227 protein-coding genes, 4 tRNA genes and 1 pseudogene (2 of these 232 only partly in view) are annotated in these 224,856 nt (G+C 63.4%); 78 read left to right on the forward strand and 154 right to left on the reverse strand.

What is annotated here, in order from left to right; all coding sequences use genetic code 11:
* The 8 genes from D6201_RS05620 to D6201_RS05655 form a co-directional block, all read left to right on the forward strand.
* Positions 1-95: the end of a 2-oxoglutarate dehydrogenase E1 component gene (locus D6201_RS05620; RefSeq protein ID WP_120047916.1), read on the forward strand. It extends 2,746 nt beyond the left edge of the window; 95 of the gene's 2,841 nt are visible here — the last part of the coding sequence; the start codon falls outside the window, past its left edge; it ends in the stop codon at positions 93-95.
* A gap of 18 nt (positions 96-113) precedes the next feature.
* The gene (gene odhB / locus D6201_RS05625; protein WP_120047917.1) at positions 114-1,409 is read left to right on the forward strand and encodes a 2-oxoglutarate dehydrogenase complex dihydrolipoyllysine-residue succinyltransferase; all 1,296 of its coding nucleotides are present in this window, start codon (positions 114-116) and stop codon (positions 1,407-1,409) included.
* A 74-nt stretch (positions 1,410-1,483) separates the two neighbouring features.
* A complete protein-coding gene (locus D6201_RS05630; protein ID WP_120047918.1) occupies positions 1,484-1,753 on the forward strand; it encodes a GIY-YIG nuclease family protein in 270 nt (89 codons plus the stop codon).
* 48 nt (positions 1,754-1,801) lie between these two features.
* A complete protein-coding gene (lpdA, locus tag D6201_RS05635; RefSeq protein ID WP_120047919.1) occupies positions 1,802-3,214 on the forward strand; it encodes a dihydrolipoyl dehydrogenase in 1,413 nt (470 codons plus the stop codon).
* Between the two features lie 15 nt (positions 3,215-3,229).
* A complete protein-coding gene (locus D6201_RS05640; protein WP_133303952.1) occupies positions 3,230-4,048 on the forward strand; it encodes a hypothetical protein in 819 nt (272 codons plus the stop codon).
* Positions 4,045-4,476: a VOC family protein gene (locus tag D6201_RS05645; protein ID WP_120047921.1), complete on the forward strand. Its 432-nt coding sequence runs from the start codon at positions 4,045-4,047 to the stop codon at positions 4,474-4,476. The genes D6201_RS05640 and D6201_RS05645 overlap by 4 nt, the downstream gene beginning before the upstream one ends.
* A 32-nt stretch (positions 4,477-4,508) precedes the next feature.
* Positions 4,509-5,219, forward strand: coding sequence for a PepSY domain-containing protein (locus D6201_RS05650; protein ID WP_120047922.1), 711 nt, complete (start codon positions 4,509-4,511; stop codon positions 5,217-5,219).
* On the forward strand, positions 5,216-5,839 hold the full coding sequence (locus D6201_RS05655; protein WP_120047923.1) for a trimeric intracellular cation channel family protein: 624 nt from the start codon (positions 5,216-5,218) through the stop codon (positions 5,837-5,839). Before D6201_RS05650 ends, D6201_RS05655 begins: the two co-directional genes overlap by 4 nt.
* A gap of 6 nt (positions 5,840-5,845) precedes the next feature.
* Here the strand turns inward: D6201_RS05655 and D6201_RS05660 are convergent, their stop codons facing one another.
* The 37 genes and pseudogenes from D6201_RS05660 to D6201_RS05840 form a co-directional block, all read right to left on the reverse strand.
* Entirely contained in the window at positions 5,846-6,634 is a 789-nt protein-coding gene (locus tag D6201_RS05660; RefSeq protein WP_133303953.1) for a hypothetical protein, read from the reverse strand.
* Positions 6,635-6,725: 91 nt separating this feature from the next.
* Entirely contained in the window at positions 6,726-7,343 is a 618-nt protein-coding gene (locus tag D6201_RS05665) for a hypothetical protein (protein WP_120047925.1), read from the reverse strand.
* A 128-nt stretch (positions 7,344-7,471) separates the two neighbouring features.
* Positions 7,472-9,616: a prolyl oligopeptidase family serine peptidase gene (locus tag D6201_RS05670; RefSeq protein WP_120047926.1), complete on the reverse strand. Its 2,145-nt coding sequence runs from the start codon at positions 9,614-9,616 to the stop codon at positions 7,472-7,474.
* A gap of 83 nt (positions 9,617-9,699) precedes the next feature.
* On the reverse strand, positions 9,700-11,067 hold the full coding sequence (locus D6201_RS05675; RefSeq protein ID WP_242447447.1) for a serine hydrolase domain-containing protein: 1,368 nt from the start codon (positions 11,065-11,067) through the stop codon (positions 9,700-9,702).
* A gap of 93 nt (positions 11,068-11,160) precedes the next feature.
* Entirely contained in the window at positions 11,161-11,580 is a 420-nt protein-coding gene (gene rplQ, locus D6201_RS05680; protein WP_120047928.1) for a 50S ribosomal protein L17, read from the reverse strand.
* Between the two features lie 82 nt (positions 11,581-11,662).
* Positions 11,663-12,718, reverse strand: coding sequence for a DNA-directed RNA polymerase subunit alpha (locus D6201_RS05685; RefSeq protein WP_120047929.1), 1,056 nt, complete (start codon positions 12,716-12,718; stop codon positions 11,663-11,665).
* A gap of 115 nt (positions 12,719-12,833) precedes the next feature.
* Positions 12,834-13,223, reverse strand: coding sequence for a 30S ribosomal protein S11 (gene rpsK, locus D6201_RS05690; RefSeq protein WP_047005430.1), 390 nt, complete (start codon positions 13,221-13,223; stop codon positions 12,834-12,836).
* Between the two features lie 51 nt (positions 13,224-13,274).
* Positions 13,275-13,643 (reverse strand): 30S ribosomal protein S13, encoded by a 369-nt coding sequence (gene rpsM, locus D6201_RS05695; RefSeq protein ID WP_120047930.1) that lies wholly within the window; start codon positions 13,641-13,643, stop codon positions 13,275-13,277.
* 289 nt (positions 13,644-13,932) lie between these two features.
* Positions 13,933-14,478, reverse strand: coding sequence for an SRPBCC domain-containing protein (locus tag D6201_RS05700; RefSeq protein WP_120047931.1), 546 nt, complete (start codon positions 14,476-14,478; stop codon positions 13,933-13,935).
* A 39-nt stretch (positions 14,479-14,517) separates the two neighbouring features.
* The gene (locus D6201_RS05705; RefSeq protein ID WP_120047932.1) at positions 14,518-15,168 is read right to left on the reverse strand and encodes an adenylate kinase; all 651 of its coding nucleotides are present in this window, start codon (positions 15,166-15,168) and stop codon (positions 14,518-14,520) included.
* Between the two features lie 43 nt (positions 15,169-15,211).
* Complete coding sequence (secY, locus tag D6201_RS05710; protein WP_120047933.1) at positions 15,212-16,576, reverse strand: preprotein translocase subunit SecY; 1,365 nt, start codon at positions 16,574-16,576, stop codon at positions 15,212-15,214.
* Between the two features lie 103 nt (positions 16,577-16,679).
* Entirely contained in the window at positions 16,680-17,198 is a 519-nt protein-coding gene (rplO, locus tag D6201_RS05715) for a 50S ribosomal protein L15 (protein WP_120047934.1), read from the reverse strand.
* A gap of 50 nt (positions 17,199-17,248) precedes the next feature.
* Positions 17,249-17,437 (reverse strand): 50S ribosomal protein L30, encoded by a 189-nt coding sequence (rpmD, locus tag D6201_RS05720; RefSeq protein ID WP_120047935.1) that lies wholly within the window; start codon positions 17,435-17,437, stop codon positions 17,249-17,251.
* Positions 17,438-17,442: 5 nt separating this feature from the next.
* Positions 17,443-18,333, reverse strand: a complete 891-nt coding sequence (gene rpsE / locus D6201_RS13060; protein ID WP_242447448.1) for a 30S ribosomal protein S5 — start codon at positions 18,331-18,333, stop codon at positions 17,443-17,445.
* Positions 18,333-18,677, reverse strand: a complete 345-nt coding sequence (gene rplR / locus D6201_RS05730) for a 50S ribosomal protein L18 (protein WP_120047936.1) — start codon at positions 18,675-18,677, stop codon at positions 18,333-18,335. The genes rpsE and rplR overlap by 1 nt, the downstream gene beginning before the upstream one ends.
* Position 18,678: 1 nt before the next feature.
* The gene (rplF, locus tag D6201_RS05735; protein ID WP_120047937.1) at positions 18,679-19,212 is read right to left on the reverse strand and encodes a 50S ribosomal protein L6; all 534 of its coding nucleotides are present in this window, start codon (positions 19,210-19,212) and stop codon (positions 18,679-18,681) included.
* Complete coding sequence (gene rpsH / locus D6201_RS05740) at positions 19,212-19,607, reverse strand: 30S ribosomal protein S8 (RefSeq protein ID WP_120047938.1); 396 nt, start codon at positions 19,605-19,607, stop codon at positions 19,212-19,214. Before rpsH ends, rplF begins: the two co-directional genes overlap by 1 nt.
* An 11-nt stretch (positions 19,608-19,618) precedes the next feature.
* The gene (gene rpsN / locus D6201_RS05745; RefSeq protein WP_120047939.1) at positions 19,619-19,924 is read right to left on the reverse strand and encodes a 30S ribosomal protein S14; all 306 of its coding nucleotides are present in this window, start codon (positions 19,922-19,924) and stop codon (positions 19,619-19,621) included.
* A gap of 24 nt (positions 19,925-19,948) precedes the next feature.
* The gene (rplE, locus tag D6201_RS05750) at positions 19,949-20,530 is read right to left on the reverse strand and encodes a 50S ribosomal protein L5 (protein WP_120047940.1); all 582 of its coding nucleotides are present in this window, start codon (positions 20,528-20,530) and stop codon (positions 19,949-19,951) included.
* Positions 20,523-20,843, reverse strand: a complete 321-nt coding sequence (gene rplX / locus D6201_RS05755) for a 50S ribosomal protein L24 (protein ID WP_120047941.1) — start codon at positions 20,841-20,843, stop codon at positions 20,523-20,525. The genes rplE and rplX overlap by 8 nt, the downstream gene beginning before the upstream one ends.
* On the reverse strand, positions 20,843-21,211 hold the full coding sequence (gene rplN, locus D6201_RS05760; RefSeq protein ID WP_120047942.1) for a 50S ribosomal protein L14: 369 nt from the start codon (positions 21,209-21,211) through the stop codon (positions 20,843-20,845). Before rplN ends, rplX begins: the two co-directional genes overlap by 1 nt.
* Before the next feature lie 277 nt (positions 21,212-21,488).
* Positions 21,489-21,719, reverse strand: a pseudogene (gene rpsQ, locus D6201_RS13065) (30S ribosomal protein S17); the annotation flags it as partial.
* Between the two features lie 10 nt (positions 21,720-21,729).
* A complete protein-coding gene (gene rpmC, locus D6201_RS05770) occupies positions 21,730-21,957 on the reverse strand; it encodes a 50S ribosomal protein L29 (protein WP_120047944.1) in 228 nt (75 codons plus the stop codon).
* Positions 21,957-22,394, reverse strand: coding sequence for a 50S ribosomal protein L16 (rplP, locus tag D6201_RS05775; RefSeq protein ID WP_120047945.1), 438 nt, complete (start codon positions 22,392-22,394; stop codon positions 21,957-21,959). The genes rpmC and rplP overlap by 1 nt, the downstream gene beginning before the upstream one ends.
* An 11-nt stretch (positions 22,395-22,405) precedes the next feature.
* Positions 22,406-23,101: a 30S ribosomal protein S3 gene (rpsC, locus tag D6201_RS05780; RefSeq protein ID WP_120047946.1), complete on the reverse strand. Its 696-nt coding sequence runs from the start codon at positions 23,099-23,101 to the stop codon at positions 22,406-22,408.
* 1 nt (position 23,102) lies between these two features.
* Complete coding sequence (rplV, locus tag D6201_RS05785; RefSeq protein ID WP_120047947.1) at positions 23,103-23,480, reverse strand: 50S ribosomal protein L22; 378 nt, start codon at positions 23,478-23,480, stop codon at positions 23,103-23,105.
* Positions 23,480-23,755: a 30S ribosomal protein S19 gene (gene rpsS, locus D6201_RS05790; RefSeq protein ID WP_120047948.1), complete on the reverse strand. Its 276-nt coding sequence runs from the start codon at positions 23,753-23,755 to the stop codon at positions 23,480-23,482. Before rpsS ends, rplV begins: the two co-directional genes overlap by 1 nt.
* 6 nt (positions 23,756-23,761) lie before the next feature.
* A complete protein-coding gene (gene rplB / locus D6201_RS05795; protein ID WP_120047949.1) occupies positions 23,762-24,598 on the reverse strand; it encodes a 50S ribosomal protein L2 in 837 nt (278 codons plus the stop codon).
* 4 nt (positions 24,599-24,602) lie between these two features.
* Positions 24,603-24,914 carry a 50S ribosomal protein L23 gene (locus D6201_RS05800; RefSeq protein WP_120047950.1) on the reverse strand — a complete coding sequence of 104 codons (312 nt, stop codon included), beginning with the start codon at positions 24,912-24,914 and terminating at the stop codon, positions 24,603-24,605.
* A complete protein-coding gene (gene rplD / locus D6201_RS05805) occupies positions 24,907-25,530 on the reverse strand; it encodes a 50S ribosomal protein L4 (protein ID WP_120047951.1) in 624 nt (207 codons plus the stop codon). The genes D6201_RS05800 and rplD overlap by 8 nt, the downstream gene beginning before the upstream one ends.
* A gap of 5 nt (positions 25,531-25,535) precedes the next feature.
* Entirely contained in the window at positions 25,536-26,399 is an 864-nt protein-coding gene (gene rplC / locus D6201_RS05810) for a 50S ribosomal protein L3 (protein ID WP_120047952.1), read from the reverse strand.
* A 234-nt stretch (positions 26,400-26,633) separates the two neighbouring features.
* The gene (rpsJ, locus tag D6201_RS05815; protein WP_010234663.1) at positions 26,634-26,945 is read right to left on the reverse strand and encodes a 30S ribosomal protein S10; all 312 of its coding nucleotides are present in this window, start codon (positions 26,943-26,945) and stop codon (positions 26,634-26,636) included.
* 312 nt (positions 26,946-27,257) lie between these two features.
* A complete protein-coding gene (tuf, locus tag D6201_RS05820) occupies positions 27,258-28,433 on the reverse strand; it encodes an elongation factor Tu (RefSeq protein ID WP_120047953.1) in 1,176 nt (391 codons plus the stop codon).
* Between the two features lie 93 nt (positions 28,434-28,526).
* Positions 28,527-30,620, reverse strand: coding sequence for an elongation factor G (gene fusA, locus D6201_RS05825; protein ID WP_120047954.1), 2,094 nt, complete (start codon positions 30,618-30,620; stop codon positions 28,527-28,529).
* Between the two features lie 106 nt (positions 30,621-30,726).
* Positions 30,727-31,197 carry a 30S ribosomal protein S7 gene (gene rpsG, locus D6201_RS05830; RefSeq protein ID WP_120047955.1) on the reverse strand — a complete coding sequence of 157 codons (471 nt, stop codon included), beginning with the start codon at positions 31,195-31,197 and terminating at the stop codon, positions 30,727-30,729.
* A 180-nt stretch (positions 31,198-31,377) separates the two neighbouring features.
* On the reverse strand, positions 31,378-31,749 hold the full coding sequence (gene rpsL / locus D6201_RS05835) for a 30S ribosomal protein S12 (protein ID WP_120047956.1): 372 nt from the start codon (positions 31,747-31,749) through the stop codon (positions 31,378-31,380).
* 429 nt (positions 31,750-32,178) lie between these two features.
* Complete coding sequence (locus D6201_RS05840; RefSeq protein ID WP_120047957.1) at positions 32,179-33,822, reverse strand: AIPR family protein; 1,644 nt, start codon at positions 33,820-33,822, stop codon at positions 32,179-32,181.
* Between the two features lie 106 nt (positions 33,823-33,928).
* Between D6201_RS05840 and D6201_RS05845 the strand changes: the two genes are divergently transcribed.
* Positions 33,929-34,750 carry a hypothetical protein gene (locus D6201_RS05845; protein WP_120047958.1) on the forward strand — a complete coding sequence of 274 codons (822 nt, stop codon included), beginning with the start codon at positions 33,929-33,931 and terminating at the stop codon, positions 34,748-34,750.
* 8 nt (positions 34,751-34,758) lie between these two features.
* Here D6201_RS05845 and D6201_RS05850 read toward each other — a convergent pair whose 3' ends face one another.
* From D6201_RS05850 to leuC, 8 genes are all read right to left on the reverse strand, one after another.
* The gene (locus D6201_RS05850) at positions 34,759-35,613 is read right to left on the reverse strand and encodes a hypothetical protein (RefSeq protein ID WP_133303954.1); all 855 of its coding nucleotides are present in this window, start codon (positions 35,611-35,613) and stop codon (positions 34,759-34,761) included.
* Between the two features lie 43 nt (positions 35,614-35,656).
* Positions 35,657-36,001, reverse strand: coding sequence for a Grx4 family monothiol glutaredoxin (grxD, locus tag D6201_RS05855; RefSeq protein WP_120047960.1), 345 nt, complete (start codon positions 35,999-36,001; stop codon positions 35,657-35,659).
* A gap of 34 nt (positions 36,002-36,035) precedes the next feature.
* Positions 36,036-36,269 carry a BolA/IbaG family iron-sulfur metabolism protein gene (locus tag D6201_RS05860; RefSeq protein WP_120047961.1) on the reverse strand — a complete coding sequence of 78 codons (234 nt, stop codon included), beginning with the start codon at positions 36,267-36,269 and terminating at the stop codon, positions 36,036-36,038.
* Positions 36,270-36,273: 4 nt separating this feature from the next.
* A complete protein-coding gene (locus tag D6201_RS05865) occupies positions 36,274-36,597 on the reverse strand; it encodes a DUF1476 domain-containing protein (protein WP_120047962.1) in 324 nt (107 codons plus the stop codon).
* A 55-nt stretch (positions 36,598-36,652) separates the two neighbouring features.
* Positions 36,653-37,258: a 3-isopropylmalate dehydratase small subunit gene (gene leuD / locus D6201_RS05870; protein ID WP_120047963.1), complete on the reverse strand. Its 606-nt coding sequence runs from the start codon at positions 37,256-37,258 to the stop codon at positions 36,653-36,655.
* Positions 37,258-37,416: an isopropylmalate isomerase gene (locus D6201_RS05875; protein WP_120047964.1), complete on the reverse strand. Its 159-nt coding sequence runs from the start codon at positions 37,414-37,416 to the stop codon at positions 37,258-37,260. Before D6201_RS05875 ends, leuD begins: the two co-directional genes overlap by 1 nt.
* Before the next feature lie 6 nt (positions 37,417-37,422).
* A complete protein-coding gene (locus tag D6201_RS05880) occupies positions 37,423-37,938 on the reverse strand; it encodes a DNA-deoxyinosine glycosylase (protein WP_120047965.1) in 516 nt (171 codons plus the stop codon).
* Positions 37,939-38,041: 103 nt separating this feature from the next.
* Positions 38,042-39,487, reverse strand: a complete 1,446-nt coding sequence (leuC, locus tag D6201_RS05885; protein ID WP_120049232.1) for a 3-isopropylmalate dehydratase large subunit — start codon at positions 39,485-39,487, stop codon at positions 38,042-38,044.
* 101 nt (positions 39,488-39,588) lie between these two features.
* Here leuC and D6201_RS05890 point away from each other — a divergent pair, with 101 nt between their 5' ends.
* From D6201_RS05890 to D6201_RS05905, 4 genes are read left to right on the forward strand one after another with little or no spacing between them, the layout of a single operon-like run.
* Entirely contained in the window at positions 39,589-40,017 is a 429-nt protein-coding gene (locus tag D6201_RS05890) for an acyl-CoA thioesterase (protein ID WP_120047966.1), read from the forward strand.
* Positions 40,018-40,061: 44 nt separating this feature from the next.
* Complete coding sequence (locus tag D6201_RS05895; protein ID WP_120047967.1) at positions 40,062-40,838, forward strand: fatty acid desaturase; 777 nt, start codon at positions 40,062-40,064, stop codon at positions 40,836-40,838.
* The gene (locus D6201_RS05900) at positions 40,835-41,335 is read left to right on the forward strand and encodes a sterol desaturase family protein (protein WP_120047968.1); all 501 of its coding nucleotides are present in this window, start codon (positions 40,835-40,837) and stop codon (positions 41,333-41,335) included. Before D6201_RS05895 ends, D6201_RS05900 begins: the two co-directional genes overlap by 4 nt.
* Before the next feature lie 7 nt (positions 41,336-41,342).
* Positions 41,343-41,738 (forward strand): hypothetical protein, encoded by a 396-nt coding sequence (locus D6201_RS05905; RefSeq protein WP_120047969.1) that lies wholly within the window; start codon positions 41,343-41,345, stop codon positions 41,736-41,738.
* A gap of 58 nt (positions 41,739-41,796) precedes the next feature.
* On the opposite strand, the gene D6201_RS05910 is transcribed toward D6201_RS05905, so the two are convergent.
* Positions 41,797-41,973 carry a YqaE/Pmp3 family membrane protein gene (locus D6201_RS05910; RefSeq protein WP_277949482.1) on the reverse strand — a complete coding sequence of 59 codons (177 nt, stop codon included), beginning with the start codon at positions 41,971-41,973 and terminating at the stop codon, positions 41,797-41,799.
* 358 nt (positions 41,974-42,331) lie between these two features.
* Here D6201_RS05910 and D6201_RS05915 point away from each other — a divergent pair, with 358 nt between their 5' ends.
* Positions 42,332-43,711, forward strand: coding sequence for an NAD-dependent succinate-semialdehyde dehydrogenase (locus D6201_RS05915; RefSeq protein WP_120047970.1), 1,380 nt, complete (start codon positions 42,332-42,334; stop codon positions 43,709-43,711).
* Positions 43,712-44,049: 338 nt separating this feature from the next.
* Here the strand turns inward: D6201_RS05915 and D6201_RS05920 are convergent.
* Positions 44,050-44,126: transfer RNA gene (locus tag D6201_RS05920), tRNA-Arg, on the reverse strand.
* A 57-nt stretch (positions 44,127-44,183) separates the two neighbouring features.
* Here D6201_RS05920 and D6201_RS05925 point away from each other — a divergent pair.
* Complete coding sequence (locus D6201_RS05925; protein WP_120047971.1) at positions 44,184-44,918, forward strand: queuosine precursor transporter; 735 nt, start codon at positions 44,184-44,186, stop codon at positions 44,916-44,918.
* 13 nt (positions 44,919-44,931) lie between these two features.
* On the opposite strand, the gene D6201_RS05930 is transcribed toward D6201_RS05925, so the two are convergent.
* Genes D6201_RS05930 through D6201_RS13155 form a run of 3 tightly spaced genes read right to left on the reverse strand, consistent with a single transcriptional unit; the run spans position 44,932 to position 45,423 of the window.
* Positions 44,932-45,138, reverse strand: a complete 207-nt coding sequence (locus tag D6201_RS05930; RefSeq protein ID WP_120047972.1) for a PspC domain-containing protein — start codon at positions 45,136-45,138, stop codon at positions 44,932-44,934.
* Positions 45,135-45,263: a hypothetical protein gene (locus tag D6201_RS13150; protein WP_277949483.1), complete on the reverse strand. Its 129-nt coding sequence runs from the start codon at positions 45,261-45,263 to the stop codon at positions 45,135-45,137. Before D6201_RS13150 ends, D6201_RS05930 begins: the two co-directional genes overlap by 4 nt.
* Before the next feature lie 31 nt (positions 45,264-45,294).
* Positions 45,295-45,423 (reverse strand): hypothetical protein, encoded by a 129-nt coding sequence (locus tag D6201_RS13155; protein ID WP_277949484.1) that lies wholly within the window; start codon positions 45,421-45,423, stop codon positions 45,295-45,297.
* Positions 45,424-45,649: 226 nt separating this feature from the next.
* Between D6201_RS13155 and recF the strand changes: the two genes are divergently transcribed.
* Positions 45,650-46,735 carry a DNA replication/repair protein RecF gene (recF, locus tag D6201_RS05935; protein ID WP_120047973.1) on the forward strand — a complete coding sequence of 362 codons (1,086 nt, stop codon included), beginning with the start codon at positions 45,650-45,652 and terminating at the stop codon, positions 46,733-46,735.
* Positions 46,736-46,769: 34 nt separating this feature from the next.
* Here recF and D6201_RS05940 read toward each other — a convergent pair whose 3' ends face one another.
* Positions 46,770-47,486, reverse strand: a complete 717-nt coding sequence (locus D6201_RS05940) for an arylesterase (protein ID WP_120047974.1) — start codon at positions 47,484-47,486, stop codon at positions 46,770-46,772.
* A 27-nt stretch (positions 47,487-47,513) separates the two neighbouring features.
* Between D6201_RS05940 and D6201_RS05945 the strand changes: the two genes are divergently transcribed.
* On the forward strand, positions 47,514-48,236 hold the full coding sequence (locus D6201_RS05945) for an ABC transporter ATP-binding protein (RefSeq protein ID WP_120047975.1): 723 nt from the start codon (positions 47,514-47,516) through the stop codon (positions 48,234-48,236).
* Between the two features lie 153 nt (positions 48,237-48,389).
* Positions 48,390-50,897: an ABC transporter permease gene (locus D6201_RS05950; RefSeq protein ID WP_120047976.1), complete on the forward strand. Its 2,508-nt coding sequence runs from the start codon at positions 48,390-48,392 to the stop codon at positions 50,895-50,897.
* 8 nt (positions 50,898-50,905) lie between these two features.
* Here the strand turns inward: D6201_RS05950 and D6201_RS05955 are convergent, their stop codons facing one another.
* The 3 genes from D6201_RS05955 to D6201_RS05965 all read right to left on the reverse strand — a co-directional run bounded on the left by D6201_RS05955 (position 50,906) and on the right by D6201_RS05965 (position 54,819).
* Positions 50,906-51,376, reverse strand: a complete 471-nt coding sequence (locus tag D6201_RS05955) for a DUF805 domain-containing protein (RefSeq protein ID WP_120047977.1) — start codon at positions 51,374-51,376, stop codon at positions 50,906-50,908.
* A gap of 87 nt (positions 51,377-51,463) precedes the next feature.
* Complete coding sequence (locus tag D6201_RS05960; RefSeq protein ID WP_120047978.1) at positions 51,464-51,937, reverse strand: RDD family protein; 474 nt, start codon at positions 51,935-51,937, stop codon at positions 51,464-51,466.
* Positions 51,938-52,086: 149 nt separating this feature from the next.
* Positions 52,087-54,819, reverse strand: a complete 2,733-nt coding sequence (locus tag D6201_RS05965; protein WP_242447449.1) for a TonB-dependent receptor — start codon at positions 54,817-54,819, stop codon at positions 52,087-52,089.
* A gap of 311 nt (positions 54,820-55,130) precedes the next feature.
* On the opposite strand from D6201_RS05965, the gene typA reads away from it, so the two are divergent.
* Entirely contained in the window at positions 55,131-56,969 is a 1,839-nt protein-coding gene (gene typA / locus D6201_RS05970; protein ID WP_120047979.1) for a translational GTPase TypA, read from the forward strand.
* A gap of 6 nt (positions 56,970-56,975) precedes the next feature.
* Here the strand turns inward: typA and D6201_RS05975 are convergent, their stop codons facing one another.
* From D6201_RS05975 to D6201_RS05990, 4 genes are read right to left on the reverse strand one after another with little or no spacing between them, the layout of a single operon-like run.
* Positions 56,976-57,713, reverse strand: a complete 738-nt coding sequence (locus tag D6201_RS05975; protein WP_120047980.1) for a hypothetical protein — start codon at positions 57,711-57,713, stop codon at positions 56,976-56,978.
* 23 nt (positions 57,714-57,736) lie between these two features.
* Entirely contained in the window at positions 57,737-58,630 is an 894-nt protein-coding gene (locus D6201_RS05980; protein WP_120047981.1) for an NAD(+)/NADH kinase, read from the reverse strand.
* 4 nt (positions 58,631-58,634) lie between these two features.
* Positions 58,635-59,636, reverse strand: a complete 1,002-nt coding sequence (locus D6201_RS05985) for an SPFH domain-containing protein (protein WP_120047982.1) — start codon at positions 59,634-59,636, stop codon at positions 58,635-58,637.
* A gap of 12 nt (positions 59,637-59,648) precedes the next feature.
* Complete coding sequence (locus D6201_RS05990) at positions 59,649-60,335, reverse strand: NUDIX hydrolase (RefSeq protein ID WP_120049235.1); 687 nt, start codon at positions 60,333-60,335, stop codon at positions 59,649-59,651.
* 404 nt (positions 60,336-60,739) lie between these two features.
* Here D6201_RS05990 and D6201_RS05995 point away from each other — a divergent pair, with 404 nt between their 5' ends.
* Positions 60,740-61,921: a glycosyltransferase family 4 protein gene (locus tag D6201_RS05995; RefSeq protein ID WP_120047983.1), complete on the forward strand. Its 1,182-nt coding sequence runs from the start codon at positions 60,740-60,742 to the stop codon at positions 61,919-61,921.
* On the opposite strand, the gene D6201_RS06000 is transcribed toward D6201_RS05995, so the two are convergent.
* Both D6201_RS06000 and D6201_RS13160 read right to left on the reverse strand, forming a co-directional pair.
* Positions 61,887-62,348, reverse strand: coding sequence for a hypothetical protein (locus D6201_RS06000; protein ID WP_120047984.1), 462 nt, complete (start codon positions 62,346-62,348; stop codon positions 61,887-61,889). The genes D6201_RS05995 and D6201_RS06000 overlap by 35 nt on opposite strands.
* 59 nt (positions 62,349-62,407) lie before the next feature.
* A complete protein-coding gene (locus D6201_RS13160) occupies positions 62,408-63,280 on the reverse strand; it encodes a PadR family transcriptional regulator (protein WP_277949485.1) in 873 nt (290 codons plus the stop codon).
* Between the two features lie 120 nt (positions 63,281-63,400).
* On the opposite strand from D6201_RS13160, the gene D6201_RS06010 reads away from it, so the two are divergent.
* From D6201_RS06010 to D6201_RS06020, 3 genes are all read left to right on the forward strand, one after another.
* Complete coding sequence (locus D6201_RS06010) at positions 63,401-64,720, forward strand: replication-associated recombination protein A (RefSeq protein ID WP_120047985.1); 1,320 nt, start codon at positions 63,401-63,403, stop codon at positions 64,718-64,720.
* Complete coding sequence (locus tag D6201_RS06015; RefSeq protein WP_120047986.1) at positions 64,710-65,582, forward strand: hypothetical protein; 873 nt, start codon at positions 64,710-64,712, stop codon at positions 65,580-65,582. Before D6201_RS06010 ends, D6201_RS06015 begins: the two co-directional genes overlap by 11 nt.
* 120 nt (positions 65,583-65,702) lie before the next feature.
* Positions 65,703-65,778 (forward strand) — tRNA-Thr (locus tag D6201_RS06020).
* Position 65,779: 1 nt separating this feature from the next.
* Here the strand turns inward: D6201_RS06020 and D6201_RS06025 are convergent.
* The gene (locus D6201_RS06025; RefSeq protein WP_120047987.1) at positions 65,780-67,084 is read right to left on the reverse strand and encodes a UDP-glucose dehydrogenase family protein; all 1,305 of its coding nucleotides are present in this window, start codon (positions 67,082-67,084) and stop codon (positions 65,780-65,782) included.
* 93 nt (positions 67,085-67,177) lie between these two features.
* On the reverse strand, positions 67,178-67,645 hold the full coding sequence (gene queF, locus D6201_RS06030; RefSeq protein WP_120047988.1) for a preQ(1) synthase: 468 nt from the start codon (positions 67,643-67,645) through the stop codon (positions 67,178-67,180).
* 59 nt (positions 67,646-67,704) lie between these two features.
* On the opposite strand from queF, the gene D6201_RS06035 reads away from it, so the two are divergent.
* From D6201_RS06035 to D6201_RS06075, 9 genes are all read left to right on the forward strand, one after another.
* Positions 67,705-68,208, forward strand: a complete 504-nt coding sequence (locus tag D6201_RS06035) for a hypothetical protein (RefSeq protein ID WP_120047989.1) — start codon at positions 67,705-67,707, stop codon at positions 68,206-68,208.
* 9 nt (positions 68,209-68,217) lie between these two features.
* Positions 68,218-69,066 (forward strand): sulfurtransferase, encoded by an 849-nt coding sequence (locus D6201_RS06040; protein WP_120047990.1) that lies wholly within the window; start codon positions 68,218-68,220, stop codon positions 69,064-69,066.
* Positions 69,063-70,277, forward strand: a complete 1,215-nt coding sequence (gene metC, locus D6201_RS06045; protein ID WP_120047991.1) for a cystathionine beta-lyase — start codon at positions 69,063-69,065, stop codon at positions 70,275-70,277. The genes D6201_RS06040 and metC overlap by 4 nt, the downstream gene beginning before the upstream one ends.
* The gene (locus D6201_RS06050) at positions 70,274-71,398 is read left to right on the forward strand and encodes a mechanosensitive ion channel family protein (protein ID WP_242447450.1); all 1,125 of its coding nucleotides are present in this window, start codon (positions 70,274-70,276) and stop codon (positions 71,396-71,398) included. The genes metC and D6201_RS06050 overlap by 4 nt, the downstream gene beginning before the upstream one ends.
* Before the next feature lie 69 nt (positions 71,399-71,467).
* A complete protein-coding gene (gene cobA, locus D6201_RS06055; protein ID WP_120047993.1) occupies positions 71,468-72,223 on the forward strand; it encodes a uroporphyrinogen-III C-methyltransferase in 756 nt (251 codons plus the stop codon).
* Positions 72,220-72,516, forward strand: coding sequence for a DUF2849 domain-containing protein (locus D6201_RS06060; RefSeq protein WP_120047994.1), 297 nt, complete (start codon positions 72,220-72,222; stop codon positions 72,514-72,516). Before cobA ends, D6201_RS06060 begins: the two co-directional genes overlap by 4 nt.
* Positions 72,516-74,147 (forward strand): nitrite/sulfite reductase, encoded by a 1,632-nt coding sequence (locus tag D6201_RS06065; RefSeq protein ID WP_120047995.1) that lies wholly within the window; start codon positions 72,516-72,518, stop codon positions 74,145-74,147. Before D6201_RS06060 ends, D6201_RS06065 begins: the two co-directional genes overlap by 1 nt.
* Positions 74,140-74,613 (forward strand): DUF934 domain-containing protein, encoded by a 474-nt coding sequence (locus D6201_RS06070; RefSeq protein ID WP_120047996.1) that lies wholly within the window; start codon positions 74,140-74,142, stop codon positions 74,611-74,613. Before D6201_RS06065 ends, D6201_RS06070 begins: the two co-directional genes overlap by 8 nt.
* Entirely contained in the window at positions 74,606-75,355 is a 750-nt protein-coding gene (locus tag D6201_RS06075) for a phosphoadenylyl-sulfate reductase (RefSeq protein WP_120047997.1), read from the forward strand. The genes D6201_RS06070 and D6201_RS06075 overlap by 8 nt, the downstream gene beginning before the upstream one ends.
* Here D6201_RS06075 and D6201_RS06080 read toward each other — a convergent pair.
* The 30 genes from D6201_RS06080 to D6201_RS06230 all read right to left on the reverse strand — a co-directional run bounded on the left by D6201_RS06080 (position 75,352) and on the right by D6201_RS06230 (position 106,571).
* Entirely contained in the window at positions 75,352-75,987 is a 636-nt protein-coding gene (locus D6201_RS06080) for a hypothetical protein (protein ID WP_133303955.1), read from the reverse strand. The genes D6201_RS06075 and D6201_RS06080 overlap by 4 nt on opposite strands.
* Positions 75,988-76,025: 38 nt before the next feature.
* Complete coding sequence (locus D6201_RS06085) at positions 76,026-76,928, reverse strand: NAD-dependent epimerase/dehydratase family protein (protein ID WP_120047999.1); 903 nt, start codon at positions 76,926-76,928, stop codon at positions 76,026-76,028.
* A complete protein-coding gene (proB, locus tag D6201_RS06090; protein WP_340137523.1) occupies positions 76,925-78,079 on the reverse strand; it encodes a glutamate 5-kinase in 1,155 nt (384 codons plus the stop codon). Before proB ends, D6201_RS06085 begins: the two co-directional genes overlap by 4 nt.
* 21 nt (positions 78,080-78,100) lie before the next feature.
* The gene (gene obgE, locus D6201_RS06095) at positions 78,101-79,171 is read right to left on the reverse strand and encodes a GTPase ObgE (RefSeq protein ID WP_120048001.1); all 1,071 of its coding nucleotides are present in this window, start codon (positions 79,169-79,171) and stop codon (positions 78,101-78,103) included.
* Positions 79,172-79,463: 292 nt separating this feature from the next.
* Positions 79,464-79,539, reverse strand: a tRNA-Ala gene (locus tag D6201_RS06100).
* A 116-nt stretch (positions 79,540-79,655) separates the two neighbouring features.
* On the reverse strand, positions 79,656-80,597 hold the full coding sequence (locus D6201_RS12930; RefSeq protein ID WP_206781624.1) for a hypothetical protein: 942 nt from the start codon (positions 80,595-80,597) through the stop codon (positions 79,656-79,658).
* Positions 80,598-80,759: 162 nt separating this feature from the next.
* Positions 80,760-81,533: a Bax inhibitor-1/YccA family protein gene (locus D6201_RS06115; protein ID WP_120048003.1), complete on the reverse strand. Its 774-nt coding sequence runs from the start codon at positions 81,531-81,533 to the stop codon at positions 80,760-80,762.
* 127 nt (positions 81,534-81,660) lie between these two features.
* Complete coding sequence (locus D6201_RS06120) at positions 81,661-82,458, reverse strand: pyrroline-5-carboxylate reductase family protein (protein ID WP_120048004.1); 798 nt, start codon at positions 82,456-82,458, stop codon at positions 81,661-81,663.
* Positions 82,459-82,490: 32 nt separating this feature from the next.
* Positions 82,491-82,997, reverse strand: a complete 507-nt coding sequence (locus D6201_RS06125; protein WP_120049237.1) for a type III secretion system chaperone family protein — start codon at positions 82,995-82,997, stop codon at positions 82,491-82,493.
* Positions 82,998-83,146: 149 nt separating this feature from the next.
* Positions 83,147-84,655, reverse strand: a complete 1,509-nt coding sequence (locus D6201_RS06130; RefSeq protein WP_165853503.1) for a tetratricopeptide repeat protein — start codon at positions 84,653-84,655, stop codon at positions 83,147-83,149.
* A gap of 74 nt (positions 84,656-84,729) precedes the next feature.
* On the reverse strand, positions 84,730-86,481 hold the full coding sequence (gene ftsZ / locus D6201_RS06135; protein WP_120048006.1) for a cell division protein FtsZ: 1,752 nt from the start codon (positions 86,479-86,481) through the stop codon (positions 84,730-84,732).
* Between the two features lie 126 nt (positions 86,482-86,607).
* The gene (gene ftsA, locus D6201_RS06140) at positions 86,608-87,903 is read right to left on the reverse strand and encodes a cell division protein FtsA (protein ID WP_120048007.1); all 1,296 of its coding nucleotides are present in this window, start codon (positions 87,901-87,903) and stop codon (positions 86,608-86,610) included.
* Positions 87,903-88,814, reverse strand: coding sequence for a cell division protein FtsQ/DivIB (locus D6201_RS06145; protein WP_120049238.1), 912 nt, complete (start codon positions 88,812-88,814; stop codon positions 87,903-87,905). The genes ftsA and D6201_RS06145 overlap by 1 nt, the downstream gene beginning before the upstream one ends.
* On the reverse strand, positions 88,804-89,772 hold the full coding sequence (locus D6201_RS06150) for a D-alanine--D-alanine ligase (RefSeq protein ID WP_120048008.1): 969 nt from the start codon (positions 89,770-89,772) through the stop codon (positions 88,804-88,806). The genes D6201_RS06145 and D6201_RS06150 overlap by 11 nt, the downstream gene beginning before the upstream one ends.
* A gap of 4 nt (positions 89,773-89,776) precedes the next feature.
* Positions 89,777-90,736 carry a UDP-N-acetylmuramate dehydrogenase gene (gene murB / locus D6201_RS06155; protein ID WP_242447451.1) on the reverse strand — a complete coding sequence of 320 codons (960 nt, stop codon included), beginning with the start codon at positions 90,734-90,736 and terminating at the stop codon, positions 89,777-89,779.
* A complete protein-coding gene (murC, locus tag D6201_RS06160; protein ID WP_120048009.1) occupies positions 90,733-92,172 on the reverse strand; it encodes a UDP-N-acetylmuramate--L-alanine ligase in 1,440 nt (479 codons plus the stop codon). Before murC ends, murB begins: the two co-directional genes overlap by 4 nt.
* The gene (gene murG / locus D6201_RS06165; RefSeq protein WP_120048010.1) at positions 92,169-93,434 is read right to left on the reverse strand and encodes an undecaprenyldiphospho-muramoylpentapeptide beta-N-acetylglucosaminyltransferase; all 1,266 of its coding nucleotides are present in this window, start codon (positions 93,432-93,434) and stop codon (positions 92,169-92,171) included. Before murG ends, murC begins: the two co-directional genes overlap by 4 nt.
* Positions 93,431-94,660, reverse strand: a complete 1,230-nt coding sequence (locus tag D6201_RS06170) for an FtsW/RodA/SpoVE family cell cycle protein (RefSeq protein ID WP_120048011.1) — start codon at positions 94,658-94,660, stop codon at positions 93,431-93,433. The genes murG and D6201_RS06170 overlap by 4 nt, the downstream gene beginning before the upstream one ends.
* The gene (gene murD, locus D6201_RS06175) at positions 94,657-96,000 is read right to left on the reverse strand and encodes a UDP-N-acetylmuramoyl-L-alanine--D-glutamate ligase (protein ID WP_120048012.1); all 1,344 of its coding nucleotides are present in this window, start codon (positions 95,998-96,000) and stop codon (positions 94,657-94,659) included. Before murD ends, D6201_RS06170 begins: the two co-directional genes overlap by 4 nt.
* A complete protein-coding gene (gene mraY / locus D6201_RS06180) occupies positions 95,997-97,067 on the reverse strand; it encodes a phospho-N-acetylmuramoyl-pentapeptide-transferase (protein WP_120048013.1) in 1,071 nt (356 codons plus the stop codon). The genes murD and mraY overlap by 4 nt, the downstream gene beginning before the upstream one ends.
* Before the next feature lie 11 nt (positions 97,068-97,078).
* Positions 97,079-98,536 carry a UDP-N-acetylmuramoyl-tripeptide--D-alanyl-D-alanine ligase gene (locus tag D6201_RS06185; protein ID WP_120048014.1) on the reverse strand — a complete coding sequence of 486 codons (1,458 nt, stop codon included), beginning with the start codon at positions 98,534-98,536 and terminating at the stop codon, positions 97,079-97,081.
* Complete coding sequence (locus D6201_RS06190; protein ID WP_120048015.1) at positions 98,533-100,005, reverse strand: UDP-N-acetylmuramoyl-L-alanyl-D-glutamate--2,6-diaminopimelate ligase; 1,473 nt, start codon at positions 100,003-100,005, stop codon at positions 98,533-98,535. The genes D6201_RS06185 and D6201_RS06190 overlap by 4 nt, the downstream gene beginning before the upstream one ends.
* Positions 100,005-101,765, reverse strand: a complete 1,761-nt coding sequence (locus tag D6201_RS06195) for a peptidoglycan D,D-transpeptidase FtsI family protein (RefSeq protein ID WP_120048016.1) — start codon at positions 101,763-101,765, stop codon at positions 100,005-100,007. Before D6201_RS06195 ends, D6201_RS06190 begins: the two co-directional genes overlap by 1 nt.
* Positions 101,762-102,289, reverse strand: a complete 528-nt coding sequence (locus D6201_RS06200; RefSeq protein WP_120048017.1) for a hypothetical protein — start codon at positions 102,287-102,289, stop codon at positions 101,762-101,764. The genes D6201_RS06195 and D6201_RS06200 overlap by 4 nt, the downstream gene beginning before the upstream one ends.
* A complete protein-coding gene (gene rsmH, locus D6201_RS06205; protein WP_120048018.1) occupies positions 102,286-103,230 on the reverse strand; it encodes a 16S rRNA (cytosine(1402)-N(4))-methyltransferase RsmH in 945 nt (314 codons plus the stop codon). Before rsmH ends, D6201_RS06200 begins: the two co-directional genes overlap by 4 nt.
* Complete coding sequence (locus tag D6201_RS06210; protein ID WP_242447452.1) at positions 103,227-103,664, reverse strand: division/cell wall cluster transcriptional repressor MraZ; 438 nt, start codon at positions 103,662-103,664, stop codon at positions 103,227-103,229. Before D6201_RS06210 ends, rsmH begins: the two co-directional genes overlap by 4 nt.
* Positions 103,665-103,991: 327 nt before the next feature.
* Positions 103,992-104,729: a motility-associated ABC transporter substrate-binding family protein gene (locus D6201_RS06215; protein WP_120048020.1), complete on the reverse strand. Its 738-nt coding sequence runs from the start codon at positions 104,727-104,729 to the stop codon at positions 103,992-103,994.
* A 40-nt stretch (positions 104,730-104,769) separates the two neighbouring features.
* Positions 104,770-105,159: a hypothetical protein gene (locus D6201_RS06220; protein WP_120048021.1), complete on the reverse strand. Its 390-nt coding sequence runs from the start codon at positions 105,157-105,159 to the stop codon at positions 104,770-104,772.
* A gap of 17 nt (positions 105,160-105,176) precedes the next feature.
* A complete protein-coding gene (locus D6201_RS06225; RefSeq protein ID WP_120048022.1) occupies positions 105,177-106,190 on the reverse strand; it encodes a cysteine synthase A in 1,014 nt (337 codons plus the stop codon).
* Between the two features lie 63 nt (positions 106,191-106,253).
* On the reverse strand, positions 106,254-106,571 hold the full coding sequence (locus D6201_RS06230; protein ID WP_120048023.1) for a 2Fe-2S iron-sulfur cluster-binding protein: 318 nt from the start codon (positions 106,569-106,571) through the stop codon (positions 106,254-106,256).
* 75 nt (positions 106,572-106,646) lie between these two features.
* On the opposite strand from D6201_RS06230, the gene D6201_RS06235 reads away from it, so the two are divergent.
* From D6201_RS06235 to D6201_RS06250, 4 genes are read left to right on the forward strand one after another with little or no spacing between them, the layout of a single operon-like run.
* Entirely contained in the window at positions 106,647-107,264 is a 618-nt protein-coding gene (locus tag D6201_RS06235) for a DNA-3-methyladenine glycosylase family protein (protein WP_120048024.1), read from the forward strand.
* Between the two features lie 54 nt (positions 107,265-107,318).
* Positions 107,319-109,283, forward strand: coding sequence for a S9 family peptidase (locus D6201_RS06240; RefSeq protein WP_120048025.1), 1,965 nt, complete (start codon positions 107,319-107,321; stop codon positions 109,281-109,283).
* A 35-nt stretch (positions 109,284-109,318) separates the two neighbouring features.
* Complete coding sequence (locus D6201_RS06245; RefSeq protein WP_120048026.1) at positions 109,319-110,131, forward strand: SDR family oxidoreductase; 813 nt, start codon at positions 109,319-109,321, stop codon at positions 110,129-110,131.
* A gap of 47 nt (positions 110,132-110,178) precedes the next feature.
* Positions 110,179-111,003 carry an SDR family oxidoreductase gene (locus tag D6201_RS06250; protein ID WP_120048027.1) on the forward strand — a complete coding sequence of 275 codons (825 nt, stop codon included), beginning with the start codon at positions 110,179-110,181 and terminating at the stop codon, positions 111,001-111,003.
* Positions 111,004-111,006: 3 nt separating this feature from the next.
* On the opposite strand, the gene D6201_RS06255 is transcribed toward D6201_RS06250, so the two are convergent.
* Positions 111,007-111,297, reverse strand: a complete 291-nt coding sequence (locus D6201_RS06255) for a 4a-hydroxytetrahydrobiopterin dehydratase (RefSeq protein WP_120048028.1) — start codon at positions 111,295-111,297, stop codon at positions 111,007-111,009.
* A gap of 53 nt (positions 111,298-111,350) precedes the next feature.
* Between D6201_RS06255 and ccmA the strand changes: the two genes are divergently transcribed.
* The gene (ccmA, locus tag D6201_RS06260) at positions 111,351-111,929 is read left to right on the forward strand and encodes a heme ABC exporter ATP-binding protein CcmA (protein ID WP_120048029.1); all 579 of its coding nucleotides are present in this window, start codon (positions 111,351-111,353) and stop codon (positions 111,927-111,929) included.
* Positions 111,926-112,585, forward strand: a complete 660-nt coding sequence (locus D6201_RS06265; RefSeq protein ID WP_120048030.1) for a heme exporter protein CcmB — start codon at positions 111,926-111,928, stop codon at positions 112,583-112,585. Before ccmA ends, D6201_RS06265 begins: the two co-directional genes overlap by 4 nt.
* Here the strand turns inward: D6201_RS06265 and D6201_RS06270 are convergent.
* The 3 genes from D6201_RS06270 to D6201_RS06280 are packed head-to-tail and all read right to left on the reverse strand — an operon-like array spanning position 112,582 to position 114,680.
* Positions 112,582-112,938, reverse strand: a complete 357-nt coding sequence (locus D6201_RS06270; RefSeq protein ID WP_120048031.1) for a c-type cytochrome — start codon at positions 112,936-112,938, stop codon at positions 112,582-112,584. The genes D6201_RS06265 and D6201_RS06270 overlap by 4 nt on opposite strands.
* A 57-nt stretch (positions 112,939-112,995) precedes the next feature.
* A complete protein-coding gene (gene map / locus D6201_RS06275; protein WP_120048032.1) occupies positions 112,996-113,823 on the reverse strand; it encodes a type I methionyl aminopeptidase in 828 nt (275 codons plus the stop codon).
* A 41-nt stretch (positions 113,824-113,864) separates the two neighbouring features.
* Positions 113,865-114,680 (reverse strand): DUF4163 domain-containing protein, encoded by an 816-nt coding sequence (locus tag D6201_RS06280; protein ID WP_120048033.1) that lies wholly within the window; start codon positions 114,678-114,680, stop codon positions 113,865-113,867.
* Positions 114,681-114,728: 48 nt separating this feature from the next.
* Here D6201_RS06280 and D6201_RS06285 point away from each other — a divergent pair, with 48 nt between their 5' ends.
* The 5 genes from D6201_RS06285 (at position 114,729) to glnA (ending at position 119,608) form a co-directional block, all read left to right on the forward strand.
* Complete coding sequence (locus D6201_RS06285; RefSeq protein ID WP_120048034.1) at positions 114,729-116,114, forward strand: leucyl aminopeptidase family protein; 1,386 nt, start codon at positions 114,729-114,731, stop codon at positions 116,112-116,114.
* A gap of 72 nt (positions 116,115-116,186) precedes the next feature.
* On the forward strand, positions 116,187-116,555 hold the full coding sequence (locus D6201_RS06290) for an SH3 domain-containing protein (protein WP_242447453.1): 369 nt from the start codon (positions 116,187-116,189) through the stop codon (positions 116,553-116,555).
* Positions 116,555-117,481 (forward strand): N-acetyl-gamma-glutamyl-phosphate reductase, encoded by a 927-nt coding sequence (gene argC / locus D6201_RS06295; protein WP_120048035.1) that lies wholly within the window; start codon positions 116,555-116,557, stop codon positions 117,479-117,481. The genes D6201_RS06290 and argC overlap by 1 nt, the downstream gene beginning before the upstream one ends.
* Positions 117,482-117,744: 263 nt before the next feature.
* On the forward strand, positions 117,745-118,083 hold the full coding sequence (locus D6201_RS06300; protein WP_120049241.1) for a P-II family nitrogen regulator: 339 nt from the start codon (positions 117,745-117,747) through the stop codon (positions 118,081-118,083).
* A gap of 115 nt (positions 118,084-118,198) precedes the next feature.
* Positions 118,199-119,608 carry a type I glutamate--ammonia ligase gene (glnA, locus tag D6201_RS06305; protein WP_120048036.1) on the forward strand — a complete coding sequence of 470 codons (1,410 nt, stop codon included), beginning with the start codon at positions 118,199-118,201 and terminating at the stop codon, positions 119,606-119,608.
* A gap of 76 nt (positions 119,609-119,684) precedes the next feature.
* Here the strand turns inward: glnA and D6201_RS06310 are convergent, their stop codons facing one another.
* The 3 genes from D6201_RS06310 to D6201_RS06320 all read right to left on the reverse strand — a co-directional run bounded on the left by D6201_RS06310 (position 119,685) and on the right by D6201_RS06320 (position 121,630).
* Positions 119,685-120,344: a hypothetical protein gene (locus D6201_RS06310; RefSeq protein WP_120048037.1), complete on the reverse strand. Its 660-nt coding sequence runs from the start codon at positions 120,342-120,344 to the stop codon at positions 119,685-119,687.
* Positions 120,337-120,546, reverse strand: coding sequence for a helix-turn-helix transcriptional regulator (locus D6201_RS06315; RefSeq protein ID WP_120048038.1), 210 nt, complete (start codon positions 120,544-120,546; stop codon positions 120,337-120,339). Before D6201_RS06315 ends, D6201_RS06310 begins: the two co-directional genes overlap by 8 nt.
* Positions 120,547-120,625: 79 nt before the next feature.
* Positions 120,626-121,630, reverse strand: a complete 1,005-nt coding sequence (locus D6201_RS06320) for a hypothetical protein (RefSeq protein WP_120048039.1) — start codon at positions 121,628-121,630, stop codon at positions 120,626-120,628.
* A gap of 111 nt (positions 121,631-121,741) precedes the next feature.
* On the opposite strand from D6201_RS06320, the gene D6201_RS06325 reads away from it, so the two are divergent.
* The 3 genes from D6201_RS06325 to D6201_RS06335 all read left to right on the forward strand — a co-directional run bounded on the left by D6201_RS06325 (position 121,742) and on the right by D6201_RS06335 (position 124,107).
* On the forward strand, positions 121,742-122,383 hold the full coding sequence (locus tag D6201_RS06325; protein WP_120048040.1) for a lysozyme: 642 nt from the start codon (positions 121,742-121,744) through the stop codon (positions 122,381-122,383).
* An 87-nt stretch (positions 122,384-122,470) separates the two neighbouring features.
* On the forward strand, positions 122,471-123,529 hold the full coding sequence (locus D6201_RS06330) for a hypothetical protein (RefSeq protein WP_120048041.1): 1,059 nt from the start codon (positions 122,471-122,473) through the stop codon (positions 123,527-123,529).
* 11 nt (positions 123,530-123,540) lie between these two features.
* On the forward strand, positions 123,541-124,107 hold the full coding sequence (locus D6201_RS06335; protein WP_120048042.1) for a fasciclin domain-containing protein: 567 nt from the start codon (positions 123,541-123,543) through the stop codon (positions 124,105-124,107).
* A 13-nt stretch (positions 124,108-124,120) separates the two neighbouring features.
* On the opposite strand, the gene D6201_RS06340 is transcribed toward D6201_RS06335, so the two are convergent.
* The 4 genes from D6201_RS06340 to D6201_RS06355 form a co-directional block, all read right to left on the reverse strand.
* Positions 124,121-128,341, reverse strand: coding sequence for a translocation/assembly module TamB domain-containing protein (locus tag D6201_RS06340; protein WP_242447454.1), 4,221 nt, complete (start codon positions 128,339-128,341; stop codon positions 124,121-124,123).
* Positions 128,341-130,395 carry an autotransporter assembly complex protein TamA gene (locus D6201_RS06345; RefSeq protein WP_120049243.1) on the reverse strand — a complete coding sequence of 685 codons (2,055 nt, stop codon included), beginning with the start codon at positions 130,393-130,395 and terminating at the stop codon, positions 128,341-128,343. Before D6201_RS06345 ends, D6201_RS06340 begins: the two co-directional genes overlap by 1 nt.
* Positions 130,396-130,468: 73 nt before the next feature.
* On the reverse strand, positions 130,469-131,320 hold the full coding sequence (locus D6201_RS06350) for an arginyltransferase (protein WP_120048043.1): 852 nt from the start codon (positions 131,318-131,320) through the stop codon (positions 130,469-130,471).
* A gap of 192 nt (positions 131,321-131,512) precedes the next feature.
* Positions 131,513-132,763, reverse strand: a complete 1,251-nt coding sequence (locus D6201_RS06355) for a threonine ammonia-lyase (protein ID WP_120048044.1) — start codon at positions 132,761-132,763, stop codon at positions 131,513-131,515.
* Between the two features lie 100 nt (positions 132,764-132,863).
* On the opposite strand from D6201_RS06355, the gene D6201_RS06360 reads away from it, so the two are divergent.
* The 3 genes from D6201_RS06360 to D6201_RS06370 all read left to right on the forward strand — a co-directional run bounded on the left by D6201_RS06360 (position 132,864) and on the right by D6201_RS06370 (position 135,780).
* A complete protein-coding gene (locus D6201_RS06360) occupies positions 132,864-133,742 on the forward strand; it encodes an NAD(P)-dependent oxidoreductase (RefSeq protein ID WP_120048045.1) in 879 nt (292 codons plus the stop codon).
* Positions 133,739-135,430: an amidohydrolase gene (locus D6201_RS06365; protein ID WP_120048046.1), complete on the forward strand. Its 1,692-nt coding sequence runs from the start codon at positions 133,739-133,741 to the stop codon at positions 135,428-135,430. Before D6201_RS06360 ends, D6201_RS06365 begins: the two co-directional genes overlap by 4 nt.
* Before the next feature lie 101 nt (positions 135,431-135,531).
* On the forward strand, positions 135,532-135,780 hold the full coding sequence (locus D6201_RS06370) for a hypothetical protein (RefSeq protein ID WP_120048047.1): 249 nt from the start codon (positions 135,532-135,534) through the stop codon (positions 135,778-135,780).
* 73 nt (positions 135,781-135,853) lie between these two features.
* On the opposite strand, the gene tatC is transcribed toward D6201_RS06370, so the two are convergent.
* From tatC to D6201_RS06415, 9 genes are all read right to left on the reverse strand, one after another.
* Positions 135,854-136,666 (reverse strand): twin-arginine translocase subunit TatC, encoded by an 813-nt coding sequence (gene tatC, locus D6201_RS06375; protein ID WP_120048048.1) that lies wholly within the window; start codon positions 136,664-136,666, stop codon positions 135,854-135,856.
* A gap of 3 nt (positions 136,667-136,669) precedes the next feature.
* A complete protein-coding gene (tatB, locus tag D6201_RS06380; protein WP_120048049.1) occupies positions 136,670-137,080 on the reverse strand; it encodes a Sec-independent protein translocase protein TatB in 411 nt (136 codons plus the stop codon).
* A gap of 35 nt (positions 137,081-137,115) precedes the next feature.
* A complete protein-coding gene (gene tatA, locus D6201_RS06385; RefSeq protein WP_120048050.1) occupies positions 137,116-137,364 on the reverse strand; it encodes a twin-arginine translocase TatA/TatE family subunit in 249 nt (82 codons plus the stop codon).
* 34 nt (positions 137,365-137,398) lie between these two features.
* The gene (gene scpB, locus D6201_RS06390) at positions 137,399-137,995 is read right to left on the reverse strand and encodes an SMC-Scp complex subunit ScpB (protein WP_242447567.1); all 597 of its coding nucleotides are present in this window, start codon (positions 137,993-137,995) and stop codon (positions 137,399-137,401) included.
* Between the two features lie 62 nt (positions 137,996-138,057).
* Complete coding sequence (locus D6201_RS06395) at positions 138,058-138,888, reverse strand: segregation and condensation protein A (protein ID WP_120049244.1); 831 nt, start codon at positions 138,886-138,888, stop codon at positions 138,058-138,060.
* 152 nt (positions 138,889-139,040) lie between these two features.
* Complete coding sequence (gene nagZ / locus D6201_RS06400) at positions 139,041-140,063, reverse strand: beta-N-acetylhexosaminidase (protein ID WP_120048052.1); 1,023 nt, start codon at positions 140,061-140,063, stop codon at positions 139,041-139,043.
* Positions 140,064-140,260: 197 nt separating this feature from the next.
* The gene (locus D6201_RS06405) at positions 140,261-140,971 is read right to left on the reverse strand and encodes an SPOR domain-containing protein (RefSeq protein WP_120048053.1); all 711 of its coding nucleotides are present in this window, start codon (positions 140,969-140,971) and stop codon (positions 140,261-140,263) included.
* 3 nt (positions 140,972-140,974) lie between these two features.
* On the reverse strand, positions 140,975-142,723 hold the full coding sequence (gene argS / locus D6201_RS06410; RefSeq protein WP_120048054.1) for an arginine--tRNA ligase: 1,749 nt from the start codon (positions 142,721-142,723) through the stop codon (positions 140,975-140,977).
* 52 nt (positions 142,724-142,775) lie between these two features.
* Positions 142,776-143,426, reverse strand: a complete 651-nt coding sequence (locus D6201_RS06415; protein ID WP_120048055.1) for a hypothetical protein — start codon at positions 143,424-143,426, stop codon at positions 142,776-142,778.
* Positions 143,427-143,517: 91 nt separating this feature from the next.
* Between D6201_RS06415 and ispH the strand changes: the two genes are divergently transcribed.
* The 3 genes from ispH to rnhA are packed head-to-tail and all read left to right on the forward strand — an operon-like array spanning position 143,518 to position 145,899.
* Positions 143,518-144,492, forward strand: a complete 975-nt coding sequence (ispH, locus tag D6201_RS06420; protein WP_120048056.1) for a 4-hydroxy-3-methylbut-2-enyl diphosphate reductase — start codon at positions 143,518-143,520, stop codon at positions 144,490-144,492.
* 7 nt (positions 144,493-144,499) lie between these two features.
* Positions 144,500-145,468 (forward strand): homoserine kinase, encoded by a 969-nt coding sequence (gene thrB / locus D6201_RS06425; RefSeq protein ID WP_120048057.1) that lies wholly within the window; start codon positions 144,500-144,502, stop codon positions 145,466-145,468.
* Entirely contained in the window at positions 145,465-145,899 is a 435-nt protein-coding gene (gene rnhA, locus D6201_RS06430) for a ribonuclease HI (protein ID WP_120048058.1), read from the forward strand. The genes thrB and rnhA overlap by 4 nt, the downstream gene beginning before the upstream one ends.
* Before the next feature lie 55 nt (positions 145,900-145,954).
* On the opposite strand, the gene D6201_RS06435 is transcribed toward rnhA, so the two are convergent.
* From D6201_RS06435 to D6201_RS06445, 3 genes are read right to left on the reverse strand one after another with little or no spacing between them, the layout of a single operon-like run.
* Positions 145,955-146,131, reverse strand: coding sequence for a YegP family protein (locus D6201_RS06435; protein ID WP_120049245.1), 177 nt, complete (start codon positions 146,129-146,131; stop codon positions 145,955-145,957).
* Between the two features lie 55 nt (positions 146,132-146,186).
* A complete protein-coding gene (locus D6201_RS06440) occupies positions 146,187-147,296 on the reverse strand; it encodes an NAD(P)/FAD-dependent oxidoreductase (RefSeq protein WP_340137524.1) in 1,110 nt (369 codons plus the stop codon).
* Entirely contained in the window at positions 147,293-148,261 is a 969-nt protein-coding gene (locus D6201_RS06445; protein ID WP_242447455.1) for an alpha/beta fold hydrolase, read from the reverse strand. Before D6201_RS06445 ends, D6201_RS06440 begins: the two co-directional genes overlap by 4 nt.
* A gap of 48 nt (positions 148,262-148,309) precedes the next feature.
* Here D6201_RS06445 and D6201_RS06450 point away from each other — a divergent pair, with 48 nt between their 5' ends.
* The 7 genes from D6201_RS06450 to D6201_RS06480 all read left to right on the forward strand — a co-directional run bounded on the left by D6201_RS06450 (position 148,310) and on the right by D6201_RS06480 (position 155,708).
* Positions 148,310-148,849: an A24 family peptidase gene (locus D6201_RS06450; RefSeq protein WP_422664692.1), complete on the forward strand. Its 540-nt coding sequence runs from the start codon at positions 148,310-148,312 to the stop codon at positions 148,847-148,849.
* A gap of 74 nt (positions 148,850-148,923) precedes the next feature.
* Positions 148,924-149,970, forward strand: a complete 1,047-nt coding sequence (gene cpaB / locus D6201_RS06455; protein ID WP_120048060.1) for a Flp pilus assembly protein CpaB — start codon at positions 148,924-148,926, stop codon at positions 149,968-149,970.
* A 68-nt stretch (positions 149,971-150,038) separates the two neighbouring features.
* The gene (locus D6201_RS06460; RefSeq protein WP_120049248.1) at positions 150,039-151,643 is read left to right on the forward strand and encodes a type II and III secretion system protein family protein; all 1,605 of its coding nucleotides are present in this window, start codon (positions 150,039-150,041) and stop codon (positions 151,641-151,643) included.
* Positions 151,644-151,648: 5 nt separating this feature from the next.
* Entirely contained in the window at positions 151,649-152,308 is a 660-nt protein-coding gene (locus D6201_RS06465) for a CpaD family pilus assembly protein (protein WP_120049249.1), read from the forward strand.
* Positions 152,309-152,312: 4 nt separating this feature from the next.
* Positions 152,313-153,617: a pilus assembly protein CpaE gene (locus D6201_RS06470; protein WP_120048061.1), complete on the forward strand. Its 1,305-nt coding sequence runs from the start codon at positions 152,313-152,315 to the stop codon at positions 153,615-153,617.
* A 78-nt stretch (positions 153,618-153,695) separates the two neighbouring features.
* Positions 153,696-154,667: a type II secretion system F family protein gene (locus D6201_RS06475; RefSeq protein ID WP_120048062.1), complete on the forward strand. Its 972-nt coding sequence runs from the start codon at positions 153,696-153,698 to the stop codon at positions 154,665-154,667.
* A gap of 18 nt (positions 154,668-154,685) precedes the next feature.
* Entirely contained in the window at positions 154,686-155,708 is a 1,023-nt protein-coding gene (locus D6201_RS06480) for a type II secretion system F family protein (protein ID WP_422664693.1), read from the forward strand.
* A gap of 89 nt (positions 155,709-155,797) precedes the next feature.
* On the opposite strand, the gene D6201_RS06485 is transcribed toward D6201_RS06480, so the two are convergent.
* From D6201_RS06485 to clpB, 5 genes are all read right to left on the reverse strand, one after another.
* A complete protein-coding gene (locus D6201_RS06485; RefSeq protein WP_120048063.1) occupies positions 155,798-156,274 on the reverse strand; it encodes a MarR family winged helix-turn-helix transcriptional regulator in 477 nt (158 codons plus the stop codon).
* Between the two features lie 68 nt (positions 156,275-156,342).
* On the reverse strand, positions 156,343-157,230 hold the full coding sequence (gene mtnP / locus D6201_RS06490) for an S-methyl-5'-thioadenosine phosphorylase (RefSeq protein ID WP_120048064.1): 888 nt from the start codon (positions 157,228-157,230) through the stop codon (positions 156,343-156,345).
* A gap of 9 nt (positions 157,231-157,239) precedes the next feature.
* Positions 157,240-158,025 carry an SDR family oxidoreductase gene (locus tag D6201_RS06495; protein ID WP_120048065.1) on the reverse strand — a complete coding sequence of 262 codons (786 nt, stop codon included), beginning with the start codon at positions 158,023-158,025 and terminating at the stop codon, positions 157,240-157,242.
* A 153-nt stretch (positions 158,026-158,178) separates the two neighbouring features.
* Positions 158,179-161,670, reverse strand: a complete 3,492-nt coding sequence (locus D6201_RS06500) for a TonB-dependent receptor domain-containing protein (RefSeq protein WP_120048066.1) — start codon at positions 161,668-161,670, stop codon at positions 158,179-158,181.
* A gap of 712 nt (positions 161,671-162,382) precedes the next feature.
* Entirely contained in the window at positions 162,383-164,962 is a 2,580-nt protein-coding gene (gene clpB / locus D6201_RS06510) for an ATP-dependent chaperone ClpB (RefSeq protein ID WP_120048067.1), read from the reverse strand.
* Between the two features lie 169 nt (positions 164,963-165,131).
* On the opposite strand from clpB, the gene D6201_RS06515 reads away from it, so the two are divergent.
* The 4 genes from D6201_RS06515 to D6201_RS06530 all read left to right on the forward strand — a co-directional run bounded on the left by D6201_RS06515 (position 165,132) and on the right by D6201_RS06530 (position 170,348).
* The gene (locus D6201_RS06515; protein ID WP_165853505.1) at positions 165,132-168,005 is read left to right on the forward strand and encodes a M16 family metallopeptidase; all 2,874 of its coding nucleotides are present in this window, start codon (positions 165,132-165,134) and stop codon (positions 168,003-168,005) included.
* A gap of 7 nt (positions 168,006-168,012) precedes the next feature.
* Entirely contained in the window at positions 168,013-168,561 is a 549-nt protein-coding gene (locus D6201_RS06520; RefSeq protein ID WP_120048069.1) for a pseudouridine synthase, read from the forward strand.
* Positions 168,562-168,620: 59 nt separating this feature from the next.
* Complete coding sequence (locus D6201_RS06525; RefSeq protein ID WP_120049252.1) at positions 168,621-168,929, forward strand: hypothetical protein; 309 nt, start codon at positions 168,621-168,623, stop codon at positions 168,927-168,929.
* 78 nt (positions 168,930-169,007) lie between these two features.
* Entirely contained in the window at positions 169,008-170,348 is a 1,341-nt protein-coding gene (locus D6201_RS06530) for an ABC1 kinase family protein (RefSeq protein WP_120048070.1), read from the forward strand.
* Here the strand turns inward: D6201_RS06530 and D6201_RS06535 are convergent.
* From D6201_RS06535 to rpsU, 9 genes are all read right to left on the reverse strand, one after another.
* On the reverse strand, positions 170,321-170,779 hold the full coding sequence (locus tag D6201_RS06535; RefSeq protein WP_120048071.1) for a tRNA (cytidine(34)-2'-O)-methyltransferase: 459 nt from the start codon (positions 170,777-170,779) through the stop codon (positions 170,321-170,323). The genes D6201_RS06530 and D6201_RS06535 overlap by 28 nt on opposite strands.
* A 30-nt stretch (positions 170,780-170,809) precedes the next feature.
* Positions 170,810-171,127, reverse strand: a complete 318-nt coding sequence (locus D6201_RS06540; protein WP_120048072.1) for a helix-hairpin-helix domain-containing protein — start codon at positions 171,125-171,127, stop codon at positions 170,810-170,812.
* A 20-nt stretch (positions 171,128-171,147) separates the two neighbouring features.
* Positions 171,148-172,647 carry an Asp-tRNA(Asn)/Glu-tRNA(Gln) amidotransferase subunit GatB gene (gene gatB, locus D6201_RS06545; RefSeq protein WP_120048073.1) on the reverse strand — a complete coding sequence of 500 codons (1,500 nt, stop codon included), beginning with the start codon at positions 172,645-172,647 and terminating at the stop codon, positions 171,148-171,150.
* Positions 172,644-172,931, reverse strand: coding sequence for a HigA family addiction module antitoxin (locus tag D6201_RS06550; protein WP_199798178.1), 288 nt, complete (start codon positions 172,929-172,931; stop codon positions 172,644-172,646). Before D6201_RS06550 ends, gatB begins: the two co-directional genes overlap by 4 nt.
* A gap of 19 nt (positions 172,932-172,950) precedes the next feature.
* Positions 172,951-173,232 carry a type II toxin-antitoxin system RelE/ParE family toxin gene (locus D6201_RS06555; RefSeq protein WP_120048075.1) on the reverse strand — a complete coding sequence of 94 codons (282 nt, stop codon included), beginning with the start codon at positions 173,230-173,232 and terminating at the stop codon, positions 172,951-172,953.
* A gap of 22 nt (positions 173,233-173,254) precedes the next feature.
* Positions 173,255-174,736 (reverse strand): Asp-tRNA(Asn)/Glu-tRNA(Gln) amidotransferase subunit GatA, encoded by a 1,482-nt coding sequence (gene gatA / locus D6201_RS06560; protein ID WP_120048076.1) that lies wholly within the window; start codon positions 174,734-174,736, stop codon positions 173,255-173,257.
* Entirely contained in the window at positions 174,736-175,038 is a 303-nt protein-coding gene (gene gatC, locus D6201_RS06565) for an Asp-tRNA(Asn)/Glu-tRNA(Gln) amidotransferase subunit GatC (protein WP_120048077.1), read from the reverse strand. Before gatC ends, gatA begins: the two co-directional genes overlap by 1 nt.
* Positions 175,039-175,099: 61 nt before the next feature.
* Entirely contained in the window at positions 175,100-175,693 is a 594-nt protein-coding gene (locus D6201_RS06570) for an FKBP-type peptidyl-prolyl cis-trans isomerase (RefSeq protein ID WP_120048078.1), read from the reverse strand.
* Positions 175,694-175,797: 104 nt separating this feature from the next.
* Positions 175,798-176,004: a 30S ribosomal protein S21 gene (gene rpsU / locus D6201_RS06575; protein WP_120048079.1), complete on the reverse strand. Its 207-nt coding sequence runs from the start codon at positions 176,002-176,004 to the stop codon at positions 175,798-175,800.
* A 216-nt stretch (positions 176,005-176,220) separates the two neighbouring features.
* Here rpsU and crcB point away from each other — a divergent pair, with 216 nt between their 5' ends.
* From crcB to D6201_RS06600, 5 genes are read left to right on the forward strand one after another with little or no spacing between them, the layout of a single operon-like run.
* A complete protein-coding gene (crcB, locus tag D6201_RS06580) occupies positions 176,221-176,634 on the forward strand; it encodes a fluoride efflux transporter CrcB (protein WP_120048080.1) in 414 nt (137 codons plus the stop codon).
* On the forward strand, positions 176,631-177,770 hold the full coding sequence (locus D6201_RS06585) for an RluA family pseudouridine synthase (RefSeq protein WP_120048081.1): 1,140 nt from the start codon (positions 176,631-176,633) through the stop codon (positions 177,768-177,770). Before crcB ends, D6201_RS06585 begins: the two co-directional genes overlap by 4 nt.
* Complete coding sequence (locus D6201_RS06590; protein WP_120048082.1) at positions 177,767-178,426, forward strand: HAD-IA family hydrolase; 660 nt, start codon at positions 177,767-177,769, stop codon at positions 178,424-178,426. Before D6201_RS06585 ends, D6201_RS06590 begins: the two co-directional genes overlap by 4 nt.
* A complete protein-coding gene (locus D6201_RS06595; protein WP_120048083.1) occupies positions 178,416-178,631 on the forward strand; it encodes a hypothetical protein in 216 nt (71 codons plus the stop codon). Before D6201_RS06590 ends, D6201_RS06595 begins: the two co-directional genes overlap by 11 nt.
* Positions 178,628-179,326 (forward strand): ATP12 family chaperone protein, encoded by a 699-nt coding sequence (locus D6201_RS06600; protein WP_120048084.1) that lies wholly within the window; start codon positions 178,628-178,630, stop codon positions 179,324-179,326. Before D6201_RS06595 ends, D6201_RS06600 begins: the two co-directional genes overlap by 4 nt.
* 30 nt (positions 179,327-179,356) lie before the next feature.
* On the opposite strand, the gene D6201_RS06605 is transcribed toward D6201_RS06600, so the two are convergent.
* Genes D6201_RS06605 through D6201_RS06620 form a run of 4 tightly spaced genes read right to left on the reverse strand, consistent with a single transcriptional unit; the run spans position 179,357 to position 182,892 of the window.
* A complete protein-coding gene (locus D6201_RS06605) occupies positions 179,357-179,956 on the reverse strand; it encodes an ABC-type transport auxiliary lipoprotein family protein (protein WP_242447456.1) in 600 nt (199 codons plus the stop codon).
* Positions 179,953-180,900 (reverse strand): MlaD family protein, encoded by a 948-nt coding sequence (locus D6201_RS06610; protein WP_120048085.1) that lies wholly within the window; start codon positions 180,898-180,900, stop codon positions 179,953-179,955. Before D6201_RS06610 ends, D6201_RS06605 begins: the two co-directional genes overlap by 4 nt.
* 10 nt (positions 180,901-180,910) lie before the next feature.
* Positions 180,911-181,786: an ABC transporter ATP-binding protein gene (locus tag D6201_RS06615; protein WP_120048086.1), complete on the reverse strand. Its 876-nt coding sequence runs from the start codon at positions 181,784-181,786 to the stop codon at positions 180,911-180,913.
* The gene (locus tag D6201_RS06620) at positions 181,783-182,892 is read right to left on the reverse strand and encodes an ABC transporter permease (protein ID WP_120048087.1); all 1,110 of its coding nucleotides are present in this window, start codon (positions 182,890-182,892) and stop codon (positions 181,783-181,785) included. Before D6201_RS06620 ends, D6201_RS06615 begins: the two co-directional genes overlap by 4 nt.
* A gap of 86 nt (positions 182,893-182,978) precedes the next feature.
* Here D6201_RS06620 and D6201_RS06625 point away from each other — a divergent pair, with 86 nt between their 5' ends.
* Together D6201_RS06625 and D6201_RS06630 are read left to right on the forward strand one after the other, a co-directional pair.
* Positions 182,979-185,900 (forward strand): valine--tRNA ligase, encoded by a 2,922-nt coding sequence (locus D6201_RS06625; protein ID WP_120049254.1) that lies wholly within the window; start codon positions 182,979-182,981, stop codon positions 185,898-185,900.
* A 163-nt stretch (positions 185,901-186,063) separates the two neighbouring features.
* On the forward strand, positions 186,064-186,795 hold the full coding sequence (locus D6201_RS06630) for a 7-carboxy-7-deazaguanine synthase QueE (RefSeq protein ID WP_120048088.1): 732 nt from the start codon (positions 186,064-186,066) through the stop codon (positions 186,793-186,795).
* A gap of 284 nt (positions 186,796-187,079) precedes the next feature.
* On the opposite strand, the gene D6201_RS06635 is transcribed toward D6201_RS06630, so the two are convergent.
* The 5 genes from D6201_RS06635 to D6201_RS06655 all read right to left on the reverse strand — a co-directional run bounded on the left by D6201_RS06635 (position 187,080) and on the right by D6201_RS06655 (position 193,137).
* The gene (locus D6201_RS06635; RefSeq protein ID WP_120048089.1) at positions 187,080-188,774 is read right to left on the reverse strand and encodes an ATP-binding protein; all 1,695 of its coding nucleotides are present in this window, start codon (positions 188,772-188,774) and stop codon (positions 187,080-187,082) included.
* 87 nt (positions 188,775-188,861) lie between these two features.
* A complete protein-coding gene (locus D6201_RS06640; RefSeq protein WP_242447457.1) occupies positions 188,862-189,587 on the reverse strand; it encodes a TIGR02186 family protein in 726 nt (241 codons plus the stop codon).
* Between the two features lie 41 nt (positions 189,588-189,628).
* The gene (locus tag D6201_RS06645) at positions 189,629-190,543 is read right to left on the reverse strand and encodes a sulfite exporter TauE/SafE family protein (protein WP_120048091.1); all 915 of its coding nucleotides are present in this window, start codon (positions 190,541-190,543) and stop codon (positions 189,629-189,631) included.
* A gap of 54 nt (positions 190,544-190,597) precedes the next feature.
* Positions 190,598-191,737: a hypothetical protein gene (locus D6201_RS06650; protein ID WP_133303956.1), complete on the reverse strand. Its 1,140-nt coding sequence runs from the start codon at positions 191,735-191,737 to the stop codon at positions 190,598-190,600.
* The gene (locus D6201_RS06655) at positions 191,734-193,137 is read right to left on the reverse strand and encodes a glycosyl transferase family protein (RefSeq protein ID WP_120048093.1); all 1,404 of its coding nucleotides are present in this window, start codon (positions 193,135-193,137) and stop codon (positions 191,734-191,736) included. The genes D6201_RS06650 and D6201_RS06655 overlap by 4 nt, the downstream gene beginning before the upstream one ends.
* 134 nt (positions 193,138-193,271) lie before the next feature.
* On the opposite strand from D6201_RS06655, the gene nhaA reads away from it, so the two are divergent.
* On the forward strand, positions 193,272-194,498 hold the full coding sequence (gene nhaA, locus D6201_RS06660; RefSeq protein WP_120048094.1) for a Na+/H+ antiporter NhaA: 1,227 nt from the start codon (positions 193,272-193,274) through the stop codon (positions 194,496-194,498).
* 18 nt (positions 194,499-194,516) lie between these two features.
* On the opposite strand, the gene D6201_RS06665 is transcribed toward nhaA, so the two are convergent.
* Positions 194,517-194,816, reverse strand: a complete 300-nt coding sequence (locus D6201_RS06665; protein ID WP_120048095.1) for a DUF3297 family protein — start codon at positions 194,814-194,816, stop codon at positions 194,517-194,519.
* 152 nt (positions 194,817-194,968) lie between these two features.
* Here D6201_RS06665 and D6201_RS06670 point away from each other — a divergent pair.
* Positions 194,969-195,053 (forward strand) — tRNA-Leu (locus D6201_RS06670).
* A 60-nt stretch (positions 195,054-195,113) separates the two neighbouring features.
* Positions 195,114-196,682 carry a trigger factor gene (tig, locus tag D6201_RS06675; protein ID WP_120048096.1) on the forward strand — a complete coding sequence of 523 codons (1,569 nt, stop codon included), beginning with the start codon at positions 195,114-195,116 and terminating at the stop codon, positions 196,680-196,682.
* Between the two features lie 62 nt (positions 196,683-196,744).
* Here the strand turns inward: tig and D6201_RS06680 are convergent, their stop codons facing one another.
* The 3 genes from D6201_RS06680 to D6201_RS06690 form a co-directional block, all read right to left on the reverse strand.
* Positions 196,745-198,877 (reverse strand): TonB-dependent receptor plug domain-containing protein, encoded by a 2,133-nt coding sequence (locus D6201_RS06680; protein ID WP_120048097.1) that lies wholly within the window; start codon positions 198,875-198,877, stop codon positions 196,745-196,747.
* Positions 198,878-198,957: 80 nt separating this feature from the next.
* Positions 198,958-200,463 carry an amidase gene (locus tag D6201_RS06685; RefSeq protein ID WP_120049255.1) on the reverse strand — a complete coding sequence of 502 codons (1,506 nt, stop codon included), beginning with the start codon at positions 200,461-200,463 and terminating at the stop codon, positions 198,958-198,960.
* Between the two features lie 41 nt (positions 200,464-200,504).
* Positions 200,505-202,607 (reverse strand): TonB-dependent receptor plug domain-containing protein, encoded by a 2,103-nt coding sequence (locus tag D6201_RS06690; RefSeq protein ID WP_120048098.1) that lies wholly within the window; start codon positions 202,605-202,607, stop codon positions 200,505-200,507.
* Between the two features lie 231 nt (positions 202,608-202,838).
* Between D6201_RS06690 and D6201_RS06695 the strand changes: the two genes are divergently transcribed.
* From D6201_RS06695 to clpX, 3 genes are all read left to right on the forward strand, one after another.
* Complete coding sequence (locus D6201_RS06695) at positions 202,839-203,318, forward strand: hypothetical protein (protein WP_133303957.1); 480 nt, start codon at positions 202,839-202,841, stop codon at positions 203,316-203,318.
* 126 nt (positions 203,319-203,444) lie between these two features.
* On the forward strand, positions 203,445-204,140 hold the full coding sequence (locus D6201_RS06700; RefSeq protein WP_120048100.1) for an ATP-dependent Clp protease proteolytic subunit: 696 nt from the start codon (positions 203,445-203,447) through the stop codon (positions 204,138-204,140).
* 173 nt (positions 204,141-204,313) lie between these two features.
* Positions 204,314-205,588 carry an ATP-dependent Clp protease ATP-binding subunit ClpX gene (gene clpX, locus D6201_RS06705; RefSeq protein ID WP_120048101.1) on the forward strand — a complete coding sequence of 425 codons (1,275 nt, stop codon included), beginning with the start codon at positions 204,314-204,316 and terminating at the stop codon, positions 205,586-205,588.
* 339 nt (positions 205,589-205,927) lie between these two features.
* Here the strand turns inward: clpX and D6201_RS06715 are convergent, their stop codons facing one another.
* The 9 genes from D6201_RS06715 to D6201_RS06755 all read right to left on the reverse strand — a co-directional run bounded on the left by D6201_RS06715 (position 205,928) and on the right by D6201_RS06755 (position 220,787).
* The gene (locus tag D6201_RS06715; RefSeq protein WP_120049256.1) at positions 205,928-206,473 is read right to left on the reverse strand and encodes a fasciclin domain-containing protein; all 546 of its coding nucleotides are present in this window, start codon (positions 206,471-206,473) and stop codon (positions 205,928-205,930) included.
* An 82-nt stretch (positions 206,474-206,555) separates the two neighbouring features.
* Complete coding sequence (locus tag D6201_RS06720; RefSeq protein ID WP_242447458.1) at positions 206,556-207,290, reverse strand: anti-sigma factor; 735 nt, start codon at positions 207,288-207,290, stop codon at positions 206,556-206,558.
* A complete protein-coding gene (locus D6201_RS06725) occupies positions 207,287-207,859 on the reverse strand; it encodes a sigma-70 family RNA polymerase sigma factor (RefSeq protein ID WP_120048103.1) in 573 nt (190 codons plus the stop codon). Before D6201_RS06725 ends, D6201_RS06720 begins: the two co-directional genes overlap by 4 nt.
* A 48-nt stretch (positions 207,860-207,907) precedes the next feature.
* The gene (locus D6201_RS06730; protein WP_120048104.1) at positions 207,908-208,627 is read right to left on the reverse strand and encodes a polysaccharide deacetylase family protein; all 720 of its coding nucleotides are present in this window, start codon (positions 208,625-208,627) and stop codon (positions 207,908-207,910) included.
* Between the two features lie 69 nt (positions 208,628-208,696).
* The gene (locus D6201_RS06735) at positions 208,697-209,629 is read right to left on the reverse strand and encodes a cation diffusion facilitator family transporter (RefSeq protein ID WP_120048105.1); all 933 of its coding nucleotides are present in this window, start codon (positions 209,627-209,629) and stop codon (positions 208,697-208,699) included.
* 20 nt (positions 209,630-209,649) lie between these two features.
* Complete coding sequence (locus D6201_RS06740) at positions 209,650-210,945, reverse strand: TolC family protein (RefSeq protein WP_120048106.1); 1,296 nt, start codon at positions 210,943-210,945, stop codon at positions 209,650-209,652.
* A 5-nt stretch (positions 210,946-210,950) separates the two neighbouring features.
* Positions 210,951-212,258 (reverse strand): HlyD family type I secretion periplasmic adaptor subunit, encoded by a 1,308-nt coding sequence (locus D6201_RS06745; RefSeq protein ID WP_165853506.1) that lies wholly within the window; start codon positions 212,256-212,258, stop codon positions 210,951-210,953.
* Entirely contained in the window at positions 212,255-214,015 is a 1,761-nt protein-coding gene (locus D6201_RS06750; RefSeq protein WP_120048108.1) for a type I secretion system permease/ATPase, read from the reverse strand. The genes D6201_RS06745 and D6201_RS06750 overlap by 4 nt, the downstream gene beginning before the upstream one ends.
* Positions 214,016-214,085: 70 nt before the next feature.
* Positions 214,086-220,787 (reverse strand): putative Ig domain-containing protein, encoded by a 6,702-nt coding sequence (locus tag D6201_RS06755; protein ID WP_165853507.1) that lies wholly within the window; start codon positions 220,785-220,787, stop codon positions 214,086-214,088.
* Between the two features lie 323 nt (positions 220,788-221,110).
* Here D6201_RS06755 and D6201_RS06760 point away from each other — a divergent pair, with 323 nt between their 5' ends.
* Positions 221,111-221,596 (forward strand): toxin-activating lysine-acyltransferase, encoded by a 486-nt coding sequence (locus D6201_RS06760; protein ID WP_165853508.1) that lies wholly within the window; start codon positions 221,111-221,113, stop codon positions 221,594-221,596.
* Between the two features lie 24 nt (positions 221,597-221,620).
* Here D6201_RS06760 and mtgA read toward each other — a convergent pair whose 3' ends face one another.
* The 3 genes from mtgA to D6201_RS06775 form a co-directional block, all read right to left on the reverse strand.
* Positions 221,621-222,292, reverse strand: a complete 672-nt coding sequence (gene mtgA / locus D6201_RS06765) for a monofunctional biosynthetic peptidoglycan transglycosylase (RefSeq protein ID WP_120048111.1) — start codon at positions 222,290-222,292, stop codon at positions 221,621-221,623.
* A gap of 82 nt (positions 222,293-222,374) precedes the next feature.
* Positions 222,375-223,277, reverse strand: a complete 903-nt coding sequence (gene rpoH / locus D6201_RS06770) for an RNA polymerase sigma factor RpoH (protein WP_120048112.1) — start codon at positions 223,275-223,277, stop codon at positions 222,375-222,377.
* Positions 223,278-223,404: 127 nt separating this feature from the next.
* On the reverse strand, positions 223,405-224,355 hold the full coding sequence (locus tag D6201_RS06775) for an RluA family pseudouridine synthase (protein ID WP_120048113.1): 951 nt from the start codon (positions 224,353-224,355) through the stop codon (positions 223,405-223,407).
* Positions 224,356-224,643: 288 nt separating this feature from the next.
* Here D6201_RS06775 and D6201_RS06780 point away from each other — a divergent pair, with 288 nt between their 5' ends.
* Positions 224,644-224,856, forward strand: partial view of a histidine phosphotransferase family protein gene (locus D6201_RS06780; RefSeq protein WP_120048114.1) — the 5' portion only. The gene runs 441 nt beyond the window's last position; the window shows 213 of its 654 coding nt (coding positions 1-213); the start codon lies at positions 224,644-224,646; its stop codon lies off the right edge, out of view.

The raw sequence follows: 224,856 nt of genomic DNA on the forward strand, positions 1-224,856 counted from the left end.
AGGCGCAGCAGGACGCTCTCGTCTCCGTTGCGCTCGGCCTGTCCGAACGCGGCGCAACCAATGCCAAGCGCAAATCGCGCGCCAACAAGTCATAAGCCAGGGAAAGCAAGCACATGGCAACCGAAGTTAGCGTCCCCACACTCGGGGAATCGGTCACCGAAGCGACCGTCGGCGAATGGCTGAAAAAGCCCGGCGATGCGGTGGCGGCGGACGAGCCGATCGCCAGTCTCGAAACCGACAAGGTCGCGGTCGAAGTCCCCTCCCCCGTGGCAGGCGTGATCGGTGAGCTGAAAGTGGAAGTCGGCGACACGGTCGAAGTCGGCGCGGTGATCGCCACGGTCGAAGAAGGCGCTGCTCCTGCCGGCAAGGGAGAGGAAGCGGGCCGTGCTTCGCAGCAGCGCGAAGAGGGTCAGGAGAAAAGGGAAAGCGCTGGCGATGCGGGCAAGGCTGCGGCCAAGGCCAGTGCATCCGAAGTGGAATCGCTGCCCGATGGCGGCCACGATTCCGGCAGCGTCACCATGTCGCCAGCCGTACGGCGCGCAGTGCTCGAACACGGCCTCGATCCGACCAACATCAAGGGGACGGGCAAGGACGGCCGGCTGACCAAGGAAGACGTGCTCGCCGCGGCAAAGTCCAAGCAGGCCGCGCCTCAGGACGCCAGCACCGAGGCTGCTCCGGCCCCCTCCGTCCCCGCCAGTTCTAAGGGCGAGCGGCGCGAGGAGCGCGTGAAGATGACGCGCATGCGCCAGACCATCGCCAAACGGCTGAAGGCGGCGCAGGACAATGCCGCCCTGCTCACCACTTTCAACGATTGCGATATGACCGCCGTGATCGAGGCGCGTGAGGCCTACAAGGAAACCTTCGCCAAGAAGCACGGCATCAAGCTCGGCTTCATGTCCTTCTTCGCCAAGGCCGCGGCGCTGGCGCTGAAGGATGTGCCCGCCGTCAACGCCTATATCGACGGGGACGAGATCGTATATCACGACTATGTCGACCTGTCGGTAGCGGTCAGCGCGCCAAACGGCCTCGTCGTCCCGGTCGTGCGCAGCATCGACGCGATGAGCTTCGCAGAGATCGAACTCGCCATCGCCGACTATGGCAAGCGCGCCAAGGAAGGCACGCTGACCATGGAGGACATGCAGGGCGGCACCTTCACCATCTCCAACGGAGGCGTGTTCGGATCGCTGATGTCGACCCCGATCATCAATCCGCCGCAGAGCGCCGTACTCGGCCTCCACCGCATCGAGGATCGCCCCGTGGTGCGCGATGGCGAAGTCGTGGTGCGCCCGATGATGTATCTCGCGCTAAGCTACGATCACCGCATCATCGACGGCCGCGAAGCCGTGACCGCACTCAAGATCATGAAGGAAGCGATCGAGGATCCCATGCGGATGCTGATCGATTTGTGACGTTTTACTGATTGCGCTCCTGCGAGTGCAGGAGTCCAGAATGGAGAAGTTCATCGCGGCCAGGCTGGGTCTACATGCTTGCAAACAAGCGTAACGGAACGATCTATCTCGGTGTTACAAGCGATTTGGCATATCGCCTGCACCAGCATCGCAATGGCGCGATGCCGGGCTTCGCCAGAGAGCACGGATGTCGCGCTCTCGTCTGGTCGGAGCGGCATGACAATATTCAGGATGCGCGCCTGCGTGAGCATCGGATGAAGAAATGGAAAAGGGCTTGGAAGCTCAAATTGATGGAAGAGGCGAATCCGCAGTGGCACGATTTGTCTTCACGGATCGAACACTGACGCCCTCGGCTCCTGCCTTCGCAGGAGCGCGACTGTTCGGAGTTAAGAATGGCTGAATACGATTACGACATCCTTGTTATCGGCGCTGGCCCGGGCGGCTATGTCGCCGCCATCCGCGCGGCGCAGCTGGGTCTGAAAACCGCCTGCGCGGAAAGCCGGGAGACGCTGGGCGGCACCTGCCTCAATGTCGGTTGCATCCCGTCCAAGGCGATGCTGCATGCGAGCGAGTTCTACGACGCCGCCGCCAATGGCGCGATGGCGGAAATGGGTATCGATGTGACGCCCAAGCTCAACCTGCCCAAGATGCACGATCAGCGGCTCGATGCCGTAAATGGCCTCACCAAGGGCATCGAATTTCTGTTCAAGAAGAACAAGGTCGACTGGAAGAAGGGCCTCGCCACCTTCCAGGATGCGCACACGGTGAAGGTCGGCGAAGAGACGGTGACGGCCAGGGAAGTGGTGATCGCGACCGGTTCTTCCGTCACGCAGCTGCCGGGCGTCGAGGTCGATAACGAAAACGGCGTGGTGGTCGATTCCACCGGCGCGCTCGAGCTGCCCAAGGTGCCGAAGAAGATGGTCGTCATCGGCGGCGGCGTGATCGGGCTGGAGCTCGGCAGCGTATGGCGTCGGCTGGGCGCGGAAGTTACCTGCGTCGAATTCCTCGACCAGATCCTGCCCGGCATGGATGCCGATGTCCGCAAGGAATCGAACAAGATCTTCAAGAAACAGGGGATCGAGTTCAAGCTTTCGACCAAGGTCACCGGCGTCGAAGTCAAAGGCAAGAAGGCGATCGTGACCGTCGAACCTGCCAAGGGCGGCGATGCAGAAACGATGGAAGTGGACTGCGTGCTAGTGTCGATCGGTCGCCGTCCGAACACCGAAGGCCTCGGCCTCGAGAATATCGGGCTGACGCCGAACGAGCGCGGCCAGATCGAAGTCGATCACGAATTCAAGACGAGCGTCGAGGGCGTGCGTGCCATCGGCGATTGCGTGCCTGGCCCGATGCTCGCCCACAAGGCCGAGGATGAGGGCATCGCCGTTGCCGAATGGATCGCGGGGGAAACAGGCATCGTGAACCACGATGTGATCCCCAATGTAGTCTACACCCTCCCCGAAATCGCCGGTGTCGGCCTGACCGAAGAGCAGGCGCTGGAGAAGATGGGCGGCGACAAGAAAGCGATCAAGACCAGCAAGTTCCCCATGATGGCGAACAGCCGCGCGAAGACCAATCACGAGCCGGACGGCTTCGTGAAAGTCATCGCCGAGGCGGAAAGTGACCGTGTGCTGGGCATTTGGGCAATCGCCAGCGTTGCAGGCACGATGATTGCCGAAGCGGCAATAGCCATGGAATTCGGCGCGACGAGCGAAGACATCGCCTACACCTGCCACGCGCACCCGACCCATGCCGAGGCCATCAAGGAAGCGGCGATGGGCGTGCAGGGCAAGCCGATCCATATCTGATGCGCGTCGCCTGAAGTGAACATCAGGGATCGCCTCCCAGCCCTTGCGGCTATCGCGATCCCGGTGGTGGCGGGTGCCGTCTGGATGTGGCTGGCAGGAGCGCCGCCGCATTACGCCCTCGTCAATCTCGGCGCGCTTGTTCTTGTTTCGCCTTGGGTGCTCTTCGGACGCGGACCGCACACCTCGCTCAGCCGCCATCTGCTCGCCGCCGCAATGCTGCTGGTGATGCTGAGCCCGATTTGGATCGGGCAGGAGCTACGCTCCATCACCGGCCATACCGTGACCCGCTGGTTCCCTCTTGGCCCGCTCAGCCTGCACACCGGCATGATCGCCGCGCCCGCACTCGTGGTGCTCGCAGCCCGCAACCGCAAATTCACGGCGCCGATCCTGCTGGCGGCCCTGCTCGCGGCATGGCTGCAACCCGATGCGGCCACCGGCTTTGCGCTGACAATCGCCGCTGTCGGCATTCATCATGTCACGAAGGACTGGCGCGTGGGTGTGACCGCGATCATCGGTTTCCTCGCATCGATTGAGATGGCGATGCGCGGCGAAATTCCGCCGCAGCCTTTCGTCGAGCGGGTGCTGGTGGATGCGATGATGCCGAACGTGGCCGCTGGCATGGCCTTGCTGCTGGCTCTCGCCGCCAGCTTCGCCCTCCTCCTCTACGCCATCCCGTTCGACCGGACCAAGCGCTTCGCCCTCGCCGCCTTGTTGCTGGGCTTCACGGTCATGTCAGTGATGACAAGCTATCCCACACCGTTGATCGGCTATGGCGCCGCGCCCATACTGGGCTTCGGCATCGCCCTTGGATTGCACAGCATACCGCAGAGATGAGCCAGCTTTCGCCCTTCCACCTCGCCTTCCCGGTCGACAATCTGGAAGCTGCACGCGAGTTCTGGGGCGGCGTGATGGGATGCCCGGAAGGGCGCTCCTGCGATGACTGGATCGACTTCGATTTCTACGGCCACCAGATCGTCGCCCATCAGGCGCCCGCCATCGTCGCCAAGGGCGGCCATGGCAGCAATCCGGTGGACGGACACGATGTGCCTGTCCCGCATTTCGGCATCGTGCTCGATCTGGCGGACTGGAAAGCGCTGGCCGAGCGGCTAAGCGTCGCCGGTGTCGAATTCGAGATCGCGCCGCATATCCGCTTCGAAGGCGAGCCGGGCGAACAGGCGACGATGTTCTTTCGCGATCCCGCGGGCAATGCGATCGAGATGAAGGCGTTCGCCGACCGGTCGAAACTCTTCGCCAGGGACTAGGCGCACCGCAAAGCCCGCATTATGGGGCGCGCATGGCACGGCAGAAATTCATGCGCCGCTTCGCACGCTGGCATATCTGGCTCGGCTGGCTGGTCGGCCTGCCGATCCTGATGTGGACCGTTACCGGTCTCATCATGGTCTGGCATCCAATCGAAGAAGTGCGCGGCAATCACCTTCGCAGCGATGCAAGCCAGATCGATATCAGCCTGCCGCCGTCCATCGCGCTCTCGCCGGAGTTGGATCTGGCAGCTGGAAATGTCGAGCGGATCGAGATCGCTGCCCCGCTCGGCACGCCTGTCCTGCTTGCCACCTCTCGCGACGGCAGCGTTGCGCGGTTCGATGCCGTGAGCGGAGAGCGACTGCCCAGGCTCGATGAGGCGGCGGCAAAGCGCGTTGCCTTGCTGGGCCTCGCCGACTCCCGACAGCCAGTCACCGCGCAATTCTTCGAGGCCGATCATGTGCCCTTCGACTTCCGCAGACCGATGCCTGTGTGGCAGATCACGACCGAGGACGGCACGCATGTCTATGTCGGTGCCGACACGGGCCGCGTAGAGGCGGTGCGGACGCGCTTCTGGCGCATCTTCGACTTTGCCTGGGGGCTGCACATCATGGATCTCGAAACGCGGGAGGACACCAGTCATCCGCTATTGATCGGCTTCGCGTTTCTCGGCGTGATCGGATCGCTGCTCGGCTGCGTACTGATGTTCAGGCGGCGTCGCGCGCGGACGAGAGTCGCGCCATGAACGTAGAGATCCTGACACCGCTGCTCGACGTGCTCGATATTCTCGGCGTCGCGGTGTTCGCGCTTTCGGGTGCGCTGCTCGCCGCGAAGGATCGGCAGACTTTCGTAACGATGGTGTTCTTTGCCCTGATGACCGGCGTTGGCGGCGGGACCGTGCGCGATTTGCTGATTGGTGCGCCGGTCTTCTGGATCAGCGACCCGTGGATCGCCTTCGCCTGCTTCGCCGTGGCGCTGCTCACCTGGATGACGCCGACGCGCTGGTGGGAAGGCAAGCTGCTGGAATTCGCCGATGGCGCGGGGCTCACCGGCTATGCCGTCCTCGGTGCGGCCAAGGCGCTGTCCTACGGCGTGCCGCCGGTCCCGGCGGTGCTGATGGGCGTGGTGACTGGATGCGTGGGCGGGATCATCCGCGACGTCGTGGCCGGCAGGCCGTCCATCATCGTCGGGCCGGAGCTCTACATCACGGCAGCAACGCTATCCGCCGCCCTATGCGTGCTCGGCGAAGTGATCGGCCTGCCGCGCATACCAGTATGGATTGCCGCCGGGACGGCAGGATTTCTCCTGCGCTCGGCCGCCATTCACTGGAAACTCGCCCTGCCCGCCTATTCGCGGGAGGCCTGAGCGCGCTCAGCCCGTCGGCTCGCCGTAGTCGGTCGTACCGCTCATGTCGTAACGGCCATCGGTTCGGGCGTCGTCATAGCCCTCCTCACCCGGCAACGGTCCACCGGGATATGCCGGCTGCGGGCCATCGCCACGCGAGGTCACCGCGGGCTCGTCGCGGTAGGAATACGCCTCGTCCGCAGGGGTGCGCGTTGCCGCGCGTGCGCGGGCATAATCCGATGCGCTCCATTGCGACCCCGTGTCGGCGCGGTTCCGGCTGACCGCTGCGCTGACGCCGTACTCGATATGACGAACGCGGCCGTCATTGCCGATCGTGCAGGTCCAGCCTTCGCCATTCTCCAGCACGCCGGAGACATACCAGCCATTGGCAGCTCGGCGGGCTTGTGTGATCTCGTCCACACGCGCGCCATCGCGCTCCACGGCGTCGGCGCACATGTCCGCCGCCCGCTCCAGCCCGCTTTCGCGGTAATCGCGATCGGAGCGACGGTCGTCGCGGTCGGGATAGCGGCGCTCGGCCCGTGCATCGCCACGCGAGCGATTGGCGATGGTCGCGATGGTGCCCAGGATAATCGCCCCGGTGATCACATCGCCGATACCGATGCCGCGATGGCGATTGCGATGGCGGTAGCGGCGATAGCGGTGGTGATGCGACTGCTCTGCCGCCGCGCCCGTTTCCACGAAGTCCGGAGCGGAGCCGATTGCGGGAAGCTCCACCGCACCTGCCGGCGTGGCGGCGAGAGAAAGCGCGGCCATCATGCCTGCGCAGGACGCGATCTTCGATTGTAAACGGGCCATGCCCACCCCCTTGGATATGAATGACGAACGGCTAGGCGGCCCAGGCTGACATCAGCCTGAACCGCCCGGCGGTCTGCGGGATTGCGGAGCTCTAGAGGCCGCGAATTCCGCTGAAGTCGATATCTACGACACGGCCGTTGCGATAATCGCACTCGAAGCGGCCTTCGTCCCAGCCATTGTTGCGGTAGCCGCGACGGTAATCCCGGCGATCCCGGCGGTCGCGATAACGACGGTCGCGATACCCGTAGTCTTCGCGAACGGCGATGCGACCCTCGATCTCGTAACCGCGACGCTCACGGTCGATATCGCGAATTTCGTAGACTTCGGCGCGCGATCCGGTCCAGCGCTGGGCGGCACGTTCGGCGGCGCGGACGCATTGCTCGACGGCGCGGCGGCTGGAATTGCGGCCATAGCCGTCATATCCGTTGCGATAATATCCGCGATCGCGATGGCGATAATTGCCGCGATAATCGCGGCGGTCGCGATAGCGGTAATCATCATAACGATCGTTGTTGCGCGAGCCGAGAATGGCGGCGAGACCGCCCAGGATCACTGCGCCGGCAATGATTTCGCCAGCGCCGATGCCGTCATCGTCACGATCGCGATAGCGATCTTGCGCGGCTGCGGGAGACGCCGCGGACAATGCCATCGCGCCAGCCGCAACGGTGGCGAACGAAGCTTTGGCCAGGGCTTTGGTCTTGTTGGTCATGGGGCTTCTCCTAACGGTGACACCGACAACGCGCCGATGATGTGACCGTTCTAGGAGAAGCCCCTTGAGATGACGCTGAACTTTGCCGTTAGGAAACGTTCAGGAAAGAACCGACTTTCCTGAACCCCTCATTCCGGCGCGTCCAATCCGGTCCAATAACCGAGAAAGCCGAGGATATCCGCCGCTTCGGCAATCGCCTTGTCGGTCGGCTTACCGGAACCGTGGCCCGCGCGCGTCTCGATCCGGATCAGCTGGGGCCGTTCGCCGAGATCCTCGGCCTGCAATGCGGCGGTGTATTTGAAGGAGTGACCCGGTACGACGCGGTCGTCCGTGTCGGCCGTCGTCACCAGCAGCGCCGGATAATCGGTGTCGGACTGGATATTGTGCAGCGGGGAATAGGCCCGCAGAATGCGCCAGTCCTCTTCACGATCCGGATAGCCGTAATCGTCGACCCAATATCGACCGGCCGTCCACTGGTCGAAGCGCAGCATGTCCATGACGCCGACCGCGGCATTGCCCGCCGCGAAAAGATCGGGCCGCTGGTTCGCAACAGCGCCGACCAGCAGGCCGCCATTGGAGCCGCCCTGTATGGCAAGGCCATCCTCCGGCGTGATGCCCTGCGCAATCAAATGCTCACCCGCCGCGATGAAATCGTCGAACACATTCTGCTTGTTCGCGCGGCGACCGCCATCGTGCCACGCCTTGCCATATTCGCCGCCGCCGCGAAGGTTCGCCATGACAAAGGCCCCGCCAGCTTCCACCCAGGACAGACGGCTGGCAGAGAAACCCGGCGTCAGCGACACGTCGAAGCCGCCATAGCCGTACAGCAATGTCGGCGCGGCTTCGCCGCTGGCCGCCACATCGGCGCGGCGCACGATGAACATCGGCACGCGCGTGCCGTCCTTGCTCGTGTAGAATTGCTGTTCGACCACGAAGTCTTCGGGATCGAAGCTGATTTCGGGGGCGGCGAAGGTGCTCGTCTCACCCGTCACCACATCATAGCGATAGATCGTGCTCGGCCGATTGAAGCTGGAGAAGCTGTAGAAGGTTTCCGCATTGTCCGGACTGCCGCCGAAGCCGCCCGCGCTGCCGAGACCGGCAAACTCGAGCTCGCGCACCAGCTCGCCATCGAGCGTGTAGACATAGGCGCTGGAGGAAGCGTCCTCGAGATATTCGAGCACCAGATGTCCGCCGACCAGCGATGCGCTGGCAATAGGCTGGTCCCGCTCCGGAATCACCTCGGTCCAGCCTGCGTCCGGATCGTCCATGTCAATGGACACGACCTTGTACAGCGGCGCATCGGCATTGGTGGTGAAGAACAGGCGGCTGCCGACGCTGTCGATGGGCGACCAGGCGTTATCGAACCCGGTGATCAGCGGCTCCGCCCTCCAGCCCCGCGTATCGCGCGCGTCGAGGTCCACCACATGGACTTCGTAGCGGGCATCGGTGCCGGTGGAGGAAATGATCATCATCCAGCGGCCATCGTCACTGATGCCCGCAGTGTGGTTGCGCTCCGCGTGGTCGGGGGTGGAGAACACCACCTCGTCCTCCGCCTGCTCGGTGCCGAGCGCGTGATAGTACACGGCCTGGTTCATGTTGAGCGCCTGAAAGTCCTCGCCCTCCTCCGGTTCCGGGAAGCGGGAGTAGACGAAGCCATCCTCTCCGACCCAGGCCAGATTTGTGAACTTGGCCCAGCGGACATCGCCGCCGATCTGTTCGCCCGTGGCAACATCCATGACGCGCAGGATGCGCCAGTCCGTGCCGCCGTCCTGCACGCTGTAAAGCAGCTTTGAGCCGTCGGGAGAAGGCACCCAGCCGCCCAGCGCGGTCGCGCCGTCCTCGGCCCATTCATTGGGATCGATCAGCTTGCGCGGCTCGCCGTCCAGCCCGTCGCGCACGTAGAGCGGCGACTGGTTTTCGAGGCCTGCATTGCGATTGTAGAAATAGCGATTGCCCCGCGCCACGGGTACGGAAAAGCGCTCGTAGTCGGTCAGTTCGCCGATGCGGCTGGCAAACCAGTCGCGCGCCGGCAGGTTTTCCAGATAAGCGTCGGTGACGACGTTCTGCGCCTCCACCCACGCGGCGACCTCCGTGCTGTTGCGCACATCCTCTTCGAGCCAGCGATAGGGGTCCGCGACCTGCTCGCCGAAGATCGTCTCGACGACATCGCCCTGCCGCGTTTCCGGATAGTCGGGCGCGGTCATGTCCTGCGCGCTAAGCGGCATGGAAACGGTGGCGAGCAGCGACGCGGCTGCGATCAGGGTGCGTGTCATGAAACCTCATCCAAAAGCGATCCGAACTGGCAGTATAGTTGGCGATGAAACCGCCTCGTGACAAGCGCTCTTGCGCATAAGTGTCAGAGATCGTTGAGCTCGAAGATGACGTCGCGCGTCAGCTGCACGATATCGAAGCCGCTTCCGCCCGCCGGGTCTTCCCCGCGGCGCACGATGACGAGATCTTCGCTCGGCACGACGACGATATACTGGCCCCGATTGCCGCGCGCGGCGAAAGCATCGGCGGGGATGCCCTCGAAGGCGCCCATCGTCCACCAGCCGGCGCCGTATCCCCACTGCGTTTCGTCGGGTTGCGGCCCGGTGGGCGAGGAAACATAGGCCGTCCACTCCTCCGGCAGCACCTGCGTGCCGTCGGGAAGCTGGCCGTTATTGAGATGGAGCTGGCCGAGCCGGGCGAGATCGCGCGCCGTCGCCCAGACCTGGCTGGAAAGGACGTAATCGCCCGCCCAGTCCGTTTCCGGCATGGTGTGGTTCATGCCCATTTCGCGCAACACGCGGCCCGGCGGCTTGCTGTCGAACGTGTCAGAAATACCCGTGATCGCCGCCAGCGTGTCGTTATTGGCATAGCGCCATACGGTACGGGGACGATGCAGCAAGGGCCAGTTCGCGGCCCGCTCGCGGACGGTCGTGCCACCGTAATAGAGCGGATCGGTGCGGTTGCCGGGCGTATCGGAATAGCGACCGCTGGCCATGCGCAGCGCCTGATCGACGGTGATGGCGCGGCGGGGATCCACGTCCGACACGCCAAGCCCGGCAGACTGCTCGACGCGCGCTTCCCCACGCTGCACGGCCGCGCCGACGATGGTGGCGGCAATGCTCTTGGCAACTGACCAGGTTCGCTGGGGCACGCGTGGTCCGAAACCGGAAGCGTAGGCTTCGCTAAGAAGTTCTCCGTCATTCACGATCACAACCGCCGTGGTGCGGGCATCGGCGCCGTATTTTGCGTCGAAACCAACATCGGCAAGCGGATCGCGGAGGAAATTCTCGCCTTCGAGATCGAAATAATCGGCGTCGCGCCGGAGCCGTTCGAAGAGGTCGACATCCTCGACCGGGACCGGAGAGCCCGTCGGCAGGATGGCGCAGCCGCGCGCCGGTCTTTGTACCGCGACGCGGGGCGGCATATCGTCCGCCCATTCGACAGCGACATAATCGATGTCCTCGTCATTACCGCGCGCGATGCGGGCCGGCATGTCGCCGATCAGCGAGGCAAGCGGTTCCTGGATGCCCGCCAGCTCCCACTCCTCGACGCTCTCGGCCGTGCGTGACGTGCCATTGCGTTCCGCATTGGCGATCGCTCCGCACATGAAGAGCGCCTTGTATCCGGCAGCCAGTGCGCGGTCGTAGCGTTCGTCCAGTTCGGACTGCGGTATCGATTGAGCGGCTGTAGGGGCGGAGGCGAAGGCAAGCGCGGCGGCTGCCAGAACGGGCATGCGAAACATGCCGCCCCTTTTGGCAGCATCCGCGCAAAAGAAAAGGGCCGGTGGGATCTCTCCACCGGCCCTTTCGCGAATTCGATGAGAGACTTAGGCCTCTTCGAAATCTTCCGACGTCATCATCGGGCCGCTGTCCTGGCCCTTCGCGTCCTCGTCGCGGTCGACGAGTTCGATATAGGCGATGGCCGCGGCATCGCTCGAGCGATAGCCGGCCTTGATCACGCGGGTGTAGCCGCCGTCACGATCCTTGTAGCGCTCCGCCAGCACGTCGAACAGCTTGGTCAGCTGGGCGTCGTCGAGCAGGCGGCTATGCGCCAGGCGACGATTGGAAAGGCCGCCACGCTTCGCCAGCGTGATCAGCTTTTCGACATAGGGGCGCAGTTCCTTCGCCTTGGCGGTGGTGGTGAGGATCTGCTCGTGCTTGATAAGCGCGGCTGCCATGTTGCGGAACAGCGCCGTGCGGTGCTGCGACTTGCGGGAAAGCTTACGGCCGGAAATTCCGTGACGCATATTCTGTACTCCGTTCGAAAAGGGCCCGTCTTACGGAAGCCCAGTGCTGGCGGCGCTTCAGGGTGCGCCGCCATTACCCTGATCAGCCCAGCAGTTCCTGTTCGAGCTTCTTGGCCATTTCTTCGATGTTCTCCGGCGGCCAGCCGGGAATGTCCATGCCAAGGCGCAGACCCATGCTGGACAGCACTTCCTTGATCTCGTTGAGCGACTTGCGGCCGAAATTCGGCGTGCGCAGCATCTCGGCTTCGGTCTTCTGGACCAGGTCACCAATATAGATGATGTTGTCGTTCTTGAGGCAGTTGGCAGAACGCACCGACAGTTCCAGCTCGTCGACCTTCTTGAGAAGGTAGCGGTTGAGCTGGTTGGTATCGCTTTCCTGCGGCTCTGCAGCGACGCCGATCATGGCGGCCTGCGGCTGCGGAATGCCGTCTTCGAAGTGGACGAACAGCGTCAGCTGATCCTGCAGGATGCGCGCGGCATATGCGATTGCATCCTCGGGCGTGACGGTGCCGTCGGTTTCGATCGTGAGGCTGAGCTTGTCGAAGTCGAGCTCCTGCCCGACGCGGGCGTTCTCGACCTTGTAGCTGACCTGCTTGATCGGCGAATAGAGGCTGTCGACCGGGATCAGGCCGATCGGCGCATCGGCCGGACGGTTGGCCACGGCAGGCGAATAGCCCTTACCGGAATCGGCGGTGAGCTCCATATTGAGGTTCGCGCCCTCGTCCAGGTGGCACAGCACGAGGTCCTTGTTGAGGACTTCGATATCGCCGGAAACGGCGATGTCACCGGCCTTCACTTCACCCGGGCCGGTTGCGGAAAGCTGCAGGCGCTTGGGGCCTTCGCCTTCCATCTTCAGCGCGATCTGCTTCACGTTGAGGACGATATCGGTGACATCCTCGCGCACGCCGGCGAGCGAGGAGAATTCGTGCAGCACGTTCTCGATCTTGATCGAGGTGATGGCGGCACCCTGAAGGCTGGACAGGAGCACGCGGCGCAGCGCGTTGCCGAGCGTCAGGCCGTAGCCACGCTCGAGCGGTTCGGCGACGAAGGTGGCCTTGCGCTTCTTGTCGCTGCCTTCCTTGACGTCGAGAGTGTTGGGCTTCTTCAGTTCCTGCCAGTTCTTCGTATTGACGGACATGGACTTCCCCTAAGGTATCGTGGTGGCGCAAAAGCCGCGTCGGTCTGGAACCGCCGCGGCCGATGCGAATGACTGTTGGTGCGCCCGGCCGGATGCCGAGCGCGGCAGGCTTCGATCAGACGCGGCGACGCTTGGACGGCCGCACGCCGTTATGCGGAATGGGCGTCACGTCGCGGATGCTGGTGATGGTGAAACCCACCGCCTGCAGCGCCCGCAGCGCGCTTTCACGGCCCGAACCCGGACCCTTGATCTCCACTTCCAGCGTGCGCACGCCATGTTCGGCGGCTTTCTTGCCGGCGTCGTCGGCGGCAACCTGGGCGGCATAGGGCGTCGACTTGCGGCTGCCCTTGAAGCCCATCATGCCGGCGCTGGACCAGCTGATCGCATTGCCCTGCGCATCGGTGATGGTGATCATCGTGTTGTTGAAGCTTGCATTGACGTGCGCGACGCCGCTGCTGATATTCTTCTTGTCGCGGCGCCGTACCCGGCCTGGTTCGCGTGCCATGTTTCGAATTCCTCGTATTTCGTCAGAAGGAAAAGCGGGGCTGAGCCCTGCCTACTTCTTCTTACCGGCGATCGGCTTGGCCTTGCCCTTGCGGGTGCGGGCGTTGGTGTGCGTGCGCTGGCCGCGGACCGGAAGGCCCTTGCGGTGACGCAGGCCGCGATAGCAGGCGAGGTCCATCAGACGCTTAATGTTCATCGCGGTGTCACGGCGAAGATCGCCTTCCACCGTGTAATCGGCGTCGATGGTTTCACGGATCTGCAGGACTTCGCCGTCCGACAGGTCCTGAACGCGGGTCGCATGATCGATGCCGAGCTTGTCGACGATCTTGCGGGCCGTGGTCGGACCGATACCGTGAATATAGGTGAGCGCGACGATAACGCGCTTGTTGGTGGGGATGTTTACCCCGGCAATACGAGCCACTTACTTCTCCATGCTCCACAGGGAAACGGGATGGCCATTTGAGGCGCCCGCCCTATCTCATCGCTGTTACGATCAGCCGCCCGTCGCCAAACACGAAAAGAAGGCGCGCTTGAAGCTGCCTTCGGGAATCTCAAAAATCTGGGCAAGTGGCCGATCAGGACGCGCAGATAGGGTGATTCCCCCACCACGTCAACAGGCGAAGGCGAGCATGCGGCAAGCCGCAGCCCGTTTCGGTCCTCCCGAGTTGTCCGTTGCTTATAGCGCGCCGCGGCTGGCTAGTCAAAATGGCCTATCCGGGGTCGTCCACAGCATCGCCGACTTCGGCGACCAGGTCAGCGAGAAATTCGCCCTGTACGCTGTCGACCACCGGTGCGATCTGGGCGAGATCGAAACGCGTCTCGCCGCCGGTGACGTACTCCCAAGTGATACGGGTGCCCGCTTCTTCGTCCTCGAGCGTGACGGTCAGCGTTCCGGCCAACCCCTCGCTCTGCAGCGGCCCAAGCGAGCCCGACATCCGTAGAGTGCTGCCCGGCTGGACGAATACGACGCGCATGTGCTCCACGGAACCGGCGGCCCAGCCATCTGCGGCGGGCAGCGTTTCGCAGAAACACCCACCTGCGCGCGCTTCGAGTCGAAGATTTCCGCTATCGTTCGACCAGGTGTGCGACCACCAGTTTTCGGGCTGCAGCAATGCGTTCCAAACCGCGCGCCGGTCGGCTGTGACCACCGCGCTGTGACGCGTGGCGAACCCGCCCACGCTGCTTTCGATGATTTCTGCGTGAGCTGGCGTGACGACGGCTACAGCGAGCGTCGCGGCGGTAATAACAGTTTTCATGCAGCCTCCCCTACTCTGCTAAGAGAGATAGCCGCCAGGTCAGGCGGAGGCCAAGACCTTCTCGATCGCGGTCGTCACTTCATCGATGCTGGCCATGCCATCCACCCGGCGCACGGTGCCACGCTCCTCGTAGATCGGCAGGATGGGCGCCGTCTTGTTGCGGTATTCCTGCATGCGCGTACGCACCGTCTCCTCGGTGTCGTCGGGCCGCCGCTTGAATTCGCTCGCGCCGCATTTGTCGCACACGCCTTCGGTTTCCGGCGGCTTGTGGCGATCGTGATAGCCCGCGCCGCAATTCGCGCAGGTGAAGCGACCGGTGATGCGATCGACCAGCGCGTCTTCATCGACACCCAGCTCGATCACGAAGTCGAGCGAACGGCCATGCTTGTCGAGGATATCGTCTAGCGCGTGCGCCTGTGCCGCAGTGCGCGGATAGCCATCGAAAATCGCGCCGACATCGTCGCCCATATCGGAAAGCTTGGCGTCGATCATGGCAGAGACGATGTCGTCGGAGACGAGTTCGCCCGCATCCATGACGGCAGCCACCCGGTGGCCCAGCGCCGTATCCGCCTTGCGCGTTTCGCGCAGCATATCGCCGGTAGATAGCTGCACCATGCCATGATGCTCGACGAGAAGGTTGGCCTGCGTGCCCTTGCCTGCGCCCGGAGGGCCGAGAAGGATGATGTTCATGGCTTGAAGCGAATCCCCATTGCTTGTCCCTGCAAGGGCTAGACTAGCGCATCCGGCCCTTCAACTTCGCCTTCTTGATTAGATCGCCATACTGGTGGGCAAGCAGGTGAGACTGGATCTGGCTGATCGTGTCGACTGTCACGTTCACGACGATCAGCAGGCTCGTGCCGCCGAGGAACAGCGGCAGGCCCGTCTGCGAAATGCCCCATTCGGGGATGACGCAGACCAGCGTCAGGTAGATCGCGCCGACCACGGTGATGCGGGTGAGGACGTAATCCAGATACTCCGCGGTGCGCTTGCCCGGACGGATGCCGGGAATGAAGCCGCCCTGCTTCTTCAGATTTTCCGCCGTGTCTTCGGGATTGAAGACGACCGCAGTGTAGAAGAAGGCGAAGAACATGATGCCCGCGGCATACAACAGCATGTAGAGCGGCTGCCCGTGCTGCAGATACTGGTTCAGGGTCTGCACGATACCGCCGCCGGTGCTGGTCGTATCGATGCTGTTGCCGGCGAACTGCGTGATCGTCAGCGGCAGGAGCAGGAGCGAGCTGGCGAAGATCGGCGGAATGACGCCTGCAGTGTTGAGCTTGAGCGGCAGGTGCGAGCGATCCGCCTGCATGCCGCCGCGCTGCTGGGCGCGCTTGGGATACTGGATCAGCAGCCGTCGCTGGGCGCGCTCGAAGAAGCAGATCACCAGGATCAGGATCACGATCATGACCAGCAGTCCGCCGATCAGGACGCCGCTGATGGAGCCGGAACGGCCGCCTTCGAACAGGTTCACCGCGAAGGTAGGGAACTGGGCGACGATGCCCGCCATGATGATAAGCGAAACGCCATTGCCGATACCGCGCGAGGTGATCTGCTCACCCAGCCACAGCAGGAACATGGTGCCGCCGACGAGATTGATGACCGTCGTGACGCGAAACATGATCCCGCCTTCGACGACCGCCTGCAAACCGCTCTGCGCCCCGTATGCCTCGAGGCCGCTGGCGAGAAACCAGCCTTGGATCGCGCACAGGAAAACCGTGCCGTATCGCGTATACTGGTTCAGCTTCTTGCGCCCGGCCTCGCCCTCTTTCTTGAGAGCGATAAGCGCCGGATGCAGCGCCGCTGCCATCTGGATGACGATCGAGGCGGTGATGTATGGCATTACGCCGAGCGCGATCAGGCTCATGCGCTCCAGCGAACCGCCGGAAAACATGTTGAACATGTCGAGAATGCCGCCGCGCGTCTGGTCGTAGAGCGATTCCAGGATCAGGGGATTCACGCCGGGCAGCGGCACGAAGCTGAGGAAACGGAAGACGATCAGCGCACCGATGGTGAACCAGATGCGCTGCTTGAGCTCGGTCGCCTTGGAGAAATTCGCAAGGCTCAGCGATGAAGCGATATTGTCGGCGCGAGATGCCATGGAATGTCTTTCATATCCTGGTCAGGACGCCGGTCCCTCCCGGCACAGGAAGGCTAAATAGGGAGACGCGGGTCCGATGTCGAACCCGCGTCTCCGAATATCGTCAGGCCTTGGCCTTGTTGGCTTCGGCGCGAGCAGCCTTCTTCTCGTGCTCGGGCTTGCCCTTGTCGATGATGTCGACCTTGCCGCCGGCCTTTTCGACGGCAGCCGTTGCACCCTTGGAGGCGCCAGCGACCTTGAAGGTCAGCTTGGTCTTAAGCTCGCCCTTGCCGAGCAGGCGGACACCGTCCTTGCCGCCGCGGGCGACACCGGCCACCTTGAGCGCTTCGTGATCGACGGTCTTCTTCGCGTCGAGTTTCTTGGCATCGACCAGCTTCTGGATCATGCCGATATTCACTTCGGCATAATCCTTGCCGAAAGGATTGTTGAAGCCGCGCTTGGGAAGGCGCATGTGGAGCGGCATCTGGCCGCCTTCGAAGCCGTTGATCGAAACGCCCGAACGGCTCTTTTGGCCCTTCTGGCCGCGACCGCCGGTCTTGCCTTTGCCCGAGCCGATACCGCGCCCGACGCGGATCCGGCCCTTGCGGGCGCCTTCATTGTCTTTGATTTCATTTAGTTTCATGTCTTGCACTCGCTTTCGCTGTTTTCGCGCTGGGGAGATTTGTTTCGGGCTCAGCCCTCAACGATCTCCACCATGTGCGGCACCTTGCGGATGGCGCCGCGCACTTCGGGGGTGTCCTGCAGTTCGACGACCTTGTGCATCTTGTTGAGGCCAAGGCCGATGAGAATCTTGCGCTGATCCTTCGGACGACGGATCGGCGAACCGATCTGCTTGATCTTGATGGTCTTCTTGCCAGCCATCTGTCTTACTCCGTAACCGCGGCGGCGTCGGCAGCAGCCTCGGCCTCGCTTGCACCGGCGCGACCGAGCAGGTCGGCAACCTTTTTGCCACGGCGCTGAGCGACAGCCTTCGGAGAAGACTGGTTGTTCAGGCCATCGAAGGTGGCGCGGATCATGTTGTAGGGGTTGGACGTGCCGACCGACTTGGTCACGACGTCCGAGACACCCAAAGCTTCGAAGACGGCACGCATCGGACCACCGGCGATGATGCCCGTACCGGCCGGAGCCGAACGAACGACAACCTTGCCGGCACCGAAGTGCCCGCGGCCATCATGGTGCAGCGTGCGACCTTCCTTGAGCGGAACGCGGATCATCTTCTTCTTGGCAGCAGCGGTCGCCTTGTTGATGGCTTCCGGCACTTCGCGAGCCTTGCCGTGGCCGAAGCCGACGCGGCCCTTGCCGTCACCGACAACCACGAGCGCGGCAAAGCCGAAGCGCTTACCGCCCTTCACGACCTTGGCGACGCGGTTGATGTGGACGAGCTTTTCGATGAGCTCCTCGCCATCGTCGTCCCCGCCACGACCGCCACGGCGGTCGTCCCGGCCACGACCGCGACCACGGCCACCGCCGCGATTGTCGTTGCGGCCACCGCGGCCACCGCCGCCGCCGCCACGACCACCACGAGCATTCGCTTCGGGGGCAGGGGCGGTCTTGGGCTTGCCTTCGTCGCCCTGGGCGGCCGACTGGTTGGCATGCGCCTCGGTTTCGGCAGTCGTCGGCGTCGGGGTCGAGCCTTCGATGTTCTGCTCGGCCGTCGCTTCCGCCTTGGTAGGCGCAGCTTCGGGCGTTTCCGCCGCTGCGTCTACCTTGGTTTCTTCGGCCTTGGTTTCGTCCGTCTTCTTGTCGTCAGCCATCATCAGAACTCCAGCCCGCCTTCGCGGGCGGCATCGGCCAGCGCTTTCACGCGGCCATGAAACAGGAACCCGCCGCGATCGAACACGACAGTCTTGACGCCGGCCTTCTTCGCAGCGGCGGCGATATCGGTGCCAACCTTCTTGGCAGCTTCGACATTCGCGCCGGAGCCCTTGCCGCCAAGCGTGTTGGCGGCGGCCACGGTGCGGCCATCGGCGTCGTCGATGATCTGCGCATAGATATGCTGCCCGGTGCGATGCACGGACAGGCGGGGCTTGGTGCCCGAACGCTTGCGGAGCGCGGTGCGCACGCGGCGGCGGCGACGCTCAAAGAGAGAAAGCTTTGCCATCTTACTTCTTCTTCCCTTCCTTGCGGAAGATGTACTCGCCGCGATACTTCACACCCTTGCCCTTATAAGGTTCGGGTTTGCGCCATTCGCGGATCTCGGCAGCAAACTGCCCGACCTTCTGCTTGTCGATGCCCGAAATCTCGACCGTGGTCTGATCGGGCGTCTTGACCTCGATGCCTTCCGGCACGTCGAGATCGACGTCATGGCTGAAACCCAGCTGAAGCTTCAGCTTCTTGCCCTGGGCCTGCGCACGATAACCGACCCCGGTGATCTCCAGGACCTTGGTGAAGCCTTCGGTCACGCCGTCGACCAGGTTCTGCACGAGCGTGCGCTGCATGCCCCAGAATTGCCGGGCCTGCGTGGTCTTGTTGACGGGATTGACCTGGATTTCGCCATCTTCGATCTTGTAATCGATCAGGTCGAACATGCTCATCGTGAGTTCGCCCTTGGGGCCCTTCACGCTCAGCACGCCGTTCTCGGTCTTGGCGGTCACTCCGCTGGGAAGCGCCACCGGCTTTTTACCGATGCGGCTCATCAGAACACCTCCGCAAGCACTTCGCCGCCGACATTCTCGTTGCGCGCTTCGTTGTCCGAAAGCACGCCCTTCGGCGTCGAGACGATGGTGATGCCGAGGCCGTTGCGAACCGTCGGAAGCTCCTGGCTTCCCGAGTAGACGCGGCGGCCCGGCTTGGAGACGCGGGAAACGTGCTTTATCGCAGGTTCGCCCTCGAAATACTTCAGTTCGATCCGCAGCGCCTTGTGCTTGCCGCTCTCGTCTTCGCTGTAGCCACGGATGTAGCCTTCGCGCTGGAGAACCTCGAGCACATTCGCGCGCAGCTTCGACGCGGGCGAAAGGACGGAGTCCTTCTTCGCCTGCTGGCCATTGCGGATGCGGGTGAGCATATCACCCAGGGGATCGGTCATAGGCATGGTCTAATTCCTCACCAGCTCGACTTGGTCACACCGGGGATCAGGCCCTTATTGGCAAGATCGCGCAGTTCAATGCGGTTGAGCCCGAACTTCCGGTAATAGCCGCGCGGGCGGCCGGTGGTGTTGCAGCGGTTGCGAACCCGGGTCGGGTTCGCGTTGCGCGGGATTTCGGCCATCTTCAGGCGGGCCATGAGGCGCTCGGTCTCGTCGAGCGACTCATCGTCGGCCACAGCCTTCAGCTTCGCGTACTTGTCCGCGTATTTCTTGACGAGCTGCTTGCGCCGCTCGTTCTTGTTGATGGAACTCAGTTTCGCCATTGGACTTAAGCTCTCCTGCGCCGCTTACGCGGCCTCTTTCTCTTCGGCGGCCTGTTCGGCCGGGAACGGGAATCCGAACAGGCGCAGCAATTCGTGTGCCTCTTCGTCGGTTTTCGCGGTGGTGGTCACGATGATGTCCATGCCGCGGACCTGGTCGATACGGTCGTAGCTGATCTCCGGAAAGATGATCTGCTCCTTGATGCCCATGGCGTAATTGCCATTGCCGTCGAACGACTTGGGATTCACGCCGCGGAAGTCGCGAATGCGGGGCATCGCGATGGTGACCAGGCGATCCAGGAATTCATACATGCGATCGCGGCGCAGATTGACCTTGCAGCCGATCGGCATGCCGTCGCGCAGCTTGAACTGGGCGATCGATTTCTTGGCCTTGGTGATCACCGGCTTCTGGCCGGCAATCGCCTGCATCTCGTCGGCAGCGGTCTGGACTTTCTTCTTGTCCTGGCTCGCTTCGCCCACGCCCATATTGAGCGTGATCTTCTCGAGCTTCGGGACTTCCATCCGGTTCTTGTAACCGAACTTGTCCGTCATCGCCTTGACGATCTCGTCGTTATACTTTGCCTTCAGGCGGGGTGTATAATCAGCCATCGATGGTCTCCCCAGACTTGACTGCGACGCGCACCTTCTTGCCGTTCTTTTCTTCAAAACGGACGCGGGTGGGCTTGCCATCCTTGGGATCGGCGACGGCGACCTTGGCGATCGCCATCGGAGCGGGAATGCGGTCGATACCACCTTGCGGGTTCGTCTGGCTCGGCTTGCGGTGACGCGTCATCACATTGACGCCTTCCACGAGCACGAGGCCGGCCTTCGGCATGACCTGCTGGACGGTGCCTGTCTGGCCCTTATCCTTGCCGGACAGCACCACGACGGTATCGCCCTTCTTGATCTTAGCGGACGCCATCACAACACCTCCGGAGCGAGCGAGATGATCTTCATGAAGCCCTTGCCGCGAAGTTCGCGCACGACCGGGCCGAAGATACGGGTGCCGATCGGCTCTTCCTGCTTGTTTACCAGCACCGCGGCGTTGCCGTCGAAACGGATCACGCTGCCGTCGGGACGACGGACGTCCTTGCGGGTGCGCACGATCACGGCACGGTGAACGTCGCCCTTCTTCACGCGGGCGCGTGGCTGGGCTTCCTTCACGGAAACCACGATCACGTCCCCGACACTCGCGGTGCGGCGCTTGGAGCCGCCCAGTACCTTGATGCACTGGACGCGCTTCGCGCCGCTATTGTCCGCGACGTCGAGATTGGATTGCATCTGGATCATAGATCCGGTTCCTTCACTCTAGTCTGGTCGCTTCGCAGGCGGGAAAAACGGTTCCCACTTTTCCCTGCGAAACTCCCGGTTTGGCTTGCCGGGACAATCGCCCGGTAGTTCCTAATACGTCTTACTCGGCGTCGGCCTCGGCCTTGTCGGCCTTGGCGTCGTCCGATTTCTTGGCGGCAGCCTGCTTGGACGCCTGCTTCTTCTCTTCGGGAGCACCGGTGGGCTGGGCTTCCTTGACGTCGAGTTCCGCTTCGACAGCCTTGCCCTTGCTCGCCACGAGACGATCGATCACCTGCCACGTCTTCGTCTTGGAGATCGGCTTCGTCTCCTCGATGCGGACAGTGTCACCCACCGTGTATTCGTTGCTCTCATCGTGCGCGTGATAGTTCTTCGAACGCTTGATGATCTTTCCGTAAAGCGGGTGCTTCACGCGGCGTTCGACCTTCACGGTCACGGTCTTGTCGGTCTTGTCGGAGGTGACAGTACCGGTAAGGATACGCTTCGGCATCGTCTGCTCCTTAAGCCTTCGCAGCTTCAGTCTTGGCGCTCTTGGCGCGTTCGTTCTGAAGCGTTTTGACCTGCGCGATCTCGCGGCGAACTTCCTTCACGCGGGCAGCGCCCTCGAGCTGGTTCGTCGCGGCCTGGAAGCGCAGATTGAACTGTTCCTTCTTGAGCTGGACGAGCTGCTCGGCAAGCTGATCGTCCGTCTTCGTGCGAAGGTCTTCCACTTTGCTCTTGCTAGCCATTACTTGATTCCACCCAGGTGCGAGGTATCGCCCATGCGCGCGATGACCTTGGTCTTGATCGGCAGCTTCATGGCCGCACGGCTGAATGCTTCGGCAGCCAGCGGGCCGGGAACGCCATCGAGTTCGAACAGGACACGGCCCGGCTTGACGCGAGCGGCCCAGAATTCGACGGAACCCTTGCCCTTACCCTGACGGACTTCGGCAGGCTTCTTCGATACCGGCACATCGGGAAACACCCGGATCCACAGACGGCCCTGACGGCGAATGTGGCGCGTGATCGCACGACGTGCGGCCTCGATCTGGCGCGCAGTAATACGCTCCGGCTCGAGAGCCTTCAGCCCGTAAGAGCCGAAATTCAGATCCGTACCGCCCTTGGCCTTGCCATGGATCTTGCCCTTGAAGGCTTTCCGGTACTTGGTTTTTTTCGGTTGCAGCATGGTTCTCTACCTTAGCGTGCCGGGCGGACGCCGGACGTCTGCGATTCCATCATCAAGCGATCCTGCGAGGTCGGGTCGTGACCCAGGATCTCGCCCTTGAAGACCCACACCTTGATGCCGATGATGCCATAGGCGGTCAGCGCCTCGGCTTCGGCATAATCGATGTTGGCGCGCAGCGTGTGAAGCGGCACGCGGCCTTCACGATACTGCTCGACACGGGCGATTTCCGCTCCGCCGAGACGGCCGCCGCACATGATTTTGATACCCTCGGCACCCAGGCGCATCGCGGACTGCATCGCTCGTTTCATCGCGCGGCGGAAAGCCACACGGCGGACCAGCTGATCGGCGATGCCCTGCGCGACGAGCTTGGCGTCGATTTCCGGCTTGCGGATCTCGACGATGTTCAGCTTCACTTCGCTGTCCGTCATCGTCGCAAGCTTGGTGCGCAGCTTTTCGATGTCCGCGCCCTTCTTGCCGATGATGACACCGGGACGCGCGGCGTAGATCGAGATGCGGCACAGCTTGGCCGGGCGCTCGATCACCACCTTCGAGATCGCTGCCTGGGGCAGGCTCTCGACGATGTGCTTGCGGATCATGATGTCTTCCTTGAGCAGCTTGGCATATTCGCCGCCTTCGGCGTACCACCGGCTGTCCCAGGTGCGGTTGATCTGCAGGCGCAGACCGATCGGATTGCTCTTGTGACCCATCTTAAGCCTCTTCCTGCTCGCGAACGACGATCCGCAGCCGGCTGAACGGCTTGAGGATGCGCGTGGACTTGCCACGGCCGCGCGTCGCGAACCGCTTCATCGTGATCGATTTGCCGACCGACGCCTCGGCGACGACGAGCGCGTCGACATCGAGATCGTGGTTGTTTTCCGCATTGGCGATCGCGGAGGCGAGCACCTTGCTGGCGTCGCGCGCCATCGCCCGCTTGCTGAAAGCGAGGATGTTCAGCGCCTCTTCGGCCTTCTTGCCGCGGATCAGCTGAGCAACGAGGTTGAGCTTCTGCGCCGAACCACGGATCGTGGTGCCGACGGCCAGCGCCTCGTTCTCACCGACACGGCGGGGAGATTTCGCCTTGCCCATTATCGCTTGCCCTTCTTGTCGGCGGCGTGGCCGGGGAAGCTGCGCGTAGGCGCAAATTCGCCAAGCTTGTGGCCGACCATTTCCTCGTTGACCGACACGGGCACGAATTTGTGACCGTTATAGACGCTGAAGGTCAGGCCGACGAAATCCGGGAGGATCGTCGAACGACGCGACCAGGTCTTGATCGGCTTGGAATTGTTCGCTTCCTGCGCTTCCTGCGCCTTCTTCAGCAGGTGAAGATCGACGAACGGACCTTTCCAGACGGAACGTGCCATTGTCTCTTACCTCTTTTTCTTCGCGTGACGCGACCGGATGATCATCTTGTCGGTCTGCTTGTTCTTGCGGGTACGGGCGCCCTTGGTCGGCTTGCCCCACGGAGTGACCGGATGACGACCGCCACTGGTGCGGCCTTCACCGCCACCATGCGGGTGATCGACGGGGTTCTTGGCGACACCGCGCGTCAGCGGCTTGATGCCCATGTGACGACGACGGCCGGCCTTGCCCAGGTTCTGGTTCTGGTTGTCGGGGTTCGACACCGCGCCCACCGTGCCCATGCAATCGGAGCGCAGGTAACGCTGCTCGCCGCTGTTGAGGCGCACGATCACCATGCCGCGATCGCGACCGACCAGCTGCACGTAGGTGCCTGCCGAACGGGCGATCTGCCCGCCCTTGCCCGGCTTCATCTCCACATTGTGGATGATGGTGCCGACCGGCATCTGGCCCAGCAGCATGGCATTGCCCGGCTTCGTGTCGGTCTTCTCGCCGGCGACGATCTTGTCACCGGGCGCGAGGCGATTGGGCGCGATGATGTAGGACAGCTCACCGTCCTCATACTTGATCAGCGCGATGAAAGCGGTGCGGTTGGGATCGTATTCGATCCGCTCCACGGTCGCTTCCATGTCCCACTTGCGACGCTTGAAGTCGATGAAGCGGTACTTCTGCTTGTTACCGCCGCCCTTGCCGCGCGAGGTAATGTGGCCCTTATTGTTGCGGCCGCCGGTCTTCGTGATGCCCTTGGACAGCGACTTGACCGGGCCACCCTTGTGGAGGCCGGTCTTGTCGACGAGGACCAGGCCGCGACGGGCCGGGCTTGTCGGTTTGTAATTCTTCAGTGCCATCGGATCAGCCCAGTTGCTCGGTGACGTCGACGGACTGGCCTTCGGCCAGCGTCACGATCGCCTTCTTCACGTCGTTGCGCTTGTAGGGCTTGCCGCGCCAACGCTTGGACTTGCCCTTAACGACCATGGTGTTCACGCCGGTCACCTTCACGTCGAAAAGCCCTTCGACCGCGGCCTTGATTTGCGGCTTGGTGGCATCGTTCGCGACCTTGAAGACCACGGCGTTGTTTTCGCTCAGCAGAGTCGATTTCTCGGTGATGTGCGGAGCGAGGATCACGTCGTAATGACGTGCGTCGGTTGCCTGCTTCTTAGCCATTGAACCGCGCCTCCAGCTTTTCGACCGCGTCCTTGGTGAGGACCAGCGTGTCGTGGTTGAGGATGTCGTAGACATTGGCGCCCATCGCCGGGAGCACGTTGACGCCCGGCAGATTGCCGGCAGCCTTCTGGAAGCTATCGGTCACACCTTCGCCGTCGATCACAAGCACCTTGCCGTTCCAGCCATTCTTGTCGAAATGACCCTTGAGCGCCTTGGTCTTGGCGTCCTTCATTTCCAGGCTGTCGACGACGACGAGGCCGTCCTTCGCCTTGGAGCTGAGGGCCATCTTCAGGCCGAGCGCGCGGATCTTCTTGTTCAGCGACTGCTCGAAATCACGCTTGCGTGCGCCGTGCGCCTTGCCGCCGCCGATAAAGATCGGAGCGCCGCGATCGCCGTGGCGAGCGTTGCCCGAACCCTTCTGACGGCCCCACTTCTTGCCGGTGCGGTTGACGTCGGAACGCTCGCGCGTCGGACGCGCGGTGCCGCGGCGGTTTTCAAGCTGCCACGTCACGACGCGATGCAGGATGTCGGCACGCGGCTCGACACCGAACACGGCATCGTCGAGCTCCACGTCGCCAGCAGCCTTGCCGTCGATTTTCTGGACCTTCACCTTCATGGCGATCAGCCTTCCTCGTTCTTGGTGTTGGCGTCGTCAGCCGGCGGAGTGCCGCTTTCGGTGCCAGCACCCGCATCTTGCTGATTGGCCAACTTCTTCTGCGTGGCCACATCAACTTCGGGGTTCACTTCATGCTCCGCCGCGCTCTCGACCAGGCCGGGCGCAGCATCTTCGGAAGCGGTTTCGTCGGCGTTGCGACGCATCGCGCCGGGGAACGGTACGCCTTCGGGAAGCGGCAGCTTCACGGCATCCTTCACCAGCAGCCAGCCATTCTTCGAACCCGGGACGGAGCCCTTCACGAAGATCAGGCCACGGCCCGCATCGGTGCGCACGACTTCCAGATTCTGCTGGGTGCGCTGACGGTCGCCCATATGGCCGGCCATCTTCTTGTTCTTGAACACCTTGCCCGGATCCTGACGGTTACCCGTCGAACCGTGCGAACGGTGCGAGATCGAAACGCCGTGCGTTGCGCGCAGACCGCCGAAGCCCCAGCGCTTCATCGCGCCGGCAAAACCCTTACCGACCGTGTGGCCGGTGATGTCGACCTTTTGGCCGGCGATGAAGTGGTCGGCGGTGATCGTCGCGCCGACGGGGAGAAGGCCTTCCTCGTCCGCGACGCGGAATTCGGCGACCTTCTGCTTCAGCCCGACTTCGGCCTTGGCGAAGGCTTCGCGCTGCGGCTTGTTAACGTTCTTGTGCTTGGCATCGCCGGCACCCAGCTGAACGGAAAAGTAGCCGTCGCGATCGGCCGTGCAATTTCCGGTGACCTGACACCCTTCCAGCGACAGAACGGTCACGGGAACGTGACGTCCATCCTCCTGGAACAGGCGGGTCATCCCGACTTTCTTCGCGATCACGCCAGTGCGCATGATCCAAACTCCTTACAGAGGCACAAGGAGACCATTCCCCAGATGCTTGTCAGCCCGAATTTTCGAAACGTCGCCCCGTCCGGGCTGAATGCTCGCACAACCGGAGTTGCTGGAGCGAGACGGGAGACGCGGCCCGGACCGAAGCCCGGCGGTATCTCTATGTCTGCGGCCCTTTCGGGCCTCGCCGGTTTCCCAGCGACCCCGGATCACGTCCGGGGCTAAAGGCAAACTGGCTTAGGCCAGCTTGATCTCAACATTCACACCCGCGGCAAGATCGAGCTTCATCAGCGCGTCGACCGTCTGGGCGTTCGGCTGCACGATATCGAGCAACCGCTTGTACGTGCGCACCTCGAACTGCTCGCGCGACTTCTTGTCGATATGCGGGCCGCGGTTCACGGTGAACTTCTCGATCCGCGTCGGAAGAGGAATCGGACCACGGATCAGCGCGCCGGTGCGGCGAGCCGTATCTGCAATTTCACCTGTCGCCTGGTCGAGCACGCGGTGATCGAAGGCCTTGAGGCGAATGCGGATATTCTGAGCGTCCATAATTCCAACTACCGATGCGAAAGAGCCAAGGGCCGAAACCCCAAAACAAAAAGGCCCGCCCCGCTGTATCCGGTGACCCGGAACGGGCGGCCTTTCGTAAATTCGTTTCGGAAGAGACGAATCCCTTCCGGTTGCGCCGCGTATACGGAGAGGCGTCCTGTCTGGCAACCCCCGAATTTCGCCAATTTCGAAGCACCGCCTGATGCCGCGGCGAAGCGTTCACGATGCACGATGCTTCTATAAAAAGGGCCCGGCACTCGCGAACGAGAACCGGGCCTTTTTTTATCGTAAGCGCCGGAAGGCGCCCGCGAATTACTTGGTGATCTTGGAGACCACGCCCGAGCCGACGGTGCGGCCGCCTTCGCGGATGGCGAAGCGCAGGCCTTCATCCATGGCGATCGGCGCGATCAGCTTGACGCCGATCGAGACGTTGTCGCCCGGCATAACCATCTCGGTGCCTTCCGGAAGAACCACTTCGCCCGTCACGTCGGTCGTGCGGAAGTAGAACTGCGGACGGTAGTTGGCGAAGAACGGCGTGTGACGGCCGCCTTCATCCTTCGAGAGGACGTAGACCTCGGCTTCGAAGTCGGTGTGCGGCGTAACCGAACCCGGCTTGGCGAGAACCTGGCCACGCTCGACCTCTTCACGGCCGACACCGCGGATCAGGGCACCGATATTGTCGCCGGCCTGACCGGAGTCGAGCAGCTTGCGGAACATTTCGACGCCGGTGACGGTCGTCTTGGTGGTGTCCTTGATGCCGACGATTTCGACTTCGTCACCAACATTCACGACGCCGGTTTCGACACGACCGGTCACAACCGTACCGCGACCGGAGATCGAGAACACGTCTTCGATCGGCATCAGGAAGGCCTGGTCGACCGGACGGTCGGGCTGCGGGATGTGCTCGTCGACGGCCGCCATCAGTTCCTTGATGGAGTTTTCGCCGATTTCCGGATCGCGATCTTCCAGCGCGGCGAGGGCAGAGCCCTTCACGATCGGAATGTTGTCGCCATCGAAATCGTAGCTGGAGAGCAGCTCGCGCACTTCCAGTTCGACCAGTTCGAGGATTTCCTCGTCATCGACCTGATCGACCTTGTTCATGTACACGACCAGCGCCGGCACGCCGACCTGACGGGCGAGCAGGATGTGCTCGCGGGTCTGCGGCATGGGGCCGTCGGCGGCGTTCACGACCAGGATCGCGCCGTCCATCTGGGCGGCACCGGTGATCATGTTCTTCACGTAGTCGGCGTGACCCGGGCAATCGACGTGCGCGTAGTGGCGGTTGTCGGTTTCGTACTCGACGTGCGCGGTCGAAATGGTGATGCCGCGCTCGCGCTCTTCGGGAGCCTTGTCGATGTTCGCGAAATCAACGGCCGAACCCAGAACCTTGGTGATCGCCGCAGTCAGCGTGGTTTTGCCGTGGTCGACGTGACCGATGGTGCCGATGTTGCAATGCGGCTTGTTCCGCTCGAATTTTTCCTTCGCCATTTTCTCTCTTAACCTCTGTCTAAAATGAAAGTTCTGCGGGGAAAGAGTCGGCACCCGCTCAAACAGGCGCCGCCCCTAGCTGTATCGCTCGCCTTAGGCAAGCTTCTCCTTGACCTCTTGCGCGACGCTTGCCGGCACTTCGTCATAGTGGCTGAACTGCATCGTGTACTGGGCCCGGCCTTGCGAGAAAGAGCGCAGCTCGTTCACGTAGCCGAACATGTTCGCCAGCGGCACGAAAGCCTCCACGGCCTGCGCATTTCCGCGCGCATCGGTGCCCTGGATCTGGCCACGGCGCGAGTTCAGATCGCCGATGACATCGCCGAGATAATCCTCCGGCGTCACGACCTCGACCTTCATGATCGGCTCGAGCAGCTTGATGCCGCCACGCTCCGCCGCTTCGCGCATTGCGCCGCGACCGGTGATCTCGAAGGCCACCGTGCTGGAGTCGACGTCGTGATAGGCGCCGTCGATCAGGCGGATCGTGAAGTCGATGATCGGGAAGCCGATCAAATAACCGCTCTCAGCCTGCTCACGCACACCCTTCTCGACCGACGGGATGTATTCGCGCGGGATGTTGCCGCCCTTGATCTCGTCTTCAAAGATGATGCCCTGGCCGCGTTCACCCGGCGTCATTACCATCTTGGCACGGCCGAACTGACCGGAGCCACCCGACTGCTTCTTGTGGGTGTAATCGACTTCGATCTCGCGGCTGAGCGACTCGCGATACGCAACCTGCGGCGCGCCGACATTGGCTTCCACCTTAAATTCGCGCTTCATGCGATCGACCAGGATGTCGAGGTGAAGCTCGCCCATACCCTTGATGATCGTCTGGCCGGATTCGTGATCGGTGGTGACGCGGAAGGAGGGATCCTCGGCGGCCAGGCGATTGAGCGCGACGCCCATCTTTTCCTGGTCGGCCTTGGTCTTCGGCTCCACCGAGAGCTCGATGACCGGATCCGGGAATTCCATCCGCTCGAGGATGATGGGATGCGCCGGGTCGCACAGCGTGTCGCCCGTGGTCGTATCCTTCATGCCCGCAATCGCGACGATATCGCCGGCGAATGCCTCTTCGATGTCCTCGCGGTTGTTGGAGTGCATCAGCAGCATGCGGCCGATCTTTTCCTTCTTGTCCTTCACGCTGTTAAGCACGCTGCCCTTGGCGAGCTTGCCGGAATAGATGCGCGTAAAGGTGAGCGAGCCCACGAAGGGATCGTTCATGATCTTGAAGGCGAGTGCGGAGAACGGCTCGTCGTCGGAAGACGGACGCTTCGCCTTTTCGTCGCTATCGGGAATGATGCCTTCGATCGGCGGCACGTCGAGCGGGCTCGGCATGTAATCGACGACGGCGTCGAGCAGGGGCTGCACGCCCTTGTTCTTGAACGCGGAGCCGCACAACACGGGCACGAAATCGCGCGCCATGGTGCCCTTGCGGATCAGGCGCTTCAGGGTCGCCGCATCGGGCTCCTGACCCTCCAGATATGCTTCCATCACATCGTCGTCCTGCTCGACGACGGTCTCGATCAGCTGCTCGCGATACTCGGCAGCCTTGTCGGCGAGATCGGCGGGTATGTCAACGTAGTTGAACGTCGCGCCCAGGCCGTCATTCTCCCAGACAATGCCGCGATTGTTCACCAGATCGACGACGCCCTGCAGGTCGCTTTCCATGCCGATCGGCAGGTACAGCACCAGCGGGGTCGCGCCGAGGCGATCGATGATCGACTGGACGCAGTAATAGAAGTCGGCACCCGTACGGTCGAGCTTGTTGATGAAGCACATGCGGGGAACGCCGTACTTGTCGGCCTGGCGCCACACGGTTTCGGACTGCGGCTCCACGCCCGCGACGCCATCGAACACGGCGACCGCGCCGTCGAGCACGCGCAGGCTACGCTCCACCTCGATGGTGAAATCGACGTGGCCGGGCGTGTCGATGATGTTGATGCGGTGCTTTTCGCCCTTGCCATCTTCGTTCTGCCAGAACGTGGTCGTGGCGGCGGACGTGATGGTGATGCCGCGCTCCTGCTCCTGCTCCATCCAGTCCATCGTCGCGGCACCATCGTGCACTTCGCCGATTTTGTAGGACTTGCCGGTGTAATAGAGGATGCGCTCGGTCGTGGTGGTCTTGCCGGCATCGATGTGGGCCATGATGCCGATATTGCGGTAACGCTCCAGCGGATAGTCGCGGGCCATGTGTAATTCCTCGGGTTGGGGGGCGGTTCGTGTCGCGCCCCATATAGTCAGTGATGTGACAGCTTGAAGGCCGGAGCATCGCGCCCCGGCCCGCAAGCGAAACGCCCTACCAGCGGTAGTGCGAGAAGGCGCGGTTCGCGTCCGCCATGCGGTGCGTGTCTTCGCGCTTCTTCACGGCATTGCCGCGATTGTTGGCCGCATCCATCAACTCAGACGAGAGACGGGCGGACATGGTGGTTTCGGCCCGGCCGCGCGCGGCCGAGATCAGCCAGCGAATGGCCAGCGCCTGGGCACGCTCGGGGCGAACCTCGACCGGCACCTGGTAGGTGGCACCACCGACGCGGCGCGAACGCACCTCGACCTGCGGCTTGATGTTGTTCAGCGCTTCATGGAACAGCTCGATCGGATTGGCCTTGGCCTTGGCTTCGACCGTATCCAGAGCGGAATAGACGATGCCCTCGGCAACGGCCTTCTTTCCGTCCAGCATGAGATTGTTCATGAATTTCGACAGCACCTGATCACCAAACTTGGGATCGGGCAGGATTTCCCGCTTCTCGGGACGACGACGACGACTCATCGGATATTCTCCTGTCGGCCCTTCCCTCCACCGTCACCCTGAACTCGTTTCAGGGTCCATCGATCGGCTGGGAACGGACCTTTCAAATCAAATTGCTAATGCAAGACCAGGTGGAGACATGGATCCTGAACTGCGCTCGCTTAGGGCGAGCTTTTCAGGATGACCTGTCCCCCGGACAGGTCACTTCGGACGCTTGGCACCATACTTGGAGCGCGACTGGCGACGGTCCTTCACGCCCTGCGTGTCGAGCACGCCGCGCAGCACGTGGTAACGCACGCCGGGAAGGTCGCGCACACGGCCGCCGCGGATCAGCACCACGGAGTGTTCCTGAAGGTTGTGACCCTCGCCCGGAATGTAGGCGATGATCTCGCGCTGATTGGTCAGGCGGATCTTGGCCACCTTGCGCAGCGCCGAGTTCGGCTTCTTCGGGGTCGTCGTGTAGACGCGCGTGCAAACGCCGCGCTTCTGCGGGCTGGACTGCATGGCTGCAGACTTGCTCTTCTTCACGATCGGCTGGCGCGGCTTGCGCACGAGCTGGTTGATAGTAGGCATTGTAATCCTTTGGTCTTCACCGTGTTGGGTTGGGAGCGATCCTCGCCCGCGCCCCAAGGGGAGCGATTGCGAAATCCACGCCTTCACCCGTGTGTGGCGCTACCAGCGCCGGATGGAATGTATCGGGTTCGTGCAGGATATGCGCCGCCACTTTTGCGAGGGGGCCGGAGATCCGCACGAGCCTGAAACGCTCCACCCGGCAGCTTCGAGCACCGGGTTACTCTGACGACCGCCCCGAGCCTTCCTTGCGTCATTCCCGCGAAGGCGGGAACCCAGACCAAAGAAAGCCCCAATAGAAAAGAGCCCTTGCTGTGGAGAGCGAGGGCCCGGGAACAAGCCGGCAATGTTCAGCTCTATCTGACCGAAGCAAGCCAAAGCCCGCCTCGGATGAGCGCGCCCTTAGTTGGATTTGGGTGGGGGGTCAAGGGACTACGCGACCGCCCGAGTGACAAGATCCTTAGTGCGAGCCTCCTTAAAAAATCTGTTTGAAGAAAAGTTTTCATCTCGTTGGACCGCCTCTTTATAGAGCGTCTCGACAGCCGAGATCGCATCATCGACTAGCTGATTTGCTGCTTCAAAATCCCAAAGATCAATTTTGCGCTCGATCCCAAGTTGGCGAATAGCGAAAAGCGCATGGAAGGCCCCATCGACGAGGGCCATTCTGCCCGGCTCAAGCTGCTCTTCTTCTCGAATTTTCCGGCGTACCTCAGTTTTTCGCTGATTGACGGCAGCGATCAACTGATGGGAAACTAGGAGCTTCTGCGCCGAGACTTCATCAGAAAATACCGTTTCATATAAGTCGCCGAAGACTCGCCCACGATCTTTTTTTGCTACTTCCGGAAGGCCGACCCCGTAGGCAAGAAACGCTTGCCCGGCGTCAAGTGCATCAATGCGCATAGCGCGATCTTCGTTTGCAAACTGACCTTTCTTTCGCTCATAAAAGTAGCCCATATCTGCAAACGTCAGCTCTAATTGGCGCTGCAAACGATCATTCGCTTTCAAGTCGCGCACATTAATTGGAGTTTGACTATTCGTCGACTCGGCGATCGCCAGTTTGATGTCTTCCGATGTCGTCTCGATGATCCGTACCAACAACAAGACATCTGCGACCCTTTCGGAGTTCTCTTGCCAAGCTTCAAATAGACAGTTTGAGGTTTGCCCTCCATTCACAATTTGCACGTTCTGCATCGAAATCTTTGGGTTCCTTCGGGAAGGCCCCATTTCCATCTTGTCACAAGTCATCGTGATACCGTTGTTGCGATACCAAAACATGTGGTTCTCTTCGTCGAGCGCCGACGAAATGATGATCTTATTGATCCGGTTTCGACGCTTCAAATACACTCTAACATTTTGATCAAAAATGGACGGTTCGACTTCGGAAGGGTTCTCTTTAGACCGTATCATTTCAACGATGTCTGTCGCTAAAACTGTGCACACAATGCCGCGGAGGTTTTGATCGGTACGATCGAAAAAATTGTTATCGATGGCCGAGATTTCTCGGGACAGATTCGGCGCCTGTTTTTCTAGAAAATAGTCAGAAAGTGAGTCAAGATTATGCATCTCAAATGAGATTGCGCGATAGCGAGAGAACGCGTTCTCGAGCCTGTCGCGTTCGTCTTGAACAAGACCTTTGCAATTACCTACAAAATGAACGGTTATGGTGGCCTTGGCTTGCTTCAGAATTTCGAAGGCATCAGCAATTCGAGTTTTGATCAATTCGTTCGCATTCTGAAAGGAGCTTTCGTCCTGCGCAGAGAGATCATTGATGAACGATATTATCTTATCGACCTCATTTCCAGGAAAGTTGCGCTTCGATCTATCGAAAGTCTCCACGCACTTCGCTTGCATGAGATGAATGTCGTTTCTGCCGTCTCGGTCATCGATGAAGAAAAGATCGACGCCGCGATCATTCGCCCCATCAGTGATCGCATCGACCGCCTCTTCGGAATCGATATCGAAGAGTTCACATGCGGCAACAACGGAGAGCGCTTTCGTCCTACTGAGCTCTGGGTATTCGTCGAGAACAGCGGTTATACGCTCTTCGAGCGCGTTCCAATCGAAACGATTTGCCATGTGTCTTCCGTTGGTGATGGTTATCGACCCTCTACGGACTCACTGTTCATGAGGACAACACTTTTTACCTTTCCTACACCCCCGTCCCTATGCTCCCTCCGGCGGCATGAGTCGCTACACACCCATCCCGCATCGCTCCCGCTCCGCTCGCAATACGCGCAAGAGGCCGTCGCAGGGCACGTCTCACGTTACCGCGCCCGCTGCCGCGCCGCTGCCGGACAATGACGCGCTGCTCGATTTCGAGCCTGTTCCGCATGTCGCTCCGCGCAAGAATTCGATCACGCCGGACAGGCAGCGCAAATTCATCGCGCATCTTGCGGCCACCGGCATCGTCCGCCAAGCGGCGCTGCATATCGGGGCTTCGCTCGAGGCGCTCTACAGGCTGCGCGCCAAGCCCGGCGGGGAGGAATTCGCGGCGGCGTGGGAAGCAGCGGTGGATCGCGGCGTTGCCCGGCTGGAAGATTGCGCCCTCGCCCGTGCGATCGAGGGGGAGGAGCGGATGGTCGTTTCCGGCGGGCAGGTGCTCGGCACGGAGCGGCGGCACAACGATGCGCTCGTCATGTTCTTCCTGCGCCAGCGGCGGGGCCAGCGCTATGCCGCCAACGCCTATGCCGCGCTAAGGCCCGGCCATCCGGTGTATGAAGCGATCCGCGAGGAAGTCATCGCCGAGCATGAGCGCGGATACGACAAGGACGCGGTGGTGGACCGGCTGAACGCCAAGCTCGACCGGATTTACGAACGGCAGATGGCGCGCAAAGCCAAGGCCGAGCGGGATGCCGAGGCGGCGAAGACGGACGAGGACCGGCGGCGCGAAGCCATATTGGCGGAATGCGCCACGCTGCCCGTCGCGAAGCTGGAGGCGATGGCCGCGCAGTTCGGCCTCGCCTGCGCGGCTCCTGCCCTGCCCGCAGGCCCGCGGGTCCGCTAGCCGAGGCGTTACCCGGCTGGCGCGGGGTTGGCGGGGGCTTGCGGCTCTGCAATCGCGCCATCGGCCACGGGCCAGGTCACGTCGCCGGTCGTCACCGCCAGCCCGAAAGGCAGCAGGGTGGAGAGGAAGACATGCACCGGCGTGGGCGCGGCGCCGTCATGCGCGGTGGCATAGGTGGTGGCGGGGTTTGGCTCGGCACCGCTCCAGGAGATCACTTCGCAGGTGTCGGTGACGAGCTCTGGCTCTCCGTCGAGGCCGAACTGGTCGAACCCGACGCGGTAATGGCGGCCGAGCGGGATGGCGTTCGCCTCGATCGGGCCGTTCAGGACATAGGCGTCGAACGTGCCGTCCGGGCGCGGAGGCAGGACGATGGTGGCGAAGGTGACGGACGGGCTCTCGCTCTCCTCCTCGCCGGTGCAGAAGGTGCCGCCCGCCGCGATCACGGCGCGGGGCGCGAAGCCGCGGGCCTGCGCCAGGGCGGATTCGCTGCCGGAAAGCGGCGGCGTGTCGCCGGGCAGGTGGATGGTTTCGGAGCGGATTGCGCCGTCCGCAATCTCGTATTCGGCGAGCGCGTACTGGACCGCCTCCGCACCCTCGCCCGACTGGCCGACGATCACCGCGCGCCACACGCCCTCTTCGCCGGACGGCAGCGCGATCGCGCCTTGAAAACTCTCGCCCGGAGCGCCGCCGACCATGCCGAAATACTGCCTCTGGGCGAGCGCGGTCGCGCCCTGCACATCGGCCATCAGCGTGGCGATTTCCTGCGCCTGGCGCGCGGCATCGCGCGCTTCGGGCGGAACGTCCTGCGCGGCGGCGGGGGCGGAGAGGGTGAGTGCGGCGGCGAGCGCGAAAGTGCGGATCATGCCCACGCTCTCACACCCATGCGCATTTACGCAGGATGAAAGCTCAGCCTTCGGCCTTGGCGACCTGCTTTTCCTGCATCAACTGCTGGAGCTCGCCGGCCTCGTACATTTCCATCATGATGTCGCTTCCGCCGACGAATTCGCCCTTCACGTAAAGCTGAGGGATGGTCGGCCAGTCGGAATAGCCCTTGATGCCCTGGCGGATTTCCATGTCCTGCAGCACGTCCACGCTGTCGAAAGCGATATTGCAGTGGTCGAGAATGGCGCAGGCGCGGTTGGAAAAGCCGCATTGCGGGAAAAGCGGCGTGCCTTTCATGAAGAGCACCACGTCTGCGTCGTTCACGATCTTGGAAATGCGGTCTTTGGTTTCAGCGTTCAGTTCGCTCATCGGGCCCACCTGGAAATTGCTGTTCGTATGTGGGTCAGTTGGGGGCGCTGGTATGCAGTTGCAAGGCGTGGAGCTCCCCGCCCATGCGGCCGCCCAGCGCGGCGAACACCATCTTGTGCTGCTGCACCCGGCTCTTGCCCGCGAACTCGGCAGAGGTGACGCGCGCCAGCCAGTGATCGTTATCGTCGGCGAGCGCTTCCATCTCCACCGTCGCATCGGGGATGGCGGCCTTGATCAGCGCCGCGATCTGCTCTGCGGGCATGGGCATGGCGTCAGCTGTCGCTCATCAGCTGGCGGCGGGCCTCGATATTCATTTCGGCGAGCTTTGCGCGCACCTGCGCTTCGTCCACGTCGCATTCGGCCTGGGTCAGGTCGCCGAGCAGCTTGCGGATGACGTCCTCGTCGCCCGCTTCCTCGAAATCGGCCTGCACGACGGCTTTCTTGTAAGCCTCGGTCTCTTCGGGCGTGAGGTCCATCAGGCCCGCAGCCCACTCGCCCAGCAGGCGGTTGCGGCGCGCCGCGACGCGGAAGGCGGTTTCCTCGTCCATCGCATATTTGGCTTCTTCGCCGCGTTCGCGGTCTTTGAAATCGGTCATCGTTCGGGTCGCTTTCGCTGAAGTGTGTGCAATTTCCGGGATAGGCGGTCGCGGCCTAGCCCGCAACACCCGTTCCGCGCGCCAGCCAGGGGCGATGCTTGGCAATGCGCGCCTCAAAGGCGGAAATGGCCTCACCGCGCTCCAAGGTCAGACCCACTTCGTCGAGACCCTCCATCAGGCAACGCTTGCGGAAGGGATCGATATCGAAGGAGAAGCGGTCCTGGAACGGCGTCGTGACGCTCTGCGCCTCGAGGTCGACCGTGATCGGATCGGTTTCGGCCACTTCGAGGAGCCGCTCCACAGCCTCCTGCGGCAGTGCGACGGTAAGGATACCGTTCTTGAAAGCGTTGCCGGCGAAAATGTCCGAAAAGCTCGGCGCGATAACGGCGCGCACGCCCATGTCGAGCAAGGCCCATGCGGCATGTTCGCGGCTGGAGCCGCAGCCGAAATTGTCGCCCGCGATCAGGATCGGTGCATCGACGAATGTCGGATCGTCGAAGACATTGTCGGCATCGTCCGCCCGCACCGCTTCGAATGCGCCCTCGCCCAACCCTTCGCGACTGATGGTCTTCAGCCAGCGCGCGGGGATGATGAGGTCGGTGTCGACATTCTTGCGACCGAACGGGATGGCTCGCCCCTCGACCGCGCGCACGGCGTCCATTAATCGGTTTCCGGCTTCTCGCCGCTCGGGATCGGGCCGGGCTGCGTCGGCGTGTTCTTCTTGCGGCGCTTGTTCGCGTAGAGCAACGCAGCCGCAATTGCTGCCGAGCCGATGGCACCCGCCGCAATCGCGGCCTTACCTTTGAGGTCTTTGGTCATGGCCTCTCAATGGACCTCGCGCGGCGGTGATTCAAGCAAATCACGCAAGGCCAGCCAGTGCTTTTCTTTCTCGGCCAGCGTCATTGCGGCATAGGCGGGACTGGACGATGGCAGGGCGACGGTGGCGATGCGGACACCCTGCAATTGCAGCATGCCGATTTTCGCGCTTTTCGCACCATTGAAAGCCACGGCGCGCAGGTTCGGAAGATCGGCGACCAATTCGGCAAGCGGATTGTGCTTGGCATCGCGGATAGCGGTATCGAGCGAGCCGTCTCGCCGCGCGCTGGCGATCACGTCCCACAGGCCGATGCCATGCTGACGCAGCGCCTCCAGCCGCACGTCGTAGTCGAGACTGCTCAGATCGGTGCGGAGCGCGTTGCCGACGAGATGCCAGAAGCGATTGCGCGGATGGGCGTAATACTGCCCGGCGGCGAGCGACTCTTCTCCCGGCAGGCTGCCGAGGATGAGCACGCGGGTGCGCGCATCGACGACTGGCGGGAAGGAGGATTTGCGAGGGGACATCGATCAATCGGTCATCCCGGACTTGTTCTGGGATAGTGCTTTAATTTTTGGCTAGCAAGAAAGCCCCGACCCCGGAACAAGTCCGGGGTGACATCTACGGGTTTCAAGCCTGCAACTCACCCTCCAGCTCGCGGACATCGGTTAGGCGGCCCGTTACTGCCGCCGCGGCGGCCATGGCGGGACTGACGAGATGCGTGCGGCTGCCCGGCCCCTGCCTGCCGACAAAGTTGCGGTTGGAAGTGGAGGCGCAGCGTTCGCCCATGGGCACCTTGTCGGGGTTCATGCCGAGGCAGGCCGAGCAGCCCGGCTCGCGCCATTCCAGACCTGCGTCGGTGAACACCTTGTCGAGCCCTTCGGCCTCCGCCTGCAATTTCACGAGGCCGGAACCCGGCACAACGATTGCCCAGCGAATGCCGTTGGCGATCTTGCGCCCGCGCAGCACCTTGGCAGCGGCGCGCAGATCCTCGATCCGGCTGTTGGTGCAGCTGCCGATGAAGATATTCTCGACCGCGATATCGCGCATGGACGTGCCGGGCGTCAGGCCCATATAGTCGAGGCTCTTGCGGGCAGCGTCCTGCTTGGACGGGTCGGCGAAATCGGCGGGGTCGGGGACCGTGCCGCCGATCGGCACCACGTCTTCGGGGCTGGTGCCCCATGTGACGGTCGGCTCGACATCGCGGGCAAGGATCGTGATCGACTTGTCGAACTCCGCCCCCTCATCGGTCCGCAGCGTCCGCCAATAGTCAACGGCCGCATCCAAATCCTCGCCCTGCGGCGCGAGCGGTCGACCTTTCAGATAGTCGAACACGCTGTCGTCCGGCGCGATCAGCCCGGCGCGCGCGCCCGCTTCGATGCTCATATTGGAAACGGTGAGCCGCCCCTCGACGCTCATCTCCTCGAAGACGCGGCCGCGATATTCGATGACGTGGCCGGTGCCGCCAGCCGTTCCGATCACGCCGATGATATGCAGGATCAGATCCTTGGGCGTCACGCCGGGGCCAAGCTCGCCCTCGACGCGCACTTCCATCGTCCGGCTCGGCGTCAGCAGCAGAGTCTGCGTCGCCAGAACATGCTCGACCTCGCTCGTGCCGATGCCGAAGGCGAGTGCGCCGATGCCGCCATGGCAGGCGGTGTGACTATCGCCGCAAACGATGGTCGCGCCGGGCAGGGAGAAGCCCTGTTCCGGCCCGACGACATGGACGATGCCCTGCTCTTTCGCCGTCGCGCCGAAATAGCGGATGCCGAATTGCTCGACATTTCTCTCCAGCGCGGCGAGTTGCTGCGCGCTTTGCGGATCGTCGATGGGAATGCGCGTGCCGTCTGCGGCCATGCGCGGCGTGGTGGGCACATTGTGATCGGGCACGGCGAGCGTCAGGTCCGGGCGGCGCACCTCGCGCCCCGCAAGCCGTAGCGCCTCGAATGCCTGCGGGCTGGTGACCTCGTGGACGAGGTGCCGGTCGATGAAGACGAGGCAGGTACCATCGTCCCGCCGCTCCACCACGTGGGCGTCCCAGATCTTTTGGTATAAAGTGCGCGGTTTGCTGGCCATGACCCGAGCGAATAGCGCAGCCATGTCACACCGCCAAGAAAATGCGCGAGTGAGCTTGCAAGTGTCTTGGAAGTTTAACCTTCTCCGCCTAACTCACAGCCATGTCAGCAAAAAGCTTTGCCATCCCGATCCGCATCCTGCCCGACGATATCGATTTCATGGGCCATGTGAACAATGCGCGTTACCTGAACTGGGTGCAGGACGTGGTGCTGCAGCACTGGCAGAAGCTCGCGCCCGCAGAGGAAGTGGCGAGCAAGGCGTGGGTCGCGCTCAAGCACGAGATTACCTATCGCAAGCCCGCTTTCCTGGACGACGATGTGATCGCGGAAACCGTGCTGGAAAAGATCAAGGGCGCTCGCAGCTTCTACAACACGGTCATAAAGCGCGGCGAGGACGTGCTGGCCGAAGTGCAGAGCATGTGGTGCTGTATCGATTCGACCACGCTGCGGCCTGCGCGGATCGATCAGGACGTCGCGGAAACGCATTTCGGCCTGCCCCGCAAGGCCGCCGCCGCCTCCACGGGCGAATAGCCACCTTTGCGCCGGGATTTTCCAGCGCCTATATGGCGTCACACATGCTCGACGACGCAATCACCAGCCCCGCCGCCGCAAGCGGCGCGCGAACGCAGCAGGCCGCCATTGGCCTGGCGCTGGCTGCGGCCATCTTCGGCAGCTGGGTCGCCATCCATGTCTATGCGATTTTCATCTTCGAACTGAGCTGGGCGACCTTGCCGATCGCGCTCGGCATCGCGCTGGTCCAGTGCTGGCTGTCGGTCGGCCTGTTCATCGTCAGCCATGACGCCATGCACGGCTCTCTCGCGCCCGGCGCGCCGCGGGTGAACGCGGTGATCGGGGCTGCGCTCCTGTTTCTCTATGCCGGTTTCGGCTGGCGCAAGATGCGCGATGCGCATTTCGATCATCACAAGCACACGGGCGCGGACGGCGATCCCGATTTCGATACCGCCAACCCGACCGATGGCCTGCGCTGGTATCGCACTTTCCTGACCCGTTATTTCGGCTGGCGCAGCGCGCTATACGTGTCGCTGGTGGTGACGGTCTACTGGCTGGTGGTCGGCGTGCCGATGGCGCAGATCGTGCTGGTCTACGGGCTGCCCGCCATCGCATCGTCGGTGCAGCTCTTCTATTTCGGCACTTACCGCCCACACCACCATGACGAGCACGCCTTCGAGGATCGGCACAATGCCCGCTCCAACGATTATCCAGCGTGGTTGAGCCTCGCCACCTGCTTCCATTTCGGCTATCATCTCGAACATCACCGCCATCCCGGCGTGCCCTGGTGGGCGCTGCCGGCACGGCGCAGGCAAGACATGCAAAGCGCGACCCAATCATGAGCATTCCCGCCATCCTTCTGATCCTTGCGGGCGCAGTCGTCTTCATGGAATTCTTCGCCTGGTGGGCGCACAAATACGTCATGCATGGCTGGGGCTGGAACTGGCACCGCGACCATCATGAACCGCATGACAATGTGCTGGAAAAAAACGACCTGTTCGCCGTCGTTTTCGGCTCCATCGTCATCGCCATGTTCACGATCGGCTATTTCGTATCGGACTTCCTATGGTGGCTGGCGGCAGGGATCACGCTTTACGGCCTGATCTACACCTTCATCCACGATGGCCTCGTCCATCAGCGCTATTTCCGCTGGGTGCCGAAGCGCGGCTACGCCAAGCGGCTGGTGCAGGCGCATAAGCTGCATCATGCAACGGTGGGCAAGGAAGGCGGGGTGAGTTTCGGCTTCCTCTTTGCCCGCGAGCCGAGTGCGCTCAAGGCCGAGCTGCGCCGCCAGCGGGAAAGCGGAGAAGCCGTGGTGCGGGACAGCGCTGGCGCCTGACCGGGTTTTGCGAAGCACGACCGACCTTTCCGGGGAATGGGACGGGGTCTTCACCTATCCCGGAGGTTCGGGGCCGGACACGCCCTTCCTCGCGACGCTCCGCCAGCGCGGTAACAGTATCACCGGCACAATCGTTGAGCCCGATATATACGGCTTCGGTTCCGCAGAGGCGACGCTGGTCGGCATTGTCGGCGGTTCAGGCGTGGATTTCACCAAGACCTATCGCCGCGCCCGGATGGGCTACGAAAACCCCGTCGATTACGTCGGACAATTGCAGGATGACGGACAGCGCGTCGTCGGCATGTGGAGCCTGCTCGACTGGAACGGCAGTTTCGAGATGACCCGCCGCAGCGGCACGACCGCTACCGAAACGCGCCAGGCGAAGGTCGAGGAACCGGCCTGACACGAAAAAGGGCCCGCACCGAAGTGCAGGCCCTCCCCCGCTTTCGCCGATCCGCGGATCAGCGGGCGTAATTCACATACAGACCGTGGATCAGGCCGGGAATGTAGAACAGCAACGTCAGCACAAGGTTGATGAGCGTGGTCGCGCCGAGCCCATGCTTCATCGCCACGCCCAGCGGCGGGATCAGAACGGTAAGAATAAGAACGAGAATGCCCATGATGCGAATGTCCTTCATGCCAGCCCACCCGCCATGTGAATAACAAACGGACGCACGCTGTCGCGGTTCCGCGAGGACGGTTGCGATGGAATCTGAAGGGGAAACGGTGAAAGCTTCGGGGAGGCGGGACCGGGAGACCTGGTTGGGGACCAATGGAACGGCCCCGCCTCTTTAGAAGACTTTGGGTACGCCGCATTCTTTGCAGGGGCCGTGCCAGTTCCGGCCGAACCAGCTTTTCGGCCCGACACGATGGTTTCCGAAATCCTAACGCGCGGCCCCTGTGTAAGAAAGTCCGACAGATCGCCTGTCCTCAGCTTGGACCCGCAACGTCGCTTTGATCGTTCCCCAAGCAAACACCACTTGAAGGACATTGCTCATGGGCACGATCACCACCGTCAATCCCGCCACCGGCGAAGACATCGAAACGTATGAGGAGATGGACAAGGACGCCGCCATCGCCAAGCTGGAGGCGTGCCACGCCGCCTTTCTCGACTGGCGGCTGACCTCCCTTGAAGAACGCGCCGATATCATTCGCGGCATTGGCCAGGCGCTGCGCGACAACAAGGAAGAGCTGGCCCAGCTGATGACGCGCGAAGTCGGCAAGCTGATCGGCGACAGCCGCGACGAGGTCGATCTGTGCGCCGGCATTTGCGACTACACCGCCGATACCGGGCCGAAGGAACTGGCCGACGAACAGCGCGATCCAGGCAATGCCGGGCGCGGCATCATCACCTACTCCCCCATCGGCGTGGTTTACGGCATCCAGCCGTGGAATTTCCCCGCCTACCAGGTCGTGCGCTATTCGATCGCCAATTTGATGGCGGGCAACGGCGTGCTGCTGAAACATGCCAGCAATTGCACCGGCAGCGGGCTGAAACTTGCCGAGCTCTATAAGGAAGGCGGACTGCCCAAGGATCTGTTCAGCGTGCTGGTGGTGGATCACGACACCTCGGATGCCATTATCGAGCACGACAAGGTGCGCGGCGTCACCCTCACCGGGTCGGACAAGGCGGGCAAGCATGTCGCCGAAAAGGCAGGCAAGCTGCTGAAGCCCACCGTGCTGGAGCTAGGTTCGAACGACGCTTACCTTGTGCTGGAAGATGCCGATCTCGACATGGCGGCAAAGGTGTGCGCCGAAGCGCGGCTCTACAATAACGGCCAGACCTGCATCAACGGCAAGCGCTTCATCGTGACCGAGAAGGTCTATGACGATTTTCTGTCCAGATTCGTCGAGCGCTTCGAGGCGATCAAGGTCGGCGACCCGACCGCGGACGATAGCGACATGGGCCCGATGGCGCGCGCCGACCTGCGCGAGACGTTGCAGGAACAGGTGGACGAATCGGTGAAGAAGGGCGCGAAGATCGCCTGCGGCGGATCGATCCCGGATGGCGACGGCGCATACTACCCCGCCACCGTGCTCACCGATGTCGAAAGCGGGCAGCCCGCCTATGACGACGAGCTGTTCGGCCCCGTCGCCTCCGTCATCCGCGCCAAGGACGACGAGGACGCGATGCGCCTCGCCAATGACAGCCGATACGGCCTGGGTGGCGGTATCCTCTCGAGCGACACCGATCGCGCGGTGGAACTGGCGAAGAAGCATTTCGACACGGGCATGGTGTTCGTGAATGTCTACGGCGTGGCCGATCCCTCCATGCCCTTCGGCGGCGTGAAGGACAGCGGTTACGGCCGCGAACACGGCGGATTCGGCGTGAAGGAATTCGTCAACGCGAAGAGCATCTTTGTGGGGAGCGCCTAGTTTTCTTTGGCTTCGCGCATCGGCGTCCCCTTGTTTGAGTCCGCGCATCCGCGCGGACATCCTCGCTGCTATTCCCTCCGCCGGGACTTCGTTCCGGCTGCGGGGCATCTGCGGGCGCGCAATTCGCGCGCTGTCGTCGCAGAAGCGACGATACTTGCGCTACATCGATGAGCCAGCTGCGGAGCTCCGAAGGAAGTGAGGCAAGGCCGACCGGCCGCCCGCAGGCGCCGCGCAGCGAAGCGGAGCGAATAGCGCCGAGGACGCTCGCGCGGAGGCGCGAGCGAAAAACAGAATGACAAACCAAAGGGAAGGACATGCCGGTGGCATATCCTTCCCTTTGGCGCGCCCAGGAGGATTCGAACCTCCGGCCTCAGGTTTAGAAGACCCGTGCTCTATCCAGCTGAGCTATGGGCGCGTGATGGCGGCAGATAGCGATCTTTGCGTTTCGCGCAAATGCCGATAGGCATCGGTAATGGACGGCGAGACACGCAAGATCGCAGGCAGCGAAGCCGCAGGGGCGGGATTTCGCTATTTTCCCTACATCATGGCCGCCTTCGTCGCGATCCTGTTGCTGAGCAATGTGATCGGCGCGGCGAAGCCGAGCTATGTCCGCCTGCCTGACGGCAGCGAGTGGGCGTTCGGCGCGGGCGTGCTGTTCTTCCCCATCAGCTACATCATCGGCGACGTGCTGACCGAGGTCTACGGCTACGCCAATGCGCGCCGGGTGATCTGGACGGGCTTCGCCGCGCTCATCTTCATGGCGCTGATGGCCTGGGTGGTCGTCGCACTACCGCCTGCGGAGGGCTGGCCGGGACAGGAAGCCTATGAATTCGTGTTCGGAAACAGCTGGCGCATCGTGCTCGCCAGCATCGTCGCTTTCTGGGCGGGAGAATTCGCCAATTCGATCGTCATGGCGAAGATGAAGGTGTGGACGGACGGAAGGATGCTGTGGAGCCGGACCATCGGTTCGACCGTGGTCGGCCAGGGGATCGACAGCCTGATCTTCTATCCACTCGCCTTCTATGGCCTAGCCGGATGGCCGATCGAGCAATTGTGGCAGGTCGTGCTGTCGCAATGGCTCATCAAGACGGGGTGGGAAGCGCTCCTCACCCCGGTTACGTATCAGGTGGTCGGTTTCCTCAAGCGGCGCGAGGGGGTCGAGGTGTTCGACACCGACACCGACTTCTCGCCCTTCGGCGGAAAGTGAAGCTGGTCTGCGATCATTTCGCGACCAGCCACACGATCAAATAAAGCAGGATGAAGCTGCCGAAGCCAGCAATCGCGCCGACGGCGAAGATCAGCCTGACAATGAGCGGGTCGATACCGAAATAGTTGGCGATCCCGCCGCACACTCCGGCCAGCTTGGCGTCATGCGTCGCCAGGCGAAATTCGGCCGGAGATTTGTTGGGGCCTTTCAGGTCGTTCATGCCAGCACTCCGGCGATCGTCGTCGCGGTCGGATTGGAGAAGCTGCTGATGAGCAGCGTGGCGGTCATGGCCACGGCGCCGAAAGCGGCAAAGAGGCGGCCGAAAAGCGGGGAATTGGTATTCATGTCAGTCTCCTGTCGGTTTGGCGCGTCGGGGTCAGGCGAGCACGCCGAGAACGGTGGTGGCATTGGGGTTCGCAAAGCTGCTCACGAAGAGCGTGGCGGTGATGGTCATGGCACCGATTGCGGCGAACATCTTGCTGGCGAAATCACTGGTCTTGGTCATGTCTAATCTCCTCATTGGTGGGTTTTACGAATTGTTTTGTCCCACACCCCGACTGATGCAGGGGGTGTGCCAATTGCGAAAAACGGGAGATTTCTGCCATTCTCGTTCAGGCGACAGACAGATTGGCGATGATGGCAAACCAAGGGTTGGGAAATTTTACTAACTGTTGGATCGGTGAAATTCCGGTGGCGCCGCAATTGCCGCTCGCTTAGGCATCGGCCCGGCCATGGCGCTCGACCGGATCACCCTTTCCAGCTTTCGCAACCACGTCGAAACCCGGCTCGACGGGGCGCGTGCGCTCAATCTGCTGGTGGGCGAAAACGGCGCGGGGAAGACCAATGTGCTCGAAGCGCTGTCGCTCTTCGCTCCGGGCCGCGGACTGCGCCGCGCGGCGCTTGCCGATATGGCCGGGCAGAGCGGAGAAGGCGGCTTCGGCGTCAACGCAATGCTCCAGCCCGATGACGGGGGTGAGCCGGTCAAGCTTGGCACCGGCATGCACGCGCAGCGTCCCGGTCGGCGCGTGGTGCAGGTGAATGGGGCGGAAGCGAGCGCGGTCGGCCTTGGCGAATGGCTGGCCATCGGCTGGCTTACCCCGGCGATGGACCGCCTGTTCGCCGAGAGCGCAGGCACGAGGCGACGCTACATGGACAGGCTGGCGGTGGCCATCGACCCCGCCCATGCCCGTCATGCCAGCCGCTACGAAACGGCGCTGCGCGAGCGCAACAAGCTGTTGTCGGACGAGCAATCGCCCGATCCCGCCTGGCTCGATTCCATAGAGATGCAAATGGCCGCGGCGGGTGCGGCGCTGGCGCAGGGCCGCGCGCGGCTGGTCGGCGCGCTTTCGCAGGAACTCGCCGCGCTGCCGACGGAGCCTTTTGCGCGCCCCGCCCTTTCCTACCGGCCCGGCGGCGCGCTTGGCGAGGACGACTTCGCCGCCCAGCTGGCAGAGCAGCGCCCCCGCGACCGCGCGGCCCAGCGCACGCTCACCGGCCCGCATCGCGATGAGCTGGACGTGAAGATGGACAGCAAGGACATGCCCGCCGCCGAATGTTCGACCGGCGAACAGAAAGCGATGCTGATCGCCATCACCCTCGCCCATGCGGCCCTTGCCGCGCGCGGCCGGGCCAGCCTGTTGCTGCTGGACGAAGTCGCCGCGCATCTCGATCCGGTGCGGCGCGAGGCGCTGTTAGAACGACTGCGTGATAGCGGGACGCAGGTCTGGCTCACGGGCACCGAGGCGGCCCCGTTCGACGATATCCTGCAGGAAGCCGCCGTCTGGCATGTTGCCGATGGCGCGGCGGTGCGGATGTGACTCACCCCTCCTCCGGAGAGGAGCGGTTTTCGACCTACTCCTCCTCGGGCAAGGCCTCCGCCACCTGGTCCACCGTCGCTGCGACCATTTCGCGCACGCCTTCGGCTGTCGGGTGGACGCGGTCGTCCATCAGCAGGCTGGGATCGGTGACGAGCGGGGCCATGAAGAACGGCACCAGCGCGGTGTCGTATTCCTTTGCCAGATCGCGATAGAGCCCGTCGAAGCCGCTCTGGAATTCCGGCCCGTAATTTGGCGGTGCACGCATGCCCATTAGCAGGACGGGGATATCACGGCTTTTCAGCGCGGCGATGATCTTGCCGAGATTGGATCGAGTCTCATCGGGCGATAGGCCGCGCAGCAGGTCGTTTCCGCCAAGCTCGACGATCGCGAGATCGGGCGTCTCCTCCAGATTGTCGAGCACATATTCGATACGCTGCAGCCCAGCCGCCGTCGTGTCGCCGGAAACGCCTGCATCCACCACGCGCGCATTCACGCCGCGCGCCCGCAGCACATCCTCCAGCACTTCGGGATAGCCTTCGTCCTCGCCCAGCTGATAGCCTGCCATCAGGCTGTCGCCGAAGCCGAGGATCACCCGCTCCGGCCCCATGATCGGCAATTCTTCCGATACCGGCGCATCGGCCTCTGCCGGGGCGGCGGGCGGCGGCGCTTCGGCACCGCAGGCGGCCAGCGCCAGGGCTATCGACGAAGCGGCGATGCGCGCCGCCCACGGGCTTTGGTTTGGCTTGTTCATGCCCCCTAGCTATGCCATCGGGCGCGGGTGACAAGCCTTTCCCCTATCCAGCCCGCATCCTCCGACACTGCAGAGCCCGTCATCCGGGCACGCGACCTGCGCCTGACGCTTGGCGAGGGCGAGGCGGCGGTGGAAATCCTTCGCGGGATCGATCTCGACGTCATGCACGGCGAGACGCTGGCTCTGCTCGGCCCGTCGGGCAGCGGCAAGAGCTCGCTCATGTCGGTGCTGTCCGGCCTCGAACGCGCGACATCGGGCAGCCTGACCGTCGCCGGCGAAGATTTCACGGCACTGAGCGAGGATGACCTGGCGCGCGCCCGGCGCGGCCGCATCGGCATCGTGTTGCAGGCGTTCCATCTGCTGCCGACCATGACCGCGACCGAGAACGTCGCCACCCCGCTGGAACTGGCGGCAATTGACGATCCCTGGCCGCGCGCCGCAGCCGAGCTGGAAGCGGTCGGGCTAGGCCATCGCCTGACGCACTATCCGGCGCAGCTTTCGGGCGGAGAGCAGCAGCGCGTCGCCATCGCCCGCGCCATCGCCTCTCGCCCGCCGCTGATCTTCGCCGACGAGCCGACCGGCAATCTCGATGCCAGCACCGGCGAAAGCGTGATCGAAGTGCTGTTCCGCCGCCGCGAGGAAACCGGCGCGACGCTGATCATCATCACCCATGACCCCGCGCTCGCCGAACGATGCGACCGGGTCGTCACTATGGGTGACGGCGTCATCGCAAGCGACACCGGTGCCTGATCCTGTATCCCATCCCCTCGCACCCGCGGGAGGGGCAGCGAGACTTGGTGCCGCGAAGCGGTGCCTAGTCGCAGCGGGGTGGGCCAGTCCGCCGGCGCGCCATCCAGAAACACGCCCACCCCCGGCCCCTCCCGCAAGCGGAAGGGGAGAGCGATGAACTGGGCGCGCGCCTGGGGCATTGCACGGCGCGACCTGTCCAGCGGGTTTCGCGGCCTGAGACTGCTGCTGGTCTGCCTGTTTCTCGGCGTGGGCGCGCTTGCCGCGATCGGCTCGCTGACCTCGGCCATTCAGGGCGAACTGGATTCGCAGGGCCAGGCGCTGCTTGGCGGCGATCTGGAAGTCGAGTTGTGGCAGCGCGCGCTGTCCGAGGAAGAGCAGGCGTTTCTTTCGCGATATGGCACGCTTTCGCCCGGCTACCGCCTGCAGGCGATGGCGACGACGGAAGAGGTGGCCGTCCCGGTGGAGCTGAAGGCCGTTTCCGACAATTACCCGATGTATGGCACGCTGCTGCTGCGCGATGCCGGGGAAAGCGGCGCGCCATCCGGCAATGACGCTTACCTCGCGCCCGGCGCGGCGGAGCGGCTGGACGTCGCCGTCGGCGATACGATCACGATCGGCACGGCGGATGTGAGCGTCGCCGGGATCATCGAGGAGGAGCCCGACCGCCTCAGCGAAGGCTTCGCACTCGGCCAGACGATCATCGTCGCCTACGATCTGCCCGAAACGGCTGGACTGACCGCGCCCGGCGCCATGTATGAAAGCAAGACGCGCCTTGCCTTCGATGGCGCTTACAATGCCGAAGAGGTGGAGGAAGCGCTGGCAGAGGCGTTTCCGGGCACGCCATTCGACACTCGCACTGCCGACCGCGCGTCGCCCGGCGCGGAGCGGTTCGTCAGCCGGATGGGCGAATTTCTCACGCTGGTGGGCCTTGCCGCGCTGGTGATCGCCGGGATCGGGATTGGCGGCGGCGTCAATTCCTATCTCGAGGCGCGGCGCAATTCGATCGCTACGCTCAAGATCCTCGGCGCGACATCGCGCGACATCGCCCGCATCTACGCGCTGGAAGTCGGTGCCGCCGCATTGGTCGGCTCGCTGGCCGGATTGCTGGCGGGCGTGCTGGTGACGCCACTGCTCGCGAGCGCGCTCGGCTCGCTGCTTCCGGTCACCAGCGATTTCGTCTTCGATCCGTGGGCTTTGATGCGCGCGCTGCTTTTCGGCCTGCTGGTCGCGCTCGTCTTTGCCGCACCGCCGCTCGCGCGCGCCAAGACCTTTCCGGCGATGGCGCTTATGCGGGCGCGGGTCTCGCCGCTCGCCCGGCAATGGCGCGAAGCCGCCCTGCCGGTGGGCATCGGCCTTGCCGGTATCGCCGTGCTTTCCATCGCCTTTTCGCCGCAGCCGCTGCTTTCGGCAGGCTTTCTTGTCGGAGCGGCGCTCGTGCTGGGCCTGCTTGCCCTGCTCGGCCGCGCGATCCGCGCCGGAGCCGCTTGCGCGCCGCGCCCGTCCAATCCGATTACCCGCGCCGCACTCGCCAATCTGCACCGGCCGGGCGCCGCAACGGGATCGCTTGTCACCGCGCTCGGCTTCGGGCTGGCGGCATTCGTGCTGCTGGCCGCCGTGCAGTCCTCGCTCGACGGCAATATCCAGCGTTCCGTTCCGGAGCGCGCGCCCGACTATTTCGTGCTCGATATCCCGAAGGACGGGCTGGAGCAGTTCTACGCCACGGTCGCCGATGTCTCGGACGATGCGGCGGTGGAGGCGGTGCCGACCATGCGTGGCTCGGTCGTCTCATACGGCGCGCCAGGCGACCAGATCGTGGTCGCGGACCTGGAAGAGACGCCCGATGGCGCATGGGGCCTTCGCGGCGAACGCGGGCTGACCTACGCCGCGGACTTGCCGGACGGCAATGTGGTGGTCGACGGCGAATGGTGGGACGATGGCGAGAGCGAGAACCTCGTCTCCATCGATCAGGACCTTGCCATGGCGGCGGGCATAGAGGTGGGCAACGAGATGACGTTCTCGATCCTCGGCGTGCAGCGCACCGCGCGCGTCGCCAGCCTGCGGCGGATCGACTGGGAAAGCCTCGGCTTCAACAACGTCTACATCTTCTCACCCGCCACGCTGGAGGACACGCCGCACAATCTCGCCGCGACGATCTCCCTGCCCGACGGCACGCAGGCAGGCGGGCTGTTGCGCGACCTTGTGCGCGCCTTCCCGGCATCGAGCGTGATCGAGGTCGGACCGTTGCTGACCGAAGCGCGGGCGATCCTCGACCAGGTCTCGCTCGCCATTCTCGCCGCCGCATCGGTTGCAGTGCTGGCGGGCATTGCCGTGCTGCTGGGTGCAATCGCGGCGGCGCGCGCCGCGCGCATTTACGACACGGTGATCCTGCGCGTGCTGGGCGCTAGCCGCCGCCAGCTTCTCGCGCTGCAATTTGCGGAATTCGGCCTGCTTGCCGCATCGCTGGCGGGCGTTGCGCTGGCGCTGGGATCGGGGCTCGCCTGGCTGATCGTCACCCAGCTTTTCGAATTCGACTGGCTGCCCGACTGGGGCGAGATCCTCGCCGTTCTCGGCGGCGGTCTGGTGCTGGTGCTCGCATTCGCGCTCGGCGCATCGCTACCGCTGCTACGCGCCCGGCCCGCGCAGACATTGCGCTCGCTCTAGCGGCTCCGTCAGGCGAAAACCTCGGCATGGTGGGGATCCTTGGGATCCTCTCCCCAGCGATTCGGCTTCTCTTCGCCGGGCAGGATAAGAACGACGAGCAGTATGAGGTAGCCGGGCAGGACGAGCAGATTGATGAGCGGCACGAAGCCCGCGATTAGCAGCCCCGCATACCACCAGCCAGACAGCCCGCGATCGTGCAGGCGGCGTACCGTCACCGCGAGCTGCGGGATGAATGTGCCGAGATACCACAGACCGAGCAATGTCGCGCCGACGATGAACGTGAAGCCGAAATCCGGGGACGAGCCCTGGCCGCCGTCATAATCATCTCCGAAGGTCTCCCATGGGAGCCCGGCGAACATGATTGCCAGCAGCGCGATGACGACGATCCAGTAGAACAGCTGGAACATCCAGAATTCCTTGCGCCGCGAGCGGCCCTTGAAATCGGCATAGCGTTTGAATGGCAGCAGCATCCATTCCATCGTCCGTCCCCCCTGCTCACCCTTTCCCAGTCGCTCAAAAGAGAGGGACCGCGCGGCCCCTCTCCTTCCGTCATCGCAAAGCGATTGTCAGTCGAACACGCCTTCGGTGCCGTGGGTGCCGGGCTGCCCCTTCACCACCAGCGTGGAGCAGATGAGGTCGTGCAGACCCTGCTTCTTGTCGGTGAAGGCGACCATGATGAAGCCGATCAGCAAAATCAGCGCAGAAAGAATCTTGGCGAAATAGCGGCCAAGTGCGCGCAGCCAGCTGATCCGCTGCCCGTTCGTGTCGGTGACGACGATGCCGACGGCCTTCTTGCCGAGCGTCGCCTGCCAATTGCTGCTTTCGAGCACGACGAAATAAACGACGCCGATCAGCGTCATGACCAGCGTGAAGATGCCACCACCGCTCGCCGCCATCGCTTCGGCCGCGATCGGATCGAGCCCTGTCATCGCGCCCATGCTGAAACCGAAGATCGAACCGATCAGCACCTGCAGAATGAGCAGCAGGATGCCATCGATCAGATACGCTGCGACGCGTATCCAGAAACCAGCGTAGTTCATGTATTGTCCCCTTCATCCCGAACCCTGTTGGGACAGACAAAGCACCACAAACCCGTGCGCTTCGCAAGCGCCATTTCCACAGCCGAAGCGCGCCACGAAAAAGGGGGGCCGAAGCCCCCCTTCCCCTCCCATTATTTCGTGGATCGCGCTTACCAGCGGAAGCGAACCGTGCCGCCATAGGTGCGCGGGGCGTTCGGATAGGCCGAAACGCTGCGCGGCTGGGCCGGGCTGTCGAAGATCGTACCGAAATAGCGATCGTCGAGCAGGTTGCGGCCCCAGGCCTGCAGGATCAGGCCGTTGTTGAATTCGAGGCTCAGCGACGCGGTCAGATCGTCCACCTGGCGACTGAACGGGGCTGCGGCGGCGAGCGCCGGTCCACCGTCGACGATCGTGCCATCCGGTCCGCGCACCGCGAAGGCGGGCAGGCCTTCGACCAGCTGCGTGTCGGACGACCAGAGGTAGTTCGCACGCGGGATCAGCAGGCCGAAACCGAGATCGAATTCGTACTGGCCGCCAACGATCACCGTCCATTCGGGGATGCCCGCCGGACGGGTGCCCGAGATATCGCCCTGCGCCGACTGCACGAAGCTGTCGTAAAGCGGGTCGAGATAGGTCACCGCGCCGTTCAGCGTCAGCCCGTCGGTCGGGAAGAAAGTGCTTTCGAACTCGACGCCGAAGGTCGACTGGCTACCGGCATTGGCGAGCACGAAGCCCGAGCCGGTAAAGATGTTGGACTGGAAGCCCTCGATCTCCTGGTCGAACACGGTCAGATTGGCTGAGAAGAAGTCGAAATTGGCCTTGATGCCACCTTCGATCACAGTCGATTCCTCAGGCCCGGCGAAGCGCGAACCGAAGGTCAGGTTCGGCAGGTCCAGCCCCGCAGCGATGATCGCATCGCGATCGCCGGGGAACGGACGTGCGTCGCGCGACAGGTTGATCGAGCTCGCCTTGAAGCCGGTGGCGTAGGACGCATAGATGTTCACGTCCGGCGTCACGTCATAGGCGAGGCGCGCGGTGTAGCTGAAATTGTCGTCATTGGTCCGGCCGTCTTCCACTTCGTTCGGAACGCCGAGGAAGGGCGGCAGGAATTGCAGCGCGCGCAGCGGGTTGAGCGGGTTCGCCAGCGGATTGTTCACATTCGCATTGGCGAAAGCGACGGCACCGGCCTGAACCTGGCCGAAGGCGGTCGGGTTGCCGGCGGCGAAGGCGCCCACCTCGGCTGCGGTCGCCGCGCGGCCGAGCATGAGGATGTCACCCACGGTCTGCGCGATCGCGCCCTGCGTCAGCACCTGCCCGCGGAACGGGGCGAGCTGCGGCGCATCGAAATCGATCGAGGAGAACACGTCGGTCGACACGGCGTCCTGCGTGAACACCTTCGTGTCGTCGGTGTAATTGCCGCCCAGCGTCAGCACGAGACCGTCGAAGATCTCGAAATCGAGCTGGCCGAAGAACGAATACGCCTCGGAATCGAGGGTGTAGGCTTCGGTGAAGCCCTGCCCCTGATTGAAGAAGGTGCCGACGAAATTCTGGCCGAAGGAGGCGCTGAAAACCTGTTCCAGCGGCACCGCACCGGGCGCTGCCGGCGACGGGAACAGCGAGAACGCGCCGCCGGACTGGCTGGCGACGACGAGGTTGGCGTAATTGCGGAAGTCCTCGCCATAGAGCAGCTGGTTGGACTGTTCGACATCTTCATTGAGGTAGAAGAAGCCGAGCAGCACATCGACGCGATCCAACACGGTTCCGGCGATGCGGAATTCCTGAGTGAAGGTGTCGATCCGCAGATCCTGCGAGTTCGGGAAGATCAGGTCCGCGCTGGAGAAGTCGGAATCCTGTTCGGTCACCGATTCCGTCGTGCGGCTGGCGGTGATCGAGGTCAGCGTCCAGTCGCCGATATCGTAATCGATCTGGCCGGAAATGCCGTGATTGACGATGTCGTTGATGGAGTCGAAATTGTTGAACACGACATCCGCGAAGGGATCGTTCGGGTCGGTGACCTGGCCGCCCACGGCCAGCACCGCGCCGGTGGCGGGGCCGCTCTGCGCGTTGACGACGCCGCAACAGATTTCATCGATGCTGTCGTAATCGGCAATGATGCGCAGGCTGAGATCGGTGCCGTTGTCGATCAGCGCCTGGCCGCGAACGAACCAGCGATCGCGATTGTTGACGGTGCTGCCGGTGTTGAGGTCTTCGAAGAAGCCGTCACGCTCGTTCAGGCCACCGGCGATGCTCACCGCCACGGTGTCGGCCAGCGGTCCGGTGACGTAGGCGCGCGCGACGAGCGCGTCGAAATTGCCGTAGGTCAGCTCTGCGCTGCCGCCGAAATCGAATTGCGGTTCCTCGGTGACGACCGAGATGACGCCCGCCGATGCGTTCTTGCCGAACAGCGTCGACTGCGGTCCGCGCAGCACTTCGATACGCTGCACTTCGGGCAGATCGGAAATGGAGGAGGCGGTGCGGCTGCGATAGACGCCGTCGATGAATACGCCGACCGAAGGCTCGATGCCCGCATTGTTCGCGCCGTTGCCGAAGCCGCGAATGAAGAAGCCGGTATTGGCCGAGGACTGGCGCTGGCCAACCGTCAGCGAGGGGACGACCGTCTGCAGATCGTTGATGTCGCGGATCTGGTCACGCTCGAGCGTTTCGGCGCCGGTCACGGACACGGCGACGGGAATTTCCTGCAGCGTGGCTTCACGCTTGGTGGCGGTAACGATAATCTCGTTGCCCTGATTGCTGTCTTCACCGCCTTCGTCGGGGAATACGTCCTGGCCGGTATCGGCCTCGTCCTGCGCCATCGCCACGCCGGGAACCAGCAAGGCGGCCGCGGCCACGCCGCACATGAAATTGCGCGAAAGACCGGCAGTGCCGGCACGAACATTCTTCATCGAAATCTCCATCTCTCCCTCGGGTCGGGCGGTGCTGCCATTCTTGGCAATCGTCCCGGAGGCCCCTCGGCGACTGTTACGTCAATTTTCGCCAATACGCGCGAGGCGCACGGCGCACAATCGCCGGATTCCACCGCTGTGGGCAAGTGGCGCACACTGTAACATTATCGCAACAAGGAGACGTCTCACCTATAGGGAAGGCGAGGCTGCATACCGCACACGCCTTGCGGGGGCGCGCGTCCTCGGCTAGAGGCGCGCCAATTCGCAGGTGCAGCATTTTCGCCGCCTGCCCCGACACAGGAAAATACGAAATGTCCGCGCCCCTACGCAACGTGGCGATCATCGCCCACGTCGACCATGGCAAGACCACGCTTGTCGACCAGCTCTTCCGCCAGTCCGGCACGTTCCGGGAGAACCAGCGCGTGGAAGAGCGCGCCATGGATTCCAACGAGCTGGAGCAGGAGCGCGGGATCACCATCCTCGCCAAGCCGACCAGCGTGGAGTGGAAGCCAGAGGGCGGCCAGCAGACCTATCGCATCAACATCGTCGACACACCCGGCCACGCCGATTTCGGCGCAGAGGTGGAGCGTATCCTGTCGATGGTCGACGGCGTCATCCTGCTGGTGGACGCCGCCGAAGGGCCGATGCCGCAGACCAAATTCGTGACCGGCAAGGCATTGGGCCTCGGCCTCAAGCCCATCGTCGTCGTCAACAAGATCGACCGCCACGATGCCCGCGCTTCCGAAGTGCTGGACGAAGTGTTCGACCTGTTCGTCAATCTCGATGCGAATGACGAGCAGCTCGATTTCCCCGTGCTCTACGCCTCGGGCCGCTCGGGCTATGCCAGCGAAGACGCAGAAGCGCGCGAGGGCGACCTGCTGCCGCTGTTCAACCTCATCGTGAACCACGTGCCAGCCCCCGATCTCGACGAGGACGGCGACTTTGCCATGCTGGCAACGCTGCTCGATCGCGACGCCTTCCTGGGCCGCATCCTGACGGGCCGGATCGAAAGCGGGCGGCTGGAGGTCGGCATGCCGATCCACGCGCTGGACGTGAACGGCAATCGCGTCGAAGCGGGCCGCGCCACCAAGGTCTTCGCCTATAACGGGCTGGAGCGCGAGCCGGTGCTGCACGCCAAGGCGGGCGACATCGTGGCGATTGCGGGCCTGACCGAAGCGACCGTTTCCAACACGCTGTGCGCGCCGCATGTCACCGCGCCTATCCACGCCCAGCCGATCGATCCGCCCACGCTCTCCATGACCTTCTCCGTCAATGACAGCCCCTATGCGGGCCGCGAGGGCGACAAGGTGCAGAGCCGTGTGATCCGCGATCGGCTGGATCGCGAAGCCGAGGGCAACGTGGCCATCCGTATCACCGAAGCCGCCGGCAAGGACGCCTTCGAAGTGGCGGGCCGCGGCGAATTGCAGCTCGGCGTGCTGATCGAGACCATGCGCCGCGAAGGTTTCGAGCTGTCCATCAGCCGTCCGCGCGTTCTCCACAAGGAGGAGAATGGCGAGCGGATGGAGCCGTACGAGACCGTCGTCGTCGATGTGGATGACGAATTTTCGGGCACCGTCGTCGAGAAGATGGCGCAGCGCAAAGCGGAAATGACCGACATGCGCCCCTCGGGCGGCGGCAAGACCCGGCTGACCTTTACCGCGCCCAGCCGCGGCCTCATCGGCTATCACGGGGAATTCCTGTCCGACACGCGCGGCACGGGCATCATGAACCGCCTGTTCGACAGCTACGGCCCATACAAGGGCAAGATCGAAGGGCGGCAGAACGGCGTGCTCATCTCCATGGAGCAGGGCGAGGCGATGGCCTACGCACTCAACATGCTGGAGGAACGCGGCACGCTGTTCATCGGGCCGGGCGAAAAGCTGTATCAGGGCATGATCATCGGCGAGAACGCCAAGCCCGACGACCTCGAAGTCAATCCGCTCAAGTCGAAGCAGCTCACCAACTTCCGCGCCAGCGGCAAGGACGAAGGCATCCGCCTCACTCCGCCGCGCAAGATGACGCTGGAACAGGCGATCGCCTATATCGGCGATGACGAGATCGTGGAGGTCACGCCCGAAAGCATCCGCCTGCGCAAGGTCCATCTCGACCCGCATGAGCGCAAGCGCGCAAAGCGTTCCGGCAAGGACTGATCGTGGTTAGACGCCGTGTCGCTCGGCGATGACGAGCGCGGCGTAGAGCAGCGTGCCGAAAAGGAATGGCAGGAAGGCGCTCTGGCGTTCTTCGGGCAATTCCTCCTTCAGCACGTTCAGCACAATGCCGCCCGCCAGGAAGGCGAACAGGCAGCCGATCAGCGTCTTGGACAGGTCTAGCACGAGGCCGAGCAGCCACCCGGCGATCACGCAGGCGGTGATGATCCATCGCCCGATCCTGTCATAGGCCGCGCGATTGTCCTCCCGCATGCCGAAATCGGCGGTGACGAAATGCAGGCTCATCGCGGTGAAATAGAGCGCGAGGCCCCACGCGCCCTCCTCTTCGCCCTGTAACAGCAGATAGCCGATCAGCAGGTTGAGCGCGCCATAGCTGACGGTGTGGAGATAGAGCACGTGTCGCTGCATTCGCTTCGCGTCGCCAGCCTCTCCGCCGCGCTGCACCAGCCGCTCCAGCCCGTAGAATGTCGCCAGCCCCGCCAGCGCGAGCGAGTAGACCACGCTTTCCGCCGTGATCCGGTCGACGCCCATTTCCTCGGCGAATTCACGCTGATGCGCTGCAAGCTCGGGCAGGACGTGGAGAAAGATGTAGCCGACCGCCACCCCGCCCGCGAAACTCAGCCACCGGCTACGCGGCGTGACCGAGAGAAAATGCAACCGCCCGACGAAAATATGGATCGCCGCAAAGGCGAGCGCCATCGCGCCGGTGATTGCGGTGATCCCCATACACGCGGCCTTAAGCGCGCCGATCAGCTGGTGACAAGATGCAGCCGCTCCTTCGCGACGCCGACCTCCAGCCGACGGCCCCAGCCGAAATTGAGGAAATCAGCCTCCATCCCGTCGGCAAACACGACGCCGCCATCGTTCATCCGGCTCGTGAGCGTCAGCGGCTTCCCGCCCAGCGTGCCGTGCTTCATCGCGATACCGGTGGAGACGCTGGGAAAGGGTTCGCGCACGAACCAGCCGAGCGCGGTCTGCGTGGGTGCAAGTTCCACAGCGGCCCCAGTCGCAATCATGATAGAGCGCGCCCAGCCGGTCGCCCCGGTGCCGGTGGCGACGATCAGCCCGCTGCTGCTCTGCTCCTCGCGAGCCGCGCCATCCTCGATCAGGTAGCGCGCGGACTGGTGCGTGCGGTGGCCGATGAAAAGCTCGTTCAGCGCCACCAGCCGATCGCCATTGTCGAGCCGCCCTTCGGCCATCGTCCGCCGCTCCACCTCGGCATCGCCATGCCAGGCGCGAATGTAGAGGCTCGCCAGCTGCTGCGCGCGGAACCGCACGAGCACACCGTCATAGCGATCCGGATCGGGATTGACGCCGATCACCTTCTGCCCGTCCAGATATTTGGCGACATTGGGCACCAGCCCGTCCTGTCCCACGGCGACGATCACGTCTTCCGGCGTGAAGAGGAAGCGATCGAGATCGGCGCGCGGCACGTCGGCGTGACGCCATTCGTCGGGCAAGGCGGCATGCGCTGCCGACAGCGCCGCCTCCTGCCGCTCGTGCCGCGCCTCGACTTCGGCCAGATCCTGCCCACGCTGCTGAAGGAAGAAACGCGCCTGATCGCGCGTTGCGTGCCGCGCGATCAGGCTTTCATATTCGGTCGGCCTCGTCACGAAGACCGCTCGAGGGGGCAGCGCGCCCATCGCCTCAGCCTTCGACCGGAGGAGCGATGGGAGCGGGAGCCGCCCTCGCCCCGGCGAACACGCGCGCCATTTCGGCAAGCATGTCGGGCGCGATATTCAGCTGCTCGATCCCTTCGACCTTGGCGGCGAATTCGCGCGCGGCCAGCCCCAGCAGAACCTGCGGCGGCAGGTCGCGATAGACCGCCATGTGCGCCTGCTCGGCCTCGGCCTTGGCCATCTCCACCTCGCGGATTCGCGCGGCGTCACCTTCGGCAGCGATCATCGCCGCTTCGGCCTCGCCTCGGGCTTCGGCCCGGGCATTGTCGGCTTCCTCGGCGATCAGCACCTTCTGCCGCTTGGCCAGCTCCACCTTGGTGGCGAGCTCGTTCTCGGCAATGGCGCGTTCCTTCTCCACCGCGAGCGCGCGGCGGGCGAACGTCGCCTCGTCGGCCTTTTGCTGCAGCGCCTCGAAAGTCGGGGTCTGCAGCGCCCGCTCCAGCTCGCTGGTCGGGGCGAGATTGGCAAGCCGGACGCTCACCACCTCGACGCCGATCTGGGCAAGGCCCGGATTGTCCGCCAGCGCCGCACCGATCACATCGCGCAAGGGATCGACGCCTGCATCGAGCAGGGCGCGCACTGGCGCAGTGGCGAGATATTCGAGCGCCGCCTGCCCGGCGATGCCGCTGATGCGGGTTTCGATGCTTTCAACGGGCCGCGCATTCCACTTGCCGGTCCTCGGATCGATGGTGAAATCGATGCGATCCGCCGCCTGTTCGGGCGCGGCGACGTGCCAGCCGATCATGCCCTGCACGCTCACATCCTGGAAATCGGCGCTGCGGCCCTTCGTGAAGAAGGTCATCTCGCGGTCGTCCAGCGGCACTTCGGCGAGGCTGGCCGTCGCTGGCGCGAACCAGAAGACGAGGCCGCGGCCGCTTGCGCGCAGCTTGCCCTTGGCGAAGCGCAACACGTGCTGGCTGGGATCGGCGCGGAGAAGCGCAAGCGGTCCGTAAGTCGTGATATTCGCCATGATTGACCTCCTTCAGTCTTTGTCCGGCGCGGTGCCGGGTTTGCGGCGGTAGAGTTCCGCCGGGCGATAGGGTGTGCCGGTTTCGAATTCGCCGGTCGGCGCGATCCATCCCTGGTCGAGCATGCGGCGGCGAAAGGCGGGCTTCGCAAATGTCTTGCCAAGGATCGCTTCATGCGCGTGCTGCAATTCGCGCAGGGTGAATTTGCGCGGCAGCAGGGCGAAGACCAGCGGCACATAATCGAGCTTGCCGCGCAGCCGGGCGATAGCTGTGGTGAGGATGTCGGCGTGGTCGAAGGCAAGCGGCGGCAAGGCATCCGTTTCCGCGAGCATCAGTCCGTCATTGGCCTCGACAGCTTCGCGCGCCACGCGTTCAGGCAGCAGGGCGAAATAGGCGACGGTGACGACACGCATGCGCGGATCGCGGTCCGGCGCGCCGAAGGTGTAGAGCTGTTCGAGCCATACGCGTTCGAGATGCGCCTTCGCGGCAAGCACACGTGTGGCGGCATCGTCCAGCCCTTCCCCTTCGCGCACGAAACCGCCGGGGAGCGCCCATTTGCCTTTGGCGGGTTGCTCTTCGCGGTTTTGCAGCAGGGCAACGAGCTTTCCCTCGACGACGCTGAGCAGCACGACATCGACGGCAACGGCAACGCGTGGGAACGCTGCCGGGTCGTAGCTCTGAAGGAATTCGACTTCGGTCATCGACTCGCTTTCTCTTATGTCCATGCCAGTTATTACTACTCTGATTATATGTCAAACGGCTTTCCTACAGCGGCGCGAGCATGCTGACTGCCACGCATGATGATGCCGCATCGCACCTCCGCCGAGCCGTCCCGGACGTGCCGGGTTACACTTCGCCCACGACAGGGTGACAATTCGGCCCGCGCAGGGTCACACATCCGGGAGGGTGCCGGGTGACGCTTTTCTGGAAAAACGACACGAATTCGGAGTCGAAGGTCACACCTTCGCCACGCAAGGTGACGGTTCTGCACCCGCCGGGTTACAGATCCGGCTTTTTGCTCCTGGACACTGTGCCACCTGTCACACCCTCTCCCCTTCACCGCGCCCCTCGCCAAGCGCGGCGCGCTCGCCTAGAGGGGCAGGCGATGGATGTGACCGACCTTCGCGTGGCCCTGTTCAGCGGCAACTACAACTACGTGCGCGACGGCGCGAACCAGGCGCTCAACCGGCTGACAGAGTACCTGCTGCGGCAGGGGGCGAGCGTGCGGGTCTACTCGCCCAAAGTGGAGGAACCGGCCTTCGAACCGCAGGGCGACCTCGTCGGCGTGCCGAACGTTCCGATCCCGGGGCGCGGCGAATACCGCATACCGCTCGGCTTCGATGGCGGCGTGAAGGCGGACCTCGCCGCCTTCCGCCCCAATGTGGTCCACGTCTCCTCTCCCGATCCGACCGGCCACGCCGCAACCCGCTGGGCGATGAAGCGCGGCCTCCCTATCCTCTCCAGCGTGCACACGCGGTTCGAGACCTATCCGCGCTACTACAAGATGGCCTTCCTGGAACCGCTCGCCGTCGCCATCCTGCGCCGCTTCTACAACCGCGCCGATGCGCTGCTCGCCCCGTCAGAGAGCATGGCGGAGGTGCTGCGCGAACAGGGCATGGGCGACGACATCGCGATCTGGGCACGCGGAGTGGACCGCGACATCTTCGACCCCTCCCGCCGCGATCTCGCCTGGCGTGCGAAGCACGGCATCGGCGAGGACGAGGTGGCGGTCGGCTTCCTGGGGCGGTTGGTGCTGGAAAAGGGACTCGACGTGTTCGCCGAGACGATGGAAGAGCTACGCCGCCGCGATGTGCCCCACCGCGTGCTGGTGGTGGGCGAAGGCCCGGCGCGCGGTGTCTTCGCGGAGAACTGCCCGGAAGCGGTGTTCGTCGGCTTCCAGGGCGGTGCCGATCTCGGCCGCGCGGTTGCGAGCATGGACATGCTGCTCAACCCGTCTGTCACCGAGACGTTCGGCAATGTGACGCTGGAAGCGATGGCGAGCGGCATCCCCGTCATCGCCGCCCGCGCCACCGGCTCGACCAGCCTTGTGGCGGACGGCGTGACAGGGCGGCTGGTGACGCCGGGCGATGCGGCGGGATTCGCCGATGTGGTGGAGGCGTATATCCGCGACCCCGCGCTGCGGGAGGCCCACGGTCGCGCCGGAGAGAAGCGCAGCCGGGAGTATAGCTGGGACGCGATCAACAGCGTGGTCGCCGACACCTACCTCCGGCTCGTCTCCGAACGCGGCGCGATCAGCGCAACACCCCTCGCTCCGTCATCCGCCTAGTGTAGATGATGAGCGCGACGAGCACGATCACGATCGCGGCGGTGAAAGCCCAGGTGAAGGGCGAGTTGAGTTCCGGCGGCAGGTCCGCGGTCAGCTGGTGGATCGTCGAAGCGATAAGCCCCAAGAGCGAAAGGTAGAAGCCGTAGAGCGCGAAACGACTGCGCAGCAGCAGCAGGATCGAACCGGCCAGCGCGCCCCACACGCCGAACGCCCATGCGGCATCGGCCCAGACCGGGAACGTCGTGTAATAGTCGAGTATGACCTGCAATGGCACGCCAGCGCCGTCCGCCGCCTGCTGGAGATAGTCCATGTTGCGCGTTTGCGTCATGGTGTAGTCGAGCGCCCCGCCTGCATGCCAAAGCAGCGATACGAGCGCGACGGCCCATAGATGCAACGGCGTGGCCGGGCGCGATGCGGTGTTGTCCATAGTGATGCTCCTCCCCCGAGAGCGACCCGGAGGAGAAGCTATCATGGATCAGTGGAAGGTCAAAGCCGCTCGATCTTGCGGGCGAGATCGTCGATCAGGTCGACCACCTGGTCACTGTCCATCTTGTTGAGGCCGCCGTGCTTCGCCTTGTTCGAGATGACGGCGGCGAGATTGCCGAGCGAGCGGAACAGGTCGGGCGAGCCTTTGGGCTTCGCGCGCTCCGCCTTGCGGCCGAGCCGTTCGAACAGCGCCTCGATCTCGTCGGCACGGTCTTCCAGTTCGGCCATGCCCGCTTCGGTCGCCTGGTAAAGCTTGCGCGCGTCCTCGCTCTCGCGCTCTTCGATCAGCCCTTCGTCGCTCAGCATCTGTAACGTCGGATAGACGATGCCGGGAGATGGCGAATAGGCCCCGTCGGTCATCTCCTCCAGCGCCTTGATGAATTCGTAGCCGTGGCGCGGCTCCTCGGCGAACATGGCCAGCATCACCAGCCGCAGCTCTCCAGGGCCGAACATGCGGCCACGACGCGCCGGGCGCATCGCGCGGCTTGCGGAACGACGGTTGCGCTTGCGGTTCTGTCCGAACAATCCACCCGGACCGAAGAGGCCGCCGGCACCGAAGGGTCCGTCGGGACCGAACGGCCCCTGCGCGCCGAACGGGCCGTTGGCGCCGAACGGCCCATCCGCGCCGAAAAAATTGTCCGCGCGATAATCACGGCGGCGACCGCGATCGTCGTCATCGTCGTCGAACTCCACCTCGATATCGACATTCACGTCGAAATCCTCGCCCTCGGGATGGTCGTCCATCTCGCCTTCGATGGGTTCGGGTTCGACCACTTCTTCCTCACGCGCGGTGCGGCGCATCGTGGCCTTGCGCGGCTTGGCGGCTTTGGTGGTTTTGCGCTTACCGGCGCGGCCTTCTGATTTCCTCGCCATGGCGAAACTCCTGCATCGTCCCACCGCTAAGATATATCTTAGACCTATCGTTACAAGAGGTCGGGCAAAATTCACTCGCCTGGCTATATCTGCTCTTAAGACGCACTACATTGCAGCGACATGGCAGACCTATTCGCCGACGATCCGCCGCAATCCGCCTCGCCGGACGAGCCCGCCGAGGACGCGCCGCTGGCGGACCGGCTTCGCCCGCGCTCGCTTGCCGAAGTCATCGGGCAGGAGCATTTGACCGGGCCGGAAGGCGCGATCGGCAGGATGGTTGCTGCAGGTCGTCTGTCGAGCATGGTGCTGTGGGGTCCGCCAGGCACCGGCAAGACGAGCATCGCCCGCCTGCTCGCCACGGAAGTCGGCATGCGCTACGAAGCGGTCAGCGCGGTCTTCTCGGGTGTCGCGGATCTCAAGAAGGCTTTCGCAGCCGCTGGCAAGGCGAAACAAGCAGGCCAGCGCACACTGCTTTTCGTTGACGAGATTCATCGCTTCAATCGCGCCCAGCAGGATGGCTTTCTGCCATTCGTGGAGCGCGGCGTCGTGACGCTGGTCGGTGCAACAACAGAAAATCCAAGTTTCGAATTAAATGCCGCCCTGCTCAGCCGCGCGCAGGTGCTGATCCTGCACCGCCTCGATGCCGAAGCACTGGGCAGACTGCTGGGCCGAGCGGAGACGCTCGAAGGCCCGCTGCCCGTCACGCCTGCAGCGCGCGACGCGCTGATCGCGAGCGCCGATGGCGACGGGCGGTTCCTGCTCAATCAGGCCGAAACGCTGTACGCCGCCAATATCGACGCTTCGCTCGATCCCGCCGCACTCGGCCAGTTTCTCCAGCGCCGCGTCGCCGTCTATGACAAGGATCGCGAGGGGCACTACAATCTCATTTCCGCGCTCCACAAGGCAGTCCGCGGGTCGGACCCGCAAGCGGCGCTCTACTATCTGGCGCGGATGACGGTGGCAGGCGAGGAGCCGCTGTTTCTCGCCCGGCGGCTTGTTCGGATGGCGGTGGAGGATATCGGCATGGCCGACCCGGCCGCCCTTCCCCAATGCGTTGCGGCGAAGGACGCTTACCAATTTCTCGGCAGTCCGGAGGGCGAGCTCGCGCTGGTGCAGGCCTGCATCTACCTCGCCACCGCGCCCAAATCGAACGCGGTTTACAAGGCGCAGAAGGCCGCACTCCGCAGCGCGAAGGAAACGGGCAGCCTGATGCCGCCGATGAATATCGTGAACGCGCCGACCAAGCTCATGAAGGATATCGGCTACGGCGAAGGCTACAGATACGATCACAACGCCGAGGAGGGCTTCTCCGGCGACGATTACTGGCCGGACGCGATGGAGCCTCAGACCTTCTACGAGCCAGTCGAGCGCGGGTTCGAGCGCAAGGTGCGCGAACGACTCGACTATTGGGCGAAGCTGAGGGGCGAGCGTGGCGCCTAGGCAATTCGAATGGTTCGTGGCGGTGGACTGGTCCGGCGCGCGAGGGGAGCGACACAAGGCGATAACCGTCGCGGTGGCGCATGCCGATGGCGGACCACCGACGCTTGTCGAGCGGGAGCGGGGGTGGACACGCGGCGAAGTGCTTGCCGTGCTGCGCGATGAGTTGCCTGATAATGCGTTGGTGGGCCTCGATCTCGGCATTGCTCTGCCCTTCGCCGATCAGGGGGCATATTTCCCAGGTTGGGAGCGGAGCCCCGAAGATGCGAAATCGCTCTGGGCGCTGATCGAGGAAATCTCCGTCGCCGACGACCATTTCACCGCCACCAGCTTTGTCGATCACCCGGTGGCCTTGCGCCACTTCCGTCGCCATGGCGGGCGTGAAGGCGATGCCTTCGGCGGCGGCCGCGGGCGCTTTCGGGTCACCGAACGCGCGCAGGAAGCGATGGGATGCAAGCCCTATTCGAACTTCAATCTGGTCGGTGCGGCGCAGGTCGGCAAATCGAGCCTCACGGGCATGCGGGTGCTTCACGCGCTGGACGGCGCGTTACCCGTCTGGCCGATCGACCCGCTGCCCCATACCGGTTCCGTCGTGGTCGAGATTTACACCGCGCTCGCCGCGATGGCGGCTGGGCGTAACGCCAGCCGCAGCAAGATACGCAGCTACGAGGAACTCGATGCGGCGCTGGAGACCCTCGGCACTCCGACGCTAGACAAGTTTGGCCCAGTGGACGATCACGCGACCGACGCGCTTCTGACGGCCGCTTGGCTGCGAACCGTCGCCGACGATGAGGCGCTGTGGTCTCCCGCAGACCTCACACCGCAAATCGCGCGAACCGAGGGCTGGACCTTCGGCGTGCGTTGAGGCAAAGGCGCGCCTGCCCTGAAGCCGCGAAGCGGAAGGGCGAGACACCAGCCCTCAAGCAGCGACGCGGTAGGGCGACAACATTGCCCTCAAGCAGCGACGCGGTAGGGCAAAGAATATGCCGGCTTAGCTCAGGTGGTAGAGCAGTTGATTTGTAATCATCAGGCCGGGGGTTCGAATCCTCCAGCCGGCACCATTCACCGCCCCACCGCCACATAGGTGAAACCGTGCTCCTCCACGTCCTTGCGGCTGTAGAGGTTGCGGAGGTCTACCAGCAACGGCGTCTTCAGCAGCGATTTCACACGATCCAGGTCGAGCGCGCGGAACGTGTCCCATTCGGTAACGATCACCGCCGCGTCCGCACCGTCGAGCGCGGCATAAGGGTCTTCGCAATAGGTGACATTGTCGATCACCTTCTTGGCCTGTTCCATGCCTTCGGGATCGTAAGCGCGCACGGTGATGCCCGCATCCTGCAGTGTCTGCACGATGCTGATCGCCGGGCTGTCGCGCATGTCGTCCGTGTTGGCCTTGAAGGTCAGGCCGAGCACGCCGACCGTCTTGCCATGCTGCTCCCCGCCGCCCATCGCGTTGATCACCTTGCGGCCCATGGAGCGCTTGCGGTTGTCGTTGCTCGTCACCACGCTCTCGACAATCCGCAGCGGAGCCTCGAAATCCTGCCCGGTCTTGAGGAGGGCGAGCGTGTCCTTGGGGAAGCATGACCCGCCATAGCCGGGGCCCGGCTGCAGGAAGCGATTGCCGATACGGGTATCGAGGCCGATGCCCTTTGCCACGTCATTCACATCTGCGCCCACCCGCTCGCACAGGTCCGCGATCTCGTTGATGAAGCCGATTTTGGTCGCGAGGAAGGCGTTCCCCGCATATTTGGTCAGCTCGGCCCCGCGGCGGCTCATGGCGATGAGCGGCGCATCATTGCGGGTGAGCGGGCGATAGATCGCCTGCAGCACCTCCTCGGCATGATCGTCGTTAACGCCGATCACCACGCGGTCCGGACGCTTGAAATCGTCGATCGCCGCGCCTTCGCGCAGGAATTCGGGATTCGACGCGACGGAGAATTTCAGGCCGGGCGCTTCCTCGCCGATGATCCGTTCGACCTCGTCGCCCGTACCGACGGGTACGGTAGACTTATCGACAACGACCACGCCATCGCGCAGCAGCGGCGCCATTTCCTTGGCGGCGGCATAGACATAGGAAAGGTCCGCATGCCCATCCCCGCGGCGCGACGGTGTCCCCACCGCGATGAAGACCGCATCGGCGTCGTCCAGTGCTTCGCTCAAATTCATGGTGAAGGACAGGCGGCCCGCCTCCACATTCTTGGCGACAAGCTCGTCCAGGCCGGGCTCGAAAATCGGGATTTCACCATTCAGCAGAGCGTCGATCTTGGACTGGTCCTTGTCGACGCATGTCACGCGGTGCCCGAAATCGGAAAAGCACGAACCTGAAACCAGGCCGACATAACCTGTGCCGATCATGACAATATGCATCTTAAATCAACTCCTAAGCATGGGGAAAGCACCGGACGGGCGCTTGCGCGCTCCTATCCGATGGCCGCTTCACAAGGCAAGCGGTGCGCTGCCTCAACCGCGCCCGCGATAAGGCGCGACGCCCTGATCGGGCAGCCATAGTCCTTCGGGCGGAGCGCCGCTCTGCCAGAACACGTCGATCGGAATACCGCCGCGCGGATACCAGTAACCCCCGATGCGGAGCCATTTCGGCTGCATTTCGGAGAAGAGACGCTGGCCGATGCCGACCGTCACATCCTCGTGAAACCCGTTATGATTGCGAAAACTGCCGAGGAAGAGCTTGAGGCTCTTGCTCTCCACAATGGTCTGGCCAGGTGCGTAGTCGATCACGAGATGGGCGAAATCGGGCGCGCCGGTGACCGGGCAGAGCGAGGTAAATTCGGGCGCGGCGAACCGCACGAGAAAAAGCTCGCCCGTGCGCGGATTCGGCACGTAATCGAGAGTAGCGTCGTCCGGTGATGCCGGAAGCGCGGTTTGCTGGCCGAGGAATTTCGGCTGGCCGGAAGTGTCGGTGTCGCTCATGCCCCGGCAAATGGCGCGTGCGGCTTGCAAGGGCAAGGGCCGAGCGTAAAGCTGCGCGTATGGAGGATAGCGAGACCTTCGCGGAAGAACCCGCCGCACTGGAGCTGGAATTCGCGCCCGCGCGGCTTTCGCTCGGCCCCGCGCGCATTCTGCTGAACTGGCGTCTGGCCGTGCGCAATGTCGGGGAACGGCCTATCGTGGCAATGCGAGTGTGGAGCGACATGGTGCTAGAGGATGCACCTCGTCCAATCGCACCCGGCCCGACATCGGCGAACGCCAAGCTGCACAAGCTCTATATCAGCGCGCCCGGAGAGGAGCATCCGATCTCGAGTGAATGGAATATCCCACGCGACGGTTGGCCCGTCGAAGAGGCGAGCGAGCCCCGCTTCGTGCTTGCCCGCTTTCGGATCATAGCGGCGGGAATCATACCTATCCGGCGCGACTTCCGGATCGGAGGGCAGCCTGCCGACGGCGAGGGCAACCTGGAGCCCCTCGCCATTGCAGGGCGGATCTCGATTCATCCGGAGCTTGCCGCGATTGTCCTTGAACACGCCGCGGTCTAGGCCTGTCGGATGCAGAGCCTGATTTCCGCCGAAGAGCTTGAGCCGCTTCTGGGTTCGCCGGACCTTGTCGTTCTCGGTGCAAGCAAGCATCTGCCCAATGCCGACCGGAAGGCGAGCGCAGAATTTGGCCGAGCGCATATCGCGGGCGCGCGCTTCCTCGATCTGGACACGCTTGTCGACACGAACTCGAGCGTTCCTTCAGCACTTCCGACCGATGCGCAGATCGCCGATCGAATGGCCAATCTCGGCGTAGCGGCCGATACGCGCATCGTTCTCTACGATGACAGCGCGATACGCAGCGCCTGTCGCGCGTGGTTTATCCTTCGCACGGCCGGATGGCGCGATGTGCGCGTTCTGGATTGCCACTTCGCCGCGTGGCGCGCGGCAGGGCGTCCGATCGCGAGCGGCCCCAGCAGCGCAGAACCCGTCTCCGTCTCTACCCACCTCTCGAACCGAAAGAAGGTGCGGAGCAAGGCCGAGATGCTCGCGAACATCGAAAGGCGTGCCGAGCAGGTCGTCGATGCTCGCGATGCCGAACGCTTTTGCGGTTCGATCGAGGATGCCGTTCACGGTCTTCCGGGCGGCCACATTCCCGGCGCACGCAACCTCTTCTTCCGCGACCTGCTGAACGAGGATGGCAGCTTCCGCTCCCGCGACGAACTCGCCGCGGCGTTTGCCAGAGCGAGCATCGATCCCGCCGCGCCGCTCGTCACGACGTGCGGTAGCGGGATGACCGCGTCGGTCGTCCTGTTTGCGCATCATTTGCTGGGCCATGATCATGGCGCGATCTACGATGGCAGCTGGAGCGAGTGGGGGGCGGATCCTTCCCTGCCCGTCGAAACGGGAGCGGCGCGATGAGCGGTGAAAAGCGCAGACCGGCGACCCGGGTGGTCGAAGCGGGCCGATGCCCTGAATGGACCTCGCTCGAAGGGCAACCGGGCGGCATGGTCAATCCGCCGGTCTGGCGCGGCAGCACGCATCTTTACGAGGACACCGCCGACCTGGCGAAAGGCAGGCCGAATGCCGACGGGCATTTCTATTACGGCAGGCGCGGCGGCCCGACGCAGTGGTCGCTGTGCGCTGCGCTGACCGAACTGGAGCCGGGCGCGGAGGGGACGGAGCTGTTTCCGAGCGGCGTCGCCGCCATCGCAGCGACCCTGCTGGCGCTGCTCCAACCCGGCGACGAATTGCTGCTCACCGACAACGCCTATGAACCGACACGCTCCATCGCGGCCGGCATGCTGAAACGCCTCGGCGTGACGATGCGCACTTTCGATCCGCTCGACCCCGATGCCTTTGCCGCAGCGATTTCTGAGCGGACAAAGCTCGCAATGCTCGAAAGCCCGGGCAGCCTGACGATGGAAGTGTGCGACGCCCCGGCCCTGACCGCCATTGCAAAAAAGCATGGCGTGCTGACAGCGATCGACAACACCTGGGCATCTCCACTTGGCTTCGCGCCGCTACAGCATGGTTGCGACGTCTCGATCATGTCTCTTACGAAGCATGTGGGCGGGCATTCGGACCTGATGATGGGAAGCGTCGCTGCTGCAAAGCCGCTGATCGAGCGCATCCGCCTGCACTCGCAATATATGGGACAGGTCGTGTCGCCCGACGATGCCGCGCTGGCTCTCCGCGGATTGCGAACGATGGCGATCAGGCTCGCCAGAACCACCTCAAGCGCGCTTGAGGTTGCCGAATGGCTGGCGCAGCAACCCCAGGTTTCCGCCGTTCTGTGCCCGATGCTGCCCGGTGCGCCGGGACACGATTTGTGGCAGCGCGACTTCACCGGCGGGTGCGGGCTGTTCAGTTTCGTCTTCGCCGATGCAGACAAGAAGGCCCGCGCACGCTTCATCGACGCGCTCGATCTGTTCGGGATCGGCTTCAGCTGGGGCGGCTATGAAAGCCTGGTCATCCCGGTCGACCCCGGACGCACTCGTGATTTCTCCGCCTGGCCGGAAAGTGTCGATAACGGAAGCGGGCTTGGCGCGCGGCTCGCCATCGGTCTAGAAGACCCCGAAGACCTGATCCGCGACCTGGAACGCGGATTTGCCGAAATGGGGACAATATGAGCGCTAGTGCTGCAATACCGACAGAAATGGCAAATCCCGTCGAGGCCGCCGATGAGAACGCTTCGGGCGACCAGTCGGCACAGAGCGGCGGCGAGACTGCGACACCGGAGGAAAACCCCGCGGCAGAGGCTGCCGAGGGCGCCGAAGCGCTGAAGGAGGCCGTCGCCGATACGACACCGACAGTTGGTAGCCTGATCGAGCAACTCGATGCGTGGGGCTTCACCGTCATGGACACGCGCTTTTCCGTGTGGACTGTCCTCGTTGTCGTTCTCGTCATCCTCGGCATTTTTCTATTCGCGCGGATCACCACCGCGCTCGCCAAGTCCGGCCTGAAACGCGCGACGAAGCTCGACGTGTCGCAGCGCCTGCTGGCCGAGAAGGTGCTGACCGTTGCGCTATGGGCGATTGCGATCCTGATCGGGATCGACATTCTCGGCATCGATCTCACCGCTCTTGCGGTGTTCTCCGGCGCATTCGGCCTCGCCATCGGCTTCGGTCTGCAGAAAACCTTCGGTAACCTGATCGCGGGGATCATCCTGTTGATGGACAAGTCGATCAAACCGGGCGACGTGATCAACATTGCCGATCAGGCGGGCAATGAAACTTTCGGACAGATCCGCAAGATCGGCATCCGCGCTGTTTCGATCACCACCCGCGATGAGCGCGAATATCTGATCCCGAATGAAAATCTTATGATCAACCAGGTCGAGAACTGGTCCTATTCCAGTCGCAAGGTGCGCATGCAGGTGCCCGTGGGTGTCAGCTATGGCTGCGACATGAAGCTGTCGCAAAAGCTGATGCTCGATGCGGCGAAGGCCTGCAAACGCGTGCTGAAAAGCCCCGCGCCCACCGTCTGGATGGCCGAATATGGTGACAGCAGCGTCAACTTCATAATCCATTGCTGGATCAACGACCCGGAAATGGGCGTGGGCAATGTGAAGTCCGAAGTGCTGAACACATTGTGGGATCTGTTTCAGGAAAACGATATCGAAATTCCCTTCCCCCAGCGCGATCTCAATCTGCGCGGAAACGAGGAATTCCAGCAGCTCGTCGCCGCCATTTCGCAGCGGGTTTCGGGCAAAGCGGACGGCGGCGACAAGGGGCCTGCCGAGAGCAACTAAAGCTCACCTACATAGTGGGCAAAGCATTCTCGCTGGCGAGCGAAGCCGCGCCCGCGCATCTCGTCTGCCATGCAAAGTGGCACCATCTATCTTGTCGGCGCAGGACCGGGCGATCCGGACCTGCTGACGCTGCGCGCGGCGCGGCTTATCCAGAGCGCGCGGCTCATCGTCCATGATGGCCTGGTCGATCCGGCCATACTCGCGCTTGCCCGCGCTGACGCAAGGCTAATCTCGGTCGCCAAGCAGCGATCGAAGCACACGCTGCCGCAGGACGACATCAACGCCCTACTGGTGCGCGAAGCGCGCGCCGGGCGCGATGTGGTCCGACTGAAGGGCGGCGATCCGTTCGTCTTCGGGCGCGGCGGGGAAGAGATGGAGGCGGCACAGGCTGAGGGCATTAGCGTCGAGATCGTGCCCGGGATCTCCGCTGCCAATGGCGCCGCCGCCGCATCGGGCATCGCCCTCACTCATCGCGAAAGCGCCAGCATCGTCAGCTTCGTTGCCGGCCAGTGCAAGGGCCTTTCCGATCAGGACTGGGCGGGCCTTGCCGGGAAGGGTCGCACGCTCGTCATCTATATGGGCGTGAAGACCGCGCCGCAGATCGCCGAAAAGCTGATGGCAGACGGTCTCGCGCCCGACATGCCGCTCGCGGTGATCGAGAACGCTTGCCGCCCGGAAATGCGCGTGCTGCGCGGCCCGCTTGCCGCCCTGCCCGATCTGGTCGAGGCCGAGGCGGTGAAGAGCCCGGCGCTCATAGTCATCGGCGAGGTGACAGCGCGCGTCGACGGGGCCGTCGCAGCGCTCGCGAAGGAGCTCGCTGCATGAAAATACTGACAGGGAATGATCTGAAAACCGGCGCGGTGGTCTGGTGGGATGGCCGAGGCTGGTCCCCGCATATCGGCGACGCCGTCGATGCCGGAGACGATGCGGTGGATATTCTCGCCCGCGAGGAAGCCGCCCGCCGCGTCAATTCGGCCTACGCACTCGATGCCGAAGCCAGCGAGGAAGGCCCGCGCCCGGCGCATATCAAGGACCGCGTTCGCGCGCTCGGCCCGACCGTGCGCCCCGATCTTGCATATAAGGCTGCCGAAGAGCGCGGCTGGGACTGGGTGATCTGATGTACCAATACGATAAATACGATCAGGCGATGGTCGATGCCCGCGTCGAAGAATTCCGCGATCAGGCGCAGCGCCGCCTGGACGGCAAGCTGACCGAAGACCAGTTCAAGCCGCTGCGGCTGATGAACGGGCTCTATTTGCAGCTGCACGCCTATATGCTGCGCGTCGCTATTCCCTACGGCACGCTTAACTCGCGCCAGATGCATGCGCTGGCGGACATCGCCGACAAGTATGACAAGGGCTACGGTCACTTTACCACGCGCCAGAATATCCAGTACAATTGGATCAAGCTGGAGGAAGCGGCGGACATCCTCGCCGATCTTGCCGAGGTGGAGATGCATGCCATCCAGACCAGCGGCAATTGCATTCGTAATATCAGCTCCGATCATTTCGCCGGCGCTACGGCAGACGAGGTGGTGGACCCCCGCCCCTATGCCGAACTGCTGCGCCAGTGGTCCAGCTTTCACCCGGAATTCAGCTATCTGCCGCGCAAGTTCAAGATTGCCGTGATCGCGTCGGCGAAGGATCGCGCAGCGATGCGCCTGCACGATATCGGCATCCGCATCGTCGAGCGTGAGGGAGAAATCGGCGCGCAATTCTACGTCGGCGGCGGCATGGGTCGCACCCCGATGATCGCTCCGCTGATCCGCGATTTCGTGCCCATCGACCAGCTGGTCACTTATGCCGAGGCGTGCCTGCGCGTCTACAATCGTCATGGCCGACGGGACAACAAGTACAAGGCGCGCATCAAGATCCTGGTCCACGAAATGGGTGCGGAAGAATATGCGCGTCAGGTGGAAGAAGAATTCGCGCATCTGCTGGAACAGGGCGTCGAATCGCCGCTGGCAGAGATGGAGCGGATCAAGGCGTTCTTCGCGCCGCCTGCTTTCGCCACCGGCCTCACCGAACGCGCAGATCGCGGCGATCCGGACTTCGCGCTCTGGGTCGATCGCAATTGCCAGCCACACAAGGCACCTGGCTACGTTTCCGCCGTCATCAGCCTGAAGCCGGTCGGCGGTATCCCCGGTGACGCTACGGCGCAGCAGATGCAGCTGATGGCGGACCTCGCCAAGGAATACAGCTTCGACGAGTGCCGGGTGCTGCACACCCAGAATATCGTGCTGCCGCATGTCGAAATCGGCCGCCTTCAAGAGCTCTGGACGAAGCTGGAGGCGGCGGGCCTTGGCACGCCCAATCTGGACCAGATCGGCGACATCATCGCCTGCCCCGGCCTCGATTATTGCAGCCTTGCTAATGCCCGCTCGATTCCGGTGGCGCAGCGCATTGCCGAGCGTTTCGATGCCAGCGGCAAGGGCGATACGTTGGGCGAGCTGAAGCTGAAGATATCGGGCTGCATCAACGCCTGCGGACACCACCATGCCGGCCATATCGGCATTCTCGGCGTCGACCGGAAAGGCGTCGAGAATTACCAATTGCTGCTCGGCGGCAGCGAGGCGGAGGATGTCTCGCTCGCAAAAATCACTGGTCCGGGCTTCGATGAAGCGGGCATTGTCGCCGCAGTGGAAACCGTTGCCGACACCTATCTCGCCGAGCGACAGGAGGGAGAGCGCTTTCTCGACACCTATCGCCGCGTCGGCATGGCGACATTCAAGGAGGCGCTTTATGGCTGATGCCCAGCTTCCCGCGGAAGGCGGTCTCGGCACCGGGCGAGACGAGGTCCAGCTGCGCTATCGCAATGACGAGGCGGCCGATGCAGCGCAGGTGACGGTCGACGCCTTCCTGGCGCAGGACGATGCCGCCGCAGTGCGCATCGAACCGGGCGATAATGCCCGCGATTTGCTGCCGCATCTCGCGCGTATCCGCCTCGTCGAGGTAAACTTTCCGACTTTCGCAGATGGCCGCGGATATTCCGCAGCGCGCCTGCTACGCGAGCATGGCTATACCGGCGAGCTGCGCGCCGTGGGCGATGTGCTGGTCGACCAGATCGCCTATATGCGCCGCTGCGGATTCGACAGTTTCGCGCCCGAGCGCCCGCTGGAGGAGAGCGATGTTCAAGCCGCGCTCGACCGCTTTCCGCACGATTACCAGGCCGCTGCCGACGCGGCGGTGCCCATCTGGAAGCTCCGGCATGGCTGACTCGGCCCGCGAGCTGGACGTCATCGACACAGCCCCGGCGTTCACGCAGGCCGATGCGGACGCACTCAATGCGCGTTTCGCAGGTGTCGGCGCGCTCGAAATGCTCCGGACGCTGTTTGCGGAAGGCGAGCTTGGCGAAATCGCGGTCGTATCCAGTTTCGGCACCGAGAGCGCCGTGCTGCTCGATCTCGTGGCGCGAGCGGACCCGAACATTCCCGTCATCTTCGTCGATACGCTGAAGATGTTTGCCGAGACGCTCGCCTATCGCGACACGCTGATCGAGCGGCTCGGCATCGAGAATGCGAGCGTGGTAACGCCCGACCCGGAGACGCTCGCCGAGAAGGACGAGAACGGCCTTCGCTGGTCATACGATCCCGATGGATGCTGCGCGATCCGCAAGGTAGAGCCGCTCGCGCGCGCCAAATCAGGCCTCGACGCCTGGATTTCGGGCCGCAAGGCGTTCCAGTCGCATACCCGGCAGAACATTCCCCGCTTCGAGCTCGAGGATGGGCGGCTCAAGCTCAATCCACTCGGCGACTGGACGAAGGACGATCTCGAGGCGTATTTCCTCGAGCGCGATCTTCCTCGGCATCCGCTGGAGACAGAAGGTTTCCTCTCGGTCGGCTGCGCACCCTGCACTTCCCCGGTCAAGCCGGGCGAAGATGCCCGAGCCGGGCGCTGGCGCGGCTGGGACAAGACCGAATGCGGCATTCACGCGCCCGGCGTGGAGCCGTTTCTCTAAAGGCCGGCGACGGCTAGCGAAAGCAGCGAGCCAAGCACGAGAGCCAGGCCGAAACCGCGCAGGGCGTGCAGACCGCCGCGCGCGCGGCCGACGCCCAGCATCCGCGCGAACCAGGCCGATTGCACCCAGAGATACCAGGCACTCACCGCCGCCATGACAAACAGGCCTACCACTCTCTGCTCCGCGGCAATGAACAGAATCCCTACATCCCAACCCAGAGCGAACGGCGCTGCGACGAAGCATTGTGCGTAAAATGGCAGGCGCAGCGTGTTTCGATCCAGGGACCGGCCTTGCGCCCGCAACATTCGAAGCGAAAGCATCAGGGGAAACAGCGCGAAGAAAACGAGGCGGAAAGCGATGAGATTGCGGTCGTCCGCAAACACGCCATCGGAGACAACATTCAGCCCTTGCGCCAGCTCGAAAATATGAATCAGGCCGAGCGAAATGGCGAGAAATATCGGCGGGCTGAGCGAATCTGAATAACGATCCTCCTCCGCGTCAGCGAGCTCCTCATCGGCATAATCCATCAGGCGCAGCGGATGGACGATGGATCGCCACAGGGTGAGCGGGTAGAAGACGATCCATACCATCAATTCGTAGAGCAGCTGCTCCAGCGACTTGATGATCTTCATGAAGTCCATCGCACGTCCCCCTGCCCACTGTGGCTATATCACAGCCACTCCTGCTCAAGATACCAAGCTGCCGTTCGCGCGAGACCGTCGCGCGTGGAGATCTGCGGCTGCCACAGTTCGGCGGGCACATGCTTGTCCGGGTCGGATACCCAGTCGGGATGTGCCATGTAACGCGCCCGATCCGGCGTCAGCTTAGCTTTCGCGCCGCGCAAAGCCCGGTCCAGCTTTGCCGCTGCTGAGAGCAGCCCCGCCGGCATCGCTGGCGCGTACACGGCCTTGCCGAGCGCCGCCCCGACCGACTTGGCGAAATCGGTATGCGACCACCCGCCGGGCCGGCCATCATCGGGTTCGAAAATGCGGTCCGGTGCATCGGCCTGAGTAAGATCCAGCAGCAAGCGCGCCAGATCCGCGACATGAATGACGGACATCCGTCCCGGGGGCGGCATCGGCACGAAGCGCCACTTCGCCGCGCGAAACAGCTCGAACATCTCCGTGTCACGCGGCCCGAAGATCGCCGGTGGCCGCACGATAGTCCAGTCGAGGCCGCTCACCTGCACCACCTCTTCGGCAAGCCTTTTCGAATGGCCGTATTGCGACAGCGACGGCTCGCGCGCGGCGAGCGAGGACACATGGATGACGCGCTTCGTCCCGGTCTGCCGCGCGGCTTCGACGACGTTCTGCGTGCCCACGACATTGCCTTCATGGAAGCTGGCCTCATCGGGCGCATTGACCACGCCCGCGATGTGCAGGACCGCAGCAGAACCGTCGCAAAGCTGCTGCAGGGCGTCCGTAGCGGCGAGATCGCCGCGCACCCAGGTCACCCCCTCGCGCGGCTTTTGCTCGCGGCGGGTCAGCGCCCGCACCGCACGGCCGCGGCGCGCAGCTTCATCGAGCACTGCCTGCCCGACAAAGCCCGTGCCGCCGGTGATAGCGATCGTCACATCATCACCAGGTGATCGCGGTGGATGACGGCGGAGCGTGGCGCGTGGCCGAGTATGGCTTCCAGCTCTCCGCTCTGCTTGCCCATGATCGCTTCGACATCGTCGGCCGAATATTCGACCAGACCCTTGGCGATTTCGCGACCGGCCACGTCCAGCACCTGGATGATGTCACCGCGTTTGAAATTGCCCGCGACCCTCGTGATGCCAGCGGCCAGCACGCTGTTGCCATCGCGCAGAGCAGTCACGCAGCCATCGTCCACCGTCAGCGAGCCGTTGAAGCGCATTCGTCCGCCGATCCAAGCACGGCGGCCGCTATCCTCGCGTTGGGGAACGAAGATCGTGCCCGCCTGCGACGCCATCGCTCGGGCGAGCGGATTTTCCGGACGGCCATCCAGGATTGCTAACGCGATCCCGGCGCGATCGGCGATTTCCGCGGCAAGCAGCTTGGCAGTCATGCCGCCCGTGCCGACGCCTGAGCCGGATTCGCTATCCGCCATATCGTGGATTTCCGCGGTGATCCCGCGGACCTCGGCTAGCCGCTCCGCCTCAGGATCGTTCGGATGGCGATCATAAAGGCCGTCCACGTCGGTGAGCAAAATGACCCCGTCGGCATCGCAGGCCTGCGCCACGCGCGCGGCCAGCCTATCATTGTCGCCGAACTTGATCTCTCCGGTGGCAATCGTGTCGTTCTCGTTCACCACCGGCACGACGCCGCTTTTCAGCAATCTGCGGATGGTGGCGGAGATATTGAGGTAGCGACGGCGGCTTTCGAAATCATCCAACGTCAGCAGCATCTGTGCCGCCACCAGCCGCCGCTCTGCCAACAATTTCGACCATACCGACGCAAGCTCGATCTGTCCGACTGACGCCGATGCCTGTGCCTCGGCCAGCGTCCGCCTGCCACCGTCCGGGAAGTCGAGCTTCTTCGCGCCGATGGCAATGGCACCGGAGGAGACCACCACGACCTCGATGCCGAGTTCGCGCGCGGTGGCGATTTCATTGACTATGGTGCGCAACCATTCCGCCTCGACCTGCCCCGTCGCATCGACAAGCAGCGCGCTGCCGATCTTGATGACCAAGCGTTTGCAAATGGACGGATCGCGAAAATCGAGAAGAGACTGGATAGGCATTGCGCCCGCGTCGTTAGCCAATCGCCCGCCTGCTCACCAGACCTATCCGAGCGGAGACCACGGCCGATCCTCCTCGGCGGCGAAATCATCCTGATCGATATCGCCGGAGGGATTTTCCGTCATCGTGCGATCGGGAAGATAGCCGAGAACCGCGTCGAGCAGCGCTTCAATCCCCGCGCCCGTAGCGCCGGAGACGGGAAACACCTGATCTGCGCCCGCCGCCTTCAATTCGTCGCCGAATGCTTCAGCCAGTTCGTCGTCCGCCAGATCGACCTTGTTGAGCGCAACCAGTCGCGGCTTGTCCTCTATGCCTTGGCCATAAGCGGCGAGCTCTTCCTCCACGATGCGCATCGCTTCGGCGGGGTCTTCGCCATCGATGTCGATCAGGTGGATCAGGACGCGGCACCGTTCGATATGGCCGAGAAAGCGATCGCCGATGCCCGCGCCTTCCGCCGCGCCTTCGATCAGCCCGGGAATGTCCGCCAGTACGAATTCGCGCCCCTTATGCGTGACCACGCCGAGCTTGGGGATCAGCGTGGTAAAGGCGTAATCGCCGACCTTTGCCCCGGCATTGGAGACGGCGTTGATAAAGGTCGATTTGCCCGCATTGGGCAGCCCGACCAGGCCGACATCGGCAAGCAGTTTCAGCCGCAGCCAGACCCACATCTCCTCGCCCGGCTCGCCCGGCTGGTGCTGGCGGGGCGCGCGATTGGTGGACGACTTGTAGGACGCGTTGCCACGCCCGCCCATGCCGCCTTCCAACAACACCTCGCGCTGGCCTTCATGTGTGAAGTCGACGAGAACTTCTTCCTTGTCCTCGGATAGGACCTGCGTGCCGACGGGCACTTCGATGACGAGATCGTCCGCGCCTGCGCCAAAGCGATCCTTGCCCATGCCGTGCTCGCCACGTTTCGCTTTGAAATGCTGCGCGTAACGGAAGTCGATCAAGGTATTGAGGCCCGGTACCGCCACAATGACGACATCGCCGCCCCTGCCGCCATTGCCGCCATCGGGGCCACCGAATTCGATGTACTTCTCCCGCCGAAACGACACCGCACCCGGTCCGCCAGCGCCGGATTTCAGAAAGATCTTGGCTTGGTCGAGAAAATGCATCTTTTGTTCAGCCTCAAATGCCGGCGGGGGCATCCGCCCCCTTGGCTTTCCTCGCCTACCCCTTCGCTTCGCTGCGGGTCGGCTGCGGGCGCGCAGTCGCGCTTGCGGCCTTGTCAGGCCGTCTGGTGATCTTCGCTAGCCTGTCGTCCGGTTCGCGACAAGCGAACCGCAAAGGCCAACCGGCCGCCCGGACCTGCCCCGTCGCGCAGCGGAGGGAGCAGCAGGGAGGAGGCAACCGCGGATGCGGATGCACGAAACAAGCTGAACCAGGTTTCGAGCGAAGCGAGGAAACTGGTGGAGCCGAGCGGAATCGAACCGCTGACCTCGTCATTGCGAACGACGCGCTCTCCCAACTGAGCTACGGCCCCGTTCCAGTGTCCCTTCTCGCAAGCAGTCGGACCGCCGCGAAGGCGCGCCTCTTAGCGAGACTCGCGGGGCGATGAAAGGCAAAAAACGTCAACCGCCCGATCGCCCCCGATCGCATCTATTCGCTGGCCTCGTCATCCTCGGCGGGGGCCGGGGGAACGACCACGGTCTCGTCCGGCAGTGGCTGCACAACCGGTGTGCGGTTCTGCGTATCGTCGACTGGAATCACGGGGATGGCAGCCCCTGTCTCCTGATCGGGCACGACGACCGGATCGGCGGGCACGAGGCCGGTGACGGCGACACCGGCGGCCTGCTGCTGCGCAGGCGTGCCGTAGATCGCGACCCAGCCAGGCTGCGATCCGCCATAGCGCGCACCGTATCGGGCATCCCATTCGGAAGAGGCGACCTGATAGGCCTCGTAGGCGGTGTAGAACTGCTCGAACGCCATCTCGAAGCGCTGCAGACCCTGCGTCGCGAAAAGCGGGAAATTGTCCGGCCGGGCGGTCAGATACTCGTTTGCAACATCGAGCGCGGTGGCGCAGAGGTAGCGGCGCGCGGCGGGCGAGGCGTAGTAATTGTAAAGTTCGGTCGAATGCGCTTCGCGCAGGCGAATGCCCGCACGGCGTTCGCCACCGGCCTCCTCGCGGAAACGCGCATCGATGCGCTGGTTCACGCCGCGCAGGATGTCGTTTTCCTGCTGCAGCATTTCGCCATACGCATCGAGGATCGGCGCATGGATATCACGCTGACAATTGAGTGCCGCGACGTTCCACCCGGCGCGAAAATGCCAGATCGCTTCATCCTCCGGCAAAGCGGTGTTGATCGTCTGCCGGATGCCGAAAGCGTCTTCCCGCGGAATGGTCATCGAGTAAGCGGCCTGAGGCGGCGGCAACGGGCGATAGGGGACCGCTTCCACCACGGGCGGTGGCGGAGGGGGAGGAGGCGGTGGTGGCGGCGGCGGAGGCGGCGTCGTGGCGCATGCGGCCAGAAACGCCGCGCCCGTGGCGGCAATCATCACCTTGCTGGCAATCTTGCGGATGGAAATCGGGGGGTTCATCATCTGGCGCATGGTCCTCTCGTCCACGAAGATCGTGGGAACGTGGTTAAGCTGCGCTGACTAAAGGCCCGAGCGCCAAAAGAAAATGCCCGGGAAGCACTTATGCTCCCCGGGCGATCCGTTGAAAGTTCGCTTGCGGCGCGCTTTGAGCCGCTGCGCAAATTCCTATTCGCGGCTGCCCATGAACTGCAGGAGAAACAGGAACATGTTAATGAAGTTCAGATACAGGCTCAGCGCGCCCATCACGACCATCTTGCCCAGCGGAAAAGCCGCGGCGACAGAGGGATTGGTCATCTTAGCCTGCTGGATGGTCAGATAATCCATCTTCAAGCGCTGAGTGTCGTATGCAGTCAAACCTGCGAACACCAGAACTCCGATGAAAGGGATCGCCATCGCAAGCCCTTCCGACTGTATGAACATGTTGGCGACCATCGCAATGATGAGGCCGACCACGCCCATGACAAGGAAGCTCCCCCAACCGGAAATATCCTTTTGCGTAGTGTACCCCCACAGGCTCAAGCCAGCAAAAGCGCCGGCCGTTGCAAAAAACGTCACGGCGATTGACGGGCCGGTGTAGACTGCAAAAACCGAAGAAAGCGATAGGCCCATGAGGACAGCAAATCCCCAATACATAGCCTGCAGCGTGACGGTCGAAAACTTGTTACGACCAAAGCTCATCGCAAAAACAATCGCCAGGGGAGCAAGAGCCACAATCCAGCGTAGCGGACCGGTCATGATCTCGATAGCCAAGCCAGACTGCCAGGTCAGCAGCGCGACGATACCGGTCAGCATGATGCCCGATGCCATGTAGTTGTAAATCGACAGCATGTGCTTGCGCAGGCCGGCATCGAAACTCGTGCGGCTTGTCACATCGCCCGTCTGGCTCGGCGGCACGCCGAAACCCTGCCGGGTCGTGCGCTCGTCGTTCCAATTTGCCATGTTTTCAAAACTCCGTTGCCCGGCCTCCCGTATGGGCCGGCGTAGAGACAATATCGGGATTTTTCGGGCAATTTTCAAGGGAAACCAGGCCATTTGACCAAAGTGTCGTATTAACCCTGCAACCCGCCTATTTGCGCGCTTCCCTGGACATCTCGATGCTGCGATCGCGGGCTGCGCGCAGGGTTTCGGTCATCAGCCTGGTCAATGCTTCGTCCTCGTCCAGCACGTCCATCCCCTTGCGCGTCACGCCGCCGGGGCTGGCGACCATGTCGGCGAGCTTGCCGGGCGGATGCTCGGATCGCGCTGTCAGGGCGCTCGCGCCCTCAGTCATCGCAATCGCCAGTTCGCGCGCCTGATCCTCCGGCAGACCGAGCCGGGTCGCACCTGCCGCCAGCGCGTCGATGAAGCGATAGACAAAGGCTGGTCCGCTACCGGCCAGCGCGGTAACAAGATCGAAGCGGTCCTCTCCCACCCAGGCGGGAGTGCCGAGATGGTCGATGAAGGCGACCAGATCATCGCGCTCCGCCTCGCCCAGTCCCTCTTCTGCCAGCGCGACGGGCGACTTTCCGATCGCACAGGCGAGGTTCGGCATCACCCGCACGACAGATCCCGCATCGGGGAAGCGTTCGCGCAGTGTCTCGAGCTGCACACCGGCAAGGACCGACAGCACGCTCGCTCCCTCCACCACGCCCTGCAAGGTCAGCGCAATGTCGGCAAGCATGTAGGGCTTGAAGCCCAACAGCACGGCGTCGAACACGCGGCCATCCGGCACTTCGCGCAGCAATTCGACATCGCCCGGCACACTTGTGCGCGTGGGCGTTACAACGGTGAAATTCTCTCGCGGCAGACCGGCGGCAAGCCAGCCTTCGAGCATAGCGCCCGCCATGTTGCCGCAGCCGACGATCAGGATCTTTTCAAATGTCATGGCCGCGCATTTCGGATGCAGGCGAGGAGAGGTCAAGCCTCTCCCGCAGCGTCCACCAGCGCGGCATCCAGCGCCTCTCGCGGCCCCTTGTCGCCCCACAGCACGAACTGGAATGCCGGGTAGAACCGGTCGCACTCCGCAATGGCGCTTTCGATGGCATGCTGCGCCATGTCGAGGCTGAGCATGCCATCGTCGCCAAGCATCAAACCGTGACGATACAGCAGCATGCCTCCCTGCGACCAGATATCGAAATGCCCGAGCCAGAGCTGTTCGTTGATCAGCGCCAGCAACTCGAAAGCATTGCGGCGCTTGTCCTCGCCAACGCGAATTTCCGGCAGACAGAGCAATTGCAAGACCCGGTCCTCGCGCCGCCAGATGCCGCGCAGCTGGTATGTCGTCCAACTGCCTGGGATCTCGACCGTAACCTCGTCGTCCGACACCTGCTCGAATGCCCAGCCATGCGCCTCGAAAAGCGCAGTGAGCATCTCCACCGGCGCCGCGTCGTCGGCCCGTTCGATGATCTCGCGTTCGGTGTTCATGCTGTCCTGCGACCCTTGCCCTTCATGGACATGCTTAATGCGATGGCAGGTATTCTTCACGCAATCGAGCGACCGTTCGCGGCTGGGCAAAACGCATTTCGCCTGTTGGCAAGGTGTGCACAAAAGCCTCCCGCAAGGAGGCGGGCCGATCAGTCGACGGGGCGGACCTCTTCGCCTTCGGCGCTGGTGAAACGGAACGCATCGACGCCAGCCCCGGCCAGTTCGGTGACGAATTGCTGCGCGGCGCTGCGCGAATCGAACGGACCGGTCAGCAGTCGATTCGTCTGGTTCCACGGCGTCGTGAAGGGATCGCGACCTTCGAGCAGCCCGTCCGAATTGCGCACGATCCGGCGCCAGTCGAAACGGAATGCCGCAATGTCCTGCCCGGTCGCGACCTGCACCCAGTGGCGGCTCGGATTGGCGGGCGGAGGCGGCGCGGCGTCCGGCTCGGCCTCGCGCGCCGGCGTGATCGCGGTGATATCGACGGCGTCGGCGCTGCGCGGAACGTCCATCCCTTCGGCAGGCAGGGTGAAGTCGGCGAAAGCGCTCGCCAGGTCGACCTGCTCTTGGGAGGCAGGCTCGGCCTCGGTAATGGAAAAGGACGGCCGCGCCTCCTCGGCGGGCGGGAATGCCGCGGCATCGTCCAGCGTCACAACAGTGGCGGCATCGGGCTGCGCTGGCGCGGCTGCCGCCGGAAGCGGGGCCGAGATCTCGCGCGTAGCGACGGTCGGTAGCGTCGTCGCAGATCCGGTGGCGGGCAATTCCCCGCCCGTGCTTGCCGGCCTGCCGAGCGGTTCACCCGTGGGTGTCAGCCTGTCATTCGCCGGTACAGGGCGCGCCGGTGGTGGTGCGGGCGCTGGTGCCGCAGCGACGACCGCAGGCTCGCGCCCCATGCGCGAGGCAGGCGGGAAACGTCCGAGATTGGCCGCCGCCGCCTGCTGGCCGGTCGTCAGGCTAGGCATATATCGCAAGTACGGCGCGAGGCGGCTGGCGAAACGCGCGGGCAACATCGTCTCGGCGATGGTGATCGCTTCCTGATCCCGACCCAGAATGGCGAGCGCGAAGGCGCGCGTGCGATAGGCGCGGCGGTCCTGCCGCTGGAGAAGCGGCAGCAGGGTCGCCTCCGAAGCCGCCGCATCGCCGGACATCGCATATGAAAGAGCAAGGCGACGGATCACTTCGTCGCTTGGCTGGCGGCTCAGCGCCTGCCGGTAATATTGCTGGGCGCGCACGTTGTTGCCGATGAGATCGTAGGCGAGCCCGCGATCCCCCGCATGCGCGGTAACGGACGTTCCCTGATCATGCGCATTCTGGAACAGCTGAACAGCCGCCAGTCCCTCGCCCCGCCGAACGGCGACCAGCGCCAGCCCGGCCAGCACGCGACCATCGTCGGGCCTGCGGGCCTGCGCGCGATTGAAGAAGCGCAGCGCCGCGTCCACTTCACCCAGAGCCAGCGCGGCCCTGCCCGCCTCGAGCAGGGCGGGTATGCTGTCGGGATTGCGCGCCAGCCGACGCTCGGCGGCGGCAAGCTGCGCACTTGCCGCTTCGGGAACCGGCTGCACGATTTCCTGCGCAGCCGCGGAATGCGGCGCGGCAATGGCCGCCATCCCGAGCGCGGCCGATGAAAAAGCGAAGAGAAAAGGGGGCGATGTCGTCATGCATCGCGCCCTATCGCGAAACGCCTGAACCGGGCGAGAACAATCGCCCCCGAACATACGATAAGCCGTGTCCGTTACTGGTTGTTCTGACGGCCGAGGAACCGCGGAATGCGCATGGAACCGCCATCCTCGTCATCATCGTCGTCTTCGTCATCGGCTTTGCCCTGACGGGAGAGATTGGCCATCCGCTCGAACAGCGTGCTGCCGCCGCCGGATGGTGGAGGAGTCGGCGCTGCAGGTGCTGGCGAAGCTGCTGTCGCTCCGCCCGCGCCGGCGCCGGCATTGCCGCTGTCGCCAGCACTTTCCGCGTCGTCACTCCCGTCGGCACCGCCAAGCATGCGCGCACGCCGTCCGCCAGCAGGCTGGACCGGCTCGTCCACATCGGCGAGGCGGCTGGCATCGAGCAGCAACTCGTCGCCGTCACCATGGTCAGCGGCATTGCTTCCGTTCTCGCCTTCGCTACTCGCTGCGGTATCGTCGACGGCATCGGCACCCATGAGGTCGAGCGTATTGCCTCCATCGCCGGGAACCTCTTCGCTCTCGATCGGATCGGAGGCGAAGCCGTCTCCAACCGAGCCGCCGAAGCTGTCATTCTCGGTCGGCGATGTGAGCGTATCACTCGGCTTATCGCGGGAGGTCGTCTCAGTCTCGGACATGTCGAGTTCGGCTTCCGACGCGGGCGAAGCTTCCGACGCGGGCGACGACACGTCATCGGCCTCGTCCATCGCGGACAGTTCAAGCGCATCGTCCTCATCATCGGCGGAAAGATCGTCTTCCACCGGAATGGGGATTGCCGGGCGGGACGGCCCACGCGCGGCGGAAAGATCGAGCGGGCGCGAAACATCGGCAGGCTGTTCGCCGGTCTGCTCTATGCCCGTCGCGACCACGCTGACGCGAATCTTGCCGTCGAGTTCCGGATTGAAGGCACTGCCCCAGATGATGTTTGCCTCCGGATCGACCAGCTCGCGAATATGGTTCGCGGCCTCGTCCACTTCGAGCAGCTTCATGTCCTCGCCGCCGATGATGGAAATGATGACGCCCTTCGCGCCCGCCATGCTCACGCCGTCGAGCAAGGGATTGGCAATGGCGCGTTCGGCCGCTTCGAGCGCGCGGGCATCGCCCTCGCCCTCGCCCGTGCCCATCATCGCCTTGCCCATTTCGCCCATGACCGAGCGCACGTCAGCAAAGTCGAGATTGATCAGGCCCGGCATCACCATCAGGTCGGTGATGGAGCGCACCCCCTGTTGCAGCACCTCGTCGGCCAGCAGGAACGCTTCCTTGAACGTGGTTTCGGCCTTGGCCACCAGGAACAGGTTCTGGTTCGGAATGACGATCAGCGTATCGACGTTCTTCTGCAGTTCGTCGATGCCACTTTCGGCACTGCGCATCCGGCGTGTGCCTTCGAACAGGAACGGCTTGGTCACGACGCCGACGGTGAGGATACCCTTGTCGCGCGCGGTCTTGGCGATGACCGGCGCAGCACCGGTGCCGGTGCCGCCGCCCATGCCGGCTGCGATGAAGACCATGTTGACGCCTTCCAGCGCGCGCTCGATGTCTTCCACGGTCTCTTCAGCGGCAGCGCGGCCGACTTCGGGCCGGGAGCCTGCGCCGAGGCCCTGCGTGATGTCGGGGCCGAGCTGGATGCGGTGCTCGGCGGCAGAGGAATTGAGTGCCTGCGCATCGGTATTGGCGACGATGAAGTCGACGCCCTCGATTTCGGACTCGATCATGTTGGCGATGGCGTTTCCGCCCGCACCGCCGACACCGATCACGGTAATGCGCGGACGAAGTTCCTCGACGGAAGGCGGGCCGATATTGATGCTCATTCCAAAATTTCCCCGGTCATACGCGGGCAGGTATCGCGCGCGCGTAAAATATCTCGCCCCAGCAATGCCATAAAGCCACCTAGGGCACGAAGCGCTTTACGGTAGTATCCACAGCCTTGCATAGGCCTAGAAATACTCCTTCATCGCCGACCAGACACGCATGACCGAGGCGATCGGGCCGTAGGATCCGGTTTGCATGAAGCGCGAGCCGACCGAGCGGATGTCCACCGGGTCTTCCGCGGCGTAGAGAACGAGCCCGGCCAGCGTGGCAAAACCGGGCGCGCTATGCGCTTCCGGCAGGCCCTTAAGCGCCACCGGGCGGCCGATGCGGACCGGCACGCCCAACGTGCTCTGCGCATAATCCGCGAGGCCCGCCAGTTCCGCACCGCCACCGGTGATGACGACCTGGCGCGCGCGCGATCCCGGCTGGCCGCCGGTGAAGCCCATGCCATCCAGAGCCTTGCCGACGTCGCGCATCAGCGCATCGAGCTCTCCGGTGATGACGCCGATCAGTTCGGCGCGCGGCACCTGATTGCGATCGTCCGCCCCCCGCGCGACGGGCCCGCGGGCCTGCTCGCCGGGTGCGGTGACGGGGATCATCTCGCGGTGATCGGTCGGGCTGGCGATGGCAGATCCATTGACGCATTTCAGCCTTTCGGCCTGGAAACGGCGAATGGAAAAGGCGCTGGCAATGGCATCGGTTATATCGCCCGATCCCTTTGGAATGGCGGTCAGCCCGACAAGCATGCCCCCGGCATAGACTGAGACATTCGTCACTTCGCCGCCCATTTCCACCATCGCCACGCCAAGGTCGCGCTCTTCGGCGGTCAGGCAGGCGAAGCCGGTGGCGAGCGGGCTGGCGACCACGCCTTCGACTTCGAAATGCGCGTTCTGCACCGACTCCATAACATTGCGCATCGGCGCGCCATCGGCGAGCATGACGTGAATATCGACGCCCAGCCGCTCCGCATGCAGCCCTTTGGGATTGGCCACGCCATGTGCCCCGTCGAGGAAATAGCAGGCCGGTTGCGCATGCAGGACGCTGCGGCCATCGGGCGCGATCGTCTCGCGCGCGGCAAGCAGCACGGCCTCGATATCCTCTTCCTCGATCCGCCTGCCGCCGACCTCGATCTCCACCGGGCGAATTTCACTCGTGAGCCCCGCGCCCGAACAGCCGATCCACACACTGTCGACGCTCGTGCCCGCCAGCCGTTCGGCCCGGTCCAGCGCATCGCGAACCGCATGGGTCGCCGCCGCCATGTCGACGACATAGCCGCGCGCAATGCCCTGGCTGGCGCGGTGACCGCTGCCCAGCACTTGCATCTCACCATTCTCGGTAAGCGCGGCGATCATCGCGGAAATGCGGAAGGAGCCGATATTGACCGCGCCGATGACGCGCGCGATGCGCTGCTGGCTGGCCATCAGCTGTCTTCCCCCGTTTCGACTTCCTGCGCCTCTGCCCGGCCCGGCACGCTCATATACATGCGCGGCGCATTGCGCAGGTCGAAGCTCACCGCTTGCCCGCCGATCAAACGGTTGCGCCCGTCTGCCTGCGCAAAGCTGATCAGCGCCGCTGCGGCCTTGGCCTCGCCTTCCGGCAGGGCGAGACGCTGATCGGTAGCGAAGGTCAGGTTCCAGCGGCGATTGCCGACCCATTCGGCGCCCTTGATCTGGCTCTGCAGGGCAGGCGCAGCATCAAGCAGCGCGGTCAATTCCTCGACGCGGTCCTGCGCGCCGGGGCCTTCGATCAGCATGTAATCGCCGGCATCGGCGCGGGCGATCGGCTCCAGCTCCACGCCCGTGGGATCGATCAGCATCAGCCTGTCCGCACGCGCGAGCACGGCGTGCGGTTCCCGCTCGATGATATCGACCACCAGCGTGGCGGGAAGCTGGCGCGATACGCGCGCATCGCGCACCCATGACAGCGCCAGCAATTCCTCTCTCAAGCCATCGAGATCGACACGGGTCATGGCGAGATCCTGCCGCCCCAGGGCGCGTTCGTAGACCGCCATTTCGTTCATTCGCTCGGTGCCGCTGACCTTGACATTGGCGACGCGAAAGCCGGCATTGGAAGCGACATGGGCCACGCGATCGGAGGCCACCGCGATCGCGCCGCTGACTTGCGCGAGAAACAGCAGACCGGCGATCGCGCCGGCAAAGATCAGGACGGTGAAGGCCTTCTGCAGCTGTTCCTCGGTGAAGGGCAGCATGCCGAGCGCCCGGCCGATGACGGACCTGCCTTGCTTTCGCGCGTTCCGCATGCGCTGGCTGTTGCCCTGCGCGCGCGCCTGGCGCCGCACGCCCTTCGCCTTGCGGGTGACCTTACGCGCCATCGCCCATCTTCCCGGCGCGGCGAAGCGCATCCTCGACGATCATTTCGCACAGGCTCGGATAATCGATGCCGCAATGCTTGGCCTGCTCCGGCACCAGACTGAGCGGCGTCATTCCCGGCTGGGTGTTGGTTTCCAGCACGAACAGCCCGACCTCGCCGCGCTCGTCGTCCCAGCGGAAATCCGTGCGGCTGGTGCCGTGGCAACCCAGCACGCGGTGCGCCTGCTCGGCATAGCGAAGGCACAGTCCGGCAATGTGGTCCGGAATATCGGCGGGGAAGACATGGGTCGTTCGCCCATCAGTATATTTGTGCTCGAAATCGTAGAAGCCGCTTTCGATGATCAGCTCGGTCACGCCCAGCGCCTTCGTGCCTTCGCCGGTATCGATCACCGCCGTGGTCAACTCGCGCCCGCGGATATACGGCTCCGCTAGCAAGGTTTCGAATTGCTGCCACGGCCCCTTCGCATCGCGCGCGATCGGATTGCCGCAATCGCTGTCATCGGTGACGATGGCGACGCCGACCGAAGACCCCTCATTGACGGGCTTGAGCACATAGGGCCGCGCGATAGGATCCGCATCGTGCAGCTCCGCCGATGTGACGATGCGCCCGCCCGGCATCGGAATTCCGTGCGGCACCAGCGCCTGCTTGGTCAACTCCTTGTCGATGGCGACGACCGAGGTCGCGAGGCCCGAATGGGTGTAGGGCACCTGCATCAGATCGAGCATTCCCTGCACCGTGCCGTCCTCTCCGGGGACGCCATGGAGCGCGTTGAACACCACATCAGGCGCGGCTTCGCGGATTTTCGCGGCGACATCACGATCCATATCCAGCCGGGTGACGCGGTGGCCCGCGCTCTCGAGCGCATCGGCGACGCCCTTTCCCGACATGAGCGAGACTTCGCGCTCATTAGCCCAGCCGCCCATCAGGACGAGAATATGACGGGGTCCAAGACGCGCCATCAGGTCAGGGCCGTCCTACCCGCTTGATTTCCCATTCGAGATTCACGCCGGTCGCCTCGGCCACCCGGCGGCGCACTTCCTCACCCAATCCCTCGATATCGGAACTGGTGGCATCGCCATGATTGATCAGGAAATTCGTGTGCTTCTCGCTTACCTGCGCTCCGCCCAGTTCCAGGCCGCGGCATCCTGCCTTGTCGACGAGCTGCCAGGCCTTGCCGCCTTCCGGATTCTTGAAAGTGGAACCCCCGGTCTTCGTGCGGAGCGGCTGCGAATTCTCTCGCTCGTCCGCGATGCGGTCCATTTCCGCGCCGATCTCTTCGGGATCGCCCGGATCGCCCTTGAAGCGCGCGGCAACGACGATGGCGCCTTCCGGCAGGCGCGAATGGCGGTAAGAGTAATCGAGATCGCCGACCGGCAGGGTGACGCAATTGCCATCGGGCATCACCACGTCGCAATCGACAAGAATATCCGCGACTTCGCGGCCATAGGCACCGCCATTCATGCGCACGAACCCGCCGACAGTGCCGGGAATGCCGCGCAGGAATTCCAGCCCCGCAATCCCCGCATCGCGAGCCGCCGAGGCGACGAGGATACCCGGCGCACCGCCGCCGCATTCGATCACGCAATCGCGCTTCACCTCGGTGCTGGAAAAGGGCTTGCCCAGCCGCACCACCACGCCTGGCACGCCGCCATCGCGGATGATGAGATTCGACCCGAGGCCCAGCGCCATCACCGGCGTTCCGGGTTCCAGCGCGGAGAGGAAGCTCGTCAGATCCTCCATGTCGGCAGGCTCGAAAAGCCAGTCCGCTGCGCCGCCGCTCTTGAACCACACCAGCTTGGCCAGCGGAGCCTTTTTCGTCAGGTCGCCGCGCGTATCCTGCGGAACATGGCCGACGCTTCCCTGCTGTCCTTCATCCGATCCGGGAGCATGATCGCACCGCATCTGATCGTCTGGCTGTATCATCCTGCGCGTCCCTCACGGCTGCGAAATTTCGCGACATCGCCGGCGAGCCCAGCCGCCCATTTGGTGATGTCGCCTGCACCAAGGCAGACCACCATGTCGCCCGGCGCAAGCGCCGCGCTCAGCCTTTCTGCAAGATCGGCGGGATCGTCCACAGCTTCGGCATGGCGATGGCCGCGCGCCTTCAGACCGGCCACCAGCGCGTTTTCGTCCACATCCTCGATCGGTTCCTCGCCGGCGGGATAGACGGGCGCGGCGTAGATCAGATCGGCGTCGCCGAATGCGCCCTGAAAATCCTCCAGCAGGTCGCGCAGCCGCGTGTAGCGATGCGGCTGGACGACTGCGACGACCCGGCCGGATGCCGCATCGCGCGCGGCGGAGAGCACAGCGCGGATTTCGACCGGATGGTGCGCGTAGTCGTCGATCACCTTGACGCCGACTTCTTGGCCGAGGTCGATCTCGCCGACATGGCTGAAACGGCGCTTCACGCCGCCGAAGCGGGCGAAGCCGTCGCGAATGCTGTCCGCGGGGCAGTCCATTTCCAGCGCCACCGCGATGGCTGCGAGCGCGTTCTGGACATTGTGACGGCCGGGCATGGTAAGCTCGACACCCTCGATCCGCGTCTCCGCCCCGTCGCGTCCTGTCTGCACCACGTCGAAGCGGGTGAGCCCGCCATCGGGTTCGACATTTTCCGCTCGCACATCGGCATGTGGTGAGAATCCGTAAGTGATGACGCGCCGGTCCCGCACCTTGGCGATCACGTTGCGGACCTCGTCATGATCGAGGCACAGCACCGCTGCGCCGTAGAAGGGCACGTTTTCGATGAACTGCGCGAAGGCGTCCTTCACCGCGTCGAAACTGCCGTAATGGTCGAGATGTTCGGGATCGATATTGGTGACGACCGCGATCGTGCCGTCGAGGCGTAGGAAGCTTCCGTCGCTCTCGTCGGCTTCCACCACCATCCAGTCGCTGTCGCCCAGCCGCGCGTTGGAGCCGTAGCTTTCGATGATACCGCCATTGATGACAGTGGGATCGACCCCGCCCGCATCGAGCAGCGCAGCCACCATGCTGGTGGTCGTCGTCTTGCCATGCGTGCCCGCGACGGCGACGGTCTTTTTCAGGCGCATCAATTCGGCGAGCATTTCGGCGCGCTTGACCACCGGGATGCGATTCTCGAGCGCAGCTGCCACTTCAGGGTTCGTGCGCTTCACAGCGGTGGAAGTCACCACCACCGCCGCATCGCCGAGATTGGCCGCGTCATGGCCGATGGCGACGGAGATACCGCTTTCCCGCAAGGCCTCGACCCGCGGGCTGTCCTTCAGGTCGCTGCCCTGCACGCTATAGCCGAGATTGTGCATCACCTCGGCAATGCCGGACATGCCGATGCCGCCAATGCCAACGAAGTGGATCGTCCCGATATCTGTGCCGATAGCCTTCAAGACGATGCCCCCTGGCCAACTTCGGCACCTTGCGAAGCGCCGCGCGCATTGTTCTCGCCGACACGGATTACATCCATCATGTCCGCTCCGCCGAAGCCCTCGACAAGATCGGCCAGGTCACTTGCAGCTTTCGGCCTGCCGCAGTTCCACGCCGCATGTGCCGCATTTGCGAGCGTTTCCGGGCGCTGCGCCATCGCCTGAATTTGCCGGCTGACATCCTTCGCCAGACGCTGCAGCGTGTCGGATTGCTTCGCCCGGTCGGCATTCGCCTTGTCGGAAAAGCCCGCACTGTCGAGATCGGCGACCGTGCTCATCGGCTGTTTGATCGCCCGCGCTCCGCCCGCCTTCACCATTTCACGGACATTGGCACTCTGGTGATCGTCGGTCGCGATGGGAAGCGGGATGAGGATGGCCGGGCGGCCGACAGCCGTCAGTTCGGCGATCGTTGATGCTCCCGCGCGACCGATGAACAAATGTGCGTCGGCCAGCCGCGCGGCCATATCCTCGAAATATGTGCCGAGTTCCGCGGCGATGCCGTATTCGGCGTATTTCGTGCGCACCCGCTCCAGATCTTCCGGGCGGCATTGCTGGGTGATCTGCAGGCGACTGCGAAGCGCCATTGGCAACATGGCCAAACCGTCCGGCACGATCTCGCTTAGCACACGCGCGCCCTGGCTTCCGCCGGTGACCAGAACGCGAAACAGGCCTTCTTCGGTGAAAGTCGGAAAAGGCTCATCGCGCAGCGCCAGCACGCCGGGACGCACGGGGTTACCGACAAGATGCACCTTGCCCTCGTGCTTCGCATCCAGCCGGTCGACATCGGGATAAGCCGTGGCGATCGCATCGACGCGTCCGGCCATCAGGCGATTGACCCGGCCGAGCACCGCATTCTGTTCGTGAATGACGGTGGGCACGCCGCTCGATTGTGCAGCAAGCAGAGCCGGCAGCGCCGGATAGCCACCGAAACCGATCACGGCACTGGGGGCGAATGTCTCATAAAGTCGTTTCGCCATGCCGCGCCCCTTGAGGACAGCGGATATGCCCTTGATCCAGTGCAGCGGGTTCTTTCCGAACCGGCCTGCGGGCAGCACATGCGCGGTCAGGAAATCGGGTTTGCCGGGGATGGCCGCGCCGCGTTCATCGGTGATGAGCGCGACATGGTGCCCGCGCCGCTCCAACTCGTGCGCCAATGCGAAAGCGGGCGTGAGGTGTCCGCCGGTGCCTCCGGCCGCCAGCACGAAATGGCGGGACGATGCGGTCATAATTCACCCTCTTTTTCCAACGAGCCTTTCAGGTCGAACGGCTCCCGGTCGAGATAGGGGTTTCGCCGCGTCACGGCCAGAAGCAGCCCGACGGTGAAACAGATGGCGAGCGTGGACGATCCGCCATAGCTCACCAAGGGCAGTGTCATGCCCTTGCTGGGGAACAGCTGCAGGTTGACCAGAATATTGATGAAGGCCTGCCCGCCCAGCATCGCGGTCAATCCGCTGGCAGCAAGGATGATGAAAAGGCGATCTTCCTCGACCAGCCGTACAAGCACGCGCAGCACAATGGCGAGATAAAGCGCCACGACGATGGCGCAGACGATGAGGCCGAATTCCTCCCCGATTACCGAGAAGATATAATCCGTATGCGCTTCGGGCAGGCGCATCTTGTTTTCACCCAACCAGATGCCGCTGCCGAACCAGCCACCGCCCTGCAAGGTGCGGCCCGCCAGATCGACATGATCGTAGGCCGTCGGCCCGCCAAGGAAAGAGTCGATGCGATTGCGGGCATTGTCGTAGAACAGATAGGCCGCGAGCATCAGGGCGACGCCCGCGCCCGTGAGCATGCCGATGCGCTGCAGCGGCAGTCCCGCCAGCATCACCATCACGAACCAGGTGCCCACGAACAGGATCGCCCCGCCCAGATTGGGCTGTAGCATCAGCAGCACGACGATGGCCCCGAGAAGTGCCCCCGAGGTGCCGATCACGGGCAGCTTGGGGTCGCGCAGCTTCCACGACAGGATCCAGGCAAGCGTGATTGCGAAAGCGGGCTTCAGGAACTCGCTCGGCTGCAAGGACATGCCGACATTGATCCAGCGCCGCGCGCCGTTCACTTCATGCCCGATGAACGGGACCAGCAAGAGAAGGAACAGCATGCCACCCGCCAGCGCGATCGCGCCGCGCCGGATCACGGCAAGCGGCATCAGCGAAGTCGCGATCAGGACGCTGAGGCCGAGAAATTGCATGCGCACATGCGCCCAGAAGAAATAGAGGTCAGGCAGCGAAATCTCCATCGTCGACAACCGCTGCGCGCTGGCAGGAGAGGCGGCGGCGACGGCGAGCGTGCCCAGCAGCATCAGCACGATGACGAGCGCAAGCAGCACGCGGTCTACCTCTCGCCACCAGACGCGCAGGTCGCGCTTCCAGTCACGGCGGACGCGCAGACCGCTTGCAGGCGAGCTTCGTTCCCCAGGACGCGGGATATAGATCGGCCGCGCGCTCATTCCGCGGACCTCGTTTCGCCATCGCCACCACCGATCTCCGTCACCAGTTCGCGAAACGCATCGCCGCGCGCCTCGTAATCACGAAACTGGTCGAAGCTGGCACAAGCCGGGCTGAGCATAACGACATCGCCATCGCGCGCATTTGCTACAGCGCGAGTCACGGCCTCTGGCAGCAATTCGCATGGCTCGACCCTTATATGCGGCGCCAGGATGTCGGTAAACATCGGCCCGGCCTCTCCGATCGTATAGGCGCAAGCGATATTACCGAAAAACGGCGCGCAATCGTGCAGATTGTCTTCCTTGGGAAGGCCTCCGCAAATCCAATGAATGCGCGGCTTGCCGTCAATGGGCGGATAGGCAGCAAGCGCAGGCGCCGTGGAAGCGGGGTTGGTTGCCTTGCTGTCATTGATGAAAAACACGCCATCGGTCTCGGCAACCCGCTCCATCCGATGCGGCAGGCCGCCAAAGCTGGCCAGTCCTTCGAGAACCTGTCCCTGGGTCATGCCCATTTCTTGCACGAGCGCGGCGGCAATCGCAGCATTCTGCAGATTGTGCGGCCCCTGCAGGCTCGGCCAGGATTGCTGGTGCGCGGACCAGGCCCAGGCATCGACACACACCGCGCGGTCCGGCGCGCGGCGTGCGGCCTCGGCCTGCTGCACCGCGCTCGTCGGCGCATCCTCGCAGCCGAACACGGCAAACTGTCCCGCCCCCTGCATCGCCAGCAGCCGTCCCTTGGCAAAGGCGTAGGCCGCGAAATCGGGATAGCGATCGAGGTGATCGGGCGTGATATTTATGAGTGCCGCCGCCTCGCATGCCAGCGAGCGCGTGAGATCGATCTGGAAGCTCGACAATTCGAGCACATAAACCCCGCCATCGGGTAGTGGCTCCTGCGCGAGAATGGGCAGGCCGATATTTCCGCCCATGCGCGCTGCGTAGCCTGCATGATCGAGCAGGTGATGGACCAGCGCCGTGGTGGTCGACTTGCCGTTCGTGCCGGTGATGCCGATGACCTTGTGCGGCGGCAATTCCTGCCGAGCGAGCGCGAAAAGCTCGATATCGCCGACAATCGGCACACCGGCGGATGCCGCTTTCTGCTGTAGCGGATGGCTGTTGAGCGGAACGCCGGGCGACACCACCACACCGTCGAAACCGGTCAGGTCGATCTCCAGCGGGTCTGCAATGGTGGCGCGGTCCTGCAGCGCCTCGCGCGGCTCGCGGCGGCGGTCCCAAGCGGTAACCTCGGCTCCGCTTGCCAGCAGGGTCTCGACCGTCGCCATGCCGGACCGGGCAAGGCCGAGCACGACATAGCGTCTGCCGCGAAAGGCGTCCGCGACGATCATCGCAGTTTCAGCGTCGCCAGGCCGATCACGGCAAGAACGATGGCGATGATCCAGAAACGGATCACGACCTTGCTCTCGCTCCAGCCCAGTTGTTCGAAATGGTGGTGGATCGGTGCCATGCGAAAAATGCGGCGCCCTGTGCGCTTGAACCAGAAGACCTGCACGATCACGCTGACCGCCTCGAGCACGAACAGCCCGCCAATGATGGCGAGCACGATCTCGTGATGACTGGCCACGGCGATCGCGCCAAGTGCACCGCCGAGCGCAAGAGAGCCGGTGTCGCCCATGAAGACGGCCGCAGGCGGCGCGTTGAACCACAGGAAAGCAAGACCTGCACCCATGATGGCAGCACAAAGGATGGCAAGCTCACCCGCGCCAGGCACATGCGGAATGCCCAGATACTCGGAAAAATCAACGCGCCCGACGAGGTAGCAGATGAGAAGGAAGGCCCCTGCCGCGATCACGACGGGCATGGTGGCCAGCCCATCAAGGCCATCCGTCAGGTTCACGGCATTGCCCGCGCCGACGATCACGAAGGCGGCAAAAACGTAGTAGAACGGCCCGAGCGGGATCGAACCGCCGAACACGAAGGGAACATAGAGATTGGTGTTGATCTCGCTGACGATCAAGTAGCTCGCAATGCCTGCCACGATGAATTCGAACAGCAGGCGCACCTTGCCGGACACACCTTTGTGGCTGCGCTTGGTGACCTTGTCGTAATCGTCGAGAAAGCCGATCAGGCCGAAGCCCATCGTCACGGCAAGACAGGCCCAGACGAAGGGGCTCGCCAGATCCATCCATAGCAGCATCGAGATCGTTAGCGCGGTGAGGATCATCAGCCCGCCCATCGTGGGCGTACCGACCTTCTTCTGGTGGCTTTCCGGCCCGTCTGCACGGATCGGCTGACCCTTGCCCTGTCGCACGCGGAGCATGTTGATGAAGCGCGGGCCGATAACCAGGCCGATGATCAGTGCCGTCATCATGGCGGCACCGGCACGGAAGGTCTGATAACGGATGAGGTTTAGCGCCCCTTCGAATTCAAGCAATTGGGCGAGGAAATAGAACATCGGCGCGCGTATCAGCCCTCTTTGGCGGCGAAGTGATCCACAACGCGCGAGAGCCCTACCGAATTGGAGCCCTTGACCAGCACGACGTCACCGCCGGCCAATCCGAATTCCTGCAGCGCCGCAATGGCCTCGCCCGCATTCTCGCAATGGGCGTAGCGGAGCGCATTGCCAAGCGTATCGCGGGGCAGTTTCCCCATCTGCCGGGCCAGGCTGCGCATCTCGTCGCCCACCAGCACCGTGTAATCGACATTTGCCGCCGATACCGGGTCGACAAGCTGTGCGTGGAAACGGTCCGCGAAGTCGCCAAGCTCTTTCATGCTGCCGAGCACGGCGACGCGGCGCGTCGCCGGCGTCTGCCCCAACTGCTTGAGCGTTGCGCGCATGCTGGCGGGATTGGCGTTATAGCTTTCGTCGATGATGAGCGCATGCCCGCCCGGCACCTTGGCCCGCAGCCGCGCCCCGCGCCCCTTCAGCCCGCCCATCTCGGCAAGCGCGAGACCTGCCGCGCCAAGATCGCCGCCCGCGGCGTGCACGGCGGCCATGACGCAAAGGGAATTGTCGATCCAGTGCTCGCCCGGTTCGGCGACGGTGTAGACAAGTCCGATGGCCCCCATGCTGGCGGTAACCAGCGATCCGCCATCGGACTGCGCAATCGCGTCGAGCAGGCGCATGTCGGCATGCGCGCTGCGCCCGAAGGAAAGCACTTTCGCACCCTGCGCCAGCGCCACATCGCGAAGTTGTTCGAAGTGGTCGCTATCGGCAGGAATGACGGCCGTACCGCCCTTTTCCAGCCCCTGGAAAATCTCCGCCTTGGCATCGGCGATCGCCTCCATGCTGCCGAGATTTTCGATATGCGCCGGCGCGATGGTGGTAATCACGGCTACGTGAGGCCGAACCTGCGCAGTGAGACCGGCGATCTCGTTCGCGTGGTTCATACCCATCTCGAATACGCCATAGCGGCTGCGCGCGGCCATGCGCGACAGGCTCAGCGGCACGCCGACATGGTTGTTGTAGCTGCGAACGCTGCGGTGCGCCGCTCCGCGGCTGGTGCGCTCGAGAGCGGTGAAGATAGCCTCCTTCACGCCGGTCTTGCCGACCGAACCGGTAACGCCGACGATGCGTGCCGAAACGCGCTGCCGGGCGGCGTCGGCCAATGCGAGCAGCGCGGAGGTGGTGTCTTCGACGAGCACGTGCGGACGATCGATCGGCCGGTCCACCACGGCTGCGGCTGCGCCATTGGCGAAGGCCATGTCGAGGAAGCGATGGCCGTCCATCGCCTCGCCCTTCAGCGCAAAGAACAGATCACCGGACTGCACGTCGCGGCTGTCCATTTCGACGCTGCTAACCTGAAATTCACCATAAGCAGTCCCGCCTGTAGCGGCGGCGATTTCGGCTGACGTCCACAAGGCGAGGCGCGCCGCATCGCTTTGCGCGCGCGGCCAGCGAAGCTGCTTGAGCGCAGCGCTCATTGCCCACCACCCTGCGACAATTCGGCCGCGCATTCGCGCGCCACGGTAACGTCATCGAAGGGTAGCACCCGCATATCTTCTCCCGATCCCACGATCTGTCCCTGTTCGTGTCCCTTGCCGGCGATCAGCACGATATCGTCACGCCCCGCTTCGACGATTGCCGCCGCGATGGCCTCTCGCCGTCCGGCCACTTCGCGAGCGCCCTCGGCACCCTGCAGCACTTCGGCACGGATGGCGGCGGCGTCTTCCCCGCGCGGATTGTCATCGGTCACGATGACCATATCGCTGTCCTTTGCGGCCGCGGCACCCATCGGCGCACGCTTGCCTTTGTCCCTGTCCCCGCCTGCGCCGAACACGGTGATCAGGCGACCCTTCACATGCGGACGCAGTGCCGCGATGGCGGCGCCGAGTGCATCGGGTGTATGCGCGTAATCGACATAGACCGGCGCGCCGCTTGCGGCGATGACCGCGCGTTCCAACCGTCCACGCACCGGTTGCAGGCGCGACACCGCATCGAAGACCTGTGCCGGGTTTCCTCCAGTCACCAAAGCCAGCCCTGCAGCGGTAAGCGCATTTGCGACCTGATAGGCGCCAATCAATGGCAAGCGAAAGCTGCGCGCTTCGCCATCGTTTTCCAGGGTCAGTTCCTGGCCGAGAGGCGTGGCCTCGCGCGCGGTCAGGCGGATGCCCTCACCCTTCTCGCCCACGGTAAAGATACGAAGGCCGCGCTCCTGCGCGACCTCGATCACGCGGCTGGACCATTCGTCGTCCGCCCAGATCACCGCCGCGCCATCATTGTCCACGACTTCGGAAAACAGCCGCATCTTGGCGGCGAAATAGTCTTCCATGTCCACGTGATAATCGAGATGATCTCGGCTCAGATTGGTGAAGGCACCGGCCGCGACGGGCAGGCCTTCATTGCGATACTGGCTGAGCCCGTGGCTCGATGCCTCATAGGCCAGATGCGTCACGCCCTCACGCGCCAGGCCGGTATTGTTCGAGAGAAACGTGACGATGTCGGGCGTGGTCAGGCCGGTGGAGACGCTTTCTTCCGGGGTGGTGACACCCAGCGTGCCGATGCTGGCCGCGCGTTCCCCGCACATGCGCCAGATCTGGCGGGTCATCTCGACCGTCGATGTCTTGCCGTTCGTTCCTGTCACGGCGACTACCGTCTGCGGTGTCGGCGTGAAATATGTCGCAGCAAGCTCCGCGAAGAGGCGGCGCGGTGTATCGCTCGCGATGTGGAGCGCGCCTTCTACCGTCGCTTCGGGGCGAGCGACTACGGCAACGGCTCCGCTGGCGATTGCGGCAGGGATGAAATCCTCGCCATTGACGCTCGATCCCTGGAAGGCACCGAACACATTGCCGGGTGCGACCTTGCGATTGTCGATCGCAAAACCGGTGATGCGCGTCTGCGCACTGTCGCCCGGATCGATGTCGGCGACCAGGGCCAGATCGGCAAGGCGCATCAGTTCGTCTCCACGAGCGGGCGTAGGTCGGTCAGGTCGATGTCGCGATCCGCATCGGGCAGCACGCCCAGTTGCGGACCGATCCGCGGCACCAGCCGCCCGACGATGGGCGCGGCATTCCATGCAGCCGTGCGCTGGAAGGAGCTGGCGACCGTCCCCTTCGGCTCATCCAGCATCGCGACGATCACGTAGCGCGGGCGATCCATTGGGAAAGCGGCGGCAAAGGTCGAAACCAGCGTCGTCTGGCGATAGCCACCATTGCCCGGCTTTTCCGCGCTGCCGGTCTTGCCGCCGACGCGAAAGCCCGGCGCATCGGCGCTGCGGCCCGTGCCGTAGACGGAAATCATGCGAAGAAGCTGGTTCATGCGCGCGCTGGTGCTCGGCTTGAACACACGGCGGCCGCGGGGCGCATGGCCTGGCGCAACGCGCTTCAAAGTCGCCGGACGCCAGATGCCGCCATTCACCATTGCCGCGTAGGCGCTGGCGAGGTGCAGCGGAGTGACCGCGATCCCGTGTCCGTAGCCGACAGTCATGGCACGCAGACGCGGCCATTCACCGCTCGCCCAAATCGGAAAACCTCGCGCGGGCAGCTCGATATAGGGCCGCTCGTTCATGCCGAGATCTTCCATGTAACGCTTGAGATTCGCCGGTCCGAGTTCGTCGACGATGCGCGCGGTGCCGACATTGGAAGAATAGATAAGCGTGTCGGGTGCGTGGATTGTCGACCCGCGCACCTTCTTGTCCTTTATGGTGTATCCTCCGACCTTCATTGGCGCGGTGCTCCAGCGCCGCCCGAGCCCGGTGATCGCGCCGCTGTCGATGGCGGCAGCGACGGTCAGCGGCTTGAAGGTGGAGCCGAGCTCGTAAACCTGGTTGGTCACACGATTGAAGGCGCGCGCGGTTATGCCGCGATCGCGCTGCGCCTGCGTAACGCGGACATCGCTGGAGGTGACGGCGTTCGGATCGAATTCGGGAAGCGAGGCAAGCGCCATCACCTCGCCCGTATCGACATCCAGCACGATGCCGGCAGCGCCCACCGCATCCACCGACAGCATGCCGCGGCGAAGTTCGTCTTCCAACGCGCCCTGCACGCGCATGTCGATGCTGAGCGCGATAGGCTCGCCGCGCGTGGCGGGATCGGTCAGATGATCGTTGAGGACCTGTTCCATGCCCACCCGGCCATTGCCGTCCGCCGCGACGTAGCCGAGCACATGCGCGGCGAGCGAGCCCTGCGGGTAATGCCGGTCCTCTTCCTGCGGCAGTTCCAGCGCCAGCTCTCCGATGGCGAAAACCCTGTTTGCGTCCTCGGGCAGGACGCGGCGGCGCAAATAAGCGGGCTTTCCTGCGGCCAGTTTCTGCGTCACCTCATATGTGTCGAGATCGGGAAATATCGCCTTGAGCTTCCGCGTCACTTCCTCGGGAGAGCGGACGAGCGGCGGGCCGCCATCGCCGCCTTCGCGCATCGCGTCGGGATTGTACCACAAGGCATAGGCGGGAAAGGCACGGGCAAGCGGGACGCCATTGCGATCGGTGATTTCTCCGCGCGGAGGGAGCAGATCATCGGCCATGCTGCGCTGCGCCGGGCCGGACTCGACCGTTCCTATCCATGCGATACGCACCAGCGCCGCCACTGCGACCAGCGCGAAGACGGCGATAACGAGAAGCAGGCGAAGGCGCGCGATCAGCAGGCTCCGCCGGCGGTGGTCGCCCAACCCGGCAGGTCCGGAAATGATCGCGCGCGGGGCGGCGAGCGTGCTCACCGTGCGGCGACTTCCACGCTTCGCGCACCGGCAATCGGGAGGCGCAGCGGTCCGGGAGCAATGGTCGCGATACTGCCGCGATCGCTATCGCTGCCGCCTTCCAGCAGCTTTGGATCGATCGGTTCACCGGTAAGGGGCGAGACGATCCGCGGGAAATCGGGCACATCTTCGCCTGAACGCAGCCCGGCCAGGCGGATCGGCGCCGGTGCATCCGCTGCACGCGGCAGGCCGAAGGTGGCGAGCTGGCGCGGCCCGTGGACGAATTGCGATGCCTCGGGCGACTGAAAGCCGAAATCGACGCGGTTCCACGCCGCCAGCTGGACATGATTGGAGCGCGTGAGGAATTCGGTTTCGAGCAACAGCTTCTTCGATTCCAGCCGCACGATTTCCTTCTCCGCGCGCACGACATCGGCGTGCACGGCGGTCACCTTGAGGTGCAGCAGGATATAAAGCGCAAAGCACACGCCGAGCGCGGCGGCCCAGCCGATGCGGCGCAGCGGATGCGGATGCGTGGCGCGCGTCATGCGGCAATCTCCCTGGCCGGCGCAGCGGTGCGAACCGCGCCGCGCAAAGTGGCGGAACGGGCACGTGGATTGCGCTCGATCTCTGCCTTTGACGGGCGGATAGCCTTGGTCAGTTGCCCGAAGCGCGGGAGGGGGTTCTCCCCCGCTTCGGGCAGGTGACGCGAGCCGCGGGGGTTCTTGTTCGCAGCGTCGCGAAGGAATGTTTTGACCATCCGGTCTTCAAGGCTGTGGAAGCTGACGACCGCGAGCCGCCCGCCGTCATTGAGAAGCATTTCGGAAGCGTCGAGCGCCGCCTCCAGCTCGTCCAGTTCGCCATTGACGTGGATCCGAATGGCCTGGAAGCTACGGGTGGCCGGATCCTTGCCCTGCCCGCTGCGATAGCCGAGCGCACGGCGCACGACTTCGGCAAGCTGGCCGGTGGTGGACAGCGGTCGTGCGGCGACGATGGCGCGGGCGACACGGCGCGACTGGCGCTCCTCGCCATAGCGATAGAGCACGTCGGCGATGTGGTAAGCCTCGGCCTCATTGACGAAATCGGCAGCGTTCGGTCCGGCACGGCTCATCGTCATGTCAAGCGGTCCGTCCATGGAAAAGGCGAAGCCGCGCTCCGCTTGATCGAGCTGCATGGAGCTGATGCCGATATCCATGGCGATGCCGTCCACACGGGCGACGCCCAGGTCTGCCAGCGCGCTCACCATTTCGGAAAAGCGTCGCGGGTGAAGGACAAGGCGCGGATCGGACCCTTGCGTTTCCGCCCATTCGCGACCGGCAGCAATAGCGTCAGGGTCGCGATCGAATGCGTGCACCGTCGCGCCAGTGTCGAGGATTGCGCGGGTATAGCCACCCGCCCCGAAGGTCGCGTCGACGATTACATCGCCCGGCTGCGGCGAGAGCACTTCCAGCACCTCGTCAAGGAGAACAGGGACATGGGGCGCGTTCATCGCTTCTTCCCCTCGGCCTTGGCGCGAGCATCCTTCGCGAGCGCCGCGCAGGCGGCATGGGGCGCGGCGAAGGCGGATCCCATCGCTTGCAGACGATCGAGATCCCAGAGGGTGATGAACTGGCCGCCACCGAGGAAACAGATATTGTCGTCGATCCCTGCGAGGCCGGCGAGGTGATCGGGCAGGATGAAGCGCCCACTCGCATCGAACGGCACTTCGACGAAGCCGTAAAGCTGCATGGCGCGCAGATCCCGGTCGAAATCCTCGCCGCGCCGGACGGCGTTCTCTTCTTCCTTGTCGAGGACATCCTCGAAACTCGTCGAACGCGACAGGCCGAAGGCCGAGAGGCACGGAAACCGGTCGTGTTGGATCAGGCACAGCACGCGCTCATCGTCGTTTTCGGCAAAAACCTTGCGGAAGGATGGCGGCAGCACAAAGCGGTTCTTTTCGCCGCGAAGCGAAAAGCCCTGACCTCTGTACACTGACGGCCGCTGCGCCACGATTCCTCCCCGATCCATTCACCGGACACGTCTTCCCCGCACCGAGCCGCGCGAGAGCACGACCCGGCCGCCCCGGAAAGAGGCGCATCACGGGCTTGTTGTCCGATAGAATCACGGAATAACGCGGCATGCCGCGGGATGGAAGGGGAAATTACGGGAAAGTGTGGGTGAAAGCTCTATCTAGCTGAGAAATAACGATTTCATATCACGCCCTTCCCGCCAACTCATAGTGAGATGTGGCGCGAATAACTGCGATTTCCTTCAATCATCGACGGATACCGACTCGATTTCCCGCGAAATCCCCGTGGCTTGTGCGAGCAAGAGGTCGAGCGCAGCCGTAGCGTCCGCATGTGGACCTTCAACATCCAGCATGGCGGCATCCGCCACGATCAATGCAGCGCCGTCCCCGATCCGGCACTGGGCGACCAGCCCTTCTGCCGCAATCGTGCATTGCGCCATCCCGCCGTCCACGGAGACGAATTGTCCTGGCAGATTTACCGGCACCACCTGCCCAGCGAATTCCCCGGTGGTCATGCCTTCATGACGCGTGTCATCGAACTGCAAGGCGAGACCCCAGCGACCAAGGATCGGTGAGAGAAGTGCCACATCCTGCGGCCTGCGCCGGTCGCCAATGCCGAAATGCGAATGGCCGGTCATCATCGGGTCCGCGAACAACAGCAATCGCCCACCGGCGCGCACCCAATCGTCCAGCGCGACATTCTCCTCCCCGGAAAAACCGCGCGGCTGCGCCAGCATGAGAAAGCGATGCGGGGATAGTGCGTCGGCGGAAAGATAATCAAGCGGTGCGACCCGCCAGCTCTCCTGCAACACTCTGCGCGCCCAATGCGCCTCGCTTTCTCCGGATAGAAGATCGGCAAAGCCATCGGCCTCGCCCCAATAGATCGGGATCGTCCCCATCAAGGCGAGCGTGGGGCGCGTGTCGGCTTCGTCCTCGAAACCCGCACTCACATCGACCTGCGCCGCCACCGGAACCGCCAATGAAGACGCCAGCGACAGAGCCGATAGTGCGGCAAGCGCTCTACTGAAGCGGGGCATTCTGCGTGGGCATGGTGGTCGGAAGGTCGCCGGGCGGCTTCGTATTGTCGACAGGCTGCGTCGGCGTGTTCTCTACCGGAAGTTCCGGCACGACGCCTGCATCGGCCAGCGGATCGCGCGGTGCGCTTGCCTCGCTCGCGACGACGGTCGGCGCTGCTTCCGGCACGGTCACCGCTTCGGTCTCCTGGACCCGGCTCGTGACGGCGTCGGCCAATCCGACAAGCAGCACCATGGCAAGGATACCGAAACCGCCGACTTGCACGCGCTGCATACGCTCTGCCCGCGTTCCGCCGAGCGGACCGCCGGCGGCAGGAGCCGCCGCCTCTGCCAGAGCGGCCCGGCGACGCAAGAATTCCTTGGGATCGGGTGCCATCGCCACACTTTACCGTGTCAAGATGAACCTAGCCAGTCGAATACCGGCAACTTCTTGGCGCGCAGCCATTCGGCATTGTAGAGCGTGGAGAGATAGCGAAAGCCAGTATCGCAAAGGATCGTCGCCACCCGCGCATCCTCGCGCCCATCGGCGACAAGCTGGCGGCCCAGCGCCACCGCGCCCGCGACATTGATACCGGAAGACAGGCCGAGGCACAGTCCTTCTTCACGCAGCAGACGCGCGACCCATTCCAGGCCTTCCTCGTCGGAAATCCGGAACTGCGTGTCGATCGGCGCGCCTTCGAGATTGGCGGTAATGCGCCCCTGTCCAATGCCCTCCGCCACCGAATTGCCTTCGGACTTCAGCTCGCCATGCGCGAAGTAATCGTACAAGGCCGCACCGTGCGGATCGGTCAGGGCGATCCGGACGTTCTCGTCCTCCGCCTTCAGCCCCATCCCCACGCCCGCCAGCGTTCCGCCCGTGCCGACCGCACAGGTGAAACCGTCCACCCGGCCATCAAGCTGCTGCCAGATCTCGCGCGCCGTGCCTTCTATATGCGCGCGGCGATTGGCGACATTGTCGAACTGGTTGGCCCAGATCGCATTGTCCATCTCATCCGCAATCCGGCGGCTGGTGTGCACGAAGTGATTGGGATCGGCGAACTTGGTCGGCGGCACCGTCACCAGCTCCGCACCGAGCGCGCGCAGCGTGTCCATCTTTTCCCGAGACTGATTGTCGGGCATCACGATCACGGTCTTGTAGCCTAGCGCATTGGCGACGAGCGCCATGCCTATGCCGGTGTTGCCCGCCGTGCCTTCCACCACCGTGCCGCCCGGCTTCAGTTCGCCGCGCGCTTCCGCGTCGCGCACGATATAAAGCGCCGCGCGGTCCTTCACGCTGGCACCGGGATTGGCAAATTCGCACTTGCCCCAAATCTCGCAGCCAGCCGCTTCGCTCGGCCCGGCAAGCAGGACAAGCGGCGTATTGCCGATGAGATCGAGCGTATCGGTGCGTGCTGCGGGCGCTGTCATGCCTCTGCAGGTAGGACGCGCGCCGGAGGAGCGCAACGCGAGAAAGCCCCTCAGGGCCTTAATTCAGTCTTCCTCGGCGATGCGGATCTTCAACCCGTCCAGATCGCCTGTGAAGGGGATCTGGCAGGACAGGCGCGATGTCTCGTCGCGGTGATCGCTGCTGTCGAGCAGATCGTCCTCGTCCTCGCTCATGGCCGGAAGCTTGCCCTGAAAGGCCGGGTCGACATGCACGTGGCAGGTCGCGCAGGAACAGCAGCCGCCGCACAGCGCCAGAAGCTCGTCGAAACCGTTGTCGCGGATCGCTTCCATCACGGTCAGGCCGTCGGCCGCGTCCACAGTGGATTCCTCGCCTGCGCGATTGACGACGATGAGCTTTGGCATGAGCTTGCTTTTCCTGCAGTGAAAGTCGAGGCGGTGCGCTAGGCAATCGGCGGCGACAAGGCAAGGATTGGCAATATGGGACTTTCGGCCATGCAGATCCGCGCCTCGCTGGACGAGGTGGCACGTCGCGAGCCGAAGATTGCCGCCGCACTGGAACTCGCAGGCTATCCCGAGCCGCGCATCCGCGACACCGGCTACATGACATTGCTGCGCACTATTGTCGGCCAACAGGTGAGCGTCGCGGCCGCCACCTCGATGTGGAACAAGCTGGAGGCGGAACTCGGCGAAGGCTTCGCTCCTGCCGACCTCCTCGCCCGCGATTTCGATACGCTCCGCGCCTGCGGCCTGTCGCGCCAGAAGCAGGGCTATGCCCGCAGCCTGTGCGAGCTGGTCGAAGCGGGCGAAGTCGAACTCGAAAACCTGCCGGAGGACGACGAGGAAGCCATCGCCGAACTCACGAAAATCAAGGGTATCGGCCGCTGGTCGGCGGAAATCTACCTGCTCTTCGCCGAGGGCCGGCCAGATATCTGGCCGGCCGGCGATCTCGCGGTGATGGCAGGTATCGGCAAAATCCTGAGCCTACCAGAGCGCCCGGACGAGAAAGCCACCCGCGCGCTCGCCGAGCCATGGCGCCCCCATCGCGGCGCGGCGGCGATCTTCACCTGGCATTGCTACAACAATCCAGCGCTTTAGGTTGGCAACACGCCGCCCGCTTCCTACCTCCCCGGCAGAACACTGGGAGCTTCCATGACCGATACCACCGCCGCCGACCGTGTTGCCGATACGCCGCTAATCCCGCGCGAGATGCTGTTCGGCAATCCGACCCGCTCCGGCGGCAAGATCAGTCCGGACGGCAATTGGGTCAGCTGGATGGCGCCGTGGGAAGGCGTGATGAACGTGTTTCTCGCCCCGACCGACGATCCCGACAATTCGCGCCGCATGACGAGCGCGAAGGATCGTCCGATCCCGCAATACTTCTGGGCGCCCGACAGCCAGAGCCTGCTGTATGTCCGGGACAAGGAGGGCGACGAGAATTTCCTGCTCTACACAGTGCCGGTGACGGCCCGTGAAGGCGCGGAGGAGACCTGTCTCACTCCGTTCGAGGACACGCGCGTCCAGGTCGTCGGCGGATCGGAGACAATCAAGGACAAGCTGCTCGTTGGCCTCAACAACCGCGATCCGCGTTTCCACGACGTTCACCTGCTGGACCTGAACAGCGGCGAGCTGGAGCTGGTGTTCGAGAACAATGAGTGGGCAGGCTTCGAGGCCGATGACAGCCTGACGCTGCGCTGGGCCGTGCGCCAGAACGCTGCTGGCGGCACGGACATGCACGAAATCGTCGACGGCGTCGTGGCCGAGGAACCGCGGGAGACGACCGGGCTGGACGATGCACTCACCACCGGCATGGCTGGCTACACCACCGATGGCAGCACGCTCTACTGGCTCGACAGTCGCGGTCGCGACACGGCCGCGCTGTTTGCCGAAGACACGGCAACGGGCGAGCGCAAGCTCATCGCAGAGCATGACAAGGCCGATATCGGCGGCACGATGCGCGAGCCCAAGACCGGCGTCGTGCAGGCGTGGAGCGCAACCTATCTGCGCACCGAGCATCACCCCATCGACCCGGAGATCGGCGAGGCGCTCGCTTGGCTTCGCGAGCGGCTGGACGGCGATTTCGGCGTGCAGTCGCGCACGGACGACGATCGTCGCTGGCTGGTCTGGAACGACCCGCTGACAGCGCCCATCGTCAGCTATCTGTTCGATCGCGATGCGATGACGCTGACGCAGTTTTACGTCACCAAGCCGGAGCTCGAAGGCGCGCCGCTACAGCCGATGCACCCGGTCGAAATTCCCGCGCGAGACGGGCTGACATTGCCGAGCTATCTCACCCTGCCACCGCAAAGCGATCTCGATGGCGACGGCGTGCCGAGCGCGCCCGTGCCGATGGTGCTCTACGTCCATGGCGGTCCGTGGGCACGCGATGGCTATGGCTACAATCGCACGCACCAATGGCTTGCCAATCGCGGCTATGCGGTGCTCAGCGTCAATTTTCGGGGTTCGACCGGGTTTGGCAAGGGCTTCACCAGCGCGGGCGACAAGGAATGGGCGGGCAAGATGCATGACGACCTGCTCGACGCGGTCGAGTGGGCCGTTGAGCAAGGCGTCGCCGAGCGCGACAAGGTGGCGATCATGGGCGGCTCTTATGGCGGCTACGCAACTCTGGTCGGCCTCGCCTTTACGCCGAACGTGTTTGCCTGCGGTGTCGATATCGTCGGGCCATCGAACCTCGAAACGCTGCTGGAAACCATCCCGCCTTATTGGGAGCCGCTCATCAAGCAGTTCCACGAACGAATGGGCGATCCGACCACGCCAGAAGGCCTGCAGAAGCTGAAGGATATCAGCCCGCTCTACCGCGCGAAGGACATTACCAGGCCGCTGCTGATAGGCCAGGGCGCGAACGATCCGCGCGTGAAGCAGGCCGAAAGCGACCAGATCGTGGAAGCGATGGAGCGCGATGGCGTGCCCGTCACCTACGTGCTGTTCCCGGACGAAGGGCACGGCTTCCACCGCCCGGAAAACAATATCGCCTTCAATGCTATAGCGGAGAATTTCCTGGCCGAAGTGATCGGCGGACGCGCGGAGCCCGTGGGCGATGTGCTGGGCGCGTCGACAGCCGAAATCCGGACAGGCCGGGAACATGTCGGCCTGTAGTTGACATGACTGTAAGTAATGCGCAGTGAAGTCTGATGGACTACAAAAGCATTTTCATCACCGGCGGCGGCAGTGGCATCGGGCGTGCGATCGCGCAGAGATTCTCGCATGGCGGATGGTTCGTCGGCCTGGCCGACGTCAACGAAGCGGGCATGGCGGAAACCGGCGCGTCCCTGCCCGAAGGCACCTGGTCGGCGCATAAGCTCGACGTGCGCAAGCCCGATCAGTGGGAGACCGCGCTCGCCAATTTCGCGGAGGCTTCGGGCGGGCGCATCGATGTGCTGGCCAACAACGCCGGCATCCCGCTGGGCGGCAAGCTCATTGATCTCTCGACCGAGGAAATCGACCGGACGCTCGATGTGAACCTTGCGGGCGTGATCTACGGCGCGCGGGCGGCCTATCCATACCTAAAGGCGACCGCGCCCGGCTCCTGCCTGGTCAACACCTGCAGCGCGGCGGGCCTGTACGGACAGGGCGGAATGACCGTCTATTGCGCCAGCAAATTCGGCGTGCGCGCCATTACCGAAGCACTCGACATCGAATGGGCGGAGGACGGCATTCGCGTCTGCGACGTCATGCCAAGCTATATCGATACGCCGCTGCTTGCGCAGTCTAGTCATGCCAAGAGCAACAAGCCTATCCGCGAAAGCGTGCAATCGGCTGGCCTGGAATTCACGCCGGTGGAGGATGTCGCCGAAACCTTCTGGCGCGCCGTCCACGGCGACAAGCTGCACAATCCAGTCGGCAAGACCGCGTACACGATTGCCCGCGCCGCCCGCTGGATGCCCGGCTACATCCGCCACAAGTCGCGCAAACTCGTCGAACAGGGCGCCAAGCTGATGGGTTGACCGCTGGCTCCCCTCCCCGCATCCCGGAAATGGAGAGGACGACGCGCATGTATCAGAGTATTTTCATCACCGGCGGCGCCAGCGGCATCGGCCGCGCCATCGCGCAGCATTTCGGGGCCGAGGGCTGGCTGGTCGGCATTTCCGATCTCAACCAGGCCGGCATGGACGAAACCGTCGCGCTCCTGCCTGAAGGCGCCTGCCTCACCTACAGATTCAACGTCACCGACCGCGCAGGGTGGGACGAGGCGCTGGCCAATTTCACCGGGCACACCGATGGCAGACTGGGCGTGCTGGCCAGCAATGCGGGCCTTCCCTCGGGCGGACCGTTGGGCGAAGTCACCCATGAAGAGCTCGACCTGCTGCTCGACGTGAATCTGCGCGGCGTCTTCTATGGCGCGAAAGCGGCGTATCCGTATCTCAAGGCTGCGGCACCCGGCTCTTGCCTCCTCAACACGGCGAGCGCGGCGGCGATCTACGGCATGGCGAACCAAAGCGTTTACGGCGCGACCAAGGCGGGCGTGCGCTCCATGACCGAGAGCCTCGATGCCGAATGGAGCGTGCATGGGATCAAGGCCCGTTCCATCATGCCCAGCTTCATTGACACCCCGCTGCTGATGAACCCGCCGAACCGCAGCCGCAACACGCCGATCCGCGATGCGGTGGTGAAGGCGGGACTCGAATTCACACCGGTCGAGGACGTGGCAAGGGAAGCGTGGAATGCGGTCCACGGATCGAAGACGCACGTGCTGGTCGGCGAAACCGCCAAGCGCATGAAGCGGGCCGCCAAGTGGTTTCCCGGCAAGCTGCGCAAACGCGCCCGCCTGCTGGCCGAGGCGCACGAACGCAGCGAGGGCCGACCGGCGCATGACTGATGGCTAGCGCAGAGCGTCGATATCGCCCGCCAGTGTGAAGTCCCGCTCGGACAGGCCATCGGCGTCATGCGTGGTGAGTTCGATCTCGACTGTGTTGTAGACGTTGGACCATTCGGGGTGGTGATCCTGCTTCTCGGCCAGAATGGCGACGCGGCTCATGAAGCCCCATGCGGCGACGAAATCGTCGAACTTGAATTCGCGTTTGATCGCATCGCCATCGCGGCTGAATTCCCAGTCATCCAGCTTCGCCAGCCGCTGCTCCGCCTCGCTCCGGTCCAGTTTGCTCACACCCATCGTCTCGTCCTTTCCTTGCGCGTTTTGCGTTCCTTGGCCTAACGCGCGAAGCGATGGAACCGTGCCGACTTTCCGCGAGCGATCTTGCCTGCCGTCGCGGCGAGCGGCTGCTGTTTGTCGGCCTTTCGCTCGATCTGTCGCCGGGCGAGGCGCTGGAAGTGCGCGGGGCGAACGGGACGGGCAAGACGAGCCTGCTGCGCATGCTTGCCGGTCTGCTGCGGCCTTACAATGGATCGGTCGAACGCAAGGGCGACATGGCGATGCTCGACCAAAACCTCGCGCTGGACGAGCATCAGCCGCTCGGCCGTGCGCTCGCCTTCTGGCAGCGACTGGACGGCGCCCCGGTCGGCCCCTCGCCCGATCTCGGCCTGGACACGCTGCTCGACGTGCCGGTGCGCTACCTTTCGACCGGTCAGCGCAAGCGCGCAGCGATCGCCCGACTGATGAGCCAGCGCGCGCCGATCTGGCTGCTGGACGAGCCGCTCAACGGACTAGACCGCGATGCAGTAGCGCTGGTCGAGGCACTAATCGGCGATCACCGCGCGGGCGGCGGCATTGTCGTTATCGCGAGCCACCAGCCGATCGCCCTGCGCGAGACGCAGAAGCTCGACCTGGCGGAGTTCGCCGGATGAGCGCGCTGTGGACGCTTCTGCTGCGCGATCTGGCACTGCTCCTGCCGGGCTCGCGGCGCGGCAATTCTCTGCTTCCGCTACTCTTCTTCATCGCGGTGGCAATGCTCTACCCCTTCGCTATCGGACCGGATGCCGTGATTTTGCGCGCGACGGGGGGCGGCGTATTGTGGGTTGCCGCATTGCTCGCCGCGATCCTGCCGCTCGACCGGCTGCTGGCCCCGGACGTGGAGAGCGGCTTCTTCGACCAATGGGCGCTGCGCGGCATCGCGGAGGAGATCGTGATCGCCGTGCGATTGTTCGCCCATTGGCTCAGTTTCGGACCGTTCCTGATGCTGGCCGCCCTGCCTGCCAGCGCATTGGTCGGCATCGACGGTGAAACGCTCCGCATCGTCCTCCTCGGCCTGCTGGCGGGAACGCCGGGCCTCGCGGCCATCGGGATCCTCATCGCTGCGCTGACGGTCGGCCTCCGAGGCGGCGCTGCGCTCTCCGGGCTGCTTGTGATCCCGCTTGCCGTGCCGCTGCTGATCTTCGGCGCGGGATCGCTTTCGAGCGACCAGACCGGCGGCCTCGCCCTTACCGCCGCCATCAGCCTTGCCCTCGTAGCCATCACACCCTTCGCCGCCGGAGCGGCCATCAGGGCGAGCCGGGAAAGCTAGTAGGGCGGGTGATAGTCCTCGCGCCGCAAAGTGAGGATATAAGCGGATAGCGTCTCCACCTCTTCCTCGTCGAGATAGAAATCCATCTGCTCGGGATAGTTGTGCGCCTCGGTCAACCAGTTTGCGAGGCTGTCTCGTGTCAGGCCGCGCGCGTTCGCGATCCGCGGAAATTCGGGAGCAGCGGGATTTGGTGACAGTCCGTACGGTTCGACCGAATGACATCCCGCGCAGGCCGCCTGCGCCAGCGCGTGAGCTTCCCGATACTCCGGCGCGACCGGCACGGATTCGGGTGCATGCTGGCATGAGCCAAGACCGAAGCATGCGACAATAATTACGAATACGGACTTCTTCATACGACCCTCCTTCTGACCTGTCTTAGGTCACGGCGAGGGCCGAAGCTTTGTGCCAGATCAATCGTAAGGCGGTTTGTCCAAACCTTCGGGCGAGGTTGTGAAGATCTCCGCGCCGTCCTCGGTGATGCCGATGGAGTGTTCGAACTGGGCCGACAGACTCTTGTCGCGGGTAACCGCCGTCCAGCCGTCATTGAGCAGCTTCACCGCTGGTCGGCCGAGATTGATCATCGGCTCGATCGTCATGAACATCCCGGGCTTCAATTCCGGCCCCGTCCCGGCGCGTGCGGCATGGACGACCTCGGGCGCATCGTGGAACAGGCGGCCGAGACCATGGCCGCAGAAATCGCGCACTACGCCGTAGCGCTGTCGCTCCGCATGTTTCTGGATCGCAGCGCCAATATCGCCCAGCCGAGCACCGGGCCTCGCTTCGCCTATACCGATCATCAGGCACTCATAGGTGAGTTCGACCAGCTTCTGCGCCTTGAGCGGCACGTCGCCTGCGAAGAACATCCGACTGGTATCGCCGTGCCATCCATCGAGCAGCGGAGTGACGTCGATATTGACGATATCGCCGTCTTTCAGCCGCTTATCCGAGGGAATGCCATGACACACGACGTGGTTGATCGAGATACAGGAACTGTGGGTGTAGCCGCGATAGCCCAGCGTGGCGGGCACTGCGCCGCCGTCCAGCATCATTTCGCGGATGACCGTGTCGAGCGACTCTGTCGTCACGCCCGGCTCGACCCGGCGCGTCATCTCGTCGAGGATTTCCGCAGCCAGCCGTCCGGCCTTGCGCATCCCTTCGAAGCCTTCCGGCCCGTGCAGCTTGATCGTCCCGTCGCGATAGACGGACATGTCCTCGGTTACGTGCTGGTATTGTGTCATGCACGCTACTTAGGCGATGCCCGCGACAAATGCGAGCCGCGCTAGTCGCGTGCCGCAAACGCCTCACGATATTCGGGCTTCACTGCTGCAAGCACGGCATCATCGACATCGAAACTGAAGTCGTAGGATCCTTCCGCATAGGGTCCGGCCACGTACGGTGCGATCTGCACGCCGATCCGGTCGAAGGCGCGCCCCCCGCTCGATCCGAGCAGCAATGTGGTTTCCTCAGCAGGCACGCAGGCGTCGAAATCGTCGTCCGATCCCTCGGCGACCGGCACACCGCGCCGCTGCTCGCGTTCGGCATTGAGCGCCTCGCACAAGCGGGTGCCCAAGGCGTTATCCAATGCGTCCAGCGACGTGAAGAAGGCTGCCGGCTCGAGTCGCTTCCCTTGCTCCTTGTCCCACACCACCGCGTCGAAACCGTAATTGGGATGCGCGCCGCCCATGTAAATGTCGTTCTCGGCCGAAAGGCTGAGCCACTTTGGGAGATCGGCGACCACCGCCCAGGCGGTATTGCTGGAATATTTGTTGAACGGAAAGCCATTGCTGCGCGCATCGCGGCGTGCACGCTCGGCTTCGCGGGCAAGAGCATTGCGCTGGGTATCGAGATTGCCGTCCAGCCAGGCGGCCAGCCCTTCTACCTCGCCCGCTTCCTGCGGATAGGCGTATTCGAAAAGGAAGGTGTCGGTCTCCTCCGAAACCTGCCTCGCGCCGCCGATAGGTGCCGACGTGGACGCCGATGCCGAGGCAAGAGGCGTCGCCGGCGGAGGTGCAGGCGTCTGCTCCTCTCCCGCCAGCATATCGCAGGCCGAGAGCGTCAGCGCAGGAACCAACACCCAGGTGAGTCGTCGCTTCATCACCTCTCAACCTTTCCAAACCGCCACGAAAACGGCAAGCGATATTCCATGAGCATAGCAGACAATCTGATCCAGCCGGATCGCGGGCAAGACGCCGTGTCGATCCACCTTGTCAACAGCGATACGTTCGAAGGGTTCGCAAAGGGGTTGAGCGGGCCGCAGCGCGCCACTCTGGCCGCACAGAAATTCACCGGCGGCGGATACCAGACCGCCATCGTGCCCGATGGTCAGGGATGGTTCGCTGTCGGCGGCGTTGCCGATCCGGACGAGCTTTCTAGCTGGTGCCTCGCAAAGCTTGCCGAAGTGCTGCCCGAAGGCACCTACCGACTCGAGGACCGTCGCCCCGGCCCGGCGAAGTTCGGCTGGCAGACCGCGCAATATCGCTTCACCCGCTATTCCCAGGATGACGATGCCGAAGGGCCGCGCATCCTGCTGACTCAGGACGCAGCAAAGATCGACTTGGCCATTGCCGAGGCGCAGGCCGCTGCGCTGGTCGCCACGCTGGTGAACACGCCTGCAGAAGATATGGGGCCGGCTGCTCTCGAGGCCGAAGCCGAGCGGATGGCGAAGGCCCACAAGGCCGATCTCGATGTGACCCGCGGGGACGCGCTCGAAACCGGATATCCGATGGTGCATGCCGTCGGCCGCGCCGCCGATCGCAAACATGCCCCGCGCCTGATCCAGTTCACCTGGGGCGATCCTTCGCATCCGCGTGTCGCCATCGTCGGCAAGGGCGTCTGCTTCGATTCGGGCGGGCTGGATATCAAATCGGCATCCGGCATGAAGCTGATGAAGAAGGACATGGGCGGCGCGGCACACGCCCTGGCGCTTGCCGAGCTCATCATGAAAACGGGCTTGAAGCTGCACCTGCATTGCGTGGTGCCCGCGGTCGAGAATGCGGTGTCGTCCAACGCCTTTCGTCCCGGTGACGTGCTGCAAACGCGCAAAGGTCTGACCGTGGAGATCGGCAATACCGATGCCGAAGGCCGCCTGATCCTGGGCGACGCACTCACCATGGCGAGCGAGCACGAACCCGAACTAATCATCGACTTCGCCACGCTGACCGGCGCGGCGCGTGTCGCTCTAGGGCCGGACCTTCCCGCTCTCTTCACCCGGCGCGACCAGACGGCGGATCAGCTTATCGAAGCCGGGCGCGTGCATGACGATGCGCCTTGGCGCCTGCCGATCCACGATGCCTATTCCGAGTGGCTGAAATCGGACATCGCCGACACCAACAACGCGCATGGCAATTCCTTTGCCGGTGCCAGCGTCGCCGCGTCCTTCCTCGACAAGTTCGTCGCCGATGACATCGACTGGGCGCATTTCGACACCTTCGCATGGCGTCCCGCCGCCAAGCCGGGCAGGCCCAAAGGCGGGGCTGCGCTTGGCCTGCGCGCGGCCTACCACATGCTGCGCGGACGTTACGGCGCGTAACCTTGCGAGGAATGGATGCTGCGTATAAGCGCCCTAGCACAACAGGGGACAGGATTTGGAAAGGGCGGGCGCTTGAGCCAGGCTGACGATCCGACGGATGCACCCGCCGACGGTGCGTTGACGCAGGGGCCTTATGCGCTTTCGGGTGCAGTGGACAAGCCTGATCCGCGCAGCGTGCCGCTCCGCGGCGATCTTGCGCATATCGCACTCGCCGGAAAATATTTCGTGCCGCATTACGCCGTGCCCCAGCCGCGCACCGTTATGCCCGGGGGCGCACCCCTCCTCGCTGCGGACGAAGATGGCGGCGAGGAACTGTGCTCGCTGATGGAAGGGGACAGTTTCGAAGTGCTCGATATTGCCGGTGCCTGGGCATGGGGATGTCTCTCCGTCGATGGCCCCGTGGGATATGTTCAGCTGGACCGGCTGGAGCCTCTGTCCTGATGGCGCAAACGGTCTTCATCGACGGCGCCGAGGGCACGACCGGTCTCGAAATCGTCGATCGGCTCGAAGGGCGCGAGGAGTTCGAGCTGATCCGGCTGAGCGATGCCGAGCGCAAGGACGCCGAATGCCGTCGCTCCGCGCTGAACTACGCTGACTTCGCCATTCTGTGCCTGCCCGACGATGCCGCGCGCGAAGCGATGGAATTGCTCGATGAAGACGGCACGACGCGGGTCATCGACGCGTCCAGCGCCCATCGCACGGCGTCGGGCTGGATTTACGGCTTTCCGGAGCTTGTAGGCACCCAGGTGATCGAGGGTGCGAAGCGGGTCGCCAATCCCGGTTGCTACCCAACCGGCTTTCTCGCTTTGGTCGCGCCGCTCGTTCGCGCCAAGCTTTTGCCGCGCGACTGGCCCTTTTCCATCAACGCGGTGTCGGGCTATTCCGGTGGCGGCAAGTCGCTGATCAGTCGGTTCGACGAGGAAGGCAATATTGCCTTCCGCTCCTACGGCACCACGCTCGGACACAAGCACCTGGAAGAAATGAAGGCCAAGGCAGGTCTCAAATACGCGCCGGTGTTCGCGCCCTCGGTGGTGCCCGCCTATCGCGGGATGCTGGTCGATATCCCCCTGCCCATCGCCGCCATGCGCAGTGCTTCGAGTCCGGAAAAGCTGCGGGCCGAACTGCTCGACTTTTACGCCGATGCGCCCGTCGTCACCGTGCATGAGGACGCGCCGGACGAGTTGCTTTTGCGGACCGATGCGCCCGCTTCGGACAGGCTGGACCTGTATGTGTTTGGCAGCGAAGACGAAGGCAGCGCGCGGCTGATCGCGGTGTTCGACAATCTCGGTAAGGGCGCGGCGGGCGCGGCGGTGCAGTCGCTCAACCTCATGTCGGGCAGCGATCCGCTTGCCGGATTGCAGCTGTAGCGCGCCACAACTGCCTGTCTTTTGGGCAGGCCTGCCGGGCAATGCATCAGCAGCAAGTCGAGAGCAGCACGCCGACGCACGAATCTTTCGCCATACGCGCCGGAACCGGCGATAATCTTGCCGGAATACCCTTTCGCCAGCAGCAGCGATTGTCTAACCCTGCGAGCCACGCTCTGGCACGATTCTTGTAATCCTGCTTGCACGAAACAGGCCGCCCGCATGCCGGTCGGCCCGCACACTGGGACGGGGGCTATGGCAAGGCCGTGAAAAAGATCGAAGCGATCATCAAACCCTTCAAGCTGGACGAGGTGAAGGACGCCCTGCACGAAGTGGGCGTATCCGGCATCACCGTTACGGAAGCCAAGGGCTTTGGCCGACAAAAGGGCCATACCGAACTCTATCGCGGCGCCGAATATGTCGTCGATTTTCTGCCGAAGGTGAAGCTGGAAGTGATCGTGCCCGATGGCCTGGCGGACCAGGTCGTCGAAGCGATCGCGGGCGCGGCCAAGACCGGGCGCATCGGCGATGGAAAGATCTTCGTCTCCGACATCGCGACCGCCATCCGCATCCGCACCGGAGAGCAGGACGACGCGGCGCTGTAATCTACTCCCCCTCCCGCCTGCGGGAGGGGGCCGGGGGGTGGGCCACCGCTCCTCACAAACCCACCCCCAGGCCCTCCCGCAGGCGGGAGGGGAGATAACTCAGAAGGACAGACCAATGGCCAGTGCATCGGATATCGTGAAGCGGATCAAGGACGAGGAGATCGAGTGGGTCGATCTGCGTTTCACCGATCCCAAGGGCAAGTGGCAGCACCTTTCCATGGTTGCCAGCGCGCTGGATGAGGATCAGCTCGAAGAAGGCCTGATGTTCGATGGCTCCTCCATCGCCGGGTGGAAGGAAATCAACGAATCCGACATGATCTTGCGGCCCGATCTCGATGCGACCTATATCGATCCGTTCAGCGCGACGCCGATGATGGTCATCTGCTGCGACATCGTGGAGCCGTCCACGGGTGAAGGCTACAACCGCGATCCGCGTTCCACCGCAAAGCGGGCCGAAGCGTATCTCAAGACCACCGGCATCGGCGACACGATCTATGTCGGGCCGGAAGCCGAATTCTTCATGTTCGACGATGTCCGCTTCGAAGACGGCTATGCCGGCAGCGGCTTCCAGATCGACGATGTCGAGCTGCCCACCAATTCCGGCGCGGAGATCGAAGGCGGCAATATGGCGCACCGGCCGCGCGCCAAGGGCGGCTATTTCCCCGTCGCCCCGGTCGACAGCGCCGGCGATATTCGCGCCGAAATGGTCGCCACCATGCTGGAAATGGGCCTGCCCTGCGACAAGCATCACCACGAAGTGGCCGCCGCGCAGCATGAGCTCGGCCTGACCTTCGGCACTCTTGTGGAAACGGCGGACCGCATGCAGGTCTACAAATATGTCGTCCACCAGGTGGCCCATGCCTACGGCAAGACGGCAACCTTCATGCCCAAGCCGATCAAGGACGATAACGGCTCCGGCATGCACACCCACATGTCGATCTGGAACGACGGCAAGCCGACCTTCGCGGGCAATGGCTATGCCGGCCTGTCGGAAAACTGCCTGTTCTACATCGGCGGCGTTATCAAGCATGCCAAGGCGCTCAATGCCTTCACCAACCCGACCACCAACAGCTACAAGCGGCTGGTGCCGGGCTTCGAAGCGCCGGTCCTGCTGGCCTACAGCGCGCGCAACCGTTCCGCCTCCTGCCGCATCCCCTACGGCACGGGCGAGAAGGCGAAGCGCGTGGAATTCCGCTTCCCCGATGCGATGGCCAATCCCTATCTCGCCTATGCGGCGCTGATGATGGCGGGCCTCGACGGCATCCAGAACAAGATCCATCCGGGCGAGGCGATGGACAAGAACCTCTACGACCTGCCGCCTGCCGAACTGGCCGACGTGCCGACCGTGTGCGGGAGCTTGCGCGAAGCCCTGCTGGCCCTGCGCGACGATCACGAATTCCTGCTGTCGGGCGACGTCTTCACCAAGGACCAGATCGACGCCTATTGCGATCTCAAATGGGAAGAAGTCCTGCGCTTCGAAACCACGCCGAGCGCGGTGGAATTCGACATGTATTACAGCGCCTGATTTTCAGCACTGCTTCGAAAAGGGCCGCCCCGGGAAACCGGGCGGCCCTTTTTCGTGCAGCAAACCGAGCGCTCCTTCAGCGCATGTTGAGCATCCCGCGCCGGCCAACCACGATGAATGTGGCGAGCAGGAAGAGCGACCAAAACATCGTCAGCCAGTCTAGCGGCTGAGCTGCTGGCAGATAGGCGAGATGGGCGAGCAGCGCCCAGGTCCCGCCCACCAGCAGCATCAGATAGTAGGACAGAGAAGCTGTCTCCCGCCCGACGGCGCGCATAAGCTCGTCCTGCTGTTTCCACGATTTGACGCTCGTGAAGATTGCCACCACGGCAAGCACGCCGTAAACGAGCAGAGCAAGCCCCGGAGTGACCGGTCCACCGGCTTCTGCGAGAGCGACCAGAATAAGAGCAAGGCCCGCCGCGAACATTCCCACGGATGAATAGAGCAGCATGGCCCGCTGCTCACGCAGTTCATCCGCATCTTCTACATTAAGGACTTTCGCACCGGCATTGGGAGCAAGGGATCCCAGGCCGACGAACAAGCCGGTGATCAGATAGATCATCCCGACCAGCGAAGCGATCTCCACCGAGGCACCCACAGATGCAAATTTGCCGGAATCGAGCGCCTCTTTTACAAGCATCGCTCCGAAAAAGCCGGTGATACCGCCCATCGTAATGGCGAAGAGCGTCTTCTTCAGCTTGCGATTCTTGTCGCTCCCTTGCAGCTCCGGCTCAGTCATTTTCAGGCTCCCAATCGTCGATAAACAGATCCGGCACCTCCACGGCGAACAGCTTCGCCATCCGCAGCGCCAGTGGCAGAGAGGGATCGTATTTGTCGGTTTCGACCGCGTTGATGGTCTGCCGCGATACGCCGAGCCGCCGGGCGAGTTCGCCTTGGCTCCAGCCATGTTCCTCGCGAAATTCCTTCAAGCGGTTCTGCACCGAATCACTCCCCTGCCTGTAAAGAGCTCTTTACTGACAAGAGGTCTTTACAGTCAAGAGCTCTTTACACCTGTGTCCGTCACGGCTCGCCGGTATCGCCCCCTTCTGGCTCGGGATCTTCCAAGCCCTCGGGATCGAGGGCGTCGAGGCGGCTTTCCCGCTCCGCACCCTCGTCGGGGTCGAGCGAGGCTTCAGCCTTGGAGGCTTCAGGAGCGTCGGGCGCATCGACAGCCATGGCGCGGCGATGTGCATCGACCGCCATGTTGCAGAACGTGCGGAAGGGATTGTCCGTCCCTCGCGCGAAGCCGCGGAAATCGGCCCACTCCACGCCCTCGAAGATACAGATGCGCGCGTTTGAACGGCTGGGATCGGCGAGGTAGATGCGTGTGCCATCGGCCAGCTCGGCAATGGCGGACTGCCATTCCGCAATCGGCAGGGCCATGGACCACTCGACCGCCAGATCCCGACCGCTCTCGGCGAGGTAGTGATTGAGCGCGGCATCGGGATCGAACCGTCCTTCACCGTCCAAGGCGACGACAGCGGCCCGACCACCTTCCGCGTCCTCGTACTCGCGGAACACCGAATAGCCCTCGCGCGCGGCCTCGACATCGCCACTGGTATCCTGCGGCTCGCAGGACGGGCCGGGCCACAGGCGGGTGAAACGCGCGGCAAGGGCGAAGCGGCGGTCGCCGGGCAGGGCGTCGGGCGACAGGGCAAAGCGACAGACCCCGAAAGCAGGCTCGTTTTCGTCCGCGATATCGGTCCAGATCGCTGCACCGGGCCGGAGCAGCGGCGCGACGTAGAACACCCCGCCCGCATCGTTCATCGCACCGGATAGCAGCATGGTGCCATCGGCGCCGACGCGCGTCGAATAGGCGACCGCCTCGCCTCCGCCATCCAGCGCCTCGCTCGCCGTCGCCTCGAAAAACGCACGCATTTGCTGCGCGCGCCCTTCCTGCGGCGCATCTTCATCCGGCGCGGGTGGGAGCACCACTTCGGTCATGCCGTAATCGTCCTGCGCAGCGGCAGGCGATGCGGCCAGCAGAGGGGCGGAAAGAACGGTGAGGAGGGCGACCATTTTCATGCCACCGATCTATCGGCGCGGCGCCCCTGCGACAAGCGTTCAGGCCCAGCTGTCCTACACCCGGTATTGATCATAGCGGGGGTGTCCGAATCGCAACCGAAAAGGTGATCTATGGACCGCAAACCGCTCTTCGACCTCATCCGCACGCTGATCCAGCGCCCCTTCCGTCAGAGCGAGGTCGATGCCCTCGACGATATGCTGGACGGGGACGCGCAGATTTCGTCTCAGGACACTGTCACACCTGTCACACCCCCTGCCGAAACCGTGCCGGGCGCACGCCGGATCGGGCCCGCTGGAATCGCCCTCATCAAGCGGTTCGAGGGGCTGGCGCGCAAGCGGGCGGACGGCACCATCGCGGCATATCCCGACCCCGGCACCGGCGGCGAGCCGTGGACCATTGGCTGGGGCGCGACAGGGCGCGACCACGTGACCGGCGGGCGCATCGGCCCGGACACGGTGTGGACGCAGGAAGAGGCGGATGCGCGCTTTCTAGCCGACGTCAAGCGCTACGCGGCGGAAGTGGACGCCGCCATCGGCGACACGCCCACAACGCAGGCGCAATTCGATGCGATGGTCAGCTTCCACTACAATACGGGCGCGATCGGCAAGGCGACGCTGACGCGCAAGCACCGCGCCGGGGACCATGCCGGTGCAGCGCGCGAGTTCGACCGCTGGACCTATGCCGGGGGACGCAAGCTGAAGGGCCTTGCCCGCCGCCGCGCTGCCGAAGCGAAGCTCTATCGCAGCGGTTGAACGCGCTCCGCGCGGCCGCGGAGGTTAACAAAAGGCAGGAACCAGCCGATGCTCCGCCCCGTTTCACGGCAAAGGAGTTCGCACGTAATGAAGCTGATGATGAGCGCCATGTACGCTCTCGCCCTCGCCGCCACGCCCGCCCTCGCGCAGGGCCAGGGGAACGGCAACGGTAACGGTAACGGTAACGGCAATCGCGGCGGCCAGCAGGCGGAGCGCGGCAATCCCGGCAATGGCAACGCCGATCGCGGCAATCGTGGCGGCGGCCAGCGCGAGGCGCGCGGCAATCGCGGGAATGGCCAGTCGGCGCGTGGCAATGGCGGCAACCGTGGCAACGGCGATGCCGAGCACGGCAATCGCGGAAACGGGAACGCGCAGGGCAATGCCAATCGCGGCGGCGGACGCGACATCGTCGGCAACCGCGGAAACGGAAATGCGAACGGCAATCGCGGCAATGGCAATCGCGGCAATGGCAATGCCTATCGCGGGAACGACCGCGATCGTGGCGGCGTGGATTTTCGCATCGATACCCGCCGCGATGACGGCCTGATCGAGCGCGTGCTGTATCGCGATGCGGGCATCGCCGATGGCTGCCCTCCCGGCCTTGCGAAGAAGCGCAATGGCTGCCTGCCGCCCGGCCAGGCGAAGAAGCTGGACGACCGCTACAGCCGCTACTCACGCTACTCACCGGACTGGTGGGGTCTGCCTTACGATCGCGGAAACTACTTCTACGATGACGGCTTCCTGCTGCGCTACAGTGGCGACCGCGTGTCGGGCTTCATCCCGCTGCTTGGCGGAGCGCTGTCCGTCGGCAATCAATGGCCGGGCGATTACGGCTATCGCCAGGTGCCGGACTATTATTCGAGCTATTACGGCCTCGGCGACGATTATCGCTATGCCGACAATGTGGTCTACCGCCTCGACCCCGAAACCACGGCGATCACCTCCATTGCGGCCCTGCTGACGGGTGACGAGTTCGTCGTCGGCCAGCCCGCTCCGCGCGGATACGACGTGTATAACGTGCCCTACGCCTATCGTGACCGTTATCGCGACGGGCCGGACAGCCGCTATCGCTACAATGACGGCTATGTCTATCGGATCGATCCCGAAACCCAGCTCGTCGCCGCGGCGATCGAACTGTTGCTGTGAGGGGGCCGAATATGACGTTTTACATCACGAAACGCGCATTCCTCGCGTTCGGCACGGCATTGGCGCTGGCGTTATCGGGTTGCACCGAGCAGGGCGATGACGCCGCATCTGGCGAACAGGCGGAGCCGGGCACGCAGAGCATCTCCGCGCTGATTGCGGGGCAGGACGACCTCGCCATCATCGGATCGCTCCTGTCGGACAGCGGCCTTGGCGACACTTTCGACGGCCTTGCCGCCTACACCGTCTTCGCTCCCACCGATGCGGCGCTCGGCAATCTGCCGGACGATTTCACCGGCGAGGCAGCGCGTCCCGCGCTCGTCGCCATGCTGCGCGAACATGTCATGCCTGGTTACGTGACCGTGGACGACATCACTCGCGCCGTCGAGGAAGGTGGCGGCTCGGTCGAAATGCGCACGATGGGCGAAGGCACCCTCACATTCCGCGCGAAAGGCGACAATCTCGTCGTTTCGGGCGGCAGTGGTGAAAGCGCGGCGATAGTGCAATCGGAAATGCTCGGCGGCAATGGCGTGGTCATTCCGGTCGACGCAGTGCTCAAGGATTTCGACCCCGAAGCTTGACAGCCCTGCTCGGCTAGTAGTCCCGCCGATACTCCGCTGCCGCGCTATGGCGGCCCACCGTGCTGACCGTGGCGAGCAGATTGAGCCAGCTCGACACGCGGAATTCGGCATTGGTGGCGGAATAGCCTGCTCCGTCGGTGATGATCTCGACATAGAAGCGGCGGCCGAAATTCTTGCCCAGTGCAATGGCGGTGCCGCGATCCAGCGCGGCATCTGCCGGCACCAGTCGCAGGCGATCGAGGCCGATGGCGTCGCGCAGCTGGTTGATCGGGCCGGTGCCCGATCCGCCGCGCAGGCTCGCCACGGCGGCGCCCAATTGCAGGGCATCGGTCGCGGAAAGACTGGTGATGGAACCGCCGAATAGCAGCCGCGCCAGCAGCTCTTCCTCGGGCAAAGCCGGGGTCGAGGAGAAGGTAATCTCGGGCTGGCTCGCATTACCGCGCACGTTCACATCGACGGAGAGGCCATCCACTTCGGTTTCTGCCAGAAGGTCTATGCGCGGATCGAGTGGGACGTTGCGATCGAAGAAGATCTCGCCGCGCGTGATCTCGAAGCGCGTACCGGCAAAGCTGTAGAAGCCCTGACGCGGCACGATCTCGACATTGCCGTCCAGACGCGGATCGTCGGTCGTTCCGCGAATCTGCAGATTGTCGGTCCGCCACTCGCTGTCCAAGCCAAGTCCATCGACCTCGATGGCGCCCGGCGCGCTGACATCGATCAGATAGCGCCATGGTGCGGTCACCGTGCGGGTCGGCGCGACGTCGGCGGGCAGATTGATTTCGCGCGTTTCGATCTGTGGCAATTCGCGGATGGCCTCGGCCGTCGCGCCCAACTGCCAGCGCGCGCCTCTTGCTCGCAGACGTCCCGCGATCGTGCCACCCACGCCATTGGAAACGATGCGCATCGGCCCGGTAATCGTCGCGCCCATATTCGCGAGGTCGAGCAATTCGGCATTCCGCGCGGCGAGGCGGATATCCATCTGCGGACCGCGCTCTGCGGTGATGTTCGACAGGTCGACGAAGCCGCTGCCGCTCACCCGGCCGCCATTGGGCGCATCGCCTGCAAAGCTGGTCAGATTGAAGCGCGATCCGTCGAACCGACCGCGCACACGCGCGCCGGTAACATCGGTGCCGATCAGCGCGCTGCGAACCCGCAGGCTGTCACCCGACACCGAGCCCTGCACCCGCGGATCGCCGAGCGTGCCGCGCACATCGGCGGCGACCATTACCGGCCCCGTCACATCGATCAGGTCGATAGCCGCCAGTCGCCAGAGCGCCGCGCTCGAGCCGTTATAGCGAAGCTGGGCGAACAGGTCGCCGCGATACAGCCGGTCGGTCAGACTGCCAGCGGTCGGCAAGTCGGCGATGCGCGCCTGAAGGCGGCCGTCCAGACCGTTGCCGTCATCCATCACCGCGCGCGCCTGAAGCAGGCTTTCGGAGAGATTGGCGACCAGCGCGATGTCGATCGGGCGGGAGGAGAGAAGCGCGCTCGATCTGGTAAGATCGTCGATGACCAGCCGAGCCTCGCCGATCGGCAGGCCGTTCGCACCGCCGGCAAACTCGACCACGCCCGACACGGTGCCGCCCACGCCGAGCTCACCGACAACGACATCGGCCAGCCCCATCGGCATCTCGTTCAGCGCAAGGCGGCCCTCGGCCGGGCCAGCACCGCCGAACGTGCCGCTGGCGATCACGAAACCGTCGCCGAAGGAGAGCTGCGTGCGCTGCAATTCCCAGCCGCCATCGTCCTGCGCGACCAGCACGGCGCGGCGCGGCATGGAAATGTCGCGGCCCGCATAGGAACCATCCACGGCCACTGCGACGCGCTCCGGCGTGGCCCGGCCATTCACCAGCAGCTCGAAGCGGCTGCCCCGGCGGCCCCTGAGTGCTGCGTCGAAAGTGCCGACGCCGTCGACCACCTCTGCCCGCGCGGCCAGGCGACCGATGAAGATATTGCCGTAGGAAAGCCCTTGCAGATTGGCACTGCCCGTCACCGTCGTGTCCGCGCCAGCGATCACGCCGCTCGCGTCGATCGTGCCGCGATTGATGGCGAGGCCGCCCGCTCCGCCGAAGCGGGCATCGCGTGCGGTCAGATCGACATCGAAGCCCTGTCCGCCGTCGCGCACTGCAAGATCGACCGTGCCCTCCACACCGCCGCGCGACAGGTCGAGCGCGCCCGCGACGCCGCCCTCCACGAGATTCAGCGTGCCCGCCACCCGCGTCTCCGCGACATCGAGCCGATCGATAACGATGCTCGTGTCGCCATTCTCGTCTATCTCGAGATTGAGCAGGCCGTCGAAGGGCCCGAGCGTCGAGCCACCGCTGGTCACGATCTCGAAGCCGTCATCGGTTGGCGAAAGAGTCACGCGCACATCGCTGAGGCCTGCGGCGGGGAACGGATCGGCGAAGACGAGCGTCGCGCGCGGACCGTCATTTGCCAGCGTCGCCTCCACTGTAAACGGCCCATATTCGGTATGACGTCCGGAGCCTGCGACGCTGGTCGTCCCGTCCTGCACCGTGCCGTCGAGATTGGCAGTCAGCATACTGGCGCGCACGTCGAAATCGTTGAACACCAGCGCTTGCCCGGATGCGATGGTGATGCCGCCATCGAAGCGGATATTGTTGCCCGCCAGATTCTCGATGGTCGAATTGGTGATACGCTCCACACGGCCCTGCAGGTCTGCCGCCAGACGCCACGGATTGCCGCCGCCGATCGTGAAGTCGATCTGCGCGCCCGCATCGATCACGCCGATGCCATCGAAAGGCAGGTCGGCGACATTCACCGGGCCTGTCACCCGGGTGAGGCCGGTTTCGAAATCGCTGTTGAGGCCGAGCCGGGCCTGCAGACCCTGGAATTGCACATCGAAATCGTCGGACAGCAGCTCGCTTCCCGCGAAAACGAGCGTGCCGTTTATCCTGCCGTCGAACAGCCGCGGATCGAACAGTTCGACGCCGCTGACGACCCGGCCCACACTTGCATCGACGGGGATGGTGAAGCGCGTGCCGTCGTAAGTCAGCGTGCCGCTCTGCACGAGATCGGTCACGATCGTGCCGCCTGCATCGACTTCCGCCACAGTCAGACGATGTGGCACCGTCAGCTCGCGGAACGGTCCGTCCAGCGTCGCTTCGATTGCGGCACCGGTCAGCGCGATATCTTCGGCAAACAATGTTGGATCGAGCAGCTGCGCAGCCACGACCACGTCCTGAAAGCGATTGTTGGCGAGGTCGATCGCGCCCGCGCCGTCGGCATTCACGCCGCGCCCGCGCAGGATGAATTCGCCTTCGAGGATACTGGCCTCGAGCGTTCCCGACGCATTGACTGTCACCACGTCGCCCAGCGCCCTTGCGGGCAGCCCTTCGAGATAGCCATTGGGGCGCGCGCGGCCGACGATGCGGTATTGGCCATCTTCGTTGTAAATGTCGAAATCGAGCAGGCGGACGCCGCCCTGCACCGCGTCCAGCTCGCCGGCCCAGCTCGTCCAGGTTCCGTCCCCGTCGAGCCGGATTGCAAGGTCTTCCTGCGCGCCGATCATAGCGGCGAGGAAGCCGCCTTCGGGCGCGCGCCAGTTGACGTCGAGATCGAAGCGGTCGCCATCGGGCTCGGCGTAGACCAATGCGTCGAACACATCGCCGCCGCCGAACGCGCCCTCCGCATCGAGATAGACCAGCCCGTCGCGAATATCGGCTTCGGCGGCGAAATCGATGACGCGCTCTTCGCCGAGCAGGCCTTCGGCGACAGTCAGATCCTCGATGGCGAAGCGATCGATGCGAATGTCGAAATCGGGCAGGATCGGCGCGTCGGGGTCACCCTCGATGAGCTCGGGCGCGGCGTAGAGTGTGCCGCCCGTCAGGACGAGGTGTCGGACGTCGAGCCCGCTGAAGAACCATTTGTATGGGCGCCAGTTGAGATCGATTGTCGGCACTTCGAGGAAGAGCGTGTCGTTCGCATCGTAGAAGCGCACGTCCTTGAGCGTGCTCGACCACAGGACCGATCCGTCGATCTCTCCCACTTCCACCGACAGGCCGGAGGCAGGCGACACGCTGGAAATCTGATCGACGATGAATTGCCGGCCCGGCGGCGTGTGCAGGAAAGCGAGGAAAAGCAGGACGATGCCGACGATCGCGGCGAGGATCCAGCCGACCGCCTTCAATGGCTTCGTGACGAAACGGCGCTTCCTTTTACGCGGCGCGTCCTCTGCCTGCGCTTCCCCGTCCATCGTCGCGTCTTCGGCCATCAGAAGGCTTGCCCCAGCCCGACATAGACGGCGATCCAGCTGTCGTTCGGCCCCGGATTAAGCGGCACGGCGAGGTCGATCCGGAGCGGGCCGAAGCCGGTATTGTAGCGCGCACCCACGCCCGCACCGAACTTGATGACGTCGAAATCGGGGAATTCGCCTGTGCCGACGGAGCCTGCATCGAAGAACGGCACGACGCTGACGGCCCCGTCGAGGAAATTGGTGCCGATGCGCGCTTCCACGCTCGCTTCGACGACGCTGCGCCCACCGATGGGGTCGCCGACATCGTTCAGCGGGCCAATCATGCGATAGCCATAGCCGCGCACCGAGCCGCCGCCGCCCGCATAGAGCCTGCGCGATGGCGCGATCTCCTCGACCTCCGCCCCCGGAATGCTCGCCAGCCGCACGCGGCCCGCCAGAACGGTGTTCTCGTTGATCGACTGGTAGTAGCTCGCATCGACCTGGCTGCGAATGTAGAAGCTCTGCACGCCGTCATTGTCGGAGATTTCGGGCGACAGGCGGCCCGACAGGCGCCAGCCCTCGGTCGGATCGAGAAGATCGTCCGAGTTGTCGAGCTGGGCGTAAAGCGGCAGCGCGGCGATGAAGTAGGTTTCGCGCGGCAATTCGACATCGTCGATATCGCGCTCGCTTTCCTGCGTCGCGACCAGTTCGAGGCCGACCGACCAGCTGAAGTCCTTCTGGAACAGCAGATTGCTGACACGCTCGAAGGTGCCGATCAGTGATGCGGTGCGCGCATCGTAGGCGTCGTAATCGATCGTGCTGGCATAGGCATCCAGCGTCAGGATCTGGTCGCGATCGCGGAAATTGTTCTTGCGGAAAGTGACGCCCGCCAGCTGCTCGCGGGTGCCCAGAATGCCGCGCACGCGCAGCAGGCCTTCTGGCGGGAACAAGTTGCGGTGCTCCCACATCCCCTCGACGCGGACACCCACTTCGGTGCCGAAGCCGATATTGGCGGCGATGGTGCGCAGGGGTGCCGGTTCGAGCTCGGCGGCGATGTTGACGAGGCCCGGCTCGTCGCCGACCGGCTCCTCCACCACTTCGGGCGTCAGCGTTACCGAGCCGACGAGGCCGGTGGCAAGGATCGCGCGGCGCAGGTCCATCTCGTCGCTGCGCTGGTAGATGTCGCCCGCATCCCAGCGCGCGATGCGCGTCAGGTGATCGCCCGGCAGGAAGCCCGGCAAATTGCTGGTGACGACATTGACGTTGTACTGACCGCCCGGCTCGACCGGCATGGTGAGGTCGCCCTCTTCGCGGTCGTGATCGACCAGCAGCTCGGGATCCTCGATGGCGGCGAAGGGGTATCCCGTCTCGCCCAGCTGCGTGTCGAGGTCGGCGCGCTCGATCTCGATCGCGTCGAGCGAGATGAAATCGCCGGGGAATATCTCGAACGAAGCGCGCAGCTCATCGGCGTTGTTGGCGGAGCCGAGATTGCCGAGATCGATCGCGCCGAAACGATAGCGCGTGCCGGGAATAACGTCGAAACGCGCGGCGGGCCGTTCCAGATCGGCCTCGACCTCCTGATCGAGCTGGCCGACGCTGCGGATCACCTGCGCATCGTAATATCCGTAGACGCGCAGCATCTGCTGCAGCAATTCCTCGTCATTGCGCGCCTGCACGGCGAGGCGGGCGAGATTGCCGTCATCCTCGAGCTCCGCAATGGTCGAGAGGCTGCGGAAGCGTTCGAGGAACTCTTCGCGCTCCGGAAAAAGCGATGTGTCGGACGGGAAGACGAGGACCAGCTCGTTCGTGATCCGCTCTTCACTGCCGGCGGGGATTGGCGGAATTTCCTCGTCGAAATTCGCAAATTCGATCGGGTCGGCGGGATCGGGATCGAGCGGGGCCAGCTGCGGCAATTCGATCTGGTCGGGCCACGGAATGTCGATCAGCGGCATTTCCGCAAAGTCCGGGTCAAGCACCAATGGCGCGTCTTCCTGCGCGGCGGCTTCGTCGGAAACGCCCTGCTCGGCCCACTCCTCGGGATTTTCGACGGCGCTGTCCGGGATCAGGTCCTCGAGAGAGGGCGCGTCCTGCATGTCCTGTGCGGTGGCAGGCGCGGCCAGCAGGGCAAGGGCCGCCGCCACTGTGCTGGCACCGAAACGCCAGCGATCAGGCGCGCTTATATTCGGCCTGAAGTCCCGGTGTGTTGTCCTTGGAGCCGCCATCGGGGGCCGGCACTCTCTCTCCGCCCCCGCAGGTTGCGTTTCGGATGAGGCCCTGCTGCTCGCTTTCGGACATCCGCCGCCAGCCATCGGGGCCGAGCCGTTCGAGCGGGCGGAAGCGGACCTTGTACTGCATCCGCGCGGAGCCTTCGACCCAGTAGCCGAGATAGACATAGGGCAGGCCCGCCCGTCCCGCGCGGCGGATGTGATCGAGAATGACGTACGTTCCAAGCCCGCTGCGATCCTCATGCTCCGGGTCGTAGAAGCTGTAAATCATCGATAACCCGTCACCCTGCCTGTCCATCAGGCAGGCAGCGACCAGACGACCCTGGCCCTCGTTATCAGAAGGCTCTCTATATTCAACGACAAAGCTCGATACGCTCGTATGCTCGACCATGTCGGCATAATCCACTTCGTCCATTGCCGCCATGCCGCCGCCGGGGTGGCGATGTTCGAGATATTTCTGCAGCAATTCGAATTGCTCGGCCGTCGCCCAGGGGCGACACTCGGCAGAGGTCAGGTCGGAATTGCGCTTGAGATTGCGTTTCTGCGAGGAGGACGGCCTGAAATTCTGCGCCGCGACGCGCACCGAAACGCAGGCCCGACAATCAACGCAGGACGGGCGATAGGCCACCGTCTGACTGCGGCGAAAACCGATCCGGCCCAGCGCATCGTTCAACTGTTCCGCATGCGTGCCCTTCAGCTCGGTGAACACCTTGCGTTCGGTCTTCCCGGCCAGATACGGGCACGGTGCCGGGCTGGTCACGAAGAAACGGGGAAAACGAACGGGGGCCGTCACGGTATCAGACTTGTCCTCTCGCCTGGCGGTTTACCACGAAACCGCGTGCTTGACGGCTTCAGCCATGCACCCGGGATTCGCTTGCGAGAACCGTCTTAACCATAATTTGTGCACGCCGCAGGGAAAATTTCCACAAGTGGCGCTGCGCGTAAGGTCAAACGCCCCGAAACGGGGCAGGCCGGAGCCAGCCGGTCAATTCAATTCGACCTGGCTCACCCGATAACCCTTCTGAGTCAAAGCCTTGACCAAGGCATCGAGCTGCTGCTTGTCGCGCGCCTCGCATTCGATGTCCGTCACCAGACCCTTTGCGGGCAGATTGGTGAAAATGCGCTGGTGGTAGATTTCGATGATGTTGACATTGTGCGCATCGAATTCGCGCATCACCCGGAAGAGCGCGCCCGGCCTGTCCTGCAACGTGATCTGCAGCCGCGCGAGGCGGCCCGAGCGGGCGAGATCGCGCAGCAACACATTGGCGAGCAGGCGCGTGTCGATATTGCCGCCGCACAGCACCAGGCCGATATTCTTGCCGGCGAAACGCTCCGGGTAGCTGAGGATGGCCGCTAGCCCGGCGGCACCTGCGCCTTCCACCACGGTCTTCTCGATCTGCAGCAGCAGGCTCACCGCTTCTTCCAGGCACGGCTCGTCCACCAGGAGAATGTCGTCCACCAGCCTGTCGATCACCCCTTGCGTGAACCGACCCGGCTCTTTCACCGCAATGCCCTCGGCCAACGTATCGCCGCCCTTCGGCAAGGTTTCGCCCTTGAAGGCACAGTAGGAGGAGGGAAAAAGCCGCGCCTCAACGCCGATGACTTCGACCGGCGGATCGCGATCCTTGGCGACGGTCGCCATGCCGGAGATCAGGCCGCCCCCGCCAATCGGCGTGACGATGCAATCGACTTCCGGCGCATCCTCGAACAGTTCGAGAGCTGTCGTGCCCGCCCCCGCCGCGACGCGCGGATCGTCGAAGGGATGGACGAAAGTGAGCCCGCGCTCCTTTTCCAGTTCCCGTGCATGGGCGTAGGCATCGTCGAAAGTTTCGCCTTCCAGCATGACATTCCCGCCGACCTGCTCGGTCTGCATCACCTTCACCGTGGGCGTCGTGCGCGGCATGACGATGGTGACGGGGACGCCGAGGCGGGTGCCGTGATAGCTCAAACCCTGCGAATGATTGCCCGCGCTCGCCGCGATGACGCCGCGCTGGCGCTGTTCTTCCGTCAGCTGCAGCAGCGCGTTCAGCGCACCGCGTTCCTTATAGGCGGCGGTGAATTGCAGGTTTTCGAATTTCAGCCAGATATTCGCGCCGGTAATCTTGCTCAGCGTCTGCGAGAACATGGTCGGTGTGCGCACCACCGCGCCCGCGATACGCTCCGCCGCGTCGCGCACATCCTGGACGGTCAATTCCTCCGCGCGGGAAGCACTCTTCGCCTGGGTTACCTGGGTCATCCTTCCGCGCTAGCCAAAGCGGAGGCAAAGGGAAATAGGTGCGCAGCTTTCCCACCTGAAACATTGCCTTGCGAGGCAAAGCGCGGCAACGCTGTCTGCCATGGATTCCATTGCCTTTCTGGGTCTTGGCGTAATGGGCGCGCCGATGGCCGGTCATCTCGCCAAAGCAGGCCACGTCGTCACCGGATACAACCGGACGCATTCGCGCGCCAAGGCATGGCTAGGCCGTGTCGACGGCGAAGTATCGATAGCCGCAAGCGCGGCGGAGGCAGCCGCCGACAAGGATGTGGTGCTCGCCTGCCTCGGAAATGACGATGATGTGGCCGACGTGCTGCTGGGCGATAGCGGCGCGATCGCCGCCATGCGCGAAGGCGCATGCCTGGTCGATCACACCACCGTTTCCCCCGCCCTCGCCCGCCGCATTGCCGAGGCTTGCGAAGCGCGCGGCATCCATGTCGTCGATGCGCCGGTTTCGGGCGGACAGGCGGGTGCCGAAAACGGCAAGCTGGCCATCATGTGCGGTGGCCGCGATGCCGCGATGACGGTCGCGACGCCGGTGATGGAAGCCTATGCCGCGCGCATCGTGCATATCGGCGGCCCCGGCGCGGGGCAGGCCTGCAAGGCGGTCAACCAGGTCTGCATTGCTGGCGTGCTTGCCGGATTATCGGAAGGCGTGCGGCTGGCGCAGGCGACCGGCATCGATACGGACAAGGCGCTCGAAGCGATATCCGGCGGCGCGGCGCAGAGCTGGCAGATGGACAATCGCTGGGAGACCATGGTGCAGGGCGAATTCGATTTCGGCTTCGCCATAGACTGGATGCGCAAGGATCTCGCCATCGCACTGGGCGAGGCAAAGGCCGAGGGCGTCTCACTCCCGGTCGCCGCGCTCGTCGATCAATTCTACGCGCAGGTGCAGGCCGCGGGCGGTGCCCGGCAGGACACCAGCGCTCTCATCCGCCATCTTCCGGAGGTGAAATGACACTCAGCCGCATAGCCGCAGCCCTTTCGCTGCTTTTCTTCGCCACGCCTGCACTGGCCGACACCTGGATCGACAATGTCGAGGGCATTTCGATCAACCGGGACGGCAGTGTGGACCGCTTCGCCGGGCTGGTGGTGGACGAGGACGGGCGCATTACCGAAGTGCTCGATTACGGCGATCGTCCGACGCGGGAAATCGACTATCGCGTGGATGGCCAGGGCCGTGTCATGGTGCCCGGCTTCATCGACGCGCATGCGCATCTGATGGGTCTGGGCCTCGGCACACTGGTGCTGGATCTGTCCGAAACCCGCTCGCTTCAACAGGCGCTCGACGCCATCGCCGCCTATGCCGCCGCCAATCCGGAACGCCCGTGGATCATCGGGCGCGGCTGGAATCAGGAGCTGTGGGGCCTCGGGCGCTTTCCCACCGCCGCAGAGCTCGACGCCGTGGTGTCCGACAGGCCGGTTTGGCTGGAGCGGGTTGACGGCCATGCGGGCTGGGCCAACTCGCTGGCGCTGCGCGCGGGCAATGTCACGTCCGATACCGCTGATCCTGCAGGCGGGCGTATAGAGCGCGGCGCGAACGGTGTACCTGCAGGCGTCCTGATCGATTCCGCCATGCCGCTGATCGCCGGCCAGGTGCCGCCGCCGCTTGCCGAAGATCGCGACGTCGCGCTCTACAATGCGCAAAGCCTGCTGCTGCGCCACGGCATCACCGGCATGGCTGACATGGGCACGACGGTGGAGGACTGGATGACCATCCGCCGCGCGGGCGATGCGGGCTGGCTGCAGATCCGCGTGATGGCCTATGCCGATTCGGTCGACAGCATGTTGCTGATCGGCGGCCCCGGCCCGACCCAGTGGCTGTATGACGACCGGCTGCGGCTGAATGGCGTGAAGCTCTATCTCGACGGCGCGCTCGGCTCACGCGGCGCGCTGCTGAAGGAGGATTACGAGGACGATCACGGCAATCGCGGCCTGCCCTTGCTTTCCGGCACGCAGCTGCGCAACCTGATGAGCCGCGCGGCGCTCGACAATTTCCAGGTCGCCGTCCACGCTATCGGGGACGAGGCCAACGATGTCGCGCTCTCCGCCATCGAGGAACTTTCCGTCGATTACACGGGAGATCGCCGCTGGCGCATCGAACATGCGCAGATCGTCGATCCCGCCGATATCGCCCGCTTCGGGCAGGGTGGCATCGTCGCCAGCATGCAGCCCGTCCACCAGACCAGCGACATGTTCATGGCCGAAGCGCGGCTGGGCGACGACAGGCTGGGCGGCGCCTATGCCTGGCGCACCATCCTCGAAAATGGCGGCACGCTTGCTTTCGGTACGGATGCGCCGGTGGAGCCGGTCGACCCGCTTGCCGGGCTTGCCGTCGCCGTCAGCCGGACCAATGCGGCGGGCGAGCCGGATGGCGGCTGGCGCTCGGACGAGGCGATCACCCGCGAACAGGCGCTGGCCGCCTACACCGCAAACGCCGCCTATGCGGGATTTGCCGAGGGGCGCTTCGGTCGCCTGGTGCCGGGCGAACGCGCCGATTTCGTGTTCCTGTCGGCGGACCCGCTAATGGCCGCCCCCAATGTCATCCGCGATATCGAAGTGCTGGAAACATGGATCGCCGGACGCCGCGTCTATGCCTCCAGCATTGCGCAGCCACTTGTTGAAGGTCCGCAACAGTCTGAATGATTTACGATGTTAATCTCGCGTTTAGCCTCGACATTTATGGTGCGACGCAATAGTGCCGCTGCGCACGCCGATATAACGTTTAGAACAAAGGTATTTGCACGATGATCGCCAAGACTATCACGACTGCCGCCGCATCGCTGGCGCTGGTCGCCACGCCTGCGCTGGCGCAGGAAGCCGCCGCCGACCGTGCGCCCGCACAGGTCGACAATGCCGAACTGCTCGGCAATGACGATGACGACGGTGGCAGCGCCGCCGGCCTTCTGCTCGGCCTCGGTGCCATTGCAGCGATCATCGCCGCCGTGATCATCGCGTTTGACGATGACGACGAAGATCTGCCCGTCAGCCCGTAAGCTGCGGCAAGAACAGAACACGTGAACGGGGTCGCATCGCGGCCCCGTTTTCGTTTTTGGCTTCAACTGTCGTCTATTGCGCCGGGTCTTCGGCAGGCCTGTCTGCCGACGCCGCTTCCTCGGCGCGCAGTCTCTCGCGCTTTTTCTCGCCGAAATGCATCAGCACCAGCGATCCTTCGAAGAGGACGATGAGCGGCGCGGCGAGCATGATCTGCGATATCACGTCGGGCGGCGTGATCAGCGCGGCAACCGCGAAGACGGCCACGATCACATATTTACGCGCCGCCACCAGCTGCGCGCGGCTGACGATCCCAGCCCGGTTGAGCAGCATCAGCAGCACAGGCAGCAGGAAGCTTATCCCGAACGCCAGGATGAAACGCATCACCAGATCGAGATATTGGCCCATTTCCGGCAGCGCGCGCGCCTGCAGGCCGCCCCGATCGCCTTCAAAGCTGAGGAACCAGGGGAACGCCAGCGGCATCACCACGAAATAGGCGAGGCAGGCCCCCAGGGTGAACAGCACCGGAGTGGCGAACAGGAATGGCAGGAAAGCCCGCTTTTCCTTGGCGTAAAGCCCCGGCGCGACGAACGCCCAGAGCTGATTCGCAACGATCGGGAAGGCGAACAGAAACGCGGCGAACAGCGCGACCTTGATCTCGACGAAGAAGGCCCCGTAAAGCTGCGTGTAGATCAGCTGTCCCTCCCCTTCCGGAAAGGCGCGGGTCAGCGGGCGAACGAGATAGCCGAAAATACGATCCGCGAAGTAAAAGCACACGGCGAACGCCGCGAGCAGGGCGAGCACGGCCTTGAACAGGCGGCCACGCAGTTCCACCAGATGCTCGAGCAGCGGCTGCTGAGTCTCATCGAGATCCTTGATGACGGCCACGCCCTAAGCGTCCTTCGTGCTGGGTGGCGATGGTGGTGGCGGTGGCGCTGCTGCTTGATCGTCGGCAGGTTTCGCCTCGTCCGCCGTTTCAGGCGCGGGCCGCGGAGCCTCCGCGGACGAAGTGGAGCGGCCCGGATAGGCACCGGTCGGTTCCATCTCCGTGCCCGCAGGCACACCGTCGGGATGCTCGCGTATGATCCGTTCGTTCTGCGCCTTCCACTGCTTTTCCATATCCTCGAGCTCGGCTTCGCGGACCATGGCGTCCACCCCGGTGCGGAAATGGGCGGACAGCTTGCGCATCTTGCCGATCCACCGGCCTGCCGTGCGCAAAGCGAGCGGCATGTCCTTCGGGCCGATGACAAGGATCGCGACGATGGCGATCAGCAGCAGTTCGGTCCAGCCGATATCCAACATCGTTGCGGTGCCTTATGCCTTGCGGCGGAAGCGGATCAGCTGGACTTCGTTCCGTTGCGGTCGCTGCTTTCCACGGTCTCTCCGGCTGGCTTGGCATCGTGCGCCGGGCCTTCCAGCCGCGCGTCGGACTTGCCCGAGGCTGCGCGGTCCTCTTCGCTCATGCCCTTCTTGAAACTGCTGATTCCCTTGCCGAAATCGCCCATCATTTCGGAAATGCGGCCACGGCCGAACAGGACGAGGACGACGATGGCGATGATCAGGATCTGCCAGATACCGGGCTGCATGAGATGTTCCTTGTGGTAACGCTATGCCTGCAATCTAGGCGTTATCGTCCGGGTTTTCCAGCAATTCGGCATCGTCGGCGGCCGCTTGCGCTTCTTCTTCGGCAGCGGCGGCTTCGGCGGCCGCCAGTTGCTCCTCCTTCTGCGCGACCATGTCGTCATAGGCGTCATCGACGGGATCGAGCAGGCCCGCCGCTTTCAATTCGTCCAGGCCGGGCAGATCCTTGCGCGTCGCCAGCCCGAAATGGCTGAGGAAATCGGGCGTCGTGGCGTAGATCACCGGGCGGCCCGGCACTTCGCGGCGTCCTGCCGCGCGCACCCAGCCCGCTTCCATCAGCACATCGAGCGTTCCGCCGCTGGTCTGCACGCCGCGAATGGCCTCGATCTCGGCGCGGCTGACCGGCTCGTGATAAGCGATGATCGCCAGCACTTCGGTCGCCGCGCGGCTCAGGTTGCGGGACTGCTCCTTTTCCCGCCGCAGCAGGTGCGCGAGATCGGGCGCGGTCTGGAACTGGTAACGCTTGCCCCGCTCCACCAGCACCACGCCGCGCCCGTCATAGGCAGCCTGCAATTCGGCGAGCGCATTCTTCACATCGGCATCGCCCAGATGCGCGGAGATCTGCTCGCGCGACATCGGTTCCTCGGCGGCAAACAAGCAGGCTTCCACCGCGCGGGCAATGTCGGAAATCTGCGTCGTCACGCCTTCATTCGCCTGAGATGCAGGGGCCCGAAAGTTTCCTCCTGCCGCAGCTCCGCGCGGCCCATCCGCGCCAGTTCCAGCGCGGCGACGAAGCTGGAAGCGAGCGCGCTCTTGCGCAAGCGCGGTTCCGCGTCGCCGGGCAGGAAGGCGCGAATTTCCATCCAGTCCACATTGACGCCGAGAATGGCCGAAACGCGATCCAGCGCGCTGTCCAGCGTCATCACCGGGCGTTCGGCGACCATGTGGACCACCGGCTCTGTGCGCAGCTTCACCTGCCCGTAGGCGCGAACGAGCTGGTACCAGTCGCACTGCCACTGATTCTTGCGCAGAACTTTCAATCCCTCGGGCGCGCCGCGGGCGAAAACGTCGCGGCCAAGCCTGTCCCGGCCCATCAGCCGCGCCCCGGCTTCCCGCATCGCGCCGAGGCGTTGCAGGCGCAGCTGCAATCGCAGCGCCAGTTCTTCGGGAGAGGGGTCTTCCTGCTCTTCCTTCGGCAGCAACAGCGCGGATTTGAGGTAAGCCAGCCACGCCGCCATCACCAGGTAATCGGCGGCAATTTCCAGCTTCAGCGCCTCGGCCCGCTCGATATAGGTGATGTATTGATCGACAAGGGCGAGGATCGAGATCGACTTGAGGTCGACCTTCTGCCGCCGTGCCAGGTCGAGCAACAGGTCTAGCGGCCCCTCCCAGCCATCGAGTTCGAGATAAAGCGCATCGGCATCGGCAGAGGCCCCGGCAGCAATGCCGCGCCAATCCTCGCCGCTATTACCATGGCCGTCGCCATCGCCATCGCCATCGACAGCCTTGAACAGCGCGCTTTCGTCCATCGCCGCCGTCATCCGACCCCTCCCGCCTGCGGGAGGGGCCGGGGGTGGGCATGGGCTCGCAGAGCCCACCCCACTGCGACTAGGCGACAAGTCGCCAAGTCTCGCTGCCCCTCCCGCAAACGGGAGGGGAAGGGGGAAGAGACTCGCCATTCTCACGCCTCTGCCTTGGTGAGCGCAAGCAGGGCATCGCGGGCGGCCCGCAATTCCTCGCGTGGCATGTCCTCGTTTGCGGGGCCGACCGGCTCGAGCGCGCGGTCGAGGCGCTTTGCGCTCGTCTCGCTCATGCTTGGCATGGCTTCCGCGCTGGCGACCATATCGTCCATCTTGCCCCAGCAATTCAGCACCAGGTCGCATCCGGCGGCGATGGCGTGCTTCGATCGCTCCGGGATCGTGCCGTCCAGCGCTTCCATGTCGATATCGTCGGACAGCAGCAGCCCGTCGAAACCGATGCGCTGGCGGATGATCTTCTCGATCACAACTTCGGAAAGCGTCGCCGGATTGTCCGCATCCCATGCGGTGAAGCGGATATGCGCGCTCATCCCCATCGGCGCATGCTCGGCCAGCTTCGCAAACGGAGCGATATCGTGTTCGAGCTCATCCGCACTCGCCGTAACGGTCGGCAGGTTCTTGTGGCTATCCACCGTGGCGCGGCCATGTCCGGGCATATGCTTGATGCAGCCCGCAACGCCGCCGCGGGCCAGCCCGTCCAGCACGGCGCGGCCGAGAGCGGCGACCTGCATCGGTTCGTGCCCCAGCGCCCTGTCCCCGATCACGTCATGCGCGCCTTCGACCGGCATATCGAGCAGGGGCAGGTAATCGACCGTGATGCCCACTTCGGCAAGGTCGAGCGCCAGCATCTGCGCATTGTGCCGCGCCGCCTGGATCGCACTGGCCGGCGCCACGTCATACAGAAGCGCGAAGTCGCCCTGCGGCGGATAGGCGTCCCATTCGGGCGGCCGCATCCGCGCGACGCGCCCGCCTTCCTGATCGATGCTGATGAAAAGCTTGTCGCGCCCGTGGATGGACCGCAGATCGTCCGTCAGCGCACGCAATTGCTCGCGGCTTTCTATGTTGCGGCCGAACAGGATGTAGCCCGCCGGATCGCAATCTTTGAAGAATGCGCTCTCGTCCTTTGTGAGCTTGAGATCGGACAGGCTGAAAATCGCAGGCGTCATGCGGCATTTACGCCTGAAAAGCAGCCGCTCGGCAAGCGATTAACCCTAGCCCATCGGGGAAAACGCTTTCCTACAGCGATGAGCCAATGCCAGACTGCGCGCGGCTCTTTCTCATCCGTATCGGGTGCCGGTTTCGCGGTCGCCCTTTGTAAATGTATCCACGCATGTGTTTCATCAACTTGCACGAAACGCAATCGTCAGCGGATATAGCAATCTCCGCCCGCATCGCGGATGGAACGGCAGGTCGCCTCCGCCGCGCTCCGGCTGCCGGAAATGGCCTGCAGGCGGAATACCGTCGCGCCGTTCACATCGGCCTCGACCACCCGGTGACTCATGCCGGAAAGGGCCGAATATCGCTGCGCCTGCCGGCTCCACGCCGCATCGGCATCGGAGCGGCTGCCATAGGCGCCGATCTGGACGTAAACTGCCCCGGCCGGTCCCTCATCGGCCCCGCCCTGCCCCTCATCGGCATCGCTTTGCGCAACGTCGACCGACGGGCGCGCATCGCTGTCTCCGCCGTCCTGGCCGTCCACCCGGCCGCGCGTGCTTTCGCCCTCGGCGACCTGGAAAGCCTGATCGCCCGTCCCGGCGACCTCGGCACCGCCCGGATCGTCAGGACGCTGCTTGTAAGGGCCGTCGGGCGCTTCGATCGTGCTGCCATCAGCCACGCGCTCGCCTTCGCCGCGCCCCTGCCCGAACCACCAGATTGCGGCCAGCAGCGCGGCGATGACGGCAAGGCCGCCAATGGCGTAGAAGATCAGGCGGTAATCGAAACCGCCTTCTTCCTCGTACTCATCAGCTTCGAGCCAGGGCAGCGCCTCATCCTCGTCGGCGAGAGTCAGCTGTTCTTCGTGCGCCGTCTCATCCTGCGCGAGATCGCCATCGCTCTCGTCACCGGGATAGGTCATCGCTTACAACTCCTCGACCGCATCGACCCCCAGAATGGCGAGGCCGTTGCGGATTATCTGCCCGATCTGGGCCGCAAGGAAAAGGCGCGCGGCGGAAAGCTCACCGTCCTGTGCCACGATGAAGCGTTTCTGCGGATCGTCGTTCCCCATGTTCCACAACGCGTGAAAGGCCGCGGCCAGATCGTAGAGATAAAAGGCGATGCGGTGCGGTTCACGCGCCCGGGCCGCCGCTTCCACCTCGCGCGGGAATTGCGCGGCCTGCTTCACAAGCGCGAGATCGTGCTCGCCGAGCCGATCGAGATGCGCTGCCGATGGCGCGATCCCTTCATCCTCGGCGCGGCGCAGGATCGAGCGGATCCGGGCATGCGCATACTGGACGTAGAAGACCGGATTGTCCTTCGATTGCTCGATCACCTTAGCAAAGTCGAAATCCATCTGAGCTTCGGGTTTGCGCGTCAGCATGGAGAAGCGGACGACGTCCTTGCCCACCTCATCGACCATATCGGAGATGGTGACGAAATTGCCGCTGCGTTTCGACATTTTGGCCGGTTCGCCATCGCGCAGCAGCTGGACCATCTGGACGAGCTTCACGTCGAACGGAATTGGCTCTCCCTGCCCTTCGGAAAGCGCCGCGACCGCCGCCTTGATCCGCTTGACCGTACCCGCATGGTCCGCGCCCCAGATGTCGATCAGCGCGTCGGCATTCTCCGCCTTCTGCATGTGATAGGCGAGGTCGGCACCGAAATAGGTCCATTTGCCATCCGACTTCCTGATCGGGCGATCCTGATCGTCGCCGAATTTGGTGGAGCGGAAAAGCGGCAGTTCGACCGGCTCCCAATCGTCCGGCGGCGCCTTGCCTTTCGGCGCTTCGAGCTCACCATCGTAAATCAGGTCATGCTCTCGCAGCCACGCTTCCGCCGCCTCTGGCTTACCGGCCGCCTGAAGCGCCGCTTCGGATGCGAAGACATCGTGGCGAATGCCGAGCAGCGCGAGATCCGATTTGATGAGCTGCATCATCCGCTCGACCGCGAAGGCCCGGAAAATGGCCAGCCACTCTTCCTCGGGCGCGTCCTTGTAGCGCTCGCCGAATTCCTGCGCCGCCGCTTCGCCGACCGGCTTCAGATAGTCGCCCGGATAAAGCCCATCGGGGGTGGCCCCGACATCCTCGCCCAGCGCCTCGCGATACCGCAGATGCGCGGAGCGAGCGAGCGTATCGACCTGGCCACCGGCATCGTTGACGTAATATTCGCGGATGACCTCGTGTCCGGCGAACTCGAGAAGGTTCGCCAGCGCATCGCCGACCACCGCACCGCGGCAGTGGCCCATATGCATCGGCCCTGTGGGATTGGCGGAGACGTATTCGACATTGACCCGAGCGCCAGCGCCGGTGTCGGATTTGCCGTAATCCTCGCCAAGCTTGGCAATCGCACCGATTTCCTCGATCCAGATTTGCGGCGCGAGGCCCAGATTGATGAAGCCGGGGCCAGCGATGTCGGCGCTCTCGATCAACGGATCGCGTTGCAGATGCTCGACGATCTTCTCAGCCAGAGCGCGCGGATTGGTCTTGGCATGCTTCGCCAGCACCATCGCGGCATTGGTCGACAGGTCGCCATGCGAAGGATCGCGCGGCGGCTCTATGCTGACATTGCCGCGCGCCGTCTCGGGCGGCAGCGCGCCTTCCAGCTCGAGAGCGGAGAGCACGGCGTCGATCTTCGCCGCGAAGGCGGCATAAAGGGTCTGGCTTTCGGACATGGCTGCGCCGTTAGACTGTTTGGCGCGCGGCGAAAAGCCGCGAAAAGCAGGCTTACCGCGTTACGTTGTAGGCCAGCTGGTCTTCATTCAGCTGGAAGCCGACGAGCAGTTCGAAGGTGGCGCGCGCCACGGCGGCGCGGACTTCGGGTTCGGTCAGCGGATCGATCGCGGCGGACTGGTCCCCGGCACGGCGACGGCGCGTGATGCGCTGACGAATATCCTCCGGAAGCGTGGCTTCGGCCCGATTGACGTAAGCGCCAGCCGTTCCGCTCGCCTGAGCGCGCGCCTGGCCTGCGGGGAAGTTCAGCGTGACGGTTCCGATCCGCTTTGCGACCACCGAAGTGCCACCGCGCATCACCGTGGAGAAGTAGGGCAGTTCGACAGTGCGCGCGGCGGAAACGTCGCGCCTCTGGGCCACCACATCGAAGGTTGCGGTTGCGTAAACCTGCTCTGCAGCATCGTTGCAGGTCGATCGCACATTGGTGATGCTTGCCGTCACGTCCAGCGCATCGACGGTGCGCGCACCAGGTTGGGTGAACAGCGTGATGTCGCCGGTGTAATCGGGCACGCCCACCGCAGGGCAAACCGAACGCAGCGCAGTGATGCCGACGCCCTGATCGACCACGAGATCGCCTTCCTTGCTGCAACCCGTCAGAAGGGCAGCGGAAGCGGCGATGGCGAAAAAGGCGTTTCGAAACTGCATACACGTCCTTGATACTGGCGAAATCGGCGCGAGATAAGGCCCGATCCCCTAGCCCTTTCGCGGGGCAGCCACAACCGCTAGAGAGCGCAGTATGAACGCCCCCTTTCAAGAAAGCCGCCAGAGCGTGGACAAGCTTCCGCTGACCGTGCTGATCGCCGCGCCGCGCGGCTTCTGCGCTGGTGTTGATCGGGCCATCGATATCGTCGAAAAGGCGATCGAGCGGTTCGGCGCGCCGGTCTATGTCCGCCACGAGATCGTGCACAATCGCTATGTCGTCGACGGGCTGCGGGAAAAGGGCGCGATTTTCGTGGAGGAGCTGGATGAAGTTCCCGACGATGCGCCTGTCGTCTTCAGCGCACATGGCGTGCCGAAGTCGGTCCCGGCCGAAGCGCAGCGGCGTGAGATGATCTATCTCGACGCGACCTGTCCGCTGGTCAGCAAGGTCCACCGACAAGCCGAGCGCCAGATCGAGAAAGGCCAGCACATCATCTTCATCGGCCATGAAGGCCATCCGGAAGTGATCGGCACGATGGGCCAAGTGCCCGATGGCCGGATGACGCTGGTGGAGACCGTCGAGGACGTGGCGAAGCTGCCGTTCACCTCTCAGGACAACCTTTCCTTCCTGACGCAGACGACGCTTTCCGTCGACGATACGGCGGAAATCGTCGTCGCGCTTCAGACGCGCTACCCACAGATCGTCGCGCCCAAGGCGGAGGACATTTGCTATGCCACATCAAACCGGCAGGAAGCGGTCAAGGCGATGGCGGCAAGCTGCGATCTCGTCCTCGTCATCGGCGCAACCAATTCCTCCAATTCCCTGCGACTGGTGGAAGTTGCGGAACGGCTGGGCACCGATTCCCGCCTCATCCAGCGCGCGTCGAATATCGATCCATCCTGGCTGGACGGTGTCGGCACCATCGGCCTGACAGCCGGGGCCTCGGCACCCGAAGTGCTGGTGCGCGAAGTGATCGCCAAGCTCAGCGAATGGCGCGCCGTTCGCGAGGAAGTGATCCGTACCGCCGAAGAGAAGATCGTTTTCAAGCTGCCGCGCGAGCTGACCGAATAGGCCGATCGTGGCGGTCTACACCCAGCTTTCTGCCGAGACGCTGGCGGATCTCATCGCGCATTACGATGTCGGCGAGCTCGTTTCGGCAAAGGGCATCGCGGAAGGGGTCTCCAACTCCAACTGGCTGATCGAAACGTCGGGCGGCGAGGCAGGGTCGCGCTTCATCCTGACGATGTATGAGCGGCGTATCGACGTCGCGGACCTGCCCTTCTTCCTCGGCCTGCTCGATCATCTCTCAGCAATGGATGCGCCAGTCCCCCGAACGATCCACGATCGGGACGGTTCGGCATGGCGCGAAGTGGCCGGCAAGTCGGTAGCGCTAATCGAGTTCCTGCCGGGCGTGTCGGTCGATCGGCCCACCGCTGCACAAGCCGAAAATATCGGAGCCGTGCTTGCGCACATGCACGAAGCAGCGCGCAACTTCCCGCAGCAACGCAGCAATGATCTCGGCCCGGACATATCGGCCAGCGTTCTTCGTGCTTGCGGTGTCGATGCCCTGGCGCAGATCGATACAAAGCTGCCTTCGGCGGTCGCGGAGGCAGAGCGTATCGCCGGGGAATGGCCCGGCGCGCTTCCGCAGTCGGTCATCCACGCCGATCTCTTTCCCGACAATGTCCTGATGCTCGGCGACCAGGTAAGCGGGCTCATCGATTTCTACTTCGCCTGCAACGACATGATGGCGTACGACCTCGCCGTTACGCATGCCGCGTGGAGTTTTGCCGAGGATGGCCGCAAATATCGCCCCGAGATCGGACAGGCGCTGATGCAGGGCTATCAATCGGTACGCGTCTTGTCGGATGCCGAACACGACGCGCTGCCGCTGCTGGCGCAAGGCGCGGCGATGCGCTTCGTTTCCAGCCGGGCGCATGACTGGACCGAAACGCCGGCCGATGCGCTGGTGACAAGGAAAGACCCGATGGATTTCATGCACCGTTTTCACTTCTATCGCGATTTCGGCACCGAGGTGTTCGGATGAAGCATATCGAGATTTTCACAGACGGTGCGTGCAAGGGCAATCCCGGGCCGGGCGGCTGGGGCGCACTGCTCCGCATGGGAAAGCACGAGAAGGAACTCAGCGGCTGCGAGGCGGAGACGACCAACAACCGGATGGAGATGACCGCCGCCATCCACGCGCTCAACGCACTTATCGAGCCGTGCGAGATCACTCTGCACACCGATAGCCGCTATCTGATCGACGGGATGACCAAGTGGATCGACGGCTGGAAGAAAAAGGGCTGGGTGAATGCCAGCAAGAAGCCCGTGCGCAATGCGGATCTCTGGCACGAATTGATCGAAGCGGCGGCACCGCATCGCATCGACTGGCAATGGGTAAAGGGCCATTCGGGCCATCCCGAGAACGACCGGGTGGACAAGCTGGCAAGCGACGCTGCAGAAGCCATCGCATGATACGAAAAGGCCGGCCCACACGGGACCGGCCTTTCATCCAGCGGATGTGGGCAAATCAGCTTTCGTCGACGACCTTGGCCTTGGGGCCGTTCTTCTGGATCGACTCGATGGCATTCTTCGCACTTGCCTTGGACGAATAGCCTTCGGTCGAGAACATCACCTCGTCATTGTATTTGAAGCGCACGCGGAACTCGCCGGCCTTGTCCTTATAGATCTGGAAGTGGTGAGCCATCGACATCGTCTCCTCTGTTGTGTCGGCTGCACCATAGCAAGCAGGTCGCTCTTGGCTAGACGGCGGCGGGCGTAAATCGGGCGGGCGAATAGAGCGCGGTATCGAGAGCCTCCGTCATCGCGTCGCACGGCGCATCGAGCAGCAATTGCGCGCCGAGCCGCGCCGCTGCCGGAGCGGTCTGGATGCCGAAGCCGCCTTGCCCCGCGAACCAGAACAGCCCGTCGACGCGGCGGTCGAAACCGTAGACCGGCAGGCGATCCGGCGCGAAGCTGCGCAGGCCCGCCCATTTATGCTCCAGCGCGAGCACCTGCCAGTTCACGACCTTGCCGAACCGATCGATTGCGCGCGCCACGTCGATCTCATCCGGAACAGCGTCGCAGGCTTCCGACGGGATTTCATCGTGCGGACTCAGCCAGACCTTTCCGCTTTCCGGCTTGAAATAGAAGTCGCCCGATATGTCGAGACACAGCGGCAGGTCCGATGGCGGCGGCGGATCGGTGCGCAATTGCGCGACCGTGCGGCGATAAGGCCTGATCCCGAGCGGGGACGCCCCGCACCTTTGCGCGACATCGTCGGCCCAGGCCCCGGCCGAATTGACAATGATGCCCGCCTGGACGGCGTCGCCTTTGTCGAACTGCAACCGCCACAGCCCCTTGCTTCGCTCCGCAGAGCGGAAACGGCGACCGCATGCGATCGTGGTGCCGCGCTCGCGTGCGGACGCAAGGTAATGCTGGTGGACCGCCGCGACATCGATATCGGCGCAGCGCGGCTGGTGGATTGCCCGGTCCCATTCCGGTGCCAATCCAGGCACCATGCTTTCCAGCCGCGGACGATCGATCAGCGCGGCATCGGCGCCAGACTGTTCGAAGCGCCCGAAGAAGTCGTCGATCAGGGAAGCATCCTGAGCGCGGGCGAGGTAGAGCGCGCCGCGATCGGAGAGGAAACCGCGTTCGCGAAACCATGGTCCGGATCCACGTGTGAGAGGCAGAACGTCCGGCCCGCCATAGCATTCTTCCCAGAAAGCGGCCGAACGGCCCGTCGTGTGGTAGCCGGGATGCTCCTCCGCCTCGGCAATCAGCACGGTGCGGTGCGCGGCAATTTCGGCAGCGATGCTCGCACCGGCAATGCCGGCGCCGATCACCACGACATCGAAGGTCTGGATCACGGGGAAAACTGCCGCTCCAGAAAGCCATCGATGGCGGCAAGTGCACGATCGCGAATTTCGTCGCATTCACGCAGGATTTCGTGTCGCGCTTCCTTTCCGAAAATCAGCCCTTTGGCATGGGGCATCCGATCGAGAGCGCTGCGGATCGCGGCGGGGCTCACCAGCCGGTCGGCATCGGTCGCCACGAAGAAGGTCGGCATGTTCACCTGCTCCAGCCCGCCGCGCGCAAACATGGCGGCAGAGCTTTCCATCGCGCCTTTCACCCAGCCCCAGCTTCCCGGCCCCAGTTCCAGTTCGGGCCGTCTCTCCCGCCACCAGAGCTCGTCCTGATAGCGTTCGGCGTCATGCGTCAGCAGGGCCTGTCGCATGCTAGGCGTGATGCCGGGCTTCTCGCTCATCTTCCACGCCGGGCGCTTCGGGTCGCCGATCCTGGCCATCACCTGCGCGAAGCCGCGCTTCAGCGGCAGGGGCACGGATTCCGGGAAAGTGTCGAGCATGGGCGCGGACAGAACAAGCGCATCTGGCTTTGGCGACAGCGCCTCTTCCATAACCGCGCGAAGCGTCAGGTGTCCTCCCATCGAATGGCCGACGAGAACGCGGGGCCCGTCATGCTCGGCGGCCCAGCCATCCCAATATTGCGCCAGGTCCGCGATCCACAAGGCGAAGTCGTCGATATGGCCCGTCGCATCGTCATTGCCGAGACGGCCCGATCCGCCCTGCCCGCGCCAGTCCGCAGCGCTGACCTGCCACCCTTTCAACCGCCAATGTTCGAAGCTCTCGAGGTATTTCTCATAGGCATCGCCGCGCCCAGCCATGAACAGCATGGAGCCGCGGCGCGCCACACCTGTGGGCGGCGCGGGCCATTCGATGTGGCGAATTTCATGGCCGTCCTTCGCTTTCCACATCCCTTCGCGTGCATCGGCGGGGATGGCACGGCGATCGAAAGCATGCGGCGCGGTCTTCACTGTTTGGCTAATTCCAACCTCCTGCCCGTGGTTACTTTTTGGTAAGTCATGGGCGCTAGCAACAGCCTCAAGGGATTCACCGGGGGCTTCATGCTAGACGATCCGATCAAGTACGGTCTGCTTGCCGCGTTGGCAATCGCGCTGGTTACCGCAGCGTTTACCGACCTCAAGAGCAGGCGCATCGCCAATTGGCTGAATGCGACGATCGCGCTGGGCGCGCCGCTATTCTGGTTCGCGAGCGACATGTCGCTGTGGCCGGACGTGGCGATGCAGCTTGGCGTGGCGCTCGGCACTTTCGCAGTGCTCTCTCTCCTTTTCGCGATCAAGGCGATGGGCGGCGGCGATGTGAAGCTGCTGACCGCACTCGCGCTGTGGATAGAACCTTCGGCTTTCATGAAGCTGCTCATCATGATGGCGCTGCTCGGCGGCCTGCTGACCGTCGTTTTCGGCATGTGGCACAAAATCCGCCGCCACGAGGGCAAGATCGCCATTCCTTACGGTGTCGCCATTGCCCTGGCCGGGCTCTGGACCATCGGCACTTTCTACCTTCCCGCCACCGCTGCTGCAGCAAATGCCGCGGCGGGGTGAACCTCATTTTAACCATTGCCGGTCTATCCGGCACAAACCTTAACGCGAGATCCAACGAGGGGGCTTGACGCACCATGGACAAGAAGAAGCTCATTTTGCTGGTAGGGGCGCTGATCGTAGCGATCGGCACCGCCCTTGCTGCCCGGAGCATGTTCGCAGGAGCAGCAGCTCCCGAAGTCGAAGCTGCGGAAGTGCAGCAAGGCCCGAAAGTGCTCGTTGCCAAGCGCAGCCTGCCTGTCGGCACCATCATCACTGCCGACGCCGTGGCTTACCAGCTCTGGCCGCAGGAACTGGTGCAGGACGCCTATTTCATCGATGGCGAAGCGAATATGGAACAGCTGCTCGGCACCGTCGTGCGCAACCCGATGACCGCCGGTGAACCGGTGACGCAGGGTTCGCTCGTATCGCCTGGCGATCGCGGTTTCCTTGCTGCGGCGCTCGGCCCGGGCATGCGCGCCGTCACCGTTCCCGTTTCCGCACGCACCGGTGTGGCCGGCTTCGTGTTCCCTGGTGACCGGGTGGACATGGTGCTGACCCAGACCGTCAGCGGCGGCGACGACAACCTCCAGACCTCGGAAACGATCCTGACGAACCTGCGTGTTCTCGCCACCGACCAGTCGACCGAGACCACAACGGACGAAGATGGCAAGACGGTCGTAAGCGAATTCCGCACCGTCACTCTCGAAGTGACGCCGCGCATCGCTGAAAAGGTCGCGGTCGCCCAGACAATCGGTACGATCAGCCTGGCGCTTCGCTCCATCGCCGACAATCAGACCGATCTCGAGCGGGCAATCGCGTCGGGTGAAGTCCGGCTGCCCGACAATGCATCGGCCGAAGAAGAAGAAGCTCTGCTTCGCAGCGTGGTCGCCCGTCCGGGGGACAGCTCCAGCACCTTCGTGACCGGTGGCGACGTTTCGCGCTTCCAGCGCAGCACGATGCCGCCGCGTGGCAATCGGAACGCTCCGGCTCCCCAGCAGGACGAGCCGGTCCAAGTCACCAATAGCGTGCCGCAGCAAGTTATGCCCAGTGGCCCGACCGTTCGAGTCAGCCGCGGCAAGAACACGACAATCGAAGCGGTCGACCGTGGCGCAGGCGCCCTGCTCGACCGCCAGGGACGGTGATCTCCATGAAGCACCACGAACCAAACGCAACTCGCTCTTCCAGCGGAATCGTTCCGAAAGGCAAGATTATGACCAGCCGTCTATTCAAGACCGCCATGAGCGCCGCCGTAGCGATCGCTCCGCTGGCAATGCTTCCGGCAGCGCCGGCCCAGGCCCAGACCGTCAGCCCAGCGCAGGATCTTACCCTGTCGATCGGTCGCGGCGAATTGGTGACCGTACCAGGCAACATGGCCGACATTTTCGTGTCGAACGAATCGATTGCCGATGTCCAGGTGAAGTCGCAGCGCCAGCTATACATCTTCGGCCTGTCGGGCGGTGAGACCACAATCTACGCCAGCAACGCTGCAGGCGACATCATCTGGTCCGCCAATGTCCGCGTCGGCTCCAACATCGACAGCATCGATCAGATGCTCGGACTTGCCATGCCGGAAGCGAACATTTCCGTCGCCACCATGGGGAGCAACACCGTGCTGCTGACCGGCACGGTCGCCGCGCCGGAAGATGCCGCCGAAGCGGAGCGTCTTGTGTCCGCATTCGTCGGTCCGGATACCAATGTGATCGCTCGCCTTCGCATGGCAACGCCGCTGCAGGTGAACCTTCGCGTCCGCTTCGCCGAGGTGAGCCGCTCACTGGTTCGCAATCTCGGTGTGAATCTGACCTCGATCGACGGTAGCAGCGGTTTCCAGTTCGGCATCGGCCAAGGTCGTGAAGGCACCTTCCCCGTCCTCGCACCGGGTACGGTGACCGGCACCGGCGGTGAAGTCCTCACGCAAATTCCCAATCCGAATTTTGATGTGACCTCTCCGGTTTCTTCGGCCAATCCGCGATTCATCGAGGCTGCCGGTTCGCAGATCAACCCGATCTCTCCGGGGACCACGCTCGGGCTCGTCGGTGACTTTCTCGGTCTCGACATCGGTGCCGCGCTGGATCTGGCCGAACGACGCGGTCTGGTCACGACGCTAAGCCAGCCGAACCTGACGGCGCTTTCGGGCGAAACGGCAGAATTCCTGGCCGGTGGCGAATTCCCGATCCCGCTTAGCCAGGGCCTCGGCACCACCACCGTCGAATACAAGACTTTCGGTGTCAGCCTTGCTTACACGCCGATCGTGCTTGCGAATGGCCGCATCTCGATGCGCGTTCGTCCGGAAGTTTCCGAGCTTTCGAGCCAGGGCGCGGTGACCCTCAATGGTTTCACCATCCCCTCTCTCACCGTTCGCCGCGCGGAAACGACGGTTGAACTTGGCTCTGGCGAAAGCTTCATGATTGCCGGCCTGCTGCAGAACAGCGCGCAGAACACGATCAACCAGGCGCCTGGCGTCGGTGACATCCCAATCATCGGCAACCTGTTCCGCTCCACCGAGTTCCAGCGTGGCGAGACCGAGCTCGTGATTGTGGTAACGCCGTATCTGGTGAACCCCGTCAACGACCGCGACATTCGCCTGCCGACCGATGGCTTTGCCGTGCCGCATGCTGCCGAGCAGTTGATGAGCGGCCGCGAAACCGCCGGAACGACCGGTGCATCGCGCCCGATGCCGCGCGCTGCGAACCCGAGCCCGACCGGCCCTGATCTCAGTGCCAACCAGCCCGCGAGTGCTCCTGCAAATCGCAGAACCGAAATGCAAACTGCCGCTGCGTCCGCGCTGCCCGGCTTCAGCTTCAACGACGGAGAGTGATCGAGATGACCTACCGTACCAAACGTATTGCCGGAATGGTCCTGGCCACCACTCTCGGGTTCGGCCTGTCGGCCTGCGGCTCGATGAATACGGGCGAGCAGAACATGTCGCTCAATTCCGTCGCCCAGCCGGTTGTCGAGCGGCAGAACTTCGCTCTCGATCTTGCAACCGCCGGGAACGGCCTGGCCGCATCAGAACAGGCTCGCCTCGCCGACTGGTTCGAGACGATGGACCTTCGCTATGGCGATCGCATTGCCCTCGATGATCCCGTGGGCAGCCCCGGTGTGCGGCGCGACGTTGCAGCCGTGGCCAGCCGCTACGGACTGCTCCTGAGCGAGACCGCACCGGTCACCGAAGGTTACATCGATCCGGGTTCCGCCCGCGTCGTGGTAACGCGTAGCATCGCCTACGTGCCGGACTGTCCGGTCTGGAGAGATCAGTACGGCTTCCAGGTCGGCAATCAGACATCCGCCGGCTTCGGTTGCGCCGTAAACAGCAACATCGCCGCAATGGTCGCCGATCCCGAGCATCTGCTCAACGGTGCCAGCAACAATGGCGATACCGTCGTGATGACTTCGAACCGTGCAATCGGCTCCTACCGTGACGCACAACCCACCGGCCGCGGCGGCACCACGCTGCCCGAAGTCTCTTCCGAAGGGGATTGATCCAATGAGTGCACAGTGGAAACCCGGACCGCTCGGTAATCGCGAGCCGTTCTCCGCCTATATCTGCGACGATGGCGCCCTCGATGCGCTGCGTCCGGTGGTCATCGAAATGGGCTGGCAGCCCGAGAAATGCAACAAGGGCGGTCTGCGCAATGCGATCCAGTCCCTGTCGATCTCGGCCAGCCCGGCGATCCTGATGGTCGACCTGTCGGAAAGCGGCGACCCGCTGAACGATATCAACGCCCTTGCCGAGGTTTGCGAACCCGGCACGGTGGTGATCGCCGTCGGTCAGGTGAACGACGTTCGCCTGTATCGCGACCTGCTTGCGAGCGGCATTCACGATTACCTCCTGAAGCCGCTTTCGGCGAGCCAGCTGCGCGATTCGCTCACGCAGGCGCAGACCGTTTTCTCGGCGCCGCGCGGCGGTGAAGGCGAAAGCGAGCACGAACATGTCGCCACTGCGGTCGTCGGCACGCGTGGCGGCGTCGGCGCCTCCACGGTCGCTACCTCGCTTGCGTGGTTGTTCTCGATCGAACATCAGCGTTCGACCGCACTGCTCGACCTCGACGTGCATTTCGGCACAGGGGCGCTCAGCCTCGATCTCGAGCCGGGCCGCGGCCTGACCGATGCCATCGAGAATCCGAGCCGCATCGACGGCCTGTTCATCGAACGCGCCATGATCCGTGCGAACGACAATCTCGCGATCATGTCGGCAGAGGCCCCGATCAATTCCCCGCTGATGACCGATGGCACCGCCTTCGTGCAATTGGAGGAGGAATTCCGCCAAGCCTTCGACATGACGGTGATCGATCTGCCGCGCAACATGCTGATCAACTTCCCGCATTTGCTGACGGAAGTGAATGTGGTGACGCTGGTGACCGAGCTTACGCTCGCCTCCGCCCGCGACACGATCCGCATCCTCTCCTGGCTCAAGCAGAACGCACCGGGTGCCCACCCGATGATCGTCTGCAACAAGATGCAGTCCGGCGCGGCGGAAATCAGCAAGGCCGATTTCGAAGCCTCGATCGAGCGCAAGATCAACTTCCAGATGAACCTGGACCAGAAGGCTGCGGCCAACGCTGCGAAGCTGGGACAGACCTTCATCGAAGCGAACAAGGGCAGCCGCACGATCGCCCCGATGCGCGAGATCGCCAAGACCATCGTCGGCGTGAGCGAAGACGATGGCGCCAGCCTCGACAATGCCGGCAAGTCCTCCTCCCTGCTCGGCAAGTTCGACCTGAAGTCCTTCCTCGGCAATTCGCCGAAAAAGTCGAAGGCCGACGAAGCGCAGCCGCTGCCGGCTGAATAACGCGCGCATGGGTAGGCGGCTTCGCGGCCGCCTCCCCAACGCCCGCCAATTCAATCTTGAACGGAAAGTACGCGGATCATGGACATCATTCAGCTATTGCTTCTGGCAGGCGGCCTGTTGGGTCTCATGATCCTTGGTTACGCGCTCAGCACGGGCAAATCGCCTGCGACCGAGGGCCAGCGCCGCCTCAAGGCTGTCCGCTACCGCCATTCCGAAAGCACGACTGACAAGGTCGAAAGCCAGCTCAAGAAAGCCATCGCTTCGCGCAAGCCCAAGCAATTCAAGGTTGCCGGGTCCGGATCGCGGATAGAAGCGTTGGCTATCCGTCTCAACCGCACGGGAAGGGGCTGGACGGTCTCTCAGTATCTCTATGCTTCGCTCGGACTTTCCGTCGTCATCGGTGCGTTGCTTTTCCTCAAGACCGGAGCACCGCTTCTCGCAGTCGGTGTCGGGCTCTTCATAGGTGCGGGCCTGCCTCACCTTGCCGTGGGCCACTTCATCAAGCGGCGGACGGCCAACTTCAACGCGAAATTTCCCGATGCGATCGAACTGCTCGTTCGTGGCTTGCGCTCGGGCCTGCCGGTGACGGAAACGCTATCGGTGGTCGGGCAGGAAGTTCCGGGAGCGGTCGGCTTCGAATTCCGCAGCGTGGTCGAGCGCATCAAGATCGGTCGCACGATGGAAGAGTCCCTGCAGGAAACCGCGGACAAACTTGGCACCCCCGAATTCCAGTTCTTCGTCATCACCCTGGCTATCCAGCGGGAAACGGGCGGCAACCTTGCCGAAACGCTCTCGAACCTTGCCGACGTGCTGCGCAAGCGCAGCCAGATGAAGTTGAAAATCAAAGCGATGAGCTCTGAATCGAAGGCGTCTGCCTATATCGTCGGTGCCCTGCCATTCGTCGTGTTCGGTCTCGTCTACTGGATGAACCCCGAATATCTCGGCGGTTTCTTCGAGGACGATCGTCTGATCATCGCGGGCCTCTTCGGCTTCCTGTGGATGAGCATCGGCGCCTTCATCATGGCCAAGATGGTCAATTTCGAAATCTGATCGCCGGGGGAAACGAAAATGATGCCTATTCTTGCCTCCGCCTCCAACCCGACACTTCTGGGTGTGGATGTCATCGTGGTCGGTACGATCCTTGCCGGAATTGCGGCAGCGGCGATGTTCTTCGCCGTCTATGCGGCCGTCACCGTTAAGGATCCCATGGCGAAGCGCGTGAAAGCGCTGAACGATCGCCGTGCCGAACTGAAGACCGGAATGCTCACTCACTCGGCTAAGAAGCGCCAGAGCCTTGTCCGCAAGACCGACACTACGGAACGGGTCAAAGACACTCTGCAGAACATGAAGGTTCTGCAGGAAGACCAGGTCAAGGATATCCAGCAGAAGCTGGCCCAGGCCGGTATCCGCAACAAGGAATACGCCGTTGTCGTCATTTTCGCGCGAATGGTGCTGCCGATCGTGCTCGGCCTTATCGGCGTCGTGCTCTTCTACTGGACGGACACCTTTCCCGAATGGGGCAGCTTCAAGCGTTTTGCGGGTTTCGCGACGCTCGTCATCGTGGGCTACAAGGGCCCGGAAATCTATCTGAAGAACAGTGCGACGAAGCGCACCAAGGAAATCCAGAAAGGCCTGCCCGACGCACTCGACCTGCTGGTGATCTGCGCCGAGGCCGGCCTGACCGTCGACGCTGCCTTCAACCGGGTGGCCCGAGAACTCGGCCGCGCCTATCCCGAGCTTGGCGAAGAATTCGCGCTGACCGCCATCGAGCTCAGCTTTCTCACCGAACGCCGCCAGGCATTCGAAAACCTCGCCTACCGCGTGGATCTCGAAGCGGTGCGCGGAGTCGTGACAACGATGATCCAGACAGAGCGTTACGGTACGCCGCTGGCCAGCGCATTGCGCGTGCTATCGGCGGAATTCCGCAACGAGCGCATGATGCGCGCCGAAGAAAAGGCCGCGCGACTGCCCGCTATCATGACGGTGCCACTGATCCTCTTCATCCTGCCGGTGCTGTTCATCGTCATCCTCGGCCCGGCGGCATGCTCCATCACGGACGCCTTCGCCGGCGACGGACCGGGCAGCAACTAAGCCCACTCAGGGTCGCAAAGGAAAAGCCCCGCATGGCCAGCGCCGAGCGGGGCTTTTTCATGCGCGGCTTCCTCGCAGATTGACGCAGGCTATTTCAAGCCATGGCGAGCCGCCAATTCGTCTTCCGAAAGACCTTCTGCCTGCGACCGAGCACGCGCCAGGAGCGAGCGGAAAAGATCGAGTTCATCGGCTGAAAAGCCCGCGAAGAGCTGGCTTTCCATCTGCAGCGCCAGCGGCATGATCTCATCGTGCATCGCTCGGCCAGCGTCGGTCAGTTCAAGCAAATGCGAACGGCCGTCGTTTTCGTTAGGTGTGCGCTGAGCCAGATCACGTTCTTCGAGAACCTTGCACGCACGGTTGACTGCGACCTTGTCCATGAGTGTGCGCTTGGTAAGATCGCGCTGCGTCATCGCACCGGCATCGCCGAGCACGGCCATGACGCGCCACTCCGGTATGCTCAGCCCCCAGCGTTGGCGATATTCTACCGCGATCCTGCCGCTGACGGCATTCGAAGCGAGCGAGAGCTGGTATGGAAGAAAGCGGGCGAGAAGACTGGTCGGTTGCATCGGCAACCATCCTGTTCAGTTTCTCAGCGGTTTGCAAGGTTGCGTATGCGCGAGCGTTGCCTTGCGCATTATTCTTCGCCTGACGCGAGCGGATCGACAAGTCGGCCAGCCACGGCATCGAGCCGTCGCGCCAGCTCAGGCGACCACGCCTCTCGCGGTGTCACGATGGCAGTGTCGAGCACCGTGTCGATCGAGCTTGCCTTGCGGGTCTTCGGCAAAGCGGCACCGAATCCGGCAATCAGCTTGCGCGCCTTTTCGGCGTTCTCGGCCATGACCCGCAGAATATCGGCAACATCGACATCGCCATCGGGCTCGCGCCAGCAATCGTAATCGGTCACCATGCCGACCAGCGCGTAGGGCAATTCGGCTTCCCGCGCGAGACGCGCCTCCGGCATGGCCGTCATGCCGATCGTGTCGGCGCCCCATTCGCGGAACAGATTGCTCTCGGCGCGTGTCGAGAATTGCGGGCCTTCGATGGCGACATACGTGCCGCCGGTATGCACCTGTGCACCTGCCTTCCCTGCCGCTTTGGCCGCAAACTTCGACATGCGCGGACATACCGGATCCGCCAGCGGAACGTGAGCCACGATGCCGTCGCCGAAAAAGCTGCGCTCACGCGAGATCGTCCGGTCGATCAGTTGCTGGACCACCACGAAATCGCCTGGCGCGAATTTCTCCTTGAGGCTTCCGACCGCGGAAATGGCGAGCAGGTCCGTGACGCCGCATCGTTTCAGCGCGTCCACATTTGCGCGGTAATTCACCATCGTGGGTGACAGGCGGTGCCCCGCGCCGTGCCGCGCGATGAAACTGAAGCGCACCCCGCCGATATATCCTGTGGTGATCGGCCCCGACGGGGCTCCAAAGGCGCTGCCGACGTCGATCTCCTGCGCGTCCTCGAGGGCTCCCAGCTCGTAAAGGCCGCTCCCGCCGATGACGCCGATATGCCAATCCGCCATGACAGCGTCCTATTTCGGAGGCATGCGGATGGCGCCGTCGAGCCGTACGCATTCGCCGTTCATATAACCGGTCTCGATCAGGAAGCAGGCAAGCTTCGCAAACTCTTCCGGATCTCCGAGCCTTTTTGGGAACGGAACCGCCTCGGCCAATGCTGCCTGCGCTTTTTCGGGAAGCCCGGCGAGCATCGGCGTGTGGAAAATACCGGGAAGGATAGCGTTTACGCGAATGCCCTCGCCCATGAGATCGCGCGCAATGGGCAGGGTCATGCCCTTCACGCCCGCTTTCGAGGCGGCGTAGGACACCTGTCCGATCTGTCCGTCTTCCGCGGCGACCGACGCTGTATTGACGATGGCGCCGCGCTCGCCATGCTCGTCGAGCGGATCGAGCGTCATCATGCCCGCAGCCGACTTGGCCGCGCACAGGAACGTGCCGATGAGATTGATCCGTAGCGTCTTCTCGAACTGCGCCAGCGGGGCGTGGCTGATGGCGCCTGTCTCGCGATCCCGTCGCACCAGCTTGCCGACCGGGGCGACGCCTGCGCAATTGACCAGGACGCGCTCCTGGCCGTGCGCCTCGCGCGCCTTAGCAAAGCCAGCCTCGACCGAGCTCTCATCGGAGACGTCGACCATGCACGCGACACCGCCAAGTTCCGAAGCGACCTGCTCGGCGCGCTGTTCGTTCATATCGAAGATCGCGACCTTGGCACTCTTCGCGGCGAGGGCGCGAGCCGTCGCTTCGCCCAGGCCCGATGCGCCGCCTGTCACCACCACCGCAATGCCTGGATCGATCTGCATTAGCATTCTCCTATGTCGCTCGGTCTGGTGCAGACCAGTTCGGCAACGCTCCTAACGCTGCGCGCGAGTCCGTCAACCAAGGGGCCAAAAGCGAAGGGCCTCGCAACCGAAGCTGCGAGGCCCTTCCCTGTTTCGAGCCGAGGCCCGGTTCGATTAGAAGCGGATGCTCACCGAACCGAAGAACTCGCGGCCGTTCAGATCGTAACCGTTGCCGATCGGCGTGTTCGAAATGCCGAACACTTCCGCGGTGTCGATCAGCGGCGGGTTTTCGTCGAACACGTTGGTGACACCGGCACGCAGCACGATATCGTCGCTGAAGTTGTAGCGCAGCGACAGCGTGTGGACGAAGTAGTCATCCGCGAAGCCGACATTCTTACAGTAAACGCCGTCACCCTGGACGATGCCATCCAGGTTGCCGTCGTCATCGCGAGAACCGGCGCCGAGGCAGGTGTCGGAGAAGAAACCGGTGAATTCACCTGCTTCGTTGTATCCGAACGCGTCGGAGAACTCGTCACGACCAGGAACCGACTGCTCGGTTTCACCGATCCAGCGGGTCTGCCATGTGACGGCGAAGTCCGAATACGCGGCCGAGAAGACGGCACGACCGGTCCACTCGGGGAAACCGAACTCTCCGGCATCCTCATCGAAATCCTCTTCGAGATTTTCGTTGATGAACGTCGTGCTGCGCTCGATCAGATGGTTGGCCCGAAGGTTCAAGCCGAGGTCGAGAACCTCGCCACCGACTGAGAATTCATAGCCGAAGTCCGCATTGAGATCGATGCCGGAGACGACTTCCCGGTTCACGTTGATGAAGCCAGCGAAAACATCGGTGATAAGCAAGCGCGCTGCCGGATCTTCACTGTAGGTGATGAAGTCGCAGAACGCACTCCGGTCCGTATTATCGTTGGCGAAACAGGAGTTCACGATGAACTGGCCGCTCGGCTCGATGATCGCACCTTCCACGTCGATGTTGTAGAAGTTGAAGTTGAACGAGAGATCGAACGCTCCCCAGCTTTCCGTCACCGCCAGACCAGCCGTGAGTGACTCGGACGTTTCCGGATCGAGGAACAGGCTGCCGCCGGACGTGATTTCCGCACTCGCAAACTGGTTCGTGTTGATGCCGGTATCGTTGATGCCGACCTGGGTCGGATCGCGACCCTCACGGCGACAATTCGCCAGAATGTTCGGATCGCGGCGATCGTTCGCTTCGATGTAACCGCCCTGCGCCTCACTGAATGCAGCATCTGGGACCGCGCACGGATCGAAGATGTTGTTGAAGCCGGACTGGCCAGCGAGGAAATTCTCACGCAGGTTCGGTGCGCGGAACGATGTGCCGAAGGTGCCCTTGAGAAGGATCTGCGGGATCGGCTGCCAACCTGCACCCAGCGAGTAAGTGAAGTTGGTTCCGTAGAACTCATCCTTAGTCACACGACCGGCTGCATTGACGTCCAGTGCACCGAACTGCTCGCTGTCGAAGACCGGAACGATCAACTCGCCGAAACCTTCGAGGATGTACTTGTCGCCTTCGGCGCCCTGATCGGCGAAGAAGCCCCAGAACAGACCGTTCGACGCCACGGTATCGGGGCGGGAATCGAGACTGTCGTAACGATATTCACCACCGAGCACCACCGAGACCGGTCCTGCGGGCAATTCGAAGACATCGCCGGTGATGAAGGTGGAAGCGACCACCTGCTCATAGGTGGTGTCGAAGGTGCGCTCGCCGAACAGGTAATCGCGTTCCGCCTGAGTGGCGAAATCGCCGATCGTCTGCGAGAAAAGCGACGGCGCAAACAGGTTCACCGGCACACAGCCCTGCGCCAGATCGGGCGCGGCCGCACCCGGGTTTGCCAGCGAGTCGACGTCGCAGGGACCATCGTCCAGCAGCGGGTTGCTCGTTCCCGAAATGTAATCGTCGGCGATACCGTCACCGGTATTGTCGAAGACACCGTCACCGTCGAAATCGGCGGTCGGATCGATACCGAGAGCCAGCGCCAGACGGTCTTCGCGGATACCACGGCGGATCGAAGACCCTTCCGAACGCGAGTACACGACGGACGATTCGTAGGTCCAGCTGTCGCCGAAGAAGGGCAGGTCGGCACGCAGGCCGAGCACGCCGCGATACTGCTCCTGCACGGTTTCCACGTTGTTGCGGTCACCGCGAACCGAGACGATCGGACGCGTTGCCAGCAGTAAGCCGGTGGAAAGCGGCGCCAGCGCACCGAAGTTTTCCTGACCCGGATTGATCCGCTGGAAGTCGTTGTCCGCCGCGCGGCAGTCGATACCATCGGGATTGTCGCGGAAGTTACAGGGATTGAACACATTCGTCGCGGGCACCCACGGGAAGAACTGGCCCGTGCCACCGTTCCGCACCGTCACTTCGGCACGGCTGTAATTCGCTTCAAAGAACGGCGTGAGGTTGAAATCGGTGCCGAGATTGTACTCGCCATAGGTCATGACGTTGTACAGGTCCTGCGGGCTGATGAAATCGACATCCTGCTCCGCGGCGTTGCCGTTCAGCTCGAAGAAGTTCACGTCGCGGAAGCCGTCTCCGTCACGATCGGGAAAGTTGCCGAGCGCGTCGAAGGACTCCGAGAAACCGGGAATTCCGCTATTTCCAGGAACGCCCAGACCATAGTCGGTCTGGTCATAGTACACGAAGCCAACGCGAGTGGCCTGCGGCTGGATGCGCTGCACGATCGATTCGACCTTACATTCGCCGATCGGCGTGCCGACCTCGCCACCGCTCTGAGCGAGGATGGAGGCATTGGTCGCAATATCGAGGCGACGAATGTTGCCTTCGGTATCGATTTCGTAATCGGTGTTACAGCCGCTGAGAAAATCGCGGTCACCATTCACGAAGCCGTCGCGACGCGCATATTCGGCACCGATGCCGAAGAAGCCACGATCGAACGTTTTGCCCCAGGCGCCGGACACGGTGTAATCGTTGCCGCCGCCCTGCTCGTTGATGTTGCCGCTGGCGAACACCTCGAAGCCGTCGATATCCTGGCGCAGGATGATGTTACCCACGCCGGCCACCGCGTCCGAACCGTAGACCGAAGACGCACCGTCCAGCAGCAGGTCGTAACGTGCGACCAGAGAAGTCGGGATCAGGTTGATCGACGGATTGGTCGGCGCGCCTTCCACACCCGCTGGTGCGAGGCGGCGACCGTTGACCAGGAGCAAGGTGCGGTCGGCACCGAGACCACGCAGGTTCAGCGTCTGCGAACCCGGACCGTTGTTGAGCACGAAACCCTGGAAGGTCGCGTCGATCTGCTGGCCTGCGGCCGCTTCCGAGCGCTGCAGAATTTCGGTTGCATCGAAATCGCCGACGTCGCGGGATGCTTCGGTCGACAGGATCTGCAGAGGCTGAATGTTGTTGTAGGTGTCGGTCCGGGCGCGCGAGCCTGTAACGATGATCGCGCCGCCGTCCTGAGTGCCTTGCGCACCGACATCGTCCACTTCGATTTCCTCGAGCGGATCGTTATCGACGACACTGTCCGCCGTGGGTACACATACGCCCGCGTCGTTCAGCTCCTCATTTTCATCGCAGACATCCTGCGCACTGGCAGGCGCGCCTGCGAGGAGAGCCACTGCCGAAACGGAAATGGCGAGGCCCGTCAGGGCATTCGTGTGAAACTTTTTCATGTTTGTCCCGTCCACCTAGATAATCAGTTCGCAAACCGCCCCGCGCGGCACCGGCAATGGGTAAGACCTGGTGCTGCGACTAGCGAACGGCATGCAGGGTAAGCTGCGATTCCAAAACGCTGCGAATGGCTGACTGCAATAGCGCCCGCCCCTTGTCGAGCCGCGACACCTCGATGTTGTCAGGAAATTGTAAGATTTGGTCGCGTCTGTGACTAAATTCCCACACAAGACGCCGCTATCGGACCAATTGCATTTGGATATCGACGAACCGCAAGTTCGCGCCCTTGCGAGGGTTCAGGAGTGTTGTTGCGTTGCAACATCCAGCGGATCAATTTGCCTCAACGCGCCGGTCGCGATTGCGCGCTGGGACATATGCGCGCAGCGTTCCGGCGAGGGACTATTGCATTCATGCCTGAGCAAGGGATCTACTGACATGAAATTTCAAAACGCCTTGAAGGCCACGATGTTTCGATCACTTACGAGTACAATGACGATTTCTCGATCTATGCCGGCGTCAACAACATCACCGATGAAGAACCGTATCCGACAAACTTCGCCTATCCGGTGAATCCGTACGGAACGTATTTCTTCCTCGGCATCCGTTTGAGCGGGGACCGCATCCCCGGCCTCTGATCTTCAGACAAGGAGACACGAAAAAGGGCGGGGAGCAATCCCCGCCCTTTTTCTTTGGCATACCGCGATATCGCCGCGATCAGGCGACTTTCATTTCGAGCGCGCCATCGCCCTCGTCGATCTCGACCTTGCTGCCATCCGGGACCTTCCCCTCCAGCAACATCTCCGCGAGCGGATCCTGCAGATAGCGTTGCACGGCGCGTTTCAGCGGCCGCGCGCCATAGACAGGATCGTAGCCCACCCGGCCCAGCCATTTGCGCGCACCTTCGGTCAGGTCGAGTTCGATCTTGCGATCCTTGAGCAGCTTCTGCACCCGCGCGACCTGGATATCGACGATCGGTGCCATGTGCTCCTGCGCCAGACGGTGGAACAGGATGATCTCGTCCAGTCGGTTCAGGAATTCGGGCCGGAAATGCCCGCGCACCACATCCATCACCTGGTCCTCGACGTCGGCGACCTTCTGGTCGTCGGTGAGGTTGGACAGATACTGGCTACCGAGATTGGAGGTCAGGATGATCAGCGTATTGCTGAAATCGACCTGCCTGCCCTGCCCGTCGGTCAGGCGACCATCGTCGAGCACCTGCAGCAGCACGTTGAAGACGTCCGAATGCGCCTTTTCGACCTCGTCGAAGAGCACGACCTGATAGGGTCGTCGCCGAACCGCCTCGGTCAGCACACCGCCTTCCTCATAACCGACATAGCCTGGAGGCGCACCGATCAACCGGGCGACGGCATGCTTCTCCATGAATTCGCTCATGTCGATGCGAACCATAGCCTGATCGTCGTCGAACAGGAAGGCGGCGAGCGCCTTGGTAAGCTCGGTCTTGCCGACGCCGGTGGGGCCGAGGAACAGGAAGCTGCCGAGGGGACGGTTCGGATCCTGCAGGCCCGCGCGAGCGCGGCGCACGGCCTTGGACACGGCGGTGACGGCCGCCTCCTGCCCGATGACGCGCTGGCCTATGACCTCTTCCATCTTCAGCAGCTTGTCGCGTTCGCCCTCTATCATCTTTTCCATTGGGACGCCGGTCCAGCGGCTGACGACGGAGGCGATATCGTCCTCGGTCACTTCTTCCTTCAGCAACGCATTCTCGGTGTGGTCGGCCGCTTCGGCCAGCTGTTTTTCGAGTTGCGGGATCTTGCCATATTGCAGCTCACCCGCGGCAGCGAGATCGCCGCTGCGCTGGGCCTGCTCCAGCTCGATCCGCGCGGCGTCGAGATCCTCCTTGATCTTCGCCTCGGCATGGATCTTGTCGCGCTCGTTCTGCCAGCGCGTCGTCAGCTCGGACGATTGCTGCTCCAGATTGGCGAGCTCCTCGCGCAAGGCGGCGAGCCGATCCTTCGAGGCGGAATCGCTTTCCTTAGAAAGCGCCTGCTCCTCGATCTTCAGCTGGATGATCCGCCGGTCGAGCGTCTCGATTTCCTCGGGCTTGCTTTCCACTTCCATGCGGATGCGGCTCGCCGCTTCGTCCATCAGGTCGATGGCCTTGTCCGGCAGGAAGCGATCGGCGATGTAGCGTTCCGAAAGCTGGGCAGCCGCGACGATCGCGCCGTCGGTGATGCGCACGCCATGATGCAGCTCGTACTTTTCCTTGATGCCGCGCAGGATGGAAATCGTGTCCTCCACGCTCGGCTCGTCGACATAGACGGGCTGGAAACGTCGCTGGAGCGCCGCGTCCTTCTCGACATATTTCTGATATTCATCGAGCGTGGTCGCGCCGATGCAATGCAACTCGCCGCGCGCCAGGGCAGGCTTGAGCAGGTTGGAGGCGTCCATGCTCCCTTCGCTCGCGCCCGCGCCGATCAGCGTGTGCATCTCGTCGATGAACAGAATGATCTGCCCGTCGGCGCCTTTCACCTCGTCGAGCACATTCTTCAGCCGCTCCTCGAACTCGCCGCGATATTTCGCGCCCGCGATCAGGCTGCCCATATCGAGCGCCATCAGCGTGCGGTCCTTCAGACTGTCGGGCACGTCGCCATTGGCGATGCGCAGGGCAAGGCCTTCCGCGATCGCGGTCTTGCCGGTGCCTGGCTCGCCGATTACCACGGGGTTGTTCTTCGTCCGCCGGGCCAGGATCTGGACGACACGGCGAATTTCCTCGTCGCGCCCGATCACGGGATCGAGCTTTCCGTCCCTAGCCTTCTGCGTCAGATCCTGCGCGTATTTCTTCATCGCGTCATAGGCCGCTTCGGCATTGGCACTGTCTGCGGTCTTGCCGCCGCGCAGATCGTTGATCGCGGAATTGAGCGCCTGCGCGGTGACGCCTGCATTGGCGAGCGCCTTTCCCGCCTTGCTTTCCTTCGCCAGCGTCAGGGCGAGCAGCAATCGCTCGACTGTGACATAGCTGTCGCCGGCCTTGTCCGCGACCTGCTCGGCCTGGTCGAGAATGCGCACCGCGTCATTGTCCAGTCCCGGCGTCGCCTGCGCCCCCGATCCGGAGACGGACGGGATGGCGTCGAGCAGCGCGTCGACTTTCTGCACGGCGATGGCCGGCGTGCCGCCCGCGCGCTGGATCAGCCCCGCGGCCATGCCTTCCTCATCCTCCAGCAATGCCTTCAGAATATGTTCGGGCGAAATGCGCTGGTGCGAATTGCGGATGGCGACCGTCTGTGCGCTCTGCAGGAAGCCCTTGGCGCGGTCGGTGAATTTTTCGAGATTCATGCCCTGTCGGTCCCTCAGTCTGTTACCCGTGACAGATAGTGTTGCATTTGCGCAACACAAGTGCTGTCCGACCCGCCAATTCGATCGTTTGTCGAATGTGTTTCATCAACTTCAATAGCGCATGCCGAACCGGGTTCCACAAGCGGCGAAGCGTGCTAACACGGCGCGCATGAAAATTACCGCCGCGTTCACCACCGCTCTCGCTGCCATCTCGCTTTCCGCCTGCGCCACGGCGCAGTCGGACATGGCCGTCGCCGAACCGATCGCGGTAGTCGATGCGGAACCGCAGCCCGCCAGCGTCGAGGAGATCGTCTCCGCGGTCGACATTCCCTACGAGACCTTCACGCTCGACAATGGCTTGCAGGTGGTCGTCCATACGGATCGCAAGAGCCCGCTGGTCGGCGTCACCACCTATTACCGTGTCGGCTCCAAGCATGAACCGCGCGGGCGCACCGGCTTCGCCCACCTGTTCGAGCATCTGATGTTTGGCGGCAGCGAGAATGTGGAGAATTTCGACATTCCGCTCGAGGCGGCGGGGTCGACCGGCACCAACGGCTCCACCTGGTACGATCGCACGAACTATGTCGAAGTCGTGCCCACCGGCGCTCTCGATCTGGCGTTGATGATGGAAAGCGACCGGATGGGCTATCTGCTCGGCGCGGTCACGCAGGAGAAGCTCGATAACCAGCGCGCCGTCGTGCAGAACGAGAAGCGCCAGGGCGACAACAACCCCTACGGCCTTGTCAATTACATCATCAGCGAAGGACTGCTGCCGGTCGGCCATCCCTATCGCCACTCGACCATCGGCTCGATGGCGGATCTCTCTGCGGCAAGCCTGGATGACGTGCAGACCTGGTTCCGCGACAATTACGGGCCTAACAATGTGGTCCTCGCGCTGACGGGCGATATCGATGCCGAGACCGCGCGGCCCAAGGTCGAACGCTGGTTCGGCGCCATCGAGCGCGGACCGGATGTGGTGACGCGCGAGGCAGGTCCGGTCACGCTTGCAGAACCTGCCAGCCGCACGATTACCGACCAGGTCCCGCAGACGCGTATCTATCAGGCATGGACAGGCCCGGGCATGGGCCACCCCGATGCGGTGCCGCTGCAGGTCGGCATGTCGATCCTCGGCGGGCTGCAATCCTCGCGTCTCGACAATGCTCTCGTGCGCGGCGAAGAGGTGGCAGTCGCCGTTTCCGCTTATTCACAGCAGCACGAACAGCTGAGCTTCCTGCAGACGCTGGCCGTGGTGAAGGACGGTGTCGAGCGCGATACGGTACAATCGCTGCTGGAAGGCGAAATCTCGCGCATGCTGTCTGAAGGCCCGACGCAAGAGGAGATCGACCGCGCGGCCACGCAGATCGCCGCCAGCGCTATCGGCGCACAGGAGCGGGTCGGCAATTTCGGCGGCAAGGGCCAGATCCTTGCCGAAGGATTGCTTTACGCCGGCGATCCCGGCTTCTTCCGCAACGAGTTGGAACGCGTCGCTTCGCTGACACCCGGCGAAGTGCAGGCCGCGATGCAGCGCTGGCTGTCGCGCCCGTCATTCACGCTCACGGTCGAGCCGGGCGAGCGTACGCTCGACGGCGGCGAGCTCGGGGGATGGGGCGACGAGGCGAGCACACCCGCACCCGAACCGGATACCGGCTCCGACGCGCAGGTTGCTCGCACGGGTCCGGAACGCGAATTACCGACCCCCGAACCTGTCGGCGAGCTGACCTTCCCCGATGTCGAGCGGGCCACGCTTTCCAATGGCATACCTGTGATCCTTGCCCGCCGCACCGCGGTGCCGCAGGTTTCGATGGCGATGACCTTTCAGGCGGGCTCAGTCGCCGATCTCATCGGTCAGGCCGGCGTGCACCAGACCATGATCGACTTGCTGACGGAGGGCACGACGTCACGCAGCGCGCTCGAGATCGCGGAAGAGCAGGAGGCGCTCGGCCTTTCGCTCGGCACCGGCGCTGGCGTGGAGACGAGCACGATCAACCTCACCGCTCTGACCGCCAATCTTCGTCCGTCGCTCGAACTGATGGCCGACGTGGTCCGCAACCCTGCCTTCGCGCCCGACGACGTGGCCCGAGTCAAAACGCAGCGCATCGCTTCGATTGAACAGCAGCTTGCATCACCTGGTGGCCTCGCTTCGCAAGCGTTCATGCCGCTGATCTATGGCGAGAACCATCCCTATGCCTACGCCTCCAGCGCTGGCGACGCCGATGTCGTGGCGGCATTGAGCGCCCAGGATATCGCGGCGGAACATGCCGAGTGGATTCGCCCCGATCTCGCCACCATCACGGCCGTAGGCGATGTGACGATGGACGAACTCGTCGCTGCGCTAGAAGCGAGCTTCGGCGACTGGCAGGCTCCGGCGACGCCTGTCCCGACAGTCGATCTCGCCGTCGCCACGCCGGAGCCGAAAGCGCGGCTGGTGGTCGTCGACCGTCCGAATTCGCCCTCCAGCTTCCTTCTGCTCGGCCGCCTCACGCCCTTCCAGGGCCAGCCCGAGGGCTTCGAAGCGGTCGAACTGGCCAACGAAGTGATCGGCAACGGCTTCCTTTCGCGCCTGAATAACGATCTGCGCGAGACGAAGGGCTGGACCTACGGCATCGGCTCCTTCATCGCGAGCGCGCAGGGGCCTCGCCGTCTGCAAGTCGGCACGCAGGTGCAGGCAGACCGCACGGCGGACTCGATCCGCGTGATCTTCGATCAGATGTCCGCCTTCCCGCTCACCCGACCGACGGAGCCGGTGGAAGTCCAGCGTGTGACGGACGGCAATATTCGCAACCTGCCCAATCGTTTTGAAACGAACGGTCAGGTGCTCGGAGCGCTGCTGTCCAACCAGCAGCTTGGCCGCGATTTGCGCTATCAGGCGAACCTGCCCGCGATCTACCGCACGATCGATGCCGCGGCGATCGACCGGGCGGCGGGCGAATACCTCCAGCCGGAGGACTTCGTCATCGTAGTGGTGGGCGATCGCGAGGTGATCGAGGAGCAGCTCGATACGCTCGATATCGAAGCGGAATATATCGACGCCGATAATCTTTGATCGCGGCGTGCCGCGCCTGATCGCCTTCAACAAGCCGTTCGGCGTTCTCTCGCAATTCACCGATGCCCGCTCCCCGACAGAGCGGCCCACGCTATCGGCCTATATCGATGTGCCGCGCGTCTATCCGGCGGGCAGGCTGGACCGGGACAGCGAGGGGCTGCTGCTCCTGACCGACGACGGTCGACTGCAGGCGCGCATCGCCGATCCGAAACACAAGATGGCGAAGACCTATCTGGTGCAGGTGGAAGGTGCGCCGGATGAGGCCGCACTCGACAGGCTCCGCCGTGGAGTCGAGCTCAAAGACGGCGTGACCCGCCCTGCCGAGGTCGAAGCCATCGATCCGCCCGATCTGTGGCCGCGCGATCCACCCGTGCGGTTTCGCAAGACTGTCCCCGATAGCTGGCTACGCCTCACCATATGCGAGGGACGAAACAGGCAGGTTCGACGCATGACGGCAGCAATCGGCAATCCGACCTTACGGCTGGTGCGGTGGAGGATCGGCAAACACACACTCGACGGCATTCCGCCCGGCGAGTGGCGGGAACTCGCGCTCTGACCTTGCGCTTGTATCGCAAAGCGGGCAGCGAGCCGCTCGATCAAACAGGAGATTTTCGAATGAGCAATGTCGGCGGCACTTACGATTTCGTGGTCAACAGCCCGATGGGCGAACAGACCGGCACGATGACAGTCGTCCCCAACGAAGAGGGCACCGCCTTCGACGGCTCTCTTTCCGGCTCGCTCGGCCAGATGGATATCAAGGACGGCGTGATCGAGGGGGACACGCTGCTCTGGAAAATGAAAATGAGTATGCCGCTGCCGATGACGCTCGATTGCCAGGCGACCGTAAATGGCGACGACGTCACCGGCACGATCGATGCGGGCATGATGGGCACCATGCCGCTGACCGCCACCCGCAAGAACTGAGCGACCGTCACTACGGCCTTTGGGGGCGTCCGGGAACCGACCGGGCGCCCCCTTCGCTTTTGCGGCAAGGAGTGTTTCTTGGACGACGATAGCGACAATTACCGCAGCCGCAGCGTGCCGAGCAGCCGCGCCGGGCGCCTTGGCGCATTCGGCAAGCTGGCGGGCGGTGTCGCCGGTGGCGTGCTGGCGGAAGGCGCGCGGCGGCTCGCCCGCGGAGAGCGCCCGCGCCTGCGCGATGCGGTGCTGACGCCGGGCAATGCCATGCGCCTGGCGGACCAGCTTGCTCACCTGCGCGGCGCGGCGATGAAGCTGGGCCAGATGATCAGCATGGACGCCGGCGACATGCTGCCGCCCGAACTTGCCACGATCCTTGCCCGCGTGCGCGAACAGGCCGACCGCATGCCGCCGAAGCAATTGCGCGACGTGCTCGATGCCGAATGGGGCGAGGGCTGGCTCGGCCGTTTCGGCAAGTTCAATCCGCGTCCCATCGCAGCCGCCTCGATCGGCCAGGTCCATCGCGCCGTCACCAAGGACGGGCGCGAGATCGCGATCAAGGTGCAATATCCCGGCGTGAAGGAAAGCATCGACGCCGATGTCGACAATGTAGCGACCCTGCTGCGCATTTCCGGCCTGCTGCCGAAGGAACTCGATATCGCGCCACTGCTCGCAGAGGCGAAGCGGCAGTTGCACGAGGAAGCCGATTACGAGCGCGAGGGCGCGCAGATGATGCGCTATCGTGAGCGCCTGGCGGGCGAGGATCATTTCGTGGTCCCTGCCATCGCGGAAGAATTCTCGACCGGCCGCGTTCTGGCGATGGACTTCATTCCCGGCAGGCCAGTGGAAGAACTCGAAAACGCCTCTCAAGATGAACGCGACAGAGCCACGCGCCGCATCATCGAGCTTGTGCTGCGCGAACTCTTTGAATTCGGCGTCATGCAGACCGATCCCAACTTCGCCAATTACCGCTACCAGCCTGCCAGCGGAAAGCTGGTGCTGCTCGACTTCGGGGCCACGCGCGCCGTCGATCCCGCCATCGCGGTATCGTATCGCAAGCTGCTGGGCGCAGGCCTCGCCAAGGATCGCGACGCGGTTCGCGCAGCCGCTATCGAGGCCGGTTTCGTCGGCCCCGGCGTCATCGCAGAACATGGCGAACGGTTCGACCGGATGATCGACGTGATCCTGCAGGAAATGCACCGCGACGGTCCCTTCGATTTCGGCGACCGCGCATTCGTGTCCGTGCTGAGGGACGAAGGCATGGAGATGGCGCAGGACCGCGCCACCTGGCACATCCCGCCGGTCGAGATGCTGTTCGTCCAGCGCAAGATCAGCGGCACCGCCCTGCTCGGCGCGCGGCTGAAGGCACGGGTCGATGTGCGCGAACTGGTGCGGCCTTACGTCAGCGATCCGCGCAAAGCCTGATAGGCTGCCGCCGTCACGGCATTGGCGAGGTTGAGCGAGCGGATATGCGGCGAGCGCATCGGCAGGCGCACCTCGCGGTCGGCGTGCGCGTCGCGGATGACCTTCGGCAGACCCTTTGTCTCGCTGCCGAAGACGAGATAGGCGTCGTCCGGATAGTCCGGCTCATAGAAGCTGCGCCCGGCGTCGTCCTCGAACAGGAAAAGCTGCTCGCCAAGCGGTTGCCGCTCATCCATGAAAGTCCCCCATGAGGCAAATTCAGCCAGCCGCACATGCTGCCAGTAATCCAGACCTGCCCGCTGCAACTGCCGGTCCGACAGCGTGAACCCGTAAGGCCGTATCAACACCAGATCCATATCCAGCGCCACACAGGTGCGCCCGATAGCGCCGGTATTATGCGGGATTTCGGGATGGACGAGGACGATGGAGGTCATGCCACGCCGGGCGATCCGGGCGGCTCGCGCTCAGCCCTCTCTCGCGAGCTTGCGCGCCTGCTTCACCCAGTCGTCACGCTCTATGCGCCCTGCCAAATCGAGCTTCCGATCCATCTCCTCGATATCGGACTTGGTCCATGATGCGATCTGCTCGAAGCGTGCGATGCCGTTCTTCATCAGCTTGGCGGCGAGTTTCGGCCCGATCCCCTTGATCCGCGTCAGATCGTCGGCCTGACCCTTGTCGCGGTAGGATTTCACCACCTTGGACGCCGCCCAGCTGAGCGCTCCCGCTACCACCGCACCCAGCGGCCATAGCCAGCGGTTGTCGTAAGTCGGTCGTGCGCGCATGGTTCGTCTCCTCGCCGAGACTAGCCCAGCTTATCCTTCAAGATCTGATTGACGACCGCAGGATTGGCTTTCCCCTGCATGGCCTTCATCGTCTGACCAACGAAGAAGCCGAAGAGTTTATCCTTCCCACCGCGATATTGCTCGACCTTGTCCTGATTGCCGGCGAGAATTTCGTCGATCGCTGTCTCGATCGCGCCAGTGTCCGAAACCTGCTTCAGGCCCTCCGTGTCCGCAATCTCGTCCGGCTCGCGGCCTTCCTTCAGGACGATTTCGAAGATTTCCTTCGCCTGGCCTCCGGAAATCTCACCCGCGTCCTGCATCTTCAGGATTGCAGCCTGCCGCGCGGCGGTGGCGTGGCTGGCATCGCCCTCGTCACCGAGCGATTTCATCACGCCGGGCGCGACGGAGAGCGACCAGTTGGCCACCTGTGTCGCCACCTCTGCCTCGGGTTTGCCGAGCGCGCTGGCCGTCTCGCCGAGCAGCGTCTCGAACCGGGCGAAGGTCTCTACCTCGGCGGTGAGCTCGCGCGCGTTGTAGGGCGTCAGGCCCAGCTCGTTCTCGTACCGCGCCCGCTTGGCGTCCGGGAGTTCGGGAAGGCTGGCACGGCATTCCTGGAGAAATTCGTCATCCAGCTCGAGCGGCAGCAAGTCCGGATCGGGGAAGTAGCGGTAATCGTGCGCGTCTTCCTTGGATCGCATGGTCCGCGTGGTGCCGGTGCCGGGATCGAACAGGCGCGTTTCCTGATCGATGGTGCCGCCATCTTCCAGCACATCGACCTGCCGCTTCGCCTCGAATTCGATCACCTGCATGACGAAACGCACGGAATTGACGTTCTTCGTTTCGGTTCGGGTGCCAAGCTCGCTATCGCCGACCTTGCGCACAGAGACGTTTACGTCAGCGCGCATGGAGCCTTCCTCCATGTTCCCGTCGCAGCTGCCGACATAACGCAGAATGCTGCGCAGCTTGCGGACATAGGCCCCGGCCTCGGCGGGCGAGGTCATGTCCGGGCGGCTGACGATTTCCATCAGCGCGACGCCGGTGCGGTTGAGGTCGACATAGGACATGGTCGGATGCTGGTCGTGCATCAGCTTGCCCGCATCCTGCTCGACATGGATGCGCTCGATGCCGATCACCTTGTCTTCCGGAATGCCCGCCTTCTCATCCGCATCGATGGTCAGCTGCCCCTCGCCCACGATGGGATGATAGAGCTGGCTGATCTGATAGCCCTGCGGCAGGTCGGCATAGAAGTAGTTCTTCCGGTCGAAGCGGGACCACGCATTGATCTCGGCCTCGATCGCCATGCCGGTCCGCACGGCCTGCCGGATGCATTCGCGATTGGGCACGGGCAGCATGCCCGGCATCGCCGCATCGACCAGGCTAACCTGCGTGTTCGGCTCCGCCCCGAATTGGGTGGACGCGCCGGAGAACAGCTTGGCGTTGGACGTAACCTGCGCGTGCACTTCAAGGCCGATCACGACCTCCCACTCGCCCGTCGCACCCTTGATGCGATAGTCAGTCATGCGGCTATTTCCCTTGGACTCACTTCCCGATCAATTTTCGCAGCCAAAGTCTTGCGTGCGCGCGAAAGATCGTAAGATTGCTGAAGATTCAGCCAAAAGCGTGCGCTGGTTCCGAAATACCTTCCCAGACGCATGGCGGTATCCGCCGTCACAGCGCGCTCGTTCTTCAAGACCGCTGTCACACGATTGGCTGGCACCCGGAGCGCCAGAGCAAGGGCATTTGCCGATAGACCGAGCGGTTCGAGAAATTCCTCGCGCAACATTTCGCCGGGCGAAGTCGTCACCCTATCGATGGTCCCCAGATCATCTATGGTAGTCGACGATTTCGACATCCCAGGCTTCTCCATCTTTCCAGCGGAAGCAAATCCGCCATTGGTCATTAACTCGGATCGACCACTGACCGCGCCGATTACCTTTCAGCATTTCAAGCCGGTTGCCCGGCGGTGCTCGCAGATCATCGATGTCGACGCTTGCACCGATCTGATCGAGTTTTCGGAGCGCCACCTTCGCAATCGAGGAGAAGCGCCGGTTTTTGCCCGACTGCCATAATTCGAGCGTATCACGATCTGATATACTACGGATCACGTATTACGCAACACATAAAGTATCACCACCACTTCTTCGGCGTCGCGCTGAACCCGGCGCGCTGCTCTATCGCGAGGCCGGCGTTCAGCACGCCCTGCTCGTCCATCGCCTTGCCGACGAGTTGCAGGCCGAGCGGCAGGCCGTCCTCGGTCAGCGTGGCGGGCACGCTCATGGCGGGGAGCCCAGCAAGCGAGGCGGGGACGGCGAACACGTCATTTAGATACATGGTAAGCGGATCGTCGTTCAGCGAATTGAGCGGGAAGCTCGCCGTCGGCGTGGTCGGCGCGAGGATCACGTCGCATTGCTCGAAAGCCGAGTCGAAATCGCGCTGCACCAGCGTGCGGACCTTCATCGCCTGCGTATAGTAAGCGTCGTAGAAGCCCGCGCTCAGCACATATGTGCCGAGCATCACGCGGCGCTTCACCTCGTCTCCAAAGCCCTCGGCCCGGGTGGCGGCATACATGTCCTGCAGGCCCGCGCCATCGGGCAGATCGCGCAGGCCATAGCGCACGCCGTCATAGCGGGCGAGATTGCTCGACGCCTCGGCAGGCGCGACAATATAATAGGCAGGCAGCGCGTATTTGGTGTGCGGCAGGGAGACGTCGACGATCTCCGCACCCGCATCGCGCAGCCATTCGGCGCCCTTCTCCCAGCTATCGAGAATTTCCTGGCTCGTGCCGTCCATCCGGTATTCTTTCGGAATACCGACTTTCTTGCCGCGCAAGTCCGCATCGAGATTGCCGAACCAGTCCGGCACCGGCGTATCGAGGCTGGTCGTGTCCTTCGGATCGAACCCTGCCATCGCGCCAAGCATGATCGCGCAGTCCTCGACATTGCGGGCCATCGGCCCGGCCTGATCGAGCGAGCTGGCGAACGCCACGACGCCCCAGCGCGAGCAGCGGCCATAGGTCGGTTTGATCCCGCAAATGCCGGTGAAGGCAGCAGGCTGGCGGATCGAGCCGCCCGTGTCCGTGCCGGTCGCGGCGGGCGCGATGCGCGCGGCCACGGCAGCGGAGGAGCCGCCCGACGATCCGCCCGGGCTCATCGCCGCATTGCTGCCTTCCTTGCGCCAGGGCGATGACACATTGCCGAAATAGGACGTCTCGTTGGACGAGCCCATGGCGAACTGGTCCATATTGAGCTTGCCCAGCATGCCGCAGCCTGCATTCCACAGGTTCTGGCTGACCGTGCTTTCATACGGTGGCACGAAGCCTTCGAGAATATGGCTCGCGGCGGTGCTCTGGACGCCTTTGGTGCAGAACAGATCCTTCATCCCGATCGGCACGCCCGCCATGGGGCCGAGCTGTTTGCCGTCCGCACGCGCGCTGTCCACCGCATCGGCAGAGGCGAGCGCATGTTCGGGCGTGGCGACGATGAAAGCGTTGAGCTCGCTCGCGGCGGCGACGGCATCGTTAAAGGCGGAGGCGACTTCGCGCGCGGTGAAATCGCCTGCGGCCACGCCATCGCGGATCTCGCGGACGCCGAGGGTCGTGAGGTCGGTCATTATTCGATCACCTTGGGCACGCCATAGAAGCCATGTTCCGCCACCGGAGCGTTCGCCAGCACGTCCTCCTGCCGGCCACCGCCCGTCTTGGGATCGGCGTCCACGACATCGTCGCGCAGGCGCATGTCCTGCGGGATGACCGCCGTCATTGGCTCGACCCCGGACGTGTCGACTTCGCCCAGCTGCTCGACCCATTCGAGGATCTTGTTGAATTCGGGCACGAGGTGATCGAGATCACCCTCATGCATCTCGATGCGCGCGAGCGAGGCGATTTTCGCCACTTCTTCTCGGGTAACTGACATGCCTCGCGCCCTAGCGGCGCGCGCCCGGCGCTTCAAGCATCTGCGTCGGCGATCGGGCCGTTTACTGCGGCGGTCCCTGGACCTGCGGCGCGGCTTCGCCGTCACCCTGGCCCTGCGTCTCCATCTGCTGCTGCAGCATCAGCATCTGGATGCGCTGGGCAAGTCCCTGGAATTCCTCCTGCGACATGATCTCGTGCACGGTCACTTCGAAGGTGAGATCGGCATTGGGCGGAATGTCGGAGCCCGGAGGCGGCGCATCGCCATAGGCAAGGCTGCCCGGTATCTCGATTGTGTAGGCACCACCCTGCTGCGTCTGCAGCAAGCCGTCGCGAAAACCGGGCACCACGTTCTGCAATTCCATCGGAATGCCGGTCGGCACCATATCGGCGATTTCGGGCGGCAGCGGAAGTGTTGGCGGCGAGCGGTCGAACTCCGTGCCGTCATCGAGCTTGCCGATATATTCGACAAAGACCACGCTCTCCGGCGTCGGGTTCGGACCCTCGCCTTCGCGGATCGTATCGACATCCACGCCCTCGGGAACGGCCGCCCAGGCGACTGCTCCGGCAATCAGAACGGCGACAATCACGCCGATCCACAGCTTGAAGAGCGACCCCTTGGCAATCGGGCGCAGCGGAACGCGAGTGACTTCGGCCATTGATTTTCGATCCTGCGATGGGTGTGTGCGCCAAAAGCAAGGGGCGCGGAAACTGATGTTCCACGCCCCTTTGGCTTAGCTACGTTATCCGGGTCAAGCGGTGCTTATTTGATCCCGTCGCGTTCCATGCGCTTGCGCTCCATCTTGCGGGCGCGGCGCACGGCGGCGGCCTTTTCACGGGCGCGCTTCTCGCTCGGCTTTTCGTAGTGGCGACGCAGCTTCATCTCGCGATACACGCCTTCACGCTGCAGCTTCTTCTTGAGCGCACGCAGGGCCTGCTCGACATTGTTATCGCGGACGATGATCTGCATAAAACCTAAGCCACCTTTCAAAACCGGCCAATAGACCACGATGAGAGCCCGCGGATCAGGCGCGGGGTGCACCGTATAACTTCAAACGAAAATTGCGCCGAATCCGTTCCGAGATCGGCTCGCTGGCCGTGCAGATAAGCGAATCGGCGATGAAAAGCAAGGACGCGCTCGCCTTTCGGGTTTCGCGGGGACGCGCCAGCCGCTAGGGACACCGACATGTCCGCTACCACCCCCCAACTCTATGCCTCACTATCAGTCGCCATCGGCGGCGGCATCGGCGCTCTGGCGCGTTACCAGATGGGCCGCGCCATGACGGCCTGGATGGGCCCGCAAATGATGACCTTCTTTCCGTGGGCGACGCTTGCCGTGAACACCATCGGCAGTGTCCTCATGGGCCTGCTGGCGGGATGGCTTGTACGCAGCGCGCCCGAAAATTCGGAGCAGCTTCGCCTGCTTCTCGGCATCGGACTGCTCGGCGGCTTCACGACATTCTCCGCCTTCAGCCTCGAGCTCGCCATGCTGATCCAGCGCGGGCAAGTGCTGATCGCTGCGCTTTACATCATGCTGTCCATCGGCCTTGGCGTCACCGGCATGATTTTCGGCCTCAGCATCACTCGCCTGTTCTCATGACGAAGGGCATGGACGATCAGGTTCGGCAATTCACCGTCGCGCCAGACGACGAGGGCGTGCGGCTTGACCGCTGGTTCAAACGCAATCTGCCGCAGATCGGCTTTGCCACGGTCAGCCGCTGGGCGCGCACCGGGCAGCTGCGGGTCGACGGATCGCGTGCCAAGGTCGACGATCGGCTCGCTCCCGGCCAAGTGCTGCGCGTTCCTCCGGGCGGAGAGGACGGCGTACGCACTCAGCGCAAGCGCCGCGAATTGACCGAATCCGAGATTGCAGAGGCGGAGGGCATGCTGATCCAGCGGACCAAATCCGCGCTCGTGCTGAACAAGCCGCCGGGCCTCGCCACGCAGGGTGGCACGAAGACGAACAAGCATGTCGACGGCCTGCTCGATGCCTTTGCTGGAGATGACGAGCAGCGCCCGCGCCTCGTGCACCGGCTGGATAAGGACACATCCGGTGTCCTCCTCGTCGCGCGCACTGCGGGCAGCGCGGCATTCTTTTCCAAGCGATTTTCCGGTCGCAGCGCGAAGAAAATCTATTGGGCGCTGGTCGTCGGCGTGCCGGAAGTCGCCGAAGGCACGATCGACGCGCCACTTGCCAAGCAACCCGGCACGGGCGGCGAGAAGATGCATGTCGATATGGAAGGCGGCCAACCCGCAAAGACTCTCTACCGCGTGGTCGAGCGCGCGGGCCATGCCGCGGCCTGGGTCGAATTGCAGCCCTTTACGGGCCGGACCCACCAGCTGCGCGTCCATCTCGCCGCTATCGGCCATCCGATCGTCGGGGACGGCAAATATGGCGGGCAGGATGCTTTCCTCACCGGCAGCGTCAGCCGCAAGATGCATCTGCACGCGCGCCGCCTCATCATCGACGCGCCGAAGGGTGAGACGCTGGATGTCACCGCCGACTTGCCGGAGCACTTCGCGGGCACGATGGAGCATCTCGGCTTCGATCCCGGATTGAGCGATGCCGGGCCTGTCGCCACGCCGCCGCCCGAACGCAGCCGCTCCGAAAAAAAGCAGGCGGCAAAGGCGCATGCCAAGCAATATCGCAAGGCCCGCCGCGGCGAGCGCAAAGCGCGCGGTGCGTCGCAGGACAAGACGCGGGGTCCGGCCAAGCCGAAGGGTCGGCGCAAATGACCATTCGTCTCGCCGTCTTCGATTGCGACGGCACGCTGAGCGACGGGCAGTCGGGCGTGTGCGAGGCGATGGAAACAGCGTTCGCGGACGCCGGCCTGCCTTCACCCGACCGCAAACATGTGCGCCGCATTGTCGGGCTAAGCCTGCCGCAGGCGATCCGCCACCTTGCGCCCGGCGCCGACGCCGATCAGCAAATGGCCGCCGTCGATGCTTACAAATCGGCTTTCCGGCGGTCGCGCGAAGAAGGGCGCCTGCACGAGCCGCTATTCGATGGAATGGCCGACCTCCTGCATCGTCTGCAGGCTGCGGGATGGCTGCTAGGCGTTGCGACAGGCAAATCGGATCGCGGGCTGGCAGCGACGCTTGCGGCCAATGGCCTGACCGATATGTTCGTCACAACCCACACGGCCGACCGCCATCCCTCGAAGCCGCACCCTGCAATGCTCGAAGCGGCGATGGCCGATACGGGCAGCGATGCCGCGAACACGGTGATGATCGGCGACACGGTCTACGACATGCAGATGGCGAGCGCGGCGGGCACACGGGCCGTCGGCGTCGATTGGGGCTATCACGAACGCGGCGAGCTGATCGAAGCGGGCGCAAGCGGCGTCGCCGAGGATGCGGCGCAGCTGGAAGCAATGCTCGATGGCGGCTGACGAGAACAAGGCGCGCGGACGCTATTTCGCAATGGCGCTGGTGCGCCTGGCGGGTGCGTTTCTGCTGGCGATCGGAGTACTCGGCATCATGGGCGAAACAACCTGGCCGAACTGGGCGGTCTGGCTCGCATTGGTGGCAGGTCTGATCTGCATCGCCGTGATCCCGCAGCGCATGGCGCGCCGCTGGCGGACCCCGCCCGAATGAAGCGCTTTTACAAGGACGTCTCGGTCGATGGTGCGGATGGCGGCTGGCAAGTGGCGCTGGATGGGCGCGGCCTGCGCACACAGGCCGGTGGCGCGCCGCAGCTGGTGCCAACGCGCGAGGCCGCCGAATTGCTGGCGCAGGAATGGCGCACGCAGGGCGAAGAGATCGATCCGAGAAGCTTCGTCTTTCGCGATCTCGCCGATCTCGCCATCGACGTCGTGCGCGCGGACCGTGACGCCGCGATTGTCAAGTTGCTGAGCTTCGCCGAAACCGACACGCTCTGCTACCGTGCCGATCCCGGCGAACCGCTTTACCAGCGCCAGCAGGAAATGTGGGAACCGCTCGTCGCGGCTTGTGAGGCGCGGTACGGCATCAAGCTCGAGCGAGTCAGCGGCATCATGCATCGCCGGCCGTCTGCAGAAACGCTCGCCGCGCTGCGCGCTCGCCTCGAGAGCGAGGACGATTTCATTCTCGCCGCGCTGATAACCCTCGCCTCGATTGCCGCATCGCTGGTGGTGCCGCTTGCCGTGCTGGACGAAGGAGCCGATCCCGCCGCGCTATTTGCCGCAGCCAATGCCGAGGAGGACTGGCAGGCCGAGCTTTGGGGATGGGATCATGAGGCCGAAACCGTGCGCGGTCTCCGGCTGGAAGCGTTCGAAAGCGCGGCGGCGTTTGCTGCGGCGGTGCGGCGCTAGATAAGCTCGCAGCCGATCTGCGGGGCCGGCCTAGCCGACCCACTCCGCAACCTGATCGGCCACGCGGTTTGCCGCTTCATTGAGCGCCGCACCCACGGCCACGGCTTCCGGCGCGACGCCGGGCACGCGCTCTTCGAAACGGCGAGTCAGGATGCGACCGGCAGGCAATTCGAGCACGGCGTCGTAACGCACCACGGCGCTGCCTGTCACGGCATCGTAATCCATTGCGATAAGCTCGCCCGAAAGCTGCGTTTGCGCGACATATTCCATCTCGCCGCCCGCCACGACCAGCCGGTTGCCCTTGGCGCGGATCGTCTCGGACAGCAGGCCTTGGAAAAGGTCGGCGGGCTTTTCGACCCAATATGCGTCTTCCAGATAGGCGAGCGTGCTGTCGCTCGTCGTGACGGGCACGCGGTTGACGTTGAGGCGCTGGGCGACGCTCGGCACCTGCACGGCGAGCGCGGCGCTCGCCTCACCCTCCGACGCCGCACCGTCCGCGATCGTGGCGGATGGCGTCAGGATCAGCAGCCGCTCCGGCGTATCCGGGCCGAGGCTGATGCAGCCCGTCAGGGCGAACGCGCCGAGCGCGGTGATGGCGGGTTTGGCGAAACGCATGGCGATGGCCCTCATGGCTCGTAATCCGGAAGAGACTGGCCGCCCAGCAGCGATCCCGCGCCTTGCGTTTCAAGGCGCTCGGTCACGTTGCGCAGGTTCTGGCTCGTCTGGCGAAGATCGCGCAACGTGGCGGTGGCGGCAGGCAGGGTATCTTGCGAGAGCTGGCGGGTCAGCGGCTCGACATTGGCCATCGCCTCTTCCAGCGCGGCAGCCGCATCGCGGGCGGAAGCGAGAGTGAGGCTGAGATCGTTGGTCAGCCGCGCGCCATCTTCCTGCACCAGCCCGTCCACCGACGTCAGCGTGCTTTCGAATGCCGCCAGCGTCTCGGTCGATTGCGCGAGCGTGCCCTGCAATTCCTGCAGCGTCCGCTCGATTTCGGGCGACTGGCGCGCCAGTTCCCCGCTGATCGCGTCGGTATTCTGGAGAATGCCGGAAATGGAGCTCTGATTGTCGTCGTCGAGCACGCGCGTCAGGCGGTCGGTCAGCGTCGCCAGCCGTTCCAGCAGCAGCGGCGCGCTGGCGAGGATTTCGCCGATCGCGCCCGGCGCAGGCGGGATGACCGGGACGCCTTCGGGGCAATCGGTCGTATCGCAGGAGATTTCGGGCAGGTTGGACTGCCCGCCGCTGAGTGAGACATTCGAAACGCCGGTAAAGCTTGCCGAAACGCTGGCCTCCGTGCCGACATGGATGGGCGTTTCCTTGTCCAGCCGGATGCGGACCTTCACGAATTCGGGATCGCGATCCCAGATGGAAATGTCCGCCACCTGGCCCACCGGCACGCCGTTATAGGTGACGACGGAACCTTCGGCGACGCCGCCGACGGATTGTTCGAAGAAGATATCGTATTCCTGGCGATCGCGGTCGCCCAGGCGCGCCAGCCACACGAAGAAAATGGCGGCGGCGACAAGCAGCAGGAGGGTGACGGCCCCCACCCAGACGTGATTTGCCCGTGTTTCCATTCGCTTCGTCCTATGCCCCGCCCGCTTGCGGCTTGTCCAATGCTTTCCCGCGCTCGTGCGAGTCCGCCGCAGCCCGGCTGCGCGGCCCGTTGAAATATTCCTGGATCCACGGGTGATCGGTTTCGAGCAGTTCGGGGATCGTGCCCACGGCGATCACCTGCTTGTCCGCCAGCACCGCCACCCGGTCGCAAATGGCGTAGAGCGTGTCGAGATCGTGGGTGATGAGAAAAACCGTGAGGCCGAGCGTATCGGCCAGCTCGCGCGTCAGCTCGTCGAACTTGGCCGCGCCGATGGGATCGAGGCCCGCGGTCGGCTCGTCGAGGAAAAGCAGCTCCGGATCGAGAGCGAGCGCGCGGGCGAGGCCGGCGCGCTTCTTCATGCCGCCCGAAAGCTCGCTCGGGAACTTGGCCGCGGCATTTTCCGGCAGGCCCGTCAGCACGACCTTGTAAGCCGCGATTTCGTTGAGCAGCTGCTGTTTCAGCTCCGGATAGAATTGCTTGAGCGGCACCTGCACGTTCTCGGCGACCGTCAGCGTGGAAAACAGCGCGCCGCCCTGGAAAAGCACGCCCCAGCGATCGCGCACGCCGATCACTTCGTCGGGTTCGGCATCGGTGATGTCCTTGCCGAACACCTCGATGTTTCCCTCGTCGGGAACCTGCAGCCCGATGATAGAGCGCATCAACACCGACTTGCCCGTGCCCGATCCGCCGACCACGCCGAGGATTTCGCCGCGCTTCACATCGAGGTTCAGATCCTCATGCACCGCGAAATCGCCGAAGCGATTGATCAGCCCGCGAATGCGGATCGGATATTCGCCATCGAACTGCTCGGGCACGTGGTGCGCGGCAGCCTCGATATCCTCGTCGTGATAGCTTTCGTCGCTCATCCCAGGCCGATCTCGGTGAAGAACACCGCGAAGAACGCATCGAGGACGATGACCATGAAGATCGCCTGCACCACCGCCTGTGTCGTGCGCAGGCCGACTTCCTCGGCATTGCCCGACACCTGCATGCCCTGGTAGCACCCGGCGAGCCCGATGATCAGGCCGAACACCGGTGCCTTTATCATGCCGACCCAGAAATCGTAGGTCGGCACCACTTCCTGCACGCGGGCGAGAAAGGTGAGGAACGGTATGCCCAGCATCACGTCGCCGATCACCGCGCCGCCGATAATGGCGACGACGCTGGCGTAGAAGCCGAGCAGCGGCATCATCAGGATCGAGGCGAGGATGCGCGGGATTACCAGCGCTTCCATCGGGGAAACGCCGATCGTGCGCATCGCATCGATTTCCTCGGTCAGCTTCATCGTGCCGATCTGCGCGGCAAAGGCGGAGCCGGAACGACCCGCCACCATGATCGCCGTCATCAGCACGCCGAGCTCTCGCAAGGTGATACGGCCGACGAGGTTCACTGTCAGCGTCTCCGCGCCGAATTGCTGCAATTGCACCGCGCCCTGCTGGGCGATGACGATGCCGATCAGGAAGCTCATCAGCCCGATGATCGGCAGGGCATTGACGCCCACCAGCTCCATTTGCCGGGTCAGCGCGCGCAGGCGAAAGCGGCGCGGGTGGCGGATGAGCGATCCGGCGGCGAACAGGATTGCGCCGAGAAAGCCGATATAGTGCATCGTGCCGCTCATGAAGGCGACGACTTTCGCGCCGACATGCTCGGTTACCCGGCCGAACACATAAGGGCGCGGCGGAGAGACCTCCGCGTCGCTGGCGCTTTCCTCCACCGCTTCGAGCAGCACTTCGGCCGACTCACTCGCCCCGGTGATCTCGGCGCCCTTTTCCTCGGCGAAGCGGTGGACGATCCACGCGCCGACCGTGTCGATCCGCTCGACTTCGGAGATGTCGACATATTGCACGGAGTCGGAAAGCTGGCGCAGCTGCGGATCGATCTGCCCGATGCTGGAAACGACCAGCGGGCCGGTGATGCTGACGGTGACCCGCCCGCCGCGCTCGTCCACGCTGTATTCGGCCCATTCCCTCATTGCCGCGCAGCTATGCGGGCAAAGCGCCGCGCCCGCAACACTTTCGCGTGTTGAACTCACCGATGGGCGGTGGCAGGGCGAGCGGCATGACGAGCGAACTGTCCACCACTTTCGATCCCGCCGCGATAGAGGCGAAATGGTACGAGCACTGGGAAAGCGAAGGCTGTTTCCGGCCCGAGCGGCCCGATGCGGAAGCCTTCACGCTGGTCAACCCGCCGCCGAATGTCACCGGCAGCCTGCATATCGGTCACGCGCTCGACAACACGCTGCAGGATGTTGTGGTCCGTTACGAACGGCTGCGCGGCAAGGATGCGCTGTGGGTGGTGGGCATGGACCATGCCGGCATCGCCACGCAGATGGTGGTGGAGCGCCAGCTGGAGGAGCAGGGCGACAAGCGCACCAATTACAGCCGCGAGGAGTTCATCGACAAGGTCTGGCAGTGGAAGGCGGAAAGCGGCGGGCAGATCACCAAGCAGCTTCGCCGGCTCGGCTGCTCGATGGACTGGAGCCGCGAGCAGTTCACGATGGACGAGCATTTCACGAAAGCCGTGCTCAAGGTGTTCGTCGATCTCTACAATGACGGCCTCATCTATCGCGACAAGCGGCTGGTGAACTGGGACCCCAAGCTGAAGACCGCGATTTCGGATCTCGAAGTCGAAACGCAGGATGTGAAGGGCCATTTCTGGACGATCGATTATCCGCTCGCCGGAGAGGAAGGCTCGATCCGCGTCTCCACCACCCGCCCCGAAACCATGCTCGCCGACATGGCGGTGGCCGTGCATCCCGACGATGCGCGCTATCGCGACCTCGTCGCGCGCGGAGCGAAGGTGAAGCTGCCGATCACGGGCCGCGAAATTCCCATCGTCGCGGACGAGCATGCCGATCCGGAACTTGGCAGCGGCGCAGTGAAGATCACGCCCGGCCACGACTTCAACGATTTCGACGTCGGCAAGCGCGCCGGCATCGCGCCTGCCGACATGCTCAACATGCTCGATGCGAAGGCGCGCGTGATCCAGTGCGGCGGCGTGCCGGACGAACTGATCGGCATGGACCGGTTTAAAGCGCGCAACCGCGTCGTCGAGATGCTGAAGGCAAGCGGCCACCTCGTACCTTTCGTCACCAAGACGAAAAAGGGCGAAGAGGTGGAGCTCGATGCCGAACCGCGCACCATTCCAACTCCCTTCGGCGATCGCGGCGGCGTGCCGATCGAACCGTGGCTGACCGATCAGTGGTATGTCGATGCCGAAAAGCTGGCGGTGAAGCCGATCGAGGCGGTGAAGAGCGGCGAAGTCGAGATTGTGCCCAAGACGTGGGAGAAGACGTTCTTCAATTGGATGGAGAACATCCAGCCGTGGTGTGTATCGCGGCAGCTATGGTGGGGCCATCGGATCCCGGCCTGGTATGGACCGCGGATCGAGAGTGATAATGTGAGCTACGAGCTCACCGATTTAACCACTGATGAGTGCTTCATAGGTCTCGATATCAACGAGGCGAAGGAGGCAGCCCAGAAATACTACGGAAGCGAATACGAGATCGTCGAGATCAACGACCCCATCGAGGTCTTCAATAGAAGCATGCGCGGTGAATGGCTCGGCAATCAAATCGGAATTTGGCGCGACCCCGACGTACTCGACACGTGGTTCTCCTCAGCGCTCTGGCCCTTCGCCACGCTCGGCTGGCCGGGCCCGGAAACTCCCCTCCCGCTTGCGGGAGGGGCCGGGGGTGGGCCTGAAACCGATGACCAGGCCTCGCCCACCCCTAACCCCTCCCGCAAGCGGGAGGGGAACCAGCTGCTCGAAAAGCACTATCCCAACAGCCTGCTGATCAGCGGCTTCGACATCCTGTTCTTCTGGGACGCGCGGATGATGATGGCGGGCTATTACAACATGGGCGAGCGTCCGTGGGACAAGCTCTACCTCCACGGCCTGGTGCGCGCGGCGGACGGCTCCAAGATGAGCAAGTCCAAGGGCAATGTCGTCGATCCGCTCGGCCTCATCGATAAATACGGCGCGGACGCGCTGCGCTTCTTCATGGCGGCGATGGAAAGCCAGGGCCGCGACATCAAGATGGATGAACGCCGCGTCGAGGGATATCGCAACTTCGCCACCAAGCTGTGGAACGCGACGCGCTTCTGCCAGTCCAACGGCATCGGCGCGTCCTCCAGGATCAAGGCGCCCGAGGCGCGGCTGGCTGCGAACCAGTGGATCATCGGCGAAGTGCAGCAGACGGTCGAGGCGCTGGACGCGGCAATGGCCGACCTGCGCTTCGATGCGGCAGCCAACACGATCTACCAGTTCACCTGGAGCCGCTTTTGCGATTGGTACCTGGAGCTGATCAAGCCGGTCTTCGTGGGCGAAGCGGACAGCCCCGCCGCCGTCGAAACGCGCGAAGTCGCAGGCTGGGCGCTCGACCAGATCCTCGTCATGCTCCACCCCTTCATGCCCTTCGTCACCGAAGAGCTGTGGCATGCTCAGGGTGAGCGCGAATACGAGCTGATCGTCGCAAAGTGGCCCGATCCCCGCGCCGAAGTCTCGAAAGAGGCGACCGACGCCATCGACTGGACCATCGCCCTCACCACCGCGACGCGAGGGGCTCGCAACGAGCTCGGCATTTCGCCGGGCGAGAAGCTGGCGGCCTTCATCGCCGATCCCTCCGACGTGGCGCGCCGCGTGCTCGATCGCAGCGCGGCGGCCATCGAGCGCCTTGCGCGTCTGACGCCGGTGACCGTTGGCGAAGCGCCCGCGGGCGCGGCGATGCAGGTGACGGCGGGGGACGATGTGCTGGTCGTTCCGCTGGAAGGCGTAATCGACGTCGATGCCGAGCGCGCGCGTCTCGAGAAGGCGCTGGCCGCCTCGCAGAAGGAAGCGGGCTCGCTTGAGGGGCGGCTCGGCAATGCCAATTTCGTGGAGCGCGCAAAGCCCGAAGCGGTGCAGAAGGCGCGTGACGATCTGGAGCATCACCGCGCCGAAACCGCGCGGCTGGAAGGCGCACTGGCGCGGCTGGGGTAGTTTCCTACTTTGCGCGAATGTGGAATGGTTACGCCATGATATCCCGTCGCTCTCCCTCTGCCGTCCTGTCATCGATCCGCTTGATCGATCGGGCGCGCTGTGATCGATTGCGTTTTTGCTCCTGGACACTGTCACACCTGTCACACCCCTTCGGGAAGCAGCCATGCTGACGCTCGCAACCGACGACACCGGGGGGCCGGAGATCTTCGCGTCCCTGCAGGGCGAGGGGCCAAGCGTGGGCATGCCCGTCGCCTTCCTCCGCCTCTCGCGCTGCAACCTCGCCTGCGTTTGGTGCGACACCGCTTATACATGGCACTTTGAGGGCGACGAGCGCCCGCACCGCTCGGGCGAGACCTTCGATCGCAAGGCCAATCAGGTGAAACTGGAGGTGGAAGATGTCGCCGCGCGCATTGCCGCCTTCGGACAGAACCGGCTCGTCATCACCGGCGGAGAGCCGACGCTGCAGGCGGGCCGGCTTGCCGACATGCTGGAACACCTGCCCGACATGCAGGTCGAGATCGAGACGAACGGGACGGTGGAGCCGCCCGCGCGGCTGGATGTGCGGGTGGACCAGTACAATGTCAGCCCGAAGCTCGCTCACAGCGGCAATCCGGCGGACCTTTCGCTTAAGCCCGAGATGCTCGATCGCTGGGAGATGGACCCGCGCGCCTGGTTCAAGTTCGTGATCGCCGAGCCTGGGGACGTGGAAGAGGTACTGACGCTGGCGGAACGCCACCGGTTCGACAGCAAGCGCGTGTTCCTGATGCCTGAGGGGACCGATAGCGAGACGCTACGAAAGCGGGAGAAATGGCTGGCGCCACTGGCACTCGAACACGGGTTCAGGATGAGCGACCGCCTGCATATCCATCTCTACGGAGACACACGCGGAACATAGTTTGTCTTGCGAAGCCGCCTCCGCGGCTTCGTCCTCGGTGCTATTCGCTCCGGCTTCGCCTGCGCGGCACCTGCGGTCGCGCGGTCGCGCTCTGTCGGTCGCTGTTCGTGAACGAGACTTGCGCTAGGCCGCAAAGGGTTCGCGGAGCACCGGTCTTCTCAGGCCGGCAAGGGCGAACGCCCGCCCGCAGCGGGCGCAGCTATGCTGCGCGTCTAGCGAGGACGCTCACGCGGAGGCGTGAGCGAAAAACGAGCAATTCAGCGGAGGTCGGATCGCAAAACAAATTAGCTCCCCTGCGCTCTCCAGCGCTGGACGGTGCGGTGGACCATTTCCTCTTCTCCGCCGCCGCTGTTCCACAGGTCGACGAAGCTCGGATCTTCGGATGCCGGGCGCTTGCTTTCCTCGAGATTGTCGAAGCTGACGCGGATCGGGATCGACACACCCTCGCCGCAGACGATGCATTCGCGGTTGCGCAGGGCGGGGATGGAATCGAGGAAGCCGCGCGCGCCTTCGGGCATGGCGGCCTTCACGAAGGCCTGGTCCCGGTCATTATTGAGACGCATCGAGATGATCGTGCCGCATTGTGACAGGACACCCTCGGCAAGGTCGGACGGCCGCTGCGTGATGAGGCCGAGGCTGATGCCGTATTTACGGCCTTCCTTGGCGATGCGGGAGAGCACCCGGCCGACTGAGTTACCGTCTGCATTGCGCTCGTTCGGGACGTAGCGGTGCGCTTCCTCGCAGACGAGCAGGATGGGGCTCGTCTTCTCGTTCCGGCCCCAGATGGCGAAGTCGAAAACGAGGCGGCTGAGCACCGCGACCACGGTGCTGGTGATGTCGGACGGCACGCCGGACACGTCGATGATCGAGATCGGGCGGCCAGAGGACGGCATGCGGAAGATCTTGGAGATGAACTCACCCATCGTGTCGCCCACCAGCATGCCGGAGAACATGAACTGGTATCGCGGATCGGCCTTCAATTCCTCGATCTTCGTCTTGATGCGCATGTAGGGCGCGGTGTTCGTCGCCTTGTCGAGCTTGCCCATCTCGTCCTGCACCATATTGGTGAGGTCGGACAGCAGATAGGGGATCGGCGAATCGACCGTGATCTTGCCCATCTGCTCGGCCAGCCGGTTCTTCGATCGCGCGGCAAGCAGGCACTTGGCAAGAATGTCCTTGTCGTTCTGCAGATCGTTGCCAGTGGATTTCAGCAGCACTTCGCAATGCTCTTCGAAATTCATCAGCCAGTACGGCATCTGCAGGTTGGATACGTCGAAGATCTGCCCGGTATTGCGGAAAGCGGCGGAGTATTCGCCGTGGGGGTCGATCATCAGGATATGGCCCTGCGGCGCGGCCTGGCAGATACGGTGCAGGATCAGCGCGGCGCTGGTGGACTTACCCGTGCCGGTGGAGCCGAGCAGGGCGAAATGCTTGCCCAGCATCGCGTCGATATACATGCCTGCACGAATATCGCTGGTTGGATAGACGGTGCCGATCTGGATCGCGCTGCGCCCGTCCGAGGCATAGATCTGGCGAAGGTCTTCGGTGGTCGCCGGATAGACCATCGCGCCGGGCAAGGGATAGCGGGTGACACCGCGGCGGAAGCTGTGGATCTTGCCGGTAAGCTTCTCCTCCATGCCCTCGCCCATGAAATCGATATTGGCGACGATCGAATTGCCGTCCCCGCGCCGATCCTGGCGCTGGTTGCGCACGCTGGCGAGCAGCCAGCCGTCGGCCGTCTTGATCTTGATCTGGCTGCCGACCTGGCCCGCGAGGGCGATAGATGGGTCGGAATTTTCGGCGCATTCGTTCAATCGCTGCAGATCGAGCGCGATGGCGGAGCCGGACCCGGCGATTTCCAGCACCACGCCGATCGGCTGACGCGCGCAATCCTCGTCATGCGCGTAATGCAGCTCGGCCTCCTGCGAAGGCGTTACGGGCGCGCTATCGGCGAATTGGTTACCGGGCATATCGTTCATGTCAGACGTCTCGCAGCTATCTCTATGCTGCAAGGCTGTGCCGATACGAGGTTAAGATCGCGTCAAACACGCAGGCGCTTTGCGGGCCTAGACCAGCGCGAAAAGGCGTCCCGCGGCCCAGCCCATAAACACCGAGAGCCCGACGGCGAACAGGCCGTAGAGAAATGCGCTGTCCTGCGCCTCGCGCGCAACCGTGCCTTCGAACCCTTCCTTGCGCACTTCGACTTCCGATGTCGCCGAGGTGATGACGCGGCCGTCCGATATGGCGAAGGTTTCGGCAACATACCGCCCCGGTATGACGTTTGACGGAATGTCGAAGCGGGCGCGGTACAGCACGCCTTCCGACACCTCGACGCCGCTATCGTATTGCCGATAAAGCCCCTGCCGCTGGCGCAGATCGACCAGCCCGGCGGAAAAACGCGACTGTTCGGTCGGATCGATGCTGCCGCTCGGCGAAAGCTGCAGCCATGGAAGGCCGAGCTCGTAGATCGAAGCCGTGCGATCGTCTACGATCTCGCCAACCGGGCGCGAACTGGCAATGGCGTAGAAGCTGGGGACTGAGCGATAGGCCGTGCTGTCGGCGTTGATCCAGATACCGAACCAGCGTTCCTTCTCGCGCAGACGAATTTCCTCCGTCGGGCCCTTCAGGACTACGACGATATCATATTCTTCCTGCGCACGGCGGCCAGCACGATCCAGGATGGCGCCGAACATCAGCAGGTCCGCACCGGTAAAGCCCTGCCGCAGGACAATGCGGTGTTCGGAGATATCGGGCACGAGGATGGGCTCTTCGTCCTGCGCCTTTGCGGGCATGGCCAGGCAGAGAAGCGCAATTGCCCAGAGCAGGCCGCGCATCACAGCGGCACCACGGTGTAGACTTCGTCGGGCCGGATGGTGAGGCCCCAGACCATGCGCAGCGCTATGCCGGTGACGATCATGCCGAGCACCAGCCGCAGATGTTCCGGCTTTGCGAATTCGGCGATCCGCGTTCCGAACTGCGCGCCCAGCACCGATCCCAGAAGCAACAACCCGGCCAGAACGATGTCGACCGCCTGCGTCGTGAAGGCATGGACCATCGTCACCAGCATGGTGATGAAGAGGATGTTGAACAGGCTGGTCCCCACGACGACCTTCGCGCTCATGCCGAGGATGTAGAGCATCGCCGGAACCATGATGAAGCCGCCGCCAACACCCATCAGCATCGTCAGCACGCCGACGATAAGGCCGAGGATCAGCGGCGCGATGGGCGAGATGTAGAGGCCTGAGCGATAGAAGCGCCAGCGATAGGGAAGTGCTGCGATCCATGGGTGATGACGACGCTTGGCAGCGCTCGTCTTGCCGCCAGCCTTGAGAATGCCGAGCGAACCCAGCGCCTCCTTCAGCATTAGCGATCCGATCGTGCCAAGCAGCAGGACGTAGAGGATATTGATGACGGTATCGATCTGCCCGATCGAGCGCAGCAGGTTGAACAAGCCTGCGCCCATCAGCGCGCCGAGCATGCCACCCACGACGATGACCAGCCCGATCTGGTAATCGACGCCGTTATTGCGGCTATGCGCGAACACGCCTGACACGCTCGCGCCGGTGACCTGCGTTGCGGCGGAGGCGGCGGAAACCGTCGGCGGGATGCCGTAGAAGATGAGCAGCGGTGTGGTCAGGAAGCCTCCGCCCACGCCGAATGCGCCGGACAGGATGCCCGTCGCCGCGCCGAGCAGGACGATTACCAGCCCGTCGACCGCGAGATTCGCAATGGGGAGGTAGACGTCCATGCGGTGCGCCTATCGCAGACGGAGGCCGGATAGAAGGTGAATGACGCGCGTCCGCTAAAATCCCGCGGACAGTGTGAGCGCGGGGCCACTTGCCGGTTGCGCATCGCCGGCGACGCGGAAGCGGTAATCCGCCGACGCGCGCGCTCTCACCGCGCCGATATTGAAGGTCACCGCCGCGCTCGGCCCGATATCGAGCCGCTCGGCATCGCGCTGCGCCCCGCCCCACGCGCCCGCGCCCGTTTCGAGACGGAAATCGCCTACTTCCGCCAAGGTCCGCGTGACGCGCGCCTGTCCATCGACGAAGCCGGTGGCGAATTCACCGGTGACATATCCGCCCTGCACATACGCCTCGCCGATCAGGCCGCCCGGCAATTCCAGTGGATCGAATTCCGTTACCGCGAAAGCTGCACCTCGCGCCTCGGTGCCGAGCGAGGTCTCGCTCAGCCGTGCTTCGGCTGCCACGCGAACGGGTATGGAGGAAATCGGTCGCGCCGACGCGCCCAGCGCAACCTCGCGCTCGGTCCGGCCTTCGAGCGCGGAACTGGCGCGCAGGTGCAATTGCGGACGGCGGCCGCTTTCACGCTCGAGCCGGTAGCGGATCACTGCGCCGATCTGGCTGCGGCCATAGGTCGGACGGCCGGAAAGGAGGGGCGTTTCTTCGCTATCGCGCCAGAGCGCCCAGGCATCGCCTGACCAGCGCGATCCCCTTCCCTTCGGCTCCATCGCGGCTGGAGCGAAAAAGCGAGCCGGTGCCGGGTCCTGCCGAACCGCTAGAGTGCTCTCCCCAGCTCGTCGCGACACTCCATATGCGCCGCGCCACAACAGCGCATGGCCGACAAGCGCGCGTGCTCCGGCAAAGCTGCGATTTGCGACCGACATGTTCGATCCCGCCGCTTCGCCGCGCATGATGGGACGCGGCAGGGGTCGCTCGACGCGCATCGGCATGGGCGCCGACATCCAGGTCGGCATGGCATAGTCGGGCAGCGCGCTGCGGATAGGCGCTTCGTCGTCGGCGGGGGCGGCGTCTGCCCGAGTGAACGAAGGCAGGCTCGGCGTCGCCATATCGGGCAGCAGCGATGCGGGCTGGAACGGCGCGTCCCATAAGGCGACCCTCACGATGAGCCACAGCCCTACCGTGCCCCCCAGCGCGATCAACGCCCCACCGGGCCGTCCTGCCGATTGCGCCCGGCTCATCGCACGCTGCCCGCTGGCTCACCGAGCGTGGGCGCGGGATGATCGTCCCGGCTCGTTTTGTCCCATTGCGGTGCCGCGCCGCGCAGCGTCCGGGCGTAGGCGAAGAGCGCGCGCCTGCCCGCCATGATGGCGATGACGTTCGAAAGCGGGATGCGCAGCACTGCGCGCAGTCCCTCCATCGCGCCATATTCCCTGGCGGTGAACGCGAAGCGCATCATCGCGCGCCAGCCGAATGCCGCCATGTTGAGAGCCAGCAGCCACCAGAGTGCAGGGGTGAGTTCCCATGGCCGATCATATCCCGCCCAGTCGAGCACACTGAGGAGCAACGCCAAAGCGAAGAGCAGATATCCCGTCAGCAGTACCAACGCCGATAATGGACCGCGCCGGTCGCGCATGCGCATCCAGTGCTCGACCGCGCCGCCGCTCCAGCCGAGCCGGTCCCAGCCCTGGAAAGCGATGCCGTGCATCCACCGCGATTTCTGGCGAACCGCACCACGCAAGGTGGCCGGGAAATAGGAACGTGTCGCGACCAGCGCGCCATCGTCGCCGCGCACGCGCAGGAATCGCGAGCGGCCACCTGCGGCGTCGATCCGCAAGCCGAGTTCGTAGTCCTCTGTCAGGGAAAGTCCGGCGAACGGCCCTTCCCCGCCGATCGACATCACGCCCAGCGTGTCCCGCTTGAAAGCGCAACCGACGCCGGCCGCCGGAATCGCTGCGCCGAGCGCATCGCGCACCATCAGCGCCTTTCCATGGCTCTCGCAAAATTCCTCGACATAATGGCTGCCGACCCAAGGCGATGCCGGGTGGGGCAGCGCAAGGACGGGAAGCTGGACGAACTCGCAATCATCCATGCTGCGATCGATCAGGGCGATTGCGGCCGCGTCCACCGTATCCTCTGCATCGTGCAGCAGCACGGTGCGCGTATGCTTTCCACTGCGCAGCTCATCCCCCTCCATCGCTGCATAGAGGCGGTTCAAGCAGTCCGCCTTCGTGGTCGGTCCGTCGCGATCCAGCAGGATCAGCCGAACTCGCGGATCGCCGCCAGCGCCTTCCATTGCGGCGGCCACCGTAGCCGGGTCGTTGCGATAGCATCCGATGTAGAAGGTCAGTCCATCCTGCGGCCACACCTCGACCATATGCGCGATGGTTCGCCCGATTACGCGCGCTTCCTGCCAGGCGGGTATCAGTACGGCGATGGGTCCGGAGAGAGCGCGATAGCGCAGGTCGGAGCGGTTGACCGTGTACGTCTTCGCCCGGCCTCGCAGGCGGAGCCAACCCCAAGCCGCATCCATCGCAAATTCGTCGAGCGCGCCGACAAGGAAGAATGCCCCGGCGAACAGCAGCAATTCGTATTCGGCCAGCGCCAGCCATTCCAGCGCGGACCAGGCCCCCAGATCCATGCCCCCGATACCCCGCGAATGATGAGATACGTAGTTTTGCGTAGGACTACAGCTTGTCGTTCCGATTGCAACTTGCATGTCCGGTCACGGCGGAGGCTTGCAATGCGTGGCCCAATCGGGGAAGGGACGCGGCCATGGCACAACCCAGCTTCCTGACGCGCACGGTCCGCAATTTCTCCGCCCTGTTCAAGGCCGATGCTTTCGAAGGCATCCTGCTGATAGCCGTCGCGATAACCGCCCTCGTGGTGGCCAATTCAGGCGTGGCGGGAAGCTATTTCGAGCTGTTCAACGGTTATCTCTGGCCGAAAGAGACCTTCTACCTCAACACGCTTCACCTGTGGGTGAACGATGGCCTGATGGTGATCTTCTTTTTCGTCGTCGGACTGGAAGTGAAGCGCGAGCTCATCGCCGGAAATCTCTCCGACCCGAAGGCCCGCAACCTCCCTATCCTCGCCGCCATTGCCGGGATGGCGTTTCCTGCCGCGCTCTATTTCCTCATCGCCGGTAGCGAACCCGGACTTGCGCGCGGCTGGGCCATCCCCGCTGCCACCGATATCGCTTTCGCAATGGGTGTCATCGGCCTGCTCGGCACGCGCGTTCCAGCCAGCCTGCGCCTGTTCCTGCTGACCGTCGCCATCGTCGACGATATTGGTGCCGTGGCGATCATCGCGGTGTTCTACTCCGATCCGAAGATCATGTGGCTGCTCATCTCGCTGGGCGTCTTCATCGGCATGATCGCGATGAACCGGTTCGGCGTTCGCAGCCTCGCAGCCTTCGTTCTGGCGACGATCGTGCTATGGTATTGCGTCCTCAATTCGGGCGTGCACGCCACCATCGCCGGTGTGCTCGCAGCGTTCACAATTCCCATGCGCTCCGGCGACGGGCATTCCATGCTCGAAAACGTCGAGCATGCGCTGGTGCCGTGGAGCGCCTATCTGGTGGTCCCGATTTTTGGCTTCGCCAATGCCGGCGTGAGCCTCGATGGGCTGGGGCTGGACGCATTGCTCGATCCACTGCCGCTCGCCATTGCGACCGGCCTCGTCGTCGGCAAGCAGGTGGGCATTTTTGCCACCGTGTGGGGCGCAGTGAAGCTTGGCATCGTGGACAAGCCGCCGGGCTGCAACTGGATCGAGATCTGGGGCGTCTGCATCCTGTGCGGTATCGGCTTCACCATGAGCCTGTTCATCGGCGAGCTCGCCTTCGAAGGCAGCAGCGATGCCATGCGCTTCCTTCGCGATGAGGCCAAGATCGGCATCCTGACAGGCTCGCTGATCTCGGCACTGATGGGTTATACGGTCCTGCGGTTCACCACGGACCGCCCGGAAGCGCAGATCGACGACCCGAAGAGCCCCGTCGTCTGACGGCGTGGCCTCGGCGCGCTAGTCGGCCTTGGCGACCGGCGCGTCCTCGCCGAGATCTTCGTACCAGGCTTCGACCGGGCCGTTCAGCCTGATCGTGAGCGGGCGGCCCTTGCGGTCAACCGTCTTACCCGCCTGCACGCGCACCCAGCCTTCGGAAATGCAGTATTCCTCGATATCGATGCGCTCACGCCCCTTGAAGCGGATGGCCACGCCGCGCTTCAGCTTTTCGGCATCGAAATGCTCCGATTGCGGGTTGATGGACAGGTGATCGGGCGGCGTGTCTGCGCCGGATTTCTCGGAAGTGTTTTCGTCGCTCATGACGAACGCCCCTAACGCCCGGCGGGCAAAAAGCAATCGGTACGCCACGCCCCGTACATGAAGGGGCGAAGTGCGCCTTGCCCTTTACTCGCTCCCCTTCTATGGGCGGCGCTTCGTGCGCAGGCGACCCCGCCTGCACGGTTCGTCGGGCCGCGGGCGTGGCGGAACTGGTAGACGCGCTGGTTTTAGGTACCAGTATCGAAAGATGTGGGGGTTCGAGTCCCTTCGCCCGCACCAATCCGCAGGCCCATCCGGGCTTCGCGAACCGGAAAAGTTGAGTTTGAGCAAAGGCTGACAATGCAGATCGTTGAAACCACCAATGAAGGCCTAAAGCGCGCCTACACCGTCACTATCCCCGCCAAGGATATCGATGCCCGCATCGATGCAGAGGTGAAGAAGGTCGCTCCGCAGGTTCGCATGCCCGGCTTCCGCCCGGGCAAGGTGCCCGCCAATCTCGTGCGCAAGATGCATGGCGAAGCGCTGCACGCCGATGTGCTGAACAACACGGTGCGCGAATCGGTCGATGGTCTGCTCAAGGACAAGAAGCTGCGCCCGGCGTTGCAGCCCAAGGTCGAAATGACCGACGGCTACGAACAGGGCAAGGATGCCGAGCTCAAGGTCGAAGTCGAAGTGCTGCCTGATATCGAGGCGCCTGCGGTCGACGGACTGAAGCTTGAGAAGCTGACCGTGCCGGTGGACGAGAAGGAGCTCGACGAAGCGCTCGCCAAGATCGCCGAGGGCCAGCAGAGCTACAAGAATGCCGCCAAGTCGAAAAAGGCTGCCGAAGGCGACCAGCTGATCATCGATTTCGTCGGCCGCGTGGACGGCGAGGAATTCGAAGGCGGCAAGGCCGAAGGCGCGCCGCTGGTGATCGGTTCCGGCCAGTTCATCCCCGGCTTCGAAGACCAGCTGACCGGTGTGAAAACGGGCGAAGAGAAGACCATCAAGGTCACCTTCCCCGAGGATTACCAGGCCGAGCATCTGGCCGGCAAGGATGCTGAATTCGACGTCACCGTCCAGCAGGTGAAAGTGCCTGCCGAAACCAAGGTGGACGAGGATTTCGCCAAGTCGCTCGGCCTCGACAGCCTCGACAAGCTAAAGGAACTGGTGCGCGGCCAGATCGAGCAGGAAAGCGCCGGTCTTACCCGTACGCAGATGAAGCGGCAGCTGCTCGATACGCTCGCTTCCAATCACGATTTCGACGTGCCGCCGACCATGGTGGAAGCCGAATTCGAGCAAATCTGGCAGCAGCTGCAGCAGGAAGCCGCCAAGGACGAGAAGCCGGAAGAGGCGTTGAAGGAAATCGAAGCCGAGAAGGACGATTACAAGCGCATCGCGGAGCGCCGCGTGCGTCTCGGACTGCTGCTGTCCGAGATCGGCCAGGCCAATGGCGTCGAGATTTCCAACCAGGAAATGCAGATGCTGATCCAGCAGGCGGCGCAGCAATATCGCCCGGAAGATCGCGACCGTTTCGTCGAATATGTCCGCAAGGAACCGATGGCGCAGGCCCAGCTTCGCGCGCCTCTCTATGAGGACAAGGTCGTCGACTTCCTGTTCGACAAGGCAGACGTGACGGAGCGCGAGGTGACGCGCGAGGAACTCGAAGCTGCGATCGAAGCCGAAGAAGCCGCTCCGGCTCCGGCGAAGAAAAAGGGTCCGGCGAAGAAGAAGGCGCCCGCCAAGAAGACTGAGGCCAAGAAAGCTCCGGCGAAGAAGGCCGCCGCCAAGAAGGACGACAAGCCTGCTGCCAAGAAGGCACCGGCCAAGAAGGCTGAGGCCGAGAAGAAGCCCGCTGCGAAGAAGGCTCCCGCCAAAAAGGCTCCGGCCAAGAAGGCCGCTGCGAAAAAGCCTGCCGCGAAGAAGTAAGAGCTACGGCTCGATGAAAAGCCCTCCCCGGCACGCGCCGCGGGGGGCTTTTTCGTGCCCGGTCAGAAACTGCCGGTCAGGGTCAGCGTGATCGTCTGGCCAAGCGCCCTGCGCCGGTCCTCGGTGAAGAGGATGGGCGACGTGTCGCGCGGCCCGTCATAAACCGTGCGCAGCAGCGTGTCGCCGCCATTAAAGATATTGCCGAAGCGCAGATTGGCCGTCGCGCCCAGCACGTCCTTGTGCTCGACGAAGACGGCACCGAATGTGCTCGGGCCATACTGGAAGATCTGTTCCTCCACCCGGAAGACGGGCGCACGCTCGGTATCCTGGAACGACCAGCCCCAGGCGAAATCGCTACCGGGAACGTCATGGCGAAAATCGAGCTCGATCTCGAACGGGTCGTTGCCGTCGAAGCGGCGCTCCAGCCCCGTGACAGGATCGAGCAGGGTGGATTCTTCCCATTCCACGCCGATATCCAGCTGCGCGCCGGTGAAGCCGAATGCGCCCAGCTGCGCGGTCGCCACCAGCACCGCGCCGCGCCGGGTCGCGCTCTCGAGATTGCCGCGCGCCTCTCCGCCGCCATCGACCGGCACGATGACCAGCAGATCCTCGATTTCCTGATCGAACAGCGTCAGCGTTGCCGAACCGAAATCGCCGAAATTCTTCGCGATCTGCAGCGTCGTTTCCCAGCTCTGCTGCGGGCGCAGCTCGGCGTTGCCGGCGTTTTCCTGCTCTTCTGACAAATCCACGCTGGCGAGGAAGTCGCCGAAATCGAGCTGGCCGACGCGCCGCGCGACTTCGAGATTGATGTCGAGCCCGTCCGCCGGAGCCCAGGCGATGTTTATCGAGCCCTTCGGCCGCTGGAAGCTGCGCGAATTGGCCCGGCCGCCGGTCTGCGAAATCTGCGAATATTCGCCGCCGCCCACCAGCTGCACGGTCATCGTCTCTGTGACGGGGAAGCCCACGCTGAGCAGCGCCTCGTAGCGATCCTCCCGCACGCCGCCCGCGCCTTCCGGAAAGTCCAGCTCGACATATTCACCGGCATTGGGATCAAAGGCGAACAACCGCCCGACCTGATCCAGCCGGTTGAACGCCGCCTCTGCCGACAATTGCCAGTCCGCTCCCCACATGCCCCAGCCATATTCGCCGCGCCCGATCCGCTCGCCTTCCTCGGCCACGCGAATGAATTGCGAGCCGCTGGTCGGCAGATCGCCTTCGTCGAGCAGCGAATTGGAAAGCCTGTCCCGGTAATCGTAGCTTTCGAGCGCGATCAGCTTCAGCTGGCCCGGCCCCAGCGGAAACGATACGTCGCCGCCAAGCTCGTAATACCACTCGTCGCTGTCACTGGTGAAACGCTGAAGGAAGGGCAACAGATCGCTGTTGAACGGGCGCGCCTCGCGCTCCTCGAAATCGAAGATCTCGATCCCGCCGAGCATGTTGATGTTCACGTCGACATTCTCGGCGGGCGTGAAGGAGAAAAAGGCGCTGAGATTGGGCCGGTTGAAGAGGTTGGAGGAGGTGTTGATCCGCTCATCCACCAGCCCATCGGCATCGGTGATGATCACCGGCCCGACCCGCCCGCGCGCGAAATCGCGATTCTCCAACGCGACCGTGTAATCCACGCCGCCCAGCGCCCCGGTCAGCGAGATCTCGCCTTCGAACCATTGCGCGGGCGCGGTGCCGAAATTGAGCTCCGGACGCCAGCGAAACTGACCCGACAGGCCGCTTCGCCGCGTCACGAAATTCGCCACGCGGCCGGACAGGCCGGGAATGTCCAGCGTCGCCCCATCGACGATCTCGATGCGCACCACATTGTCCACCGCGATGCGGGAAAGCTGATCGGCCGTGCTGGTCGATTTGCTGGAAATGCGCTCCCCGTCGATCAGCAAATTTTCCTGCGCCTGGCCGAAGCCGCGCCCGCCGCCGCCACCGCCGCGATCGACATCGAAACCGGGCACCTGCTCGATCAGGTCGAGCGCGTTGCGCGGGGCGAAACGGGCAAAGTCTTCCGGCGTGTAGACCTCGCGCGCGGCAGCGGCGGATGCGGGCTGCTCTTCAGGCGCGGGCGGCACCTCCACCGCATCGGGCGGCGGTGCGATCTGCTCATCGCCATCCATGTCCTGCGCATGCGCGGCGGGCGCGGCCAGAGCCGCGGCCAGCGCGAAGAGCGCAATCGAGGATCGCGTATGAGGCAAGAGAGGGTCTCGAAGCTCCGACAGGACTGGCGCCCCGCTAGGGCAAATGAGGCGCGCTCACAATCGCTAGCGCGGACTGGTCAGTCAGCGTCGGTCGGCCGCCAAGGTTCCCACCGCTCGAAGCTGGGTGCGAGCGGCGCGATGCTGCGAATGCGCTCATAAGCCGCGCCCGCCTGCAGGATCGCATGATCGTCCCACGCCGCGCCGATGAAAGAGAGGCCGACGGGCAGCCCCTCGATATGTCCCATCGGCACGGTCAGGTGCGGATATCCGGCGATGGCGGCGAAATTGCCGATGCCGATGCCGCCGCGAAAATTGTCGCCATTGACGAGGTCCGTCATCCACGCCGGGCCGCGCGTCGGGGCGATGAGGAAAGCAACATCGTGCTCGGCCAGCATCGCGTCGATCCCCTCCGGCCCGGCGAGGCGGAAACTGTTTGCGCGTGCAGCTTCATAGGCCTCGCGGTCGGTCGTCTCCGCCGCCATCTCGAAAATGTCCTGTCCGAACCAGCGCATTTCGCTGAGTGCATGGACGGCGTTGTAGTCGATCACGTCCTGTAGGGATCGCACCGGGATATCCGCGGGCGAGCCGGCGAGATAGGCGTCCAGCCCCTCGCGAAATTCGTAGAGCAACACGGTGAACTCGTCGCGGCCCATCGCCGGTTCGTTCTGGTGGCGAACATCGACCAGCACCGCGCCCGCGCGGCGCAGATCGGCGAGCGCCTGTTCGTAAATCTGACCGAGCGGTTGGTAACCGCCGAACCGATCGCGCATGATGCCGATCCGCACGCCATCGAGCGATGCTTCGCCAAGCCCCGTGGTAAAGTCGAAAGCAAGATCGCCTTCGCCGATCTCGCCATAATCCGACCCGGCGATGGCGGACAGCAACAGCGCTGCATCGGCAACGCTATTCGCCATCGGCCCCGCCGTGTCCTGGCTCGCGCTGATCGGGACGATGTGCTGCTGGCTGACGAGGCCGACCGTGGGCTTGAAGCCGACGACGCCATTCACACTGGCGGGGCAGGTGATCGAGCCGTCAGTCTCCGTGCCGATGGCCGCCCAGGCGAAACCCGCCGCCACCGCCGCGCCGCTGCCGCTGGACGAGCCGCAAGGATTGCGGTCGACGGCGTGCGGATTGCGCGTCTGCCCGCCCACGGCGCTCCACCCGCTGGAGCTGTCGGAGCTGCGGAAATTGGCCCATTCGGAAAGATTGGTCTTCCCCAGCACGACGCCGCCATTGGCGCGCAGCCGCGCAATCAGCGGCGCATCGCGGCCAGTGTCATTGTCCGCAAGCGCGAGACTGCCTGCGGTGGTCGGAAATTCGCGCGTTTCGATATTGTCCTTCACCAGCACGGCGCGGCCCTGGAGCGGCCCGATTTCGAGCGCGAGATCCACCTCATGAGCGGGATCTGCATCGTAGGCGATGACCGCGTTCAGATCCGCTGTCGCCTCGATCCGCGCAATCCGCTCAACATACGTGACGGCATCATCCTGCATGGAACGCTCTGCATTCGGGTCGCCCCGCGCGGCAAGCGGTGTTCCGATTAGGGTCGAGAAGCCGAATGCGGCCAGCAATAGACGATGCATCGCGCCCTTCTGCGCGAGCACACTGGCATAGGCAATACCGGCTAAAAATCTCCGGTCAGGCGGAAATTGAAGATCGGCTGCACCGACAGGTCCTGCGTTTCGCGGAACAGCAGTGGGGAACGGTCGCGATAGCCATCATAGACGAACCGATCGAGCCGCGCGCGGCCATCGGTCAGATTGAACACCGTCAGGTTCGCCGTCATCCCGAACACGTCCTTATGCTCGATAAAAGCAAAGGTGTATGTCGGCCCTTCATAGCCGCGACCGAATTCGCTCAACCGGTAAAATGGCTGCGTGCGATTGTAATCGAGACCCAGCCCGTATGCCCAGTCGCTGCCGGGAATATCGTGCCGCAGCGTCGCGTCGATCTCGATATCCTGGTTCTCGCTCCATTTGCGCGTTTCGCCGGTCAACGGGTCTTCGAGGCTGGTCCAGTCGGAATCGAGCGTGAGGTCGAGCTGCATTCCATTGAGCCCGAGCGGTGCCAGCTGAAAGGTGCTGTTGGAGCGGATTCCCCAAACGCTTGCGCTGTCGATATTGCCGCGCGCCTCCAGCCCACCCTCGACCGGGATGAACTCGATGAAGTCCTCGATCAGCCGGGCGTATACGCGCAATTCGGTGCTGCCCCATTCGCCCAGCCGCTTCGTCGTGTCGAACTGCGCTTCCCAGCTTTGCTGCGGCACCAGCTCGACATTGCCGGCATTCTCCTGCCCCTGATTGAGCGAGACGCTGGCGAGGAAGTCGCCGAAGCTGAGCTGGCCGACGCGGCGGGCGAGTTCTAGCGAGACGTCCAGCCCGTCCTCCACTTGCCAGGCGAAGGTGGCCGAGCCCTTGGGCCGCCAGAAACTGCGGGTCAGTCCCATGGCGCCGGTCTGCGACAGCGTCGAATATTCGGCCCCCGCACCCACTTGCAAGGTGAGGTTGTCGGCGAGCGACCGGCTGTGGGTTAGGATGCTTTCGTAGCGGTCCTCCGTCACGCCGCCGGTGCCGCCCGGAAAGTCCAGCTCAACGAATTCGCCATCGGGGCCGAGCTCGAACAGCTGCGCCGTGCGGTCGAGCCGGTTGAACGCCGCCTCTGCGTCCAGCTGCCAGCTGCCACCAAGCATGTCCCAGGCATATTCGCCGCGCGCGATCCGCTCCCCGCTCTCGCTTCGAGAGGCGAAGCGGCTGCCGCTGTCGGGCGTGTCATCGGCGAAGTCGAAGACGGAGTCCGAGCGCGAGCGCGCCCGTGTATACCGTTCCAGCCCAATGAGTTTCAGCCGACCTGGGCCAAGACCGAATTCGACATCCGCGCCCAGTTCATAGCCCCAGTCGCGATAGCGGTTTTCGAACGCGCGAGACGCATCGAGGCCGATCACCCGGTCGCGATCCTGGTCTTCGCGATAATTCTGGTAACTGCGGCTGTAATTGGCGCGGGCATTGACCATCGTGCCGCCGTGACTCGTCCATTCGACATTGCCGGAGATGCGCGGGAAATCGCCGACGAATTGCTGGCGCACATCGCGGCTCTCGATGATCGCGCCCTCGGGATCGAAGATGAAAGACGATCCGCCGCCCGCCGCGCCACGGCCCACGCCGTTTGCCACTGCCACCGTCCAGTCCAGCGTCTCGCCCGATCCGCTCAAGGAGACTTCGCCGCCGATGAAGCTGGGCTCGGCATATTTCGGCCGGAAGCTGGCGCGGTAGGTGAACTGCCCGCTGATATCGCTCGGCTTCGTGATGACATTCGCGACCTGGCCGGAAAGGCCCGGAATGCCGAACGTCGCACCGTCGACGATCTCGATCCGCTCGACCCGGTCGGTCGCGATCCGTTCGAGCTGGGCGAAGATCCCGTCGGATTTGCTAGTGATCCGCTGCCCGTCGATCAAGACGTTGGACGTGGCCTGGCCGAGGCCGCGCTGGCTGTCCTCCCCGCGCAGGGTGAAGCCGGGAACCTCGCTCAACATGTCGAGCGCGTTGCGCGGGGCGAAACGCTCGAAATCGGCTGGCGTGAAGACCCGCGCGCCTGAGGCGGTTTCGGTCGCCACCGGGGCGGCTTCGACCTCTCCCTGTCCTTCTTCGTCCGTCTGTCGCCCCTCATCGGCATCCTGCGCGAGGGCCACATACGGCGTGGCAGCGACGAGTGCAGCGGCGGCAACGCCCATTGAAAATCGGTGCAAAATCAGTCTCCCCCGAGCGATGACGTCTGTAATCGCCACGTCCAGAGAGGATTGCTTGCACCAACGCCCGCCCTTCTCGACGAAGCGCCATGCCGCGCCGATCAAATGCTGGCGAGGACGGGACGAAGATAGAAAATGCTTTTTTAATCTCCAATGCCCGATTTTTTCCGTTTGGACCGGTGGCTCGACGGGTGATAGAGGCGCTGGCGCGAAACGATGGGAGACTTGAGTTTGAAACGGCGCGGTAAGAATTCATCAGCCTCCCTGCGCACTTCGACCTTCGGTGTCATGTTATTTTGCTCATTTATGACCGGATGCAGCGACAGCGGATTGACCCTCGAAGAGAACGAACTCTTGCAATCGGCGCGGATCGCCGTGCGCGAATGTCACCGGTCAATTTGCGAAACGAAATTTTGGGAAAACGGTTCTTGTGCTGAGGCGCAGTTTCTTTTGAATTCCCCAAAATACGGTGATTTGTTGGTCTCGAACAGCCGCAGTAGTGAAGATTTTTACATCCTTGCACAGCTTACTGAAAAGAAACTGAACGATCTTTATATTACCTCTCTCGAGCAAGAATTGGGCTCGACAATTTCCCGACCAAACTACTGCCAACGTGATCTGCCGATGAATTTTCCGGCTGAGAAGCTAGTGGCACCCGAGATATTCGAATTGGGAATGACGAGGGTCTCCGACTGACGAGCACCGAGTGTCGATCCTGAGCGATAAACACCAAAAATCGCCGTGTGACGCCACCCCTTGAACTTGGCGACGCGCGAGGCGACATAGGCGCTTCATCAGCACCCGCGAGAGGACCATGCCCTTATGTTCGACCTGTTCGGCGACAGCAAAGACCAGTTTACCACCGATCCGATCACCGGCGCTCTCGTGCCCGTCGTCGTCGAATCGACCAGCCGCGGCGAGCGCAGCTTCGATATCTTCTCCCGCCTGCTGCGCGAACGCATCGTCTTCGTCACCGGCCAGGTGGAAGACAATATGGCGAGCCTGATCGTCGCCCAGCTGCTGTTCCTCGAGAGCGAAAACTCCAACGATATCAGCATGTATATCAATTCGCCCGGCGGTGTGGTGACGGCCGGCATGGCGATCCACGACACCATGCAATACATCAAGCCCAAGGTCCGCACCGTATGTGTCGGTCAGGCGGCAAGCATGGGCAGCTTCCTGCTGGCCGCGGGTGAGCCGGGCATGCGCGTGGCGCTGCCGAATGCCCGCATCATGGTTCACCAGCCCAGCGGCGGCGCGCGCGGCATGGCCTCCGATATCGAGATCCAGGCCAAGGAAATCCTGCGCATTCGCAAGCGGCTGAACGACCTCTACGTCGAATATACCGGCCAGAGCCTGGACGATATCGAGAAAGCGATGGATCGCGACACCTTCCTCGAAGCGGAAGAAGCCAAGAGTTTCGGCCTCGTCGACGCGGTGTTCGCGCATCGCCCGAAGGACGACGAGGCCGGCGACATCACCGGCAGCGGCGGCGCGCCCACCAAGGATAGCGAGTAACCTTTGCATTCCGGCATGTAGCATTTTGGCAACCCTGCCCCTTCAGAGTGGAGCAAGGCGGGGATGTTAATCATGCCTATGATTGATATTGATATTTGCCGCCCTAGGATGGGTGGCCCGATTCCCCGCGCCTTGCAAATCCACGGCAATGCGCGCAACGGAAATGAAGGATTATGACCAAGTTGAGCGGATCTGATAGCAAGAGCACGCTGTATTGCAGCTTCTGCGGCAAATCGCAGCACGAAGTGCGCAAGCTGATCGCCGGCCCCACCGTTTTCATCTGCGATGAATGCGTGGAGCTGTGCAACGACATCATCCGCGAAGAAGCGAAGACCGGCCTGACCGGTCGCAAGGATGGCGGCGTGCCTACGCCGCAGGACATCTGCGACACGCTGAACGACTATGTGATCGGGCAGGACCGCGCGAAGCGCGTGCTCTCGGTCGCGGTGCACAATCACTACAAGCGCCTGAAGCATAGCGGCAAGGGCAACGATGTGGAACTGGCGAAGTCCAACATCCTGCTCGTCGGCCCCACCGGCAGCGGCAAGACCCTTCTCGCACAGACGCTGGCGCGCACTTTCGATGTGCCCTTCACCATGGCCGACGCCACCACGCTGACCGAGGCGGGCTATGTCGGCGAGGATGTGGAGAACATCATTCTGAAGCTGCTGCAATCCTCCGACTACAATGTCGAAAAGGCGCAGCAGGGCATCGTCTATATCGACGAGATCGACAAGATCACGCGCAAAGCGGAAAACCCCTCCATCACCCGTGACGTGTCGGGCGAAGGCGTGCAGCAGGCGCTGCTGAAGCTGATGGAAGGCACCACCGCCTCCGTTCCGCCGCAGGGCGGGCGCAAGCATCCGCAGCAGGAATTCCTGCAGGTGGACACCACGAACATCCTGTTCGTCGTCGGCGGTGCCTTTGCCGGTCTCGACAAGATCATCGGCGATCGCCTGCAGAAGCGCTCCATCGGTTTCGGCGCCAATGTGGCGGAGCCGAGCAAGGCCAAGATCGGCGAAATGCTCGAAAAGTGCGAGCCGGAAGACCTGCTGAAATTCGGCCTCATCCCCGAATTCGTCGGCCGCTTGCCCGTCATCGCGACACTGCACGATCTCGACGAGGACGCGCTGGTGACGATCCTGCGCGAACCCAAGAACGCGCTGGTGAAGCAGTATGCTAAGCTGTTCGAGCTGGAAGAGGTAGAACTCACCTTCACCGACGATGCGCTCAAGGCCATCGCCAAGAAGGCCATCAAGCGTAAAACCGGTGCCCGCGGCCTGCGTTCCATCGTCGAAGCGATCCTGCTCGACACCATGTTCGACCTGCCGAGTATGGACGATGTCGACGAAGTGGTGGTCGATGGCGACGTGGTCGAAGGCCGCAAGGAACCCGTGCGCGTGCTCGCCAATGACAATGGAAAGGGCAAGAAGGAAGAGGCGGCCTGAGCGAAGATCCCGAAAACCTCACTCTTCGCCATCTGCGTCGCCTGGACGAAAAACTTGATCGGCTTCTCGATGATCAGACTGAGGTGAAGCAAAGGCTCGGATCGCTCGAGCAATCGACGGCTTCAATCTCGGTCCGGATCGACCGCCTCGACGAGCGCGTCGCCCGGATCGACAAGCGTCTGCACCTCGTCGCTCACTAGACCATCGACCGCTCACTGCCGATCGGTCCTGAACGAACCGGCCTTAATAGAAAGCCCCGTCCGGCAGGTGGATCGCCGGACGGGGCCAAGTGGCGCTGCTCGCGGATGAGGGACGCGGCAGCGCTCGGGGGAAACAGGATCAGCCGGGCAAAAGGACGCGATCGAGCACGTGGATGACGCCGTTCGACGTGCCGATATCGGTTTGCGTCACCAGCACCTGACGGTCCGCTGCATCGGTGAGCACAACCTGGCCGTTGTTGAGCCGTGCAATCAGCGTCTCTCCATTCAGAGTGGAGATGCGAGCATGGCCGTCGCCATCGCGAATCAGATGGATGAGATCGTCGGCCGTCACACGCCCCGCGACCACGTGATAGGTCAGGATGTCGGTCAGCGCACCACGATTGGCGGGCTGGAGCAGCGTATCGACCGTACCGGTGGGCAGCGCGTCGAAGGCCGTATCGGTCGGCGCGAAAACCGTGAACGGGCCATCGCCCGACAAGGTGCCCGCCAGGTCCGCCGCCTGCACCGCGGCAACCAGCGTCTCGAAATTGTCGTTCGACGCTGCGGCCTGCACGATGTTGGGGGTGGAGTCGTGATCGTGGTTATGCGCGGCAAGAGGCGCGGCGAGCGCCATGGCTCCAGCAGAGGCAAGACTGGCGGCGAAACGTGCGGTTGTCTTGAACATCGTATTCTCCTTTTCCGCTAAGGCCCCGTCCAACCTTGCGGATGGAGCTACGGACCCTTGCCGGAAAAGGTCGCAGAAATTTTCAGATCGCTGTGAAGGTGCCCTCGGCCACCACCGGCCCGGCATCGGCATCGTCAGGCTTTCCGCCGAGCGGCTCTCGCGTCAGCACCAGCTGCGCGCCATCGCGGAAATCTGCGGCGAGGCCTGGCTCGACGGACAATCGCGCCTCGCTGCCCGGGTCGATCACGCCGAGCGAATGCAGATCGCCCTGCTTGTCGACCAGCCACAATTCGTGATCGTGCACCCCGTCCGCCGTCAGCCCCGCGGAAGACACGCTTATGGCATCCTGGCCCGGCACATAGGTGAGCGCGAGGCGCAGCGATGTATCGCCGATGGGGATATTGGCGGCGAGAAGCGGCGCGTTTGTGGGCGTGACCGGCAGTGCCTCGTCTGGTCCCGGGCCAAGCACCATGACCAGCGCGAATGCCGCTGCCGCGGTGGCGGACAGGCCGCCGAACATGCGCCAGCGATTGCGACTGCGGCGCAGGTCTTCAAGATTGGCAATCGGCGCGGCTGGCGTTGCGCCAGAAGTCGCAACGTGGATGCGATGCCAGACGTCCGGCGACGGCTCGCGCGCCTCCCAGCCATCCATCAGCGGCGCGAAATGCGCCTCCCACCGCGCGACATCCTCGGCGAAGTCCAGATCGCGCGCCAGCATGCCCCGCGCGCGCAGCAGCGCCTCACCCTCGAGCAAACCGAGAACGTATTCGGCGGCGAGCATGTCGCGCTCGGTCAGAGGAGTTGCTTCGTTGCTCACAATCTCTCGATACACTTCTTCAGTTTCGCGAGCCCGCGATGGACCCGCGATTTCACCGTACTCAGCGCCACGCCATCCGCTTCGGCAAGCTGGACATAGGTCGCCCCGCCCAGAAAGGCACGGCGAATGGCGCTTTGCTGGCGCGCTTCCAGCGTGCCTAGACAATGGTGGATCCGCGCATCGCGCTCGTCCAGAAGCAGTCGCTCGTCGGCAGGCATGTCCTCGTCGGCAACGTCGCATGCCGCTTCTTCCGGAACGGCCCCTTTGCGAACCTTGCCGCCCGCACGCAGGCGATCGACCGCGCGATTGCGCGCCATGCAGGCAAGCCAGCTGATCGGGCTGGCGCGCGCCGGATCGTAGCGATCGGCACGCTTCCAGAAGTCCAAATAGACCTCTTGCAGAGCATCTTCGGCTTCGCGTTCATCGCGCAAGATACGCAGGCAAATGCCGAAAAGTTTCCGCGATGTGGCGTGGTAGATCTCTTCCAGCGCTGCCCGGTCACCACCTGCCAGGCGGGCGATGGCGGCTTGCAAGGCCTCGCGGGCAGTGTCGGGATCGCTGGATGTCATGGCCGTTGGCCCCGTGTCCTAGCGCGGCCACGATTGCGATGCGAGAGCCTATTGCGACGCGGCGCTCTCGCCATGCGCCAGCAATTCGCCAACGGTCACGATCTCGTAGCCACGCGCGGCCAGCCCCTGAAGCACCAGCGGCAAGGCAGCGCGGGCGACATCGTTGTGGCGATACATGGGGTGCATGAGGATGATCGACCCCGGCTCCACCCGGCTCACGATATCGGCGGCGAATTCTTCGGGATCGTCGAAATCCTCGGGCCGCTCCTCCACATCCCACATGATCGTGCGGTATCCGGCATTGTCCACTTCCAGCGGCAGGCCGATCAAACGCTTGCCGAAAGGCGGGCGGAACAGGTCTGTCACTATGCCGGCCTCACGCAGCAGAGCGTCGGTGTCGCGCACCTCGCTGCGGTAGAAATCGCGCGAACGGAAAAGATTGCGCTGGTGGCTGTAGCTGTGATTGCCGATTTCGTGCCCCGCTGCCGTCAGCCGCTCCGCCTGGCCGGGAAAGCGCTCCAACCGGTTGCCGATCAGGAAGAAGGTGGCGGTGACGCCGTATTCCTCCAGCGTTGCCAGCACGGCGTCAGTGCCTTCGGGCGTCGGTCCGTCGTCAAAGCTCAATGCCACGATGCGCCGGTCCGTCTCGACGCGGCAAACGACATCGCCGACCAGCTGGAAGCAGCGCGACTTGGACATCATGTGCGTGCCCACAGCCAGCACCGCCACCGCAAGCAAGCCCGCCAGCCACCATGTCCGTTTTCGCATGCAATTCCCCTCTCCGGAATCGCCGGTATGTCCGCGACGGTGAGCGCCGGATGAATGGCCGGGAGGTTCTCAGCACCCGCCATCCGGGCAGCCGCGATCGCGCTCCACTTGGATGGTGACATGGTCCACGCCGTGATCGTGCTCCAGCCTGCGCGCCACATCACGCAGGAAAGCATCGCCGGGATGGCCGCCGGGCATGAGGAGGTGCGCTGTCAGCGCGGTTTCGGTGGTGCTCATGGGCCAGATATGCAGGTCGTGCACCGCTTCCACGCCGGGCAAGTCGCGCAAATAGGTGCGTACCGCGTCGCAATCCACGCTGTCGGGCACGGCCAGCAGGCCCATCTTCACGCTGTCCTTCAGCAGGCCCCAAGTGCCCCATGCGATCACGACGACGATCAGCAGGCTCACCAGCGGATCGATGACGACATAGCCGGTCAGCAAGATCGCCACGCCCGCCACCACCACGCCGACCGAAACCAGGGCGTCCGCCGCCATGTGCAGGAAGGCGCCGCGAATGTTGAGATCGTGCTTGCGCCCGCGCATGAACATCAGTGCGGTGGCGGTGTTGATGACGATGCCGATCCCCGCCACCCAGATCATCGTCCAGCCTTCCGGCTCCACCGGATCGATGAAGCGATGGATCGTCTCGAACAGGATGGCGCCGATGGCCACCAGCAGCAGCACGGCATTGGCAAAGGCGGCGAGGATGGTGCTGCTTTTCAGCCCGTAGGTAAAGCGCGCGGATGGCGGCTTCTTCGCCGCGACGCTCGCGCCCCAGGCGATCAGCAGGCCGAGAACGTCGGAGAGATTGTGTCCGGCATCGGCGACCAGCGCCATCGAGCCGGAGAGGACACCGAAGGTTGCCTCGACGATGACGAAGGCTGTGTTGAGCACCACGCCGATGGCGAAGGCGCGCCCGAAATCCTTCGGCGCGTGACTGTGCCCGTGACCATGCGAATGGCCATGTGCATGCTCGTGACTATGCGAGTGCCCTGCGCCCATCCGGCCTGGCTTCAATTCTGCTATAGTCCCGCGAGCGTTCCATCGGCGCTCTCCAAAAACGCTAGATTGCGCCGAAGTGCATACTCTGTTTGGATATACAATCTACGATTTCGTCCCAATGCATCGGCAGCGCGGCTAATCTCGTCGTATAGTGCGATGTTTCTCTCAAAGCTGAGGCGCGCGAAAGAAAGCTGCTCTTCCAATGCGCGACCTGCGACATCGAGCTGTGCCAATATTTCGCGCTGAAGTTCTATCTCTCGATACGCTCTGACAACTTGCTCCGTCAGCGCTCTCTCTACACTGCCTAAATCAGCTTCCGCCGAAGCCAACCGCGCTTCTTCCAATTCTCTGCGAGCCGAAAACTGGCCGCCTTGATAAATCGGAATGGTGAGCGTCACTCCAACGCGATTTCGCTCCACGACCTCGTCGAGATCTTCATTATAACGCGCCGATGCGAACGCGCCGAGATCGAGTTCAGGAAAACGATCTCGAGCCGCCTCGGCCACGCGCGCCCTCTGCGCAGAAATGGCAGCACGAGCACTCAATAGCTGCGGCGCTCCCAGCTGTAGGTGCTCCAAAAGCGCAAGAGCCGATGGAAAGCGTTGAGAAGGCCCGGGTGTCTGAACGTCTCGGAGTGGCAAATTTCTCGGACACCGGTAATCGAGCCCCGTGAGCGAGAGAAGTTCGGATCGAGCGCTCGTTGCCGCGAGCTCCGCGAGTAGCCGGTCATTTTCCGCTGTCGCGCTTCCCGCGACGATCTGCGCGGCCGCGCCTCCCGTAATCAGCTGATTTTCGAGAGCTCGTTGAGCTAATTCGGCATCCTCAGAAAAAATGAGTGCCTGCCGCTCAGCCAACACTATCAGGTCGACAGCTTCTGCCAGATCAAAAAATGCAAAGGCGGCTTGCAAGGCGACATCACGTTCCACGCTCTGCCGGTCAAACGCTGCGACCTCGATATCCGCCCGCGCTGCTCGGGTGGCGGCGCTGATCCGCCCGAAATCGAAAAGGATCTGGCGTAACTGAACGCCAGCCTCGTTGTCAGACTGCGCGTTAAGCAATTGCCCTCCATCACCTAAGCCAGATCGCGCAAATGCGGAAATCTGGGGGCGTCCCGCTGATCTTTCAATTTTGTACTGAGCTTGTGCCGCAGCAATCTGCGCGTCAGATCCAAGGAGCCGGGGGTCTCGCGAGAGCGTGAGCTGGATGGTTTGCGCGATACCGGGGCATAAACTCTGCGGCAAAGTTTGCGCAGCGGAAGGCGAACTCACGGCGAGCGCAACCGCCGTGACGAAAGAGACTGCAACGAGCTTCTTCATTCCAGTCAATTCATGCTGAGACCACGTCTGACGGTGGCCATGATCGGTTCGACCATGTATGATAGAAATGTCCGCCGTTCTCCAGACGCGATAAATGCTTCTACTGGCATGCCCGGCTCCACCCGCAGCTCTTCAAAAGACGCGTCGTCACGAGCGGAGAGGCGCAGGCGCGCGTCATAATATACGAGGCCCGTCTGCGGTTCGTCTTTCAGATCTGCGCTTACCGACAGCACTTCGCCCATCAGGCGAGGCGCTTCATAACTCTTATACGCAGAGAGCTGTGCTTCGACTGGCAGGCCACTGAACACCGAGTCTCGATCAGCAGGCTGGACCCGGACCTGCGCGATGACCTCCTGATTGGTCGGCACAATCTCCATGACTTTCTCGCCCGGCGTAATGACCGAGCCCGGCGTCGTGAATGCGAGATTCAAGATCGTCCCAGACTGAGGTGCTATGATCATGGTGCGATCAAGCACGTCACTGGCCTCGTCTAAACGCTCACGTAAGGCGAATACGGAGCGCCGCGCTTCGAGCAACTGGCTTGACAAATTTTCGACATCGGATGCTCTGGATTGGCCGACCTGCGCATTCATCTCAGCGCTTTCCCGACCGAGCCGAGCGCGCTCGGCACGCAGCCTTGCGAGCTCACCATCGATGCGCGCGACCTCCCTTTCGAGGGATTCAACCTGCTGCCTAGTCACGAGCCGTTCGGCGAGCAGCGGGCGTATATGCTCCAGCTCTGACATGGATGACGCTCTTGATCGCGAAAGAGCTGCTATCTGGGCCGGAATGCCACCAATCTGCGTGCGGAGCGTCTGCTGACGGCTACGAAGAACGGACACGTCTTGGCGCTGACGCTCGTTTTGCTGCCGGAACAAGGCCATCTGCTCCTGGCGAATGAGATTTTTGGTCTGATCGTCCAGATCGACCGATGCCAGTGATGCGAAAGTCGGCGTTCCGGTTCTGAGCGTAAGCGCCTGAAGACGATCCACCGTGGCAAGCATCGTCGCCAGTTCTTTTTGCAGTTCGTTGCGGCCGGCCGATGCGGACACGTTTTCCAGTTCAACGAGAACATCGCCGGCTTCAACGGTCTCACCTTCGCGCACGCGCACGCTCTTTATGATACCGCCCTCAAGATGCTGTACGACTTTCCGCTCGTCCTCAGCGACAACGTAGCCACTGACAGTCACGCCCTCATCGAGCGGAACCAGGGCACTCCACAGCAGAAATCCGCCAATCCCGCAAAGGCACGCAAGCAACGCGATTCTGAGGGTTCTATCTTTCAGCGGACGGGCGCGCTCGAACTTGATCACTTCGTCGTCTCCGCCGGCATGGCTGATGCCTCTTTTTCAGCATGAAGCTCTCGCACCTTCGCAGCATATTCTGCACCGGACATAGCGACGAGCTGACGATCAAAAATCGTCATGATCGTGTCTGCAATGCTGAGCATGCGCGTATCATGCGTGGCAATGACGAAGGTCGTGTCGCGCTTGTTGGGCCTGACCTTCGCGAGTCGCGCAAAGAAATCGAAGAAAGCAGCAGAGCGTTGGCGATCAAGGTGCGCGGTGGGTTCATCAAGTATGACCAGTGGCGGCTGCCCGAAGAATGCTCGCGCCAACCCAATTCCTTGCCGCTGCCCGGCAGAGAGATGGATACCATTTTGTCCCACTGGCGTGTCATACGCCATCGGCAATGACAGTATCATCTCGTGGACACCGCAGCGATGTGCAGCACCGAATACGTCTTCCGGCTTCGCCTGCGTGAAGCGCGAGATGTTATGGAAAACCGAACCGGTCAACAATTCAACGTCCTGCGGCATATATCCCGTATATCGACCGCGATCCCAGGATGCCCAGTCCGCGATGTCTCGGTTGCCGAGCAGAATACGACCGTCATGAAGTGGCCATGCACCGGACAGGGTCTGCAGCACCGTGGTCTTTCCCGCACCGCTCGGCCCGACGAGCGCGATTATTCCGCCGCGAACGAGGTCGATACTGGCGGGCTTCAGGAGCGCCTTCTCGGCACTGGGCAAGCCGACGACCGCCTGATCGAGCGATAAGCGCGGCTCCGGACGAGGCAAGGGGACCGTCTCCCGCCACTCGGCAAAACCATCGGGCCGCTCGATCAAGAACTCTTTGAGCGCGCCCCAGCTCTGGCGCGCCTTTATCAGGTGCTTCCATGCTCCGACGGACTGATCGACGGGGGCGAGTGCGCGACCCATGATGATTGAGGCGGCAATAATGGCACCAGCGCTAACTTGCTGATTAAGTGCAAGATATGCACCGGCGCCCAAGATCAGAACCTGCAGCATTTGCCGGGCCGCTTTTGCTGAAGCGATAAAGAAATTGACGCGGGCCTGTGGATCGAGCGAGCCGTCGAGCGCAGCCAAGCGCTGAGACTGCCAGGCCGAAACGACGTATTCGTTCATTCCCATCGATTCGACGGCCGAACGCTGCCTGAGCGCGTGATCAAGATCGGCTTGGACACCTTGCTCACGCTTACCGGCATCTTCCAGCGCATCGCGCGACATGCGTTCTGTGACGATTGCAATCGCGATCAGGATGATCGCACCTACCAAGCCGATGCCCCCAAGAATGGGATGGATCAGAAACATCACCAGAAGGAACATTGGGACGAAGGGAATGTCCAACACGGGTGCAATCACTGCGTTTACGAACAGGCTTTGAACCCTCGTTAAATCGCTTACGCGCGCTGCCACTTGGGAAGGGAGCAGTTCGCGGGCCGACAATCCCGCCTTCAGCACCGCTCTATCTAAAGATGCCCCGATGAATCGGCCCATAGAGGCGAGGAGACGCCGCCTGCCCCCTTCGGCTGCGACGAAAAATACGAGCATGAAAAGCGCGATTGCTGTCACAAGCATAAGGGTGTCGTAGCTGCCCGAAGTCAGCACGCGATCATACACCTGCATCATGTAGATTGGCGCTACCAGCGCCAGCATGTTAAGTATAACGGTGAAAGCGACGGCTACCCAGAAGTAGCCGCGCATCGACTTTTTCAAATCACTGATGGCTTGCTTACCATCCATCGCGACCAGGGCCCCCTCCGGCACTCACCAACGCCGACTTTCACGGCACGAAAATGCCGGCGGGGCGCATTCGACCCCGCCAGCCACATTCGAATTAAGCGATTTCCATCACGTCAGCGGACATCGGATTGATCGCGTAATCGATATCTTCATCGCCGAAGATGCTCGAATCTTCAAGCGAGATCAGGTCGTCCGCTTCCGCCAATGCAGGCAAGTCAGCGAAGTCCAGAGGCTCTCGAGCCACGAGCGAGGGCAGTGTGACCATTCGGCCAAAGCCCATTTCAGAATTCTCCACCGGTGCGATGGCAGCCGGCTCGAGATTGCTCAGGATCGCCTCGAAGGCGGCAGGGCTGCCAGGTTGACGAACAGCCATGAAGGCAAAATCATCCACCATTTCCATCTCTGGACCATTCGGCTCCAGGACGGCCTCGGCCAGCATTGCATCGGTCGAGAAGATCATCGTGGTCATTGAGCTCGAAGCTTCTTCGATTGTGATGGTCAACTCATCCGTTGCCGTCAGGCCGCCTTCGTCTTCAGCCTGAATCGTGATCGTGTACGTGCCAGCCTGGGTAGGTGTTCCAACGAGCTTCGTATCCTCGAAATTGAGGCCAGGCGGCAGCGGATCGAGCGAAGTCAGGCTAAGCTGCGGGTCTCCGTCCGGATCGCCGAATGCATCTGCCGGGAAATTGTACTCGAAGGGCTGGTCCACCTGGCCGTTCGCCGAACCAATTCCTCCGTCCACAAAGGGCGCATCGTTCACCGGATTGACTTGCAGGCTGACCGTATTCGGCGTCGCAGTCGCTCCGTTGAAGTCCGATACGGTATAGCGGAAACTGTCTTCGCCATTGAAGTCGGCATTGCCCGTGTAGATAAGCAAACCGTTTTCGATGGCGACGGAGCCGTTTGCCGGAGCCTGCGTGATCGCGAGAGTTGCCGGATCGATATTGTTGTCCGGATCCCTTGCCAGTTCGAGGACATCGAAGACGACGGAGCGATCTTCATCCACGTTGGCCTCAGTCTCGGCAACTGTCGGAGCGCTGTTGTTCTGAACTGCGCTCGCGTTGGATGCCGCCGACGCATTGGCACCTGTTTCGGGAGTGAAGCTTGCCGAACGCACCGTCGCCGAAACGTCACCATCCTTGTCCGAAATTCTTAGCTCGTTGAAGATCGTGTCACCTTCAGGATCGAAGGAGAAAGAGAAGTTCGAATTCGTCGTGATTACGTCCTTGTTAGCGACAACGACACCACCGTTGAGTGCTTCGACAAGGAATGTCGCATCACCGCCGGAAGAGTCCATGATGTTATCAAGCTGTACCCTGACGCGGCTGGCCGCACCTTCGGATACGGCGATGGTAGCCGATCCGCCCTGCTCGATATCCTGCGGCGTACCTTCCCCACTATCGCTGCCGCTCTGGCCACCGCTCGACGGTTCGCTGACGGTGAACACGAAAGTATCTTTGGTGGTTGCACCTTGCGGATCGATCGCAGTGATTGTCACCGAGTAGTTTCCAGCCTCGTTCGGGCGACCCGTAAGAACGCCGTCACGGAAAATGGTACCTCTCGGGTTTCCGGAAGCGGAAAGCGTGATTGCACCCCCTTCTGGATCGCGGAAGGTACCATCGGGAATTTCATAGCGAATGAAACCGTCTACCGTACCCGAGACGTCTGCAATGGGATTGACCAAGCGAGGCGCGAGATTTTCTCCAGGCGCTTTTACATTTACAGTGAAGGTGTCTGTTATCTTGGCACCATCGGGATCGGTCGCAGTCAGAGTGACTGTGTAGGTGCCAGTCTCGCTGATGCGACCTTGCAGCGCACCATCACGGAAGATTGTTCCGCGCGGATTCCCCGACGCCGAGATGACGAGACTATCCATGTCGGGATCGACGAAGGTGTCGCGCTGAATGTTGTATTTGAAGAAGTTGCTCGCGCGAACATCGACATCGGGTACGGGTTCATTGACCACCGGCGCTCTGTTGCCGACCGGTTCGTTCACCGTCAGCGTGAAGCTTTCATCGACCGAAGCCATGTCGGGATCGGTTGCCGTCACCACGATTTCAAAGGTTCCAGCCGTACTTGGCGTACCACTGATCGTTCCCCCATCGAAAGTCAGACCATCCGGCAGACCGCTGGCCGAAAGGATCAGGGAGTCGTTAATATCAGGATCGGAGAAGGTCGCGCTTGGGATGGCGAAACTGAATTCGGCACCAGCGTCCGTGCTCCTGTTGCTGATTGGCTGATTGACCTCGGGTGCGCGGTTTGGTGGCGGCGCACCCACATCGATGGTGAAGACATCCTTGACGAAGGCTCCTTCGCTGTCGGTTGCAGTCACAGTCACGTTGAAAGTGCCTTCCTGCGCCGGAACGCCGCTGATGACACCATCTTCAAAAGACAGCCCGGTCGGCAGTCCGGTGACGGAAACCGTCGGAGGAGCACCATCGGGATCGCTGAAGGTATTGGCCGGAAGTTCAAAGACGAACGATGTCTCTGCCTGAGCCGTCTGATCGGCGATTTCATTGTCCACAACCGGCGCCTGGTTGCCGCCGTCATTGAGAGGCTGATCGCCAACGGTAATCGTGAATGTGTCCGAAGTCTGACGACCCGTGTTATCCGTGGCGGTAAGCGTGACGGTGAAGGTTCCGGTCTGCTCCGGGAAACCGGTGATCGCTCCGTCCGACAAGCTCAACCCGGCGGGCAGGCCCGTCGCGCTTAGCGTCAATTCGTCATTGGGATTCGGATCGACGAAGAGGTTTTCCGGCAGCTGGAGCGAGAAGGGTTCCACAGTAGACGCTTGCTGATCTTCTACCGGGAATACCAGAACTGGCGCAGAAGGCGGCACATCATTGGCGCCCGGAGCGACTGGCGCTTCCTGCACGTTGATCGTCAGCACCTGCGAAACGCTCGCACCGAACGGATCGGTTGCGGTCACCGTAATGTCGTAGGAGCCCACTGCGAGCGGCCGACCACTGATTGCACCTTCGGAAGCCACAAGACCGGTCGGCAAATCGCCAACCGTGATCGTGAGCTCTTGCTCGGGATCCGGATCCGCAAAGGCATTGCTCGGAATGCTGAAGGAGAAGTCCTGATTGATGGAAGCTTCCAGGGTCGGAAGGTCGACGGCCACCACAGGCTCCTGATTATTCTCAGCGCCTTCGCCCGCTTCACTGCTTTCGGCAGGCGGCACATCGCTGCCTCCGGTGAAGCGCGGCTCGTCGAGTTGCTCTCCGGTCGGACGACCTTGCGCAAAGCCCTCGTTGATGAACTGGAGCGTTCCGGCGACTGGATTATCTCCGAGCGCCAGCTGCAGATCGAAATTGGCATCCAGAAAGGCTGAGCCGTCGAAGATTGGAGGCTGAAAAGTGCCCTGCGGAGTGGTCGCGAAGACCGTCGCCGCCACATTCACCAGCTCTTGCGGGGTAAATCCTTCTCCGCCGAAGCGTTCGATCAGTTCAGGATTGCTGGCGATGAAGGACAGACCGTTGAAGATTTCCACGTCATCCGCCGCGATAGTTTCGTCGGCGGTTTCAATCTGCTCGACATTACGGAGGAAGTCCGTTTCGCCGGTCGCCGTGTTGCGGACGTAAATGGTTCCGTCGAAATCCTTGAAGATCACCAGATCGGAACTGTTCGCATCGATGACGAAAGTGTCTTCGCCGCTGCCACCAGAGACGAAGTCATTACCGGAGCCGCCGGTGATACGGTCATTGCCCGCTCCACCGAAAAGACTGTCATTACCGGCTTCGCCGTCGATCGTATCGTCCCCAAAGCCGCCCTCTATACGGTCTCCGGAGCCTCCGCCTGATAGCGTGTCATCGCCGTTCAAGCCGCGGATGAGATCGATGCCGTCAGTTCCGACAAGCGTATCGTTCGGCTCCACACCATCGATCGTACCGTCGATAACGTTGCCGAAATTTGCGTCGATCGAACCGGTCGTGGTCGAACTGTCGGCCATCGCAATACCAGCGCGTCCCGCCGCTGCAGCGCCTGCTGCCGCCGCTGCGACGCCGTAACCAGCCTCGGCCTCGGCCTCGGCTTCCACTTCTGCCTCGCTTTCAAACCGAGAGTCGATGCCTTCGGGTTCCTCGTCGATATCACCGTCGGCTCCTTCCGAAGCCGTGTCGAAGAGGAACGCGAGCTGGGAAGGATCGTAAGCTTCGGTCCAGACCGACACTTCGACGAATACCTCGAAGAGACCTTCAGCTTCGAGCTCGGCCTCATTGTCGAACCCACCTACGAGAGGCGTTCCGGCAACTGCCACAGCGACCGCAACGCCGCGGCCATCGGGATCCCAGGCGCGAGCGCTTGCGGTCACCCAACCGGCCTCACCCTCGGGCGGCGTCGATACGGAAACTTCGGTGAAAGCTCCGGACGCCGCCGCGCTGGCGGCGGCATGGGTCTTGGTTTCAAGTTCACCGACAGATTGAATGCCGTCAAACCCGGCGGCACCTGCACCATACGCGGCCGCGCCTGCATTGAAGCCGACCTCAGCCTCCGCTTCGGCTTCTACCTCCACCTCGAAGATCACATCATTGACGTCGATCGCGGGCAGAGCAATTCCACCACGGTCACCCAATTCTTCGGGACCAGGATTATCTATATCCTGCATTCGGCTCTGTTCATTGTCGAACACGCTGGTCGAGCTAGACGTGGCCGACGCACCTTCCGCGCCGTAGGGAATAAAGGCGTTAGCAGCCTGGACGGCGACGGCAGCGGCACCTGCAGCGGCGCTGTTGAAGCCCACCTCAGCTTTCGCCTCTACCTCGGCTTCCGCTTCATTCTCGATTTCGAAATTGCCATCGGGCAACGGGGTTACATCAGTCGTAGCCATCGGAGCCTCGGGCGATCGCGTTTTCGCATCGTCTTCCAGCGAGCGCTCGGTAACCTGGTTCACGCCCTCGGAAACGACGCCTTCTCGGCTGGTCATGAAACCACCGATCGCGACGCCCGCGCCAGAGGCGGAATTGCCGAGCGCGTCACCTTCAACAACGACGCTGTAGTCGGGCGCACCTGTATCGCTGAAGCCGAATTCCGCTTCCGCTTCGACTTCGGCTTCGGCTTCGGCCGGCGGACGACCGCCGTTCTGCGCCCGAAGACCTGCCAGCTCACGCGTGTAATCCTGATCGTTCTCGGACCGGAAACTGGTTTCTTCAACCACATCGTTGGCACGCACCAGCACGCCAGATCCGTCGGTCGTGGAAGTCGAGCCGGAGGTCGACGCAGAAGCGAGGGCTGTCGCGCCGATGGCAGAAGAGCCGGCTCCGCCTGTCGCTACCACCGACACCGCAGCCGCGTTGTTGCCAACCTCTGCCTCGACTTCGGCCTCGGCCTCGGCCTCGGACTCGGCTTCGTAGAGACCGGTGCCGGGAACGACGCCAGCGGATTCGAGCGTCGGCGCGATCGTCTCGCGAACTGTCGTCTCGCCGGCATCGCTTTCGGCACCGTTTTCATAATTGACCGCGCGGCCACCACCGCCGACGGTATCGATTGCCGGCGCCGTAAGCGCTCCAATCGCGCTCTCGGCGAAGGTGAACAGGATCGGTTCAAACTCCGTCACGCGTGAGGTGTGCGTGTTCGTGCCGATCGAAGTTTCCGTGTCTGCAGCTGCATAATCGCCGACAACCGCGACTGCGCTACCACCCGAGGCTGCAGCAGCGGCGGCTCCAGCGGCGACCTCTGCTTCAGCCTCTGCTTCGCTCTCTACCTCAACTTCAGTTTCGGAATCGGTGACGATCAACGCATCTTCCGCACCCTCAGCCTGCAGTTCTGCTGTGCTCGGCGCGTCAGGCGTCTCAGTCAGGGCACCATCGGGCGTACCCGCATCCGGCACACCCACATCGTCGGAATCTGGTGTGACAGCCGTGAATTTCACTTCGCCGTTGAAATCGGAGACGGAGGTAGACGTCGAAGTCGCTCCGTTGATCGACGTGACAGTTTCCGTTGCGACGACATCGCCGGAGCCATCAACATCGAATACAACGGTCGTACCAACGGCGGCAAGAGCAGCAGACAGGCCTGCACCCGCAGCAGCTTGGCCTGGACGAACTTCCACTTCCGCTTCGGCTTCGACTTCGGCCTCTGCTTCGGCTTCCGAACTGATGATCGTGATTGCGGCATTTACACCTTCGCCGCCAGCGATTGGTTGATCACCGCCAATCGCACGCATACCGGCGCCAGAGGGGCCGGTCGAGGTGATCGGATCGCTCGTGAGGCGGTCATCTGACCCGATCGAAGAAAGCGAAATCGAACCTGATGCAAGGGTTTGGGTCGCAGCGTTCGATCCGAACGCCGATGCCGTCGCGCCGGCTGCAACAACCGCGCCGGCCACATCACGGCCGACTGCGGCTTCGACTTCCGTTTCCGCCTCCGCCTCCGCTTCTGACTCGACTTCGAATTCGGATTTGATGACTGGAGTTTCGGAAGACCCGACGGAGTCGCCGGACGCCCCGCCGGACGGTTCACCGACAACTTCGAAGGAAACATTTCCGGCATCGACCAAAGTGCCGGTACCGTCGGCTCCGGTGTAGGCTGCGGCAGTAATGGTGTATTCGCCGGGCTCGAGCTGTAACGCCGAGAGATTGCTGCTCATGGACGCGTCGAGCGTGAATGGGGGTGAGTTGTCTACAATGCGTTCGCCATTGACGGTAAACACGACGCTTCCGATCGTCGTCGTCGAATTCGGAGCCTGAGGCACGGCCTTGATCGTGAAAGAGCCAAGGTCGAAATTGGACAGGATTGACCCGTTGCCAAAGTCATTGATCGTACGGCCAGTCTCAGCATCGACGACTACGAAATCCATATTTTCTCTCCAAGAACTCCGGGGCAGGAACCGACATGGAAGTGATGCACGCATACCCCATCATGCGAGCTTCCAATGACCGCCCGAACAGGCTGGAAAAAAAATCGTTCCAAAAATTGATCCGAAAAATATTCGACATTTCATAGATTTGGAAATTCTCGGAAGCATTCGATAGGCGGCAAGAACCGCTGTAGCGGCGGGATAGCGGCTTCTTTTCGCAATCGGCGCCGCCCGACAAAAAATATTTTTTGGCCGACCAAAATTGTCCAGTTTACTGGCCTGATATGGTCCGACGAAGATACGCGGCCTTGCGTTGCAACTCATTGCAATCCTACAGCGCGTTCAAACCATCGGTTCGATCTCAACAAATTGGGCAAAACGATATGACAAGTGCGATAAGCGGCGACTTCGGTGATGCAGTGCTGGTATTGATGAAGTCTCCTAAGTTTCAGGACATGCCGCTGCGAAATCTTCAGAACACCCTGCTCGAGCCGATGGACCGCGGCCAGCTTCGGATAGCGCGTGGGAAGAACCCGGAGGGCCGCGAGTTTCCGATCGCGGTTCTCGGGATCGCCAAGCTTTCCGACAAGCTGCACGAAGACATGTTGAAAGAACCAGAAAGCGTCGCGCTCTCCGGCGATGACTGGAGCAGCGGCGGAAACATATGGTTCATTTTCGCCGACGGCCCCGAGGAATTTCTCACGCCATTTCTTCAGCAAGTGAAAAACGACGAGTTTTCCGGACAGGATGTCTGGATTAGGGGACGCGGACCGGATGGGCAGGCGACTGGCACCAAAATTCCCGAATAGCCAAGGTCGGACTAATGACGCGCCTTAGTCATAGACGCACGCATCGAGCGCGTCGCGCCTGACGACACCGATGCGCGCTTCGATCGTATTTCCGTAGCGCGCGGTGAAGCCGCCCGGATTGACGGCCTCGCGCGTTTTCGGGCTGGGCAGCACGGCGGCGATGCGGCTTGCCTCGTCGGCGGAAAGGCGCGCGGCGGAATGGCCGAAATAGCGCTGCGCCCCGGCCTCCACGCCATACGTACCCAGCCCCGTCTCGGCGACGTTGAGATAGACTTCCATGATCCGCCGCTTGCCCCACAGATTCTCGATCAGGAACGTGAAATAGGCTTCCAGCCCCTTGCGAAACCAGCCGCCACCTTGCCACAGAAAGACGTTCTTCGCGGTCTGCTGGCTGATGGTGGAAGCGCCCCGCTCGCGCTTGCCCGCAGCGCGCTCCTCCAGCGCTTCCTCGATTGCTTCGACATCGAAGCCGTCATGCTCGCAAAACTTGCTGTCCTCCGCCGCGATGACGGCGCTCACCATATTGCGATCTATCCGGCTGAGCGGCTCCCAGTCCCGCGTCACCGAGCGCTCGTCCATCAGCATGGTCGCCGTATAGGTGACGGGCAGGAAGCGCAGCGCAATCACCAGCACCAGGCTGATGATAACGAACCACAGAATGAACTTAGCGAGGAAAGTGACGAAGCGCAGGATCATGGCGCACTTCTACGAGCCAAGCCGCGCAAACAAAAGGGCCGGACGTTGCCGCCCGGCCCTTTCATGTTCAATTCTATGACATTTACGCCGCCACAGGCAGCAAGCGCTCTCCCGCAATCGCCTTCATCGCCTTTTGCAGCTTCTCGAAAGCGCGCACTTCGATCTGGCGGATGCGTTCGCGACTGACGGAATAGACCTGCGACAGCTCTTCCAGCGTCTGCGGGTTCTCGGTCAGCCGCCGTTCGGTGAGAATGTGCTTTTCGCGGTCGTTCAGCGCATCCATCGCTTCCACCAGCATTTCGCGGCGCACGCTGGCTTCCTCGGCATCGGCGACGGTTTCGTCCTGCAGCGGACGATCGTCCGTCAGCCAGTCCATCCATTCGCCGGAGCCTTCTTCGCCACCCCGCATCGGCGTGTTGAGCGAGCCGTCGCCGCCCATCATCATCCGGCGATTCATGTTGATCACTTCCTGCTCGGGCACGCCGAGATCGGTTGCGATCTTCAACACATCGTCTGGATGCAGGTCGGAATCCTCATAGGCTTCCAGCTGCTTCTTCATCCGGCGGAGGTTGAAGAACAGCTTCTTCTGCGCGGCCGTGGTGCCCATCTTCACGAGGGACCAGGAGCGCAGGATATATTCCTGGATGCTCGCCTTGATCCACCACATGGCATAGGTCGCGAGACGGAAGCCGCGCTCGGGCTCGAACTTCTTCACGCCCTGCATCAGGCCGACATTGCCTTCGGAAATGAGATCCGAAACAGGCAGGCCGTAGCCGCGATAGCCCATGGCAAGCTTCGCCACGAGGCGCAGATGGCTCTGCACCAGCTGCGCGGCGGCATCCTGGTCTTCATGCTCCTCGTAACGCTTGGCGAGCATGTATTCCTGCTCAGCCGTCAGCACGGGGAATTTCTTGATTTCCGAGAGATAGCGGTTGAGGCTCTGCTCTCCGCTGAGCGCTGGAACGCTCGGTCTTTTGTTACTCACTGTATCCCAAACCTTTCTTGCGTCGACCGCAATTCACGGGCCCCTGATGGGCACCCGACCTTGGCGGTCACATTTCGGTGCGTAGTGCTTTTCTTATACACGCACACCGCCATAAATAGTGCGCTTTTCATCGATTGGAATGACCCATTTCATCGATAAGTTCCCGCATATCGGCCGGTAATTCGCTCGAAAACGATAGGCGGTTACCGGTGACGGGATGAACGAAGCCGAGAATGGCTGCGTGCAAGGCCTGACGCCGGAAATCGAGCTCTTTGAGAAGCGTCCTGAGCGGTGGCGGTGTGCGTCCATAGACAGGGTCTCCAACTAGCGCATTTCCTATTGACGCAAGGTGAACCCGAACCTGGTGGGTTCGCCCGGTTTCGAGCCTGCATTCGACCAGCGCGGCATGCTCCATCCGTGTGAGAGTCTTGTAATGCGTGACGGCAGTTTTGCCGCGCGAGGAATTCTTGGGCAGCACCGCCATTTTCTTTCTGTCCGCATCGGATCGGCCTATCCGCTCGTCGACCGTGCCCTGGGCGGGTCTAGGATGGCCGCCGCACACGGCGAAATAGGCGCGTTCGAGCGAGTGATCGGCGAATTGCGCGGCCAGGCCTTCATGCGCCGCATCGCTCTTGGCGACCACCAGCAGTCCCGACGTATCCTTGTCGATCCGGTGCACGATGCCGGGCCGCGCCACGCCGCCAATCCCGCTCAACGATCCGCCGCAATGGTGCAGCAGCGCGTTGACCAGCGTGCCGTCCGGATTGCCCGCCGCCGGATGGACAACCATGCCGGCAGGCTTGTCGACGACGATGAGATGCTCGTCCTCGAACACCACCTGGATGGGAATATCCTGCGGCTGCGCTACCGGGTTTTCGGGCGGCGGAACGTGGATGGTATACGTGGCGCCCTCGGCCACCTTGGCCGACGGGCTCGCGGCAGTCGCGCCGTTCACCTCAACGCGGCCCTCTGCAATCAACGCCTTGATCCGTTCGCGCGAAAGCTCGGTCGCGGAGGCGAGCGCCTTGTCGAGGCGAGCGGCCACCGACAGGGTGCCACGAAGGGTTTTCGAAGCCATTGCGAAATGCATTAGAAGGCGTGCTTCGAGGGAACAAGGTGACCGGCGCGCAATCGGGAGAATGCCCGGAACCGGGGACCAAGCGTTCGCTTGCCCGCTTTCCTACGCCGGGTATCAACGCTAAGACCGCCGGCGAAAACGAAACGGTAAGTATCGGCGCTTTCGCGCATGGCGGCAATTTGCCGATTGCGCCGGAGGGCCGATATGAAGTTTCGTTCTCTGTGGAATTGCGGTTGCCCGCATGTGTTTCATCAACTTGTACGTAAATTTCGATTGGCCATTTCCTGAATGACTTCACCCAACGATCTTGCCGCGCTGCTGTGTTCGCGGCTCTGCCACGATATGCTCAGCCCCGTCGGCGCGCTTAATAACGGGCTCGAATTGCTGACGGACGAACAGGACCCGGCCATGCGCCAGCGCTGTATCGAGCTGCTCGAACAAAGCGCGCGCACATCGGCCAACAAGCTCAAATTCTTCCGCCTGGCCTATGGCGCGGCGGGC

It is taken from the genome of Aurantiacibacter aquimixticola (genome assembly GCF_003605475.1).
GTDB lineage: Bacteria > Pseudomonadota > Alphaproteobacteria > Sphingomonadales > Sphingomonadaceae > Alteraurantiacibacter > Alteraurantiacibacter aquimixticola_B.

Bases quoted from the DNA above. Each gene is read 5' to 3' on its own strand.
- odhB (WP_120047917.1), top strand. From the start codon at position 114: ATGGCAACCGAAGTTAGCGTCCCCACACTCGGGGAATCGGTCACCGAA.
- D6201_RS05630 (WP_120047918.1), top strand. From the start codon at position 1,484: ATGCTTGCAAACAAGCGTAACGGAACGATCTATCTCGGTGTTACAAGC.
- lpdA (WP_120047919.1), top strand. From the start codon at position 1,802: ATGGCTGAATACGATTACGACATCCTTGTTATCGGCGCTGGCCCGGGC.
- D6201_RS05645 (WP_120047921.1), top strand. From the start codon at position 4,045: ATGAGCCAGCTTTCGCCCTTCCACCTCGCCTTCCCGGTCGACAATCTG.
- D6201_RS05650 (WP_120047922.1), top strand. From the start codon at position 4,509: ATGGCACGGCAGAAATTCATGCGCCGCTTCGCACGCTGGCATATCTGG.
- D6201_RS05655 (WP_120047923.1), top strand. From the start codon at position 5,216: ATGAACGTAGAGATCCTGACACCGCTGCTCGACGTGCTCGATATTCTC.
- D6201_RS05660 (WP_133303953.1), bottom strand. From the start codon at position 6,634: ATGGCCCGTTTACAATCGAAGATCGCGTCCTGCGCAGGCATGATGGCC.
- D6201_RS05665 (WP_120047925.1), bottom strand. From the start codon at position 7,343: ATGACCAACAAGACCAAAGCCCTGGCCAAAGCTTCGTTCGCCACCGTT.
- D6201_RS05670 (WP_120047926.1), bottom strand. From the start codon at position 9,616: ATGACACGCACCCTGATCGCAGCCGCGTCGCTGCTCGCCACCGTTTCC.
- D6201_RS05675 (WP_242447447.1), bottom strand. From the start codon at position 11,067: ATGCCCGTTCTGGCAGCCGCCGCGCTTGCCTTCGCCTCCGCCCCTACA.
- rplQ (WP_120047928.1), bottom strand. From the start codon at position 11,580: ATGCGTCACGGAATTTCCGGCCGTAAGCTTTCCCGCAAGTCGCAGCAC.
- D6201_RS05685 (WP_120047929.1), bottom strand. From the start codon at position 12,718: ATGTCCGTCAATACGAAGAACTGGCAGGAACTGAAGAAGCCCAACACT.
- rpsK (WP_047005430.1), bottom strand. From the start codon at position 13,223: ATGGCACGCGAACCAGGCCGGGTACGGCGCCGCGACAAGAAGAATATC.
- D6201_RS05700 (WP_120047931.1), bottom strand. From the start codon at position 14,478: ATGAAAACTGTTATTACCGCCGCGACGCTCGCTGTAGCCGTCGTCACG.
- D6201_RS05705 (WP_120047932.1), bottom strand. From the start codon at position 15,168: ATGAACATCATCCTTCTCGGCCCTCCGGGCGCAGGCAAGGGCACGCAG.
- secY (WP_120047933.1), bottom strand. From the start codon at position 16,576: ATGGCATCTCGCGCCGACAATATCGCTTCATCGCTGAGCCTTGCGAAT.
- rplO (WP_120047934.1), bottom strand. From the start codon at position 17,198: ATGAAACTAAATGAAATCAAAGACAATGAAGGCGCCCGCAAGGGCCGG.
- rpmD (WP_120047935.1), bottom strand. From the start codon at position 17,437: ATGGCTGGCAAGAAGACCATCAAGATCAAGCAGATCGGTTCGCCGATC.
- rpsE (WP_242447448.1), bottom strand. From the start codon at position 18,333: ATGATGGCTGACGACAAGAAGACGGACGAAACCAAGGCCGAAGAAACC.
- rplR (WP_120047936.1), bottom strand. From the start codon at position 18,677: ATGGCAAAGCTTTCTCTCTTTGAGCGTCGCCGCCGCCGCGTGCGCACC.
- rplF (WP_120047937.1), bottom strand. From the start codon at position 19,212: ATGAGCCGCATCGGTAAAAAGCCGGTGGCGCTTCCCAGCGGAGTGACC.
- rpsH (WP_120047938.1), bottom strand. From the start codon at position 19,607: ATGCCTATGACCGATCCCCTGGGTGATATGCTCACCCGCATCCGCAAT.
- rpsN (WP_120047939.1), bottom strand. From the start codon at position 19,924: ATGGCGAAACTGAGTTCCATCAACAAGAACGAGCGGCGCAAGCAGCTC.
- rplE (WP_120047940.1), bottom strand. From the start codon at position 20,530: ATGGCTGATTATACACCCCGCCTGAAGGCAAAGTATAACGACGAGATC.
- rplX (WP_120047941.1), bottom strand. From the start codon at position 20,843: ATGGCGTCCGCTAAGATCAAGAAGGGCGATACCGTCGTGGTGCTGTCC.
- rplN (WP_120047942.1), bottom strand. From the start codon at position 21,211: ATGATCCAGATGCAATCCAATCTCGACGTCGCGGACAATAGCGGCGCG.
- rpmC (WP_120047944.1), bottom strand. From the start codon at position 21,957: ATGGCTAGCAAGAGCAAAGTGGAAGACCTTCGCACGAAGACGGACGAT.
- rplP (WP_120047945.1), bottom strand. From the start codon at position 22,394: ATGCTGCAACCGAAAAAAACCAAGTACCGGAAAGCCTTCAAGGGCAAG.
- rpsC (WP_120047946.1), bottom strand. From the start codon at position 23,101: ATGGGTCACAAGAGCAATCCGATCGGTCTGCGCCTGCAGATCAACCGC.
- rplV (WP_120047947.1), bottom strand. From the start codon at position 23,480: ATGGGCAAGGCGAAATCTCCCCGCCGTGTCGGTGAGAACGAGGCGCTG.
- rpsS (WP_120047948.1), bottom strand. From the start codon at position 23,755: ATGGCACGTTCCGTCTGGAAAGGTCCGTTCGTCGATCTTCACCTGCTG.
- rplB (WP_120047949.1), bottom strand. From the start codon at position 24,598: ATGGCACTGAAGAATTACAAACCGACAAGCCCGGCCCGTCGCGGCCTG.
- D6201_RS05800 (WP_120047950.1), bottom strand. From the start codon at position 24,914: ATGGCTAAGAAGCAGGCAACCGACGCACGTCATTACGACGTGATCCTC.
- rplD (WP_120047951.1), bottom strand. From the start codon at position 25,530: ATGAAGGTGAAGGTCCAGAAAATCGACGGCAAGGCTGCTGGCGACGTG.
- rplC (WP_120047952.1), bottom strand. From the start codon at position 26,399: ATGCGCACTGGCGTGATCGCGAAGAAAGTCGGGATGACCCGCCTGTTC.
- rpsJ (WP_010234663.1), bottom strand. From the start codon at position 26,945: ATGGACGCTCAGAATATCCGCATTCGCCTCAAGGCCTTCGATCACCGC.
- tuf (WP_120047953.1), bottom strand. From the start codon at position 28,433: ATGGCGAAGGAAAAATTCGAGCGGAACAAGCCGCATTGCAACATCGGC.
- fusA (WP_120047954.1), bottom strand. From the start codon at position 30,620: ATGGCCCGCGACTATCCGCTGGAGCGTTACCGCAATATCGGCATCATG.
- rpsG (WP_120047955.1), bottom strand. From the start codon at position 31,197: ATGAGTCGTCGTCGTCGTCCCGAGAAGCGGGAAATCCTGCCCGATCCC.
- rpsL (WP_120047956.1), bottom strand. From the start codon at position 31,749: ATGCCTACTATCAACCAGCTCGTGCGCAAGCCGCGCCAGCCGATCGTG.
- D6201_RS05840 (WP_120047957.1), bottom strand. From the start codon at position 33,822: ATGGCAAATCGTTTCGATTGGAACGCGCTCGAAGAGCGTATAACCGCT.
- D6201_RS05845 (WP_120047958.1), top strand. From the start codon at position 33,929: ATGAGTCGCTACACACCCATCCCGCATCGCTCCCGCTCCGCTCGCAAT.
- D6201_RS05850 (WP_133303954.1), bottom strand. From the start codon at position 35,613: ATGATCCGCACTTTCGCGCTCGCCGCCGCACTCACCCTCTCCGCCCCC.
- grxD (WP_120047960.1), bottom strand. From the start codon at position 36,001: ATGAGCGAACTGAACGCTGAAACCAAAGACCGCATTTCCAAGATCGTG.
- D6201_RS05860 (WP_120047961.1), bottom strand. From the start codon at position 36,269: ATGCCCATGCCCGCAGAGCAGATCGCGGCGCTGATCAAGGCCGCCATC.
- D6201_RS05865 (WP_120047962.1), bottom strand. From the start codon at position 36,597: ATGACCGATTTCAAAGACCGCGAACGCGGCGAAGAAGCCAAATATGCG.
- leuD (WP_120047963.1), bottom strand. From the start codon at position 37,258: ATGGACGCCGTGCGCGCGGTCGAGGGGCGAGCCATCCCGTTCGGTCGC.
- D6201_RS05875 (WP_120047964.1), bottom strand. From the start codon at position 37,416: ATGACCAAAGACCTCAAAGGTAAGGCCGCGATTGCGGCGGGTGCCATC.
- D6201_RS05880 (WP_120047965.1), bottom strand. From the start codon at position 37,938: ATGTCCCCTCGCAAATCCTCCTTCCCGCCAGTCGTCGATGCGCGCACC.
- leuC (WP_120049232.1), bottom strand. From the start codon at position 39,487: ATGGCCAGCAAACCGCGCACTTTATACCAAAAGATCTGGGACGCCCAC.
- D6201_RS05890 (WP_120047966.1), top strand. From the start codon at position 39,589: ATGTCAGCAAAAAGCTTTGCCATCCCGATCCGCATCCTGCCCGACGAT.
- D6201_RS05895 (WP_120047967.1), top strand. From the start codon at position 40,062: ATGCTCGACGACGCAATCACCAGCCCCGCCGCCGCAAGCGGCGCGCGA.
- D6201_RS05900 (WP_120047968.1), top strand. From the start codon at position 40,835: ATGAGCATTCCCGCCATCCTTCTGATCCTTGCGGGCGCAGTCGTCTTC.
- D6201_RS05910 (WP_277949482.1), bottom strand. From the start codon at position 41,973: ATGAAGGACATTCGCATCATGGGCATTCTCGTTCTTATTCTTACCGTT.
- D6201_RS05915 (WP_120047970.1), top strand. From the start codon at position 42,332: ATGGGCACGATCACCACCGTCAATCCCGCCACCGGCGAAGACATCGAA.
- D6201_RS05925 (WP_120047971.1), top strand. From the start codon at position 44,184: ATGGACGGCGAGACACGCAAGATCGCAGGCAGCGAAGCCGCAGGGGCG.
- D6201_RS05930 (WP_120047972.1), bottom strand. From the start codon at position 45,138: ATGAACGACCTGAAAGGCCCCAACAAATCTCCGGCCGAATTTCGCCTG.
- D6201_RS13150 (WP_277949483.1), bottom strand. From the start codon at position 45,263: ATGAATACCAATTCCCCGCTTTTCGGCCGCCTCTTTGCCGCTTTCGGC.
- D6201_RS13155 (WP_277949484.1), bottom strand. From the start codon at position 45,423: ATGACCAAGACCAGTGATTTCGCCAGCAAGATGTTCGCCGCAATCGGT.
- recF (WP_120047973.1), top strand. From the start codon at position 45,650: ATGGCGCTCGACCGGATCACCCTTTCCAGCTTTCGCAACCACGTCGAA.
- D6201_RS05940 (WP_120047974.1), bottom strand. From the start codon at position 47,486: ATGAACAAGCCAAACCAAAGCCCGTGGGCGGCGCGCATCGCCGCTTCG.
- D6201_RS05950 (WP_120047976.1), top strand. From the start codon at position 48,390: ATGAACTGGGCGCGCGCCTGGGGCATTGCACGGCGCGACCTGTCCAGC.
- D6201_RS05955 (WP_120047977.1), bottom strand. From the start codon at position 51,376: ATGGAATGGATGCTGCTGCCATTCAAACGCTATGCCGATTTCAAGGGC.
- D6201_RS05960 (WP_120047978.1), bottom strand. From the start codon at position 51,937: ATGAACTACGCTGGTTTCTGGATACGCGTCGCAGCGTATCTGATCGAT.
- D6201_RS05965 (WP_242447449.1), bottom strand. From the start codon at position 54,819: ATGAAGAATGTTCGTGCCGGCACTGCCGGTCTTTCGCGCAATTTCATG.
- typA (WP_120047979.1), top strand. From the start codon at position 55,131: ATGTCCGCGCCCCTACGCAACGTGGCGATCATCGCCCACGTCGACCAT.
- D6201_RS05975 (WP_120047980.1), bottom strand. From the start codon at position 57,713: ATGGGGATCACCGCAATCACCGGCGCGATGGCGCTCGCCTTTGCGGCG.
- D6201_RS05980 (WP_120047981.1), bottom strand. From the start codon at position 58,630: ATGGGCGCGCTGCCCCCTCGAGCGGTCTTCGTGACGAGGCCGACCGAA.
- D6201_RS05985 (WP_120047982.1), bottom strand. From the start codon at position 59,636: ATGGCGAATATCACGACTTACGGACCGCTTGCGCTTCTCCGCGCCGAT.
- D6201_RS05990 (WP_120049235.1), bottom strand. From the start codon at position 60,335: ATGACCGAAGTCGAATTCCTTCAGAGCTACGACCCGGCAGCGTTCCCA.
- D6201_RS05995 (WP_120047983.1), top strand. From the start codon at position 60,740: ATGGATGTGACCGACCTTCGCGTGGCCCTGTTCAGCGGCAACTACAAC.
- D6201_RS06000 (WP_120047984.1), bottom strand. From the start codon at position 62,348: ATGGACAACACCGCATCGCGCCCGGCCACGCCGTTGCATCTATGGGCC.
- D6201_RS13160 (WP_277949485.1), bottom strand. From the start codon at position 63,280: ATGGCGAGGAAATCAGAAGGCCGCGCCGGTAAGCGCAAAACCACCAAA.
- D6201_RS06010 (WP_120047985.1), top strand. From the start codon at position 63,401: ATGGCAGACCTATTCGCCGACGATCCGCCGCAATCCGCCTCGCCGGAC.
- D6201_RS06025 (WP_120047987.1), bottom strand. From the start codon at position 67,084: ATGCATATTGTCATGATCGGCACAGGTTATGTCGGCCTGGTTTCAGGT.
- queF (WP_120047988.1), bottom strand. From the start codon at position 67,645: ATGAGCGACACCGACACTTCCGGCCAGCCGAAATTCCTCGGCCAGCAA.
- D6201_RS06035 (WP_120047989.1), top strand. From the start codon at position 67,705: ATGGAGGATAGCGAGACCTTCGCGGAAGAACCCGCCGCACTGGAGCTG.
- D6201_RS06040 (WP_120047990.1), top strand. From the start codon at position 68,218: ATGCAGAGCCTGATTTCCGCCGAAGAGCTTGAGCCGCTTCTGGGTTCG.
- metC (WP_120047991.1), top strand. From the start codon at position 69,063: ATGAGCGGTGAAAAGCGCAGACCGGCGACCCGGGTGGTCGAAGCGGGC.
- D6201_RS06050 (WP_242447450.1), top strand. From the start codon at position 70,274: ATGAGCGCTAGTGCTGCAATACCGACAGAAATGGCAAATCCCGTCGAG.
- cobA (WP_120047993.1), top strand. From the start codon at position 71,468: ATGCAAAGTGGCACCATCTATCTTGTCGGCGCAGGACCGGGCGATCCG.
- D6201_RS06060 (WP_120047994.1), top strand. From the start codon at position 72,220: ATGAAAATACTGACAGGGAATGATCTGAAAACCGGCGCGGTGGTCTGG.
- D6201_RS06065 (WP_120047995.1), top strand. From the start codon at position 72,516: ATGTACCAATACGATAAATACGATCAGGCGATGGTCGATGCCCGCGTC.
- D6201_RS06070 (WP_120047996.1), top strand. From the start codon at position 74,140: ATGGCTGATGCCCAGCTTCCCGCGGAAGGCGGTCTCGGCACCGGGCGA.
- D6201_RS06075 (WP_120047997.1), top strand. From the start codon at position 74,606: ATGGCTGACTCGGCCCGCGAGCTGGACGTCATCGACACAGCCCCGGCG.
- D6201_RS06080 (WP_133303955.1), bottom strand. From the start codon at position 75,987: ATGAAGATCATCAAGTCGCTGGAGCAGCTGCTCTACGAATTGATGGTA.
- obgE (WP_120048001.1), bottom strand. From the start codon at position 79,171: ATGCATTTTCTCGACCAAGCCAAGATCTTTCTGAAATCCGGCGCTGGC.
- D6201_RS12930 (WP_206781624.1), bottom strand. From the start codon at position 80,597: ATGATGAACCCCCCGATTTCCATCCGCAAGATTGCCAGCAAGGTGATG.
- D6201_RS06115 (WP_120048003.1), bottom strand. From the start codon at position 81,533: ATGGCAAATTGGAACGACGAGCGCACGACCCGGCAGGGTTTCGGCGTG.
- D6201_RS06120 (WP_120048004.1), bottom strand. From the start codon at position 82,458: ATGACATTTGAAAAGATCCTGATCGTCGGCTGCGGCAACATGGCGGGC.
- D6201_RS06125 (WP_120049237.1), bottom strand. From the start codon at position 82,997: ATGAACACCGAACGCGAGATCATCGAACGGGCCGACGACGCGGCGCCG.
- D6201_RS06130 (WP_165853503.1), bottom strand. From the start codon at position 84,655: ATGACGACATCGCCCCCTTTTCTCTTCGCTTTTTCATCGGCCGCGCTC.
- ftsZ (WP_120048006.1), bottom strand. From the start codon at position 86,481: ATGAGCATCAATATCGGCCCGCCTTCCGTCGAGGAACTTCGTCCGCGC.
- ftsA (WP_120048007.1), bottom strand. From the start codon at position 87,903: ATGGCCAGCCAGCAGCGCATCGCGCGCGTCATCGGCGCGGTCAATATC.
- D6201_RS06145 (WP_120049238.1), bottom strand. From the start codon at position 88,814: ATGGCGCGTAAGGTCACCCGCAAGGCGAAGGGCGTGCGGCGCCAGGCG.
- D6201_RS06150 (WP_120048008.1), bottom strand. From the start codon at position 89,772: ATGGCGCGTCTTGGACCCCGTCATATTCTCGTCCTGATGGGCGGCTGG.
- murB (WP_242447451.1), bottom strand. From the start codon at position 90,736: ATGATACAGCCAGACGATCAGATGCGGTGCGATCATGCTCCCGGATCG.
- murG (WP_120048010.1), bottom strand. From the start codon at position 93,434: ATGACCGCATCGTCCCGCCATTTCGTGCTGGCGGCCGGAGGCACCGGC.
- D6201_RS06170 (WP_120048011.1), bottom strand. From the start codon at position 94,660: ATGAGCGCGCGGCCGATCTATATCCCGCGTCCTGGGGAACGAAGCTCG.
- murD (WP_120048012.1), bottom strand. From the start codon at position 96,000: ATGATCGTCGCGGACGCCTTTCGCGGCAGACGCTATGTCGTGCTCGGC.
- mraY (WP_120048013.1), bottom strand. From the start codon at position 97,067: ATGTTCTATTTCCTCGCCCAATTGCTTGAATTCGAAGGGGCGCTAAAC.
- D6201_RS06185 (WP_120048014.1), bottom strand. From the start codon at position 98,536: ATGAGCGCTGCGCTCAAGCAGCTTCGCTGGCCGCGCGCGCAAAGCGAT.
- D6201_RS06190 (WP_120048015.1), bottom strand. From the start codon at position 100,005: ATGCGCCTTGCCGATCTGGCCCTGGTCGCCGACATCGATCCGGGCGAC.
- D6201_RS06200 (WP_120048017.1), bottom strand. From the start codon at position 102,289: ATGACGCGCGCCACGCATCCGCATCCGCTGCGCCGCATCGGCTGGGCC.
- rsmH (WP_120048018.1), bottom strand. From the start codon at position 103,230: ATGAACGCGCCCCATGTCCCTGTTCTCCTTGACGAGGTGCTGGAAGTG.
- D6201_RS06220 (WP_120048021.1), bottom strand. From the start codon at position 105,159: ATGGCACCCGATCCCAAGGAATTCTTGCGTCGCCGGGCCGCTCTGGCA.
- D6201_RS06225 (WP_120048022.1), bottom strand. From the start codon at position 106,190: ATGACAGCGCCCGCAGCACGCACCGATACGCTCGATCTCATCGGCAAT.
- D6201_RS06230 (WP_120048023.1), bottom strand. From the start codon at position 106,571: ATGCCAAAGCTCATCGTCGTCAATCGCGCAGGCGAGGAATCCACTGTG.
- D6201_RS06235 (WP_120048024.1), top strand. From the start codon at position 106,647: ATGGGACTTTCGGCCATGCAGATCCGCGCCTCGCTGGACGAGGTGGCA.
- D6201_RS06240 (WP_120048025.1), top strand. From the start codon at position 107,319: ATGACCGATACCACCGCCGCCGACCGTGTTGCCGATACGCCGCTAATC.
- D6201_RS06245 (WP_120048026.1), top strand. From the start codon at position 109,319: ATGGACTACAAAAGCATTTTCATCACCGGCGGCGGCAGTGGCATCGGG.
- D6201_RS06250 (WP_120048027.1), top strand. From the start codon at position 110,179: ATGTATCAGAGTATTTTCATCACCGGCGGCGCCAGCGGCATCGGCCGC.
- D6201_RS06255 (WP_120048028.1), bottom strand. From the start codon at position 111,297: ATGGGTGTGAGCAAACTGGACCGGAGCGAGGCGGAGCAGCGGCTGGCG.
- ccmA (WP_120048029.1), top strand. From the start codon at position 111,351: ATGGAACCGTGCCGACTTTCCGCGAGCGATCTTGCCTGCCGTCGCGGC.
- D6201_RS06265 (WP_120048030.1), top strand. From the start codon at position 111,926: ATGAGCGCGCTGTGGACGCTTCTGCTGCGCGATCTGGCACTGCTCCTG.
- D6201_RS06270 (WP_120048031.1), bottom strand. From the start codon at position 112,938: ATGAAGAAGTCCGTATTCGTAATTATTGTCGCATGCTTCGGTCTTGGC.
- map (WP_120048032.1), bottom strand. From the start codon at position 113,823: ATGACACAATACCAGCACGTAACCGAGGACATGTCCGTCTATCGCGAC.
- D6201_RS06280 (WP_120048033.1), bottom strand. From the start codon at position 114,680: ATGAAGCGACGACTCACCTGGGTGTTGGTTCCTGCGCTGACGCTCTCG.
- D6201_RS06285 (WP_120048034.1), top strand. From the start codon at position 114,729: ATGAGCATAGCAGACAATCTGATCCAGCCGGATCGCGGGCAAGACGCC.
- argC (WP_120048035.1), top strand. From the start codon at position 116,555: ATGGCGCAAACGGTCTTCATCGACGGCGCCGAGGGCACGACCGGTCTC.
- glnA (WP_120048036.1), top strand. From the start codon at position 118,199: ATGGCCAGTGCATCGGATATCGTGAAGCGGATCAAGGACGAGGAGATC.
- D6201_RS06310 (WP_120048037.1), bottom strand. From the start codon at position 120,344: ATGACTGAGCCGGAGCTGCAAGGGAGCGACAAGAATCGCAAGCTGAAG.
- D6201_RS06320 (WP_120048039.1), bottom strand. From the start codon at position 121,630: ATGAAAATGGTCGCCCTCCTCACCGTTCTTTCCGCCCCTCTGCTGGCC.
- D6201_RS06325 (WP_120048040.1), top strand. From the start codon at position 121,742: ATGGACCGCAAACCGCTCTTCGACCTCATCCGCACGCTGATCCAGCGC.
- D6201_RS06330 (WP_120048041.1), top strand. From the start codon at position 122,471: ATGAAGCTGATGATGAGCGCCATGTACGCTCTCGCCCTCGCCGCCACG.
- D6201_RS06335 (WP_120048042.1), top strand. From the start codon at position 123,541: ATGACGTTTTACATCACGAAACGCGCATTCCTCGCGTTCGGCACGGCA.
- D6201_RS06340 (WP_242447454.1), bottom strand. From the start codon at position 128,341: ATGGCCGAAGACGCGACGATGGACGGGGAAGCGCAGGCAGAGGACGCG.
- D6201_RS06345 (WP_120049243.1), bottom strand. From the start codon at position 130,395: ATGCAGGACGCGCCCTCTCTCGAGGACCTGATCCCGGACAGCGCCGTC.
- D6201_RS06355 (WP_120048044.1), bottom strand. From the start codon at position 132,763: ATGACCCAGGTAACCCAGGCGAAGAGTGCTTCCCGCGCGGAGGAATTG.
- D6201_RS06360 (WP_120048045.1), top strand. From the start codon at position 132,864: ATGGATTCCATTGCCTTTCTGGGTCTTGGCGTAATGGGCGCGCCGATG.
- D6201_RS06365 (WP_120048046.1), top strand. From the start codon at position 133,739: ATGACACTCAGCCGCATAGCCGCAGCCCTTTCGCTGCTTTTCTTCGCC.
- D6201_RS06370 (WP_120048047.1), top strand. From the start codon at position 135,532: ATGATCGCCAAGACTATCACGACTGCCGCCGCATCGCTGGCGCTGGTC.
- tatB (WP_120048049.1), bottom strand. From the start codon at position 137,080: ATGTTGGATATCGGCTGGACCGAACTGCTGCTGATCGCCATCGTCGCG.
- tatA (WP_120048050.1), bottom strand. From the start codon at position 137,364: ATGCAGCCCGGTATCTGGCAGATCCTGATCATCGCCATCGTCGTCCTC.
- scpB (WP_242447567.1), bottom strand. From the start codon at position 137,995: ATGTCGCGCGAGCAGATCTCCGCGCATCTGGGCGATGCCGATGTGAAG.
- D6201_RS06395 (WP_120049244.1), bottom strand. From the start codon at position 138,888: ATGGACGAAAGCGCGCTGTTCAAGGCTGTCGATGGCGATGGCGATGGC.
- nagZ (WP_120048052.1), bottom strand. From the start codon at position 140,063: ATGACGCCTGCGATTTTCAGCCTGTCCGATCTCAAGCTCACAAAGGAC.
- D6201_RS06405 (WP_120048053.1), bottom strand. From the start codon at position 140,971: ATGACCTATCCCGGTGACGAGAGCGATGGCGATCTCGCGCAGGATGAG.
- argS (WP_120048054.1), bottom strand. From the start codon at position 142,723: ATGTCCGAAAGCCAGACCCTTTATGCCGCCTTCGCGGCGAAGATCGAC.
- D6201_RS06415 (WP_120048055.1), bottom strand. From the start codon at position 143,426: ATGCAGTTTCGAAACGCCTTTTTCGCCATCGCCGCTTCCGCTGCCCTT.
- ispH (WP_120048056.1), top strand. From the start codon at position 143,518: ATGAACGCCCCCTTTCAAGAAAGCCGCCAGAGCGTGGACAAGCTTCCG.
- rnhA (WP_120048058.1), top strand. From the start codon at position 145,465: ATGAAGCATATCGAGATTTTCACAGACGGTGCGTGCAAGGGCAATCCC.
- D6201_RS06435 (WP_120049245.1), bottom strand. From the start codon at position 146,131: ATGGCTCACCACTTCCAGATCTATAAGGACAAGGCCGGCGAGTTCCGC.
- D6201_RS06450 (WP_422664692.1), top strand. From the start codon at position 148,310: ATGGGCGCTAGCAACAGCCTCAAGGGATTCACCGGGGGCTTCATGCTA.
- cpaB (WP_120048060.1), top strand. From the start codon at position 148,924: ATGGACAAGAAGAAGCTCATTTTGCTGGTAGGGGCGCTGATCGTAGCG.
- D6201_RS06460 (WP_120049248.1), top strand. From the start codon at position 150,039: ATGACCAGCCGTCTATTCAAGACCGCCATGAGCGCCGCCGTAGCGATC.
- D6201_RS06465 (WP_120049249.1), top strand. From the start codon at position 151,649: ATGACCTACCGTACCAAACGTATTGCCGGAATGGTCCTGGCCACCACT.
- D6201_RS06470 (WP_120048061.1), top strand. From the start codon at position 152,313: ATGAGTGCACAGTGGAAACCCGGACCGCTCGGTAATCGCGAGCCGTTC.
- D6201_RS06475 (WP_120048062.1), top strand. From the start codon at position 153,696: ATGGACATCATTCAGCTATTGCTTCTGGCAGGCGGCCTGTTGGGTCTC.
- D6201_RS06480 (WP_422664693.1), top strand. From the start codon at position 154,686: ATGATGCCTATTCTTGCCTCCGCCTCCAACCCGACACTTCTGGGTGTG.
- D6201_RS06485 (WP_120048063.1), bottom strand. From the start codon at position 156,274: ATGCAACCGACCAGTCTTCTCGCCCGCTTTCTTCCATACCAGCTCTCG.
- mtnP (WP_120048064.1), bottom strand. From the start codon at position 157,230: ATGGCGGATTGGCATATCGGCGTCATCGGCGGGAGCGGCCTTTACGAG.
- D6201_RS06495 (WP_120048065.1), bottom strand. From the start codon at position 158,025: ATGCAGATCGATCCAGGCATTGCGGTGGTGGTGACAGGCGGCGCATCG.
- D6201_RS06500 (WP_120048066.1), bottom strand. From the start codon at position 161,670: ATGAAAAAGTTTCACACGAATGCCCTGACGGGCCTCGCCATTTCCGTT.
- clpB (WP_120048067.1), bottom strand. From the start codon at position 164,962: ATGAATCTCGAAAAATTCACCGACCGCGCCAAGGGCTTCCTGCAGAGC.
- D6201_RS06515 (WP_165853505.1), top strand. From the start codon at position 165,132: ATGAAAATTACCGCCGCGTTCACCACCGCTCTCGCTGCCATCTCGCTT.
- D6201_RS06525 (WP_120049252.1), top strand. From the start codon at position 168,621: ATGAGCAATGTCGGCGGCACTTACGATTTCGTGGTCAACAGCCCGATG.
- D6201_RS06535 (WP_120048071.1), bottom strand. From the start codon at position 170,779: ATGACCTCCATCGTCCTCGTCCATCCCGAAATCCCGCATAATACCGGC.
- D6201_RS06540 (WP_120048072.1), bottom strand. From the start codon at position 171,127: ATGCGCGCACGACCGACTTACGACAACCGCTGGCTATGGCCGCTGGGT.
- gatB (WP_120048073.1), bottom strand. From the start codon at position 172,647: ATGACTGACTATCGCATCAAGGGTGCGACGGGCGAGTGGGAGGTCGTG.
- gatA (WP_120048076.1), bottom strand. From the start codon at position 174,736: ATGACCGACCTCACGACCCTCGGCGTCCGCGAGATCCGCGATGGCGTG.
- gatC (WP_120048077.1), bottom strand. From the start codon at position 175,038: ATGTCAGTTACCCGAGAAGAAGTGGCGAAAATCGCCTCGCTCGCGCGC.
- D6201_RS06570 (WP_120048078.1), bottom strand. From the start codon at position 175,693: ATGGCCGAAGTCACTCGCGTTCCGCTGCGCCCGATTGCCAAGGGGTCG.
- rpsU (WP_120048079.1), bottom strand. From the start codon at position 176,004: ATGCAGATCATCGTCCGCGATAACAATGTCGAGCAGGCCCTGCGTGCG.
- crcB (WP_120048080.1), top strand. From the start codon at position 176,221: ATGTCCGCTACCACCCCCCAACTCTATGCCTCACTATCAGTCGCCATC.
- D6201_RS06585 (WP_120048081.1), top strand. From the start codon at position 176,631: ATGACGAAGGGCATGGACGATCAGGTTCGGCAATTCACCGTCGCGCCA.
- D6201_RS06590 (WP_120048082.1), top strand. From the start codon at position 177,767: ATGACCATTCGTCTCGCCGTCTTCGATTGCGACGGCACGCTGAGCGAC.
- D6201_RS06595 (WP_120048083.1), top strand. From the start codon at position 178,416: ATGGCGGCTGACGAGAACAAGGCGCGCGGACGCTATTTCGCAATGGCG.
- D6201_RS06600 (WP_120048084.1), top strand. From the start codon at position 178,628: ATGAAGCGCTTTTACAAGGACGTCTCGGTCGATGGTGCGGATGGCGGC.
- D6201_RS06605 (WP_242447456.1), bottom strand. From the start codon at position 179,956: ATGAGGGCCATCGCCATGCGTTTCGCCAAACCCGCCATCACCGCGCTC.
- D6201_RS06610 (WP_120048085.1), bottom strand. From the start codon at position 180,900: ATGGAAACACGGGCAAATCACGTCTGGGTGGGGGCCGTCACCCTCCTG.
- D6201_RS06615 (WP_120048086.1), bottom strand. From the start codon at position 181,786: ATGAGCGACGAAAGCTATCACGACGAGGATATCGAGGCTGCCGCGCAC.
- D6201_RS06620 (WP_120048087.1), bottom strand. From the start codon at position 182,892: ATGAGGGAATGGGCCGAATACAGCGTGGACGAGCGCGGCGGGCGGGTC.
- D6201_RS06625 (WP_120049254.1), top strand. From the start codon at position 182,979: ATGACGAGCGAACTGTCCACCACTTTCGATCCCGCCGCGATAGAGGCG.
- D6201_RS06630 (WP_120048088.1), top strand. From the start codon at position 186,064: ATGCTGACGCTCGCAACCGACGACACCGGGGGGCCGGAGATCTTCGCG.
- D6201_RS06635 (WP_120048089.1), bottom strand. From the start codon at position 188,774: ATGAACGATATGCCCGGTAACCAATTCGCCGATAGCGCGCCCGTAACG.
- D6201_RS06640 (WP_242447457.1), bottom strand. From the start codon at position 189,587: ATGCCCGCAAAGGCGCAGGACGAAGAGCCCATCCTCGTGCCCGATATC.
- D6201_RS06645 (WP_120048091.1), bottom strand. From the start codon at position 190,543: ATGGACGTCTACCTCCCCATTGCGAATCTCGCGGTCGACGGGCTGGTA.
- D6201_RS06650 (WP_133303956.1), bottom strand. From the start codon at position 191,737: ATGAGCCGGGCGCAATCGGCAGGACGGCCCGGTGGGGCGTTGATCGCG.
- D6201_RS06655 (WP_120048093.1), bottom strand. From the start codon at position 193,137: ATGGATCTGGGGGCCTGGTCCGCGCTGGAATGGCTGGCGCTGGCCGAA.
- nhaA (WP_120048094.1), top strand. From the start codon at position 193,272: ATGGCACAACCCAGCTTCCTGACGCGCACGGTCCGCAATTTCTCCGCC.
- D6201_RS06665 (WP_120048095.1), bottom strand. From the start codon at position 194,816: ATGAGCGACGAAAACACTTCCGAGAAATCCGGCGCAGACACGCCGCCC.
- tig (WP_120048096.1), top strand. From the start codon at position 195,114: ATGCAGATCGTTGAAACCACCAATGAAGGCCTAAAGCGCGCCTACACC.
- D6201_RS06685 (WP_120049255.1), bottom strand. From the start codon at position 200,463: ATGCATCGTCTATTGCTGGCCGCATTCGGCTTCTCGACCCTAATCGGA.
- D6201_RS06690 (WP_120048098.1), bottom strand. From the start codon at position 202,607: ATGGGCGTTGCCGCCGCTGCACTCGTCGCTGCCACGCCGTATGTGGCC.
- D6201_RS06695 (WP_133303957.1), top strand. From the start codon at position 202,839: ATGGGAGACTTGAGTTTGAAACGGCGCGGTAAGAATTCATCAGCCTCC.
- D6201_RS06700 (WP_120048100.1), top strand. From the start codon at position 203,445: ATGTTCGACCTGTTCGGCGACAGCAAAGACCAGTTTACCACCGATCCG.
- clpX (WP_120048101.1), top strand. From the start codon at position 204,314: ATGACCAAGTTGAGCGGATCTGATAGCAAGAGCACGCTGTATTGCAGC.
- D6201_RS06715 (WP_120049256.1), bottom strand. From the start codon at position 206,473: ATGTTCAAGACAACCGCACGTTTCGCCGCCAGTCTTGCCTCTGCTGGA.
- D6201_RS06725 (WP_120048103.1), bottom strand. From the start codon at position 207,859: ATGACATCCAGCGATCCCGACACTGCCCGCGAGGCCTTGCAAGCCGCC.
- D6201_RS06730 (WP_120048104.1), bottom strand. From the start codon at position 208,627: ATGCGAAAACGGACATGGTGGCTGGCGGGCTTGCTTGCGGTGGCGGTG.
- D6201_RS06735 (WP_120048105.1), bottom strand. From the start codon at position 209,629: ATGGGCGCAGGGCACTCGCATAGTCACGAGCATGCACATGGCCATTCG.
- D6201_RS06740 (WP_120048106.1), bottom strand. From the start codon at position 210,945: ATGAAGAAGCTCGTTGCAGTCTCTTTCGTCACGGCGGTTGCGCTCGCC.
- D6201_RS06755 (WP_165853507.1), bottom strand. From the start codon at position 220,787: ATGGATTTCGTAGTCGTCGATGCTGAGACTGGCCGTACGATCAATGAC.
- mtgA (WP_120048111.1), bottom strand. From the start codon at position 222,292: ATGATCCTGCGCTTCGTCACTTTCCTCGCTAAGTTCATTCTGTGGTTC.
- D6201_RS06775 (WP_120048113.1), bottom strand. From the start codon at position 224,355: ATGGCTTCGAAAACCCTTCGTGGCACCCTGTCGGTGGCCGCTCGCCTC.